At 72.3% G+C, this 227,521-nt stretch carries 193 protein-coding genes and 6 pseudogenes (1 of these 199 cut by a window edge); 99 read left to right on the top strand and 100 right to left on the bottom strand.

All coding sequences use genetic code 11. The features are described 5' to 3' along the window. Nucleotides 1-129, bottom strand: partial view of an ArsI/CadI family heavy metal resistance metalloenzyme gene (locus ACIRSU_RS02980; RefSeq protein WP_403788553.1) — the 5' end (the start) only. 315 nt of this gene lie to the left of the window's left edge; the window shows 129 of its 444 coding nt (coding positions 1-129); its start codon is at nucleotides 127-129; its stop codon lies off the left edge, out of view. Nucleotides 130-290: 161 nt separating this feature from the next. Between ACIRSU_RS02980 and ACIRSU_RS02975 the strand changes: the two genes are divergently transcribed. From ACIRSU_RS02975 to ACIRSU_RS02960, 4 genes are read left to right on the top strand one after another with little or no spacing between them, the layout of a single operon-like run. Continuing rightward, nucleotides 291-611: an ArsR/SmtB family transcription factor gene (locus tag ACIRSU_RS02975; RefSeq protein WP_403789381.1), complete on the top strand. Its 321-nt coding sequence runs from the start codon at nucleotides 291-293 to the stop codon at nucleotides 609-611. Then, nucleotides 608-1,327 carry an aquaporin gene (locus tag ACIRSU_RS02970; RefSeq protein WP_403788551.1) on the top strand — a complete coding sequence of 240 codons (720 nt, stop codon included), beginning with the start codon at nucleotides 608-610 and terminating at the stop codon, nucleotides 1,325-1,327. Before ACIRSU_RS02975 ends, ACIRSU_RS02970 begins: the two co-directional genes overlap by 4 nt. Next, on the top strand, nucleotides 1,324-1,740 hold the full coding sequence (locus ACIRSU_RS02965) for an arsenate reductase ArsC (RefSeq protein ID WP_403788549.1): 417 nt from the start codon (nucleotides 1,324-1,326) through the stop codon (nucleotides 1,738-1,740). Before ACIRSU_RS02970 ends, ACIRSU_RS02965 begins: the two co-directional genes overlap by 4 nt. Then, on the top strand, nucleotides 1,737-2,258 hold the full coding sequence (locus tag ACIRSU_RS02960) for a GNAT family N-acetyltransferase (protein WP_403788547.1): 522 nt from the start codon (nucleotides 1,737-1,739) through the stop codon (nucleotides 2,256-2,258). The genes ACIRSU_RS02965 and ACIRSU_RS02960 overlap by 4 nt, the downstream gene beginning before the upstream one ends. Before the next feature lie 60 nt (nucleotides 2,259-2,318). Here ACIRSU_RS02960 and ACIRSU_RS02955 read toward each other — a convergent pair whose 3' ends face one another. The 4 genes from ACIRSU_RS02955 to ACIRSU_RS02940 all read right to left on the bottom strand — a co-directional run bounded on the left by ACIRSU_RS02955 (nucleotide 2,319) and on the right by ACIRSU_RS02940 (nucleotide 4,951). Next, nucleotides 2,319-2,549 carry a hypothetical protein gene (locus ACIRSU_RS02955; RefSeq protein ID WP_403788545.1) on the bottom strand — a complete coding sequence of 77 codons (231 nt, stop codon included), beginning with the start codon at nucleotides 2,547-2,549 and terminating at the stop codon, nucleotides 2,319-2,321. Nucleotides 2,550-2,707: 158 nt separating this feature from the next. Beyond that, on the bottom strand, nucleotides 2,708-3,586 hold the full coding sequence (locus ACIRSU_RS02950; RefSeq protein WP_403788543.1) for a GNAT family N-acetyltransferase: 879 nt from the start codon (nucleotides 3,584-3,586) through the stop codon (nucleotides 2,708-2,710). Nucleotides 3,587-3,952: 366 nt separating this feature from the next. Beyond that, nucleotides 3,953-4,342: a hypothetical protein gene (locus tag ACIRSU_RS02945; protein WP_403788541.1), complete on the bottom strand. Its 390-nt coding sequence runs from the start codon at nucleotides 4,340-4,342 to the stop codon at nucleotides 3,953-3,955. A 195-nt stretch (nucleotides 4,343-4,537) separates the two neighbouring features. Then, the gene (locus ACIRSU_RS02940; protein ID WP_403788539.1) at nucleotides 4,538-4,951 is read right to left on the bottom strand and encodes a hypothetical protein; all 414 of its coding nucleotides are present in this window, start codon (nucleotides 4,949-4,951) and stop codon (nucleotides 4,538-4,540) included. 347 nt (nucleotides 4,952-5,298) lie between these two features. Between ACIRSU_RS02940 and ACIRSU_RS02935 the strand changes: the two genes are divergently transcribed. The 3 genes from ACIRSU_RS02935 to ACIRSU_RS02925 are packed head-to-tail and all read left to right on the top strand — an operon-like array spanning nucleotide 5,299 to nucleotide 7,742. Then, nucleotides 5,299-6,597, top strand: coding sequence for an SLC13 family permease (locus ACIRSU_RS02935; protein ID WP_403788537.1), 1,299 nt, complete (start codon nucleotides 5,299-5,301; stop codon nucleotides 6,595-6,597). A gap of 5 nt (nucleotides 6,598-6,602) precedes the next feature. Next, nucleotides 6,603-7,103, top strand: coding sequence for a universal stress protein (locus ACIRSU_RS02930; protein WP_403788535.1), 501 nt, complete (start codon nucleotides 6,603-6,605; stop codon nucleotides 7,101-7,103). 51 nt (nucleotides 7,104-7,154) lie between these two features. After that, nucleotides 7,155-7,742, top strand: a complete 588-nt coding sequence (locus tag ACIRSU_RS02925; RefSeq protein WP_403788533.1) for a hypothetical protein — start codon at nucleotides 7,155-7,157, stop codon at nucleotides 7,740-7,742. A gap of 399 nt (nucleotides 7,743-8,141) precedes the next feature. On the opposite strand, the gene ACIRSU_RS02920 is transcribed toward ACIRSU_RS02925, so the two are convergent. Continuing rightward, a complete protein-coding gene (locus tag ACIRSU_RS02920; protein WP_403788531.1) occupies nucleotides 8,142-8,564 on the bottom strand; it encodes a MarR family winged helix-turn-helix transcriptional regulator in 423 nt (140 codons plus the stop codon). Between the two features lie 194 nt (nucleotides 8,565-8,758). Between ACIRSU_RS02920 and eno the strand changes: the two genes are divergently transcribed. After that, nucleotides 8,759-10,036, top strand: a complete 1,278-nt coding sequence (gene eno / locus ACIRSU_RS02915; RefSeq protein WP_403788529.1) for a phosphopyruvate hydratase — start codon at nucleotides 8,759-8,761, stop codon at nucleotides 10,034-10,036. A 330-nt stretch (nucleotides 10,037-10,366) separates the two neighbouring features. On the opposite strand, the gene ACIRSU_RS02910 is transcribed toward eno, so the two are convergent. Together ACIRSU_RS02910 and ACIRSU_RS02905 are read right to left on the bottom strand one after the other, a co-directional pair. Then, nucleotides 10,367-11,227: a hypothetical protein gene (locus tag ACIRSU_RS02910; RefSeq protein ID WP_403788527.1), complete on the bottom strand. Its 861-nt coding sequence runs from the start codon at nucleotides 11,225-11,227 to the stop codon at nucleotides 10,367-10,369. A gap of 176 nt (nucleotides 11,228-11,403) precedes the next feature. Beyond that, nucleotides 11,404-11,844, bottom strand: coding sequence for a hypothetical protein (locus ACIRSU_RS02905; protein WP_403788525.1), 441 nt, complete (start codon nucleotides 11,842-11,844; stop codon nucleotides 11,404-11,406). A gap of 452 nt (nucleotides 11,845-12,296) precedes the next feature. Between ACIRSU_RS02905 and ACIRSU_RS02900 the strand changes: the two genes are divergently transcribed. Further along, nucleotides 12,297-13,013, top strand: a complete 717-nt coding sequence (locus tag ACIRSU_RS02900; protein WP_403788523.1) for a helix-turn-helix domain-containing protein — start codon at nucleotides 12,297-12,299, stop codon at nucleotides 13,011-13,013. A gap of 162 nt (nucleotides 13,014-13,175) precedes the next feature. Here the strand turns inward: ACIRSU_RS02900 and ACIRSU_RS02895 are convergent, their stop codons facing one another. From ACIRSU_RS02895 to ACIRSU_RS02885, 3 genes are all read right to left on the bottom strand, one after another. Continuing rightward, nucleotides 13,176-14,654 carry an aldehyde dehydrogenase gene (locus ACIRSU_RS02895; protein ID WP_403788522.1) on the bottom strand — a complete coding sequence of 493 codons (1,479 nt, stop codon included), beginning with the start codon at nucleotides 14,652-14,654 and terminating at the stop codon, nucleotides 13,176-13,178. Nucleotides 14,655-14,890: 236 nt separating this feature from the next. Then, complete coding sequence (locus ACIRSU_RS02890; protein ID WP_403788520.1) at nucleotides 14,891-15,244, bottom strand: hypothetical protein; 354 nt, start codon at nucleotides 15,242-15,244, stop codon at nucleotides 14,891-14,893. A 305-nt stretch (nucleotides 15,245-15,549) separates the two neighbouring features. Then, nucleotides 15,550-16,179 (bottom strand): TetR/AcrR family transcriptional regulator, encoded by a 630-nt coding sequence (locus tag ACIRSU_RS02885; RefSeq protein WP_403788518.1) that lies wholly within the window; start codon nucleotides 16,177-16,179, stop codon nucleotides 15,550-15,552. 125 nt (nucleotides 16,180-16,304) lie between these two features. Here ACIRSU_RS02885 and ACIRSU_RS02880 point away from each other — a divergent pair, with 125 nt between their 5' ends. Continuing rightward, nucleotides 16,305-17,933: an APC family permease gene (locus ACIRSU_RS02880; protein ID WP_403788516.1), complete on the top strand. Its 1,629-nt coding sequence runs from the start codon at nucleotides 16,305-16,307 to the stop codon at nucleotides 17,931-17,933. 121 nt (nucleotides 17,934-18,054) lie between these two features. After that, a complete protein-coding gene (locus tag ACIRSU_RS02875) occupies nucleotides 18,055-19,173 on the top strand; it encodes an agmatine deiminase family protein (RefSeq protein ID WP_403788514.1) in 1,119 nt (372 codons plus the stop codon). A 228-nt stretch (nucleotides 19,174-19,401) separates the two neighbouring features. On the opposite strand, the gene ACIRSU_RS02870 is transcribed toward ACIRSU_RS02875, so the two are convergent. Next, complete coding sequence (locus ACIRSU_RS02870) at nucleotides 19,402-20,463, bottom strand: zinc-binding dehydrogenase (RefSeq protein ID WP_403788512.1); 1,062 nt, start codon at nucleotides 20,461-20,463, stop codon at nucleotides 19,402-19,404. A gap of 251 nt (nucleotides 20,464-20,714) precedes the next feature. Between ACIRSU_RS02870 and ACIRSU_RS02865 the strand changes: the two genes are divergently transcribed. Continuing rightward, nucleotides 20,715-23,930: a bifunctional cytochrome P450/NADPH--P450 reductase gene (locus ACIRSU_RS02865; RefSeq protein ID WP_403788510.1), complete on the top strand. Its 3,216-nt coding sequence runs from the start codon at nucleotides 20,715-20,717 to the stop codon at nucleotides 23,928-23,930. 71 nt (nucleotides 23,931-24,001) lie between these two features. Here ACIRSU_RS02865 and ACIRSU_RS02860 read toward each other — a convergent pair whose 3' ends face one another. From ACIRSU_RS02860 to ACIRSU_RS02780, 17 genes are all read right to left on the bottom strand, one after another. Continuing rightward, nucleotides 24,002-24,628, bottom strand: a complete 627-nt coding sequence (locus ACIRSU_RS02860) for a TetR/AcrR family transcriptional regulator (RefSeq protein WP_403788508.1) — start codon at nucleotides 24,626-24,628, stop codon at nucleotides 24,002-24,004. Between the two features lie 17 nt (nucleotides 24,629-24,645). Beyond that, a complete protein-coding gene (locus ACIRSU_RS02855; protein ID WP_403788506.1) occupies nucleotides 24,646-26,844 on the bottom strand; it encodes a SpoIIE family protein phosphatase in 2,199 nt (732 codons plus the stop codon). A 72-nt stretch (nucleotides 26,845-26,916) separates the two neighbouring features. Continuing rightward, entirely contained in the window at nucleotides 26,917-27,783 is an 867-nt protein-coding gene (locus tag ACIRSU_RS02850) for a phytanoyl-CoA dioxygenase family protein (RefSeq protein WP_403788504.1), read from the bottom strand. Between the two features lie 260 nt (nucleotides 27,784-28,043). Beyond that, on the bottom strand, nucleotides 28,044-28,907 hold the full coding sequence (locus ACIRSU_RS02845) for a hypothetical protein (protein ID WP_403788502.1): 864 nt from the start codon (nucleotides 28,905-28,907) through the stop codon (nucleotides 28,044-28,046). Beyond that, nucleotides 28,904-29,170, bottom strand: a complete 267-nt coding sequence (locus ACIRSU_RS02840) for a hypothetical protein (RefSeq protein ID WP_403788500.1) — start codon at nucleotides 29,168-29,170, stop codon at nucleotides 28,904-28,906. The genes ACIRSU_RS02845 and ACIRSU_RS02840 overlap by 4 nt, the downstream gene beginning before the upstream one ends. Before the next feature lie 130 nt (nucleotides 29,171-29,300). Then, the gene (locus ACIRSU_RS02835; RefSeq protein WP_403788498.1) at nucleotides 29,301-30,401 is read right to left on the bottom strand and encodes a phosphotransferase family protein; all 1,101 of its coding nucleotides are present in this window, start codon (nucleotides 30,399-30,401) and stop codon (nucleotides 29,301-29,303) included. After that, entirely contained in the window at nucleotides 30,401-31,639 is a 1,239-nt protein-coding gene (locus tag ACIRSU_RS02830) for an acyl-CoA dehydrogenase family protein (RefSeq protein ID WP_403788496.1), read from the bottom strand. Before ACIRSU_RS02830 ends, ACIRSU_RS02835 begins: the two co-directional genes overlap by 1 nt. 27 nt (nucleotides 31,640-31,666) lie before the next feature. Further along, nucleotides 31,667-32,449 carry an SDR family oxidoreductase gene (locus ACIRSU_RS02825; protein WP_403788494.1) on the bottom strand — a complete coding sequence of 261 codons (783 nt, stop codon included), beginning with the start codon at nucleotides 32,447-32,449 and terminating at the stop codon, nucleotides 31,667-31,669. A gap of 3 nt (nucleotides 32,450-32,452) precedes the next feature. Beyond that, nucleotides 32,453-34,132 carry a class I adenylate-forming enzyme family protein gene (locus ACIRSU_RS02820; protein WP_403788492.1) on the bottom strand — a complete coding sequence of 560 codons (1,680 nt, stop codon included), beginning with the start codon at nucleotides 34,130-34,132 and terminating at the stop codon, nucleotides 32,453-32,455. A 42-nt stretch (nucleotides 34,133-34,174) separates the two neighbouring features. Continuing rightward, nucleotides 34,175-35,731 (bottom strand): long-chain fatty acid--CoA ligase, encoded by a 1,557-nt coding sequence (locus ACIRSU_RS02815; RefSeq protein ID WP_403788490.1) that lies wholly within the window; start codon nucleotides 35,729-35,731, stop codon nucleotides 34,175-34,177. 98 nt (nucleotides 35,732-35,829) lie between these two features. Next, the gene (locus tag ACIRSU_RS02810; protein ID WP_403788488.1) at nucleotides 35,830-36,981 is read right to left on the bottom strand and encodes an aspartate aminotransferase family protein; all 1,152 of its coding nucleotides are present in this window, start codon (nucleotides 36,979-36,981) and stop codon (nucleotides 35,830-35,832) included. Between the two features lie 122 nt (nucleotides 36,982-37,103). Next, nucleotides 37,104-38,219 (bottom strand): Zn-dependent alcohol dehydrogenase, encoded by a 1,116-nt coding sequence (locus ACIRSU_RS02805; RefSeq protein ID WP_403788486.1) that lies wholly within the window; start codon nucleotides 38,217-38,219, stop codon nucleotides 37,104-37,106. Between the two features lie 29 nt (nucleotides 38,220-38,248). After that, a complete protein-coding gene (locus ACIRSU_RS02800) occupies nucleotides 38,249-39,607 on the bottom strand; it encodes an NAD-dependent succinate-semialdehyde dehydrogenase (RefSeq protein WP_403788484.1) in 1,359 nt (452 codons plus the stop codon). A gap of 26 nt (nucleotides 39,608-39,633) precedes the next feature. Then, the gene (locus ACIRSU_RS02795; RefSeq protein ID WP_403788482.1) at nucleotides 39,634-40,338 is read right to left on the bottom strand and encodes a transporter; all 705 of its coding nucleotides are present in this window, start codon (nucleotides 40,336-40,338) and stop codon (nucleotides 39,634-39,636) included. Continuing rightward, entirely contained in the window at nucleotides 40,335-41,729 is a 1,395-nt protein-coding gene (locus tag ACIRSU_RS02790) for a flavin monoamine oxidase family protein (protein ID WP_403788480.1), read from the bottom strand. The genes ACIRSU_RS02795 and ACIRSU_RS02790 overlap by 4 nt, the downstream gene beginning before the upstream one ends. Beyond that, complete coding sequence (locus tag ACIRSU_RS02785) at nucleotides 41,713-42,648, bottom strand: alpha/beta fold hydrolase (RefSeq protein ID WP_403788478.1); 936 nt, start codon at nucleotides 42,646-42,648, stop codon at nucleotides 41,713-41,715. The genes ACIRSU_RS02790 and ACIRSU_RS02785 overlap by 17 nt, the downstream gene beginning before the upstream one ends. Then, entirely contained in the window at nucleotides 42,641-44,173 is a 1,533-nt protein-coding gene (locus tag ACIRSU_RS02780) for a flavin-containing monooxygenase (RefSeq protein WP_403788476.1), read from the bottom strand. Before ACIRSU_RS02780 ends, ACIRSU_RS02785 begins: the two co-directional genes overlap by 8 nt. A 613-nt stretch (nucleotides 44,174-44,786) precedes the next feature. On the opposite strand from ACIRSU_RS02780, the gene ACIRSU_RS02775 reads away from it, so the two are divergent. The 3 genes from ACIRSU_RS02775 to ACIRSU_RS02765 all read left to right on the top strand — a co-directional run bounded on the left by ACIRSU_RS02775 (nucleotide 44,787) and on the right by ACIRSU_RS02765 (nucleotide 49,460). Further along, a complete protein-coding gene (locus ACIRSU_RS02775; RefSeq protein ID WP_403788474.1) occupies nucleotides 44,787-46,235 on the top strand; it encodes an APC family permease in 1,449 nt (482 codons plus the stop codon). Between the two features lie 643 nt (nucleotides 46,236-46,878). Further along, nucleotides 46,879-47,916, top strand: coding sequence for a dihydrodipicolinate reductase (locus ACIRSU_RS02770; RefSeq protein WP_403788472.1), 1,038 nt, complete (start codon nucleotides 46,879-46,881; stop codon nucleotides 47,914-47,916). A gap of 179 nt (nucleotides 47,917-48,095) precedes the next feature. Further along, the gene (locus ACIRSU_RS02765; protein ID WP_403788470.1) at nucleotides 48,096-49,460 is read left to right on the top strand and encodes an NAD(P)/FAD-dependent oxidoreductase; all 1,365 of its coding nucleotides are present in this window, start codon (nucleotides 48,096-48,098) and stop codon (nucleotides 49,458-49,460) included. A gap of 131 nt (nucleotides 49,461-49,591) precedes the next feature. Here ACIRSU_RS02765 and ACIRSU_RS02760 read toward each other — a convergent pair whose 3' ends face one another. Then, the gene (locus ACIRSU_RS02760; RefSeq protein ID WP_403788468.1) at nucleotides 49,592-50,200 is read right to left on the bottom strand and encodes a helix-turn-helix domain-containing protein; all 609 of its coding nucleotides are present in this window, start codon (nucleotides 50,198-50,200) and stop codon (nucleotides 49,592-49,594) included. A gap of 250 nt (nucleotides 50,201-50,450) precedes the next feature. Here ACIRSU_RS02760 and ACIRSU_RS02755 point away from each other — a divergent pair, with 250 nt between their 5' ends. Beyond that, on the top strand, nucleotides 50,451-50,621 hold the full coding sequence (locus tag ACIRSU_RS02755) for a hypothetical protein (protein ID WP_403788466.1): 171 nt from the start codon (nucleotides 50,451-50,453) through the stop codon (nucleotides 50,619-50,621). 51 nt (nucleotides 50,622-50,672) lie between these two features. Further along, entirely contained in the window at nucleotides 50,673-51,908 is a 1,236-nt protein-coding gene (locus tag ACIRSU_RS02750; protein ID WP_403788464.1) for a helix-turn-helix domain-containing protein, read from the top strand. A gap of 7 nt (nucleotides 51,909-51,915) precedes the next feature. Here the strand turns inward: ACIRSU_RS02750 and ACIRSU_RS02745 are convergent, their stop codons facing one another. Next, nucleotides 51,916-53,199, bottom strand: a complete 1,284-nt coding sequence (locus ACIRSU_RS02745; RefSeq protein WP_403788462.1) for an MFS transporter — start codon at nucleotides 53,197-53,199, stop codon at nucleotides 51,916-51,918. A gap of 369 nt (nucleotides 53,200-53,568) precedes the next feature. Between ACIRSU_RS02745 and ACIRSU_RS02740 the strand changes: the two genes are divergently transcribed. After that, a complete protein-coding gene (locus tag ACIRSU_RS02740) occupies nucleotides 53,569-54,507 on the top strand; it encodes a RimK family alpha-L-glutamate ligase (RefSeq protein ID WP_403788460.1) in 939 nt (312 codons plus the stop codon). A gap of 21 nt (nucleotides 54,508-54,528) precedes the next feature. Here ACIRSU_RS02740 and ACIRSU_RS02735 read toward each other — a convergent pair whose 3' ends face one another. Together ACIRSU_RS02735 and ACIRSU_RS02730 are read right to left on the bottom strand one after the other, a co-directional pair. Continuing rightward, on the bottom strand, nucleotides 54,529-56,508 hold the full coding sequence (locus tag ACIRSU_RS02735; RefSeq protein WP_403788458.1) for a PE-PGRS family protein: 1,980 nt from the start codon (nucleotides 56,506-56,508) through the stop codon (nucleotides 54,529-54,531). A 58-nt stretch (nucleotides 56,509-56,566) separates the two neighbouring features. Then, nucleotides 56,567-56,965: a MarR family winged helix-turn-helix transcriptional regulator gene (locus ACIRSU_RS02730; RefSeq protein WP_403789380.1), complete on the bottom strand. Its 399-nt coding sequence runs from the start codon at nucleotides 56,963-56,965 to the stop codon at nucleotides 56,567-56,569. 184 nt (nucleotides 56,966-57,149) lie between these two features. Here ACIRSU_RS02730 and ACIRSU_RS02725 point away from each other — a divergent pair, with 184 nt between their 5' ends. After that, nucleotides 57,150-58,277 carry an NADH:flavin oxidoreductase gene (locus ACIRSU_RS02725; RefSeq protein ID WP_403788456.1) on the top strand — a complete coding sequence of 376 codons (1,128 nt, stop codon included), beginning with the start codon at nucleotides 57,150-57,152 and terminating at the stop codon, nucleotides 58,275-58,277. Nucleotides 58,278-58,366: 89 nt separating this feature from the next. On the opposite strand, the gene ACIRSU_RS02720 is transcribed toward ACIRSU_RS02725, so the two are convergent. From ACIRSU_RS02720 to ACIRSU_RS02710, 3 genes are all read right to left on the bottom strand, one after another. Beyond that, nucleotides 58,367-60,826 (bottom strand): NACHT domain-containing protein, encoded by a 2,460-nt coding sequence (locus ACIRSU_RS02720; RefSeq protein WP_403788454.1) that lies wholly within the window; start codon nucleotides 60,824-60,826, stop codon nucleotides 58,367-58,369. A 15-nt stretch (nucleotides 60,827-60,841) separates the two neighbouring features. After that, the gene (locus ACIRSU_RS02715) at nucleotides 60,842-61,027 is read right to left on the bottom strand and encodes a hypothetical protein (protein ID WP_403788452.1); all 186 of its coding nucleotides are present in this window, start codon (nucleotides 61,025-61,027) and stop codon (nucleotides 60,842-60,844) included. Nucleotides 61,028-61,293: 266 nt separating this feature from the next. Beyond that, entirely contained in the window at nucleotides 61,294-61,800 is a 507-nt protein-coding gene (locus ACIRSU_RS02710; protein ID WP_403788450.1) for a hypothetical protein, read from the bottom strand. 402 nt (nucleotides 61,801-62,202) lie between these two features. On the opposite strand from ACIRSU_RS02710, the gene ACIRSU_RS02705 reads away from it, so the two are divergent. Continuing rightward, a complete protein-coding gene (locus ACIRSU_RS02705) occupies nucleotides 62,203-62,676 on the top strand; it encodes a DinB family protein (RefSeq protein WP_403788448.1) in 474 nt (157 codons plus the stop codon). A gap of 59 nt (nucleotides 62,677-62,735) precedes the next feature. Here ACIRSU_RS02705 and ACIRSU_RS02700 read toward each other — a convergent pair whose 3' ends face one another. Then, nucleotides 62,736-63,152 carry a hypothetical protein gene (locus ACIRSU_RS02700; RefSeq protein ID WP_403788446.1) on the bottom strand — a complete coding sequence of 139 codons (417 nt, stop codon included), beginning with the start codon at nucleotides 63,150-63,152 and terminating at the stop codon, nucleotides 62,736-62,738. Between the two features lie 49 nt (nucleotides 63,153-63,201). Further along, nucleotides 63,202-63,434, bottom strand: a pseudogene (locus tag ACIRSU_RS02695) (hypothetical protein); the annotation flags it as partial. A 216-nt stretch (nucleotides 63,435-63,650) separates the two neighbouring features. Here ACIRSU_RS02695 and ACIRSU_RS02690 point away from each other — a divergent pair. Both ACIRSU_RS02690 and ACIRSU_RS02685 read left to right on the top strand, forming a co-directional pair. Beyond that, complete coding sequence (locus tag ACIRSU_RS02690) at nucleotides 63,651-64,280, top strand: molecular chaperone (protein ID WP_403788444.1); 630 nt, start codon at nucleotides 63,651-63,653, stop codon at nucleotides 64,278-64,280. Nucleotides 64,281-65,663: 1,383 nt separating this feature from the next. After that, the gene (locus ACIRSU_RS02685) at nucleotides 65,664-65,948 is read left to right on the top strand and encodes a DUF3027 domain-containing protein (protein ID WP_403788442.1); all 285 of its coding nucleotides are present in this window, start codon (nucleotides 65,664-65,666) and stop codon (nucleotides 65,946-65,948) included. A 218-nt stretch (nucleotides 65,949-66,166) separates the two neighbouring features. Here the strand turns inward: ACIRSU_RS02685 and ACIRSU_RS02680 are convergent, their stop codons facing one another. Then, nucleotides 66,167-66,328 (bottom strand): hypothetical protein, encoded by a 162-nt coding sequence (locus ACIRSU_RS02680; protein WP_403788440.1) that lies wholly within the window; start codon nucleotides 66,326-66,328, stop codon nucleotides 66,167-66,169. Between the two features lie 158 nt (nucleotides 66,329-66,486). Here ACIRSU_RS02680 and ACIRSU_RS02675 point away from each other — a divergent pair, with 158 nt between their 5' ends. Continuing rightward, nucleotides 66,487-66,951 (top strand): DUF2199 domain-containing protein, encoded by a 465-nt coding sequence (locus tag ACIRSU_RS02675; protein WP_403789379.1) that lies wholly within the window; start codon nucleotides 66,487-66,489, stop codon nucleotides 66,949-66,951. Nucleotides 66,952-66,984: 33 nt separating this feature from the next. Beyond that, on the top strand, nucleotides 66,985-67,440 hold the full coding sequence (locus tag ACIRSU_RS02670) for a DUF6228 family protein (RefSeq protein ID WP_403788438.1): 456 nt from the start codon (nucleotides 66,985-66,987) through the stop codon (nucleotides 67,438-67,440). A gap of 276 nt (nucleotides 67,441-67,716) precedes the next feature. Here ACIRSU_RS02670 and ACIRSU_RS02665 read toward each other — a convergent pair whose 3' ends face one another. Continuing rightward, entirely contained in the window at nucleotides 67,717-67,857 is a 141-nt protein-coding gene (locus ACIRSU_RS02665) for a hypothetical protein (protein ID WP_403788436.1), read from the bottom strand. Between the two features lie 56 nt (nucleotides 67,858-67,913). On the opposite strand from ACIRSU_RS02665, the pseudogene ACIRSU_RS02660 reads away from it, so the two are divergent. Then, nucleotides 67,914-68,006 (top strand): annotated as a pseudogene (locus ACIRSU_RS02660) (IS5/IS1182 family transposase); the annotation flags it as partial. Between the two features lie 15 nt (nucleotides 68,007-68,021). On the opposite strand, the gene ACIRSU_RS02655 reads toward ACIRSU_RS02660, so the two are convergent. The 3 genes and pseudogenes from ACIRSU_RS02655 to ACIRSU_RS02645 form a co-directional block, all read right to left on the bottom strand. Further along, complete coding sequence (locus ACIRSU_RS02655; RefSeq protein WP_403788434.1) at nucleotides 68,022-68,261, bottom strand: hypothetical protein; 240 nt, start codon at nucleotides 68,259-68,261, stop codon at nucleotides 68,022-68,024. A gap of 67 nt (nucleotides 68,262-68,328) precedes the next feature. Next, nucleotides 68,329-68,541 (bottom strand): annotated as a pseudogene (locus tag ACIRSU_RS02650) (polymorphic toxin type 17 domain-containing protein); the annotation flags it as partial. 250 nt (nucleotides 68,542-68,791) lie between these two features. Next, entirely contained in the window at nucleotides 68,792-69,493 is a 702-nt protein-coding gene (locus ACIRSU_RS02645) for a 2-phosphosulfolactate phosphatase (protein ID WP_403788432.1), read from the bottom strand. A gap of 826 nt (nucleotides 69,494-70,319) precedes the next feature. On the opposite strand from ACIRSU_RS02645, the gene ACIRSU_RS02640 reads away from it, so the two are divergent. Further along, the gene (locus tag ACIRSU_RS02640; RefSeq protein WP_403788430.1) at nucleotides 70,320-71,699 is read left to right on the top strand and encodes an MFS transporter; all 1,380 of its coding nucleotides are present in this window, start codon (nucleotides 70,320-70,322) and stop codon (nucleotides 71,697-71,699) included. A gap of 62 nt (nucleotides 71,700-71,761) precedes the next feature. On the opposite strand, the gene ACIRSU_RS02635 is transcribed toward ACIRSU_RS02640, so the two are convergent. Continuing rightward, complete coding sequence (locus tag ACIRSU_RS02635) at nucleotides 71,762-73,624, bottom strand: VanW family protein (protein WP_403788428.1); 1,863 nt, start codon at nucleotides 73,622-73,624, stop codon at nucleotides 71,762-71,764. A gap of 156 nt (nucleotides 73,625-73,780) precedes the next feature. On the opposite strand from ACIRSU_RS02635, the gene ACIRSU_RS02630 reads away from it, so the two are divergent. The 7 genes from ACIRSU_RS02630 to ACIRSU_RS02600 all read left to right on the top strand — a co-directional run bounded on the left by ACIRSU_RS02630 (nucleotide 73,781) and on the right by ACIRSU_RS02600 (nucleotide 80,993). Next, nucleotides 73,781-74,650 carry an IclR family transcriptional regulator gene (locus ACIRSU_RS02630; RefSeq protein ID WP_403788426.1) on the top strand — a complete coding sequence of 290 codons (870 nt, stop codon included), beginning with the start codon at nucleotides 73,781-73,783 and terminating at the stop codon, nucleotides 74,648-74,650. A gap of 46 nt (nucleotides 74,651-74,696) precedes the next feature. Then, on the top strand, nucleotides 74,697-75,017 hold the full coding sequence (locus tag ACIRSU_RS02625; RefSeq protein WP_403788424.1) for a putative quinol monooxygenase: 321 nt from the start codon (nucleotides 74,697-74,699) through the stop codon (nucleotides 75,015-75,017). An 83-nt stretch (nucleotides 75,018-75,100) separates the two neighbouring features. Continuing rightward, entirely contained in the window at nucleotides 75,101-75,394 is a 294-nt protein-coding gene (locus ACIRSU_RS02620; protein WP_403788422.1) for a hypothetical protein, read from the top strand. Nucleotides 75,395-75,577: 183 nt separating this feature from the next. Next, on the top strand, nucleotides 75,578-76,621 hold the full coding sequence (locus ACIRSU_RS02615) for a phosphoesterase (protein WP_403788420.1): 1,044 nt from the start codon (nucleotides 75,578-75,580) through the stop codon (nucleotides 76,619-76,621). Nucleotides 76,622-76,672: 51 nt separating this feature from the next. Beyond that, a complete protein-coding gene (locus ACIRSU_RS02610; protein ID WP_403788418.1) occupies nucleotides 76,673-78,898 on the top strand; it encodes an NADP-dependent isocitrate dehydrogenase in 2,226 nt (741 codons plus the stop codon). A gap of 128 nt (nucleotides 78,899-79,026) precedes the next feature. Continuing rightward, the gene (locus tag ACIRSU_RS02605) at nucleotides 79,027-79,317 is read left to right on the top strand and encodes a hypothetical protein (RefSeq protein ID WP_403788416.1); all 291 of its coding nucleotides are present in this window, start codon (nucleotides 79,027-79,029) and stop codon (nucleotides 79,315-79,317) included. A gap of 119 nt (nucleotides 79,318-79,436) precedes the next feature. Beyond that, a complete protein-coding gene (locus ACIRSU_RS02600) occupies nucleotides 79,437-80,993 on the top strand; it encodes a sigma-70 family RNA polymerase sigma factor (protein ID WP_403788414.1) in 1,557 nt (518 codons plus the stop codon). 73 nt (nucleotides 80,994-81,066) lie between these two features. On the opposite strand, the gene ACIRSU_RS02595 is transcribed toward ACIRSU_RS02600, so the two are convergent. The 4 genes from ACIRSU_RS02595 to ACIRSU_RS02580 form a co-directional block, all read right to left on the bottom strand. Continuing rightward, nucleotides 81,067-81,759, bottom strand: a complete 693-nt coding sequence (locus ACIRSU_RS02595; RefSeq protein WP_403788412.1) for a CAP domain-containing protein — start codon at nucleotides 81,757-81,759, stop codon at nucleotides 81,067-81,069. A 184-nt stretch (nucleotides 81,760-81,943) separates the two neighbouring features. Beyond that, nucleotides 81,944-82,828: a universal stress protein gene (locus ACIRSU_RS02590; protein WP_403788410.1), complete on the bottom strand. Its 885-nt coding sequence runs from the start codon at nucleotides 82,826-82,828 to the stop codon at nucleotides 81,944-81,946. Nucleotides 82,829-82,976: 148 nt separating this feature from the next. Continuing rightward, the gene (locus ACIRSU_RS02585) at nucleotides 82,977-84,284 is read right to left on the bottom strand and encodes an acyl-CoA dehydrogenase (RefSeq protein WP_403788408.1); all 1,308 of its coding nucleotides are present in this window, start codon (nucleotides 84,282-84,284) and stop codon (nucleotides 82,977-82,979) included. Nucleotides 84,285-84,606: 322 nt separating this feature from the next. Further along, nucleotides 84,607-85,065, bottom strand: a complete 459-nt coding sequence (locus ACIRSU_RS02580) for an RrF2 family transcriptional regulator (RefSeq protein ID WP_403788406.1) — start codon at nucleotides 85,063-85,065, stop codon at nucleotides 84,607-84,609. A gap of 343 nt (nucleotides 85,066-85,408) precedes the next feature. On the opposite strand from ACIRSU_RS02580, the gene ACIRSU_RS02575 reads away from it, so the two are divergent. Continuing rightward, complete coding sequence (locus ACIRSU_RS02575) at nucleotides 85,409-86,260, top strand: glutathione S-transferase C-terminal domain-containing protein (protein WP_403788404.1); 852 nt, start codon at nucleotides 85,409-85,411, stop codon at nucleotides 86,258-86,260. 153 nt (nucleotides 86,261-86,413) lie between these two features. Here the strand turns inward: ACIRSU_RS02575 and ACIRSU_RS02570 are convergent, their stop codons facing one another. Beyond that, nucleotides 86,414-87,451, bottom strand: a complete 1,038-nt coding sequence (locus ACIRSU_RS02570; protein ID WP_403788402.1) for an NAD-dependent epimerase/dehydratase family protein — start codon at nucleotides 87,449-87,451, stop codon at nucleotides 86,414-86,416. Nucleotides 87,452-87,691: 240 nt separating this feature from the next. Between ACIRSU_RS02570 and ACIRSU_RS02565 the strand changes: the two genes are divergently transcribed. After that, complete coding sequence (locus ACIRSU_RS02565) at nucleotides 87,692-87,946, top strand: DUF5133 domain-containing protein (protein WP_403788400.1); 255 nt, start codon at nucleotides 87,692-87,694, stop codon at nucleotides 87,944-87,946. A gap of 31 nt (nucleotides 87,947-87,977) precedes the next feature. Next, nucleotides 87,978-88,325, top strand: coding sequence for a DUF3040 domain-containing protein (locus tag ACIRSU_RS02560; RefSeq protein ID WP_403788398.1), 348 nt, complete (start codon nucleotides 87,978-87,980; stop codon nucleotides 88,323-88,325). Between the two features lie 31 nt (nucleotides 88,326-88,356). Here the strand turns inward: ACIRSU_RS02560 and ACIRSU_RS02555 are convergent, their stop codons facing one another. Both ACIRSU_RS02555 and ACIRSU_RS02550 read right to left on the bottom strand, forming a co-directional pair. Next, a complete protein-coding gene (locus ACIRSU_RS02555) occupies nucleotides 88,357-89,031 on the bottom strand; it encodes a DUF6058 family natural product biosynthesis protein (RefSeq protein ID WP_403788396.1) in 675 nt (224 codons plus the stop codon). Between the two features lie 111 nt (nucleotides 89,032-89,142). Continuing rightward, nucleotides 89,143-90,411 carry a D-alanyl-D-alanine carboxypeptidase family protein gene (locus tag ACIRSU_RS02550; protein ID WP_403788394.1) on the bottom strand — a complete coding sequence of 423 codons (1,269 nt, stop codon included), beginning with the start codon at nucleotides 90,409-90,411 and terminating at the stop codon, nucleotides 89,143-89,145. A gap of 478 nt (nucleotides 90,412-90,889) precedes the next feature. On the opposite strand from ACIRSU_RS02550, the gene ACIRSU_RS02545 reads away from it, so the two are divergent. Next, the gene (locus ACIRSU_RS02545; protein WP_403789378.1) at nucleotides 90,890-92,821 is read left to right on the top strand and encodes an NAD-binding protein; all 1,932 of its coding nucleotides are present in this window, start codon (nucleotides 90,890-90,892) and stop codon (nucleotides 92,819-92,821) included. 290 nt (nucleotides 92,822-93,111) lie between these two features. Here the strand turns inward: ACIRSU_RS02545 and ACIRSU_RS02540 are convergent, their stop codons facing one another. Then, complete coding sequence (locus ACIRSU_RS02540) at nucleotides 93,112-93,357, bottom strand: hypothetical protein (RefSeq protein ID WP_403788392.1); 246 nt, start codon at nucleotides 93,355-93,357, stop codon at nucleotides 93,112-93,114. 63 nt (nucleotides 93,358-93,420) lie between these two features. Next, complete coding sequence (locus tag ACIRSU_RS02535) at nucleotides 93,421-93,900, bottom strand: NUDIX domain-containing protein (RefSeq protein WP_403788390.1); 480 nt, start codon at nucleotides 93,898-93,900, stop codon at nucleotides 93,421-93,423. A gap of 122 nt (nucleotides 93,901-94,022) precedes the next feature. On the opposite strand from ACIRSU_RS02535, the gene ACIRSU_RS02530 reads away from it, so the two are divergent. From ACIRSU_RS02530 to ACIRSU_RS02515, 4 genes are all read left to right on the top strand, one after another. Beyond that, nucleotides 94,023-94,424: an ArsR/SmtB family transcription factor gene (locus tag ACIRSU_RS02530; protein WP_403788388.1), complete on the top strand. Its 402-nt coding sequence runs from the start codon at nucleotides 94,023-94,025 to the stop codon at nucleotides 94,422-94,424. After that, nucleotides 94,421-94,843: an SRPBCC domain-containing protein gene (locus tag ACIRSU_RS02525; RefSeq protein ID WP_403788386.1), complete on the top strand. Its 423-nt coding sequence runs from the start codon at nucleotides 94,421-94,423 to the stop codon at nucleotides 94,841-94,843. Before ACIRSU_RS02530 ends, ACIRSU_RS02525 begins: the two co-directional genes overlap by 4 nt. 114 nt (nucleotides 94,844-94,957) lie before the next feature. After that, nucleotides 94,958-95,773, top strand: coding sequence for a DUF4232 domain-containing protein (locus tag ACIRSU_RS02520; protein ID WP_403788384.1), 816 nt, complete (start codon nucleotides 94,958-94,960; stop codon nucleotides 95,771-95,773). A 115-nt stretch (nucleotides 95,774-95,888) separates the two neighbouring features. After that, nucleotides 95,889-96,143 (top strand): hypothetical protein, encoded by a 255-nt coding sequence (locus ACIRSU_RS02515; protein WP_403788382.1) that lies wholly within the window; start codon nucleotides 95,889-95,891, stop codon nucleotides 96,141-96,143. A 210-nt stretch (nucleotides 96,144-96,353) separates the two neighbouring features. Here ACIRSU_RS02515 and ACIRSU_RS02510 read toward each other — a convergent pair whose 3' ends face one another. Continuing rightward, a complete protein-coding gene (locus ACIRSU_RS02510; protein ID WP_403788380.1) occupies nucleotides 96,354-97,217 on the bottom strand; it encodes a hypothetical protein in 864 nt (287 codons plus the stop codon). 353 nt (nucleotides 97,218-97,570) lie between these two features. Here ACIRSU_RS02510 and ACIRSU_RS02505 point away from each other — a divergent pair, with 353 nt between their 5' ends. After that, nucleotides 97,571-98,470 (top strand): DUF4436 family protein, encoded by a 900-nt coding sequence (locus ACIRSU_RS02505; RefSeq protein WP_403788378.1) that lies wholly within the window; start codon nucleotides 97,571-97,573, stop codon nucleotides 98,468-98,470. 52 nt (nucleotides 98,471-98,522) lie between these two features. On the opposite strand, the gene ACIRSU_RS02500 is transcribed toward ACIRSU_RS02505, so the two are convergent. From ACIRSU_RS02500 to ACIRSU_RS02490, 3 genes are read right to left on the bottom strand one after another with little or no spacing between them, the layout of a single operon-like run. Further along, nucleotides 98,523-99,719, bottom strand: coding sequence for an FAD-dependent oxidoreductase (locus tag ACIRSU_RS02500; RefSeq protein ID WP_403788376.1), 1,197 nt, complete (start codon nucleotides 99,717-99,719; stop codon nucleotides 98,523-98,525). Beyond that, nucleotides 99,716-101,137 carry an FAD-dependent oxidoreductase gene (locus tag ACIRSU_RS02495; protein ID WP_403788374.1) on the bottom strand — a complete coding sequence of 474 codons (1,422 nt, stop codon included), beginning with the start codon at nucleotides 101,135-101,137 and terminating at the stop codon, nucleotides 99,716-99,718. The genes ACIRSU_RS02500 and ACIRSU_RS02495 overlap by 4 nt, the downstream gene beginning before the upstream one ends. After that, nucleotides 101,134-102,591, bottom strand: coding sequence for an FGGY family carbohydrate kinase (locus ACIRSU_RS02490; RefSeq protein ID WP_403788372.1), 1,458 nt, complete (start codon nucleotides 102,589-102,591; stop codon nucleotides 101,134-101,136). The genes ACIRSU_RS02495 and ACIRSU_RS02490 overlap by 4 nt, the downstream gene beginning before the upstream one ends. Before the next feature lie 346 nt (nucleotides 102,592-102,937). Here ACIRSU_RS02490 and ACIRSU_RS02485 point away from each other — a divergent pair, with 346 nt between their 5' ends. Beyond that, nucleotides 102,938-103,933 carry a hypothetical protein gene (locus ACIRSU_RS02485; RefSeq protein ID WP_403788370.1) on the top strand — a complete coding sequence of 332 codons (996 nt, stop codon included), beginning with the start codon at nucleotides 102,938-102,940 and terminating at the stop codon, nucleotides 103,931-103,933. Nucleotides 103,934-103,990: 57 nt separating this feature from the next. Continuing rightward, the gene (locus ACIRSU_RS02480; RefSeq protein ID WP_403788368.1) at nucleotides 103,991-105,523 is read left to right on the top strand and encodes an amino acid permease; all 1,533 of its coding nucleotides are present in this window, start codon (nucleotides 103,991-103,993) and stop codon (nucleotides 105,521-105,523) included. Between the two features lie 231 nt (nucleotides 105,524-105,754). Here the strand turns inward: ACIRSU_RS02480 and ACIRSU_RS02475 are convergent, their stop codons facing one another. Continuing rightward, on the bottom strand, nucleotides 105,755-106,543 hold the full coding sequence (locus tag ACIRSU_RS02475) for a GntR family transcriptional regulator (RefSeq protein ID WP_403788366.1): 789 nt from the start codon (nucleotides 106,541-106,543) through the stop codon (nucleotides 105,755-105,757). A 239-nt stretch (nucleotides 106,544-106,782) separates the two neighbouring features. Between ACIRSU_RS02475 and ACIRSU_RS02470 the strand changes: the two genes are divergently transcribed. The 3 genes from ACIRSU_RS02470 (at nucleotide 106,783) to ACIRSU_RS02460 (ending at nucleotide 111,577) form a co-directional block, all read left to right on the top strand. Next, nucleotides 106,783-108,120, top strand: coding sequence for a DUF2252 domain-containing protein (locus tag ACIRSU_RS02470; protein WP_403788364.1), 1,338 nt, complete (start codon nucleotides 106,783-106,785; stop codon nucleotides 108,118-108,120). Between the two features lie 151 nt (nucleotides 108,121-108,271). Beyond that, nucleotides 108,272-109,900, top strand: a complete 1,629-nt coding sequence (locus ACIRSU_RS02465; protein ID WP_403788362.1) for an alpha/beta fold hydrolase — start codon at nucleotides 108,272-108,274, stop codon at nucleotides 109,898-109,900. Nucleotides 109,901-109,912: 12 nt separating this feature from the next. Continuing rightward, nucleotides 109,913-111,577, top strand: coding sequence for an alpha/beta fold hydrolase (locus tag ACIRSU_RS02460; protein WP_403788360.1), 1,665 nt, complete (start codon nucleotides 109,913-109,915; stop codon nucleotides 111,575-111,577). A gap of 45 nt (nucleotides 111,578-111,622) precedes the next feature. Here ACIRSU_RS02460 and ACIRSU_RS02455 read toward each other — a convergent pair whose 3' ends face one another. From ACIRSU_RS02455 to ACIRSU_RS02440, 4 genes are all read right to left on the bottom strand, one after another. Beyond that, nucleotides 111,623-113,026, bottom strand: coding sequence for an FAD-dependent oxidoreductase (locus ACIRSU_RS02455; RefSeq protein WP_403788358.1), 1,404 nt, complete (start codon nucleotides 113,024-113,026; stop codon nucleotides 111,623-111,625). A 41-nt stretch (nucleotides 113,027-113,067) separates the two neighbouring features. Beyond that, nucleotides 113,068-114,468 (bottom strand): FAD-dependent oxidoreductase, encoded by a 1,401-nt coding sequence (locus ACIRSU_RS02450; RefSeq protein WP_403788356.1) that lies wholly within the window; start codon nucleotides 114,466-114,468, stop codon nucleotides 113,068-113,070. Nucleotides 114,469-114,662: 194 nt separating this feature from the next. Continuing rightward, nucleotides 114,663-115,220, bottom strand: coding sequence for a PadR family transcriptional regulator (locus ACIRSU_RS02445; protein WP_403788354.1), 558 nt, complete (start codon nucleotides 115,218-115,220; stop codon nucleotides 114,663-114,665). A 139-nt stretch (nucleotides 115,221-115,359) separates the two neighbouring features. Continuing rightward, nucleotides 115,360-117,384, bottom strand: a complete 2,025-nt coding sequence (locus tag ACIRSU_RS02440; protein WP_403788352.1) for an FAD-dependent oxidoreductase — start codon at nucleotides 117,382-117,384, stop codon at nucleotides 115,360-115,362. A gap of 207 nt (nucleotides 117,385-117,591) precedes the next feature. On the opposite strand from ACIRSU_RS02440, the gene ACIRSU_RS02435 reads away from it, so the two are divergent. Then, entirely contained in the window at nucleotides 117,592-117,918 is a 327-nt protein-coding gene (locus ACIRSU_RS02435; protein WP_403788350.1) for a DUF6191 domain-containing protein, read from the top strand. 64 nt (nucleotides 117,919-117,982) lie between these two features. Here the strand turns inward: ACIRSU_RS02435 and ACIRSU_RS02430 are convergent, their stop codons facing one another. The 5 genes from ACIRSU_RS02430 to dnaK all read right to left on the bottom strand — a co-directional run bounded on the left by ACIRSU_RS02430 (nucleotide 117,983) and on the right by dnaK (nucleotide 122,529). Beyond that, nucleotides 117,983-118,411 carry a PTS-dependent dihydroxyacetone kinase phosphotransferase subunit DhaM gene (locus ACIRSU_RS02430; RefSeq protein WP_403788348.1) on the bottom strand — a complete coding sequence of 143 codons (429 nt, stop codon included), beginning with the start codon at nucleotides 118,409-118,411 and terminating at the stop codon, nucleotides 117,983-117,985. Beyond that, nucleotides 118,408-119,016: a dihydroxyacetone kinase subunit DhaL gene (gene dhaL, locus ACIRSU_RS02425; protein ID WP_403788346.1), complete on the bottom strand. Its 609-nt coding sequence runs from the start codon at nucleotides 119,014-119,016 to the stop codon at nucleotides 118,408-118,410. The genes ACIRSU_RS02430 and dhaL overlap by 4 nt, the downstream gene beginning before the upstream one ends. A 7-nt stretch (nucleotides 119,017-119,023) precedes the next feature. Beyond that, nucleotides 119,024-120,016 carry a dihydroxyacetone kinase subunit DhaK gene (dhaK, locus tag ACIRSU_RS02420; protein ID WP_403788344.1) on the bottom strand — a complete coding sequence of 331 codons (993 nt, stop codon included), beginning with the start codon at nucleotides 120,014-120,016 and terminating at the stop codon, nucleotides 119,024-119,026. A gap of 233 nt (nucleotides 120,017-120,249) precedes the next feature. Then, the gene (locus ACIRSU_RS02415; protein ID WP_403789377.1) at nucleotides 120,250-120,555 is read right to left on the bottom strand and encodes a hypothetical protein; all 306 of its coding nucleotides are present in this window, start codon (nucleotides 120,553-120,555) and stop codon (nucleotides 120,250-120,252) included. Nucleotides 120,556-120,669: 114 nt separating this feature from the next. Continuing rightward, nucleotides 120,670-122,529, bottom strand: coding sequence for a molecular chaperone DnaK (gene dnaK, locus ACIRSU_RS02410; RefSeq protein WP_403788342.1), 1,860 nt, complete (start codon nucleotides 122,527-122,529; stop codon nucleotides 120,670-120,672). A gap of 597 nt (nucleotides 122,530-123,126) precedes the next feature. On the opposite strand from dnaK, the gene ACIRSU_RS02405 reads away from it, so the two are divergent. Next, nucleotides 123,127-124,362 carry a PP2C family protein-serine/threonine phosphatase gene (locus ACIRSU_RS02405; RefSeq protein WP_403788340.1) on the top strand — a complete coding sequence of 412 codons (1,236 nt, stop codon included), beginning with the start codon at nucleotides 123,127-123,129 and terminating at the stop codon, nucleotides 124,360-124,362. 679 nt (nucleotides 124,363-125,041) lie between these two features. Here ACIRSU_RS02405 and ACIRSU_RS02400 read toward each other — a convergent pair. From ACIRSU_RS02400 to rpmF, 3 genes are all read right to left on the bottom strand, one after another. After that, a complete protein-coding gene (locus ACIRSU_RS02400) occupies nucleotides 125,042-125,170 on the bottom strand; it encodes a hypothetical protein (RefSeq protein WP_403788338.1) in 129 nt (42 codons plus the stop codon). A 97-nt stretch (nucleotides 125,171-125,267) separates the two neighbouring features. After that, on the bottom strand, nucleotides 125,268-126,428 hold the full coding sequence (locus tag ACIRSU_RS02395; RefSeq protein WP_403788336.1) for a GTP-binding protein: 1,161 nt from the start codon (nucleotides 126,426-126,428) through the stop codon (nucleotides 125,268-125,270). A 6-nt stretch (nucleotides 126,429-126,434) separates the two neighbouring features. Next, nucleotides 126,435-126,605 (bottom strand): 50S ribosomal protein L32, encoded by a 171-nt coding sequence (gene rpmF / locus ACIRSU_RS02390; RefSeq protein ID WP_403788334.1) that lies wholly within the window; start codon nucleotides 126,603-126,605, stop codon nucleotides 126,435-126,437. Between the two features lie 224 nt (nucleotides 126,606-126,829). On the opposite strand from rpmF, the pseudogene ACIRSU_RS02385 reads away from it, so the two are divergent. The 5 genes and pseudogenes from ACIRSU_RS02385 to ACIRSU_RS02365 all read left to right on the top strand — a co-directional run. Continuing rightward, nucleotides 126,830-127,176 (top strand): annotated as a pseudogene (locus tag ACIRSU_RS02385) (cobalamin biosynthesis protein CobW); the annotation flags it as partial. Nucleotides 127,177-127,478: 302 nt separating this feature from the next. Then, nucleotides 127,479-128,417 (top strand): ABC transporter ATP-binding protein, encoded by a 939-nt coding sequence (locus tag ACIRSU_RS02380; RefSeq protein ID WP_403788332.1) that lies wholly within the window; start codon nucleotides 127,479-127,481, stop codon nucleotides 128,415-128,417. Next, nucleotides 128,414-129,253, top strand: coding sequence for an ABC transporter permease (locus tag ACIRSU_RS02375; RefSeq protein WP_403788330.1), 840 nt, complete (start codon nucleotides 128,414-128,416; stop codon nucleotides 129,251-129,253). Before ACIRSU_RS02380 ends, ACIRSU_RS02375 begins: the two co-directional genes overlap by 4 nt. Before the next feature lie 18 nt (nucleotides 129,254-129,271). Further along, on the top strand, nucleotides 129,272-130,561 hold the full coding sequence (locus tag ACIRSU_RS02370; protein WP_403788328.1) for a sensor histidine kinase: 1,290 nt from the start codon (nucleotides 129,272-129,274) through the stop codon (nucleotides 130,559-130,561). Next, nucleotides 130,558-131,226, top strand: a complete 669-nt coding sequence (locus tag ACIRSU_RS02365) for a response regulator (RefSeq protein WP_403788326.1) — start codon at nucleotides 130,558-130,560, stop codon at nucleotides 131,224-131,226. The genes ACIRSU_RS02370 and ACIRSU_RS02365 overlap by 4 nt, the downstream gene beginning before the upstream one ends. Before the next feature lie 477 nt (nucleotides 131,227-131,703). On the opposite strand, the pseudogene ACIRSU_RS02360 reads toward ACIRSU_RS02365, so the two are convergent. After that, nucleotides 131,704-132,739: pseudogene (locus ACIRSU_RS02360) on the bottom strand (sodium-dependent transporter). Between the two features lie 209 nt (nucleotides 132,740-132,948). Between ACIRSU_RS02360 and gltX the strand changes: the two are divergent. Continuing rightward, a complete protein-coding gene (gene gltX / locus ACIRSU_RS02355; protein ID WP_403789376.1) occupies nucleotides 132,949-134,325 on the top strand; it encodes a glutamate--tRNA ligase in 1,377 nt (458 codons plus the stop codon). Between the two features lie 138 nt (nucleotides 134,326-134,463). Beyond that, the gene (locus ACIRSU_RS02350; protein WP_403788324.1) at nucleotides 134,464-134,763 is read left to right on the top strand and encodes a DUF1876 domain-containing protein; all 300 of its coding nucleotides are present in this window, start codon (nucleotides 134,464-134,466) and stop codon (nucleotides 134,761-134,763) included. Nucleotides 134,764-134,886: 123 nt separating this feature from the next. Here the strand turns inward: ACIRSU_RS02350 and ACIRSU_RS02345 are convergent, their stop codons facing one another. The 5 genes from ACIRSU_RS02345 to ACIRSU_RS02325 all read right to left on the bottom strand — a co-directional run bounded on the left by ACIRSU_RS02345 (nucleotide 134,887) and on the right by ACIRSU_RS02325 (nucleotide 140,929). Then, nucleotides 134,887-135,513 (bottom strand): CBS domain-containing protein, encoded by a 627-nt coding sequence (locus ACIRSU_RS02345; protein ID WP_403788322.1) that lies wholly within the window; start codon nucleotides 135,511-135,513, stop codon nucleotides 134,887-134,889. Between the two features lie 81 nt (nucleotides 135,514-135,594). Further along, complete coding sequence (locus ACIRSU_RS02340) at nucleotides 135,595-136,923, bottom strand: serine hydrolase domain-containing protein (RefSeq protein WP_403788320.1); 1,329 nt, start codon at nucleotides 136,921-136,923, stop codon at nucleotides 135,595-135,597. An 84-nt stretch (nucleotides 136,924-137,007) separates the two neighbouring features. Continuing rightward, nucleotides 137,008-138,834: an FAD-dependent monooxygenase gene (locus ACIRSU_RS02335; protein WP_403788318.1), complete on the bottom strand. Its 1,827-nt coding sequence runs from the start codon at nucleotides 138,832-138,834 to the stop codon at nucleotides 137,008-137,010. Between the two features lie 115 nt (nucleotides 138,835-138,949). After that, nucleotides 138,950-139,615 carry a GntR family transcriptional regulator gene (locus ACIRSU_RS02330; protein ID WP_403788316.1) on the bottom strand — a complete coding sequence of 222 codons (666 nt, stop codon included), beginning with the start codon at nucleotides 139,613-139,615 and terminating at the stop codon, nucleotides 138,950-138,952. 141 nt (nucleotides 139,616-139,756) lie between these two features. Then, nucleotides 139,757-140,929: a CaiB/BaiF CoA transferase family protein gene (locus tag ACIRSU_RS02325; protein WP_403788314.1), complete on the bottom strand. Its 1,173-nt coding sequence runs from the start codon at nucleotides 140,927-140,929 to the stop codon at nucleotides 139,757-139,759. Nucleotides 140,930-141,067: 138 nt separating this feature from the next. On the opposite strand from ACIRSU_RS02325, the gene ACIRSU_RS02320 reads away from it, so the two are divergent. Further along, complete coding sequence (locus tag ACIRSU_RS02320; protein ID WP_403788312.1) at nucleotides 141,068-142,273, top strand: acyl-CoA dehydrogenase family protein; 1,206 nt, start codon at nucleotides 141,068-141,070, stop codon at nucleotides 142,271-142,273. 18 nt (nucleotides 142,274-142,291) lie between these two features. On the opposite strand, the gene ACIRSU_RS02315 is transcribed toward ACIRSU_RS02320, so the two are convergent. Then, a complete protein-coding gene (locus tag ACIRSU_RS02315; RefSeq protein ID WP_403788310.1) occupies nucleotides 142,292-142,795 on the bottom strand; it encodes an FBP domain-containing protein in 504 nt (167 codons plus the stop codon). 85 nt (nucleotides 142,796-142,880) lie between these two features. Next, entirely contained in the window at nucleotides 142,881-144,362 is a 1,482-nt protein-coding gene (locus ACIRSU_RS02310; RefSeq protein ID WP_403788308.1) for a PLP-dependent aminotransferase family protein, read from the bottom strand. Between the two features lie 360 nt (nucleotides 144,363-144,722). Between ACIRSU_RS02310 and ACIRSU_RS02305 the strand changes: the two genes are divergently transcribed. Beyond that, a complete protein-coding gene (locus ACIRSU_RS02305; RefSeq protein WP_403788306.1) occupies nucleotides 144,723-145,262 on the top strand; it encodes a universal stress protein in 540 nt (179 codons plus the stop codon). Here the strand turns inward: ACIRSU_RS02305 and ACIRSU_RS02300 are convergent. Beyond that, on the bottom strand, nucleotides 145,247-146,758 hold the full coding sequence (locus tag ACIRSU_RS02300; protein WP_403788304.1) for a DUF6777 domain-containing protein: 1,512 nt from the start codon (nucleotides 146,756-146,758) through the stop codon (nucleotides 145,247-145,249). The genes ACIRSU_RS02305 and ACIRSU_RS02300 overlap by 16 nt on opposite strands. Nucleotides 146,759-146,843: 85 nt before the next feature. Between ACIRSU_RS02300 and ACIRSU_RS02295 the strand changes: the two genes are divergently transcribed. After that, nucleotides 146,844-148,214 (top strand): streptophobe family protein, encoded by a 1,371-nt coding sequence (locus tag ACIRSU_RS02295; protein WP_403788302.1) that lies wholly within the window; start codon nucleotides 146,844-146,846, stop codon nucleotides 148,212-148,214. 816 nt (nucleotides 148,215-149,030) lie between these two features. Here the strand turns inward: ACIRSU_RS02295 and ACIRSU_RS02290 are convergent. The 3 genes from ACIRSU_RS02290 to ACIRSU_RS02280 all read right to left on the bottom strand — a co-directional run bounded on the left by ACIRSU_RS02290 (nucleotide 149,031) and on the right by ACIRSU_RS02280 (nucleotide 153,581). Then, nucleotides 149,031-150,026 carry a serine/threonine-protein kinase gene (locus ACIRSU_RS02290; protein ID WP_403788300.1) on the bottom strand — a complete coding sequence of 332 codons (996 nt, stop codon included), beginning with the start codon at nucleotides 150,024-150,026 and terminating at the stop codon, nucleotides 149,031-149,033. A gap of 218 nt (nucleotides 150,027-150,244) precedes the next feature. Further along, on the bottom strand, nucleotides 150,245-150,883 hold the full coding sequence (locus ACIRSU_RS02285; protein WP_403788298.1) for a hypothetical protein: 639 nt from the start codon (nucleotides 150,881-150,883) through the stop codon (nucleotides 150,245-150,247). Between the two features lie 73 nt (nucleotides 150,884-150,956). Continuing rightward, complete coding sequence (locus tag ACIRSU_RS02280; RefSeq protein WP_403788296.1) at nucleotides 150,957-153,581, bottom strand: FHA domain-containing protein; 2,625 nt, start codon at nucleotides 153,579-153,581, stop codon at nucleotides 150,957-150,959. A gap of 110 nt (nucleotides 153,582-153,691) precedes the next feature. Between ACIRSU_RS02280 and ACIRSU_RS02275 the strand changes: the two genes are divergently transcribed. Continuing rightward, on the top strand, nucleotides 153,692-154,348 hold the full coding sequence (locus tag ACIRSU_RS02275; RefSeq protein ID WP_403788294.1) for a TetR/AcrR family transcriptional regulator: 657 nt from the start codon (nucleotides 153,692-153,694) through the stop codon (nucleotides 154,346-154,348). A gap of 11 nt (nucleotides 154,349-154,359) precedes the next feature. On the opposite strand, the gene ACIRSU_RS02270 is transcribed toward ACIRSU_RS02275, so the two are convergent. Continuing rightward, nucleotides 154,360-155,166, bottom strand: a complete 807-nt coding sequence (locus ACIRSU_RS02270; protein WP_403788292.1) for a class II aldolase/adducin family protein — start codon at nucleotides 155,164-155,166, stop codon at nucleotides 154,360-154,362. 186 nt (nucleotides 155,167-155,352) lie between these two features. Between ACIRSU_RS02270 and ACIRSU_RS02265 the strand changes: the two genes are divergently transcribed. From ACIRSU_RS02265 to ACIRSU_RS02255, 3 genes and pseudogenes are all read left to right on the top strand, one after another. After that, nucleotides 155,353-156,069: a ThuA domain-containing protein gene (locus ACIRSU_RS02265; protein ID WP_403788290.1), complete on the top strand. Its 717-nt coding sequence runs from the start codon at nucleotides 155,353-155,355 to the stop codon at nucleotides 156,067-156,069. A gap of 113 nt (nucleotides 156,070-156,182) precedes the next feature. Then, nucleotides 156,183-157,574 (top strand): NADP-dependent succinic semialdehyde dehydrogenase, encoded by a 1,392-nt coding sequence (locus tag ACIRSU_RS02260; protein ID WP_403788288.1) that lies wholly within the window; start codon nucleotides 156,183-156,185, stop codon nucleotides 157,572-157,574. 250 nt (nucleotides 157,575-157,824) lie between these two features. Continuing rightward, nucleotides 157,825-158,088: pseudogene (locus ACIRSU_RS02255) on the top strand (MFS transporter); the annotation flags it as partial. Between the two features lie 4 nt (nucleotides 158,089-158,092). Here ACIRSU_RS02255 and ACIRSU_RS02250 read toward each other — a convergent pair. Continuing rightward, nucleotides 158,093-159,103 carry a PHP domain-containing protein gene (locus ACIRSU_RS02250; RefSeq protein WP_403788286.1) on the bottom strand — a complete coding sequence of 337 codons (1,011 nt, stop codon included), beginning with the start codon at nucleotides 159,101-159,103 and terminating at the stop codon, nucleotides 158,093-158,095. Between the two features lie 19 nt (nucleotides 159,104-159,122). Further along, entirely contained in the window at nucleotides 159,123-161,216 is a 2,094-nt protein-coding gene (locus ACIRSU_RS02245) for a SpoIIE family protein phosphatase (RefSeq protein WP_403788284.1), read from the bottom strand. A gap of 395 nt (nucleotides 161,217-161,611) precedes the next feature. Here ACIRSU_RS02245 and ACIRSU_RS02240 point away from each other — a divergent pair, with 395 nt between their 5' ends. From ACIRSU_RS02240 to ACIRSU_RS02230, 3 genes are all read left to right on the top strand, one after another. Next, nucleotides 161,612-161,824 (top strand): hypothetical protein, encoded by a 213-nt coding sequence (locus ACIRSU_RS02240; RefSeq protein ID WP_403788282.1) that lies wholly within the window; start codon nucleotides 161,612-161,614, stop codon nucleotides 161,822-161,824. Between the two features lie 166 nt (nucleotides 161,825-161,990). Next, on the top strand, nucleotides 161,991-163,181 hold the full coding sequence (locus ACIRSU_RS02235) for an acyl-CoA dehydrogenase family protein (protein ID WP_403788280.1): 1,191 nt from the start codon (nucleotides 161,991-161,993) through the stop codon (nucleotides 163,179-163,181). Between the two features lie 154 nt (nucleotides 163,182-163,335). Beyond that, nucleotides 163,336-165,654 carry an FdhF/YdeP family oxidoreductase gene (locus ACIRSU_RS02230; RefSeq protein ID WP_403788278.1) on the top strand — a complete coding sequence of 773 codons (2,319 nt, stop codon included), beginning with the start codon at nucleotides 163,336-163,338 and terminating at the stop codon, nucleotides 165,652-165,654. 32 nt (nucleotides 165,655-165,686) lie between these two features. Here ACIRSU_RS02230 and ACIRSU_RS02225 read toward each other — a convergent pair whose 3' ends face one another. The 4 genes from ACIRSU_RS02225 to ACIRSU_RS02210 all read right to left on the bottom strand — a co-directional run bounded on the left by ACIRSU_RS02225 (nucleotide 165,687) and on the right by ACIRSU_RS02210 (nucleotide 170,569). Next, a complete protein-coding gene (locus tag ACIRSU_RS02225; protein WP_403788276.1) occupies nucleotides 165,687-167,762 on the bottom strand; it encodes an FUSC family protein in 2,076 nt (691 codons plus the stop codon). A gap of 106 nt (nucleotides 167,763-167,868) precedes the next feature. Further along, a complete protein-coding gene (locus tag ACIRSU_RS02220; RefSeq protein WP_403788274.1) occupies nucleotides 167,869-168,084 on the bottom strand; it encodes a hypothetical protein in 216 nt (71 codons plus the stop codon). A 244-nt stretch (nucleotides 168,085-168,328) separates the two neighbouring features. Next, complete coding sequence (locus tag ACIRSU_RS02215) at nucleotides 168,329-169,192, bottom strand: potassium channel family protein (protein ID WP_403788272.1); 864 nt, start codon at nucleotides 169,190-169,192, stop codon at nucleotides 168,329-168,331. Nucleotides 169,193-169,222: 30 nt separating this feature from the next. Beyond that, a complete protein-coding gene (locus ACIRSU_RS02210; RefSeq protein WP_403788270.1) occupies nucleotides 169,223-170,569 on the bottom strand; it encodes a nicotinate phosphoribosyltransferase in 1,347 nt (448 codons plus the stop codon). Between the two features lie 268 nt (nucleotides 170,570-170,837). Between ACIRSU_RS02210 and ACIRSU_RS02205 the strand changes: the two genes are divergently transcribed. The 8 genes from ACIRSU_RS02205 (at nucleotide 170,838) to ACIRSU_RS02170 (ending at nucleotide 180,680) form a co-directional block, all read left to right on the top strand. After that, nucleotides 170,838-172,112 (top strand): hypothetical protein, encoded by a 1,275-nt coding sequence (locus ACIRSU_RS02205; RefSeq protein WP_403788268.1) that lies wholly within the window; start codon nucleotides 170,838-170,840, stop codon nucleotides 172,110-172,112. A 40-nt stretch (nucleotides 172,113-172,152) separates the two neighbouring features. Continuing rightward, nucleotides 172,153-172,608, top strand: coding sequence for a hypothetical protein (locus ACIRSU_RS02200; RefSeq protein ID WP_403788266.1), 456 nt, complete (start codon nucleotides 172,153-172,155; stop codon nucleotides 172,606-172,608). 38 nt (nucleotides 172,609-172,646) lie between these two features. Beyond that, nucleotides 172,647-173,576: an oxygenase MpaB family protein gene (locus ACIRSU_RS02195; protein WP_403788264.1), complete on the top strand. Its 930-nt coding sequence runs from the start codon at nucleotides 172,647-172,649 to the stop codon at nucleotides 173,574-173,576. Next, on the top strand, nucleotides 173,552-175,693 hold the full coding sequence (locus ACIRSU_RS02190; RefSeq protein WP_403788262.1) for a tetratricopeptide repeat protein: 2,142 nt from the start codon (nucleotides 173,552-173,554) through the stop codon (nucleotides 175,691-175,693). The genes ACIRSU_RS02195 and ACIRSU_RS02190 overlap by 25 nt, the downstream gene beginning before the upstream one ends. Nucleotides 175,694-175,774: 81 nt before the next feature. Then, on the top strand, nucleotides 175,775-177,328 hold the full coding sequence (locus ACIRSU_RS02185; protein ID WP_403788260.1) for a phytoene desaturase family protein: 1,554 nt from the start codon (nucleotides 175,775-175,777) through the stop codon (nucleotides 177,326-177,328). Nucleotides 177,329-177,520: 192 nt separating this feature from the next. Then, nucleotides 177,521-178,549, top strand: coding sequence for an L-threonine 3-dehydrogenase (gene tdh, locus ACIRSU_RS02180; RefSeq protein ID WP_403789375.1), 1,029 nt, complete (start codon nucleotides 177,521-177,523; stop codon nucleotides 178,547-178,549). Nucleotides 178,550-178,567: 18 nt separating this feature from the next. Further along, nucleotides 178,568-179,767, top strand: coding sequence for a glycine C-acetyltransferase (locus ACIRSU_RS02175; protein ID WP_403788258.1), 1,200 nt, complete (start codon nucleotides 178,568-178,570; stop codon nucleotides 179,765-179,767). 4 nt (nucleotides 179,768-179,771) lie between these two features. Further along, a complete protein-coding gene (locus ACIRSU_RS02170) occupies nucleotides 179,772-180,680 on the top strand; it encodes a LysR family transcriptional regulator (RefSeq protein ID WP_403788256.1) in 909 nt (302 codons plus the stop codon). A gap of 30 nt (nucleotides 180,681-180,710) precedes the next feature. On the opposite strand, the gene ACIRSU_RS02165 is transcribed toward ACIRSU_RS02170, so the two are convergent. Further along, nucleotides 180,711-182,543 (bottom strand): serine hydrolase, encoded by a 1,833-nt coding sequence (locus ACIRSU_RS02165; RefSeq protein ID WP_403788254.1) that lies wholly within the window; start codon nucleotides 182,541-182,543, stop codon nucleotides 180,711-180,713. A 98-nt stretch (nucleotides 182,544-182,641) separates the two neighbouring features. Here ACIRSU_RS02165 and ACIRSU_RS02160 point away from each other — a divergent pair, with 98 nt between their 5' ends. The 5 genes from ACIRSU_RS02160 (at nucleotide 182,642) to ACIRSU_RS02140 (ending at nucleotide 188,334) form a co-directional block, all read left to right on the top strand. Further along, complete coding sequence (locus ACIRSU_RS02160) at nucleotides 182,642-183,751, top strand: NAD(P)H-dependent flavin oxidoreductase (RefSeq protein ID WP_403788252.1); 1,110 nt, start codon at nucleotides 182,642-182,644, stop codon at nucleotides 183,749-183,751. After that, entirely contained in the window at nucleotides 183,748-185,325 is a 1,578-nt protein-coding gene (locus tag ACIRSU_RS02155) for an acyl-CoA synthetase (RefSeq protein ID WP_403788250.1), read from the top strand. Before ACIRSU_RS02160 ends, ACIRSU_RS02155 begins: the two co-directional genes overlap by 4 nt. 95 nt (nucleotides 185,326-185,420) lie before the next feature. Beyond that, on the top strand, nucleotides 185,421-186,128 hold the full coding sequence (locus tag ACIRSU_RS02150) for a hypothetical protein (RefSeq protein WP_403788248.1): 708 nt from the start codon (nucleotides 185,421-185,423) through the stop codon (nucleotides 186,126-186,128). Nucleotides 186,129-186,262: 134 nt separating this feature from the next. Beyond that, on the top strand, nucleotides 186,263-187,135 hold the full coding sequence (locus ACIRSU_RS02145) for a serine protease (RefSeq protein WP_403788246.1): 873 nt from the start codon (nucleotides 186,263-186,265) through the stop codon (nucleotides 187,133-187,135). Nucleotides 187,136-187,227: 92 nt separating this feature from the next. Then, nucleotides 187,228-188,334 (top strand): calcium:proton antiporter, encoded by a 1,107-nt coding sequence (locus ACIRSU_RS02140; RefSeq protein ID WP_403788244.1) that lies wholly within the window; start codon nucleotides 187,228-187,230, stop codon nucleotides 188,332-188,334. 11 nt (nucleotides 188,335-188,345) lie between these two features. Here ACIRSU_RS02140 and ACIRSU_RS02135 read toward each other — a convergent pair whose 3' ends face one another. After that, entirely contained in the window at nucleotides 188,346-190,775 is a 2,430-nt protein-coding gene (locus ACIRSU_RS02135) for a penicillin acylase family protein (RefSeq protein ID WP_403788242.1), read from the bottom strand. A gap of 199 nt (nucleotides 190,776-190,974) precedes the next feature. Here ACIRSU_RS02135 and ACIRSU_RS02130 point away from each other — a divergent pair, with 199 nt between their 5' ends. Next, nucleotides 190,975-192,558, top strand: a complete 1,584-nt coding sequence (locus tag ACIRSU_RS02130; RefSeq protein WP_403788240.1) for a fatty acyl-CoA synthetase — start codon at nucleotides 190,975-190,977, stop codon at nucleotides 192,556-192,558. Between the two features lie 4 nt (nucleotides 192,559-192,562). Here ACIRSU_RS02130 and paaK read toward each other — a convergent pair whose 3' ends face one another. Beyond that, nucleotides 192,563-193,852 (bottom strand): phenylacetate--CoA ligase PaaK, encoded by a 1,290-nt coding sequence (paaK, locus tag ACIRSU_RS02125; protein WP_403788238.1) that lies wholly within the window; start codon nucleotides 193,850-193,852, stop codon nucleotides 192,563-192,565. Nucleotides 193,853-194,185: 333 nt separating this feature from the next. On the opposite strand from paaK, the gene ACIRSU_RS02120 reads away from it, so the two are divergent. From ACIRSU_RS02120 to ACIRSU_RS02100, 5 genes are all read left to right on the top strand, one after another. Then, nucleotides 194,186-195,346 (top strand): type III polyketide synthase, encoded by a 1,161-nt coding sequence (locus ACIRSU_RS02120; protein WP_403789374.1) that lies wholly within the window; start codon nucleotides 194,186-194,188, stop codon nucleotides 195,344-195,346. Further along, nucleotides 195,343-196,566, top strand: a complete 1,224-nt coding sequence (locus ACIRSU_RS02115) for a cytochrome P450 (RefSeq protein WP_403788236.1) — start codon at nucleotides 195,343-195,345, stop codon at nucleotides 196,564-196,566. Before ACIRSU_RS02120 ends, ACIRSU_RS02115 begins: the two co-directional genes overlap by 4 nt. A 16-nt stretch (nucleotides 196,567-196,582) precedes the next feature. After that, nucleotides 196,583-197,134 carry a cupin domain-containing protein gene (locus ACIRSU_RS02110; protein ID WP_403788234.1) on the top strand — a complete coding sequence of 184 codons (552 nt, stop codon included), beginning with the start codon at nucleotides 196,583-196,585 and terminating at the stop codon, nucleotides 197,132-197,134. Beyond that, on the top strand, nucleotides 197,131-198,354 hold the full coding sequence (locus ACIRSU_RS02105) for a cytochrome P450 (protein WP_403788232.1): 1,224 nt from the start codon (nucleotides 197,131-197,133) through the stop codon (nucleotides 198,352-198,354). Before ACIRSU_RS02110 ends, ACIRSU_RS02105 begins: the two co-directional genes overlap by 4 nt. 67 nt (nucleotides 198,355-198,421) lie before the next feature. Next, nucleotides 198,422-199,210, top strand: a complete 789-nt coding sequence (locus ACIRSU_RS02100) for a GNAT family N-acetyltransferase (RefSeq protein WP_403788230.1) — start codon at nucleotides 198,422-198,424, stop codon at nucleotides 199,208-199,210. Nucleotides 199,211-199,224: 14 nt separating this feature from the next. Here ACIRSU_RS02100 and ACIRSU_RS02095 read toward each other — a convergent pair whose 3' ends face one another. Beyond that, on the bottom strand, nucleotides 199,225-200,070 hold the full coding sequence (locus tag ACIRSU_RS02095; RefSeq protein WP_403788228.1) for a pentapeptide repeat-containing protein: 846 nt from the start codon (nucleotides 200,068-200,070) through the stop codon (nucleotides 199,225-199,227). Nucleotides 200,071-200,173: 103 nt separating this feature from the next. Between ACIRSU_RS02095 and ACIRSU_RS02090 the strand changes: the two genes are divergently transcribed. Then, nucleotides 200,174-201,697: an alpha/beta fold hydrolase gene (locus tag ACIRSU_RS02090; RefSeq protein ID WP_403788226.1), complete on the top strand. Its 1,524-nt coding sequence runs from the start codon at nucleotides 200,174-200,176 to the stop codon at nucleotides 201,695-201,697. 33 nt (nucleotides 201,698-201,730) lie between these two features. Here ACIRSU_RS02090 and ACIRSU_RS02085 read toward each other — a convergent pair whose 3' ends face one another. Beyond that, on the bottom strand, nucleotides 201,731-203,362 hold the full coding sequence (locus ACIRSU_RS02085) for an acyl-CoA synthetase (protein ID WP_403788224.1): 1,632 nt from the start codon (nucleotides 203,360-203,362) through the stop codon (nucleotides 201,731-201,733). A 171-nt stretch (nucleotides 203,363-203,533) separates the two neighbouring features. On the opposite strand from ACIRSU_RS02085, the gene ACIRSU_RS02080 reads away from it, so the two are divergent. The 9 genes from ACIRSU_RS02080 (at nucleotide 203,534) to ACIRSU_RS02040 (ending at nucleotide 212,752) form a co-directional block, all read left to right on the top strand. Continuing rightward, on the top strand, nucleotides 203,534-204,337 hold the full coding sequence (locus ACIRSU_RS02080) for a crotonase/enoyl-CoA hydratase family protein (protein WP_403788222.1): 804 nt from the start codon (nucleotides 203,534-203,536) through the stop codon (nucleotides 204,335-204,337). Nucleotides 204,338-204,454: 117 nt separating this feature from the next. Further along, nucleotides 204,455-205,417, top strand: coding sequence for a Zn-ribbon domain-containing OB-fold protein (locus tag ACIRSU_RS02075; RefSeq protein ID WP_403788220.1), 963 nt, complete (start codon nucleotides 204,455-204,457; stop codon nucleotides 205,415-205,417). An 8-nt stretch (nucleotides 205,418-205,425) separates the two neighbouring features. After that, entirely contained in the window at nucleotides 205,426-206,487 is a 1,062-nt protein-coding gene (locus tag ACIRSU_RS02070; protein WP_403789373.1) for a thiolase domain-containing protein, read from the top strand. Next, nucleotides 206,480-207,646 (top strand): thiolase domain-containing protein, encoded by a 1,167-nt coding sequence (locus ACIRSU_RS02065; protein ID WP_403788218.1) that lies wholly within the window; start codon nucleotides 206,480-206,482, stop codon nucleotides 207,644-207,646. Before ACIRSU_RS02070 ends, ACIRSU_RS02065 begins: the two co-directional genes overlap by 8 nt. 64 nt (nucleotides 207,647-207,710) lie before the next feature. Continuing rightward, nucleotides 207,711-207,977, top strand: coding sequence for a DUF397 domain-containing protein (locus ACIRSU_RS02060; RefSeq protein ID WP_403788216.1), 267 nt, complete (start codon nucleotides 207,711-207,713; stop codon nucleotides 207,975-207,977). Continuing rightward, nucleotides 207,974-208,396 (top strand): ACT domain-containing protein, encoded by a 423-nt coding sequence (locus tag ACIRSU_RS02055; RefSeq protein ID WP_403788214.1) that lies wholly within the window; start codon nucleotides 207,974-207,976, stop codon nucleotides 208,394-208,396. Before ACIRSU_RS02060 ends, ACIRSU_RS02055 begins: the two co-directional genes overlap by 4 nt. A 100-nt stretch (nucleotides 208,397-208,496) precedes the next feature. After that, nucleotides 208,497-211,817, top strand: coding sequence for an ATP-binding protein (locus ACIRSU_RS02050; RefSeq protein WP_403788212.1), 3,321 nt, complete (start codon nucleotides 208,497-208,499; stop codon nucleotides 211,815-211,817). Between the two features lie 49 nt (nucleotides 211,818-211,866). After that, nucleotides 211,867-212,367: a hypothetical protein gene (locus ACIRSU_RS02045; protein WP_389213830.1), complete on the top strand. Its 501-nt coding sequence runs from the start codon at nucleotides 211,867-211,869 to the stop codon at nucleotides 212,365-212,367. Nucleotides 212,368-212,383: 16 nt separating this feature from the next. After that, the gene (locus ACIRSU_RS02040; RefSeq protein WP_403788210.1) at nucleotides 212,384-212,752 is read left to right on the top strand and encodes an RNA-binding S4 domain-containing protein; all 369 of its coding nucleotides are present in this window, start codon (nucleotides 212,384-212,386) and stop codon (nucleotides 212,750-212,752) included. Between the two features lie 50 nt (nucleotides 212,753-212,802). Here ACIRSU_RS02040 and ACIRSU_RS02035 read toward each other — a convergent pair whose 3' ends face one another. The 3 genes from ACIRSU_RS02035 to ACIRSU_RS02025 all read right to left on the bottom strand — a co-directional run bounded on the left by ACIRSU_RS02035 (nucleotide 212,803) and on the right by ACIRSU_RS02025 (nucleotide 218,525). Beyond that, nucleotides 212,803-215,007 (bottom strand): germacradienol/geosmin synthase, encoded by a 2,205-nt coding sequence (locus tag ACIRSU_RS02035; protein WP_403788208.1) that lies wholly within the window; start codon nucleotides 215,005-215,007, stop codon nucleotides 212,803-212,805. A gap of 172 nt (nucleotides 215,008-215,179) precedes the next feature. Then, nucleotides 215,180-217,129 (bottom strand): N-acetylmuramoyl-L-alanine amidase, encoded by a 1,950-nt coding sequence (locus ACIRSU_RS02030; RefSeq protein WP_403788206.1) that lies wholly within the window; start codon nucleotides 217,127-217,129, stop codon nucleotides 215,180-215,182. Nucleotides 217,130-217,394: 265 nt separating this feature from the next. Next, nucleotides 217,395-218,525, bottom strand: coding sequence for an aminoglycoside phosphotransferase family protein (locus tag ACIRSU_RS02025; RefSeq protein ID WP_403788204.1), 1,131 nt, complete (start codon nucleotides 218,523-218,525; stop codon nucleotides 217,395-217,397). Between the two features lie 237 nt (nucleotides 218,526-218,762). Here ACIRSU_RS02025 and ACIRSU_RS02020 point away from each other — a divergent pair, with 237 nt between their 5' ends. Further along, entirely contained in the window at nucleotides 218,763-220,253 is a 1,491-nt protein-coding gene (locus tag ACIRSU_RS02020; protein ID WP_403788202.1) for a hypothetical protein, read from the top strand. 61 nt (nucleotides 220,254-220,314) lie between these two features. Here ACIRSU_RS02020 and ACIRSU_RS02015 read toward each other — a convergent pair whose 3' ends face one another. Then, nucleotides 220,315-221,772 (bottom strand): PP2C family protein-serine/threonine phosphatase, encoded by a 1,458-nt coding sequence (locus ACIRSU_RS02015; protein WP_403788200.1) that lies wholly within the window; start codon nucleotides 221,770-221,772, stop codon nucleotides 220,315-220,317. A 207-nt stretch (nucleotides 221,773-221,979) separates the two neighbouring features. Between ACIRSU_RS02015 and ACIRSU_RS02010 the strand changes: the two genes are divergently transcribed. The 3 genes from ACIRSU_RS02010 to ACIRSU_RS02000 are packed head-to-tail and all read left to right on the top strand — an operon-like array spanning nucleotide 221,980 to nucleotide 225,205. Continuing rightward, nucleotides 221,980-223,437 (top strand): hypothetical protein, encoded by a 1,458-nt coding sequence (locus ACIRSU_RS02010; protein ID WP_403788198.1) that lies wholly within the window; start codon nucleotides 221,980-221,982, stop codon nucleotides 223,435-223,437. Continuing rightward, on the top strand, nucleotides 223,434-224,663 hold the full coding sequence (locus ACIRSU_RS02005) for a pyridoxal-phosphate dependent enzyme (RefSeq protein WP_403788196.1): 1,230 nt from the start codon (nucleotides 223,434-223,436) through the stop codon (nucleotides 224,661-224,663). The genes ACIRSU_RS02010 and ACIRSU_RS02005 overlap by 4 nt, the downstream gene beginning before the upstream one ends. A gap of 53 nt (nucleotides 224,664-224,716) precedes the next feature. Beyond that, on the top strand, nucleotides 224,717-225,205 hold the full coding sequence (locus ACIRSU_RS02000) for a GNAT family N-acetyltransferase (protein ID WP_403788194.1): 489 nt from the start codon (nucleotides 224,717-224,719) through the stop codon (nucleotides 225,203-225,205). Between the two features lie 152 nt (nucleotides 225,206-225,357). Here the strand turns inward: ACIRSU_RS02000 and ACIRSU_RS01995 are convergent, their stop codons facing one another. Together ACIRSU_RS01995 and ACIRSU_RS01990 are read right to left on the bottom strand one after the other, a co-directional pair. After that, nucleotides 225,358-226,632: an ATP-binding protein gene (locus ACIRSU_RS01995; protein ID WP_403788192.1), complete on the bottom strand. Its 1,275-nt coding sequence runs from the start codon at nucleotides 226,630-226,632 to the stop codon at nucleotides 225,358-225,360. 270 nt (nucleotides 226,633-226,902) lie between these two features. Beyond that, complete coding sequence (locus ACIRSU_RS01990; protein ID WP_403788190.1) at nucleotides 226,903-227,259, bottom strand: DUF805 domain-containing protein; 357 nt, start codon at nucleotides 227,257-227,259, stop codon at nucleotides 226,903-226,905. Between the last annotated feature and the right edge of the window lie 262 nt (nucleotides 227,260-227,521).

The following is a 227,521-nucleotide window of genomic DNA, read 5'->3' as shown; positions in this document are numbered from 1 at the left end:
GGGCTCGGTGACGGCGAAGTTGGCGTAGCCGGGGCGGCGCTTGGCGGGTTCGGTGCCGAAGAGCTTGGCGTAGAACGCGATCGAACCTTCGAGATCGGCGACGCGCAGGGCGAGCTGGACGCGGGACATGGCGAGTCTCCCTCGGGGAGCGGCGTATTTCGACGTCTGTCGATACAGAAGAGGTTGCCTCCGGAATCGACAGCTGTCAATATTGAGGCATGTCGAAACAAGCTGGTCTGCTGCCGCTGGTCGCGCAGGACGACGACGAGACGGCGGTGTGCTGCGCACCGATGGTCCGCGAGCCGCTGGGCGAGGAGGCCGCGGTCGAGGTGTCGCGGATGTTCAAGGCGCTCGGGGACCCCGTCCGGCTGCGACTCCTGTCGCTGATCGCCTCCCACGACGGCGGCGAGGCGTGCGTCTGCGACCTGACCGGCCCGTTCGACGTGTCTCAGCCGACCATCTCCCACCATCTGAAGGTGCTGCGCGAAGCAGGCCTCGTCGGCTCCGAGCGGCGCGGGACCTGGGTCTACTACTGGGTGCTGCCCGACGCCCTGTCCCAGCTGTCCGCACTGCTGCAGATCCCCGGCACGTCGGCGAAGGCCCCGGCGTGAGCGCCCGGGTACCGCTGATACGGCGGGCGGCCGTCGAAGGGATCGGTACGGCCGCGCTGGTCGCCGTGGTGGTCGGCTCCGGCATCCAGGCCACCGGACTCACCCAGGACGTCGGCCTCCAGCTCCTCGCCAACTGTCTGGCGACCGTCTTCGGCCTGGGCGTGCTGATCGCCCTGCTCGGGCCGGTGTCCGGCGCGCACTTCAACCCGGCCGTGACGTTCGCCGCCTGGTACGACGGCGACGGCCTCTCGCTCCGCGAAGTGGCCGCCTACGTGCCCGCCCAGATCGCCGGGGCGATCGGCGGCGCGGTGCTCGCGGACGCGATGTTCGGCCGGCCGCTGGTGGAGTTCTCCGCGCATGAACGGTTCGCCGGGCACCTGTGGCTGGCCGAGGCCGTGGCCACGGCCGGGCTGGTCTGGCTGGTCTTCGGGCTGACCCGCGCGGGCCGCGCCCAGCTGGCACCGGTTCTCGTGGCCTCGTACATCGGCGCGGCGTACTGGTTCACCTCCTCCACCAGCTTCGCCAACCCGGCGGTGACGATCGGGCGCGCCTTCACCGACACCTTCGCCGGGATCGCCCCCGCCTCTGTCGCCCCGTTCGTCGCGGCCCAGTTGCTCGGGGCAGCCGTCGGGCTCGCCCTGGTCGCGATCACCTTCGGCCGCCGCCCTGCCCCTGCCCGTAACCCCGTCGCCGCAGAAAGCGTCCTGACCTCATGAGCGCTGTCACCCCGTCAGTCCTGTTCGTCTGCGTGCACAACGCCGGGCGGTCCCAGATGGCCGCAGCCTTCCTCACCCACCTCGGCGGCGATCGCGTGCAGGTCCGCTCGGCGGGCTCCGCCCCGGCGGACACCGTCAACCCGGCCGTGGTCGAAGCCCTCCGCGAAGTCGGCATCGACATCTCCGCCGAGACCCCGAAGGTCCTCACCACCGAAGCGGTGCGGGCGTCCGACGTCGTCATCACCATGGGCTGCGGCGACGCCTGCCCCGTCTTCCCGGGCAAGCGCTACCTCGACTGGAAGCTCGACGACCCCGCCGGACAGGGTGTCGCAGCCGTGCGCCCCATTCGCGACGAGATCGAGCGCCGCGTCCGTGGCCTGCTCACCGAACTCGGCGTCAAGGCTCGCGTATGACCTCCGCCTCCGAGCCGGGGATCCGCGTCGTACCCATGCGGCCGGAGTACGCAGATCAGGTCCTCGCGATCTACCAGCGGGGCATCGACGAGGGGAACGCCACCTTCGAGACCGCCGCCCCGACGTGGCAGGCCTTTGACGCGGCCAAGTCGCCCGAGCACCGCCTGGTCGCCCTGGATGACAGCGACAGCGCCGGCCGCGTGCTCGGCTGGGCCGCCGTGACACCGGTCTCCGACCGCTGTGCCTACGCCGGAGTCGTCGAGCACTCCGTCTACGTCCACCCCGACGCCCGAGGCCGCCGCGTGGGCCTGACCCTGCTGACCGCCCTCCTCGCCTCCACCGAGGCGGCGGGCATCTGGACCGTCCAGTCCGGCATCTTCCCCGAGAACACCGCCAGCCTCGCCCTCCACCAGCGGGCCGGCTTCCGCGCCGTCGGCACCCGCGAGCGCATCGGCCGCCACCACGGCGTCTGGCGCGACGTCATCCTTGTGGAGCGCCGTTCGGCTGTCATCCTCTGACACCCGGTGGTCCCACGGCTTCGGTGCCTGACCTTCGACGGGCGTCGAGGGGGCGAGGGGTTACCCGTCGGGGTCTGTGACGACTTCCCGTATGTCGCGGCTCACCGAGCGCTCCGGAGCCCGCTGGCTGAACACCTGAGCCCACGCGGAGCGTTCGTGGTGCGTGTCGCCGGCCGTGCACGGCGTCCCCCCGTAGGCGGCCGCGCGCTTGCGCATGCCGGGGATGCCGTGGCCGGACGGTGCGGCGGCGGGAAGCATCGCCGACCGGGGGCCGCTGTCGGTGACCTCCACGCCGACGCTCCCGGCCGAGCACTCGACCAGGACCGTCGCGCGGGTGCCGGCGGGGGTGGGTGACGGCGGCGATCGCCGGACGCGACCTGGGCCGTGTATGTCGAAAGCGCGGACCGGCCGGCCGGGGTGATGCCCCGGTCCGGCCCGTCCGCTCTCCGCTAGAGGTCGAGCTGATGCTGGTGTGTCGTGTGCGTAGGTGTGTAGCCGAGACGGTCGTTGATCTGTCTCATGTGCGTGTTGCTGTCGGCGGTGTCGGTCAGGAGGCCACCAAGGTCCGGATAGTCCCTGTGGGCCTGTCGGATCGACTCGGCCTTCATCCATCGGCCGAGGCCGTGTCCACGGTGCTCGGGCAGCACACCGGTGCCGTAATGCTGGCCGTCACCTGTGCCGTTGCCAGGGATGACGAGCTCGGTGAACCCGGCGATCGAGCCGTTGGAGGCATCGACGGCGACGACGGTGTGCAGGTGGTCGCCGCGCTGTTCGACGGCCCTCGCCGCGGCCCGCACGCGGTCCACGTCCCAGGTCTGGGTGCCGGAGTCGCTGTCGTCCATGGGCATGTCGTCCATGGCGCGGCGTGAGGCGGCGAACGTCTCGGCCAGGTCGTCGGGGACGGTTCCCTGCCATGACATCAGCCGGTAGCCGGGATGCGGACGCTCGATGATCTCGTCGAGGACGGCGGTATCCACATCAGCCAGTGGCAAGCGGGTGAACCTGAAGGTGAGGACCTTCCGGAAACCACGCGCCGCCAGGAAGTGATCGCCGGGCGATCCGGCTTCTGCCTGCGCGACCACGCAGCGTCGGGCGCTGTCCCGGGCGGTGGCCACGGCGATGTCGAGGAGCCTGGAGCCGACGCCCTTGCGGCGCTCCGCGGGATGAACACGGAGGTCGAGCTCGGCCAGGTGCTGCTGTCCGCCGTCGAACAGGCGCAGAAAGGCCGTCCCGGCAGGGATGGAATCCGCGTCCGACGCCAACCAGGCAAGACGCCGGCCGTGCGGCCCGTGAGCGGGGTCGGTCAGTGGGGTGATGCGAAGGGACAAGGTGTCTCCGTCGTGAGGGGGTGGCGAAAGTCAGTACGCGAGCTCAACTCCTGGGCACTCCTGCGCATGTGCTCCACACCTCCTCGTCGACAGCGCCGGCCGGCATCGATGCAGGCGGCTGGGCGAACCTAGCTGGCCTATCGACTCCTGGGCAACGGATTAACGAAAAGGCAGTGCGCGTACGTGCGTGGTCACAGCCACTCGTGGACGGCCGCGACGAGGACCGTCGCCTCGTAGCGGACCGCGCACTCTCGTACGGGCGCGTGGCCGGCCCGGCCCGATGCGCTGTCGTGCTTGCCTTGGGTGGTCTTTCCTTTCGCAGTGGGACGCCTGTGCGGTGTGGCCGGCGCGGCACTCGGTGCGGCCTCAGATGCTGAGCACCCAGACGCCCCACACGGCGATGCCGACCGGCACGATCACGGCGATCGCGCCGAGGACGATTCCGGCCCGCGCCCGGCCGCGAGCCGGAGCCGGCCGGCCGCGCATGTCACGCAGTGCACCGACGCCAGAGAACAGCGCGCTGATTCCCAGCGGGATGATCAGGTAGAGCGGGAAGTACCGCAGCCACACGGGGAAAACGGCGGCCGGCAGCCAAGGGCATCCGCCCATCGTCACCGCCAGAACGCCCGCGAACAGTGAGAACGCGCCCGTCCGCGCCTGGTGGCCGGGCAGGTCTTCGTCGTCGTGGCCGGAGGTTTCGGGGTCCACCGTGAGGTGCGGGCCACAGTCACCAGAGGGCGAGACATGGATGCTCATGCCCCGAGCCAACCGTGCACCGCCCGCCGGTCGTATCCGCATTGGTACTCAGAATTGCCTTCTTGGCCTTGAGCCTTGAGGAGGACTGCCGACGATTGCGTAAGCCCCACCTACGGCGTCAGGTTCCCACTCGAATGCAGCGGCGAGGCTTTGTGGCGACTTGAGGGCGGCCCGTCCCAACAGACCGGCGGTGGCTCACGCCGCGATACGACTCAGCGCGGCGGCCAGCTGTCGTACCGCGCTCTCGGCGTCGGTGAGCCGGGCCGGGGCCGGGTGTGTGGTCCCGAAGGACGGTGTCTCGTCGGCCGGCAGTGCGCGCCAGTGGAGAATCGGGGACAGCGCCTCGACGCCCGCCCCGATGAACCAGGCGAGAGGGCCGTGGGTCCGGGCCAAGGCGATCGCCAATGCGGCCAAGGCCTCGCGCAAGTGCGCCAGCCGCTCGATATCCGGCAGGCTCTCCTGCTTTCGCGCGGCGCCGACAGCCTCATTCAGGCCCGCGGCCGCTTGCAGGGCCAAAGCCTGTTGCTCCGGCGTCATCTGCCACGTTCGTGCCCCAGCCCGCTGTTCCGCCTCTTCGACCAGCGCTGCGACCGCCGACTCCATCCCCATGGCCTCACCATAGATCGCCCGGCGGGCGGCGTCCGCCACATCCGAAGTTCGAGACGCGCCCGCCCCGGCCGGGGCCCAGGGTGAGGTCGCCCCGGTGACCCGCGAGTTCCTGCGCGAGGCCGCGCCGGACCGGGGGCTGCGCCCCCCCGCGTCCACGTCGGCTGACCGCGCGGGACGCTGTCACGCGAAGTGCACAGCGGCTCGGTCTTCCGAGAGGGAACGGGCTCAGGGGCGGGCCACCGGCGCTGGATCGGGGGCAGCGGAGCGACACCTGACGCCCGTCTCCTTTCATAGGGCGACGTGGATGGTGTCGTGACCGTGGGCGTGCAGGGGAGTGCGCGAAAGTTATGGCGAACTTCTCGTCCACAACGCCTCGGAAGGCTCCGGCCCTGAACTCCTCCCTCGCAGAAGCACTGTCCGTCGTCCTGCTCCTGGCGGTGCTGGCCTGCGCGGTGATCCGGCCGTGGGGCTGGCCGGAGGCGGCCGTGGCCGTCCCCGCCGCCGGGATCGTGATCGCCACCGGCGCGATCTCGCTCGACCACGTGGCGGACGAGGCCGCCCGGCTGGGCCCGGTGATCGGCTTCCTCGCGGCCGTCCTGGTCCTGGCCCAGCTCTGCGACGACGAGGGCTTGTTCCATGCCTGTGGTGCCTGGATGGCCCGCCGGGCGGCCGGCCGGCCCCGCCGCCTGCTGGTCCTCGTCTTCGTGACGGCCTCGCTGATCACCGCGGTGCTCAGCCTGGACGCCACGGTGGTGCTGCTGACCCCGGTGGTCTTCGCCACCGCCGCCCGGCTGGGTGCTCGTGCCAAACCGCACGTCTACGCCTGCACCCACCTGTCGAACACCGCTTCACTGCTGCTGCCGGTCTCCAACCTCACCAACCTGCTGGCGTTCGCCGCGAGTGGGCTGAGCTTCACCCGCTTCGCGGCGCTGATGGCGCTGCCCTGGCTGGTCGCGATCGGAGCCGAGTACGCGGTGATCCGCCGCTTCTTCGCCACCGACCTGGACGCGGGCGCCGAGGCGCCGCCCGCCGCCGAGCCCCGCGAACTGCCGCTGTTCGCCCTGCTCACGGTGGTGGGCACCCTGGCGGGCTTCGTGCTGACCTCGGCGCTCGGCATCGACCCGGCCTGGGCGGCGGCCGCGGGCGCGGGCGTGCTGGCGATCCGTGCCCTGGTCCGGCGTCGCACCACGCCGACGGCGATCGTGCGGGCCGCGTCCCTCCCCTTCTGCGCCTTCGTGCTGGCGCTGGGCATCGTGGTCCGGGCGGTGGTCGACAACGGCCTCGCCGACGCGCTGGGCCACCTGGTTCCGGACGGCACCGACCTGGCGGCCCTCCTTGCCGTCGCGGCACTGGCAGCCGTACTGGCGAACGTCATCAACAACCTGCCCGCCGTCCTCGTGTTGCTGCCGCTGACCGCCCCCACCGGGCCCGGCGCCGTCCTGGCCGTGCTCCTCGGCGTGAACATCGGCCCGAACCTCACCTACGCCGGATCCCTGGCCACCCTGCTGTGGCGACGTATCGTGCGCGAACACGACACCGACGTGGAGCTGGGCGAGTTCACCCGGCTCGGTCTGCTCACCGTGCCCACCGCGCTGCTGCTCTCGGCGGTGGCACTGTGGGTGTCACTCCAAACGATCGGAGGCTGAACACGATGACCGTCATCGTCTGGATCGTGGAAGGCACCTGGCCTGCCTGCGTCGACGCCGCGCGTACCCACGCGCCCGAGGGCGCCGACGTGGTGCTGCTTCACGTCACCGGCCCCGAGGCGCCGGGCGCCGCGCACGGCGCCTACGCCGGGCTGCTGGGCCGCGCCCGCCCCGACCGCGACCCCGGCACCCGCGTGGAGCACCTGGCCGCCGCCGCGGGCGAAAAGCTCCTGGCCGGCGCGGCCGAGCGGCTGGGACGCCCGTGCACCCGGACCGAGCGCTCGGGCCGCGTCGAACGGGAGGTCGTGGCCGCCGCCGAAGGCGCCGACCTGCTCGTTCTCGCCCGCGACGGCGACCGTACCCACCTCGGCCCCCGCAGCCTCGGTCCCGCCAGCCGATTCGTCGTCGACCACGCCCCCTGCCCCGTCCTCCTGGTCTGGCCGGAGACCGCCCCCGGCACGGCCACCATCCCGCCACCGCCAACCCACCCTCCGCACCACCGGTAGTGCACCAGCCGCGTGTGTCGCTGTCTGATTGATGCGTGCCAGAGTGGGGGCGTGGCGAAGACCAGGACGGCGGATGTGCTCGCGGCCGGACGCGGCGGCATGAACGGGAACCTCTATGCGTATCGGGTTCGCGGGCTCGGCCGCGGCGGGGTGGTTCTCTGGAACAGTGGCGGGGATGACGAACCTGATCGGGTAGTGGCACTGCCAGGTGCCGATCGCTGTCGAGTGCCGGTGTTCGTGACTGTGCGGCAGGCACGGGTGTATGTGAGCCGACAAGGGGGGTGGCTGGCCACCTCGGAGACCAACACCCTCGACCTCACCCGTGTCCAGCAGTGGCTGGAGAATCCGGCTGGCCGGCCGGCTCCTTCAGGTGCCGTGCTGGAGTCCTGGAACTTCTTCGAGGACCTGGCACGAGGACTCGATGAGGCCCACCGGCTGCCCCGGCAGAGCGCGGTGCACAACAGCGCCTACGAGAAGCTGTTCGGAGACGCGTGCACCGCATGGACCCCCGTGGAGCGACGTGCGGTACTGGAACTGGCCACGGCCGGAATGGAGCTCTGGAACTCCTGCCCAGTGATCCTGAAACCCCGCTCCAGCATTGCCTTCGACAGTGGACGGGGCGTCTCCCGGGGCCAGTGACCGGACCGCCCGCGACCCTCCGAGTTGCTCGGCCGTCACGGCAGGTCGAGAAGGAGCTGTCCCGCGACGGTGGACTTCGACCTTCCAGGTCGGCGAGAAGATCGCGTAGCGCCGCGCACACTCGCTGACCTTCGTCTGGCCGACTACCTCAGCCGCTTCGACCACACCCTCGACGGTCATGCCGAACCGGAGCGGTCCGACGCCGACGGCCGGCGAACAGGTCCAATGGTCCCGTTCGGCTACACCGACCACTCAGCGCGAGCCCCATCTGGGCTTGGCCGCGCATACGCGACACCTGAACATGCGAGCTCACCAGCCCCGAGGCCGTGATCGCTGTCACGTCGCCGCGCCGGACTTCGCCGCGCCGGACTTCGCCGCGCCGGACTTCGCCGCGCTGGTCTAGTGCGCCGCCAGCCGCTCCACCAGCTCGATCCCCCGGGCCAGCAACTCCCGCTCCTCGCCAGTGAGTTCCGCCTCGATCGCCCGCGCGAGCCAGTCTGCCCTGCGCCCCCGCTCCTCCTCCAGCAGTGCCTGCCCGGCAGGGGAGAGCTCGACGAGGCTCTTGCGGCCGTCGGTCGGATGCGCACGGCGTGTGATCAGCCCTTGGTCCATGAGCAGTCCGACGGCTCGGGCCATGGACTGCGGGCGCACCCGCTGATCGACAGCCAGTTCGCTGGTCGTCATCGCACCGCTGCGGTCCAGCGCGCCGAGCACGGACGCCTGACCGAGCGGCATCTGGTCCTCGAGCTTCATGCGCCGGGTGAGCTTTCCCATCACGGTGCGTAGCTCAGCGGCGATGGTGGCGGATTCCGGAAGGGGCATACCGAACCTTAACGCAGCACACCTGCGCAGCGGGACTGAGCAGTGAGGCTGTACAGCGCAGCTGAGCAGCAGAACTGAACAGCGGAACTGAACAGTGGAACTGAACAGCATTGCTGTAGAGTTTTGGGGGTCGGGTCCCGCGCCACTGTCGCCGCAGTCCACCCGGCACGTATGCGACAACGGGGAGGACTCCCATGACCGTCATCACCTCCGTCACCGGCCGCCGCGTCCTCGACAGCAGGGGCAACCCCACCGTCGAAGTGGACGTGGAGCTGGCGGACGGATCCCTCGGCCGGGCCGCGGTTCCCTCCGGCGCCTCGACCGGCGCCCGTGAGGCCGTCGAACTCCGCGACGGCGACCCGGCCCGGTGGCATGGCAGAGGTGTCGACCAGGCGGTAGGGCACGTCAACACGGAGCTCGCGGCCGTCGTCGTCGGGCGTGAGGTCGAGGACCAGGCCGGCCTCGACGCCGCACTCGTCGCCGCGGACGGCACCCCGACCAAGTCGAGGCTCGGCGCCAACGCGATCCTCGGCGTTTCCCTGGCCGCCGCGAAGGCCGCTGCCGCGACCCACCACCTTCCCCTGTACCGCTACGTCGGTGGCTCCGACGCCCGGCTGCTGCCCGTACCGATGATGAACATCGTCAACGGGGGCGCGCACGCCGACAACCCGCTGGACTTCCAGGAGTTCATGATCGCCCCGATCGGCGCGGAGACCTTCGCCGAGGCCGTGCGCATGGGATCCGAGATCTTCCACACCCTGCGCCGCGACCTCCTCGCCGCCGGGCACTCGACGGGAGTCGGCGACGAGGGCGGCTTCGCGCCCGCCCTGCGCACCGCCGAGGAGGCCCTCGACTTCGTGGTGGCCGCCGTCGAGCGGACGGGCTACCGGCCGGGCGCGGACATCGGCCTGGTCATGGATCCGGCCTCGTCAGAGTTCTTCCGCCAGGGCGTCTACCACTACACCGGGGAAGGAGTGCGACGCACACCCGCCGAACACGCCGAGTACCTGGTCAAGTTGATCGACGCCTACCCCATCGTGTCGATCGAGGACCCGATGGCCGAGGACGACCTGACAGGGTGGCGAGACCTGACCGCCCGGGTCGGTGCGCGCTGCCAGCTCACCGGAGACGACGTGTTCTGCACCAACGAGACCCTGCTGCGCGAGGGCATCGATTCCGGTGTCGCCAACTCGGTGCTGGTGAAGGTCAATCAGATTGGTACGCTGACGGAGGCGTTGGCCACGGTGAGCGCTGCCCACCGGGCGGGCTACACGGTCGTGATGTCGCATCGCTCGGGAGAGACGGAGGATACGACGATCGCGGACCTGGCAGTGGCAACAGGCTGCGGCCAGATCAAGACCGGATCGCTGTCCCGCTCCGACCGCACCGCCAAGTACAACCAGCTCATCCGCATCGAGGAAGAGTTGGGGAGCAGCGCGCGGTACGCGGGCGCGGAAGCACTGCGCCGTTAGAAACTGTCCGGAGGATCGCTCCTCTCACGACTGCGTCCACCGACGTCAAGGCCAGACGCGCCGTGGCTGCCAGCCTGCGCCTTCCCGTTCGTACCGCAGGTGGGCGTGGACGCGGGAGCCCTGCTTCGGGGGTACGAGCCGACCTCGAGGATGGGGTCCTTGTAGTCGGGGGCGTCTCCGCTCTCGGCGACGACGACGAACGTGTTGGAGATAGCGCTCCAGGGCGAAGGCCCCGTGTGGATTGATCTGGTGGGCGAACGCGTACGGCAGACCCAGCGATCCGGCGCCCGCGGCGCCGGCCGGGCCGGCACCCAGGTGACTTCTCGGTGATCAACGTGAGCCGCCCTGTAGCGCGCGTGCCGCCGCTTTCAGCTGCTGTCGGCGCTCCCGCTCGATGTCCTGCACGGCCGAGGCGCCGTCACGGAGCATCTGCTGCTGGTACGCGCTCTCGACGCCGGCCCACAGCCCCACGAGGCCGGTCTTCTCCTTGCATGCCACGTCGACGCGGGCCGTGCGTATCTCCTCCGCGGTTGGCTCGGTACCCCGCAGGGCCGGGGGCTTTTGATCGGGGCTCGCGGCATGCGTGGCGTCCGCGGCTTCCATACAGTCGACCCAGGCGGCGATCACCCGCCGGGTCCGCGGGTCCTTGAGACTCAGCTCGAAGGATTCCGAGTCGAGGCGGCGGACCGTTTCGTGGTCGACGGGATAGCTCGTGGTTCCGGTGATCTGCCGGGCTGCCCACCCGTTGCATCCCTCGGCAGGCACACCCCGCGGGCTCGGCCGGCCCGGCTGCGTCCCTGTGAGGGCGGCCAGTTGGGCGGTGGACAGCCGGGGCGCGGGCGGCGGGGGCGGCAGGGGCGCGCCGTGATAGCCGTACCGCTTCGCCTCCGCGTCGTCGATGATTCCGTAACGGTGCGCGGCACGGGGACCCCTGGCCATGGGGCGACGGCTTCCCGGCGGCATCGGGAGGCGGGCCTGCTCCATGCACCGGCGCGTCAGGACGTCCAGAGCGGCGTGCAGGGTGGCGTACTCCTGGTCGGACCAGAACAAGCGGTCCAGGGGGAGTACGGGGGCCTCGCCGGCGGCGAGCCGTAGCGGTGACGCCGACGTCGGCGGCCGGACCGTGTCCCGGGAGGGTCCGGAGGCGGCGGCGCACCCGGCCGCCAGCGGCAGGAGCAGGAGCGCTGCCACTCCCCTCAGCCGGGCCCGTGCCGGGTTTTTCCTGGTGGTCACTACGGAGGCCTTTCTCGCCGAAGCGGCCGGTGGGGAGGGAGGAGGAGCGGGCCGCGTCCGGCCGCGGGTGCGGTGGGACCTGCGGCCGGACGCGGGTGCGGTGGGACCTGCGGCCGGACGCGGGATCCCGTGCCTCAGCCGATGCGCTGGATGGCGCGGTTGTGGTTCTTCGTGAGCCCGGTCGTGAGGTTGATCGAGGAGCAGGCCGGGACGTCCTCGAACACGCTGCCGGTCCACCCGGCCTCCCGGTAGACCCGGACGAAGCCGTAGCAGACTCCCGGGTACTGGTAGGTGGCGGAGGCCGCGTGGTCGTACACGGGCACCCCCTGGCCGGCGCCCGGGGTGATGAAGGAGCCGTAGTTGTACAGGTTCTCCGTTCCGCGCCAGCCGGTGTTCATGTCCCAGCCGATCACGGATCCCTGCTGGGAGGAGTTGTAGAAGAAACAGAACGCCCTGGCGCCCAGACAGTTGGGCGAAGGCGTCGCGGCCTGGGCTGCGGGGGCGGACATCAGCCCCGTACCGACGGCGGCAGCGGCGGTCATGGCGAGGGCGGTCACGGCCTTGCGCAGACGCATCTCGTCTCCTTCGAAGCGTGGAAGACCCGGCAGGCGGAAGCCGAAACGTGCGTGCCGGATTCAGGCGATTCGGTCGGGCTCAGCATGGCGAACGAAACACGCGCGGCACAGTGTAAAAGTGCGACACGAAACGGAATTAAGACCTTCCTTTCGGCTCGGTGACTGATCAAGCCAAAACAGCTTCCGAATGGCCGAAGTCGGGGTTGCTCGTGGCTGATCGGTGCCGCGATGATCTGGCACGCAAAGACCTTAGGGATACCCGTAGCCGAACGCTCCTATCCCCGCTCATCCCCTCTGCAGGACGGCGTCAAGTGATTGCTCCTTCCCCTCGTCCCCGTAGTGAAGAGTTCCGGCCGGCCGGCCCCTTGGCCGGATTGGTCTGCGCGTACTCCAGTTACGCCTATACGTCCAACGGTCGCCGCAGAATCCTCACTCCCAATACCGTGGCGACGGTGAACTTTGCCTTCGGCGCACCGATTCTGACCCAGGACATGGCCGGCGGCTCGCCACCCAGAACCGTTCTTTCCCAGACAGATCTGCCCGTGACGACAGCACTTCTTGCTCACCATCAGGGCGAGGTCAGCGGGGTGGCGGTGAGGTTCAGGCCGATCGGGGCGTACCGCCTGTTCGGGGTGCCGATGTCGCACTGGGAGGCGGACGACCTCGACCCGAGCCTGCTGCTGCCCCGCTTCCTGGCCACGCTGCCGGAACAGCTGCGAGAGGCGGAGTCACGTGATCGCCCCGCGTTGCTGGACAGCGCGTTGACGCGCTTGCTCGGCTCCGCGCGGGCGGTCCGCCCCGAGGTGCAGTGGGCCTGGCAGGAGCTCCACCGGACGAGGGGACGGATACGGACCGCCGACTTGGCCTCGGGCGCGATGTGGAGCGTCCGGCAACTGGAGCGGCGGTTCAAAGAACAGGTCGGCCGTTCGCCGTCCGCCATAGCCAGGATCCTGCGTTTCTCCCATGCCCTGCGTCTGCGCGAGACGGGAATGCCGCTGTCCAAGGTGGCCAGGGAAGCCGGCTATCACGATCAGGCGCACTTCCATTACGTATTTCGCAGGACAACCGGGCTCACGCCCACCCAGCTGCCGTCGGATCTCCTCGACTGGAGTTCCGCACTCCCTCCAGCCACCGCCGTGCCCGACACCGATGGGGCGGCCATTTCCTGACCGACGGGCGCCGTGCCACGCTGATGCGCCGTTGCTTTGAGGTAGTCCAGGGCGGAGTGGCGACGGCGCCGGTTGTAGGAGGAAGCCAGTGAGGTTTTCTCAATGCTCCGTACGCCTTGGCATTTCATATCGCTTCGGGGAGATCATTCCGCTGGGACCACCTCAGTGGGCTGTTCCGTCGGGGAGGTTGATCGTCTTGTACTCGAGGAAGGAGCTGAGCCCCTCGGGGCCGAACTCGCGGCCGATCCCGGACTCCTTGTAGCCGCCGAAGGGGGCGGCGAACTCGATCCGGTAGCCGTTGATGGTCAGGCTTCCCGTGCGTACCCGGCGGGCGATTCCCATGGCACGGTCCTGGTCGGGGCTCCACACGCTTCCCGACAAGCCGTACTTCGAGTCGTTGGCGATGCGGACGGCGTCGTTGTCGTCGTCGAACGGGATCACGACGAGGACGGGGCCGAAGATCTCCTCCTGGGCGATGCGCATGGAGCTGTCGACGTCGGCGAAGATCGTCGGCTCGACGTACCAGCCCTTCGGTTGGCTTGACGGGCGTCCGCCGCCCACGGTGATCCTCGCACCCTCCTGTCGCCCGCTGGCGATGTAGTCCTCGACCCGGCGCCGCTGGCGTTCCGCCACCAGCGGGCCGACCTCAATGGCGGGATCATGCGGGTCGCCCACCGTCAACTCGGCAGCGGCCTGGGTGATCGCGTCGACGACCTGACCGTAGCGGCTGCGGTGAGCGAGGATCCGGGTCTGCGCCAGGCATTGCTGGCCGGACATCATGATGGCGAACGGCATGAGGTTCGGCACGACGCTGTCGGGGTCGGCGTCGTCGAGGATGATGGCAGGCGACTTCCCGCCGCATTCGAGGGTGACCCGCTTGAACTGCTCACCGCACAGGGCGGCGACCCGTCGTCCCGTGGCCGAGCTGCCGGTGAAACTGATCTTGTCCACCAGCGGGTGGCGGACCAGCGCCTCACTGCTCGGCCGGTCGGCCGGCACGATGTTCAGGACGCCCGCAGGCAGCTGGGCTTCCATCGCGGCCTCGGCGAGATGGTACGCGTCGAGCGGAGTCTCGGGCGCGGGCTTGAGCACCACGGTGCAGCCGGCGAGCAGCGCCGGGGCGAGGTTCACCATCGTGAGGATGAGCGGGACGTTCCACGGCACGATCTGCCCGACCACGCCCATCGGTTCCCGCAGGATCCGTGCCGGTCCGGTAAGGCCCGCTCGGTCCTCCTCGAACGGGAAGGCCGCGGCAAGCCCTCGGAAGTAGTCGAGGAGCATCACGGGCAGTGGTGCCTGGAGCTGATGGGAGAAGGTGATCGGCGAGCCCATCTCCTCGGTGATGAGCTGAGCGATCTGCGGGACGCGCGAGCGGAGATGGTCGGTGAAGGGCTCCAGCGCGTCGGCGCGCTCCTGGGGCGACATGAGCGGCCATGGTCCGTCGTCGAAGGCGGCCCGGGCTGCGCGGACGGCCCGGTCCACGTCGGCGGGCGTCGAGGAGGGGGCCGATCCGATCGCCTGCTCGGTGGCCGGAGAGATGACCTCGATCAGGTCGTCGGCCTCCGGCTCGATCATGTCGCCACCGATGAAGAGCCGGTCCCGTACGAGGTCCGAGGCTTCGATGATCGCGTGCGAGGACATCGCTGACCTCCGATTTCCGACGGGTGCGGGCGTCACGGGCCTGGCCCGCCATACGTGTCGGTTGAATGCTCAAGCAGCCGACTTTCGGCGCCTGCCCGGCCCACTCGGCCAAGCCTTGCCGGACGAAAACCCGCATAGGTGTCGCGTCGTGGCCGGACGCCTACAGCGGCTGCACCACTCTCTTCACAGTGGCCCCACCCTCCAGACGGCGAGCCCACACGCCCACCGCCCCCTTCTCACCGTACGCCGATCGACGAAAGGGGCCGGGCCTGTGCTCGCACTGTGGGGCGGACCGTGCGACACCATGCCTCTTCGTCATGGACGCCTCGTCCTGACCGTTGCCGGCACAGGAGATATGAGGTCAGCGCGCCGGCTCCGATCAGCAGGGCGCCGGTGGGGACCAGCACCTTCGCCCCGAACCGGTCGGACGGGTTGCCCAGACCGAGCGGCGCGAGGAGCAGGCCGGACTCCAGGACGGAGTGCCCGTGCACCTGCTGGTAGGAGAGCGGGAGCAGGAAGAGCAGCGAGAACGGGCCGCCGCCGAGCAGGAACATGGCGGTGACGCCGGGGGAGAGCAGGAACACGCCCACGGCGTCGAGCGGTACCGGGTCGCCGCTCGGCGGCGGGTCGGCCGGCAGGGATCGGGTCGATCATGCCGCCGCTGAGACCCTGCACGACGAGGAAGGTGATCAGCGCGCTGCACGCGAAGGCGGCCGGCGTCGAGCCGACCAGGAAGACCGTCAGTCCGAGCAGCCACATGTGCTGTCGCCCCCGCGCGCCGCCAGCCGGTCGCCTACGTACGTACGCTGAATGGCCGAAAACGCGCGAGCCGCTTCGGCGATCGAATCTGTCGGCCGGGGGCTCCGGTAGGCGTCAGGCGTCAGTCAGGCGTCAGTCAGGCGTCATGCCGGCCGAGGCCCGCGAGGATGAGGCGCAGGCCGAGGTCGAAGCCGCGGGCGTCGAGGCCCGCGAGGGCGCCGGGAGCCGCGTCGGCGGCGGTGAGGGCGTCGGCCAGGGCGGGGAAGTCCGGACGGTAGGCGGCGGGCGGGCGGTGGAAGCCCGCGGTGAAGGTCTCCAGGGCGGAGCCGAGCACGAGGTTGTCGATCGCGGCGGCGGCCTCGGCCGCCCCGGCCGGAGTGCATCCGGCTTTCACCAGGGCGTCGAGGAGCGCGTCGTAGCCGTGCAGGGCCTTGGCCGAGGTGACGCGATGCCGGGCCACCAGCGGGATCATGTGCGGATAGCGGAGGTAGACGCGGCGGTAGCCGTGGGCGTACGCGGTGATACCAGCCGGGCCGCCCGGGTCGGCCAGCGGCCCGAGGTCGATCTCGTCGTTGATGAGCTCCGAGGCGGCGTCGAGCAGGTCGTCCTTCGACCGGATGTGGTGGTAGAGGGACGCGCCCTTGACCCCGAGCCGGTCGGCGAGGGTGCGCATCTTGAGCGCCTCGACCCCCTGCTCCTCGAGCAGTTCCAGGGCCGCGCGGGCGATGATCGCACGGCTCAGGAGGGCCTGGCTGGGCCGGGGCATGGGCGCACTCCTTCGTTCTCGGGTCCCGAACATTACCTGTCAGGAACGCTTCACAAGCCCGGTGGGCGGCCGCTACATTCCAGCCACCCGTTTACCTAACGCGGTTAGATTTCAGTGGAGTGATCATGAGCGAAGCCATGGACGAGGGCACCGCCGGGCGGGCCGCCCCCGACGACGGCGGGGAGGACGCGGACGCCTCGCGCCTGCGGGCCCTCGGCTACCGCCAGGAGCTGCGGCGCAGCCTCGGCGTCCTCGGGAACATCTCGATGGGCTTCGCCGTGGTGTCGCCGGTCGTCGCCCTCTACGCCGTCTCGATGGTCGGCACCACGGTCGCGGGCCCGATGTGGGTCTGGGCACTGCCCCTGGTTCTCGTCGGCCAGTGCCTGGTGGTGAGCGTGTACGGCGAGCTGACCGCGCAGTGGCCGCTGGCCGGCGGCCCGTACCAGTGGGGCCGGCGGCTGCTCGGGCCGTCCTTCGGCTGGCTGGGCGGCTGGGTCTGGCAGTTCGCGGTGATGTTCGGCAACACCACCGTGGCGTATCTCGCCGCTCCCTGGGTGTACGCGCTGTTCGGTGCGACCCCGACGCCCGGGGGTCTGGTCGCCGTGGCGGTGGGCATCCTGGTGGCCGGCCTGCTGGTGAACGCGTACGGGATCACCCTGCTGCGCCGCTTCGTCTCGCTGGGAATCGCCGCCGAGGCCGTCGCCTCGGTGCTCGTGGGGTTCGCGCTGCTGCTGTTCTTCCGGGAGCACGACTTCGCGCTGTTCACCCGGACGCTGGGCGCGGAGTCGCTGTCCGGCGGCTCCACGGTGCTCGGGTTCCTGGCCGCGGTCGCGGTGGCCGGCTGGGCGTTCATCGGCTTCGACGCGTGCGTGTCGACGGCCGAGGAGACCAAGGACGCGGGGCGCCAGGTGCCGCGCGCCATGTGGTGGGCGCTGCTGAGCGTGGGCGCGGTGGTGATCCTCAACGCCGTGGCCGTGGCCCTGGCGCACCCGCGGCCCGAGGACGTGGTGGCGGGCGCGGACGTGGACCCGGTGACGACCGCCGTGGTGCACGCCTTCGGCGGCTGGTCGGACAAGCCGTTCGTGGTGGTCGTCCTGGTCGGCTTCCTGGCCTGTGCGGTCGCCTCCCAGGGCGGTTCGGGCCGCGGCCTGTACTCGCTGTCGAGGGACGGGGTGTTCCCGTTCTCCCGGCAGGTGCGCCGGGTCAACGGGCGGCAGGCGCCGCTCGGCGGGCTCGTCGCGTCGACCCTGATCAGCGGCGGGGCGCTCGCCCTCGGCCTCAACGCCACCGCGATCGGCGCGCTGATCACCTTCGGCACCGCCGCCACCTACCTGCCGTTCTTCCTGGTGTCGCTGGCCGCGCTGATCGCCCGGCTGCGCGGGACGTGGGTGCCTTCGGGGCACATCAGGCTGGGTCGGACGGGCACGGTGCTGAACGCGCTCGCGGTGCTGTGGACCGCGTTCGAGATGGCCAACGTCTGCTGGCCGCGCGCGGTCCTCGCGCCGCCCGGTGCGCCGTGGTACCAGGTGTGGGCGGCGCTGCTCGGGACCGCGGCGGTGCTGGGCAGCGGCGTGCTCTACCTGCTCGTCAAGCGCCCGCACGAGCGGCTGCGCGACCCGGCCGCCGCCGGTCCGGCCGAGCCCCCCGCCGGTGCGGCCGCCGAAATCCCGGCCGAGCCCCCCGCCGATGGTCCGGCCGCGCCCGCCGACACCCCGGCCGAGTCCCCCGCCGCCTCCCCGTCCTCTTCCGCCTGAGCCGACGGGCGCCGGGCCTCCGGCGGCACCTCGCCCCACCCCGCCCCACCCCGCGCCACCCCCGTAGACCCTCGGCCCGAGTACTCGGGTCCGAGTCCCCCGTACGCGAAAGGACACCGCCATGGACCGACCCCGTACCTCCCGACGCGCCTTCTGCACGGCCGCGCTGGCCACGGCCGCCGGCACCGCGCTCGGCACCGCCGCTGCGAGCCCGGCCGCCGCCGTCACGCCCGCGCCCGCGGCCCCGGCCGAGTGGGAGGCGCACTCCCGCTGTGTCATGGCCTGGCCGTGGGACCGCAACGTCGGCTGGGGCACCCTCCTGAAGGCCGTCCAGTCGGAGGTCGCAGCCGTCGCGCGGGCCATCGCCCGCTTCGAGCCCGTACTGATGGTCGCCGAACCCGGCACCGCCGCGGACGCCCGCCAGCAGTGCGGTCCGGCCGTCACCGTCATCGAGTACCCGATCAACGACTGCTGGGCCCGCGACACCGGGCCGATCTTCACCCGCAACGCGGAGCGCACCCGACTCACCGGCCTGGACTTCCGGTTCAACGGCTGGGGCAACAAGTACCCGTACGACAAGGACGACTTCCTGCCGGTCGGAGTGTGCGACTACCTGTCGGTGCCGCGCCAGCCCGTGGACCTCGTCCTGGAGGGCGGCTCGGTCCTGACCGACGGGCAGGGCACGCTCATCACCACCGAGGAGTGTCTGCTCAACCCGAACCGCAACCCCGGCCTGACCCGCGCCCAGATCGAATCGGCGCTGCTCGCCGCGTACGGGGCGAGCAAGGTGATCTGGCTGCCGTACGGGCTCAACAACGACACGATCACCAACGGGCACGTCGACCTGATCGCCGCCTACCTCGGACCGGCCCGGGTCCTGCTGCACACCCAGCCGGACCCCGCCAACCCCAACCACGCCCGGATGGCCGCCAACAAGGCGGTGCTGCAGGGCGCCACGGACGCGTGCGGCCGGCCCTTCCAGATCGTGGAGCTGAACCAGCAGCCCCACTTCCGGGTCAACGGCACGCTGGTGGAGACCTTCAGCTACACCAACTACTACCTGACGGGCGGCAGCGTGGTCGTGCCCACGGCCGACGTCGCCGCCGACGACGCGGCGGCCCTCGCGCAGTACGCGACGCTCTTCCCGGGCCGGGAGGTCACCGGCATCCCGTGCCGGACGCTGGCCTGGGGCGGCGGCGGCATCCACTGCATCACCCAGCACGTCCCCGTGCTCGGCTGACCGCCCGGCCCGCCCGGCGACGACCGACCCCGCACCTCGCGCCTCGCACCCCGGACAGCCGAACCGCCCGATCCGGGGCGGCTGTCCGGACACCCTGAGAGGCCCTCCCACGGCACGGTGCCGCGCTCCCCCGCGGCACCGTCGCCTCCTTTTCGGGGATGGTCCAGCCCAGCCCGGGGGTGGTCGAGAGGGGCGCTGATGTGGGGTTTCGGTCGTCGCCCTGCCCGCTCAGGGGATGAGCACGAGGCGGATCGGGTCTCCGATCTTCTTCTCCAGCCGGGTGACGGCGTCCGCGGCCTCGGCCAGGGGGACGTGGGCGCTGACGGAGGGGCCGAGGTCGATCCGGCCGGCGGCGGCCAGGCCGACGAGCTGTTCCACGTGCTCGGGCTCGGAGCCGTAATGTCCGCGGATCTGCCGGACGTTGAAGCAGAAGTCGATGCTGTCGGCGACGGTGATCGGCTCCGGGGTGAGGCCGGCGAGCACCAGGACGCCGTTCGGGCCCAGGGCGGCGGTGGCCTGGGTGCGGGCCGCTCCGACACCGGCGAAGTCGAAGGCGACGTCGATGCCCCGGCCCGCCGTGGCCTCGCGCACCGCCTCGGCGAAGTCCCCGGCCATGGGGTCGAGTGCGTGGTCGGCGCCGAAGAGGAGGGCGCGCTCGCGGGCGGAGGGCAGTGGGTCGACGGCGATCACGGGGGCGGCGCCGACCAGACGGGCGAGCCGGATGCCGTGGGCGCCGAGGCCTCCGGCTCCCCAGATGCCGACCGCCTGCGCGGGGCGGACGGCGCCGGTGTCCACGATCGCGGCGTACGGGGTGGAGACGGCGTCGGGGATGATCGCGGCCTGGTCGAACGGCAGGTGGTCGGGTATGGGGAGCAGGGTGTCCTCCCTGGCGAGGGCGTACTGCGCCCAGCCGCCGTCGTAGTCCACCCCACGGGTCCGGGGCCGGCGGCAGAGCGCGTGGCGCAGGCAGTCGGCGCAGTCGCCGCACGCCTGCCCGGCCTGGAGCACGACCCGCCGGCCGGGAGTCCAGTCGCCCTTCACGTCGGGACCGACGGTGTGGACGACGCCGGCCACCTCGTGGCCGGGAGTGATGGCGCCGGAGTCCTTGACGGCGTCCACGGGGTAGAAGGGGCTCAGGCTGCCGTCGATCAGATGGATGTCGGACAGGCAGACACCGGCGGCCCGCACCTCGACGAGGACCTCGCCCGGGCCGGGAACCGGGATCGGGACCTCCTCGACGGCGAAGGTGCGGGTGTCCAGGCGCAGCCGTCCGGCCAGCATGGTGTTCATGGGGAAACCTCGATGTGCTCGGTGAGAAGCGCGCACACAGCTCATGCGCTCGACATGGTCGACTGACCATGTCGCCCAACCGTGTCGAGTGACAATGTCGCCTGTCAAGCCGCGCTGGCCGGGACGTTCTCAGGGGGCGGTGAGTTCCATCGTGGGACTGTGTCACTCAATACAGTCATCCGACATGTTCACCTGACACAGTCGCATGTAGGTTCACTGGTGACTGCTGGAGTGCAACGAAAGGCACGCTCATGACTCAGGTGTCCGTCGGCGCGGCGCGGGCGATCCCCGAGCGCCCCCCGCTGCCCCTCGTAGGCCACGCGTTCAACGTTCCCGCGGGCGCGGACTTCCTGGCCTACCTGCTGAAGGAGTTCAGGGAATTCGGGCCCGTGTACCGGCTGCGGATCTTCGGGAGGGACACCGTCATGATCGGCGGCCTGGACCTCGTGACCGAGCTGTCGGACGAGACCCGCTTCCGTAAGCACGTCCACCAGGACCTGGTCGAGGTCCGTGCCCTGGCGGGAGACGGTCTGTTCACCGCCTACAACCACGAACCGAACTGGCGCAAGGCCCATGACATCCTGATGCCCGCGTTCTCGCTCGGCGCGATGCGCAGCTACCACGACCCGATGCTCAAGGTCGCCCGCTCGCTGATCGGCAAGTGGGACCGGCTGGCCGGGGTGCAGTCGGTGGACATCCCCGACGAGATGACCCGGCTGACCTTCGACACGATCGGCCTGTGCGGCTTCGGCTACGACTTCCAGTCCTTCCGCCGCGACGACCTGCATCCGTTCGTCGAGGCGATGGCCCGGGCCCTCGTCTTCGCCCAGGAGAAGGGCGAGTCCATTCCGGGCTCCGAGCTGTTCAAGTGGAAGAAGGTCGAGCAGTTCCGCGAGGACGTCGACCTCATGACGGACCTCGTCGACGACGTGATCAGGGAGCGCCGCGCCTCCGGCGACACCGGCACGGACGACCTGATGGGGCTGATGCTGCACACGAAGGACCCCGTCACCGGCGAGCCGCTGGACGACGTCAACATCCGCCACCAGGTGATCACCTTCCTGATCGCCGGCCACGAGACCACCAGCAGCGCGCTCTCCTTCGCCCTGTACTACCTGACCAAGCATCCGGAGGTGCTCGCCCGGGCCCAGGCCGAGGTGGACGCCCTCTGGGGCGACACCGAATCCCCGGACCCCCAGTACGGCGACATCGGCAAGCTCACCTACATCCGCCAGATCCTCAACGAGAGCCTGCGACTGTGGCCGACGGCGCCCGCGTACGCCGTCGAGCCGATCGAGGACACCGTCATCGGCGGCAAGTACCCCGTGCGCAAGGGCGAGTCGCTGATGGTGATCACCTCCGCCCTGCACCGCGACGCGGCCTGGGGAGAGAACGTCGAGCTGTTCGATCCCGAGCGCTTCACCCCCGAACGGGAGGCGGCCCGCTCGGTCCACGCCTTCAAGCCGTTCGGCAACGGCGAACGGGCCTGCATCGGACGCCAGTTCGCGCTCCACGAGGCCACCCTGCTGCTCGGTCTGCTGGTGCACCGCTACCGCCTGATCGACCACACCGACTACCAGCTGAAGATCAAGTCGACGCTGACCATCAAGCCCGACGGTTTCAGCCTGCGGCTCGCCCGCCGCACCAGCGACGAACGGCGCCTGCCCGCCGCGACGGCGGCCGCCCCCGTCGCGGGCCGGACCGCGACCGTGACGCGCCGGGCGAGCGGCACCGCGCTGACCCTGCTGCACGGCTCCAACCTCGGTACCTGCGCCGGCATCGCCCGCGACCTCGGCACGGACGGCGAGGAGCACGGCTTCACCTCGACCGTCGCCTCCCTCGACCAGTACACGGAAAGGCTGGCCGGCACCAAGGGCCCCGTCGTCATCGTCGCCGCCTCCTACAACGGCCGCCCCACCGACGACGCCGCCGAGTTCGTCGCCTGGCTGGAGAACCTCGCCCCGGGTTCGCTCACCGGGCTGCGGTACGCCGTCCTCGGTGTCGGCGACCGCAACTGGGCAGCCACCTACCAGCGGATCCCCACCCTGATCGACGAGCGGCTGACCGCCGCCGGCGCCACTCCGCTCCTGGAACGCGGCAGCGCCGACGCCTCCGGCGACTTCGGCGGAGCGGTCGACCAGTGGACGGAAGACCTGTGGACGGCGCTCCTGGACGAGTACGGCGAAGCGATCGCCGGTGAAGCGGCCGGCCCCGCACCGGAGACGGAAGGCGAGGGGCTGTACGAGTTGGAGGACACCTCCGAGTCGGTCCTCGGAGGCCTCGCCGAGCGCCACGGCGTCCGGCCGATGGAGGTCCTCGAAGCGTACGAACTCGTCGACACCGACCACGAACTGGGACGCTCCAAGCGGTTCCTGCGGCTCCGGCTGCCCGAGGGCGTCACCTATCGGACCGCCGACCACCTGGCCGTCCTGCCCAGCAACCCCGAGGCCCTCGTCCAGCGCGTCGCCGACCGCTTCGGCCTCGACCTGGACCGCACCGTCCGGCTGCGCGCCCGCCGCCGGAGCCGGGGCGCCCTGCCCGTCGACCGGCCGCTGACCCTGCGCCGTCTGCTCACCGACTTCGTCGAGCTCCAGGACGCGGCCACCCAGGAGCAGGTCGCGCTGCTCGCCGAGCACACCGCCTGCCCGCCCGAGAAGCAGCCGCTCACCGCCTTCGCCACCGCCGACCCCGAGACCTTCCGGGCGCAGGTGACCATGGCGGGGCTCAGCGTCCTGGACCTCCTGGAGCGCTATCGTGCGTGCGAGCTGCCCTTCGAACGCTTCCTGGAGCTGCTGCCGGTACTGCGTCCCCGGCACTACTCGATCTCGTCGTCGGCCGCGGCCCGGCCCGGCGAGGCCGACCTGATGGTGTCGCTGCTCGCCGCTCCCCACCGGTCGGGGGAGGGCACCTTCCGGGGCATCGCCTCGCACTTCCTGCAGACCGTGAACGCGGGTGACGTGATCCAGGCCCGGGTGCTGCCGTGCAGTGAGTCCTTCCGCCTCCCCGAGGACACCTCCGTGCCGGTGATCCTGATCAGCGCGGGCACCGGCCTCGCGCCCTTCCGCGGCGCGGTCCTCGACCGCCACCACACCGGCTCGACCGGCACCCTGCTCTGCTACTTCGGCTGCGACCACCCCGACGTGGACTTCCTGCACCGGGAGGAGTTCGAAGCGGCGGAGGCGGCAGGCGCCGTCAGCATGCGCCCCACCTTCATGCACGCGCCCGAGAACGGCGCCCGCTTCGTCCAGGAGCGCATCGCCCGCGAGAGCGAGGAGGTGTGGTCGGTCCTGGAGGCCGACGGACGCGTCTACGTCTGCGGCGACGGCCGCCGTATGGCACCCGCCGTACGGGAAGCGTTCATGGCGATCCACCGCGAGCGGACGGGTGCGAGCGACGAGCAGGCCGTCACCTGGCTCGCGGAGCTCGTCGCGTCCGGACGCTACGTCGAGGACGTCTGGGCCGGCTGATCCTCACGAGGAGGCGGAGACGATGGTGGGCGCACCTGGAAGGGTGCGCCCACAACCGTTCTCGCGTCGGGTCAGGCCATCGGTACGTCAGGCATGTCGAGGTCCCCCTTGGCCAGCGCCACGGTCGCGGCCACGAGCGCCCTGAGGCCCGTCCGCTCAGCGGCCTCGTCCGGCAGGGACACGAGTACCTGCATGGTCAGTCCGTCGAATCCGGAGAGGAAGAACCGGGCCACCGTCTCGGAGGAGTCGGCCAGTTCCTGGCCCGTCCTCTCCGCGGTTTCGGCGATCACCTGCGCGGTCACCTCTATGACCCGCCGGTAGTGGCTCTGCCGGGCCTCGCTGAGACCCGGCACATGCAGGGCGAACATGGTCAGCTCGCTGAGCAGCTGGTGGTGCGACGTCGGCTCGCGCACGGTGCCCCACAGGGCCCCCGCGAAGGCGCCGATGGTCTCCTCGAAGCCCGCGTCCTCCGGCGCTGCCCGCCGTACCTGCGCGACCAGCTCGTCGGTGATGTGGTCCATCACCGCGCGGTAGAGGTCCTCCTTCGTGCCGAAGGTGTAGTGGACGGTGGTCTGCGCGACACCGAGCTCCGCGGCGATGGCGCGGGTGCTCCCCGCGGCCACACCCTCCCGGGCCATGAGATCGATGGCCGCCTTGATCAACTGAGGGCGGCGCTCCGCCGCAGAAACATGAGCCATAAGTGCACTATATCGACTCAGTCGGTCGACCCAGTCGCCTTGGCCTGCCCGCTGTCCGCAGGAAGGGCTTGCTCGGCCCAGATGACCTTTCCCTGGCGATGGTGTCGCGTGCCCCAGCGCTCCGTGAGCTGGGCCACCAGGAGCAGGCCGCGGCCGCCTTCGTCGAAGATCCGGGCGCGGCGCAGATGCGGGGTGGTGCTGCCGGCGTCGGAGACCTCGCAGGTGAGCGTCGACTGGAGGATCAGGCGCAGCTGGACCGGACTCTTGCCGTAGCGGATTGCGTTCGTCACCAGTTCGCTGACGATCAGCTCCGTGACGAAGGACGCCTCCTCCAGCCCCCAGGCCGCCAGGGCGTCGGAGGCGAAGCGTCGGGCCCCGGATACGGCTGCCGGATCGGACGGGAGGTCGATCGCCGCGACATGGCCGGGGTCGAGGGTTCGGGTCCGGGCCACCAGCAGCGCCACGTCATCGGCCGGGTGGCCGGGCAAGAGCGCGGTCAGCAGCTGGTCGCAGGTCTCTTCCAGCGACTCGGGAGCAGAGGTGAGGACGTCGTGCAGCGTGGCGAGTCCGAGGTCCACGTCACGCGTACGGCCGGCGATCAGCCCGTCGGTGTGCAAGGCCATCAGGCTGCCCTCCGGCAGTTCGAACTCGGCGGTCTCGAAGGGGAGTCCGCCGAGGCCGAGGGGCGGACCGATGGGCACCTCAGGCAACTCGCCGACGCTGGAAATCCGAGTCGCGTCGCCCGTGGTCGGGAGGATCACCACGGTCGGTGGGATGTGGCCGGCACTGGCGAGGGAGCACCGGCGGGAGACGGGGTCGTAGATCGCGTACAGGCAGGTGGCGCTGGTCTCGCCCCCGTCTCGCGACTCCTCCCGCTGCATCCGGATGACCACGTCGTCCAGATGGGTGAGGAGTTCGTCGGGCATGAGGTCGATGTCGGCGAAGGCGCGGACCGCTGTGCGGAGTCGGCCCATGGTGGCGGCGGCGTGCAGGCCGCGACCGACGACGTCGCCGACGACGAGCGCGACGCGGGCTCCGGACAGCGGAATCACGTCGTACCAGTCCCCGCCCACACCCGCGCGGGACCCGGCGGGCAGGTAACGAGAGGCCGTTTCGACGGCCGACTGTCGCACCGTGTGCCGCGGCAGCAGGGTGCGCTGGAGGGTGAGCGCGGTGGAACGCTCATGGGTGTACCGACGGGCGTTGTCGATGGACACCGCTGCCCTGGAGACGATCTCCCGCGCCAGCAGGAGATCGTCGTCGTCGAAGGGGGTCGAGGTGCGATGGCGCGCGAACTGCACCAGGCCCAGGGTGTCCCCGCGGGCGTGCAAGGGCACGAGGAGAACCGAGTGGAGGCCAAGCGTGCGCAGCACTCGGCCGTGGGACTCGGACGGTGCCATCCACGTGGGCATCTCGGTCCCCGCGATGTGGTGCAGGACGGGTTGTCCGGTGGTCAGTGCGCGAACCGGTTCCGATTCATCGGGGTAGGAGTGGGCCTCGTCGATACGGAGCAGGGACTCCGGACAGCCGTCGAGGACGGAGCGCTGGGCGACTCGGCGCTGCGTCAGAGCCTCTGCTGAACCCATGCCCGTTTCGTCGAGTGCGGAGTCGAAGAGGTCGACGGTGACGAGGTCGGCGAAGTCCTCGGTGCAGACCTCCGTCAGCTCCTCCGCGGTCCGGGTGACATCGAGCGTGGTCCCGATCCGTTTGCTCGCCCTGTTGGTGAGGGCGAGCCGACGCTGCAGCAGACGGTCGCGCTCCTCCTGATAGGCGGCGACGACCTCTTCCGAGGACCGGTCCACGTAGTCGAAGCCGATCGTGACCAGCCTCATCGAGGCCAGGTGGATCATGTGCCAGTCGTCGGTGAGGCGGGGCGCTTCGGCTTGCAGCAGTTCGAGCAGGCTCAGATGGCCGATCCGGTAGCCACGGAGGACCCTGCTCACCGGAATCCCCCGACGGGCGTAGAGGCGACCTCCTTCCAAGGCGATCGGAGGAGCCTTCGACGCGCCGGCATCGGGGTGGGTCTCCAGGAGATCCAGAAAGGCGGTGATGTGCTGGGCCGTCTCCTCCAGGTTCAGAGCCGCGATGTCCGCCTCCTCCGACAGCTCGGGGAGTTCGTCGTTCAGGCGCTGGAGCAGCAGGCCGGCCAGCTTCCCCACCTGTGGCCTGAGGTGGCGAGCCAGCTGACCAAGGAACGCATCGACGTCGGTTCCCATAGGGCGAATGTACGGGAGGGCCTTGGCGCGCGCTCCTCGGACAGCTGCGGCGGCCTCTGATCGACCCGGATCTCAGAGACCGAGGTAGTCGCCCAGGTCGGCGTAGTCGACCTGCCACAGGCCGGGAGAGCCCGTGGGGTACTGGGAGCGGAACCCGAGCATGCGCTGGACGCGCGGCGAGAGCGTCCTGGCGAGTTCCCTGTCGACCAGGAAGGGGTACGCCTCCTCGCCGGTGAGGAAGCCCGAGTTGAAGGTGAAGGCGAGGCCGCGCCGGTACTCGTCGCCGGTCCGGTTCGCCCCGCCGCCGTGCGCGGTCTTGCCGCTGATCAGAAGGACGTCTCCGGCGTTCATGACCGCGGGAATCGTCTGCTCGGGAGTCCCTCGGTCCTCGAAGTCGCTCCAGTGGTTGCTCGCCGGGATGACGCGGGTGGCGCCGTTCTCCTCGGTGAAGTCGGTCAGGGCGACCAGGAAGTTGATGGTGACTTCCGGGCCGCTGGGCCCCATGCCGATGAACGGGAACCAGTTCTCCAGGTCGCGGTGCAGCATCTGCGCCTGGTTGCCGGGGCCGATCTCGATGACCTGTGCGGTGGTCATCCAGTACGTGCCCGACTCCTGGAGGAAGACCAGGTCGCTGATCTCGTGGACCAGGGGGTGGTCGATGACCTCGCTGCGGAACGTGGCGCTGTGCGTCACCAGGTTCGTGAGGCGCTTGGTGTTGCTGCCGTGGAACGCGGCCACGATCTCGTTCTCGTGGGTGGACCCTGGGGCGAGTGCCTGCAGCGGCGACTCGATCTCGGCGTTGAAGCGGGTGATCTGCTCCCGCGTCAGGAAGTTCTCGATGATGACACCGCCGTCGCGGGTCACGATCTTGAGGATCTCCTCCGCCGGCGTGTCGTTGGCCACGGACGTCAGTGCCTGGGCCTTCTTCTCGGTCGTCATGTGCGTCCTCTCCCTCGATCTGGGTCACGGTTGATCGACCGCTCGATCAACCGCCGGGCATTCCGTTCTGGGGACTCCCGCGCGTCGTCCTCGCGACGGTCGGGCGGGTGCGACGGTCAGGTCGTTCACGCGTCGTTCATGTGGTGGTCGTCTCACTGTCGCGAGCCGGGACCGCCGGCGAGAACGACAGCGGGCACCTGCTTCACCCGGGCCCGGTGCACGATGCACAGGCCCGTCGCGGGCACGGCGGAGCTATCCGCTCACGACGCTCTCGTCGGAGTCGACGCGCGACCCGGGGCGTCACGGTCAGGAGTCGGTCCCGACGCCGCGTGCCGGTGGCGTGCGGTCCGCTCCCACGGACGCGCGCTGCCGAGCCATCCGAGGAGGAAGGCTGCCGGGACGGAGACCAGCCCGGGGGTGTGGAGCGGGAACAGGTTGAAGTCCTCCTCCGGCAGCAGCGCGTACGCCGCCCCGGACACGGCGGGGGAGAAGAGGGTCAGCAGGACGCAGAGGGACAGCCCTCCGTAGACGAGCCACAGCAGCCCTCGGCGGTCGAAGCCGGGCCAGAAGAAGGAGTAGACGAGCGCCGGGAACACGCATGAGGCCGCCAGGCTCAGCGAGAAGGCGAGGAGGAACTCGATGGGGTATTGGTGTATGGCGGTGGTGAGGAAAAGGCTCACGGCGCAGAGCGCGACGACGGACAGTCGCAGGACTGCCGGCTCACCGATGCCGATCCGGCTACGGCCCTTCTGCCCGATCAGGTCGCGGGTCACGGAGACGGCGGCGGCGAAGGTCACGCTCGCCACGGCGGTGAGGACGGCGAGGAAGGCGACACAGGCCACGAGGGTGATGAGCACGACGCGGGCGGCGGGGTGGTGGGGGAGGACCTCCGAGGCCAGGAGGATCGGGGCGCCCTGCCCCTTCGCGTCGACCACCCCGATCCGTCCGCTGCCCACCACCGCGGCCGCGGCGAAGCCGGTCGTGATCAGGAGCAGGTAGAAGAGGCCGGTCAGCACCCACAGCAGGCAGAGGCCGATGAAGACGAGGAAGGCGCTGATGACCGCGCCCCGCGCGGCGGTGCCGATGAGATCGGGCGAGCCGACGCTCAGGAGGTGCGTCGTCACCACGCGCCCCCGGCCGACGAGGCAGAGGCCGACGCCGGCTCACCGGAGGACGCGGACCGGCTTTCGTACCACCAGGTCGCGCCGACGAGGACGACGAGCTGCGTGAGCGCCCATCCCACGGCGAGAGTGAGACGTCCGTACACGGAGATCTCTCCGAGGGACGTGGAGCAGGAGAGCAGCACACCGACGGCGAGCGGCAGAGCGTTGACGGTGACCAGGACCCGTGTGTCGCGGGGCGAAGGCCGGGAGGGGGCGGAAGGCACGTTACCTCTCTCTGAGGAGAAGGAGGACGGAGACAAGAAGGACCGGTGCGCCTGCTACCGCGCGGGTGCGAGCAGGAGGGCCCGCTGCGGCGAGGTCGGTGAGGACACCCGTGGACGGGCGTGTCGGGTGTCAGCGGCGGGTGGTCGCCGTCAGGCCGGCGTATCGCCCGGCCTGTTCCAGGAGCCTGGGGACGCCCGTCTCGAGCGACGGTCCGAAGACCGTGTCATGGGGACGCTCACCACGCTGCCAGCGGGTGTGGATGGCCTCGCAGAAGATCGCTGCCTTCCACAGGGCGAGGGCCTGGTACCAGGGCAGCGGGGTCAGATCGAGGCCCGTGCGGGTCTGGTAGCGCTCTGTCAGTTGGCGCTGGGTGAGGTAGCCGGGTGACCGGGTTACTCGGGTGAGTTCGAGCGGGGTGGCAGGGCTGCCGGCCTCGGACCAGGTGGCGGTGAGGTACCCCAGGTCCGCGAGCGGGTCACCGAGCGTGGCCATCTCCCAGTCCAGGATCGCGAGGACCCTGGCCGGCGCCTGTGGAGCGAACATGAGGTTGCCCATGCGGTAGTCACCGTGCACCACCGAGGCCGCCTGGCTCGTCGGCAGGTTGCGGCCGAGCCAGTCCGCGATGCGTTCCACCGCGGGCAGGCTGCGGGTGGTGTTGACCTCCCACAGCCCGCGGAACCGGTCGACCTGGCGACCGAGGTATCCCTGGGGCGAGCCGAGGGTGGCGAGTTCCCCTTCGGTCACGTCGATGCCGTGCAGGGCGACGAGGGTGTCGACGACCGCCTCGCTGGTGGCCCGGCGCTGCTCGGCGGAGGAGAGATGCGGTGGGATGGTGTCGGTGACGACCGTGCCGTCGAGCCGGGACATGAGGTAGAACGGCACCCCCAGAAGCGACTCGTCCTCGCAGACGGCGATGATCTCCGGTACCGGCACCCCGTGCCCGCCGAGGATCTTCTGGACGCGGGCCTCACGCACCATGTCATGCGTCGACTTCGGCAGCGGCGGCCGCGGGCCGCGGCGCAGGACGACGGACCCGCCGCCGCGCTCGATCAGGTAGGTGACGTTGGAGTGGCCGTCGCCGATGCGCTGCCACGCGAGCGGGCCGCTGCCGATGCCGTGTGCGTCGAGGAAGCCGGTGACCGCGTCGAGGACCAGGAGCGGAGGGCTGTCGAGGTGACGGGCCCGGTCCCAGCTCGCGACGACTTCCACCCCGTCGGGGACGGTGAGCATCACGCACCTCCGTCCCGGCCCACGACGGCATCGCCCCTGTACGGCTCACCGGCCCGGACCGCGGCGCTGCGGCCGGCCGAGGCCCGGCGGGCGATGGCCCACCTGTGGGTCTCGTTGGAGCCGTCGTAGATGCGGAACGGGCGGACCTCGTTCAGGTATTGCGCCAGCGGGAGTCCGTCGGAGACCCCGTCCCCGCCACAGATCTGGACGGCCCGGTCGATGACCCGGAAGATCGCCTCGGAGCAGTGCACCTTGGCGATCGAGGACATCGCGGACCCCGCCTTGGGGTCGCTGTGCAGCAGCGTCGCGGTCTTGGTGATGATCGCGTCGGACGTCTCGATGTCGATGACCGACTCGGCGATCAGGTGCTGGGCCAGGCCGAGGGTGTCGATCGGGCCGCCGAACAGCTCTCTCCTGCCGGCCCGGTCCAGCGCGATGTCGTGTGCCCGGCGTGCCAGCCCCAGCCACCGCATGCAGTGCGTGAGACGCGCCGGCCCGAGCCGTACCTGGGCGTAGCGGAAGCCGAGGCCCACCTCGCCGAGCACCGCCTCGTCGGGGACGAAGCAGTTCTCGAGGTACAGGTGAGGGTGACCGCCGTCGATGGCGCGGTCGACGGTGTGGATCGCCTCGCCGACCCGGATGCCGGGGTTCGTCATGTCGACGAGGAACATGGTGGCCCCCTCGGGAGAGCCGTCGACGGCCGGGGTCCGTGCCATCACGATGCAGAACGCGGCACCGACGGCACCACTGGTGAAGCGCTTGTGACCGTCGATGACCCAGCCGCCGTCGGCGCGCGCGGCCGTGGTCCGCAGCGCCGCCGGGTCGGAACCCGCTCCCGGGTGGGGCTCGGTCATGCCGAAGCAGGATCGGATCTCGCCCGCCGCCAGAGGCGCGAGATAGAGCTTCTTCTGCTCCTCGGTGGCGATCAGGTTGAGCATGTGCATGTTTCCCTCGTCGGGGGCCATGCAGTTGAGCGCGCTGGGGCCGATCGGCGAGTAGCCGGCCTCCTGGAGGATCGGCGACCAGTGCTCGATGGGCAGACCCTGCCCGCCGTACTCCTTCGGCACGAGCGGCGCGAAGACGCCGGCCTCCTTCGCCGCTGCCTGCAGCCGGTCACGGGTGGTCTGGTCGAGACGTCCGCCCGGTGCGGGTTCGGCGTCGATGACGACCTCGCGTACGAACCGGCGCGTGCGGTCACGCAGCTCCGCGACCTCGGGCGGGAGATGAGGGAAAGTCATGGCTGTCCTTTGTCGGGTGAGCGCGGTTTACGCGGTGCCGCCGGCGACCGTGAGGCCGCCGTCGACGGTGAGGATGTGACCGGTGACCCAGGAGGAGTCCTCAGAGGCCAGGTAGGCCACGGCGGAGGCGATGTCCGACGGGACGCCGAGGCGCCTCATGGGGTACTCCGCGGCCACCTCGGCCTCCTTGCCCTCGTACAGGGCTTCGGCGAACCGGGTCTTCACCACCGCGGGTGCCACGGCGTTGACACGGATCTCCGGGCCGAGCTCGACGGCCAGGGTCCTGGTCAGGTGGGACACCGCCGCCTTGCTCACCCCGTAGAGGCCGATGCCGGGTGACGGGGTGTCGCCGGTGACGGAGGAGAGGTTCACGACGGTGCCGCGACGGTCGGTGAAGCCGAGCTTCGGGTGGGCCACGGCGTCCTGCACCCAGGCGAGGGTGGCGAGGACGTTGACCTCAAGCACCTTGCGGGCGACGTCGAGGTCCAGGCCGACGACAGGGCCGTACGCCGGGTTGATGCCCGCGTTGTTCACGAGGACGTCAAGCCCGCCGAACTCGCGCGCGACGGTGTCGAAGACCTCGCGGCGGTGCTCGGGGTCGTCCGCCTTGCCGGCGACGGTGACGACGCTGCCCCGCGGGAGGGCGGCGGCGGCTTCTTCGAGCGGCCCGGCCTTGCGCGCCGTGATGCACACGCGCGCCCCTTCGGCGACGAGCCGTTCCGCGACGGCGAGACCGATGCCCCGGCTCGCTCCGGTCACGACGGCGACACGGCCTGAGAAACGGCTCTGGTCGGTGTGGTTCTCGCTCATGAATCAGCCCTTCGAGGGGGAAACCGGCCCCGGGCCGTCGAGCCCGCGGAGCTCGGCGCGCCGGATCTTGCCGCTCTGGGTCTTGGGCAGGTCGGCGAGGAAATGGATCGTGCGCGGACACTTGTAGGCCGCCAGCCGCTCACGGGAGAAGGCGATCAGCTCGTCCGCCGTGGCGTTCAGACCCGCCTTGAGCGAGACATAGGCGACGACGGTCTCGCCGCGGTAGGCGTCCGGCTGCCCGACGACCGCGGCCTCGAGCACCGACGGGTGTTCGTACAGGGCGTCCTCGACCTCGCGCGGCCAGACCTTGTACCCGGACACGTTGATCTGGTCCTTGAGCCGGTCCACCAGGTAGACCCAGCCCTCCTCGTCGATGACGGCGACGTCACCGGTACGGAGCCGGCCCTCCGGCATCGTCCGGCGGGTGGCCTCGGGCTTGTCCCAGTAGCCGGGCACCACCTGCGGCCCGCTCAGTTCGAGTTCGCCCTGCTCCCCGCTCGGCACCGGCTCACCGTGCAGGCCCACGACGCGCGCGGTGACATGCGGCAGCGGCTTGCCGACGGACAGCGTCCCGCTCGGCAGATGGACGGGGGCCCTGCTCCCCGGCGGCACGGCGATGACGGCGGACGTCGTCTCCGTCATCCCGTAGCCGTTGTGGAGGTAGACGCCGAACCGCTCCTGGAACCGCTCGACGGTCGCCGGCGGGATCGGCGCGCCCCCGGAGTACAGGGCCTTCGCCGACGCGAAGTGCTCCGGTCCGGCCTGCGGCAGCTCGTAGAGCGCGTTGTACGCCGTGATGGAGCCGATCGTGTAGGTCACCCCGTGCTCGGCGAAGGCCTCCAGGGCGACCTCGGGGTGGAACCGGCCCGCCATGACGAGCGTGGTGTCGGTGAGCAGGGAGATCGTCGCGTTGACCACCGCGCCGGTGATGTGGAACAGCGGGGCCATGGCGAACACGACGTCCCCGTCGTGCACACCCATCCACGACGCGCAGGTCGCCACCACGCTCAGGACGTTGCCGTGGGTGTTCATGGCGCCCTTGGGCGGCCCCGTCGTTCCCGAGGTGTACGTCAGGAACGCGATGTCGTCGCGGGTCAGCTCCACGGGCGAGGGTCCGCGTCCCTCGAACTCACCGATCAGGGCCACCAGATCGCCGTCCGGGGCGGGGGCGTGGCGCTGCGTCGTCGCGAAGACCCGCGGATCGTTCCTCGACTGGTAGTCCAGCGCCGACGTGCTGACCAGCCAGCGCACCGTGCTCCCCGCCAGCGTCCCGAGCGTCTCGTGGACGTCCGCGTCCGCACAGACGACGCCGACCGCCCCGGAGTCCTCGATGATCCGGCGGAGCTCCTGGCGCCGGTACATCGGATTGAGTCCCAGTGCCGTGGCCCCGAGCTTCCACAGGGCCAGCAGCACCAGCGCGTACTGCGGAACGTTCTGCAGGTACACGCCGACGCGATCACCCCGTCCGGTCCCGCGGGCCTCGAACGCGGCGGCCAGGGCGTCCGACGCGGCGTCCACCTCCCGCGCGGTCAGGGCACCGTCGAAGAAGCGGAGCGCCGTGCCCTCCGGGTTCTTCGCCACGCGTGCCTTCCAGGCGGCCACGAGCGAGTCGGGCGCCGCTTCCGTCCCCGTACCGAACGCGTCGAGGAACGTGTCCTGGCGCCGGCCGTCATCCACTGTCATCTGCCGTCCTTCCCACCTGTGTTCGTGCGCTTGGCGTGCCGGTCACGTGAGTTCGCGCTTGAGGATCTTTCCGGTGGACGTCATCGGCAGGGTCGGCACGATCTCCACGATGCGCGGGTACTTGTAGGCGGCCATCTGTTCCTTGCCCCAGGCGATCAGCTCATCGGGGCCGGCGTCGGCGCCGCGGTCGAGGATGACGAACGCCTTGATCTCCTCGCCGTGGCTCTCGTGCGGCACGCCGACGACCGCGGCCAGGCTGACCGCCGGGTGCGTCATCAGGACCTCCTCGATCTCGCGCGGGTAGACGTTGAAGCCGCCGCGGATGATCAGGTCCTTCGCCCGGTCCACGATGTAGTAGAAGCCGTCCTTGTCCCTGCGGGCCAGGTCGCCGGTGCGGAACCAGCCGTCCCTGACGGCTTCGGCGGTGGCCTCGGGCCGGCCGTGGTAGCCCTTCATGACGTTGTGGCCCCTGACCGCGATCTCCCCGATGGCGCTGCCCGTGCCGTCGTTCTCGACCTCGGACCAGTCGGAGTTGACGAGCTTGACCTCCACGCCCCAGATCGGCACGCCGATGGAACCGGGCCGGGGCTCTCGCGCCGGATCGCTGAAGGTCACCACGGGCGAGGTCTCGGAGAGGCCGTAGCCCTCCAGGACCTGGACGCCCAGTCGCTCCCTGACCTGCTTGACGAGCTCGGCCGGGAGTGAGGCACCGCCGGAGACACCGACGCGCAGGTTCCTCGCGATCCTTTCGACGTCGACGTCGTCGGTGAGCGCCTGCAGCAGGCCCCACCACATGGTGGGGACGCCCGCGAAGAAGGTGATGTCCTCCTGCCGCATCAGGGACACGGCCTGCTGGGCGTCGAACCGCGGCAGCAGCACCAGTGTGCTCGCCGTCGAGAAGCCGGCGTTCATCTGCACGGTCGCGCCGAAGGAGTGGAACAGCGGCAGCGTGACCAGGTGGGTGTCCAGGGCGGGCCGGTTCTCCAACAGCCGGTTGCACGCGAGGGCGTTGAGAACGAGGCCGGCGTGGCTGAGTTCGGCGCCCTTCGCCTGCCCTGTCGTCCCGCTCGTGTAGAGGAGCACGGCGGGGTCGTCCCCCGAGGTGCCGATGCTGTCGAACGTCGTCGCGGTGCCCCGCAGCGCGGCGCCCATGGTCTCGACACCCTCGGTCGGGCTTTCCGCCGCGGGGTCGGCGGTGATGAGGAAGAAGTGCTCGCAGCCCGGGGTCTCGCTGAATCCGGCGTGTCCCTCCGCGCCCATCGGCAGACCGGCGTCACCCTCGAAGCAGAAGTACGCCTTCGCCTCCGAGTCGGCGAGGTGGTAGGCGACCTCCCGGCCCTTGAGCAGGATGTTGAGCGGTACGACGACGGCGCCGGCTTTGAGGATCCCGTAGTAGACGATCGGGAACCAGGGCACGTTCGGACAGCTGAGCGCGACCTTGTCGCCGGGCCAGATGCCGCGGTCGACCAGGAGGTTGGCGACCCGGTTGGCGGCGGCCTCGACCTGGGCGTAGGTGAGACGCGTCGTGCCGAGGACGACGGCGTCCCGGTCCGGGTGGGTGCGGGCGGAGTCCTCGAGCAGGACCGAGAGGTTCAGCATGGTGTCTTCCGGAAGGTGGACCGGGCCAGGCCGCGGGGGAACAGAACACGCGGCCTGGCTCGGAGCGGGTGGGGGTTACGCGCGGCGTGACGCGGGCGTCACGACTGCCGCAGCAGCCGGTCGAGGGCCTCGGCCGTCGCCTCGATGTCGGCGGTGGTGTGTGCCGTGCTGAGGAAGACCTTGCCGGACGGCATGAACAGAAAGCCTTGACGCAGCATCCCTTCGAGGATCACTCTCCAGAGCCCGCTGGTCCCGTGCAGTCCGGTGGACCCGCCGGCGGGGACGTACTGGAGGAGCGAGCCGACCCGGTTGAAACGACCGAAGTCGGGAGACGAGCCCAGCACGCCACCGACGAGGGCTTCGAACTCGGACGAGGTTCGTTCGAGCAGCTCGTAGACCGCGGGATCGGCCAGGACCCGCATCGTCGCCGCGACGGCCGCCAGTGCGACCGGGTTGGCGTTGAAGGTTCCGGCATGAACGACGCCGGACGTCACCTGATCGACCAGTTCCGCCCGGCCGACGACGGCACTCTGAGTGAAGCCGCCGGCCATCGCCTTCCCGAAGACGGACAGATCGGGCAGCACGCCGTACTTCTCGGCCGCCCCGCCCCGCGCGATCCGGAACCCGGCGATCACCTCGTCGAAGACGAGGACGACGCCGTGCCGGTCGCAGAGGGTCCGCAGCGTCGACAGGAACTGCGGTGTGGGTGCTTCGACGCCCGCGTTGCTCATCACCGGGTCGACGAGCACGGCCGCGATGTCGCGCTCGACGGACTCGCTCAGCAGGCGCTCGGCCAGCTGTACGTCGTTGAAGCGCGCCACGACCAGGTCGTCCAGGACGCTGGCCGACTGTCCCGGTCCGCCGGGGGTGGCGGGGCGGTCGCAGTCGTCCTCGGACATCCCGGCGTACACGGTGTCGTGCCAGCCGTGGTAGCTCTTGGCGAACTTGAGGACGCGACGCCGCCCGGTGGCGGCCCGCGCGAGGCGCAGCGCGACCTGCACCGCTTCGGTCCCCGTGTTGCTCCACAGCAGTCGCTCGCCGTGCGGCACGGCCTCGAGGACCGCTTCCGCCGCGAGGTACTCGAGCGGATGGCCGGTGCCGACGACCTGCATCTTCGCCGCGACATCGGACACCGCGGACAGCACGCGCGGGTCGCCGTGACCGAGGACGAGCGGGCCCCAGGCCATCACGTAGTCGATGTACCGGTCGCCGTCCAGGTCCCAGACGTGCGCGCCCTTTGCCTCTTGCACGAAGAGCGGATGGGGAGGCATCGCGGCGCGCAGGCCCGACCCCACACCCCCGCCGATGCTGCGGCGGGCTCGCTCGAAGGCCGAGCGTGATGATTCCAGGGCCATGGGATCGCCCCTGCCTTTCAGTACGTGATCACCGAGCGGATGCCGATGCCGCGCTTCATCTGGTCGAACGCCTCGTTGACGTCCTTCAGATCGATCACGCGCGTCACGAGGGAGTCGAGATCGATGCGGTCGTTCATGTAGTGGTCGATCAGCATGGGGAAGTCGGAATCCGGCTTGCTGGAGCCGTAGTTCGAGCCGATCAGCGAAAGCTCCTGATCGGACATGACGAAGGGGTCGATGGAGATCCTCACGCCGTCCGCCACCTGCCCGGCGACCACCGCCGTGCCGCCTCGGGCCAGGACCTCGTAGGCCGACTCGATGGTGCGGGGCAGCCCGATGGCCTCGATGGCGATCTCCACGCCGCGTCCGTCGGTGAGCTGGCGCACCCTGTCGGCGAAGTTCTCGCGGGCGTTGTTGATCAGGTCGGTCGCACCGAAGACGCGTGCCTGCTCCAGCTTCTCGTCGGAGATGTCCGCGGCGATGATCTTCCGGGCGCCGGCCAGCCGGGCACCCTGGATCGCGTTCAACCCGACGCCGCCGCAGCCGAGGACCAGCACGGTGTCGCTCGGACGCACCTTGGCGGTGTTGACGGCCGCGCCGACGCCGGTCGTGACGGCGCATCCGACCAGAGCCGCCTGTTCGAACGGGGCGTCGTCCCGGATGGCGATCGCGGCTGATTCGGGCACGAGGGTGTACTGGCCGAACGTTCCGAGGCCGGCGAAGCTGTAGACGTCGCCCTCGTCGGCGGACGTGATCCGGGTCCGGCCGTCGAACGACAGGTGGTTCGCCGAGTGCCGGCTGACCATGTCGCAGAGGACGGGCCTGCCGCTGATGCAATAGCGGCAACGGCGGCACGAAGGCGTCCACGACAGCACGACGTGGTCGCCCTTCTTCAGCGTCGTGACGCCTTCGCCGACGCTCTCGACGATCCCGGCCCCTTCATGGCCGAGGATCATCGGCGAAGGCACCTCCCATTCGCCCACGAGCACGTGAAGGTCGCTGTGGCACACCCCGCTCGCTTTGAGCCGCACGAGCACCTCGCCGGGCGGAGGCGTCGAGGGGAGGGTCACTTTTTCGATGGTCAGTGGTTCGTTCGGCGTCCTGAAGACAGCGGCGTCGAATTCGATGGTCATGAGGGGTTCCCTTCTGTGCGCTGTGGCGATCAGGTCCGGGCGGTGCGGATGAGCTTCTTGTTGGCGAACTCGTCGATTCCGCCCCGGCCCAGTTCGCGGCCGAAACCGGACCGCTTGACCCCGCCGAAGGGCAGTTCCGCGCCTTCGAGGCCGACGCCGTTGACGAAGACCATGCCGGCGTCGATCCTGTCGGCGACGCGTAGCGCCTGCTCGGCGTCCGTCGTGAACACGTAGGAGCCCAGCCCGTACGGGGTCTCGTTCGCCAGTTCGACGGCCTCGTCCTCGGATCCGACGCGGTAGACGGTCGCGACGGGGCCGAAGAGCTCCTCGGCGGCCGACGGCGACGTCGGCGAGACGCCCGTCAGAACGCCGGGCGGGAAGTACGCCCCTTCGCGCTGTCGAGCAGAGACGAAGGTCGCCCCCTCAGCGACGGCTCGCTCGACCTGGGCCTCGACGTACTCGGCGGCGGCGACCGAGGAGAGCGGCGCCAGCCCGTCGGTCAGGGCGAGCACCTTCTCGGTGAACTTGTCGAGGAAGGCGTCGTAGAGGTCCTCGGCGACGATGAAGCGCTTCCCGGCGTTGCACGCCTGCCCGGCGTTCTCGAACCGCGCCTCGACCGCCGCCTGGACCGTGGCGTCGAGGTCGTGGGTCGACAGCACGACGAAGGGGTCGGAGCCGCCCAGTTCGAGCACCACCTTCTTGAGGTTGCGCCCGGCCTTCTCGGCGACCTCCGCGCCGGCCCGCTCCGAACCGGTGAAGGAGACGCCCTGCACCCGGGGGTCCGCGATGGCGCGGGCGATCTGCTCGCCGGTGGCGTGGACGTTGACGTAGCAGCCCTGGGGGAAGCCCGCGTCCGTGAACAGCTGCTGGAGTGCCTCGGACGACTCCGGACACTGCGACGCATGCTTGAGCACAATGGTGTTGCCCAGCGCGAGGTTGGGCGCGGCGAACCGGGCCACCTGGTAGTACGGGTAGTTCCAGGGCATGATCCCCAGCAGCACGCCGATCGGCTGGCGACGGACGAAGGCGGTGCCCTCTCCCTCGAAGAGCTCGATCGGTTCGTCGGTGAGGAACTTCTCCGCGTTCTCGGCGTAGTACCGGTAGATCGAGGCGCTGAACTCGACCTCCGCGACGGCCTCGTCCACCGGCTTGCCCATCTCCCGGTGGATGATCTCGGCAAGCTGCGCGCTGCGCTCGTCGTGGAGGGCGGCGACGGTGTTCAGCAGCTGGGCGCGCTGTTCCACGGAGGTCTGCCTCGACCACTGTGCGTAGGCCTTCGCCGCCGCGTCGACCGCCCCCTCGACGGCCTCGTCCGTCGCGGTGGGGTACTCCTTGACCAGCTTGCCGCTGGCGGGGTCCACCACCGCGTACACGTGCCTCTTCGCCATGCTGACTCCTTGTTCGTTTTCGGGGTTCATGCGAGGGTTTCGGTCGCGCGGGCCGGGTTCGCGTCCAAGGCCGCGTTGCGCTCGTGCAGCGCGCGGTAGGCACGGAAGTAGACGAAGCCCTGGGTGCCCCATGTCGCCAGCGCGGCGGTGTAGAAGATCGTGCGGCTCGCGTCGTCGAACGGCAGCGGGAAGAAGTCGTAGGTGATCGCGATGGTGGTCGCGGCGGCCGTGACCAGCCCCGTCCAGATTGCCGGCCACTTCGCGCCCGCGTCCCAGAGCCGCTTGACGAAGTACCCGAGGAAGACCGCCGTGAGGAGATTGACGACGACGTAGAAAACGGCGACCCAGAACGCGATGCCGCCGGTGTGGAGATCCGCGCCGTGGAACGGCCGGAGGAACAGACCGGCCACGATCGCCACTCCGAACACGCCCACATCGACGCCGACGCTCGGCTTGTAGCGATGGGTGACCTGCATCAGGCCCATGATCAGGATGAGCGTGATGCCGACCGACCGGGAGAACGCGTCGAAGAAGTACGCGATGGCGTACATGGGGCTGCCGCTGTCACCACTGAGCAGCGACCAGAGCAGGAAGTTGCTGCCCGACGTCGCGACGACCATCAATTCGAGACCGAGGAGGTAGTTGCCGTACCGGCGGATGAACCTCCAGCCGTAGAAGTAGCCGACGAAGATCATCCACAGGTCGGCCAGCAGGAACAGCGCCTCTCTCATCGAGACGCCCCCTCTCGGACGTCGCGGGACAGCAGGGTGAGGACGCGCTCGGCGGTGCGCTGGCCCGTCAGGACCGCGCCGTTCATGCTTCCGGCCCATTCGCCGGCGGTCTCGGTGCCGGCCCAGTGGACGCGCCCGTGGGGCTCGGACAGCGCCTTGCCGTAGCTCGTGGTCGCGTAGGGGGCGACGGCGGGGTTGGGGCCGCCCGGGGCGAAGGGCTCCGCTCCCCAGCAGTGGTCCGTGTAGTCGATCGGGGTGCGGGCCTGCGGACCGTAGAGGTCGGCGAGCTGCTGGACGACCCGATCGCGTCGGATCTCGGGGCTGAAGCCGTCGAAGACGCGCGGATCGCAGAAGGCCATCAGGATGCCCGGTCCGCTGGGCGCCGGGGACACGTCGAAGGTGATGAACACGGTTCCGGTGTCGGTCACAGCCTCACCGGAGAATCCGTCGGCCCGCCAGAACGGCTTCTCGTAGGCCACGAAGGCCTTGCTCAGCACGCCCATGCGCCAGGTACGCGCGAGCCCTTCGGCCTGCTCGGGCAGAGCGGGATCGAACTCGATGGCGGCGCGGTGCGCCGGCGCGGCCGTGACGATCGCGTACCCTGCGCGGATCTCGCCGGAGTCGGTGTGGACGGTGACGCCGTCGTCGTCCTGCGTGATGCGGCGCACCGGTGTCTCCAGGCGCACGCGGTCGCCGAGCCTCTCCGCCACCCGTTTGGCGATCTCCTGGGTAGTCTCGACGAGCCGGTCCTGCTGCTGACCGCCGTCGACGTCCAGCATGTGGTCGAGCCCGCCCGCCGAACGGATGTAGCGCAGTGCGTGCAGCAGGGAGACGTCTCCCGGGGTGCAGCCCCACTGCACCTTGCTGACGATGGTCATCAACGCACGGGTGCTGGGCAGCGCGTTCTTCCGGTCGAGCCACTCGCCGAACGAGATGGCGTCGAGCCGCCCGGCCCCGGGCGTCTCCCACGCGGCGTTCACGTCGACGGTCGCGACCAGCTTGTCCACCGCCATCTGCATGCGGGCCATGTCCACCAGGGCCGCGGCGGAGACCTTGGGAATGGTGCCGCTATAGGTGCGGCGCCGGCCCGCCATCCACAGCACGTTGCGGCCCTGGTTGAACTGGTCCGTCGTGGTACACCCCATCCGGCGCGCGAGGTCCCGGACGGCGGTGTGGCGTCGTGCCACCCACGTCGCTCCGAGGTCGACCTTCACGCCTGCCACCTCGCCGGAGCGCGATCGGCCTCCGACCCGGTCGCGGCCTTCCACGACCAGGACGGACCGTCCCGTGCTCACCAGTCGCTCGGCGGCGCTCAGGCCGGCGAAGCCGGCACCGACGACGACGACGTCGACCGTGGTGTCCCCGGAGCCGGGCTTACGAGATCCGGACATGGCTTCCTCCTTCGCCCACGCGGGCCGCGTGCTGCGCGATGTACTCGGTGACGGGACCGACGAGGGCCTCGGGGATGTGGTGGCCCATACCGGGAATGACCACGTGCTGGGCCGCGCGGATCGCCCGGACGGTCGCGGCGCCGCCGCTCGGGGCGACCAGCAGGTCCCGGTCGCCGTTGATGACCAGCGTCGGGGCCGTGATCCTGCCCAACTGGGCCGTCCGGTCTCCGGATCGCTGGATCGCCTGCACCTGACGCGCCACGCCGGCCGCCGGGTCACCGGCGCTGCGATCCCACGCGTGAGCAGCCAGGGCCGCCTCGGCGGCGTCGTCGATGGGGTATCCCACTCCGGCGACGTGCCTGGTGAGCCGCAGGTGGGCACGGACCGCCTCGGTCCTGGTCCTCGCCGGTGGGGCGGCGATGAGCCGGATCGTCGACAGCGCCGGCTGTCCCACCTTCTTCGCCCCGGTGGTCGAATAGACGGACGTGAGCGACAGGACGCGCTCGGGCGCCGTGGCCGCGATCGTCTGCGCGATCATCCCGCCCATCGAACGCCCCACCAGGTGCACCCGGGAGATCCCGAGGTGGTCGAGTACGCCGACGGCGTCCTGGGCCATGTCGGCCAGCGCGTACGCGTCGCCGCGCGGGCGCGCGGCGATCTGCCGCCAGAGCGCGGGAGGAGGCGCGGCGACGAACGTCGACTGGCCGACGTCACGGTTGTCGAACGCGACGACCCGGAAGCCACGGGCGACGAGCGAACCGAAGAACGAGCCGGTCCACATGGTGAGGTCCTCGCCCATGCCGGCGACGAGCAGGATGACGGGGTCGGCCTTGTCGCCGTGGTCCCGGAAGCAGATCGTCATTCCGGACGGCAGGGTCGCGTACTGGTCGACGCTCTCGGCGCCGTTCGTCTCAGGCATGGGCCGCTCGCCTCCCGGTCCGCTGCGCGGCCGACCGGCCGGTGCCGAACACGAGGTTCTCGTCGGCCACCGGCCCGCGCAGGGCCTTGGCGTCCTCGGGGTAGGACATCGCCATCCGCCAGGGCTTCTCGGGGCCCTGCTTGGGCAGGAGCTTCTCGCCGCGCTTGGCGTACCCGGCCTGGATGTCCATGACGGACCTGCGCGGTGTCCCGGACGGCGCGACCGGAACCACCGTGTCGTAGCCGCGGGCGTCCATGTGCCGGACCAGGTCGATGAAGTAGCGACACATCAGGCTCACCTTCAGCGTCCAGGACGAGGTGGTGTAGCCGATCGCCATCGCCCAGTTCGGCATGCCGCTCAGCAGCATGCCGCGATAACAGAGCGCGTCCGCGACGTCGACCTGGCGCCCGTCGACCACGATGGGCATGCCGTCGAAGAGCCGCAGGTTCAGCCCCGTCGCGGTGACGATGATGTCGGCTTCCAGCTCCTCGCCCGACGCCAGGACGATGCCGCGCTTGCTGAACCGCGCCACGGCGTCGGTGACGACGGAGGCCCTGCCTTCCTTGATCGCGTCGAAGAAGTCGCCGTTCGGTGCCACGCACAGCCGCTGGTCCCACGGGTCGTAGGGCGGGTTGAAGTGCTTGTCGACGTCGAATCCCTTGGGAAGGCGCTTGACGTTCTCGCGCCGGATGAAGGCCCGTCCTGCCTTGGGGAACCTCCGCAGCCCCTTCACGACGGCGTGTTCCGTCCAGATGTTCTTGAACCGCGTCGCGGCGTACCCGCGCTCTTCTCCGAGCAGCTTCGTGAGCGCCAGGGCGACCTTGTCGACACGGGGGAGCGCCATCACGTAGGTGGGGGTGCGCTGCAGCATCGTCACGTGGCGGGCGGCGCCCGCCCCTGTGGTCATGGCCGGCACCAGAGTGATCGCGGTCGCGCCGCTGCCGATGACGACGACCTTCTTGTCGCTGTAGTCGAGGTCCTCGGGCCAGTGCTGCGGATGGACGATCCGGCCTTCGAACTCGTCCCGACCCTGGAACTCCGGGGAGAACCCCTCGTCGTACCGGTAGTAGCCGGTGGCGGCGAAGACCCAGCCCGCGCGGATCGTCCTGGTCCGGGTCGCTCCCGTGGCGGGGTCCGACGTCTGGACGGTGAGGGTCCACCGTGAGTCCGCCGTGGACCACTCCGAGCGGACGACCCGGTGGCCGAGCCTGAGGACGCGCTCCAGGCCGTTCTCCTCGACGGTCTCGTGGAGGTACTCCTTGATGAGGGGAGCGTCGGCGATCGCGGCTTCGTGGCGCCAGGGCTTGAACGCGTACCCGAACGTGTGGAGGTCGGAGTCCGAGCGGATGCCGGGATAGCGGAACAGGTCCCAAGTGCCGCCGATGTCGTCGCGCGCTTCCAGCACGGCGAGCGACTTGTCGGGGAGCTCCCGGCTGAAATAGGTGGCCGCGCCGATCCCGGAGATCCCGGCCCCGATGATCACCACGTCGAATTCCTCGACGGCGTCCAACACCTCAGCAGTCATGATGTTTCCTCGCTGTTCCTGTGGCGGTTGCCTCACTGTCGCGAGCCGCGACCGCCTGCGAGAACGACAGCGGGCACCTCCTTCGCCAGGGCTCGGTGCAGGATGCACAGGCAGGCCGGGCCGCTGCGCCCCTACGGTGTCCGACGTTCGAGCCGCGACCCCGGCAGACCCCGTGGCCCGGCCCTTCCGGGAGCGGAGCGGCCGGAGACGGCCGTCCAGCGGCCGGTCGTGCCGCGGCCATTGCGGCAGCAAGACCGGCGTGATAGAGATTCACCCCCGGTGTTTAGTCGTGCTAAACACCTCGTCGTGGTCGTGTCCAGAGGCCGGACCGGCTGTCGTCACGACCTCGCTGCGCGTAGGGACCCACGGGTGTATCGAGCCGCGGGGGATCGCCGCCGTCACTCCCGCGATCGCGGCCGAGCGGGAGCGCCCGACGACTCGCGAACCCGTGCGGGGTGACGTCTTCTCGGGCGAGGAGATCCGCCTCCTGCCGCTCCGACGCGGTCCGCTGCGGAGGAACCGCATCCGTCGTTCGCGCAGGCGCACCGCTTCACGCACTCCTTTGTCCACCCATGACGGGCCGGTGCCGGCCCGTGAGTCGAAAGGTGTCGCGATGACCGACCTCTCCAAGACAGGGCACGTCGAAGTACCCGGCGGTGAAGCGGCACCGAGCAACCCGCTCAACCGTGGGCTGGGCGTGTCGCAGATCGTGTTCATGGTCGTCGCCGCGGCGGCGCCGCTCGGGCTGGTGGCCGGCGGGGTGCCGCTCGCCTTCGCCGTGAGCGGCAGCCCGGGAATGCCGCTGTACTTCGCGCTGTCCACCGTGATGCTGCTGGTCTTCGCGGTCGGCTTCACGCTGATGGCCGGACGGGTGCGGAACGCGGGCGCCTTCTACGCCTACGTCCAGGCGGGGCTCGGTCGCGTACCCGGCCTCTCGGCCGCGACCCTCGCGCTCTTCTCCTACACACTGCTTCTCGTCGGGGTGAACGCCTACGTCGGCGTCGCGACGAGCAACGTCATCGAGCGGTACGCCGACACCGGCTCCCCGTGGTGGGCGTGGGCACTCGTCTCGCTGGGCGTCAGCGCCTTCCTCGGCTACCGCGACATCGAGCTGAGCGCCAGAGTGCTCGGCGCCGTGCTGGTGCTGGAATCCCTGCTGCTCCTGGTCATGGACTTCGGCATCATGGGCCACGGCGGCGCCCACGGCCTGACGGCCGAGCCGGTGTCGCCCTCGATCGTGGGCACCGGCTCCCCGGGCCTCGGCGTCATGTTCGCCATCTTCGGGTTCATCGGCTTCGAGGCGACGGCCGTGTTCCGCAACGAGGCGAAGGACCCCGACGTCACGGTCCCGCGGGCGACGTACGTCGCGATCCTGGTGATCGGAGCCTTCTACTCGTTCACCGTGTGGGCGATCGTGGTGGGCGCCGGCGTCGACGCCGTGGTCGGAGCCGCGCAGGCCGACCCCGAGGGCCTGGTCCTCACGCTGACGCGGAGCTACGTCGGTTCCGTCTGGGCCGACACCATGCAACTCCTTCTGATCACCAGCCAGTTCGCTTGCGTACTGGCCTTCCACAACGTCGTGACGCGCTACCAGTTCGCGCTGTCCCGGGCCGGTGCGCTTCCGGCGTCCCTGGGCGTCGTCCACCCCCGGCACCGCGCGCCGTCGGCGTCCTCGGCCGTCGCCTCGGTGGTCGCGTTCGTCATCACGATCGTCGTCGCCGCGCTCGGCCTCGACCCGATCGGGGACCTCTACGCCTGGTTCTCGGGTGCCGCCACCCTCGGGGTCGTCCTGCTGATGGCGGCCACCAGTCTCGCCGTCATCGGCTTCTTCCGGCGCGCCGACGGGCGGCAGTCGGTGTGGCGGACGGTCGTGGCCCCGGGCGTCGCCTTCCTCGGCCTGGCCTGTGTGGTCTGCATGATGGTCGCCAACTTCCCGCTCCTCGTCGGCACCGTCGCGGGCGCCTGGGTGATCGGGGGGCTCGTCGCCCTCTCGGCCGTGGTCGGCGCGGCGCAGGCCTTGGTCCTGCGAGCGCGCCGACCGGCCGTCTACGAGCGCCTCTAGGCGATGACTTCGAATGATCCTGCCGGGTGGATCACGCTGGGGTGATGCGTCGCCATGAACCGTCCGGCGTCGAAAGGGAGTTCTTCCGGACGTTGCCGCCCGAGCCGTCGCGGGGCGGAAGCGGCCGGACGGCCGTAGGGTCCTGAACGGGATCGTGGGGAAGTCCCGCTCCGGGGCCGGCTGGTGGGGCGTGTCCGAGCGGTACGGGCCGTGAGCCGCGCTCCATCTGGCGTGCGACGTCCGGGGCGAGCCCCTCGCTTTCGTCGCCGGCGGCGACACCGACGACCGCACCCGGTTCACCGCCGTGAGGGAAACGATCAGGGTGCCCCGGATCGGACCGGGGCGGCCTCGCGTCCGGCCCGATCGCGTCCCGGGCGACAAGGGCCACCACCGAAGGCGGTCCGCGCCCGGCTCCGCCGTCGCGGCGTCCCCTCGCCGCGCGAGTGGGGCGCGACGGGCTTGTGCACCGTGCACCGTCCTCAGCGGAAGCAGGTGCTCCGTGTCGTTCTCACCGCGGTCGTGGCTGGCGACAGTGAGGTACGAGGCAACCGCCACAGGCGAGGTCTCCTTTCACCGAACACCGTGTCGACGGCGTGCCGGCCGGGGCGCCCAGGAGAGTGCGTTGAGTAGTCAGACTGTCATCGTGGGTCTCGGCGCCACCGGCCGGGCCATCGCTTCTTCCCTGCTGCGACGCGCAGACGTGGAGGTCGTCGGAGCGGTGGACCACGACCCCCGCGTGGTGGGGCAGGACCTCGGAATGTTCCTCGGTGGCGCCGCGAACGGCGTCGTCATCGTGAGTGACCCGGCCGACCTGCCCACCGCCGACCTCGCGATCGTGGCGACCGTTTCGGATCTGCACAGGCTGGCCGACGTCCTGCTGCCGCTGCTGGAGCGTTCGTACAACGTCCTGAGCATCTGCGAAGAGCTGGCCTATCCCTGGCAGAGCCATCCCGACCTGGCCCGACGGCTCGACGACACGGCGAAGGCGCACGGCGTGACCGTCCTGGGCAGCGGGGCGAACCCGGGCGTTCTGATGGACACCCTTCCCCTCCTGCTGACTGCGCTGACCCAGCGTGTGGAGAGCGTGCGGATCCGCCGACGGACGAACATGTCACGCTACGGCGCGATCCTGTCGAAGTTCGGCCTCGGTCTGACCACGGAGGAGTTCGAGAAGGCTCGCAGCCGGGGCGAGGTCGTCGGCCACCACGGCTTCGAGCAGGCCATCGGGGCGCTCGCGGCGGGGCTCGGATGGGATCTCGACTCGGTGGACGTGGGAGAGGTCGAACCCGCCGTCGTGACGACCTCGCCGCGCGTCGGGGACCACCTGCGTATCGAACCGGGACAGATCTCGGCCGTCACTCATGCCGCCCGCGGCGTGCTCAAGGGCGAAGTGGTGATCGACCTGGAGATCACGTTCGGGTTCTTCGAGCCGGCCGATGAGGTGGCCGCGGGCGACGACTACCGGATCGTCGGAGAGGAGCAGGTCATCGACCTTCGTTCCTCCGTGGGCTTCGATTCCTTCCTCAGCACGATCGCAGCGGCGGTCAACTCCGCCGCTGCGGTCGTCGAGGCGCGTCCCGGTCTCGTGTCGATGGGAGACCTCCCGGCCCGTGCGATCGCTGCCAAGGGAGAGCGCCGAGCAGTCCGGGCCCCGCTCGGGGCCACCACTCCCCGGAACTGAGACGGAGACACGGAAGACGGACAACCTTCTGCTCGCCGCCTTCACACGTCTCGCGGAAGAGACGCCCGTAACGGTTGATCCGCCGCACGGGAACGAGGGCTTTGCGGCGCGTGCCGAGCAGGGCTTGACGCGCAGCATGACGTAGGACGAACACCCCACCTCAACGAGATCAGGACAGCATGAGGACCGACAACACGACGTACAGCAGCTTCACCGGCTGGATCGACCGGCCGGACGACGTGCGACCCGCGCTGGACGGCGACCTCACCTGTGACATCGCCGTCATCGGCGGCGGCATGGGTGGCATGGCGGCTGCCCTGCGCCTCGCGGAACGCGACCAGGACGTCGTCCTGTTGGAGGCCGAGTTCTGCGGCTACGGCTCGGCCTCGCGCAACGGCGGTCAGATCGCCGGGGCGCCGGGTGGCGACCTGCGGATGCTCAGCCTCCAGTCCCCGAAGAAGATGCCGGTCATGACCAAACTGGCGGAGCACGCGGGGCGCTACGTGGAAGACCTCATGAAGACGCACGACATCGACTGCGACTACGTGGCGAACGGCCTGGTGTGGGGTGCGGTCTCTCCTCTCATGATGCTCAGGGTGCGCACTCAGGCGGCGATCCTGCGCGCCTTCGGCGGGCACGGGACCGTCGGCAGCAGGGAGGAACTCGGCCTCCCCGCCGGCTTCGTGGGCGGGATGCGGGAATCCATCGGCGGGATGCTGAACCCGGGCAAGCTCGCTCGTGGTGTGCGTCGAGCGCTGCTCGCCTCCTCGGCCAAGGTCTTCGAGCAGACGCGGGTGAGCGATGTCCGGCGGACAGGCGGCACCGTCGAGATCACGACACCGCACGGCACCGTGCGGGCCGGCAAGGTGCTGCTCGCGACCAGCGTCTACGGCGGCGAGTGGGACATCACGCCCAAGAACCTCGCTACGCCGCTGTACGTCATCGAGATCGAGTCGGAACCCATCGCGCCGGAGCGGCTCGCCGAGCTGGACTGGACCAGTCGGTCCGGCATCATCACCCAGCACCAGCTGATGACCCACTACCGGCTCACCGAGCGCAACACCATCGTCTGCGGGGTCCGCCAAGCGCAGCGAGGCCAGACCTACCCGCTCCCGGACCGGGTCCCGGACCCCGCTGTCGTGCGGGACATGGGGAAGGACCTGGCCCATCGGTTCCCGTCGCTGTCCGACGTGGCCATCGAGCGGGCCTGGGGCGGTTGGATCGGCATCAGCCCGGACTGGCTGGCGGTCGCCGGACAGGTGGGCGACAACGTCTTCTACTCGATGGCCTGCAACGGTCACGGCCTCTGTCAGGTGCCGTACGTGGCCCATCAGCTCGCCGACTACATCGTCGACGGCGAGATGTCGGAGGACCTCGCCGGCATCTGGTCGGACGCCTCGAAGTACCCGGCGTCGATGTCGCTGCTGATGCAGCCGTTCGTCCTCCGGGCCATCTGGGGGGTGGACCGGTTCAACGACTTCTTCAACGGCAGCAAGAGGCTGGCCCGGCGGGCGCTCCGTCGTGGCAGGCGCGGGGGTTTCTGAAGGTTCGAGCGGCGCCCGCCCCGCGACGGCGTGGTGTGAGATCGCCACCCGCCACGACAAGACCGCCGGGTCCTGCGAAGCAGCCTTCGCCCTCGCACTCCTGATGGGGGCCTGACCTCTGACGACAGAACCTAGGCGGGTCCTCGCGCGGCGCGCAGCAGGGGAGGCGAGAGGACCCAGAGGACCTCGCTCATCGTCGTACCCGGATTGTCGAACTGGTGAAGCGTCTGCCCGGAGAACGAAGTGGACGCCCCTGCCGACAGCATCCGGATCTCGCCCCCGACGATCAGACGGGTCGAGCCGCTCAGCCCCATCGCGAAGATCATGGCCGTGTCGAGCCGATAGGGGCCACCCGTGCCCCCGCCCGGCTCGATCACCGAGCGGAAGACCTGGAACGCCGTGGTGTCGGCAGGCGTGAGCAGGTACTCGGTCACACCTTCACCGCCCATGTGGATCCGGCTTCCGCTCTCCACGACCTGCTCCTCCGGGTGGGTGAACAGCTCGCCGACCCCGATCCGCAGCACATCGCAGACGCGCAACAACGTCGGGACGGACACGTTGGTGAGACCACGCTCCAACTGACTCAGGAAGCCCTTGGTTACCTCCGCCCGATGCGCGACTTCCGTCAACGACAACCCGCGGCTGATCCTGATCGCCCTCAGTTGCGCGCCTGTGGACGCTTCGAGGGCAGGGGAGTTCTTGGCCGCTCGGCCTGCTCTCCCGCTGTTTTCGATCGACATCGTGTGCTCACCGCCCGTCCAGAGGTCGAGGTCGTGTGCCCATCGGGTGACAGGCCGACTCGGACGAGCCCCCTCCGTGACACGAGGCTAAGGCATGCGCGTCACGGGTGGCCGGTGCCCTCAGGGGGCGACGCCGCCGGAACTCTTGCAGCGCCACCAGCGGCGTGGTAGACCTGCCGCCGGTTTAGTAGCGCTAAACATCCCTCACTTTTGGAGCCTCATGCGCGCGTTTGTTCTCCGCTGCCCTGCAATGCCCGTCGAGGTGGCGGATGCGATGCGTCGCTGCACGGGAACCATGACCCGCATCGTCGACGACGTCGTCAACGGCATTCTCCGGTCCGCGACGGCCGCCTTTCCGGCGCGGTCCAGGACGACGCCCGCACAGCGCCAGGACGCGCTGCTCGCCTTCATCTGTCAGTGACACGGCATGTCGGGAGCGTCGGCTCCTCGGGACCGGAGGGACACTTAAGACATGGAAGAGCTGTGGCCCCCGCCCTCCCGCGAGGTCGCTGATGCGATCAGGTCACTGTGCCAGCGTCTGCTGACGGAAACGGACGCCCTGGTCGACACCTTCGCAGAGCCCTCTCTGGTGGCCCAGAACGATCCTGCCCTCCTCGCGGACGCCTCGCTGGTCGAGGAGGATCGCGAGCTCAACCGCTCCGATCTCGTCCAATGGCTGACCGCGAACGTCCAGCAACCGGGACGGCGGGTGGAGCCCTACGTCGGCCCGAGGGCCACGGCGTACATCCACGATCTCGTCTCCCGCGGCATCGCGCCCGACTTCGCCGTCGCCTGGCGCGTGGCACTGGGCATCGGCTGGCGGCGATGGCTGGAGGAGTGCGTGGCGCACTGCGCCGACCCCGGCCTTCTCGTGGGCGTCCTGGACGTGTCGGGGAAGTCGCTGGTGCAGTACGCCCTCGACTCGGTCGCGGCCCTGCGTGAGGCCGGCTTCGCCGCGGCGATGGGCAATACGGATGCCGAGGGGATCGCACTGATCCAACTGATCGCCAGCGGGGCACCGATGGCGGAAGACCTGGCCGAGGGGCGCCTGCGCTACCGGATGGGGCGGTGGCACGTGGGCCTCGTCCTGTGGATCGATGATCCTCAGGAGGCCGATGCCCTGGACGAGGCGATCCTGGCCGTGCGCTCCGCCGCCGGGGGCCGGAGCGCCCTGGTGGCGCGTGCCAGTGCCACGTCGCGGTGGATCTGGCTCTCGGGAGAGGCCGTTCCGGACCTCCACCCTGTGGAGAAGGCCCTCGGGGCGGCCGACCGGGTCCACGTGGCGGAGGGCAGGCCGGGACGTGGACTCGAAGGGTTCCGGTCCAGCCACCAGGACGCCCTCGCGGCGCAGGCGCTGGTCATCCGGCTCGGGTCCGACCGGCGCTTCACCGCCTACGCCGACGTCGAGCTGATCGACGCGCTCACGAAGGACCGTGCCGGCGCACGTCGGTTCGTCATCAACACGCTCGGGCCGTTGGCCGAAGCCGACCTGACACTGCGTCAGGCGCTCCTCACCTATGTGCAGTGCGGCTTCAACACCACCCGGGCGGCCGCCCACCTCTACGCACACCGGAACACCGTCGAGCGGCGGGTCTCGCGTGCCAACGAGCTCTCGGCCGTCAAGGTGGAGCACAACCCGACCCATGTGGCGGCTGCGCTCCTGCTGCTGGACCTCGCGCCTGACATCGCTGCGCCCGATCCCGGCTGAGCCCACCTCACGGGGCCGTGGTGTCGAGCCTCCTGAACCAGTGGAGTGCCGGGAGAGCGAGCAGGGTGGCGGCTGACAGGACCGCGAACGCGATCGCGGGGCGGGTGACGAGCAGCCCGACGACCGCCGCCAGCAGCACTCCTCCCAGATTGCCCGCCATCCAGATGAGACCGGCCGCCGTGCTCTCGGCTTCGGGCGCGTGCCGCTCGCTCAGGGAGAGCACGATGGGAAGAGCCGGAAGCAGCACGAAGCCCGTCCCGAGGAGCATGAGGAAGGCCATGGGCGTGCTCGGGACCAGGACGAGATGGAGGCAGGCCCCGGCAGTGAGAGCGATCGCGGCACCCATGACCTGGACCTCGCGGCCGCGTCGGTCCGCCCAGACCGGCACGACGGCGCAGCCGATCACACCGGCGATCATGGTCAGCGCGAGGATCAGACCGGCGGTGGATTCCGAAACTCCCGCCGGCGCCAACAGCGGTTGTACGAACGTCGCGAGGGCGATGAACGTGCCCATCGGGATGGCGACGACCGCGCACAGACGTCGTACGTAGCGATTGCCGAGTGCCGCGCGAAAGGCCCGGAGCCCACTGGTCGCGGGTGCGGACTCGGGGCGCGCCCGCGGCGGGAAGCGAAGTGCCGCGACGAGACACAGCCCGGCGTCCATGGCGATCAGGGCGGTGATGAGGGTGAGGGTACGGATGTGGTTCTCGCCGGGCAGAAGCGCGCCCAGCAGGTAGCCCAGGACCATGCCGGCGAACGTGGCGGAGGACGCGGCGGCGATTCCGGTGGCGCGGTGCTTCTCGGCGAGGTAGCCCACGGCGAGACCCGGTATGGCGTTCAGGACGAAGGGCTGCCCCGCGGCGGCGACGGCCTGTCCGATGAACGCCCAGGTGAAGTCGTCGGCAACCAGTCTCAGGAACGCTCCTGACGCAGTGAGCACCGCGCCGACCACGAGGGCCGGACGGAGAAACCGGTCGAGAGCGATGCCGGCGGGGACGGCAAGGAGGACGTAGACCAGCGGGAAGACCTGGGACAGCCAGCCGATCTCGCCGACGGAGACGCCGAAGTGCCGCGCGGCGTCCTCCGTCACGGGCGCGTAGTTCACGAAGAGCGCCTGGGACGCGGCCGCCAGGAGCCCGTAGGCGAGGAAGACCACCCACCGGCTCTTCGCGTGCTGCTCGACGCGCGGCGCAGCCGTCGTCGCGGCCGCTCGAGTGTTCTCGTTCGTGCTTCCGGGCAGTACGTGACGACCGGGCGACTCGCCGCGCCTCCGGGTGCTGCGTCGGATCATGACCGTGGCGACTGCGCCTACACCTACGGCGGCGGCTCCGCGTGCTCGTCGCTGAGTGGGCGTCAACTCCGGCATGTCATTGTCCTTGTCGGTCGACGGTGGTGCTCCACTGTCGCGATCCGGACCGTTCTTGGGTACGACACACTGCACCCTGGTTCGCGCTGCCCTGTGCACTCGGCACCACCGGCGCGTGGCTTTGTTCACTTGTCGCTACGAAGCCGACGGCGGCCGGTTCGGCAACCCGGCGAGCGGCCTCTGCTTCGACACGAACGGGACCCGGTCATGATGTGGGCCTGATACTGAAGCCCTGCGGAAACGTCACCGGCCGGCGCTGACGGTGGTGAACGTGGCCTGAGGAGAGGAACCACAGTGGTCCCAGAGCACGGTGCCGGGTCGGCGATCGCGGAACCCGCCGATGTGTGGATGCTGGTGCGGCAGCGGCCGGCGGTGCTGCGGCGGCCCACTCGTGAGCTGGCCGCGGCGCTCGGCGATGCGTACGGGAGCCGTTTCGCGGTCTGGCACACCGACGAGCTGCTCTTCGGGGTTCAGGGCGGGCGGTTGACGCTGCGTACGCTGGGCGGTGTGGAGCTGCCGGCTCCTGAGGTGGTCTGCGTCCGCCAGGTGCCGGGGCCCATGCGGGACGACCGGGAGGTGACGTTGCTGCGGCACCTCGAACGCATGGGCAGCAGGCTCGTCAACACGGTCGACGCACAGCTCAAGTGCCGCAACAAGATGGTGCAGTTGCAGGAGCTCGCCCTGGCGGGGCTGCCGGTGCCGGACACGCTCTCGTACGCGACGGCCCCCTTGGACGGCGTCGTCCGCAGCCCGCACCTGCGCACGCCCTGCGTGGTGAAGTCCGTCAACGGCGCCAAGGGCGGGCAGGTGTTCCTCGCCTCCGACCCGCACCTGCTGCGGGAGGTGGCCGGGAGCCTCACGCAAGAGGTGCCGTTTCTCTTCCAGGAACACGTCGCCCACTCGCATGGCCGCACCCTGCGCGTGGTCGTGGTCGACGGCGAGCCGGTGGGCGCCGTCCTGCACACCTCGCACAACGGCGCCCTGACCGCCAACATGGCCAAGGGCGGCTCCGCCACCTTCTGTACGGGGCGCCACCCCAAGGCGGAGGACCTCGCCGTACGCGCGGTCGGCGCACTGGGGCTGGACATCGGCGGGGTCGACCTGTTGCTCCTCCCGGACGACACGTACACCATCTGCGAGGTGAACGCCGTCCCGGGCTGGCGCCCGGAGATGGTCACGGTCGCCCCCGCCATCACGGCCTGCGTCGCCCGGCACCTCTCCGCCCGGAACTGAACGCCGCGCCGGTCGCTGTCGTCAGCGTCCTGTGCCCGTGATCAGCGCGATCATCCGGTCCGCCACGTCGAGGGGCAGAGCCGGATTCGCGGCCGCGTCGGCAGCGGTCTCCACGTCGCGCAGCGGCGGCACGAGTACGGTCGCGGGCAGCCGGTGGTCGCGGAGGGCGGCGGCCCGGATGCTCTGTTCGGGGTCGCTGAGGAGACGGACGGCCGACGCGGGCGTCAGGCGCGGGTCGGTCGCGGCGCGGTAGCGCACCTCGGTGGCCGTGTCCCGGCTGAACCGTTCCACGAGCTCGGCGGACGACAGGGGGTCGTCCAGTGCGAGCTGGCGCATGCGCGGGTTCGGGTCGTCGGCGTACCGCAGGAGTCCTTCGCGCGGGAAGTTCGGGTGACTGCGCGGGCGACCGGGGAAGCTGCGGCTGCCGGTCCACCACGTCCAGACCCGCAGCAGCATGTCGGCGGGCGCGTCCTCGCAGGACTCGGCGAGGAAGAGCTGTACGACCCGGTCCTCGTCGACCGCGAGTCTCCCGACCACGTCCTGGGGGAGGTGGGGGGCGCGGGCGACGCTTCTCCGGATCAGCGGGTGGGCGGAGGCGGCGAGGCGGCGCATGGCGTCGGGATCGTCGTGGAGCGCGGCGACCCAAGGGAGCGTGTGCTGTCGCGAGGCCGGGTCGAACTCGAAATCGATCGCGGCCCGTTCCTGCTCTGTGAGGTCGGGGCGCAGGGCGACCTGGTTGCGCACGTGGGCGTCCGCGTCCCGGCCCAGCTGGGCGACCAGGTCAGGCTCCAGGTGCGGGTTGTCGGCGAGGGCGGCACGCTGGGCGGGCTCGCCGTGGCGGACGAGGTGCTCGGCCGGCGCACGGTCCAGGCGGCAGGATCGCAGTACGTCGTCGGGCAGGTCGTCCGATCCGAAGTCGGCCCTCGTGACCGGGTGTTGCTGATGGTGCGCACGGCGGGCGGCGGTCCGGACCCCTGCCTCCGGGTCGGCGAGGAGGGCCTGGCGCCGCGCCTCGTCCAGGTGCGGCCAGGCGGCCCCGCAGGCGGTGGCCCGGACGATGCCGTCGGCGTCGGCCGCCAGGGCGAGTCGGACCGGTACGGGCAGGCCGGTCAGACGTGCGGTCTCGTGCCGCACCGCGGCGGACGGGTCGGCGGCGAGCCGCCGGCACGTCTCCTCGGTGAGTTCGACACGCCGGTCGGCGGCGAGCATGGCCATCAGCCGCCGGTACTTGCCGGACTCCTCGCCGAGGATCAGACGCTCCCAGTGCTCGCTCGTGAGATGTGGATACACATCGGCGAGACTCGAGCGCACCCTCCACTCCGGGTGGGTGAGGGCCGCCTCGAGCTTCTCGGGCGGCAGAACGCGGTAGAAGCTCCAGACGTCCGGCTCCGGCAGCCGGCTCCGGCGGTCCGCGGGCACGGCCGCGTTGCAAGCGAGACCCTCGGCCCAGGCCTGGAGGAGCCGCTCGGACGGCTGCTCCTCCTCGAGCAGCGAATCCCACGCCGCGTCGCGCTGCTCCGCCGTCTCCCGTACGGCCTGGCGCGCCGCCTCCTCGCTGCGCTCGCTCAGCCGGTCGAGGACCGTGAGACGGATCTCCTCACGCGCCACGGTCACGGCGAGCAGCGTCTCGCCGTCCGTCGACATCGTCTGAAACCCGTCGCAGTCGCAGTCGCCGGCGCCGTCGCAGCCGCAGTCGCCCAGCAGCGCGTACGGGTCCGCCTCGGCGTCCAGCCGGGCGTACGCCCAGATCGCCTGCCCGCCGTCGACGAGCACGACGCCGTCCTGATCAGCCAGCCCAGCCGCGTACGCCAGTCGCCGCCACTCCTCCCGGAACGCGTCCGTGGCTGTGCGGGGCAGCACGGCGGCCGGCGCCGGAGCCGCCCACGCGAGCAGCCGGCGCGCGGAGTTCGGCGGCATCCCCCGCTCCACGTACCAGGTTCCCACCCGCTCAAGCCCGGCTCGCTCCAGCAGCTGCGTGAGTCGTTCGGTTCGGCTTCCCATGCGGTCATGATCGCCGATCCGCGCGTTCTCAGGATCGAGCCGGATCGAGGAGGGCCGGTCAGGTGCCGGACCGGGAGACGAAGACCCGTTCCAGCAGGGCGTAGAGGGAGTCCCGGTCCTCGTCGCTGAGCCTGTCCAAGCCGGCCCGCGTCGTGCGCATCTTCGCGCGGATCGCGTCGGTGACCCGCTCGCCCTCGGCTGTGAGGATGACGTTCTTGACGCGCCGGTCGGAGGGGCTGGCTTCGCGGCGTACCAGGCAGCGCTTCTCCAGCCGGTCGATGATCCCGGTCATGTTGGAGGCGTCGCAGGTCATGGTCTCGGCCAGCGCGCGCATCGCGGCGGGGCCCCGGCGCAGCACGGTCAGTGCCTTGCCCTGGCTGGCGGTGAGGTTCTCGCTCGCCGCGGCGACGGTGAAGTCGCCGTAGTAGACGCCGAGCGACACCGAGAGCAGCTCCATGAGCTCGGCCGTGTCGACGCGCAGCGCTTCCGGGCGGGGCGCTTCCGTGCGAGGAGCTTCTGTCATGGGGGCCAGCCTATCCAGAGAAGCTTGACCATCTCAAATATCTGCATCTACCTTCTTCCCGTTGCATGAAGTTCTCAAGCATCAAGGTTCTGAAGTAGTAGCTACGAGGAGCGTCCCTGTGACCGTCACCGCGTCCCCCGCCTCCCGCGCGGCCGAGATCCTGTCCCGGCCCGTCGTGCTCAACGGCCTGACCGTCCCGAACCGCATCGTGATGGCGCCGATGACGCGCATGTTCTCGCCCGGTGGTGTTCCCGGTGAGGACGTGCTGTCGTACTACGCCCGCCGCGCTGCCGCCGGCGTGGGTCTGATCGTCACCGAGGGAACGTATGTCGGCCACGAGTCGGCCGGGCAGAGTGACCGTGTGCCGCGGTTCCACGGCGAGGAGCAGCTGGCCGGGTGGGCGAAGGTCGCCGAGGCCGTGCACGCCGCGGGCGGCACGATCGTGCCGCAGCTGTGGCACATCGGCATGGTGCGCGAGCAGGGTCAGGCGCCCTACGCGGACGCCCCCGCCATGGGGCCGTCCGGTATCCGCGTCGACGGCACCGAGGGCACCGGCAAGGCGATGACCCGGAGTGACCTGGATGACGTCATCGGCGCCTTCGCCGAGGCCGCCGCGGCCGCCGAGCGCATCGGCTTCGACGGCGTCGAACTGCACGGCGCCCACGGCTATCTCGTCGACCAGTTCCTGTGGGAGCGGACGAACCGCCGTACCGATGCCTATGGCGGCGACGCCGTGGCCCGGACGAAGTTCGCGGCCGAGATCGTGGCCGCGGTCCGCGCGGCCGTCTCGCCCGACTTCCCGGTGATCTTCCGGTACTCGCAGTGGAAGCAGGAGGCCTACGACGCGCGGCTCGCCGAGTCCCCGCAGGAGCTGGAGGCGATCCTGGCCCCGCTCGCCGCGGCCGGCGTCGACGCCTTCCACGCCTCCACCCGCCGTTACTGGCTCCCGGAGTTCGAGGACTCCGACCTGAACCTGGCCGGCTGGACGAAGAAGCTCACCGGCAGGCCCGCCATCACCGTCGGTTCGGTCGGCCTCGACGGCGACTTCATCCGTGCGTTCGCGGGCGAGGGTGCGGAGCTCGGCAGCCTCGACAACCTCCTCGACCGTATGGAGCGGGACGAGTTCGACCTGGTCGCCGTCGGCCGCGCGCTGCTCCAGGACCCGGAGTGGGCGTCCAAGGTCCTCGCGGGGCGGACGGACGAGCTGAAGCCGTACTCCGCGGAGGCGCTGAAGACGCTGAGCTAGGGCGCGGAGTGGAGCCCCAAGGCCGGCGGACCGATCCCGACCCGCCGGCCCCAGGTTGCACCGTTCCCTACCGATCAGCCGGACACATGTCATCGACGGAACCTGTACAGGTCGAGAGTGGTCAGCGAGGTCGCGGCATTGGTCCGATGCGCCTTGTCGACCCGGGGATCGTTGGCCAGCGCGGCCAGGAGCCGCAGGCCCGCGGCGCGGTGGCCGTCCAGCGTGGCCAGGGAGCGCGCGGCAAGAGCTCTGGCGTCCGAGGGAGCCGTGGGGTCCGCGGCGAAGGCCGAAAGGAGTTCGGCTGAGCGTTCTTCTCCGAACTTGGCCAGTTTGGAGGCCGCGGTGATCCGGTCCCATACCTGGACGCCGCCGTCCCGGGCGATGCCGAGGAGCAGGACGACCGCTTCCTCGCGGTGCCCGTCCACCTCGGCCAGCGCTGCGGCTGCGTCCGTGCGGTAGTGCACCTCTGTGGTCCTGTCGGCCGCGAGGTCGCCGAGCGGTCGAGCAGCCTCGCTCTGGTGGGTGGTGGAGCGTGCCAGGATTCGGAGCGCGCGCAGCCGGTTGCTCGGATGGAGGCTACGGCCGGCCACGACGGGCAGGATCAGTTCCGCGGCCGCTTCCGTGTCCACCTCGGCCAGTCTCTCGGCGGCCGTCAGATGGGAGTGGCTTCCGGGCAGTGACTCGCGGGCCAGCTCGGTGAGCAGGCGGGCGGCGCGGTCCTGGTAGCCGGCCACCCCGGCCAGTGCCACGGCGGCCTTCGCCCGGTCATCCGGCGTCGCGGTACTGTCTCCCGCAAACGCGGTGAGCAGGCCCACTCCGTCCTCCCGGTGGCGCTCGTCCATCTCGGACAGGTAGCGGGCAGCGGTGACGGAACCGTACTGGGCGAGATCGAGCAGCAGAGCGGCACCGGACTCGCGGTGCCCGTCCAGCTCGGCGAGCCAGTGGGCCGCCATGCAGCGAAGGGTGTCCTCGGTCCCGGGGTCCATGGCGCACTCGGTGAGCAACTGCACTCCGAGGTGACCATGACTGTCGAGCCGGGCGAGCGCCCGGGCGGCGCCGAGAATGCTGTACGGGTCCGGTGCCAGGTCCTCTATGAGCCGGAGGAGCAGCGTGGCACCGGCCGTCTCGTGGCCCTCCAGCCCGGCCAGGATCTCGGCGGCCCAGCTGCGGTGGTCCGGTTGCAGCGCGCGGTCACCGGCGAGACGGGTCAGCAGCCGCGCGCCGTCGTCGAGGTGACCCTCCAGCTCGGCGAGGTCCCAGGCGGCCTCCACCCGGCTGCGGTCGTCCACGGCGGGGCTGTTCGCGAACGCGGTCAGCCACTGTGCGGCCTTCGGCCGCGGAAGGTTGCTGCCGACCTGGAGTTGCGCCTTGAGCAGGTGGTATCCCGTGATCTCGGCGGTTCCGAACAGGTCCTCCATGGCCCGTAGCGTGGCCCTTGCCAGCGGCTTCTCCGAGGCCAGCAGCGCGTCGAGAAGGAAGCCCAGGTAGGACGGTTCCAGGCCCAGCGGGTCCAGGGGCTTGACACCGGACCCGCGCCGACCCGCCCGACGCAGTTTGTCGCGCAGCCGCCGTGCGGGAAACAGCCGGTCGAAGAGCAGCGTGCGGGCCTGAGGGTCGCGGGTGGCGTGACGCGCGGCGTGGTACTCCAGGAGCGTGCGGTGCAGGAACTCGACGTCGCCGCCCTGGCCGGCCAACAGCCCGCAGGAGCGCAGCAGTGAGGCCAGTAGCGCGTCCCACAGCGGTGGTTTGACCTTGTCCGGTCGTCGGGCGTGCGGGTGGGCGGTGAGGATCGCGGTGGCCGGAGCCCGGTTCCCGCTGATCCTTTCGTGGGCCAGGTGGTCGAGGAGGACCGGCAGGTGTTCCCGGGTGTACTCCGCGGCCTTCTCGACGGTGCGGCGGTCCTCCGGGATCTGATAAAGGCTGACCAAGGTGTGAATAGCCTGGTCGTGCAGGTCGCTGACGCCCTTGTGGACGTTCTCCTCGTAGAGCAGTTCGACGAAGGACCGGAAGACTCCGGCCCGGCCGTCGGGCAGGGGGCGATCGGTGTCAGCCTCGTACAGATGGCACAGCATGGCGGTCATCAGCGGGATGCGGGCCAGTTCCTCCAGCCGGGTCCGGCGGAGACCGCTCAGGAACGCCCGCACGTGACGGTCGGCATCGGGCAGGGCGTGCAGACGTTTGTGCGCGTAGGTGCGCACGTCGTCGTCCGTGAAGGGCTCCAGCGTGAAGTGGTCGGCGGTGCGGGGCAGTCGGTCGAGTTCGCCGCTGGGCAGGGGGCGGGTCGCGACGAGGAACCGGTAGGGCGTGTCCGTCTGCCCGGCTTCGCGGGCGAGGCGGTCGAGGAGGGACAGCCGGGCCGTCCGGTCGGGCACCTCGTCAAGGCCGTCGACCATCACCAGCCACCGCGCGCCGGGACGCGGCGGGCAGCGGAAGAAGTCCTCGGTCAGCGCCTCGCGCAACCCGAAGGGACCGTACTCCTCGGTCACCGCGTGCGCCAGGGCGGGCGCCAACAGGGGCGCACCGACCAGGACGCCGGCCCGGATCAGCACCGGGAAAGCGAGTGTCTAGGAGGCGGGGTCGGCCTCCGTCGCCAGCAGGTGCCGGGAGGCGGACAGCAGGTGCTGCCGCAGGAGCGTCGACTTGCCATGGCCCGGGCCGGCCAGCAGGACCCGGATCGGACCGTCGCCGGTGAAGACCTGTTCGGCGGCCGTGAGAGCCCGCGCAGACCGGGCCGAGGTGCGCCGCGGCACGTAGACATCAGCCAGTGAAGGCGCGTCGAGCTCCGGCGCCAGCCCGGGATGCGGAAGTTGGTCGGCTCCCGACCGGACAGCTCGCAGATACGAGCCGAGCCGGTGATCAGGGCCACCCGTCCGCGTGGCACGGTGACCGTCTCCGGGCTCCGGCGCGGAGGCGTAGTACGTGATGTTGTCGGCGTGTCCGACCGCGAATCCACCCGTGGTGGCCGAGATGACCGTGTCTGCCGTGATGTGCGGGGCCTGACCGCCTCCGAGCCCGCTCAGCCCTGCTGCGGACCCGGCTGCGGAGGGGTTCCGATGGTGACGTCACGCATCTGCACCGCTGCCGCGGAACCGTGGTCGGCCCGGATGTCCACGTTGCCGCGGATCGTCGGGCCGCCGGCGGACGGTTCCGCTCTGTCCGCCGGGGCGTGCGTCTGCAACAGGGCACGCAGCATCTCGGCGGCCTCTTCGCGTTCGGAGTCGCTCAGGTTCTCCAGCGCCTGCTCGAAGCGGGCCTGCCAGGCTCCTTGCTGGCCGCTGCGCACGCCGACTCGTTCGTCGTCCTGTGCGGTTTCCAGGGCGGCCGCACTGTGGTCGAGCCGTTCCAGCTCGGCGCGCTCGCGCTCCCCGTCGCCCCGGGCGAACCACTGCGCGACCGACTGCTGCAAGCCGTGCCAGGCGCTGGTCCCGGCCGCCTGGACGACCGCCGTGCCTCCGGCCGCGGCCAGCACGGTCAGCCCCTCCGCCAACATCCAACCGCCCCCGTTCGTCACCGTGTTCGACATGCAAGACCGTAGTGCACCGCGCGGCACGTCACCTCGCATTCCACAGGATCGACACCGAGCGCGGCCCGCGCCGCCGAGCGGCGTCAAGACTGTCAAGGAGCAGGTCTCCGCCGGCCGGGCGCGACTCCCTGCACGTCCTGATCTCCGCCGCTACCGGCGGTGGCAAGTCGCCCCTCCCGCGCCGCCCACGGTCCGGACTGGGCAAGGTCCGCTGGGTGGTTGAGCGCACCTTCACCCGGCGGTCCGGGACGCCGACGGAGGCGCGTCAGTCGGGTTACCAGCGCACCGGCAGTGCGGTCATCCGTTGCAGGACGGTTCCGGGCTGGAAGCCGTCCACGGCAGGGTCGCCATCGAGTTCCAGGTGGGGGGAAAGCGGGTGAGCAGCGCATACACCCCTCGAAGGTGGCCGACGACCGTGCGTCGCTCACCTCGTTCCTCGACTACCAGCGGGCCACCCTGGCCATGAAGTGCGCGGGTCTGACCGGCGAACAGCTGCAGCAGAAGCCGATCCCGACCTCAGGACTCACGCTCCTGGGCCTGGTGCGCCACGCGGCCTCCGTCGAGCGGAGCTGGTTCCGCTTCATCGTGAATGCGGAGGACGTCAAGACGCCTTGGCCCGGCGAGGTCGACGGCACGTTCGCCGAGTTCCATGTCGAGGACGCCGACGTTGGCGAGGCGTTCGGAGTCTGGCGCGAGGAGTGCGCCCGTGCCCGCGCCATCGCTTCTTCCTTCGACTCCCTCGAGGACACCGTCAACTTCCGCGGCGAGAGCATCTCACTCCGCTACGTCCTCACCCACATGATCGAGGAGTATGCGCGTCACAACGGCCACGCCGACCTACTGCGCGAAGCGATCGACGGAGCCGTCGGCGAGTAGACAGGGGAGCGTTACGGGTCGGCGAGCACCACGAGATGATCACATCGTGGTTGCTGTGATCACTGCGTCGGAGCCCTCTTGGGATAGCCCAGTTCACTGGGGTGAGCCCGCGTCGACGTGGACCCGGACGAGAGCGGCCCCTCGAACTCCACTTGGGTAGGCGCGTTCTCAAGCCGCTCGGTGGTATCGGTGAACGCGTCTGGATCGGCGCCGGTCTCGGCGTGTGCGTGAAGGCTGGCCCGGTAGGCTCTGCCGGCGGCGAGGGCCTGGGTGTAGACGGGACGTCGGGCGTCGCGGGCCTGTTGCTTGAGCACAGCCTCGGCTTGCGTGACGGCGGCATCGCGCGCGGCCTCTGCCTGGGCGGTGGCGCCCTTGGTCTGTATGCGAGCCGCGCCGAGCGCGCCGCCAATGCCAAGGGCGGCTCCCAGCAGCGCGCCGCCGCCTGAAACGTAGGCGGTGAGTAGCTCAGATCGCATGGCGATCACGATGCGGTGCAGGCCGACTTGAGAAGGCGGTTTGGTGTCGTCAGCGGCGTGACGGCCTGACCGTTGGGATGCACCCGACCGGCTGCGTCCCAGGCCCATCGGCGGTGGCGAAGAACCGGGCCGGGCGGTGGAGGAAGGCCGCGGCCCCCGCGTCTCTGCTGGTCTCGGGCTCGGGATCGGTCTCGGTGCCGGCGATGAGAATTCGCTTGATCGTGCGGTAGGACGGGTCGCTGACCGCGATGCCCTGGAGCAGGCGGCTTCCAGCCGGGTTCGTGCGTGTCTCGTACCGGTGCCCTGGGGGCCGCCCCTGACCGGACGCGGCCGATGGAGGCGTTTCCGTGGCCGCAGTATCTTCCGGATACGCTACGTGTGGCAGGGCCTGGGGTGTGGCCGCCTCACGGGTGGTACGCGGCCGGTGCGGGTAGTTCGTGCCTTCGGCCAGAGACACTGGGGTAGATGACCAGCCCGTAGCTGCAGGGAAAGATCCAGGTGACAGAGAACCAGCCCTCCGTAGACGTCCTCCCTACGGCTGTAATCGTGAGCGCCACAACAGTTGCGCAGGTCAAGCTCTACAATCGAACGTCTGACGCGATGAAGATCCAGACGCGGATCACCTCGGAAGACGGCGCTGAACTGTCGGCTGACAACGCCGACGTGGCCGTGTCCCCCAGGACGCTCACTCTTGGCGACAGGGGCTACAGGCGTCTGAAGATTGTTTCTGCCGGTCCTGTCTCGGACCGGGAACTACGCTTCCAGCTGGCGCTGGAGCAGGTCGGCGGCCCTGCTGAGGCGCCGTCCGCTGCCGCCCCGATCCCATCCGTGTGGATCTTCTACCGTCCCGTCGCGGTAGAGGCTCCTTCTTTCAAGGCGGCCGCGGAAGTCACCGTCACCACGGAACCGACCCGGCTGACGTTCAAGAACCCGACGCCGTACTACGTCAATCTGGCCAGCGTCACGGTTGACGACACGAATGTCCTCGCGGCTGAGTCGGACACCTGGATCCCTTCACTCGGAACCCGCAGCTTCGAGGTCACCGTTCCGACCGGCGCGGTGATCACCTGGCGTGCTCACGTTGTCAAAAACCCTGCGGTGGGGCCGTTCACAGCTGTGGCCCGGTAATAGTCCGCCAACGGCTGCGAGATTGAGTAACTGACCGGCTCCGGGACTCTGTCCTGCGCCTAGGGGTTCCAGAGCTGGTGGCGCCTGACTCAGTGCCTGTTTTCAAGCCTCCGGACAGCGTTAGCCCGGGTCAAAGATCAAACAGGACTCAGGTCGGATCCCGTCGGCGAGCTGGATGGGGCTGGTGAGCTGATAGTCGAGTGCTGGTGAGCGGGTCAGCTGGAGAGGCCAGGGCGGTGACTGCTGGACTGGACGCTTGGCTGCCCGTCATGCTTTGTGGATGTTCCGACGCATACGGCGAGCGTGGCAGAACAACCCAGCCTCGCAGAACCGGCCCGTGGCACCCTGTATGAACGAGTTTTACAACTCGCTCTCGGTGCAGGAAAGGACGTCTGCTCAAGACTTCGCCCTATCGTACGGTCGCATGATCAGGACCCACCACCGTATTACGTTGGGCTGTCCTCAGACTTGAGTAGCTTCACGCATGTCACCAAGAGGGTGGCCCTGGTCGCGGACACGATGCTGTTGCCCGACCACGGCATCGGAGTGGTGCACGAACATCCTCATGTACTCCCTCGTCGACCGTGAACGCCAGCCGGCCTACGCGTCTGATCACCCATCGCCATCCGATCCGTACCCGCATGCCCGAGTTCAACGCTCCGTAGTCAGCACCAAACCAGCACGGGAGTCAGAACCCCACCGTCAAAACGGGGCACAATCTGCCATACCTTCCTGCCTCCTGTGGGGGTCGCAACCATCATCCGGAATGTGCTCGATCGCCCCGAGAGGCCCCTGTCGTGCCTGGCATGGTGCCGGCGCGCACCCCCGCGCCTCGAACTATGGTGTCCCACCATATATGCGGCTGACCTGCGCCTTCCTGCGGTGTGGCGACACGAAACAGTCCCCGTCACCCGCTCGGAAGTGGTGCACATGGCCGCCGCAACACACGCTCCCACGCCCCCCACGCCCCCCGGATCCCTCAAGCGCATCGTCGTCGCCAGCCTCATCGGCACGACCATCGAGTGGTACGACAACTCATATGCCAGGGCTAGGACGGAAAGCGGCGGGGCCAAGTCAGCACCGAACCAGCACGGGAATCGAGCGTGCTGGTTCGGTGTCGTCAGGAAGCCAGCACGCCGATGAGGATTCAAGAAGCAAGCTCGCCTGTTCTGTTACTCAGAGTAGTGATGAGACGGTAGCGGCGGCTTGAGTCGCTGGTTGGCGGCCCGGCGCTGCTGGCTGCCAAGGGAGAAATCCAGCGCGGCGGGGACGACTCGACTAGTGCCGCATCAGAGAACCTTTCCCCTGTTTCTCGGTGAGAGGATCACCGGCAAGCGCCGAGGTTGATGGTCTCGGATCGAACGGGGCAGGGAGACATCGAGAGTGGCTGAGGATGAGCCTTGGACAGGTGACGATCAAGATCACAATGATCGGTGTCATGCGCGTTGGCGAGCGTTGTTGAGTCGCTCGACGGCCCAGTCCGGTTACCGGGACGAGTGGTATGACGCCCAGTGCGGAGGATGCCGCTTCTGGATCGCGTTGAGCGGACAGCTCGGCCAGGACTACGGGGCGTGCAGCAACCCTGGCTCGTCATTCGATGGGCAAGTACGGTTCGAGCACGACGGCTGCGAGAGCTTCGCCGGTCGAGTCGACGGCTCGTTCGGGTAGCGGCCGGTCAGGCGATGTTGGCTCTGGCCACGACCCTACGAAGGCGTTCGCTGCCCTGCGCTACTTCGCCCTAGACGGCACCGACTACGCCAACCACCAGGCCCAGGGCAGCATGATCCGCCGCTACATCATCTGGCGGAACAAGAACGCCTCCGGCAAGCGCCTCAAAGCCCTCGTGAGCAGGGCCAACGCTGCTTGACCCGATACGGCAGGCTGCGTCACCACAGGTGCAGGAAGCTCCGGGCATCGTCATAACCGTCGAGGGCCCGCCCGTCCACGTCCGTCGGGTCGGCCTCGGCCCGCGCCGCGAGCGACTTCGCCAGCTCGAGGGCTTCATTGCGCAGAGCCGGAGGGTTCTGGAAGCTCAGATGAGAATGCACCCCACGAGACTACGCGGACCACATCCGACATCTGCCTGCCGCCGCCCCGCCCGGCAGGCCGGGGCGAACGTGGCCTGAAGCGGCACTAGGCTCCCGCCATGACCAGCGATCTCGGATTCACTTGCACGTGCTGCGGCGGGCACCACAGCGAGCTGCCGATGAACTACTCCGCCTCCGCGCCCTACGTCTGGGATTCGCGTTTCGCCGATGCCCCCGACTGTCTGCTCACCTCGGATGAGTGCGTGATCAAGGCGCAGCACTATTTCGTCAAAGGTCTGATCGAGATACCGGTCATCGGCAGCGACGAGGTGTTCTCCTGGGGTGTCTGGGTCTCCCTCAGCCGTGAGAACTTCTCCCGCGCCGCGGACCTGTGGGACACGCCCGGGCGCGAGTCGGAGAAGCCGTACTTCGGCTGGCTCACCACCGAGCTGCCGGTCTACGCCCCGAGCACGATCAACTTGAAGACCCACGTCCACACCCGCCCGGTCGGCAAGCGGCCCCTGGTCGAGCTCGAACCGACCGAGCACCCGCTCGCTGTCGAACAGCGTGCCGGCATCACCACGGACCGCGTGCGTGAAATCGCCGAAGCCCTGGTGCACGGCGCCGGTGGTGAATCCGGATGACGGTCAGGGGAGCATTGACCTAGCGTTCCGCGTATGGCATCCCCAGACAGCGACCTCGACGACGAGCGCAGCGTGACCATCCGCTGCCAGGACAACTCGTCCGTGGGCGTGACGTTCTGCGACCGGTTCAGCTTCGACGCGGACTCCGTGCACTACGCCGTCGAGCTACGGGCCCCGGGCCTGTCCGCTCGCGTCAATGAGGTCGTCGCCTGGATCTGGGACGGCGATCTCACCACCTTCCTGGAAGAGCTCGCTGCCGACTACCGAGGGTGGGACGGCGAACGGAGCTGGCAGACCAACGACCGGGACCTGACGGTGTCGGCCGTCTTCCGATCCGGCGGCTACGTCGGACTGACCTGGACCTCGCGGCCGTGGCCACACGCCGCCGGCGGCTGGGGCGCGTCGGTGACCACCTGGCTGGAGGCCGGCGAGCAGATGACTTCCCTGGCGGCCGAAGTCCGGAACTTCCTCACCGGGGGACAGCCGTGACATCAGGCATCCGCGTCACCTGGACGCTGGCGAGGACCCGGCGGGGCCGGCTGCTCGCTTGAACGCACCAATTGGCCCGCGCAGTGATTCGCTGCTTCGACGAGGTCGCACAGACCTCGGCAGCCGCCCGGCGACGGCGACCTTGCGCGGCGCGGAGGTTCGCAGCGTGAGCGTCGCCCGCGGGGCGGCCGCCGCCTACGGGCTGTTGCCGCAGCGAGAATTGCGGAGATCACTCAGCGGCCAGCCCGCCCGCGTAGCGTGCCCGCGGCCGTTCGTCTACGACCAGCGCATGCCTAAGGCGGTCAGTTCCTCGCCGCGTTGAGGCGGCAGCTTCCCCGTCTTGACTTGCTGCGGGCTGATCCAGGCCCCGGGCCGCACAGTTTCGCCGTCGGCCTGCTCTCTATGGCTGCGGGGCATGTTGAGGTGGCCCTCGCGTGCGTGGTACTGGGCAGCCGCCCTCAAGGTGGTGGGCCCACATCTCCTCGCTGGCCGCCCGCTACGACAAACGAGCCGTCCACTACCAGGCCATGGTCACCCTCGCCTGCCTCCGCCTCTGGCTCCCATGACTTTCCGGACACGACCTAGTAGTAGTCCTCGTGTTTGCGGTCCCGGCCCGTCGGGGCCAGTTCGTGGCGCTCGAACTGCACCGTGCAGTCGTAATCGTCCACTATCACCGCGTAGGCCGGAGGCGTGGCGGGGTCGCGAGGCTCGGTGATGCCGAGGATTGCGCCGAGACGGCCGGTCAGTTCGGGGCGGCGGGGGGAGTGGGTGATGCGTACCTCGGCGTAGAAGCGGAACGCGTCTTCTGCGGTCTGCCCCATGGTGGTGGCTCCTTATCCTGCTGTCTCGGTGGCTGCGCCGTCCACTTTCTCGCTTGTGGGTGATCTCCCCGTCGAGGGAGACGTTCAGATGGCTCCCGTCGCGACTGAGCCAGCCCAGCTGTGCCTTTCCCTTCTTGCTCAGCTGCACGTCCCACTCGAACGGCTGCCCCGCGGTGCGCGACGGCCCCTTGATCCATTCGTTACCGAAGCGGTCGATGTAGCCCTTGCGTGTGCCCCGGGGGGACCCGAGTTCACGTTCACGTCCTGCGACGGTACGAAGCCGATGCGCCCGGACGTCGGTAGCTGCGCGTCCTTGATGAGTCCCTCACTCCGGTACGGGGCTTCGCCGTCGGCACGGGATCGTCGCACTTCTGCAGACGCAGGGGGTCGATGATCGACAGCGGGTTCTCGACGTATCCGTGGTGGTTCGGTGCCGGGTCCAGGCCGAGCGGGTCGGCCGAGAGGTACCGCGCCGTCATACCCGACCGGATGCTGGCTCTCGCATGGCGAGAGTTGGACCTCATCAGCGATCAGATCGACGCTTCGTCGGTCAGCGAAGGTACGGCGCACGGACGGAGGACCATGAGCGAGTCTTCCGAGGTCGCCACCATGGCAAAGGGGAACCGGTCGAGCTCAAGACAGAGTGCGACGTCATCAGGATGGACTCCTTGACGCACACCCTCCGCCAGCTCGGCGGCGGCGCGCGACTCGGCAGCGCGGCGGAGGAACTCAGCAGCATCCGTCTCGGCCTCGGTGGCCCTCCGAGCGATGTATTGAGCGCACGCCAGATCTTCATCGGCCTGCCCATCCTCGCCAGTGACCACGAACGTGACACTGTCACTCTTGCGTGTTCGCAAGAGCCGAGCCGTTGCCTCCGCCACCACGAAGCTGGCGCACAGCACCAGCGATGCCTCCTTGACTGCGAGGGCGCCGACCGTCCCGGCCGTGGTTTTCTGCACAACGGTCCGTCCGCCAAGGTCAATAGACCGCAGCAGTCCCGGCGAGTTGACGGTGTCGAACCCGGGCGCGGGCGGACCGTCTTTGAGCGCCACCCAATCCGGGTGGCGAGCCTTGAGTGCCAGGGCTTCGTCCAGCGACTCAGCGAGAACGATCTTTTCCGACCCCTGGGCAAAGGCCCAGGCAGCCACGGTGAAAGCACGCATGACGTCGACTACGACCGCCACGGACGGAGCTTCGACCAGCTCAGGGATGCCAAGGAAACGAGAGTCCATTCCGATCATGATCGCGCGTGCCCGACCCCAAGCACTCGGAGAGTGATGCGCATCACATCCACGGTCTCGGAATGCAACACCTCCGGCTGTCTCCGTCGCGAAAGTGGTCCGCAACGACCCGCCTGTTCAATCGCCACACGGGGTCACCCGCACACGGCCTCTGCGGACACAAGGCGCATCTTCGCCTCGGCCGGCCTTTCCAAGGGCGTGCCCGTGTCGGACATGGCCGAGTGACTGGGGCATCGCGACCCGCGCGTCCCGCTCGAGACGTACGCACATCATGCCCGACGCGCCGGATCGGCTGAGGAGCCTCATGGACTCCGTCTTCACCGGGCAGACCGAGTTGATCCTGCCCCTTGAGTTCGACGCGCTCGTCGCAGCTGCCTGACACCAGGCGATGAGATGTGTGGCCGGCAGCCCGCGATGACGGCTGCCGGCCACGCTCTCATCGCCATCCGATCCGTGCATGAATGCCCGAGTTCAACGCTCCGTAGTCAGCACCAGTCAGCACCAGACCAGCACGGGACAGGTCGACAGGGGTGCTGACGTGGGGTTTCGGGTCAGCATCGAACCAGCACGGGAGTCAGAACTCCACCGCCAAAACGGGGCGCAATGTGCCATATCTGCCGCGCTCCAATCGGGGTCGCCAACCGCCATCCGGAATGTGCTCGACCGCCTCGAAAGGCCCCTGTCGTGCCTGGCATGGTGCCGGCCCGCACCCCCGCCCCCCGAACTATGGTGTCCCACCACATACGCGGCTGACCTGCGCCTTCCTACGGTGTGGCGACACGAAACAGTCCCCGTCACCCGCTCGGAAGTGGTGCACATGGCCGCCGCAACACACGCTCCCACGCCCCCCACGCCTCCCGGCTCCCTCAAGCGCATCGTCGCCGCCAGTCTCATCGGCACGACCATCGAGTGGTACGACTTCTTCCTCTACGGGTCGGCTGCCGCGCTGGTGTTCAACAAGTTGTTCTTCCCGGAGTCGGACCCGCTCGTCGGGACGCTGCTGTCCTTCCTCACGTACGCCGTCGGGTTCGCCGCCCGTCCGCTCGGGGCGCTTGTGTTCGGCCACTACGGGGACCGGCTGGGGCGGAAGAAGCTGTTGGTGCTGAGCCTGTTGATGATGGGTGGGGCGACGTTCGCGATCGGGTTGTTGCCGACGCACGCGAGTGTGGGGTCGGCTGCGCCGGTGCTGCTCACGGTGTTGCGGCTCGTGCAGGGGTTCGCGCTCGGTGGGGAGTGGGGCGGGGCCGTGCTGCTCGTGTCGGAGCACGGGGACGCGAAGCGGCGCGGGTTCTGGGCGTCGTGGCCGCAGACCGGGGCGCCGGCCGGGCAGTTGCTGGCGACCGGCGTGCTGTCGGCGCTGACGGCGCTGCTGTCCGAGGCGGCGTTCGGGGCGTGGGGGTGGCGGGTGCCGTTCCTGCTGTCCGGCGTCCTCGTGATGGTGGGGCTCTGGATCCGGCTGTCCGTCGACGAGTCGCCCGTCTTCAAGGCCGCGCTCGCCGCCGCCGAGGAGCGCAAGGCCGCCGCGCGGGAGGCCGGACAGGCCGAGAGGCTGCCGCTCGTCGCCGTGCTGCGGCACCACTGGCGCGACGTGCTGATCGCGATGGGCGCACGCATGGCCGAGAACATCTCGTACTACGTCATCACCGCGTTCATCCTCGTCTACGCGACCACGCACGCCGGCCTCACCAAGCAGACCGCCCTCAACGCCGTCCTCATCGGCTCCGCCGTCCACTTCGCGGTCATCCCGCTCTGGGGGGCGCTCTCCGACCGGCTCGGGCGTCGGCCGGTCTATCTGATCGGTGCCGTCGGGGTCGGGGTCTGGATGTTCCCGTTCTTCGCGCTCATCGATCGCGGGGCCTTCGGCAGCCTGCTGCTCGCCGTCACCGTCGGGCTGATCCTGCACGGCGCCATGTACGCTCCGCAGGCCGCGTTCTTCTCCGAGATGTTCGCGACCCGGATGCGCTACTCCGGCGCCTCCATCGGCGCCCAGTTCTCCTCCGTCGCCGCCGGCGCGCCCGCGCCGCTGATCGCCACCGCGCTGCTCGCGGACTACGACAGCTCCACGCCCATCGCTCTGTACGTGATCGCCGCCGCGGTGCTCACCGTCATCGCGCTCGCCTGTGCCCGCGAGACCCGGCACCGGGATCTCGCGGAGGTCGCCGAGGACGCCCCGGCGCCGGTCCGGGCCGAGGTCTGACCCCGTACACGGACGACGAAGGGCCCCTCCTTGGCGAATCGGAGGGGCCCTTCGTCAATCCGTCACTCGCAGATCACCTTGTCCCGCGGCGTGTAGTGGGTGCTGAACGTCTCCCGCTTCACCTCGGTGCCGCCGTTCTTGAAGACCCGGTCCACCTTGATGTCGAAGCCCTCCAGCGGGTCCTGCACCTCGCACTTCTCGCTCAGCTTGCCCCTGCGTTCGCCGGGCGGCGTGATGTTCGTGCGCGGGCCGGCCACCGCCTCCACCGAGTCGTACTTCTTGGTGCCGAGGAAGCTCACCGTCACCGACGAGTCCGTCGCGCTCGCCTTGATGTAGATCGGGTGCCCCGAGTCGTTGCGGAACTTCAGGTCCAGCGTGCCCCAGGCCACCGTCGCCTCCCGGCCGGCCGGGTAGCGCTCGATGTAGAAGGAGTGGGCGCCGTGCTCGATCGGCTCGACACCGGCGAAGAACAGCGCGTTGTAGACGGTCGTGGCCACCGACGAGACGCCGCCGCCCGGCGCCTTCTGGTACTGGCCGTCCATGATCATGGTGCCGTCGACGAAGCCGTTGGCCTCGGTGCGCTCGCCGACCGTGCGGTTGAAGCTCCACACCTCGCCCGGCTGGACGAGGGAGCCGTTGATCAGCTCGGCCGCGCGGCCGATGTTGACCGTACGGTACGGGGCCTTCGGGAAGTGCACCGTGAACGTCGACATCTGTTCCTTGATGCCGAGGTCCGCGAGGCTCTTCGCGGTGACCTTGGGCTCGGTCGCGGTGGTGGCGACCGGGGCGGTACGGGCCGCCGCGCCCTCCTTGGTGAGCAGCGGCTCCACGGCCTGCCCCAGTGCCTTCGCCGAGACCTGCCGGCCGGTGCGGCCGTCGCGCTCGACGACGACCTTGCCGTTCTGGACGCCGAGCCGGGCCTCGACGGGGCCGCCGGTGAAGGAGTGCAACGGGCCGGCCACGTCCGGGTCGCGGATCAGCGAGCGGGCGTCGAGCGAGGGCGTCAGCCGGCCGCCGTCGGCCGTCACCTTCAGGTGGTCGCCGAGCGTGGCCGCCGGGATGGACAGCCGACGGCCGTCCGAGGTGAGGGTGACCGGGCCGGACATGGCCGGGTTCGCGAAGTCCTTGACGAAGCGCGACACTTCGGCCGCCGACACCTTCGGCTGGGTCACGGAGACCGGCAGCGCGACGGTTGCCCGGCCGCTGGCGCCAGAGCCGCTGGTGCCCGAGTTGTTGGTGTCAGCGTCGTTGGTGCCGGGGTCGCCGGTGCCTGAAACGGCGGTGCCAGGGTCGCCCGTGCCCGAGCCGCTCGTGCCCGAGCCGCTCGCACCCGCGTACGCGGCACGGAGTGCGTCCACCGCCTTCGCGGTGTCCAGCTTCTGTCCGGTGCGCGGCTGCGTCACGACCGGCTTGCCGTCCTCGAAGGTGACGGCGCCCTCGCGGGCCGTGCGGTCGTTCCGCCCGGCGACGTCCGCGACCGCGGCGCGTGCCTTCGTACCGTCGAAGGCGACGACCGGTTCGATGTCCCGGCTGCTCGACGAGAAGAGCCGGCCGATCACCGTGATCGGGTCGCGGGACGGGTCGGCCGCGCGGTCGGCGGTGGCCTTCACGTCGACCGTGAGGCCGGCCGCCGCCGGGTCGACCGTCGTCGCGGAGTCACCGACGGTGACCCGGAGCGGGTCCTTCCAGGCGGCCGGGGCGGCGGCCGTCAGCCGGGCCGCGGCCTCGGCGCGGCTCAGGCCGCCGATGTCGATCCCGCTCACCCGGGTGCCGTCGGAGATGTCGTCCCCGGTGGCGACGAGGCCCGCCACGTACAGCCCGCCGGCGACGGCCGCGACCGCGCCGGTCGCGAGCGCCGCCTTCCGTATGTGGCCGCGGCGCCCGTTCGGGCCCGCGGCGGCGTGGTCGGTCGTGGAGCGGCGCACACACCCTCCCGGTGCGATGGAGAACAAGGGGGAAAGTCCAGTAGGCCCCTTTCAGGGCATTCCACGACCGTACGCCGAATGGGGCAAAGGGTCTATAAGATCCCTTTTCTTCCTGTGGTGAGACTGCTCTCATCCCCCGCGACCTAAGGTGGATCGGTGCCCACCCCTTCCACCGGCCCCCAGTCCGTCGACCGCGCGCTCGCCCTGCTCGACGCCGTCGCCGACGCCGGCCGACCCGTCGGAGCCAAGGCCCTGGCCCGCACCCTCGGCTGCGCTCTGTCGACCGTCTACCACCTCGCCGGACCGCTGATCGCCCGCGGGCACCTCGTCCGCACCCCCGAGGGGTACGCGCCCGGGCCGCGCGTCCCGGCCCTGCACCGCGCCTATCAGCGCCATCACGGCATCGCCGACGGACCCGTGGGCGCCGTCGCCGGGCTCCTCGCGCACCTGCGCCGCACCGCCGGCGCGGAGGCGTACTTCACCGCCTATAGCGGCGGCCGCATCACCGTCGTCGACACCACCGCGCCCGTCACCGACACCGCCCACCCCTTCGCCCCCGGACCCGAACCGCGCGCCCACGCCACCGCCCACGGCAAGGCGTTGCTCGCCGGGCTGTCCCGGGCGCAGCGCCGCCGCTACCTCGACGAGCACGGCATGGCCCGCTTCACCGACCGTACGATCACCAGCACCGAGCGCTTCGAGGCGGAGCTGGCCCGGGTGCGCGAGCGGGGCTTCGCGGTGTCGGTGGGGGAGGCGGACCCCGCGTACACCTGCTTCGCGACGGTGCTCCCGGAGTACGGCGGCGGTGACGATGTCGGCGGCGGCGGCCACGGCCACGGGGGCCATCGTGGGGATGGTGGCGACGGCCGCCGCGGCGACGCGGTCATGCTCGCGCTCTCCGTCTCGCTCCCCACCGCCGACTTCCGGCGCCGGCACGGCGAGGTCCGGGCGGCCCTCGCCCGCGCCGTGCCCCTCTTCGTGCCGCTGCTCGCCGGGACCGGGATTCCGGCCCTGCCGGAATCCTGAGCCGCTCGGCTGGCCAGGCTCAGCAGCCGCGCCCCACGATGGGCGCATGATCTTCATCGCCGTACGTTTCACCGCCCGCCCCGAGTACGCCGACACCTGGCTGGAGCGCGTCGCCGACTTCACCCGCGCCACCCGCGCGGAACCCGGCAACCTCTTCTTCGACTGGTCCCGCAGCGTCGACGACCCGAACCAGTACGTGCTCCTGGAGGGCTTCGCCGACGCCGAGGCCGGCGCCGCGCACGTCGCCTCCGACCACTTCAAGGCCGGCCTGGAGGCCATGTCCGGCCTCATCGCCGCCACCCCCGAGATCATCAATGTCGAGACCTCGCAGCAGGGTTGGGGACCGATGAGCGAGCTCACCGTCTGATCTCACCGCCCTGTTTCGGCCACCGCGTCCCTGTGGCATGATCACGCCGATCGGGCGCGGTGCCCGGGCAAGGGGGGACGCCCATGTCGTCGTACATCGCCATACCCGGCGCGGTCCTCGGCATCGCCCTGGCGATCTATGGCACTGCCGCCCTGCGCAGCGGCTGGATCCTGCCCTGGCTGCGCGGCCAGGTCGTCCGGCCGGCGCTGTACGGATCCAGCCAACTCCTCATGGGCGCCGCCCTGCTGACCCACGCCGGCAGCGCGCTGGCCGGCGACGCGGGTGTGCGCGCGACCGTCTCCCTGCTCGGCGCCGGCCTCCTGCTCGCCGGGGTCGGGCTGCTGTTCGCCTCCCAACTGGCGAGATCCCGCCGCTGACCCGCTCCGGGCCCTCCTGGGCCCGCCCCGGCCGGTTCCGGCCCCAGCCCGCCCAACCCCTCCCCCCGGCGGAGCCCTCCACCCCGCCCCCGGGCGGAGCCCCACCCCCACCCCCACCCCTGACCTGCGCCGTTCGGGTGCCTCCAGCAGGCGCGTCGGCGCGGCACGCGGTCGAATCGGGGCATGGCACCCTTCGACAGGCCCCCTACCGGCGGCGCCCCGCGAAGCATCGCCGCCGGTGACACGTGGTGGTACGCCGCCGTCGCCGGTGAGGCCGCCGGATCGTTCAGTGCCCGCATACGGATACGCATGCGGCGCCTCTGTCTCACCGCGACGCTCCTGCTGACCGTCGCCTACGCCGGGCTCGTGCTCACCGCGACCGGCCGGCGCTGGGGCGAGGCCGTGGTCGCCGGCCGGCTCGCCGATCCCGCCGTCGCCCGCGTCCTGCGCGAGCATCCCTCGCTCCAGTGGATCTCGACGACCACCCTGGTCCTCGCCGTGCTGCTGCTCGTCGGTATCGGCGTGCTGCGCAAGCGGTACGCGCTCACCGGCGCCGCCCTCGGCACCCTGGCCGCCGCACTGCTCGTCGCGGAACTCCTCCAGCGGTACGCGCCGGGCCCCCGGCTCGTCGCGGCGTCCGGCGCCACCCTGGAGAGCGGCTTCCCCAGCAGCGCCTCCGTGCTCGCCACCGGCACCGCCCTCGGCTTCCTGCTCGTCGTCCCGCACCGGCTGCGCGGCGTCGCCGTCGGCCTCGCCGCCCTGTGGGCCGCCGCCCTCGGCGCGTACACGATCGCCGCCGGGCACCACCGGCCCGGTGACGTCATCGCCGCCGACCTGCTCGCGCTCGCCGCCTACGCCGCGCTCACCGCGCTGCTCGCCCGCAGGGGCAAGGTGCGCCCCGCACGCCGGCGCGGCCTGCCGCCGAAGCGGTTCCTGGTCACCGTGCCGCTGGCGCTGCTCGCGTTCGGCGGGCTCGCCGTCGGCGCGTACCTGCTCGGCGACTGCCTGCCCGGCACCGGACCGCTCCCCGCCGAGCTGCCGCGGATCGCCCACCGCTGCGGCCAGGCCCTCGCGGCCGGCACCGGCGCCGCCGTCGCGCTCGCCCTGCTCGGACTGCTGCGTCACATCGATCTGGACCCGGGGCCCGCCCCGTACCGTCTCGCGGGGCTCGTTCCCGAAGATCAAGAGGACCCCTTTCCCGAGGAGCCCGATCACGAGATATCTTGATGTCGAGCAATCTTGCAGACGCAGACGCAGACGTGGAGCGGAGCACACCCGGTGACTGACTCGACCATCATCTACACGCACACTGACGAGGCGCCCGCCCTGGCGACCTACTCGTTCCTGCCCGTGATCAAGGCGTACGCCTCGACCGCCGGCGTCAACGTCGAGACGCGTGACATCTCCCTGGCCGGGCGCATCATCGCCTCCTTCCCCGAGCGTCTCGAGGAGGGCCAGCGCATCGCCGACGCCCTCGCCGAGCTGGGCGAGCTGGCGAAGACGCCCGAGGCCAACATCATCAAGCTGCCGAACATCTCGGCCTCGATCCCGCAGCTGAAGGCCGCGATCGCCGAGCTCCAGGCCCAGGGCTACGCGCTGCCGGACTACCCGGACGACCCGAAGACCGACGAGGACAAGGACGTCCGCGCCCGCTACGACAAGATCAAGGGCTCGGCCGTCAACCCGGTCCTGCGCGAGGGCAACTCCGACCGCCGCGCCCCCGGCGCCGTCAAGAACTACGCCAAGACCCACCCGCACCGCATGGGCGCCTGGACCCCCGAGTCCAAGACCAACGTCGCCACCATGGCCGAGGACGACTTCGCCTCCACCGAGAAGTCCGTCGTCATCGCCGAGGACACCACGCTCCGTTACGAGCACGTCGCCGCCGACGGCACCGTCACCGAGCTGCGCGCCCCGCTCAAGGTCATCGCCGGCGAGGTCGTCGACACCTCCGTGATGCGCGCCGCCGCCCTCAACACCTTCCTCGCCGAGCAGGTCGCCCGCGCCAAGGCCGAGGGCGTGCTGTTCTCCGTGCACCTCAAGGCCACCATGATGAAGGTCTCCGACCCGATCATCTTCGGCCACGTCGTGCGCGCCTTCTTCCCGAAGACCTTCGCCAAGTACGGCGAGGTCATCACCGGCGCCGGCCTCTCCCCGAACGACGGCCTCGGCGCCATCTTCAAGGGCCTGGAGACCATCCCGCACGGCCTCGGCGACGAGATCAAGGCGTCCTTCGACGCCGAGCTCGCCGACGGCCCGGCCCTCGCCATGGTCGACTCCGACAAGGGCATCACCAACCTGCACGTGCCGTCCGACGTCATCGTCGACGCCTCGATGCCGGCCATGATCCGCACCTCCGGCCACATGTGGGGCCCGGACGGCCAGGAGGCCGACACCCTCGCCGTCCTGCCGGACCACTCCTACTCCGGCGTCTACCAGGCCGTCATCGACGACTGCCGCGCCCACGGCGCCTTCGACCCGGCCACCATGGGCTCCGTCCCCAACGTCGGCCTCATGGCGCAGAAGGCCGAGGAGTACGGCTCCCACGACAAGACCTTCGAGATCGCCGCGGCCGGCACCGTCCGCGTCGTCGACGCCGCCGGCAACACGGTCCTGGAGCAGGAGGTCGCCGAGGGCGACATCTTCCGCTCCTGCCAGACCAAGGACCTCCCGATCCAGGACTGGGTCAAGCTCGCCGTCACCCGCGCCCGCGCCACCGGCGCCCCGGCCGTCTTCTGGCTGGACGAGAACCGCGCCCACGACGCCCAGCTGATCGCCAAGGTCAACACGTACCTCGCGGAGCACGACACCGAGGGCCTGGAGATCAAGATCCTGTCCCCGGTCGAGGCCACCAAGTTCTCCCTGGAGCGCATCCGCCGCGGCGAGGACACCATCTCGGTCACCGGCAACGTCCTGCGCGACTACCTGACCGACCTCTTCCCGATCCTGGAGCTCGGCACCAGCGCCAAGATGCTCTCGATCGTCCCGCTGATGGCGGGCGGCGGCCTCTTCGAGACGGGCGCCGGCGGCTCCGCCCCGAAGCACGTCCAGCAGCTGGTCAAGGAGAACTACCTGCGCTGGGACTCGCTCGGCGAGTTCTTCGCGCTGGCCGCCTCCTTCGAGCACCTGGCCACCACCACGGGCAACGCCCGCGCCCAGGTCCTCGCCGACACGCTGGACCGCGCCACCGGCACCTTCCTCAACGAGGACAAGTCGCCGACCCGTCGCCTCGGCGGCATCGACAACCGCGGCAGCCACTTCTACCTGGCCCTCTACTGGGCCCAGGAGCTGGCGCGGCAGACCGAGGACGCGGAGCTCGCCAAGGCGTTCGCCCCGCTCGCCGAGGCGCTCGGCGCCAACGAGCAGAAGATCGTCGACGAGCTGAACGCCGTCCAGGGCTCCCCGGCCGACATCGGCGGCTACTACCAGCCCGACCCGGCCAAGGCCGCGGCCGTGATGCGCCCGTCCGCCACCTTCAACGAGGCCCTCGCGACCCTCGCCTGAAGCGTGAGCCGAGCCGCGGTGACGTTCAGATGACACCGCGGTGACGCCCGACCGCCCCGGCCGGACAGCTTCCGGCCGGGGCGGTCGTGTCGGTGGCGCATCCGGCGTACCGGTGTGAGTCTGGATGGATGAGTTGGGCATCATGGACGACCGCCGGTGTCTACACCGGGCGTGGCGGGGTGCTGACCGACGAGGTCGGTGTGCTCACGGGCGATCTGACCGTGCACACCACCTACATCGACGGCGAGGCACGCGTGGCCGTGCAGTACAGCGGCGCATCCGACTGGTTCACCATGTCGGGAAGTCCGGTCCCCTGCGGATCGGAGGAGGCGAGCCGGGACCTGCACGACCTGGTGGTCGCGGCCGTGCGGGCAGGGGGTCAGGCCACCGTCCCGACCATGCCGCACCTGTCGGGGTAGCGCGCCCCGGCCGGACGGCGGGACGGTGAAAAGTGTTGTCGTGACCGCTCCCGGCGGTCTCCTGACCGGCGGGCCGCACCGGCGGCCGGCGCAGTGGGAGACCAGGGGAGAGTCGGGACATGAACAGCGTCGAGGACCGCACCGCCATGCTCGTCGAGGCGGCGCGGGCGGGTGACGCACGGGCCGGTGACGAGCTCGTACGGGCGTTCCTGCCGCTCGTCTACAACATCGTCGGCCGCGCCCTGGACGGCCACGCCGACGTCGACGACATCGTCCAGGAGACGATGGTCCGCGCCCTCGACGGCCTGCCCGGCCTGCGCGACCCGGCCCGCTTCCGGGCCTGGCTGGTGGCCATCGCCATGAACCGGATACGGCACCGCTGGCGGGAACGCCAGCAGGCACCGCTGCCCGGCCTCCACCACGCCGAGGCCCTCGCCGACCCGGCCGGCGACTTCACCGGCCTCGCCATCCTGCGCCTCGGCCTCACCGGCCAGCGCCGCGAGGTCGCCGAGGCCACCCGCTGGCTCGACGAGGACGACCGCGAGCTGCTCTCCCTGTGGTGGCTGGAGGCGGCCGGCGACATCGGCCGCGCCGAACTGGCCGCCGCCCTCGACCTCCCGCCCCGGCACGCCGCCGTCCGCGTCCAGCGGATGAAGGAGCGCCTGGAGACCGGCCGCGCCGTGGTGCGCGCCCTCGCCGCCGTGCCGCCCTGCCCCGCACTCGCCGAGACCACCGCGGCCTGGGACGGCCGCCCCTCCCCGCTCTGGCGCAAGCGCCTCGCCCGCCACCTCGACGGCTGCCGCCACTGCGCCCCCGCCCGCAGCGGCCTCGCCCCGGCCGAGGGCCTGCTCGTCGGCCTCGCCCTGGTGCCCCCGCTGGTGGCCTGGGCGGGTCGGGGCGCCCTGACCGACCTCACCGACCTCACCGACCTCACCGACTTCACAGTGAACACGGCGCAGACGGTGGACGCGGCAGACACGGCGGAGATGGCGGACGCGGCGGACGCGGTGCCGTACGAGGTGTCGCCGACGCCTGCGAAGACCGGGGGCGGTGCACGGCGCGGGCTGCTCGTCGGGGCCGGAGTGATCGCACTGCTCGGCGCCGCGGTGCTCCTCGTGCCGGGGCCCGGGCCGGGGGAACGCGGCGCGCGGCGGGCCGCGGCCGCACCGGGCCCTGCCGTCACCACGCCGACCGCACCCGCGCCGAGCCGCACCGTGCCCGTGCCGGCGCCCCGGCCGTCCACCACCGCGCCGCCCACGCCGAGCCCCAGCCGGACACGGGCGCCCGAGCCAAGCCCCGAGGAGCGGGTGAACCGGCTGGTCAACCGGCATCGGGCGGCGGCAGGCTGCGGCCCGCTGCACGTCGACCCCAAGCTCTCCGCGGTCGCCGCCGCGTACGGCAGGGAGATGGTCCGGCGCGGCTTCTACGGGCACGAAGGACCCGGCGGTTCGGATCCGGGCGGCCGGATGACGGCCGGCGGCTACACCTGGAGCGCCTGGGCCGAGAACCTGGCCCGCGGCCAGGCCGACCCCACGACGGTGGTGGCGGACTGGATGGCCGACCCGCCCCACCGCGCCAACCTGCTCGACTGCCGGTTCCGGGACACCGGCGTCGCCGCGGTGCCCGGCCCCGACGGCACGGTCTGGGTCCAGGACCTCGCCACGCCGCTGCGCTGACCGGGCCCGGCTGCCAGTCAACGGTCATCCGGCACCAACCACCGGTCGCCGGTCGCCGGTCGCCGGTCGCCGGTCAGCGGCCGGTGGCGAAGTCCTGGACCCACCACGGGCCGTTGTCGGCCAGGTTGACGCCCACGCCGATGTCCTTGAACGCACAGTTGAGGATGTTCTTGCGGTGCCCCTCGCTGTTCATCCAGTCGTCCACCACCTGCGCCGGTGTGTGCGGACCGCGGTGGATGTTCTCGCCCCAGGAATCCCAGTCGTAGTGGGCGGCGGTGATCCGCTGGCCCGCGTTCCGCCCGTCCGGGCTGTCGTGGGCGTAGTAGCCGCGCTCCGCCATGTCGTCCGCGTGCTCCTGGGCCGCCTCCCGCAGCTTGGGGTCGGCGTGCAGCGGCTCGCAACCGGCCTTCTCCCGCTCGCGGTTGGCCAGGATGACCACCTGGGAGACGTACTGCGCGGCGGTCCCGGCAGCCGCCGCTTCCGGCGCGGACACCCAGGCGACGACGGGCCGGACGACCGACACCTGGGGAGCCGAGGAGAGCGGCGGTGCCGGGGCCGCGCCCGCGTCCGCCGGGGACCCGAGCGTCATCACGTACACGCCGGTCGCCACGGTCACCGCCGCCGCCAGCGTTCCGGCCGTCGCCACCGTCGTACGGAACGACGGGCGGCGCAGTCCCGTCCGCCGCCGGTGCCGGCCGCGCCCGGTTCGCCCGGCCCGCATCCGGGGGAGGGACGTGTCGTCGGGTTCGTACGCGTCGTGCCGCATGAAGCTCCGTTCCCGGTATCGGATCCCGGTATCAGAGGGATCGGACTGATCGGAGTGATCAGACGGCGATATCACTTTCCTGCTCCGGCGGACCCGACACCGTTCGTCAACCGCAAGCGTCAATCCCGCGCCTCAAACTCGCACGTCAGACCCGGGCGTCAGGCCCGCACGTCAGAGCCGGGCGTCAGGCCTCCTCGTGCGGCACGACGGCGACCGGGCACGGCGCCAGGTGCAGTGCCGCGTGCGCCACCGAGCCGATCCGCTGCCCGAGCGCCCCGCGCCGCGCCCGCCGCCCCACCACGAGCAGCCGGGCGGACCCGGACTGGGAGAGCAGCACCTGCCCGGCGCTGCCCAGCTCCACGTGCTCGGTCACCGGTACGTCAGGGAACCGCTCCCGCCACGGCGTCAGGGCCTCGCGCAGTGCCTTCTCCTCGTACGGTACGAGCCCGCCGGCCTCGTCGGCGAGCGCGAGCGAACCCGGGCTGTACGCGATCAGCGGCGGCAGGCTCCAGGCCCGTACCGCCCGCACCGAGGCCCCGTGCGCCGCCGCCGTCTCGAAGGCGAGCTTGAGCACGGGCGCGCTGTCCTCGGGGCTGCCTTCCTGGCCCACCACGATCTCCCCGGGCGCTTCCCCCTCGGTGACCGTCTCGCCGTCGCGGGAGCGGACGGCGACCACCGGCACCGGGGAGGCGGCGATGATCTGCTGCCCGTACGAGCCGAGCAGGAAGCCGGTGAGCGCGCCGTGGCCGCGGGAGCCGATCACGAGCAGCTCGGCCTCACCGACCGTGCCGAGCAGCGCGGCCACCGGCGTGTCGCCGATGACCTGGGCGGACAGCGGCAGCCCGGGGTGGCGCTCCGCGACGGCCGTCTCGGCTCCGCGCAGCACCTCGCGCGCCACCCGCTGCTGCGCGGTCGGGTCCTGATCGAGGGGCAGGGCGAGAGGTTCCCAGCGCCAGGCGTGCACCAGACGCAGCGGCAGACCCCGGTGCGCCGCCTCACGGGCGGCCCAGTCCGCCGCGGCGAGACTCTCCGGGGAACCGTCCACTCCCGCGACGATCTCACGACTCATCAGGCTGCCTCCGTCGGCTCGGTGTCGGGCCCGCCGGGCTGCGGACCCGCATGTCTCCAGCTTGGGCCCATCGGCCGAGGCAAGGGAGGGCCGGAGGTCCCGACGTGCCGAGCCGTCCGGCCCCCATCCGCACGCGCGCGCCCGCCGGTTACGCCAACAGGGTGAGCCGGGCGTGGGTGCCGTGCAGGTAGTGGTCGCCGATGTCGCGCAGCCGGTGGTCCGGGGAGACCGGGGCGGTGAGCGCGCGGACGTTGCGCCAGAAGCGGTCGAAGCCGGGACCGGTGGGCCCGCTGCCGTGCGGGTCGGCGCCGGTCGCCTGCCGGAGCGCCTGGTCGACGAGTTCCAGGACGCGGGTGGTGATGTCCATGGCCGCGCGGTTGGCGACCGTCTCGGCCGCCGCGACCAGGACGGCGATGTCGGCCCGCTCCTCGACGTCGAGCTCCCGCTCGGCGAGCAGCCCGTGCGCGAAGGCGTCGGTGGCCCGTTCCACCACCGCGGCGGCGGTGTGCGCGGCCGTGGCCAGCTCCCCGTACGCGAGCAGGAGGTACGGGTCGTCCGCGGGCCCCGGCTCGACGGATCCGCCCGCTCGCGCGGCAGCGGCGGGCACCGGTCCGGCCTGGGTGGCGCGGCTGATGTCCCGCGCCTCCGCGAGGGCGCCCTCGGCGACGCCGAGCGCGACGTGCACCAGGAGCAGCCGCAGGGCGAGCGGCGCGAGCGTGGAGTACGGCGCGACGGCGTGCTCGTCGTGGGGGAGCGCGCCGAGCACGTCGGCGGCTTCGACCGGCACCCGGTCGAAGGTGACGGTGCCGGCCCCGGCGAGGCGCTGGCCCACCCGTTCGGCGTACGGCTCCGTGAACACGGCCGGGTGCGCCGGGTCCACCAGGACGAGCAGCAGGTCCCCCGTCTCCGTACACCGCGCCCCGACGACGAGCCGGTCGGCGACCGTCACCCCGGAGGCGAACGAGCGCCGCCCGTCGAGGACATAGGCGCCGCCGCCGGCGGGGGTCAGGTCGAGCCCGGCGGGAACGGGTTCGACGGCCCCGGCGAGCAGCCAGCCCTCGTCGACGGTGCGGGCGAGGAGGTCCGGGGAGACGGGTCCTGCGGCGGAGCGGGAGCCGGAGCCGGGTGCGGGGCCCGAGCCGAGGAAGCGCGAGGTCCAGGACAGGACGCAATGGTGGGCGAGGAGTTCGCCTATCGAGCCGTCCGCCGCCGAGATCTCCCTGACCACCCCGCACGCGGTGTGCCACTCCGCGCCGCGCCCGCTGGGCCCCGGCGCGGTGAGCAGGGCCGGCAGGCCCGCCTCCTGGAGCCGGGCCACCTCGTCGAACGGCGCCTTGCCGGCCCGGTCGCGGGCGAGCGCGTCGACGGCGAGGTCGTCGGCCAGCTCGCGGGTGACACGGGGCCAGATGGCGTCGTCGCCGGGGCGGTCGAGCGGCGCGGAGGCGGTTCGTCGCATGGACTTCTTCGGCGTTCTCACGTCACCTCACCGGATCCCTTGTATTCCCACTGGATTAGTAGGGATAGTGGCAGAGGGACGTCGCGACCCCCAAGAGCCGTCCGTATCGCGGACATCGGAGTCCCGGATTGTGGACGGAGTCGTCACGAACTGGGGGTTTCCGGGGACTTGGCGATCCGGGGTCGTCGGGGGTGGTCCGGGGTCCGCGGGCGTACCGGAGGTGGTCCGGGGGTGGTTCAGGGACGGGCCAGGGCCGGTCAGGGGTTGGTCGGGGACGGGCCAGGGCCGGTCAGGGGTTGGTCGGGGACGGCCCAGGGCCGGGTCAGGGGTTGGTCCAGGCGTCCGGGGCCTCCGCGAGCGCGACGACCTCCGGCGGCAGCTTGGCCGCGGCGATGTCGGCCAGCGAGACGCCTTCGAGCACCTGGCGGACGTTCGCCCGCAGCGCGACCCACAGGGGCAGCAGCGACTCGGCCGGACCGGTGTACGACAGCTCCGGCGGCCGCACCCCGCGCACCGACACCAGCGGCCCCTCCACGCACCGGATCACATCGGCGACCGAGATCTCCGCGGCCGGCTTGGCCAGCCAGTAGCCGCCGTTGCCGCCGCGCTGGCTCTGCACCAGACCGCCCTTGCGCATGTCGCCGAGAATGCCCTCGAGGAACTTGTGCGAGATCCCCTGGTTCTCGGCGATGGCCTCGGCCTTCACCGGCCCCGCGTCCTGGGCCGCGGCGAGCTGGAGCGCGGCGCGCACCGCGTAGTCGGCCCTGGCTGAAATGCGCATACGCGCATTATGCCTAGCCGAGCCGTTCCGCACCCTTGACGAGTGCCGCGACCGCTCCCACACTCGGAGACGGGAATCCGAGCGAACAGGTAGGAAATCATGAGCGCCAGGCCCGCACCGGACACGGCAACTGCCGTCCGGCCGCCGCGACCCCTGGCCCTGACCTCCCGCCGTCACATCGATCTGCTGCGAGTCTGCGCCCAGGCCTAGAGAGCCCCCGCGCCCTGTCCCTCCCCGCCGCTGTCCGGCACCCCCTTCCCGTACCTCTGCTGCCTCCCGGTGCGCGCCGACGCCCTGCGACGTCGTGCGCCCGCGACCCAGCACCGAGCACCCTGGGAGAACCATGTCCGTCGTCCCCGTCATCACCGCCACCCCCGACTTCCGGGGCCGCATCGGCCGCGACATGCGCAGCGGCCACTACCCCGTGCCGCACCGCTACCGGCTTCATCTCGCCGCCGCCGACCCCGACTGTCTGGGCGTCGCCGTGACCCACGCGCTGCTCGGCCTCGACGAGGTGCTCCCCCTCACCGTGCTGCCCGCGCGCCCCGACACGGCCGACGGCGGTTACGCCGTGCTGCGGCCCCTGTACGAGGCCAGCGCGCATCTCTACACTGGCCCGGCGGCCGCGCCCGTGCTCAGCGACGGCTGGACCGGGCGGATCGTCTCCACCCACGTGCCCGACATCCTGCGCGACCTCGCCCTGCGCTTCCGCGGCGAAGGCCGCCCCGAGCTGCTGCCCGAGGACCGGCAGGACGAGATCCGGGCCGTGGCCGACCTGTGCGAGCACAGCGTGCAGGCCGCGGCCCAGCGCGCCGGCGAACTCGGCCTCGACGACACGGCGGCCCACCGCGACCCGCTCACCGTGCTGTTCGCGGCGCTCGGCTCACTCGAACGGCGCCTCGCCCGCCACCCGTACGTCCTCGGCGACACCCCGACCGCCGCCGACGTCACCGTCTGGGTCACGCTCGTGCAGCTCGACACCGTGCACCGCTGGCACCTCGACGCCGCCGCCATGGAACGGGTCGCCGGACACGCCGCCCTGTGGGCGTACGCGGGACGGCTCGCCGCCCGGCCGGAGTTCGGACGGCACCTCGACGTGGAGGGACTGCTCGCCCGCCACCGGGCGCACTGCCGGGGACAGGAGGCGGCGGGGGCCGCGATGCGGATCGTGGACTGGGGCGCAGCGCGGGGCTGAGCGGGACCGGCACGGGGGCCGGAACGGCATCGGGACGGGGGCCGGGACGGGGACTGGAACGGGATCGGGACGGGGGCCGGGACGGGGACTGAACGGGATCGGGACGGGGCCTGAAAGGGCCGGGCCCGGCCGCCATCCGGTCGGCCCGGCCGGTCAGCCGAAGCGGCGGCCGGCCATGGGTTCGGTGGCGTCGCCGCCGCCCGTGCGGGCGCCGCGCAGAAAGGCCTCCAGGGCCTCGACCGAGGTCCTGGACGGCTCCCAGCCCAGCTCGTGCCGCGCCCGGTCGGTGGCGAGCAGCGGCAGCCGCAGCACCGCGTCGAAGAGATCCGGTGAGGCGGGCAGCAGGCGCATCCGCCAGGCCGCCGAAAGGGCGCCGCGGACCGCCGAGTTCGGCACCTTCACCGGTCGCGCGCCGAGCATGTCGGCGAGCACCTCGACGTCGACGACCGGCTCGGCCGCCAGGTTGAACGGGCCACGCACGTCCCGCAGCAGCGCCCGCCGATAGGCGTCGGCGGCGTCGTCGGTGTGCAGGGCCTGGAAGCTCAGGCCGGACAGCTCCGGCACGAGCGGAACGAACTCCGGCCGGAACAGCTGCCCGGGGAACCACCGCCCGGCGAAGATCCGCCGCTGCTCGCTCGCCGACTCCTCCTTGAACAGGAAGCAGGGCCGCATCCGCACCACCCGCGTCTGCGGATGATCGCGCTCGAAGGTGTCCAGGACCCGCTCCAGATAGGCCTTCTCCCGGGTGTACGCGGCGCCCGGCCAGCCGTGCGTCGGCCACCCCTCCGACACCGGCGCGCCTCCTTCGGGGCCGGGGGAGTAGGCGCCGACCGAGGAGGCGCACACCAGGACCGGGACGCGCGCGGCGGCGACCGCGTCGAAGACCCGTACCGAGCCGAGCACATTGGCCCGCCACGTCTCCACCGGATCGTGCGTCGGCTGGAAGCGCCACGCCAGATGGACCACCGCGTCCGCGTCCGCCACGTACTGGGCGAGCCGCGGCGCGTCGCCCTCCCGCGACAGGTCCACCTCCGCCCACTCGGTCCGCTCCAGCGCCAGCTGGGGCCGGCGGCGGGCCAGGCCGAGGACGGACGCGACCCGTGGCTCCCGTTCCAGGGCCCGCATCAGACTCGTCCCGACGTTCCCGGTGGCGCCGGTGACCACCACGCGCAGTCGCTCGCTCGGGCTCATGTCTCGACCTTCCGCCATCGCGGGCGCCCGCGCATGCGGGGGAACCCGCCGGAGCGGTACCGGTGACACATCGTGACGCCATGGGTCGCGCGCGTGAGCGGCTGACCCCACGATGGACGGGCCGGGGACCAGTGGGCCGTACGGCCGCATCAGCGCACGGCCGCACGCCCGCGTGACCGCGTCACCGCACGACCGCACGACCGCGTGACCGTGCGGCCCTCAGAAGGACCGGAGGACCGGATGCTGCTCCCGGACAGAACCACGATCGACCGCCTGCTGCGCACCTTCCGAGCCCAGGAGCGGGTGGTCCTGACCACGCCCTACGACCTGGCCGCCCGGCGGCGGTTCGAGGACACCGCGTACACGCTGTGCGTCCTGATGGGAGAGCGCAGCGCACGCCAGGCGGTGCACGCCGCCGAGCGCTACGTGGCGCAGACCGCGCCCGGCTTCGGCGTGTGCGGTTCGACGAGCGTGAGCGGGGTAAGCGCCGACTAGCTCGAACGGCCACGGGTGGGAGGTGCCGGCGATGGACGGATCGGGTTCACGGCTCTCGCCGCGCGAGCGGCGGATCCTCGACGAGATCGAACAAGACCTGGCCACGGACGCCTCCTTCGCCCGGGCCCTCGGCACCAGCAGGCTGCGGATCCGGTTCCGCGGCGTCCGGCTCATGGGCCCCGCCGCGGTCGTCTTCGGTGCGGCGGCGGTCGTCCTCTTCGCGGCGGCCGTCGCCACCGGCATCCCGGTGCTCATGTGGGGCTTCGCCGTCGTCTGGGTGCTCACACTGGTGTGCCTGCTGCGGCTGCTGCTCCGCTGGTCGCGCAGTCATCTGACCGGTGACGAACGCCCCCGCCCCGAGGAGAAGGACCTCACCTGAGCGGCACACCACAAGCGGGCCGGGCGGTCCGTCAGGGGCGTGAGAAGCGGTCCCGTACGGCATCGATACAGGTGTCCCGGGAGGTCGGCCCGCCGAAACGGAGCCGGTCGTAGGGCGCGAAGCCGGGTTCCAGCGCGTCCAGCTCGTCGACCAGGGCATGCAGCGCGGCCGACCACAGCGGGGACTCCGGCCGCGGCGAACGGACGGCGTCCGTGATCGCGGCCGTCAGTTCGTCCTTGCGCATGATGGTGTCCGGCGCGACGCGGTGCAGACACACGTACTGCCCGCTCCGATACGCCTCCCACTCGGCGGCGCCCACCACCGGATCCGCCCAGTGCGCCGTGAACCAGTCGCGCAGCCGCTCCGGACCGCCCGCCGCGTCGGCGAGCGCGAACAGATCGTGCGGGACCATCTGCGCGCCGTCGGAGCGCAGATACCCGGGCAGCGGCAGCAGCCCTGCCAGCATGTGCCGCCGCGTCCGCGCCGCGTCCCTGCCGAGTGCGGCGCACAGCGTCTCCAGGGGCGTGAACTGCGCGCTCACGTACGCGTCGTCCTCGGCCGTCATCGGATGCTCGCCGTTCACCTCGCGAAACCGCCGCGCGACCTGCGCCGCGTACGCCCCCTCCGCCGCCCCCTCCGTCGTCCTGTCCGTCGTCCTGTCCGCCGTCCAGTCCGTCCTGTTGTCCGTCGTGCTGTCCGTGCTCATCGCCCGTTCCTCCCGGCAGGCCGCCCCGGCAGCTCCCGGGCGGCGTCCGGACGACGGTAGGCGCGCCGCGGTTCGGCCACCGCCGAACGGTGCGAGCCCGGTCCCCGTCCGTCAGTTGCCGCGGGCGCCGAAGCGGCGCCACAGCCACAGGGAGAGCGCGGCGCCGAGCGCCGAACCCACCAGGGCGAGTGGCAGTCCCGAGGCACCGCCGGACGGGGCGGCGTCCTTGGCGGCGCCGTGGCCGCCGGCCGCCGCGGCCTGCACGCCGGCACCGGTCCCGGGGCCCGCCTTCGCCTGGGCCTTCGCCTGGTCCTGGGTCTGCGCCCGGGACTGGGACTGGGCCTGGGCCTGCACCGACTCCGGCGAGGGCGCGGTTCCGGGAGCCTTGCGCAGGTCCTTCGTGGGCTTCAGGGAGCCGACCGGCTGCACCCGGCCCCACGCGTCGAAGCCCCAGTCGAGCAGCTCCCGCGCCTCCTCGTACACGGAGAACCCGCCGCCGCCCTGCGGGTTCATCACCGACACCACCAGGGTCCGCCCGCCGCGCCGGGCGGCGGCGACCAGGGTGTTGCCCGCGTTGCTCGTGTAGCCGTTCTTCACGCCGATGAGCCCGGGGTAGCGCGCCACCCCGTCCGCGCCCGTGAGCAGCCGGTTGGTGTTGACGATGCCGTACGACCATCCGCCGGCCGGGAAGTCCGCGTACGCGGTCGAGCAGTAGCGGGTGAACTGCGGGTCCTGGAGCCCCGCCCGCCCGAACACCGCCAGGTCGTACGCGGAGGACACCTGACCCGGGGCGTCGTAGCCGTCCGGCGAGACCACCCGGGTGTCGCGGGCGCCGAGCGAGCGGGCCTTCTCCTGCATCTGCTTCGTCATCGACTCCCAGCCGCCGTTCAGGGCGGCGAGCACGTGCACGGCGTCGTTGCCCGAGCTGAGGAAGACCCCGTTCCACAGGTCCGACACCTTGTAGGTGAAGCCCTCCTTCACACCCACCATGCTGCTGCCCTCGCCGATGCCCTCCAGCTCCTCGTCGCGGACGGTGTGGCGCTCGTCCGGCGCGTGGTGCGGCAGCGCCGTCAGCGCGAACAGCGTCTTCAGCGTGCTGGCCGGCGGCAGCGGCCGGTGCGCGTTGCGCGCCGCGAGCACCTCGCCCGTGCCCGCGTCGGCCACCAGCCAGGACAGCGCGGAGACGGACGGCAGCTCCGGGGCGCCGCGCAGCGGCTGCACCTGCGTGCCGGAGCGGTCGAGCCGGGCGGGATCGACGAAGGAGCGCGCGGGCGGGGTGGGCTCCGCGACGGCGGCGGCCGAGGCCGCCGGGACCGGCAGGGCGAGCAGCAACGCCGCGGCACCGGCGGCGGCATGGCGGAGAGCTGGCATGACGATCATTCAGCCACCGTAGGAACGCCGCCCGCGCCCCGCAGATCGGACTGCGCCGACCGGCGTAGGAGGCCGCCGCCCGACGGGTCGGCGCCGGGCCTCGATCCGGTCGCCGGCGGGTCGGCGCCGACGGACCATCGGGTTCCCACAGGTCACCACCGGATCGCCGCCGCGTCGGTGTCGGGGCCGGCGGCTCGCCCGCGGGTCGACATCATGGCGCCGGGGCGGCGCGGGGCGGCGCGGGGCGGCGCGGGGCGGCGCGGGGCAGGGCAGGGCGGCGCGCCGAAGCGGCGCCAGAGGCCGCCGGCGCGCCGGGAGCCCGGCGAGCCCGCCCTCCGCGTCGCACGGCCGGTCCCCGTCCTCCGGCAGGCAAGCGACCCGGCCTGCCCCGGCCTTCCGGGCGGCAGGGCATCCTGGTGACGTGTCCTCACTCCCGAACCAGAGCAGGCCCGTTGCCCCGACGGGTGCCCCGCCGCCGTCCGACCACATGATCGTCTGCGGCGACGACGTCCTCGCCCACCGGCTCTCGGCCGAACTCAACGAGATGTACGGGGAGCGGGTCACCCTGCTCGTCCCGCCGCCCGGCGAGCGGTCCGGGCGGGCCGACCGGGCCGGGCGCCCCGCCCCGCGCACCGGCCGGGCCATGGCGCTCTTCGGACGGGTCACGGCCGCCGTCACCCGCACCACCGGGACCGGGACCGGTGGCGGGGTCGGGGCCGTGGAGGACCGGCCGGCTGTCCGGGTCGTCGAGACTGCCGAGGTCGACGACGCCGTGCTGCTCGACGCGGGCGTCGAGCGGGCCGCAGCGCTGGCCCTCGTCCACGAGGACGACGAGCGCAACATCCGTACCGCGCTCACCGCGCGCCGGCTCAACCCGCGCCTCCGGCTGGTCATCCGGCTCTACAACCGCCGCCTCGGCCAGCACCTGGCCACCCTCCTCGACCAGGCCGCGGCCGTCGTCGAACCGGGCCTCGACCCCGGAAAGCTGGACGCCGCCACGACCGTGCTCTCCGACGCGGACACCGCCGCGCCCGCGCTCGCGGCCACCGCCGTCTCCGGCAGCAAGAAGGTCATCCAGGCGGGCGGTCTGCTGCTGCACGCCGTGGACCGCACCCCGCCCGCGCCGGGCGAGGTCGCCGACCCGGGCCTGTGCCCGCTCGCCCTGCTCTCCGCGACCGCCGGCGACCCGGCCGGCTGCGAGGGCTCCGAGCGCAGCGGCGACCAGCGGCCGCGGCTGCTGCCCGGCGACGCCGAGGTGGCCGCCGCGCCCGGGCGGGGCGTCGTCGCGCTCGAGACGGTCCGGTACGAGGGCCCGGCGCAGACCCCCGGCTGGCTCAGCGCCTCCGCGCTGCCCGTCGGCTCGCTGTTCTCGCGGCGGCTGCGCTGGTCGCTCGCCGGGGTCGCGGCCGCCGTCGTCGCCCTCGCGCTGGCGTCCACCCTCACCACCGGCGACCATCCGCTGCACGCGGCCTATCTGATCCTGCTCGACATCTTCGCCATCGGCGACCCGGCCGTCGGCGAGCCGACCAGCCGTCAGGTGCTGCAGATCCTCGCCGGATTCGTCGGACTGCTCCTGCTGCCCGTGGTGATCGCCGCGCTCCTGGAGGCCTTCGGCACCTTCCGCAGCGCGACCACGCTGCGCCGCCCGCCGCGCGGACTCTCCGGGCACGTCGTGCTCCTCGGCCTCGGGAAGGTCGGCACCCGCGTCCTCGCCCGGCTGCGCCGCATGAACATCCCCGTGGTCTGCGTCGAGGCCGACCCCGAGGCGCGCGGGCTCGCGCTCGCCCGGCGGCTGCGGGTGCCGACCGTCATCGGCGACGTCACGGAGGAGGGCGTCCTGGAGGCCGCCCGCATCCACCGCGCCCGCGCCCTGCTCGCCCTCACCAGCGTCGACATCACCAACCTGGAGGCCGCGCTGCACGCCCGCTCGCTCAGCCCCGAGCTGCGGGTCGCCCTGCGCCTGTACGACGACGACTTCGCCACCGCCGTCTACCGCACCCTGCGCACCGCCTACCCGCACGCCGTCACCCGCAGCCGCAGCGTCTCGCACCTGGCGGCGCCCGCCTTCGCCGGGTCGATGATCGGCCGCCAGATCCTCGGCGCGATCCCCGTCGAACGCCGGGTGCTCCTCTTCGCCGCCCTCGACGTCGCCGACCATCCCCTCCTGAACGGCCGCACGGTCGCGGAGGCGTTCCGCCCGGGTGCCTGGCGCGTCATCGCCCGCGGGGGCGCCGGCGTCCCGCACGACCGCTCCGGCTACGTCCCGGCCTGGGAGCTCCCGGCCGGCACGGTCCTCGGCGCCGGCGACCGCGTCGTCCTCGCCACCACCCGCCGCGGTCTCGCCGAACTTCACGGCCGCCACCCGAGGCGGGCGTCGGAGGGCGAGCCCACCGAGCCGACGGGGGAGACGGTCGGCTGAGCGGCGGACCGCAGCTGCCGCGGCACGCCAGGCCACCGTCCGCAGGGCGGCGGCCCGGTCTCGACGCGGCCCGTGCGACGGACCGCCGCAGGGTGATGGACCGCCTCAGGGCGGCCGGTGGCCGCCGCCCTCGGCATGGCCCGTGCGACGGACCGCCTCAGGGCGACAGACCGTCTCAGGCCGGTGGCCGCCGCCCTCGGCATGGCCCGTGCGACTGACCCCCTCAGGGCGACGGACCGCCTCAGGGCGGTGGCCGCCGCCCTCGGCGACCCGAGCTCACGGCGACCCCCTCACCCGGCCCTCCCCCGTTCTGGTGCGGGGGAGGCCCGCAGGGAGGCGACCAGGCCGAGCAGTCGTGCCTCGTTCCCGGAAAGCCCCGCTTCTCGCAGCGCCGCGTCGGCCTCCGCCATCGGATGGGTGAGCATCGCCGCCGCGTACGGCTCGAGGCGCGGGTCGGAGAGCACGGCCTGGGTGGATTCGAGCAGTCGCAGATAGGCCTGGGCGGCGGCGCGCTCGCGGCCGGTGACGGTCGTCATGTCGGGCTCCCTGTCGGTTCGTTCGAGACTGACGCCTTCCACCCTCTCGTACGGGTCTGACAATCAGGCCCCGGCGGCGTCCAGGTGCGCCGCGAGCCGCGCCAGGAACTCCCGCTGACCCGCCACCAGAAGCGGTTCGGCCGCCGGGAGTCCGTACCAGCCGACCCGGTCGATCTCCGGGAACTCGCGCTGCACGCCCGAACCGCGCGGCCACTCCATCGTGAAGCTCCCCGGCACCACCGCGGCCGGGTCGAGATCCGCCTCCACGGCCCAGACGGTGACGAGCTTTCCGTTGCGCTGCCGCACCTCGCCGAGCGCGATCCACTCTCCGTCAGGCGCCGGAAGCCCCAGTTCCTCCTCGAACTCCCGGCGCGCCGCGGCCTCGGGCGGCTCGCCGGGCCCGTACTCGCCCTTGGGGACCGACCAGGCCGCCTCGGACCGCGAGGCCCAGAACGGGCCGCCCATGTGGGCGATCAGGACCTCCGTGCCGCCGTCCGACGTGCGGCGGAAGAGGAGGAGACCGGCGCTGCGCTTCTCGGGCATACGGCCCAGTGTGGCGGACCCCGGTCCCGCGTGCCCCGCAGCTCGCCGCTCACCGGTCACCGGGCGGCCCGACCCGTCGGAAATCTTTGATGCGTCGGAGAATCCCGACGTATCGTGGCGGCATGCCCACTGATGTGTTCGGCGTGCTGGCCAATCCGGTGCGCCGCAAACTGCTCGAAACGCTGCGGGACGGCCCGCGCTCCACCGGCGAGCTGGCAGGACTCTTCGCGCTCGGCCGGCCCGCTGTCTCCGAGCACCTGGCCGTGCTCAAGTCCGCCGGCCTGGTGCGGGAGGAGCCGCGCGGCCGGCACCGCTACTACCACCTGAAGCCGGCCCCGCTCGCCGAGGTGAGCGAGTGGCTGCATCCCTTCGAGCACTACTGGAAGCAGCGCCTGGACGCCCTGGCCGACCTGCTCGACGAGCAGCGGGACCAGCAGCGGGAGCACGAGCACGACGAGAGCGCGCACGACGAGAACGCGCACGACGAGAACGCGCACGACGAGAACGAGGAGAACGAGACATGAGCGACCAGCCCGAGAGCGACACCATCCGCCTCGCCCGGTTCCTGCCCCACCCGCCGGCCGCCGTCTGGGCCGCGCTCACCGACCCCGAGCTGCACGCCCGCTGGTGGGCCGCCGGGGACGTGAAGCCGGTCGTCGGCCACCGCTTCACCCTCGACATGGGCAACTTCGGCAGCCAGCCCTGCGAGGTGACCGAGGCCGTCCCCGAGCGCCTCCTCGCGTACCGCTTCGCCGAGGGCTCCCTCGACACCACGATCACCTGGTGCCTCGAACCGGAGGGCAGGGGCACCCGCCTCTTCCTCACCCACGCCGGCTTCGACCTCGACTCGCCGCTCGGCCGCCAGGCGTTCGAGGGGATGGGCCACGGCTGGCCGCACGTCCTCGACCGCCTCGGCGCCCTCCTGGAGGAGACGGTCTCGTAGGGCAACGACGCCTGGCCGGGGCGGTCCTACGAGCTCAGGGCCGCCGGCGCGGACGGGGTCCCCGCGAGGTCAGGGCTCTGGTGCCGAGTGGCAGGGCGGGCGTACCGTGAAGACATGATCGAGGCACGTTCGAGCCACCCCGGCAGCGCCGGGACGGGCGAAGTGGAACCGCGCGGGCGCGGACGACGCGGGATGCCGCCATGGCCGGCTCGAAGCGGACGGGACGCGGCCGCCCCGAAGCCGCCACGGCGGAAGGCAGGAAGGGCCGTGCTCCCGGTCGTCGTCCTCGCCGCCGCGTCGCTGGCGCTGACGGCTTGTTCGTCCTCCTCCAACCCGAGCGCCCCCGCCCCGAATCCGTCGGCCCCGTCGACCGAGTCGGCCCCTTCGAACCCGTCGGCTCCCTCGGCGCCGAACACGCCGTCCGGTGGTACGAGCTCCCCGTCCGCCCCGCAGGCCCCGCCCTCTTCGTCCGGCAGCACCACCCGGACCACCCACCCGAGTGGCGGCGCTCCCCAGAAGTGCAGGAGCAGCCAGCTCTCGGCCGCCCTGACGACCCCCGAACCCGCCGCGGGTTCGATCTACGCGACCCTGGTGTTCACCAACAGCTCCACCGTCACGTGCACGATGACCGGCTACCCGGGCGTCTCCTACGTGGCGCAGAACGGCGTGCAGTCCGGAAACACCGCCGTGCGCGAGCCGGGTACGGTCACCACCGTCACCCTCAAGCCCGGCGGTCGGGCGAGCGCCAAGCTGCGCGACGCGAACGGCATCAGCGGTTACGACCCGGCGCAGTGCAAGCTCTCTCCCGCCGAGGGCCTGCGGATCTACCCGCCGGATCAGAAGGCCGCGCTCTTCGTCCCGTGGAAGACGGAGCACTGCGCGGGCCCCACCGTGCACTCGCTGACCATCGGCCCGGTCGCGGCGAGCTAGTGACCTGAGTCGGAGATTCGCCGTTAGTTGGGTATGAGTCGTCCGGGTCCGAGGAATCCGCCGTTGTCGGTCACCGATGCCCAGCGGGCGGTGCTGGAGGGCTGGGTCCTGGCTGTTGCTGACGTACGCGCGCGTGCCGTCCGGGCTGACCGCCGCCCCGAACGCGCCCCGGACCCGGATGGTGGCGGCGACGGTGTTGGTGGCGGTGTCGACCACCGAGAGGGCGTATGGGCTGCTGCCGGTCCGCACCTGGGAGCCGTCCGGGGTGACCGCCGCGTACGGCGACGCCCCGCCGCTCGGGAGGGTGGAGACCGTCGCCCCGGTGGCCGGGTCGACGCCGTGGACGTTGGCGTGGCCGGAGGGGATGTAGAGCAGGGACGCGGGGTCGGCCGCGGGAGCGGGCACCGCCGGCAGCACCGCAGCCGCGGCGCCGAGGACCGCGCTCGCTCATGCTGCTCCGGCGCCACGCCGCAGGCGGCGCAGCCGCCCCGGGCGTATCGCCGTGTGGTCGGTGGTCAGTGCCATGTGTTCCGCCTCTCGCGGGATGAGAAGCCCGGCCGAACGAACGGGCTCTGTCGAATCACGCTAGCTTCACAAAACATGACGAACCATCATTTGACTGATGATGACCGTTCCCGTTCCTCCATGATCGGATCTTGATCATCTGAGGGTGGGGTGGCAGTCGCCGCAGCCCGGCACGCGCCCGCGGTCCGCGCCGAAGGGGTCGGGGCGGGCCGCGGGTGCGGTTGCTGGGGTGGTGTGGCGGGGTTGCTTCTTGTCCGCCCCGTCCTTGCCCTGGTTCATCATGCCGCCGAGGGCGCTGAGGTTGCCGGCTCCGCCGGTGGCCACGGACGCGGCCCCCTTGGCGGCGGCTGTTCGCCAGCTGCTGCATCTTCTGCAGGTGCTCGGTGGCGGTCTTGAGGGCTTCCTGGCCGCGTTCGCCGGCGGCCTTGTCGTTGCTCACGGTGGCCTCGATGCCCTTGGTGAGGACCTGGGTGACGGTGTTGATGCCGCTCATGTCGCGGAACAGGTTGGCGGTGGGGCTGGCCTGCGCCGTCTGCAGCCCGGCCGGGTCGGGCATCGCCACCAGGGGCGTGAACCGCGCCTCGGAGGCGCCCAGGGGCGCCACCTTGGTGTCCAGGTTCTGCGCGCGCGAAGCGGTGGAGACGGGGGCGATGTCGGCCGGGGTGATCTGGATGGGCGAGTCCTTCCAGTCCCAGAACCGGGTCAGGTCGATCTTCTCGGCCGAGTTGGCGCGTCCCAGGACGGCCTCGGCGAAGACGCCCTTGGTGGCGATCGCGACCGTGCTGGTCACCGGCGTGCCGTACGCGGTGGCGGTCGCCTTGCGGGCGTTGGTCCACGCCTCACGTTCCTGCTCGCTGCTGAAGTTCCACCGGAAGCCCAGGTAGTTGCCGGTCGCGGCGATCGGCTTCGGGTCCAGCACCGTGCCCAGCAGGACCGGCGCCGCGCTCGACCCTGGCGGCGAGTAGGAGGCCTGATACCCGGGAAATCCGCGGATCGGACAGGCGCCGCGACGTCGGGCCGGGGCTGGCCGCCCCGGTGAGGACCGGGGCGGCCAGGGCGGAGAGCGCTGTCCCGGCGCCACCTGCTGGTGCGTTCGGGTGCACACGAAGCGGTCACGAGCCGCGACCCCGCGGTTCGTCCGACACGATGGGGCCGGACCGTGTCACACGGCCTGCCGCGCCAGCTGCCAGAGCCCACCGCCTGGACCGCGCGGCCTGCTCCCTGGGGCGGGCCGGCCGCGTTCGCTCCCCTCCCTACCCCGTCGGAGTCACCATGGCCACACCGTCGGACCCACGCCGCCCACGCCGCCCGCGGCGCCCGCGCCGCTCCGGGGGGTCCCTCCTGCCGGTCCTGCTGCCCATCGTGGTCCTGATCGTGGCGGCGGTGGCCGTGGGCTCGTCGCTGCAGTTCACCGAGCGGGAGTCGGTCGCAACGGTCCGGACCGTCGGCTCGGGGGCCGCCGAGCGGGTGGACGTGGAGGCCACCGTCCAACACGTCGACGCCGTGGCCAAAGAGCTCGACCTGCGCGTCTGGGTCACCGTGCACGGGACCCTCGGCGAGGCCGAGGGCGCGGCCCCGGTGGCCGACCTCAGCCTCCAGACCTCCGGGGCCACCCTCAGCGACCTGGAGTTCGCGGCGCACGAGCGGCTGGCGACCAGGGACGTGCGGGTCGCCGTCGCGGACGGGTCGATCAGCGACTACCCCTTCGACGGCTACGAGACCACCATCGGGTTCCGGGCGCGGCTGGGCGGCAGGCAGGTGCCGGTGCGTCTGCTGTTCTCCAACAACGACACGCTGTTCTCCGCCTCGGCACGTCCCACGGCCGCCCGGCAGGAGGCCGCCATGGCGCTGACGCTGACCCGGTCGGGCAGCCTGCTCGTCTTCGCGGTGTTCATGATGGGCGTGATGTGGGCGCTGGCGGCGGCGGTGCTGCTCGGAGCCTGGTATCTGACGACCCGCGGCCAGGGCCTGGTCTGGCCCGCCCTCTCCTGGATGGCCGCCACCCTCTTCGCCCTCGCGGCGTTTCGCAACACCGCGCCCGGCTCGCCCCCGATCGGCTGCGTGCTGGACTGGTTCGCCTTCCTGTGGGCGGAGACCGTCATCGCCCTGTGCCTGACCGTGGTGGTGATCACCGGGGTCCGCACGGCCCTCCGCTCGGAGGACACCCCCTAGTCCTCCGGCCGGGCCGACCAGGCTGGCAGCCCCCCAAAGCCGCTGGCAGCCCCTAAGGGCCTTGGAGGTACACGGTCACCGGGCCGCCCTGCGGGTCCACGTCCGCCGCCCAGCCGGCCGCGTGCCGCAGCGAGCGGTGCGGGACCAGCAGGGTGGGCAGTCGTCGTTCCTGCACCACCCGTTCGTCCTGGGTGATGGTCAGTACCGGCCGGACCAGGCGGGTCGCGGGACGAAGCAGCAGGACGGGATCAGCCGGCGCCGGTGCCGTGAGCCGGCCCGGCGACAGCCAGCGCAGCTCGCCCGCCGCGACCAGCGGCACACCCGGCGCGGGCCACGGCGCGCCCGCCAGGTACCCCAGGACCGACGCCGCCGCGGCGCGGCCTTCCGCCGCGGCCGCCGTGGCCGGTTCGACGCCTCGGAGCAGGTTGCCGGCCGCGAAGACGCCCGGCACCGGCGTACGGAAGGCGGAGTCGACGGACGGCCCCCGGGTGGCCCGGTCCAGGGGGATGCCGCCCGACCGGGCCAGTTCGTGGTCCGGCAGCCAGTCGCCCGTGAACACCGCCGTGTCGCAGCGCAGCAGCCCCGTACGGCCGTCGGCGCCGCGCACCCGGACGCCCGTGAGTCGCCCGCGGCCGACGAGTTCGGTCACCGTCGTCCCCTGCAGGACGGGTGTGCCCGGCATCCGCGGGCTCCGGGGCCGGTCCGCGACGACGGCCGCCACCGTGACCCCGGCCCGCTGCAGGGTGCGGGCCGCGTGCCGGGCCACCGGGTCGGAGCCGACGACGACCGCGCGGCGCCCGATGCGCTCGCCGCGCAGCCCGAACAGCTCGACGGACTGCTGGAGTTCACCCGTGCTCAGCACCCCGGCGGGCCGGGAGCCCGGCACCAGGCGCGCGCTGCGCGGCCGCTCCCGCGCGCCCGTGGCGAGGAGCACCGCGCGGGCCGTGATCCGCTCCGGGCCGGTGGGCGCCGTGACCTCAAGCGTGAGGGGGCCCGCCCAGCCGGTCGCGCTCACCCCGGCCCGTACGTCGGCCCCGGCCCGTACCGCCGCACGCACCGCCCGGTGGGCATAGACCGGGCCCGGCCACGCGCCGAAGCCGGGACGCGCGCAGTGCCGGGGAACCCCGCCGGGAGCCGCCTCCCGCTCCAGGACCTCCACCCGGCCCGCGCCCGCCGCCGCGAGCCGGTCCGCCGCGGCGAGCCCCGCCGGGCCCGCGCCCACGATCACCACGTCCACCGTACGGTTCACCGCACGCCCTCCTCGAACAGCGCCCGTACCGCCGCCCCGCAGGAGAAGCCCTGGCAGCGGCCCGCCCGCGCCCGGGTGCGGCGCCGCAGTCCGTCCAGGGACGCGGGCGGCACGGTGGAGGCGAGCGCGTCGCGGATCTCGCCCCGGGTCACCCGCTCGCAGTGGCAGACGATCGTGCCGTACGCGGGGTCTCGGGCGATCCGCCCGGCGTCCCGGTACGGCCGGGGGAACGCCTCGCCGAGGTTCGGCATCCGGACGGGCGCGAGCGGCCGTTCGGCGCCGAGTTCCAGGCCCGCGTCGGCGAGCAGTTCCACCGTGTGCCGGCCGAGGGCCATCGAGGCCGTCAGGCCGGTGGAGCGGATGCCGCCGACCGTCACGTACCGCAGCTCGGGGTGGGCGGCGATCCGGTAGTCCTCGGCGCCGGTGGCGGCGCGCAGGCCCGCGTAGACGGCGGTGACCTCCTCGTCGAGCAGCGCGGGCAGGATCCGGCCGCCCTGCGCGCGCAGCGAGGCGAGCCCCTCGGCGGTCGAGCAGGTCGCCGTCTTGTCGTCGAGGTCCTCCGCGGTCGGGCCGAGCAGCACGTTGCCGTACACGGTCGGCGCGATCAGCACGCCCTTGCCGAGCGCGCCCGGCACCGGCAGCAGGATGTGCCGGACCAGGCCGCGCGCGAACTTGTCGAAGACCACGAGCTGTCCGCGCCGCGGGGTGACCGTGAAGTCGTACCGTCCCATCAGCGCGTCGAAGGCGTCCGCGTACAGCCCGCAGGCGTTGACCAGGAAACGGGTGCGCAGCACTCCGCGCCGGGTGACCAGCCGGTGCGGCGTCCCGGCTGCTCCCGGGTGGACCTTCTCCACCGGGCACTCCAGGTGCAGGTCGACGCCGGAGCGCACGGCCTGCGTGGCGTACGCGAGCGGGGTCGTCCACGGGCAGACGACGGCCTCGCCCGGCACGTCGAGCGCGCCGAGCGCACCCGGCCCCAAGTGGGGCTCGCGCGCGTACAGTTCGGCGGCGGTCAGCGGCCGGGTGCCGTGGTGCCCGTTGCGGACGGCCTTGTCGGCGAGCCGGGGCAGCGCCGCGAGCTGCTCCTCGTCCCAGGCGACGAGCAGTGCGCCGACGGGCTCGACGGGGATGCCGGTTTCCTCGGCGTACGCGGCGAGCAGCCCTGCGCCCTCGCGGACGAGGCGGGCCTCCAGGGAGCCGGGCACGGCGTCGAAACCGGTGTGCAGGATCGCGGTGTTGGCCTTCGAGCTGCCCTCGCCGATGTCCCCGCTCGCCTCCACGAGCGCGACCCGCAGCGAGTGGCGGGCCAACTCGCGGGCGATGGCGCAGCCCACCACGCCCGCGCCGACGACGGTGACGTCGTACGCGGCTCCGGGCGCCGAGCTGTCCGGCAGCACCCCGCGCCGGGTGACGGTCACGCCGCGGGTCCTTCGGCGTGGCCGGTGCCGGCGAGCAGCGCCGCCACGGCCGTGCGGAACCGGCCCAGGCGGTCCGCGGCCTCGTCGGCGGTGATCCGCGGCTGGTAGACCGCCGACGGCTTCCACTCCGGGACGGCCTCGTGGACGGGGAGGCCGGGGGAGTGGCCGAGGCGGGCGACGGCCGCGACGCCGAGGGCGGTCGCGTCGGGGAGGGCGGAGACCTCGACGGGCCGCTGGAGGAGGTCGGCCTGGGTCTGCATGAGCAGGGCCGAGCGGGTCAGGCCGCCGTCGACGCGCAGGGTGGTGAGCGGGGTGCCGAGGTCGCCGCCCGCGGCCGTGGCCAGCTCCGTGACCTGGGCGGCGATGCCTTCGCAGAGGGCCCGGACCAGATGGCCGGGCCGGGTGTCGAGGCCGAGGCCGGTGAGCGAGCCGCGGACGTCGCCGCGCCACCAGGGGGCGGCGAGACCGGCGAGGGCCGGGACGAAGGTGACGCCGCCGGAGTCCGGGACGGCGCCGCCGACCGGGTCGAGGTCCTGGGCGCCGCCGATCACCCCGAGGTCGGTGAGCCAGCGGACGGCGGAGGCGGCCGTGTAGACCTGCCCGTCCAGGCAGTAGCTGGTGCGCCCGGCGAGCCGCCAGGCGACGCAGGCGACCAGGCCGGAGCCGCCACGGCGCGGCGCGGGCCCGGTCTGGGCGAGCAGGAACGCCCCGGTGCCGTATGTGCACTTGGCGGTGCCGGGCGCGGTCACGTCCTGGGCGAGCAGGGCGGCCTGCTGGTCGACGAGGAGCCCGGTGAGGGGGAGTGGCGGGCCGAAGGCGGTGGTGGTACCGACGGGCGTGTCGCAGTCGACGACGCGCGGCAGCCGCTCCGCGCCGAGTCCGTAGACGTCGAGCGCGGTGTCGGACCAGGCGACGCTGTCCAGGTCGAGCAGTCCGGTGCGGCCGGCCGTGGCGGCGTCGGTGACGAAGGCGCCCGTGAGCCGGTGCACCAGCCATGCGTCGCTCGTCGTGACCACGCCCGCGCCGGTCAGGCTGCGGCGGATCCAGGCCATCTTCGGAGCGGCGAAGTACGGATCGAGCGGCAGACCGGTGATCCGTGTCAACTCCTCTGCGTGATCAGTGAGTTCATCGCAGACCGAGGCCGCCCGGCGGTCCTGCCAGACCAGCGCGTCGCCGAGCGGTTCGCCGTTCGCGAGGTCCCAGGCGAGCACCGTCTCGCCCTGGTTGGCCAGGCCCACGGCGACGGCGGGCTCCCCGGCTGCGGCGAGAGCCTCACGTCCGGCCGCGACCACGGAGTCGTACAGCTCACGAGGGTCGACCTCGACGAGCCCGCCGGGCAGGGCGCGCGGGTGCACCGGGGCGAAACCGGTGCCGAGGACACCGCGTTCGGGGCAGACGACGAGCGCTTTGGTGCCCGACGTGCCCTGGTCGACGGCGAGTACCGGGCCCGTCATGTGTGCGACTCCCTGTCGTCGATCTGTCGTCGTTGTTCCACCGGGAACCGCCCGGGTTCCTTGATCGTGGAACCGGTCAGCCTGATGCAGCCGGGACGCTCCGTCAAGACTTCGGGCGCGAGGCCGTCAGGTTCGCCGACGTCGCTGACATCAAGTCAAATTCAGTCGCTGGCTGATTAGTTACGGTCACGGAGAAAAGTGGATCGGTCACGTCCGGCAACCTCTATAGTGATCGCCGTTCAACGGCCGGGACGGACACGCCCTCCATCCCAGGGGACTGACCACCCCCTTCACCGACCCCGACCCCACGAGGAACCATGTCGCCCACCTTCCGCCGCGCCGCCTGATGGCGGCGCAAGGCTTCCGGCCCGTCTATCACCCGGCGGGCCACGACCACGCCCTGCGCGGCGCCGTCCAGGACCTGCGGACGGGCCGTTGGGTGGCCATGGCCCGATTACTCGACGAGACCTCCGGCTGGTCCGGCTGGACCCGTCGCACCCAGGTGCTCGGCGCCGTCGCGGCCGGCACCGACGTCGTCGAGGCCTGGCGCGCCGAACAGCCCGACTCCGCCGCCGCCACCGTGATGCACTCCCGCGTCGTCGTCGAGCGGGCCGTACGCGCCCACCGCGCCGCCCACCCCCGCACCCGCGAGCTGTGGCAGGAGGCGTGGAACGCCTGCCTGGCCGCCGCCGAACGCGCCCCCGCCGACCCGGTGCCCTGGGTCGGCCGCCTCGCCCTGTCCGTACTCGACGCACAGCAGCGCATGGAGGAACACCGCCTCGCCCCGCCCGCCCCGATGCTGCCGCCCGGCCCCTGGGGGCTGCTCGCCGAGGCCGAGAAGCGCGACCCGTACAACCGCGAGGCGCACCACCGCATGCTGCAGTTCGTGTACGCGCGCCGCTCCGGACCGCTCTCCGAGGCCGTCAACTACGCCCAGTGGGCCGCGTCGATGGCCCCCGTGGGCTCTGCCCTGCACGCCCTCCCGCTCTACGTCCGGGTCGAACGCTACCGCCGCGAACGCGGCCACGAACGCGCCCTGGACCTGCACTGGGTGACCGAGGACGCCGTCCGCGACACCCGCCGGGCCATGGACACCTGGTTCCTCTTCTGCGCCACCGAGGAAGCCAGCCTGCTCGACCTCAACCACCTGGCGCACGCACTCTACGGCGCGCTGCGGTTCCCCGACGCGGCCCGCGTGTTCGAGTCGCTCGGCCCGTTCTGGACCCCGCAGCCATGGTCGTGCCGCACCGACCGGCCCGACGAGCGCGGGCCCGCCGAGGAGGTCTTCCTGCGCGCCCGGGCCCGCTGCCTGGGCGCCTCCGAGGGCCGCACCGGCCCCTGACACCCCCCACCCCCTGATTCCCCCGTCCCCAACCCCCCTCTCCCCCCGGAGGAACGCATGTCCCGCCCCGCTCCCACCGACGCGATACGCAAGCCGCCACCGGCCCACCGGGACGAGGAGGCCCGGCTCAGAGAGCTCGGCTACCAGCCCGTCCTGGCCCGGCGGATGGGCGGCTTCGGCAACTTCGCCATCAGCTTCTCGGTCATCTCCGTGCTCTCCGGCTGCATGACCCTCTACGGCTTCGGCCTGGGCACCGGCGGACCCGCCGTGATGCTGTGGGGCTGGGCGGGCGTCGGCCTGTTCGTGCTCTGCGTCGGCCTCGCGCTCGCCGAGGTCACCAGCGCCTACCCGACCTCCGGCGCGCTCTACTACATGGCCGACCGGCTAGGCGGCCGCCGCTGGGGCTGGTACACCGGCTGGCTGAATCTGCTCGGTCTGCTGGGCGCCATCGCGGGCATCGACTACGGCGCCGCGCTCTTCACCGGCGCCTTCCTCAACCTCCAGTGGGGCATCGTCCCCACCCCCGAGTCCACCTTCGTCACCTTCCTGGTGATCCTCCTCGTGCACGCCGTGCTCAACCTCTACGGCGTCCGGCTGGTCAGCGTCCTCAACTCGATCAGCGTGTGGTGGCACCTCGGCGGCGTCGCCCTCATCGTCGGCGCGCTCGCGATCGTCCCCGACCACCACCAGTCCGCGACCTTCGTCTTCACGGAGTTCGTCGACGACACCGGCTGGGCCAACCCGCTCTACGTGGCCGCGATCGGCCTGCTCCTCGCCCAGTACACCTTCTCCGGCTACGACGCCTCCGCCCACCTCTCGGAGGAGACCGCCAACGCCTCCGTGGCCGCCGCGAAGGGCATCGTCCGCTCCATCTGGGCCTCCTGGATCGCCGGCTTCGCGCTGCTCGCCGGACTCACCTTCGCCATCAAGGACTACGCGGCCACCCAGAACTCTCCGACCGGCGTGCCGCCCGCCCAGATCTTCCTCGACGCGCTCGGCGAGGGCGGTGCCAAGGCCCTGCTGCTCGTGGTGATCGTCGCCCAGCTCTTCTGCGGCAACGCCGAGGTCGCCGCCGCCAGCCGCATGGTCTTCGCCTTCAGCCGCGACAACGCCCTGCCCGGCTCGGCGATCTGGCGCCGCGTCAGCAGCAGCACCCACACCCCGGTGCCGGCCGTCTGGCTCTCGGTGGTCGTCGCGGCGCTGCTCGCCGTGCCCTCGCTCTACTCGGCCACGGCGTACGGTGCCGTCACCGCGATCAACGTCATCGGCATCACCCCGGCCTACGCCATCCCGATCCTGCTGCGTCTGCGGGCCGGCAAGGACTTCGTCCCCGGGCCGTGGAACCTGGGCCGCTGGAGCCGCCCGATCGGCTGGATCGCGGTGATCTGGGTCGCCTTCGTCACCGTCCTGTTCTGCCTGCCCCAGCGCTCGCCGGTCACCGTCGACACCATGAACTACGCGGTGATCGCCCTGGCCGTGGTTCTCGTCCTGGCCAGCGTCTGGTGGTACGTCGCCCGCCGCTCGTACGGCACGCCGCAGTCGTACGGCACGGCGCGCGAGGAGGCGGAGATCGCCGAGGGGATCGTCTGACGGCCCTACGGGCACGGGGCCGGGCGCGGGTCCCTCGGTCGGCCGCCCGGCGCGGGTCCTTCGGTCGGGGGCCCGGGCGTGGGTGCCTCGGTCGGGGACCAGGGCGCGCGTCCGGGCCGTCGGGCCTTTCGGCCGGGCCGTCGGGCCTTTCGGCCGGGCCCCCGGGCCGTCGGCCGGGCGTCCGGTCGGCGGGCCCTGGCGGAGGCCCGGCCGACGGTCCAGGTGCGCGGGTCAGCCCGCGAACTCGTAGGTCCAGGCCCCGGTCCGGGCCGCGACGTCGATGTCGGTGACCTCCAGGGCGTGCCCGTGCTGGTCGCTCACCACGCGGTGCACGCTCAGCCGGGCGGCGCCGCCCGCCGTGTCCCCGGCCACCCTGTCCGGGGCCGCGGACACGGCCGGCACGCCGACCGACTCGCGATGGGTGGTGCGCAGACCCGCCTGGTGCATCCAGTGGTAGAGCAGCCGCAGATCGGGCTGCCGGTACCGCTCGGAGCTCCGCCGGTAGCGGCCGAGCTGCGGGATCTCCGCGAGCGCGGGCCGCGAGAACCAGGAGACCGAGCGCTGCAGCGAGATGCCCGCCGGGGTCAGCACCACGTGCCGGTACACGAGCGTGGGCTCCCCGGACGCCAGACACAGCCGCCCGGCGAGTGCCGTGGGCGGCGCCTCCCAGGACAGCGCCGCGCGCACCAGAGCGTCGGCGGCCCGCGGGCCGCCCGGGAAGGACTGCCGGCGCGGCGCGCTGGGCAGACCGCGCGGCTCGTCCGCGGGGCCCGCGTCCGTCGCGGCGGCGAACGTGCCGCGCCGGTCGGTCACCACGAGCCGTTCCTCGCGCAGGAGTTGGAGCGCGCTGCGGACGGTCTGCCGGTTGACGCGGAAGCGGAGCGCGAGATGGCGCTCGGCCGGCAGCCGGCTGCCGGCCGGAATGCGGCGATGGGTCAGGTCGTCGCGGAGTGCGGCGGCGACCCGGAGGTAGAGCGGAAGCTCCGCCCTCGGCCCCTGCTCGGGAACGGGCTCGGCCATGTCTCGGACCCTCTCTGTCGTACTGAGTTCAACCGTGCTCGGTTCAACCATTGCTCGGTGTAACCAATCGAGCCGTATGGGTGATCAATTCCTATCATTGGTCTAAACCATTCTGGAAGTCCCGTCGGCGAGAGTGGCCGAAACGAGCAGCGCGCCTTGTAATGGATCGCACCAGCAACAGCGGCGACAGCGGCGTTCGGCGCCGCGGCCGTGGCGGTGTGAGGAGGCGGTGAGGCCGGATGACGACACCGTCCGAACGGGCCGAACGAGGCAAGGCCGCCCGCAAGCGTGTTCCCCGGTCCTCGCACGGACGCTGGATACCCTCCTCCCAGCGCCCCGACCCCATAGCCCTCCTCGAACAGGAGGCCGTCGACCGGCTGCCCGAACTCGCCCCCGTCCGCTACGGCCGGATGGCCGCCTCGCCCTTCGCCTTCCTGCGCGGCGCCGCCGCCGTCATGGCCGCCGACCTCGCCACCACCCGCAGCTCCGGACTCACCGTGCAACTCTGCGGCGACGCCCACCTGCTCAACTTCGGCGTCTACGCATCACCCGAACGGACGCTTCTCTTCGACGTGAACGACTTCGACGAGACGCTCCCCGGGCCCTTCGAATGGGACGTCAAGCGACTCGCCGCCTCCGTCGTCGTCGCCGCCCTCCAGAACGGCTCCGCCAAGCCCAAGGCCCACCGCGCCGCCCTCGCCGCCACCGAGTCGTACCGCACGACCATGCGGCGCCTCGCCGGACTCGGAGAACTCGAGGTCTGGTACGAGCGGATCGCCGCCGACGACCTGTCCTCCCTCGTCCACGGGGCCGACCGGGCCCGCGTCGAGAGCCGGCTCGCGCACGCCCGCCGCCGCACCAGCCTCCACGCCCTCGCAAGGCTCACCGAGAAGGACGCGTCGGGCCGGCACATCGTCGACGACCCGCCGCTCCTCGAACGGGTCACCGACGTCGACCGGATCACCATCGGGAAGATCTTCAGCGACTACCGCAGCTCCCTCGCCGAGGAGCGCCGGATCCTCCTCGACCGCTACCGCTTCGTCGACGCCGCCCGCAAGGTCGTCGGCGTCGGCAGCGTCGGCACCCGCTGCTTCATCCTGCTCCTCGAGGGCCGCGACGACGCCGACCCGCTCTTCCTCCAGATCAAGGAGGCCGGCCGGTCGGTCCTGGAGCAGTACCTCCAGCCGAGCGCCTTCACCCACCAGGGCCACCGGGTGGTCAGCGGCCAGCGGCTCATCCAGGCCGCCAGCGACATCTTCCTCGGGTGGATGACCGGACCCGAACAACGCCACTTCTACTGGCGCCAGTTGCGCGACATGAAGGGTTCCGCCGAGGTCGAGACCATGTCCCCGGCCACCCTCCGCGACTACGCCCGTCTCTGCGGCCGCGCCCTGGCCCGCGCCCACGCCCGCTCCGGCGACCGCATCGCGATCGCCGCCTACCTCGGCACCTCCGACGTCTTCGACCGCGCCGTCGCCGACTTCGCCCTGCGCTACGCGGGCCAGAACGCCGACGACTACGCGGCGCTGAGCGCCGGCATCGCCGCCGGCGTGGTGGCGGCGGCCCCGGGCGTCTGACTGCTCCGAGTGGATCACACGGGTGGTGGGAGCCCCACCACGACCGCAGGCTGACCAGCACAGTGCCCGCGCGGCCCCGCCGTGGCGGGCTGAGCCACGCGGTGTCGTCCCGGTCTGGACGGCCGTGGTCCACAGAGAGAGACCCGATCACATGACGGAACAAGGCGCCCTACGAGCGCGCGCCCGGCGCCCGTACGGACGGCGACGCTCCGGAGGCACCCGTACCGGCCTCGCGCTCGCCGCGGCCGGTCTGACCCTGATGGGTGCGGCCGGCCCGACCGTGGCCGCGCCGGCGACGGGAAGCCCTTCGCCACCCGGCAACACGCTGTCACCCGCTCACGGGCCCCACCCGGGTGGCCCGGCGCGGTTCGTGCCGGCCCCCTGCCCGAAGACGCCCGAGCCGGTCCCCGGGCGGTGCGGATTCCTGGAGGTGCCCGAGAGCCGCCGCCACCACCACGACCACCGCGGCGGCGGCCGGACCATCCGGCTGGCCGTCGCGATCATCCCCGCCGAATCGGCGAAGCCGGCCGAGGAGCCGGTGGTGTTCATGGAGGGCGGTCCCGGCGGGGACGCCTTCGACAACATCCCCTTCCTCATCTCCTCCGGCGTGAACCGGAACAACGACCTGATCGTCATGGCCCAGCGCGGCGGGCTCTACTCGCAGCCGAACCTCGCCTGCCCGGAGATCGACCACTTCAACGTGAAGGCCGTGGGACTGCGCTACGACGCCCCCTCCACCGGGCGGCTCCTGGTCCGCGCGACCCAGGAGTGCCGGGACCGCCTCACCGCCGGCGGAGTCCGCCTGAGCGCCTACAACACCACCGAGAACGCGGCGGACTTCGCCGACCTGCGCACGGCGCTCGGCATCGACCGGTGGAACGTCTACGGCTACTCGTACGGCACCAACCTGGCCCTCACCTACCTGCGCCGCCACCCCGAGGGGATCCGCTCGGTGGCGATCGACTCGATCGCGCCGCCCCAGGTCGTGAACCTGCCGTGGACCTGGGACAGCGCCGGGGAGGGGATCAGCGAGATCTTCGCGGCGTGCGCGGCCCAGCCCGCCTGCAAGAGCCGCTACCCGCACCTGAGACGGACGCTCGACGAACAGGTACGCCGCCTCGAGGCACACCCGCTGACCCTGATGGCAGAGCCGCCGGGCGGCGGGAAGCCGGTCAAGGTCGACCTCGACGGCGGCGCGCTCCTCAACATCCTCGTCGCCAACACCGTCAGGGCCGTCGACGTCCCCGCCGCACTCGACGAACTCGCCCACGGGAACCCGACCCGCTTCGCGCGCGCCCGGGCCGTCGACGTGGCGACCCGCATCGGCGCGTTCGCCCACGGCCTGACGCAGTCCGTGGCGTGCGCCGAGTGGGCGCCGGGCTTCGGCGAGAACGACATCCTGAAGGCGGGCCGTCGGAACTTCCCCGGCTTTCCGGACACCGTCCTGGCCCAACCCCCGCAACTGCCCTTCGAGCACCACGTGTGCGACGTCTGGAACGTCCCGGACCGCACCGCGATCCAGCGCGTGGCCACCTTCAGCAAGGTGCCGACGCTCCTCCTCTCCGGAACCTACGACGCCAAGACCGGTGCGAGCTGGGCCCGGGTCGCGGCCCGCACCCTGCCCCGCTCCACCTCCGTACGGATCCCCGGCATCGGCCACTGGGTGGTGCCCCAGTCGCCCTGCGCGGCGAGCGTCCTGGCCTCCTTCCTCAAGCACCCGACCACGCCCGACACGAGCTGCGTGGCAGGGCTCAAGCCCCCACCGTTCACCATCACCTGACACGGAGACCGAATGATGTCCCTTCGACCACCTCACCACCGGCGCATTGCGGGACGCCTCCCCGCCGCGCTCGCCGGGGCCACCGCCGGTGTCCTCGCCGCCGGCCTCGTCGCGGCACCCGCCCAGGCCGAGTCCCGCCCCGCGGCGCCGCTCGGCACGATCGCCGGGTCGGCGGGCCACGCCCGCTTCGTACCGGGACCCTGCCCGCGGACGGCGGACCCGATCCCCGCCCTGAAGACCGCCCACTGCGGAACCCTGACCGTCCCCGAGACCCGCCACCGGCACGAAGGCCCTGACGGGTACGGCCACGAGGGCCCTGGCGGGTACGGGCACGAGGGCACTGACGCGCACCACGGCGGGGGACGCAGGATCACCCTCGCGGTGGCCATCATCCCGGCGGCCACGAAGAAGCACCCCGGCGACCCGATCGTCTGGCTCGCCGGCGGACCCGGCGACGACGCCGTCTCCGAGATCCCGATGGCGTTGAACGGTCACCTGAACCGCGACCGGGACCTGATCTTCATGTCCCAGCGGGGCACCTACTCGGCCGACCCGCAGCTCACCTGCCCGAATGTCGACCGGTTCGCCGCGGACTCCCTCGGCCTCGTCTTCGGCGCCCCGTCCACCGGGCGTCTGCACGTCGAGGAGACGCGGAAGTGCCGCGACCGGGTGGTGAGCCGCGGGGCCGACCCCAGCGCCTACTACGGCCCCGAGAGCGCCGCCGACTACGACGACCTGCGCAAGGCGCTGGGCATCAAGAAGTGGAACGTGTTCGGCATCTCGTACGGCACGAACCTGGCGCTCCACTACCTGCGCCTGCATCCGGAGGGCATCCGGTCGGTCGGCATCGACGGTGTCCTGCCGCCGGCCCTGGCCGGCGGGGCGGTGACCTGGAAGGCCGCACGAGAGGGCTACGACGGCCTGTTCAGGGCCTGCGAGCAGCAGCCCGCCTGCAACACCCGCTATCCGCACCTCAAGGCCACGTTCGAGCGCCTCGTCAGCGAGGTCGAGGCCCATCCGGTCACCACGACCGTCACGGTGCCGGGTCAGTCGAAGCCGGTGAAGGTCGTGCTGGACGGCGGAGTCCTGGTGAACTGGCTGGCCTCCGCCACTCATGTGGCGGCCGGAGTGCCCCGCTCCATCGACGACCTGGCCCACGGCCACCCGCGGCGGATCGCCGAGCAGTGGGCCGGCGGCAAGCTCAGCCCGCAGGCCATCGGAAGGACGTCCCACGGCCTCGCCTACGGCGTCTTCTGCCGGGAGTGGACCCCCTACGAGAGCGAGGCGGACATCGTGCGGGCAGGCCGCCGCCTGTTCCCGTCGTTCCCCCGCTCGGTGCTGGTCAACGCTCCGTTCCTCACCTGGCTCCACCCGGACTGCGACGCCTGGGACGTCCCCCCGGCGGACCCGTCGATCCGGGAGCGGACGTACAGCGACATCCCGACCCTCGTCCTGTCCGGCGGCTTCGACGCCCAGACCGCGGCGAGCAGCGGTGCGTACGCCGCCAGCACGCTGAGCCGGTCCATCGCCGTCACGGTGCCCTACGTCGCCCACGTCGTGTTCGCCGACTCGAAGTGCGCGCAGACGATGACCGTGTCGTTCTTCGACCGCCCGAGCTCGCCGGACACCAGCTGTCTGAAGGGCCTCAAGCCGCCGACGTTCGAGATCGGCCCGTGAGACACGAGGGGCGGCCGTGGTGATGAACGGCCGCCCCTCGCGGTTCTAGCTCTCCACGCGGCGCAGCGGCGGCGCGGCGGGCGTCTCGGGCACCGGCCCGAACAGCACCTCGCGGGCCACCGCCGGGGCGAACAGCACCGTCAGCGGGGCGTTCAGGGTCAGCGCGGAACGGAAGGCCGCGCCCACGACGGGGTTGCCCGCGGTGCGTTCCTGGACCCGGCGCAGGTACCAGCCGGTGAACTTGTCCATGGCCCCCGCGCGCGCCGCGTCGCCGGTGGCGCCCGGCATCTTCTTGTCGGCGCCGGCCGAGATGTCCCACGCCTGCTGCGAGGCGCCGAGCAGCGCCTTCTGCACCCGCCGCGTCGTCGGCGTGCGCTTCGGATCCGACAGGGCCTCGCGCAGCGCGACCGCGCTCAGCGCGGCCACCGCCATGCCCTGCCCGTAGATCGGGTTGAAGGCGCACAACGCGTCGCCGGTGGCGAGGAAACCGGCCGGCCGGCGGCCCGGACGGTCGTACCGGCGACGGATGTTGGCGGTCTTGCGGAAGCCGTACACCGGCGACATCGGCTCGGCCTTCGCGATCCAGTCACCCACCACCGGGTGCGGCAGCTTGCGCGCGTACTCCTCGAACAGGTTCTCGTCGGTGGGCGGGAGGTCGTCGCGCAGCCCCGACAGGGTGACCAGGTGACGCCCGTCGCCGAGCGGCAGCACCACGGCGCCGTACACCTGCGAGGGGTTGGGCACGACGTAGTAGCCGAGGGCGTCCACCGACGGGTCGGCGGCGGGCGAGCGGTACATCCGGGTCGCGTACGCCAGCCCGGTGTCGAGGGTCTCCTCGTGCGGGGCCTCGGCGCCGATGCCGGCCAGCCAGTCCGCCGCGCGGGTCGAGCGCCCGGAGGCGTCCACGACCAGATCGGCCTCCAGCGGGTACGGCTCCTTGGCGGCGCCCGCGCCGCGCTCGCGCAGCAGCACGCCGCTCACCCGGGAGGAGTCGCCGAGCAGCCCCACCGTCTCGGTACCCTCGACGAGTTCGATCCGCCGGTCCGCGAACACCCGCTTCCGCACCAGCCATTCGAGCTGGTCGCGCGGTCCGGTGTAGAAGTGGGCCGTGGCCGGAGTGCGGGCGAACCACTGCCCGTTCTGCCACTGGATCATGTCCTCGGGAATGCCGACCTTCGGCGCGCCCAGAGCGTGCAGCTCGCTCATGAAGCCGGGCAGCAGCTCGTCGAGGGCGTGCTGTCCGCCCTCGATCAGTACATGGAGATGCCTGCCCTGCGGGACACCGGGGCGGGCGTCCGCCGTCTCGGGATAGCGGTCGCGCTCCACCACCGTGACCCGCTCCGCGTGCTCGCTCAGCACCCGCGCGGCCAGCAGACCCGCGAGGCTCCCCCCGATGACCACCGCGTGACGCGACTTGCGTGCCCTGCGGGATCCCAACTCGTCGGCCATCCTCGCCCTTTCGCGTGGGTGGATCCACCCCCGTGGATCCGTCAGGTCAGTGACTGACCAGTATCCACGGTGGCGCGCGGCACGTCGCGCGCGGCGGTGGTGAGCACCTTCGCGGCGACGGCCGGATGGAAGAGGATCGCCGGCGACGCCGTCATGTTGACCACGCGCACGAACCGCGACCACACCGCGGCGTCCTTCACGGCGACCTGGAACAGCCGGGTGTTGTACCAGTGCGCGATACGGGCGCCCGCGGGCTGCCGCTCGGGATTCCACATCAGGTCGGAGTTGGTGGAGAGCGTCCACGGGGCCAGGAGCATCCGGCCGACCCGCCGTTGGAAGACGCGCGCGACGCCGTCGAGGGACCGGCCCGCGGCCCGCTGCCGCGTGAGCATCGCGTGCAGCAGCTCGGCCTCCATCGCGGCGACGGTCAGGCCCTGCCCGTACACCGGGTTGAAGACGCAGACCGCGTCGCCCACCGAGACGAGCCGGTCGGGCCAGTTCTTGACGAGGTGGTAGGGCCGCCACCGGTTGTCGACGTTGGTGTACCGGTGCGTGGGTTCCTGCTCGCTCCGCCGGAGCAGCTGCTGCGCCAGGTGCGGGTTGTCGAGCGTGTGGGCGAACTTCAGGTAGCCGTCGTCGTCCGTCGGCGGATGCTCCTGGAAGCCGAACAGCGAGCACGTCCAGCGGCCGCCCTCGACGGCCAGCAGCACACCGGCACGGGGGACCCGCGGGGCGAAGAGCATCTGGTAGGCGACGAAGAAGTCCGGGTGCCCGTCCTCGGGCCGGTCGAAGTTCATGGAGGTGTACGTGACCTTCGCCTTCACCGTCCGCTTCGGCGGCACGGTGACACCGAGCGCGGTCAGCCAGTCCTCCAGCGCACTGGTCCGGCCCGAGGCATCGACGACCAGGTCGGCGGTCAGTTCCGCGGTCTGCCCGGTGGGGTCCGCGCCGCGGCGGTAGCTCACCCCGCCCACCCGGCCCCGCCCCGTGCGCACCAGGCCGGTGCACGTGGTGCCGGCCATCAGTGTCACCTGCGGCATCCCCAGCACCCTGCGGCGCAGCCTCCGCTCCAGCTCGTGGCGGGTGAACGTCTGGATCCTGACACCGGTGCGGGTGCGCGGCGCGGTGCCGGCCGGCAGCAGGAAATCGATGCTCTCCCCGTAGTCGAAGACCGGAGCACCGGCCGCGCGCAGCTCCTCGCGCAGCCCGGGGAAGAGCCTCTCCAGGATCTCGCCGCCCTTCGCCAGCATCGCGTGCGCGTGATAGCCCTGCGGCGCACCGGGATGGGTGCCCGTGTCCTCGTCGACGGAGTCCCGCTCCAGCAGGATCACCTCGTCGAAGAAGTCGGCCAGAACCCGCGCGGTGACCAGCCCCGCGTAGCTGCCGCCGACGACGACGGCCCTGCCCCAGGGATGCTGCTGCTTCAATGCGTTCTCGCTCACGTGTGGTGGCCGACGATCCCCGACAAGCACTCAAGGCGGCAGGCGTCAGGACCTTTGCCGCCGCGCCCAAGAATGCTCAGCGGGGAGCCCTCACTTCAACGCCCGCGCAGTCGCGCCACCCCGCGCGAAGAATCACTCCCGGCGCACGCTCACCCACGCGTGCCGCCCTCGTGCGCCCGTTAGGTGGGCGGAGATCAGACCGCGCCCGTTTCCCCGCCGGACTCCGTGAGCTCAGTGATCGCCTGGCTCAGCCACTGCACCCAGAAGCGCTCCAGCTCGATCCCGCCCCGCAGCACCAGATGGCGCAGCCGGTCCGGTTCCGTCGTCCGCCGCGCGGGCGGGAAGTCGCGTTCCTCGATCGCCAGGTACTCGTCCAACTGGGCGCGGTGCAGGCCGAGATGGCGCTCCAGCTCCTCCCGCAGGCCGCGGCCGCCGACCACCGCCGCCGCGCGCATGCGCAGCAGCAGCGCCGAGCGCATCGGCTTCGGGTCCTCCGCGGTCCCGACCCAGGACGCGAGCTCGGCGCGGCCGGCGGGCAGCACCTCGTACTCCTTCTTCTGTCCCCGGGCGGGGACGGCGGCGGGCAGGGCACGGATGTACCCCGCCTGCTCCAGCTTGCCGAGCTCGCGATAGATCTGCTGGTGGGTGGAGGACCAGAAGTAGCCGATCGACCGGTCGAAGCGGCGGGTCAGTTCGAGGCCGGAGGACGGCTTCTCGAGCAGTGCCGTGAGGATCGCGTGCGGGAGGGACATGGACGCATCCTAGGTTCGACCGGTCGGACGGCTCGTGGAATCGACGGCCCGGTGGCCGGTGGCCGGTGGCCGGTGGCCGGTGGCCGGTGGCCGGTGGCCCTGGGCCCGGTGGGTGGCCCTGGGCCCGGTGGCCGTTCGCCTACAGGGTGGCGGCGAGCCGCGTGCCCTGGTCGATGGCCCGCTTGGCGTCCAGCTCGGCGGCGACGTCCGCGCCGCCGATCAGGTGCACCGTGCGGCCGGCGGCCACCAGCTCCTCGTACAGGTCGCGGCGCGGCTCCTGGCCGGTGCACAGCACCACCGTGTCGACCGGGAGGAGCTGCGCCTCGCCGTCGATGGTGAGGTGCAGGCCCTCGTCGTCGATCCGCTCGTACGAGGCTCCCGCCACCATCGTGACGCCCCGGTGCTTCAGCTCGGTGCGGTGGATCCAGCCGGTGGTCTTGCCGAGACCCGCGCCGACCTTGCTGGTCTTGCGCTGGAGCAGGTGGACCTGGCGCGGGGGCCGGGGCCGCTCGGGGGTGCGCAGGCCGCCCCGGGTCTCGTAGGAGGTGTCGACGCCCCACTGGCGGAAGTACGTCTCGGGGTCCTGGCTCGCGCCCTCGCCGCCGTCCGTGAGGAACTCGGCCACGTCGAAGCCGATGCCGCCCGCGCCGAGGATCGCGACCCGCTCGCCGACCGGCACGCGGTCGCGCAGCACGTCCAGGTAGCCCACGACGCTCGGGTGGTCGACGCCCTCGATCTCGGGGACGCGCGGGGTGACGCCGGTGGCGACGACGACCTCGTCGAAGTCCGCCAGGTCGGCCGCCGACACGTACGTGTTGAGGCGGACGTCGACACCGCGCTCGGCGAGCTGGACCCCGAAGTAGCGCAGGGTCTCGTTGAACTCCTCCTTGCCCGGCACCTGGTTGGCCACGTTCAGCTGGCCGCCGATCCGGTCGCCGGCGTCGAACAGCGTGACCGTGTGGCCGCGTTCGGCCGCGGAGACGGCGCAGGCGAGGCCGGCCGGGCCGGCGCCGACGACGGCGATCCGCTTGGCGAGGCGGGTGGGGGAGAGGACCAGCTCGGTCTCGTGGCAAGCCCGCGGGTTCACCAGACAGGAGGTGATCTTCAGGCTGAAGGTGTGGTCCAGGCACGCCTGGTTGCAGCCGATGCAGGTGTTGATCGTCTCGGCGCGGCCGGCCGCGGCCTTCGCCACGAACTGCGGGTCGGCGAGGAACGGACGCGCCATCGACACGATGTCGGCGCGGCCCTCGGCGAGGATCTGCTCGGCGACCTCGGGCGTGTTGATGCGGTTGCTGGTGACCAGCGGCACCGACACCGCGCCCATCAGCCGCTTGGTCACCCAGGTGTAGGCGCCGCGCGGCACGGAGGTGGCGATGGTCGGGATGCGGGCCTCGTGCCAGCCGATGCCCGTGTTGATGATGGTGGCGCCGGCCGCCTCGATCTCCTTGGCGAGCGCGACGACCTCGTCGAGGGTGGAGCCGCCCGGGACCAGGTCGAGCATGGAGAGGCGGTAGACGACGATGAACTCCTCGCCGACCCGCTCGCGGATCCGGCGCACGATCTCCAGCGGGAAGCGCGTCCGGTTCTCGTAGGAGCCGCCCCAGCGGTCGGTGCGCTGGTTGGTGGCGGCGGCGATGAACTCGTTGATCAGGTAGCCCTCGGAGCCCATCACCTCGACGCCGTCGTAACCGGCCTCCTTGGCCAGCTCGGCGCAGCGGGCGTAGTCCTCGACCGTCTGCTCGACCTCGGCGTCGGACAGCTCGTTCGGCACGAAGGGGCTGATCGGCGCCTGGATCGGGCTCGGGGCGACCAGGCCGGGGTGGTACGCGTACCGGCCGAAGTGCAGGATCTGCATCGCGATCCGGCCGCCCTCGGCGTGCACCGCCTCGGTGATCAGCCGGTGCTCGGCGACCTCCTCGGCATTGGTCAGCTTGGCCCCGCCGTCCCACGGCCGCCCGGCCTCGTTGGGCGCGATGCCGCCGGTGACGATGAGCCCGACGCCGCCACGGGCGCGCTCGGCGTAGAACGCGGCCATGCGCTCGAAGCCGTGCTCGGTCTCCTCCAGGCCGACGTGCATGGAACCCATGAGCACCCGGTTGGGCAGGGTGGTGAACCCGAGGTCCAGCGGGCTCAGCAGGTGCGGGTACGGGGTGTTCGGGGCCATCGGGGCGCCTCCTCGCGCGGGGTCGTCACGCACTGTTGTAGACGACTGGCGAAGGCTTGTGCAACAAATTGCATAAAGGTGGGCGGGTGATGTGCGCCATGCCCCGTGAGACGGCCGCCCCGTAGACGAACGCCCCATGAGACGGACGCCCGTGCGGCACGGGAACGATCACGGAGGACCTCCCGTTGATCTGTCATGGTGATGACCTTGAGTCTGCTCCTGATGGGAGCGCTGATGCTGGTGCTCTTCGCGCTGGCGTTACTCCGGCGGTTGATCCACCGCACTGGCCGCCCACGGGCCCTGGCCCGCCGGCTCGCGGCCCGCACCGAAGGAGGCAATCCGGCCGCGATGGCCATCGACGAACTCTTCGCGCTCCTCACCCCGACGAAGCATGTGCGCCTGGAGCAGCAGCGGACCGACATGGTCCTCCGCCACGACGCGGAGGACGGCGCACCGCCCGCGATGGGCCTCGACCTGGACGCCGGCCGCGCGGTCGTGCGACGGCCGGCGCCCACGGACCGGGCCGGCGGCTGAACCCGCTGGAGGAGCCGACCGGCGCCGCCCCCTCTCCAGGGGCCGGGAGCGTCACTCCTGAGCGTCACTCCTTGCGGTAGGCGTACGCCTCCGAGGCCGCCGCCGCCACCGCGTCCAGGTCGCCCCCGGCGCTCGCCGTCACCAGCGCCGCCACCGCGCCCTCCACGAACGGGGCGTCCACCAGGCGCGCCCCCTCCGGCAGCTCGTCGCCCTCCGCGAGCAGGGCCTTCACCGTCAGGACCGCGCTGCCCAGGTCGACCAGGAGGGCCACCCCGGCGCCCTGGTCGGCGGCCTTCGCGGCGCCCGTGATCAGGTCGGCGCTGGTGCCCAGACCGCCGTCCGGAGTGCCGCCCGCCGGGAGGATCGGCGCCGTGTCGCCGCCGCCGGCGAGGCCGACGGCGAGTTCGGCGACGGCCGCCGCGACGGCCGCGCTGTGCGAGACGAGCACGATTCCGACGCGGCGCGCCGACGTGTGCGGAGCACTCTCGCTCATCCGGCCACCTCCGCGAGCGCCGCGAACAGCAGCGCCGACGAGGTCGCCCCCGGGTCCTGGTGCCCGACGGACCGCTCGCCGAGATAGCTCGCCCGGCCCTTGCGCGCCAGCAGGGGTACGGTCGCGAGGGCGCCGGCCTCGGCCGCCTCGCGGGCGGCCGCGAACGAGGTGCCGAGCGCCTCGGCGGCGGGGGTCAGCGCGTCCAGCATCGTCTTGTCGCCGACCTTGGCCCCGCCTAGCTGTGCCACGGCGGCGACCCCGGCCGCCAGCGCCTCGGCGAGCGAGCCCCGCGAGACCTGCTCGGCGTCGCCCAGCGCCTTGCCGGTGCGGCGCAGCAGTGTCCCGTACAGCGGCCCGGACGCGCCGCCCACCGTGGAGATCAGCTGCCGTCCGGCCGCGACGAGGACCGCCCCCGGCGTGGCCGGCGGCTCCTTCTCCAGGGCGGCCGACACGGCCGCGAAGCCCCGCCTGAGATTGGCGCCGTGGTCGGCGTCGCCGATCGCCGAGTCCAGCTCGGTCAGCCGGTCCGCCTCCCGGTCCACGGCGACGGCCGCCGCCGTCATCCAGTCACGGAAGAACCCGGCTCCGTACGTCTCCTCGCTCATCGTCCCCTCACCGTCCCCAGCGCAGCGCGGGCGTCTCGACCGGCGCGTCCCAGAGCCGCAGCAGCTCCTCGTCCGCCTCGCACAGCGTCACCGAGCAGCCCGCCATGTCGAGGGAGGTCACATAGTTGCCGACCAGTGTGCGGGCGACCGGCACCCCGCGCTCGCCGAGGACCCGCTGCACCTCGGCGTTGAACCCGTACAACTCCAGCAGCGGGGTCGCCCCCATCCCGTTCACCAGCGCGAGCACCGGCCCGCGCGGGCGCAGATCGTCGGCCACGGCCCCGACGGCGATGTCCGCGATCTCCCGCGCGCTCATCATCGGCCGCCGCTCCCGGCCCGGCTCGCCGTGGATGCCGATGCCCAACTCCAGCTCACCGTCCGGGAGATCGAAGGTGGGCGAGCCCTTCGCGGGTGTCGTCACGGCGCTCAGCGCCACGCCGAAGCTGCGCGAGCGCTCGTTCACCCGCCGGGCCACCGCCTCGACCCGGTCGAGCGGCGCGCCCTCCCCGGCCGCCGCGCCCGCGAGCTTCTCCACGAAGAGCGTGGCGCCGGTGCCGCGCCGCCCGGCCGTGTAGAGGCTGTCGGTCACCGCCACGTCGTCGTCGACGAGCACCTTGGCGATCCGGACGCCCTCGTCCTCCGCCAACTCGGCGGCCATCTCGAAGTTGAGCACGTCTCCGGTGTAGTTCTTCACCACGAACAGCACCCCGGCGCCGCTGTCCACGGCGGTCGCGGCCCGCACCATCTGATCCGGCACGGGACTCGTGAAGATCTCGCCGGCGCACGCGGCCGTCAGCATCCCGGGCCCCACGAACCCCGCGTGCAGCGGCTCGTGCCCCGAACCGCCTCCCGACACCAGGGCCACCTGCCCCGGCACCGGCGCGTCGCGCCGCAGCACGACCCGGTTCTCCACGTCCACGGAAAGCCCGGGGTGCGCGGCGGCCATCCCGCGCAGCGCGTCCGCGACGACCGTCTCCGGGCCATTGATCAACATCCTCATGGGTGTCTCCTCGGGAGGCTAGAAGGTAGGCCTATGAGCTGCGTTTTCGCAGGTCACTGCTGGTGCGCGTGATTCGTGACCTTGGTGTTCCATGACGGTCGGTGGCGGCGTCTGCCGGTACTGGTGCTGACTCGATGCCGACTTTGGTGACTGGGCGTCAGGTGGTGCTCGTGGTCCGACGTGGGCGTCTGTGAGTGATCTCTTCGGCAGTATCGACCTTGCGGCCGGGAAGTTCACGCAGATCTGACAGATGCCCGCTCGGGTGCGGTGACGCGCAGGGAAGAGGGGGACGAGGAAGGTGTCGCGGACTCTTCCTGATGCCTGTTGGCTCCACCGCGCGGCTGTATGCGGCGGACTCGGTGGCCAGAGCCTGCATGTGGGCGTGCATCCGGCGCGAGACTGGGCGGATCGTCCATGTCGGCCCGGACGATGTCGTCGACGCCGAGGCGCTCCAGTTCCCGGGCGGCCTCCCCGTCGGGGTGCCGGGTGACGGCGCGCACCGCGAATTCCTCCTCGCGGTCCGCAAGGATGGCCCGCACGAGGCCGCCGCCCTGCCTACCAGTGGCACCGATCACCGTGATGATCTCCTGTCGGCGTGGCTCGATCGCCTCGCACCTCAGACACGTGGTTCGGCCGCTGTCGTCCGTCCGTGACTACTCGCCCTTGCCCTCCCGCTTCTCCTCGTCGACGATCTCGGCATCGACGATGTCCTCCTCGCCACCGGCTCCACCGCCGGCCGTGGGCCCGGCACCTCCTTGCGCCTCCTGCTGGTTGGCGTACATCGCGGTGCCGATCCGCTGGGCGGCCGTGGTCAGCCGGTCGACGGCAGTGCGGATCTCCGCGGCGTCCTCGCCCTTGAGCTTCTCCTTCAGCTCGGTGATCGCGGCCTCGACTTCGCCCTTCACGTCGCCGGGGATCTTGTCCGCGTTGTCCTTGAGCAGTTTCTCGGTCTGGTAGACGAGCTGCTCGCCCTGGTTGCGGGTCTCGGCGGCCTCGCGGCGGCGCCGGTCCTCCTCGGCATGGGCTTCGGCGTCGCGCATCATCCGCTCGATGTCGTCCTTCGGCAGGGAGGAGCCGCCGGTGACGGTCATCTTCTGCTCCTTGCCCGTGCCCAGGTCCTTCGCGGTCACGTGCATGATGCCGTTGGCGTCGATGTCGAAGGCGACCTCGATCTGCGGGACGCCGCGCGGGGCCGGCGGCAGACCGGTCAGCTCGAACATGCCGAGCTTCTTGTTGTACGCCGCGATCTCGCGCTCGCCCTGGTAGACCTGGATCTGCACGGACGGCTGGTTGTCGTCGGCGGTGGTGAAGACCTCCGAGCGCCGGGTCGGGATCGTGGTGTTGCGCTCGATCAGCTTGGTCATGATGCCGCCCTTGGTCTCGATGCCGAGGGACAGCGGCGTCACGTCGAGCAGCAGGACATCCTTGACCTCACCCTTGAGGACACCGGCCTGCAGGGCGGCGCCGACGGCGACGACCTCGTCCGGGTTCACGCCCTTATGCGGGTCCTTGCCGGTCAGGGACTTCACCAGCTCGGTCACCGCGGGCATGCGGGTCGACCCGCCGACCAGGATCACGTGATCGATGTCCGCGACCTTGATCCTCGCGTCGTCGACCGCCTGGTGGAAGGGGCTCTTGCAGCGCTGCAGCAGGTCCTCCGTCATCTTCTCGAACTGCGCCCGGGTGAGCTTCTCCTCCAGGTGCAACGGGCCCTCGGCGGACGCCGTGACGTAGGGCAGGTTGATCGTGGTCTCCGTGGCCGAGGACAGCTCGATCTTCGCCTTCTCGGCGGCCTCGCGCAGACGCTGCACCGCCATCTTGTCCTTGGACAGATCGACGCCGTAGCCGTTCTTGAACTGCTTCACCAGGTAGTCGACGACGCGCTGGTCCCAGTCGTCACCGCCGAGGTGCGTGTCTCCGTTCGTGGCCTTGACCTCCACCACGCCCTCGCCGATCTCCAGGAGGGACACGTCGAAGGTGCCGCCACCGAGGTCGAAGACGAGGACGGTCTGGTCGTTCTCCTTGTCGAGGCCGTACGCGAGGGCGGCCGCAGTGGGCTCGTTCACGATGCGCAGGACGTTGAGGCCCGCGATCTCGCCCGCCTCCTTCGTGGCTGTCCGCTGGGAGTCGTTGAAGTACGCGGGCACGGTGATGACCGCGTCCGTGACGTCCTCACCCAGGTAGGATGCGGCGTCCCGCTTCAGCTTCTGCAGCACACGGGCGGAGATCTCCTGCGCGGTGTACCGCTTGCCGTCGACCTCGCCGCTCTCGGGGAACCGCCAGTCCGCCTCTCCGATGTGCCGCTTGACCGACCGGACAGTGCGGTCCACGTTCGTCACCGCCTGCCGCTTGGCCAGCTCGCCGACCAGCACGTCACCGCCCTTGGCGAAGGCGACCACGGACGGTGTGGTCCGCGCACCCTCCGCGTTGGCGACGACGGTCGGCTCGCCGCCCTCGAGGACGGAGACCACCGAGTTCGTCGTTCCCAGATCGATACCGACCGACCGAGCCATCTTCGGCCTCCCAAACCCGAGGGGCGCCACACCACGACACCGTTACCCGGCGCTTTCCCTGCACAGCCGCGGGCATGCCCCCGTCCGTTGGGAAAGCCCGCTGCGGGTGATCCGCCTGTCCGAGGGATTCGGCTACGGTGGCCCGGCCGAGCCGGCCCCGGCTGCCGCGAGGGCCTCCTGCTCGGCGAAGAAGCCGTCGATGACGCACCGGGGGTCGCCGTGCTCGTCCATGGTGCTGCCTCCGGCCAACCGTCCCTCCTCCATCGCTCCCCGCGGCCCCTGTCACCAGTGCCGGCGCCGGAGCCCTCCCGGACCTGCGCCCGCACCAGCAGCCGGCGCCTCTCGGACCGCGCCGCCGCAGCCGAGGCGCCGGCCGGTGCTCAGCGGCCGCCGGGCAGTCGCAGCGGCACCTCGCGGCACCGGACGCGAGGTCCCGTTCCCCCTCACCCAGGCTGGACGCGGGTCGGGGAGTGGAACGTGTCCGTTTCTCGCGGTCGCGGTGGGGGGCGGAGTTTCGTGGGCCGGTGCGGGCCTTGTGCGCGCGATGATGAAGGCAGGCCACCGGAAGTGGCCGGCCCATCTGCGAAGGGTAGGCGCGTGTCTTTCCATGGATCCGGCTTGGGGGAGGTCCTCGCCGACGTGCTGGCCGCCGCCCACCGGCTGACGCCGCGGGAGATTCCCGCGCTGGTCCAGGATGCCGCCGTGCGTCTGGGCATGACCGAGGCGCGGGTCTTCGTCGCGGATCTGCAGCAGGACCAGCTGGTCGCCCTGCCCACCCCGGAACAGACGGAGCTCCTGGTCGCCGGGTCGCCGGTGGAGCTGGAGTCCATCGCGGTGGACACCTCCCTGGCAGGGCGCGCCTACCGCGCCGAGACGGCGCAGATCACCGCGGGCACCGGCCCGCACTCCGCTGTGGGCTGGTTGCCGCTGGTTGACGGCGTCGGACGCCTCGGCGTCCTGAAAGTCACCGCCCCCGTTCTCGAAGGGCCCCTGCTGGAACACGCCGAAGCCCTGGCCTCCCTGACCGCGATGACCCTCGCCACCAAGCAGCACTACAGCGACGTCCTGGCGCAGACGATCCGCAGCCACCCCATGGCCTTGCAGGCCGAGCTGCTGTGGGCGTTCGTGCCCCCGCGGACCATCGGCACCGCCGCCTTCACCTCCTCCGCACTCCTGGAACCCGCCTACGAGGTCGGCGGCGACGCCTTCGACCACAGCCTGTCCGGCACCCGCCTGCACCTGACCCTGCTCGACGCCATGGGCCACGACCTCGCATCCGGCGGCTGCAGCGCCGTCGCCCTGGCTGCCTGCCGCTCCACCCGCCGCGCCGGCGGCGACCTGGTCGACATCTCGGAGCAGATTGACCGCGCCCTCGCCCGCTGGATCCCCGACCGGCTGCTGACCTGCGTCATCGCCGACCTCGACACCGCCACCGGCCGGCTCGACTGGATCAACTGCGGCCACCCGGCGCCGCTGCTGGTCCGCGACGGCCGCCTCGTCACCGGGGCGTTTGATCGCCACCCGCACCTGCCACTCGGCCTGGGCGACCCCGGCCTGCCCCCGCCTCCGGTCCACACCTTCCGTCTCCAGCCCGGCGACCGGGTGCTGATGTTCACCGACGGCGTCACCGAGGCCCGCTCGGCCACCGGCGAACAGTTCGGCGAAGAACGCCTCGCCGACACCGTCGTGCGCGCCATGGCCGACGGCCTGCCCGCACCCGAAGCCCTGCGCCGCCTCATCCAGCGGATCCTGCTCCACCAGGACCGCAAGCTGCGCGACGACGCCACCATCCTGCTCACCGAATGGCACCCCCAGTCGGCCGGGCCCATCTGATGGGGCCGTCGTCGGCCTAACCCGGATCGGCCGGCGGCGCCGCCGACCAGGGGCAGGTGCAGTGCGGTGAGATCGACGCGCCCCCGCGCCGGAGAGACAGGACGCCGTCACCGCCCGGCGGCATCGAGTCACTGAGCCGAATTGCGGCGTAAAGCCGATGCGAGGCCGGGGTCCCTGAACATGGATCTGCTGCTCCGCACGGATCGCGCATCCAAGGTGCGCCGGCCGCATTCCGCTCGCCGATCTCGCCTCGGGTAGGCCGCCATGAAACCGCGCCCACCCTTCGGATGGGCCCGCGCAGTGCCGGGCACTCATCGTCGACCTGCACGCCCCGCTCGGACGACGGGCCGGCCGCCTTCGACGCCTGGGCTGGTCAGTCGGCGCAGCTGTCATCATCCGCGGGCCGCGCGGTCCGGCACACCGCCTACCAAACGTCCTGCGGTGCCGGGCGCCGCTTCGTTCAGTGCGGCCCTGCGTATTCGAGCGCCGCTATAGACGGCCGAGGCTATCCAGCTGCCCGCGCCGAGCAGCACCCTGTGCCCGCCCGGCTGACGGCCGGAGCTGTTGTTGTGCTCGGCGATCATACGGACGAGGGCGCGGTCATCGGCCTCGTCCAGCGAAGGGCAGTACCGCCTCTGCCGTGAAGAAGTACGGACCGGCGGAGCCGGCCGCCACGGCCTCAGTCCACGTGCTGTCGATGACGGACGTGGCGGGAGGCGTCCTCCTTGCGGTGCTCCACCGCTCGTCCGTAGAGCGGAATCAGCAGCGTCTCCTGGACCGCGCACTGGAAGGGGCCGTACGTGGCCACTCGTACCTCAGTCTCCTGAGGACCCGACGAAAAGGACCGAGCCGGACGGTGCCGTGGCTGCGACCACCGTCCGGCCCGGAGCGAGGGGGCTGGTGCTTCAGGCCGCCTGCTCGTGCTCGCAGGCGTCTTCGATGCCGTGCGTCTCCCAAGCAGGGAAGTCGTCGTCGGCGGGGACAGGTTCGCCCGGCACCAGCAGGCAGGCTTCCAGTGCCGCGTGCAGGGCGTGGGTGCGCAGGCCGGTGCCGATGAAGACGAGCTCCTGGCCCTGCGTGGTCTCCGGGCCCCGGGCGCCCGACGGTTCGAACCGGGCGACGGCGCCGGCCTGCGACCACAGTCCCGTCACCCGGGGCCGGCTGGCGAGCCAGAAGAAGCCCTTGGAGCGCAGGACCCGCCCGAAGGTACCGCTGTCAAGCGCCTTGGTGACAAAGGTCCACAGACGCCCAGGATGGAACGGCAGGTCCGAGCGGAACACAAGCGACGAGATGCCGTACTCCTCGGTCTCCGGCACGTGGTCGCCGTTGAGCTCCTTCACCCAGCCGGGGGCCTGCTGCGCCCGCTCGACGTCGAACAGGCCGGTGCCCAGGATGTGTTCGAGCGGAACCTGCCCGCGAACGGCCGGGACGATCCGCGCCTCCGGGTTGAGCCGGGACAACGTGGCGCGCAACTGGCGTGCCTCTTCCGGGCCGACCAGGTCGAGTTTGTTGAGGACGATGACGTCCGCGAACTCGACCTGGTCCATGAGGAGATCGCTGACGGTCCGCTCGTCGTCCTCGTACTGATCCAGGCCGCGCGCGACGAGTTCGTCGCCGCCGCCCAGCTCCGGAAGGAAACCGGCTGCGTCCACGACGGTCACCATCGTGTCCAGGCGGGCAAGGTCGCCGAGCGTCGCCCCGTCGTCGCGGGGGAAGGAGAAGGTCGCGGCCACAGGCATCGGCTCGGAGATGCCGCTGGACTCGATGAGCAGGTAGTCGAAGCGGCCTTCCCGGGCGAGCCGGTCGACCTCCTCCAGCAGGTCGTCGCGCAGGGTGCAGCAGATGCACCCGTTGGTCATCTCGACCAGCCGCTCCTCGGTGCGGGACAGGGCCGCCTCGCCGCCGCGGACGAGCGCCGCATCGATGTTGACCTCGCTCATGTCGTTGACGATGACCGCGACCCGCAGCCCTTCGCGGTTGCCGAGGACGTGGTTGAGCAGGGTGGTCTTCCCCGCCCCGAGAAACCCGGACAACACGGTCACGGGAAGCCGGTCGGTGGGCGCCATGAGCGCTCAGCCCTCCGGCTGGATGAGGCCGCGCTCGTACGCCTTCTTCAGGCGCTGCGGGACCTGGTAGACGACACCGTCCACGGTGATCGGCACCAGCTGGGGCGTGGTCGCCTTCCACTGCGCGCGGCGGTGGCGGGTGTTGCTGCGGGACATCTTCCGCTTGGGGACGGCCATCGTGAGTCTCCTTCGTCCGGTTGCTGACACGCAGAGGCTATATGAAAATGGATCCCATTATCAATTTGGTTCTCACGTGGCTGAAGAGGGGGTCCGACCACCCGGTCCAGCTCGCGCGGCCCAGTGAAAGTTCGGCATCGGTGACCAGGCGGCATCCAGTGCGTTGGTGATGCGGTCGACGTCGAGGTGTGGCCCGGTGAATCTGATCTCGCTGCGCCGCCCCGCGGTCGATCCGCGACGCCGCCGGCACTGTCCCCCGCAGTGAGACACCGCTGGTCAACGACTGTGCGTGTTGCGCCCTGCGCGAGACCTCGTCCCGGAACTGGAGCGGATGGCCGACAGCGGCCTGACCGTCTTGCCGTGGTCGAACTGTGGGACTCGGTCGCACCGAAGGCCATGGCGGAGGTCATCGCCGCCCACGACGAACGTGATCACCGCCGTGGACCCGGCCCTCGTCCTGCCCTGCCTGTCCAACGGCGACGACCTGGCGGAAGCCGGCCTCGCGGCGGCCGCCACCGATCAGCGGACCGTCGGCGACACCTGGGCCCGCCGGCTGGAGTACGCCCCCGTCCGTCGTCCTGTCGGACGGCGTCGAGCCAGTCCGGCAGGCGTTCGCGGGGGCGACGGTGGCCGGGCGCGGCCGCCCGGCTGGTGAAGAGGTCTTCCGGCCGGGCGGCGAGCCGGACGCCTGCTGCCACCACGGCGGAGCCGACGAACACGGAAAACACCGCAGGTAGGCAAGTAGTACCGCGGTACTACACGACCGGCGCGGTTCAGCCTCCCGGTACCACCGGATCCGGGCGATTCGGCACCTAGCGTTGCCGGTGAGGCGTCCGACGTGACGGACGCCGAAGCCCGACAGGGAGAACGCGAATGATCGACGCACGGCGGTTGACCAAGAGGTACGACGAGAAGACGGCCGTCGACGGGCTGGACTTCGTGGTGAAGCCCGGCACGGTGACCGGCTTCCTGGGGCCCAACGGCGCGGGCAAGTCCACGACCATGCGCATGATCGTCGGCCTCGACGCCCCGACCAGCGGCTCCGTCACCGTGAACGGCCGCCACTACGCCCGCCACCAGGCCCCGCTGCAGGAGGTCGGCGCCCTCCTGGAGGCCAAGTCGATCCACCCGGGCCGCTCGGCGTACAACCACCTCAAAGCGCTCGCGCTCACCCACGGCATTCCCGGCAGCCGGGTCGACGAGGTCATCGGCCTCGCCGGACTCGACAGCGTGGCGAAGAAGCGGGCCGGCGCCTTCTCCCTCGGGATGGGCCAGCGGCTGGGCATCGCGGCGGCGCTGCTGGGCGATCCGCAGACGGTGATGCTCGATGAGCCGGTCAACGGGCTGGACCCGGAAGGGGTGCTCTGGATCCGCAACCTCCTGAAAGGGCTCGCCGACGAGGGCCGGACGGTGTTCGTGTCCTCCCATCTGATGAGCGAGATGGCCCTGGTGGCGGACCACCTGATCATCGTGGGGCGCGGGCGGCTGCTGGCCGACACCACCGTGGCAGACCTGATCCGCGAGGCCGGCGGGGACACGGTGAAGGTTGTCACCCAGGACCCGGCCCGGCTGCGAGACGTACTCGCCGGGCCGGACGTCGATGTCACCGGCCGGATCGGTTCCGAGGAACTGCAGGTGACTGGCCTGACCGCCCGCGAGATCGGGCTGAGGGCCGCCGAACACGGCATCGCGCTGTTCGAGCTGAGCGCGCGAAGCGTGTCGCTTGAGGAGGCGTTCATGGACCTGACCAGGGATGCCGTGGAGTACCACGGCTCCACGACCGCGATCGAGACGCTTGGGAGGCCCGCATGAGCACCCTCACCGCAACGGCCGAATCACCCCGCACCACCCCCGTGCGCCCCGCCTACCGGGTGACCGGACGGCGCGTGCTCGTCTCCGAATGGGCCAAGCTGTGGTCCTTGCGCTCGACCTGGATCACCCTTGTCCTCGGCCTGCTGTTCCTCGTGGCGTTCGGCCTGATCGCCGCGAGCCGCTATACGTCCGAGATCGGCTCCGGCCACATGGACCGGGACTTCGCCGCCTCGACGGCCGTCAGCCTGTCCCTCTTCGGCACGAACTTCGCCCAACTCGCCCTGGGCGTGCTCGGCGTGCTGGTCACGGCGGGCGAGTACTCCACCGGGATGATCCGTTCCACCCTCGCGGCGGTGCCCCGCCGGCTGCCCGTGCTGTGGTCCAAGGCGGTGGTGTTCGGGCTGGTCGCCCTGGCCGTGGGGACGCTGGGGGCGTTCGTCGCCTTCCTGGTCGGCAGCGGAATCGTCTCGGGCACACCCGCGGCCATGAGCCTGTCGCACGCGGGTGTCCCGCGGAGTCTGCTGGGCGCCGGGCTCTACCTCGGCCTGGTCGGCGTGATCGGCGTGGCGCTGGGCGCGCTCCTGCGGTCGGTGGCCGGCGGAATCTCGGTGCTGGTGGCGGCCCTGATGCTGATCCCGGGGCTGATCTCCCTGCTACCGAGTTCCTGGCAGGACGACATCAGCCCCTACCTGCCGTCCAACGCGGGTGAGTCGATGTTCGCGCTGACCCACGACTCGACATCACTGTCGCCGGGCGCCGGGCTGCTGGTCTTCCTGTGCTGGACGGCGCTTGCGCTGGGCGGCGCGGCGTACCGGCTCGCGCGCACCGACGTCTGACGCGCGCACCATGGACAGGTGACGTGCGTGATCACCGATGACATCAGCGGGATGGGACCGCTGGTCGCCCGGCTGTCCCGGGGCGGCCAGCGGTTGCGGCAGGCCGACCGGACACATCCCTGGGTGCTGGACACCGCGGTCGTGATCGTGGTCTTCCTGATGTTCTGCCTGCCCGACCTGCTGCGCGGCAGTGTGGACGACGGCGGCGGCCCGCGCCGCTTCCGGCTCGCCTTCACCGAGCTGCCCGTCGCGGGAATGCTGGCACTGCAGGCAGGACTGGTTCTGCCCCTGCTGTGGCGGCGACGCAGGCCCATGGCGGCCTTCGGCGTCATAGCCTCGGTGTTCGTCCTCCAATGGTCCCTGGGCGCGGCGCTGCGCGCGGACGTCGCCCTCTTCATCGCCCTGTACAGCCTGGCCCTGCATGGGCGGCTGCGGCAGCTCCCATGGGCCGGTGCGGTCATGGCGGGAGCCATGCTGCTGGTCGCGTTCCGCGCGTCCTCGGCCGTGTCCGTGTGGGACGCGCTGTTCTTCCTGCTGAGCACGGCCACGGCGGCCCTCACGCTCGGCCTCATGGTACGAATCCGCCGGGCCCAGCTCGCCGGACTACGGGAGCGGGCCGCCCGGCTGGAAATCGAGCGCGACCAGCGCAGCAGGCTGGCCACGGCCACCGAACGCACCCGGGTCGCCCGCGAGATGCACGACATCGTCGGCCACAACCTGTCCGTCATCATCACGCTCGCCGACGCCGGCGCCTACGCCACGGACATCGCACCCGAACGCGGCAAGGAGGCCCTGCAGCTCATCGGCGACACCGGCCGGCAGGCCCTCGGCGAGCTGCGGCGCGTGCTCGGCGTACTGCGCGAGGCCGGGGACGGTCCGGCCGGCGGGCCCGAGCTCAGCCCGCAGCCCGGCATCGCGGACATCGGCGCGCTGTGCGCCACGGTACGTGCCGCGGGACTGGAGGTCGTCTACCGGACCTCCGGCGACGTCGACGCCCTGGACGGCGGGGTCCAGCTGACGGTGTACCGGATCGTCCAGGAGGCCCTCACCAACACCATGAAGCACGCCGGCGACGACGCCCGGGTGCACCTGGCGGTTGTCGTGACGGGCGCCCGGCTGAGCATCCGGGTCCAGGACACCGGCCCGGCCACACGGTTCGGACCGCCCAACGAGGAAGGACACGGCCTGGTGGGCATGCGGGAGAGAGCGGCTCTGTACGGAGGCACCGTCAGCGCGGGGCCGAGGGGAGGCGGAGGATGGAGCGTCGAAGCCGTCCTCGACCTCACGCCCCGGGGCGGTGACCGGTGACGACCGTCCTCATCGTGGACGACCAGCCTCTGCAGCGCTACGGCTTCCACCTGCTCCTGGACTCCGTCCCCGAGACCGACTTCGTCGGGGAGGCCGCCCACGGCGCGGAGGCCGTCCGCAAGGCCGCCGAACTGCGCCCGGACGTCGTCCTGATGGACGTCCGCATGCCCGGCATGGACGGCATCGAGGCCACCCGCCGCATCGTCGCCGCCGGCGGCCGCTCACGCGTCCTCGTGCTCACGACGTTCGACCTCGACGAGTACGTCCACGCCGCGATCCGGGCCGGGGCCAGCGGTTTCCTCCTCAAGGACGCGCGCCCCGAGGAACTCCTCGCCGGCATCCGCGCGGTCGCCTCCGGCGACGCCGTGATCGCGCCCGCCCTCACTCGCCGCCTCCTGGACGAGTTCGCTCAGTATGTCCCCGCCCACCGGGCTGACGCCGCCGAGGACCCGAGGCTCGTCTCCCTCACCGACCGCGAGCGGGAGATCCTCGTCGCCGTCGGCAAGGGCTGGACCAATGGCGAGATCGCCGCCCGGTTCGTGCTCTCCGAGTCGACCGTCAAGACCCACGTCGGCCGCGTCCTGGCCAAGATCGGAGCGCGCGACCGGATCCAGGCCGTGATCTTCGCCTACGACCACGGCCTCGCCCGGCCCAACGCGGACTGAACCCGATGAGCGGCGCCCGGAAAGACCGGCGGCCTGCTCGCTGCCGCCGCGCCGCGGGCACCCGTCAGAGTTCCAGGCGGTAGCCGTGCCCGCGCAGGGCAGCAGCACGTCGTACGGGGTCCGCGCGGCCTCGGTCAGCGCTGCGGAGCCCGTACGGCTCCAGGTCGGTGTGTAGCCGTTGCCGCGCAGGCCGGTCTCCAGGTGGCGGCCGATGGTGTCGTCGTCCTCGACGACGAGGACGCGGTGACGGCTGGGGTAGGCGGTCGCGTGCGTACGCATGCTGGACAGCGTAGGAGCGGGCGACGCGCGGCCCGCCCGCTTCCGTCCGCTCACAGGTCACGCAGCTCCTCCACGGCGGGCCGGGCGGCGCTGCGGATGGCGTTCAGCGCGGCCGCCACCACCGCCCGGCCATCTTCACCTTGCTCGTGCCCGTAGGCGCGGAGGAGGCCGACTCCGAGAGCGGCGGCTGAGGAGGGATCAGGCGCCTGCCATGGTAGACGGAGCAGGTCGGAGGCGGGTGACGATCCGGTTCGCGGCTGTCTTCTGCAGCAGCCCGTAGGCGAGGACCGGCAGGAGCAGGTGCGGTTTGTCGGGCAGGGACGCGGTGATCAGCACCGCGCTCGCGCTGCTGTTGTTCATGCCGCAGGCGAGCGTCAGCGACGAGGCGGTACCCGCCTCCAGCCGCAAGATGCGGGCGGCGGCACGGCCCAGGGCGAAGGAGAGCAGACAGACCAGGGCCGCCACGGCCAGGGGCGGCGAACAGCAGCGGGCGGGGCCGGGTGAGGACGGATCCGAGAGCGCCGCTGGCGTTGACGTAGGTCAGCACGAGGGAACCGGCCATGGCCGACGGTGCCACCGCGGCGACCAGGCGGCCCAGCCATCGCGCGGACAGGACCAGTGCGCCCAGCAGGCCCGCCGCGCAGGGAAGGACCACGGCGGTGAGGGCGAATCCGTTTCCCGTCAGTCGGCCGGTGGCCGCGAGGGTGTGCGCGTAGCCACCGCTGAGCAGGGGCGACAGCGTCACCAGCAGCAGGGGAGTGGTCAGCGGGCTGAGGAGGGTGGAGGCCAGGACGAGACCCACCATGGTCGACTGATCTCCCTCGCCCTTGGCGGTCCACACGGTAGCCCCGGCGGCGACGGGCATCGCCACGACGAGGATCATCGCGGTGAGCAGTCCGCTGCCGCCGTCGGTGTCCGGGGTGTGTCGCAGGAGGAGGGCGACGAACGGCACGACCGTCAAGGGGATCGCCAGGTGCAGCACGAGGCCGGCGAGCAGGGCCTTCGGATGCCGCAGCAGGGCACCCAGCGCGCGGACCGGGACCTGGAGCCCGGCCGAGAACAGCACCAGGGACAGCAGCAGCGGTGCTGTGTGCACTGTCAGATGCGACGGCGGCAAGGGATGGGGGCGGCGCAGCCACAGGCCGGGGGTGGGCAGGATCAGGGCGAGGGCGTAGGACAGGACGACGGCGCGGCCGAGCCGGTGCCGCAGCCAGGACGCGGCGCGGGTGTGCATGACCCCATCGTGGTCAGGCCTGACCCGGCGGGCCGGGAACGCCGCGCGGCAGTCAGGATGCGTTCAGGTAACCGCCGGCAACGTCCTGCCCATGACCTAGAAGGGGGTTGGGCGGGCGGCAAGGTCCGACGAGGGTGTCCGGCGTCGTTACCCTGAAGCGCATGTCTACCGCCCCGGTTCGCGTTCGTTTCGCCCCGTCCCCGACCGGCATGTTCCATGTCGGTGGTGCACGGTCCGCCCTCTACAACTGGGCGGTGGCGCGACAGTCCGGCGGCACGTTCGTCCTGCGGATCGAGGACACCGACGCGGCCCGGAACAAGCCGGAGTGGATCGACGGGATCGTCAACGCGCTCGCGGCGATCGGCATCCACGGCGAGGACGCGGCCTTCGAGGGCCCGTACTTCCAGTCGCACAACGCCGACCGGCACCGGGAGGCGGCTCAGCAGCTCTTCGCGGCCGGCCGGGCGTACTACTGCGACTGCACCCGGGAGCAGCTGAAGGAGCGCACCGGGTCGGACCACCTCGGGTACGACGGGTTCTGCCGCGAGCGCGGGCTGGCCTTCGAGGAGGGCCGGGCGCTGCGGTTCCGGACGCCGGACGAGGGCGAGACCGTCGTGGTCGACCTGGTCCGCGGGGAGCCGGCGTTCCCGAACTCCGCGATCGAGGACTTCGTGATCGCCCGCGGTGACGGGTCCCCGGTCTTCCTCATCGCCAACGTCGTCGACGACCTGGACGAGGGCATCACGCAGGTCATCCGAGGCGAGGAGCACCTGTCGAACACGCCGAAGCAGCAGCTGCTGTGGGAGGCGCTCGGCGCCAGGCCGCCGGAGTGGGCGCACCTGCCGGTGATCGTGAACGAGAAGCGGCAGAAGCTGTCCAAGCGCCGTGACAAGGTCGCGCTGGAGGACTACCTGGCCGAGGGCTTCCTGCCCGAGGCGATGGTGAACTACCTCATGCTGCTGGGCTGGGGTCCGGGCGACGACCGGGAGATCATGCCGTACGAGGAGCTGGAGCAGCTCTTCCGGATCGAGGACGTCAACACCGCGCCTGCCTTCTTCGACGTGAAGAAGCTGACGGCGTTCAACGGCGACTACATCCGCGCGCTGTCCCCGGAACAGTTCGCCAACGCCTGCGCGCCGTGGCTCGTCACCCCGTACGCGCCGTGGGCCCCGGAGGCGTTCGACAAGGACCTCTTCGAGGTGGCCGCCCCGCTGGCCCAGACCCGACTGGCCCTTCTGTCGGAGATCACCGGCTACGTCGACTTCCTCTTCCTCGACGCGCCTGCCTGGGACGAGGCCTCGTGGAACAAGGCGATGAAGGCCGGCGCCGGCGACATCCTGTCCGACGCCCGTGCCCAGCTGGCCACCGTCCCGGACTGGAAGGCGGACGACCTGAAGGCCGTGCTGCTCGTCGTCGGCGAGCAGCACGGCCTCAAGCTGGGCAAGGCCCAGGCGCCCGTCCGGGTCGCGGTCACCGGCCGCACGATCGGACTCCCGCTGTTCGAGTCCATGGAGCTGCTCGGGCGTGACCGCGTGCTGGCCCGTCTGGATGCGGCGGCCAAGAAGCTGGCCGCCGCCCAGGCGTAGCGGTCGGTCCACCGGGCGGCGTGGCAGTACGGACGGCTGTACGGCCGCCGGTGGCGGGATACGGGGCGGTGGCGGGATCCTGGAAGGAGACGGCCGCGCGGCGGTCTCGCGTGGCCGCAGGGCACGAGGAGGCAGGCCATGACACGACACCTGGAGTGGAAGGTCGGCCTGGATCTGGTCGAGGACAACGGCAGGACCAAGGCGGAGGCCCGCCTGGACACCGGTACGTCGAAACTCACCGGCCACGGCTCCGCGCGGTGCAACCCGACGGACGTGGACGTACCGGTGATCGGCGACGACCTGGCCGCGAGCCGGGCCATGACGGATCTGGCCGGCAAGCTGATGAGGGAGGCCAACCGGGAGATGGAGGCCGTGGGCGCGGACACCGTGCCCCAGCGCACCGGACCCGGATACGGCTGGCCGGAGGCGGTCCAGTAACCGACCGCCCCGCGTCCCGGGCCCGCTCACGGCGGCGCGCCCGGGACGCGTCACGTCTGGCTCGGACGCCGGGCTCAGACGCCGAGCGCCCGAGACGCGTCACGCCTGGCCCAGGCGCCGGGCTCAGTCCTCCGCGCCCTCGGATTCCTCCTCGGCCTCGGCCTCGTCCTCGTACACCAGCCGGTCCACGACCTCCACCACGCCGTCCACGTCCTCGCAGAGCCGTACGAAGATCGGCGCTAGGCTCCGGCGCGGCAGTGTGCCGGTCAGGGTGACCCGGCCCTCGGCGACGTCGATGTGGAGGGAGGCGGCGGAGAGGCCGAGGATGCGGGTGACCACGTCCTCCACGATCTCCTCCTGGATGGCCCGGTCCCGCCGCAGGAACAGCTGCAGCAGGTCGCTGCGGCTCAGCACGCCGATCAGCTGCCCGCCCGCGTCCACCACCGGCAGCCGCTTCACCCGGTGCCGCTCCATCACCCGGGCCGCCTCCACCGCCGTCCAGGAGGGCCGGGCGACGACCACCGGGCTGGACATCATCGCCTCGGCGGTGCTCGGACCGTCCTTGGCGGTGTGCCGGCGCAGCAGATCCGCCTCGGAGACCACGCCCACCGGCCGGTTCGCCTCGTCGACCACCGGCACGGCCGTGATGCCGTACTCGTCGAGCAGCCGGGCGATCTCCTTGAACGGAGTGCCCGGCTGCACCGTGACCGCGGTCGGTGTCATGAGGTCGGCGACACTGCGGTGCCTCATTGTTCGTCCCGTCCCTTCTCGACTCCTTTGTCCATGATCCCTCACGGGCGCGAGCCGGAGGACGGGGGGCCGTGAACTGCCTCAGGAGCCCGGGGAGGACGCGGAGGTCGAGGACGAGGCCGAGGTCGAGGCCGAGGCCGAGGCGTGCGGCTCGGTCGACGTCGGCAGGTTGAACACGTGCTGCGGACTGACGATCTGCGTGATCGCCTGCCCGAACAGAGTGCTCGGCTCGACGCCGTCGTGCAGGACGTCGGTGTTCAGCAGCACGACCAGGGTCGCCTGATGCTCCGGCAGATAGATGGTCAGGGACTCGTAGCCGGGCAGCGAGCCGTTGTGCCCGATCCAGCCCTGGACGTTGAAGATGCCGAGGCCGTAACCGGTGCCCGGGATGCCGGACGGCCCGGTCTTCAGCCGCTGCGCCTGCGTGTCGGCCGTGAGCAGGGTGCCGGTGGCGACCACCTTGGCCCAGGTCCGCATGTCCTGGAGGTCGGAGATCATCGCGCCGGCCGCCCAGCCCCAGGAGGGGTTCCAGTCGGTGGAGTCCTCGATCTGTCCGGTGGGCGTCTGATTGGTGTAGCCGTGGGCGTGCGGATCCGGGAAGGCGGCGTCCGTCGGGAAGATCGTGTGCCGCAGGCCGACCGGTCGCGTCACGTTCTTGGCGATGAAGTCCTGCAGCGGCATGCCGCCGACCTTCTCCACGACCAGGCCGAGCAGGATCAGATTGGTGTTGGAGTACTCGAACTGCGCGTTCGGCTGGAAGTTCACCGGGTGCTTGAACGAGTAGTCCAGCAACTCCTGCGGCGTGAAGGGGTGGTCGGGATTGGAGATGAACGCCTTGTCGAAGTCCGGGTCCGCCGAGTAGTTGAACAGTCCGCTGCGCATCCCGGCCAGCTCGCGCAGAGTGATGCGGTCGCCGTTGGGCACGCCGCTCACGTACTTCCCGATCGGGTCGTCCAGGCCCAGCTTGCCCTGGTCGACCAGTTCGAGCATCGCGGTCACGGTGAAGGTCTTCGTCTCGCTGCCGATCCGCATGTAGAGGTTCGGGCTCATCTGCTGCCCGGTCGCCTTGTCGGCGACGCCGAAGGAGCGGAGGTACTGGCCCTTGCCCGGCGCGGACACGGCCACCATGACGCCCGGCACGTTGGCCTCCTGCATCACCTGCCGTATGGCGTCGTCGAGTTGCGCGTCGACGGCCGGGGAGAGCTGTGCGAACTCGTCACCGGAGGGGGACGGAGGCGGGGCGGTGCTCGTGGGGCTCTCCGGGCTCGCCGTGGCGGCGGTGCCGGGTGGGCCGAACGGGCCGGTTGCCACCGTGCCGTATGCCGCTCCCGCGAACGCCGGTACGGAAAGCGTCCCCGTCAGGGCCACCCCTATGCAGAGCCTGCGCCAACGCGCCTGTGAGTTCCTCACGGCAGCCTCCTGCCGGCCGAGGGCAGTACACCTCTCCCAGGCTAGGCCCGCCCTCGTTTCCCCGCACGGCGAGCCCACGGCCGCTCAGACACGGAAGATGCCCGTGAGGTACGCCTCCAGGGAGGCCGTGGCCGACGGCCGCAGCCGGGCACCGAGATACCCGTCGGGCCGTACGAGAAAGGCGGTTGGCGTGCGTACGGCGTACTGGCGGGCGAACTCGCCCCGCGCGTCCCGGTACACCGGCACCGCCGGCACGCCGAACCCCTCGTCGGCCGTCGCGTCACCCGGCACCACCGCGCACGCCCGCACCGCGCCTCCGGACAACTCGGCTGCCCGCTCCGCGAGTTCGGCGACCTCGTCGGCCCAGTCGGGACCGTCGCCACCGTAGAGCAGCAGCACATGGCCGCGGTCCCGCAACAGGTCGTACAGGCGCAGGGGATAGGAGGCGAGCGGCTCGGTGAGACCCGTGCAGTCCGGTGCCCGGTCGCCGGGGCGCGGTCCCGCGCCGTCGCCGCCCGGGCCCGGGCCAGGTCCCCGGTCCGCGCCCCGGTCCGCGCCCTGGTCCCGGTCCGCGTCCGGGCCCGGCTCCGCGGCGGCGACGATCGGGCTGTTCCGGTAGCCGACGAGCAGCTGCGCCTCGCGCAGCAGCAGCGTGGCCGGGGCCTCCGGATCGGCCTGCACGCCTTCTTTCGAGTGCCGTACGGTGCGGCCGACGACCTCCGCGCCGACCGGGCGGCGTTCGGCGTCGTAGCTCGCGAGCAGGCCCGGAGCCGCCGAGCCCGCGGCCGCCAGGGACAGCTTCCAGGCCAGGTTGCAGGCGTCCTGGATACCGGTGTTCATGCCCTGCGCGCCGGTCGGCGGATGGATGTGCGCGGCGTCACCGGCGACGAACACCCGCCCCGCGCCGTACCGGTCGACCAGCCGGTGACTGATCCGGAACACCGACGACCAGCGCAGCGCGGAGGCGGTGACCCGGCGCGGCGAGAGGCGGTCGAGCACCGTCTGGATGTCCGAGAGCGACGGCGCCCCGTCGCCGCTGTCCAGGCCGTGTGTCACCTCGTCGGCCACGGCGTCCGTCATGCGCTCGGTCCCTCCGGCCGTGGCGAGCTCGGCCCGCCGGGACGCGGAGAGTTCGGGCGGCACCGTCATCGACATCCGGTACCGTCGGCGGCCCGGCAGCGGAATGCCCACCAGCACCTCGTCGGGGCGTCCGGCCGCGCCCCGGCGCGTGGAACGCACGGCGTATCCGGGCGGCAGGTCCCAGTCCACCTCCACATCACCCAGCATGAACTCCTCGGGGAACGACCCGCCCTCGAAGGCCAGCCCGAGCCCCTTGCGCACCGCGCTGTGGGCGCCGTCGCAGCCCACCAGATACCGGCAGCGCACCTCCTCCTCGACCGGCGGCCCGCCGCCCGCCGCCGCCCCGTCCGCCGCCCTGACAAGCCGGGCCGTCACCCCGTCCTCGTCCTGCTCGAAGCCCACCAGCTCCGTGTCGCGCTCGATCCGCGTGCCGAATCGTGCCAGGAACTCCTCCAGGATCCGCTCCGTCTCGTACTGCGGCAGGGCCGCGAAGCGGTACGGCACATCGCCCGGCAGCGTCAGCTCCAGCCGGGGCTGCTCGACGCCGTCCACGTACGCGAGCTGCCCGCGCAGCGGCACGGCCGCCTCCAGCGCCGCCCGCACACAGCCCATCCGGTCCCAGAGCTCCAGCGTGCGCGGCTGGACGCCCACCGCCTTGGCATAGGGGAGACGGGCCGGCAACCGGTCGACGATCCGCACCGCCGTGCCGTGCCGGCGCAGCTCGGCCGCCGCGGTCAGCCCGACGGGGCCCGCGCCGACGACGAGCACGTCCAGGGCCGGACCGGATGAGCCGCGCAGCGTGCCACGGACGGTGTCACGGTCGTTGCGCATCGGCGGTGCCTCCCGGTGGACGGACGACCCCTCCTCCATGGTCGGCCGCGCTCCCCGGCCTCGCACCCGGCCACGAACCGGCCATGAACCGGGCCACGAGCCGGTGACGCACCGGTCACTCGTGGGCGAGGACCTCGCGGAGCGCGGCGACGGCGTGGCAGCGGTGCTCGTCGAGCCAGTGGAGCGCCGCGGCCAGGTCCAGCTCGAGCACGGCCGAGATGACCGCCCGGTGCTCGTGGACGGCGAGTGCGCGGTGCGAGTCGTCGGTGTAGTACAGCGAGCGGTACGCGTCGGTCGCGTCCCACAGGGTGGTGATCAGGCGGACCAGACGCGGCATGCCCGAGGCCTCTATGAGGGCGAAGTGGAAGCGCCGGTTTGCCTCGGCCATCGCCGACACGTCGCCCGCGTCCGCCGCCCGCTCCACCTTCGTCTGGATGCGCTCCAGGGACTCGAGGAGACCGTCCGGCGCGCGAGCGAAGGCGGCGGTGACCGCCTCCGTCTCCAGGAGCCCGCGGATCCGGTAGATCTCCTCCAGATCCGCGAGCGACAACTCGGCGACGAAATAACCCCGGTGGACGTGGTGCACCACCAGGCCCTCGGCCTCCAGCGTCTTCAGCGCCTCGCGCAGCGGCACCCGGCTCACGTCGAGCCGCGCCGCGAGCGTGTCCTGCCTTATCGGGTCGCCGGGCCGCAACTCGCCGCTGGTGATGGCCCGGCGCAGCTCCTCCAGGACGAACTGCTGGGCGGTCGGCGGCCGCCTCCTCTCCACCGTGCTGCTCATCGGTCGTGCCCCTTCCCTCGACTGCGTGGCGTACATCTTGCTACGGCTCGCCGACAGACCGTCGTGGCCTGTGGACAACCTGTCGCCGGCCGCTCTGCGCGCCTGTGGACAACCATCGCCTGGCCGTCAGCCGCCGGGCCGTCAGCCGCCGGGGCGCAGACCCAGTTCCGCGAGGACCTCGGCGGTGTGCTCGCCCAGGCGCGGGGGAGCGGAGCGGTAGGCGGCCGGGGTGGTGCCGAACGAGACCGGGTGCGCGACCTGCCCGGGCCCGGCGGCCGCCTCGGGCACCCGCGGGCCGAGGCCGAGCCGGTCGGCGAGTGCGAAGGCGCCGGCCAGGTCGTTGATGGGGCCACAGGGCACCCCGGCCGCCGTCAGCTCCTCGAACCAGGCGTCGGCGGTGCGCTCGGCGAGCCGCTCGGACAGCGCCGCCGCCAGCTCCTCGCGGTGCGCGACCCGGGCCGTGTTGCCGGCGAACCGCGGATCGTCGGCCAGTCCCGGGCTGCCGATCCGGGTGCACAGGGTCCGGAACTGCCGGTCGTTGCCCACGGCCAGGACGAGCGGGCGGTCGCTCGCCTCGAACACCTCGTACGGGGTGATGCTGGGGTGCCGGTTGCCCAGTGCGCGCGGCACGACCCCGGTGGCGAGATGCGCGGCGGCCTGGTTGGTGAGCGCGGAGAGCAGCGAGGTCAGCAGCGAGACCTCCAGACGCTGCCCCTCGCCGGTGCGTTCGCGGTGACGGAGCGCGGCGAGGACGCCCATCCCGGCGTGCAGTCCGGTGATCACGTCCACGAGCGCCACACCCGCCTTGGTGCCGGTCCCGCCGGGCTCCCCGGTGACGCTCATCAGCCCGCCCATGGCCTGCACCAGCAGGTCGTAGCCGGGCAGGTGCGCGCCCTCGGCCGAGCCGAAACCGGTCACGGAGCAGTAGACGAGGCCGGGGTTGGACGCCCGCACCTGCTCGTATCCGAGGCCGAGCTTGTCCATGGTGCCGGGACGGAAGTTCTCCACGAGCACATCGGCGCGGTCCACGATCGCCCGGGCCGTCTCCAGATCTGCCGGGTCGGTCAGGTCGAGCGCCACGGACCGCTTGTTGCGGTTCACGCCGAGGAAGTAGGTGGCCTGCCCGTCGGCGAACGGCGGGCCCCACGCGCGGGTGTCGTCGCCCGTGCCCGGACGCTCGATCTTCACCACCTCGGCGCCGAGGTCCGCGAGCAGCATCGTCATGTACGGGCCGGCCAGCACCCGGCCGAAGTCCGCGACGACGATTCCGGAGAGGGCGCCGGGCGGGGCGGCCTCGGGCTGTTCCGCGTGCATACCGCTCCTCTTCGTCGGCGACATCGGATCCCACCGGACCGTATGCACTGGAGATCGGATATTCAATACTGGATCCAATATCCAATCTAGGGCTACGCTTCCGCTCGCCGAGTTGCCACAGTCGCCAGGAGGCCGTCCGTGAAGTCGTCGCCGCAGCCGTCGCGTTCGTCGCAGTCGTCGCCCGTCCACCCCCTCGATCTGCTCGCGATCGACGGACTGCTCACCGACGAGGAGCGAGAGATCCGCCGCACCGTGCGCGCTCTCGCCGACCGCGAACTGCGTCCGCACATCGCCGGCTGGTTCGAGTCGGGTGCCATCCCCGCCCGCGAACTCGCCCGCACGCTCGGCGGCCTCGGGGTCCTCGGGATGCATCTGGAGGGCTACGGCTGCGCGGGCACCAACTCCGTGGCGTACGGCCTCGCCTGCATGGAGCTGGAGGCCGTCGACTCCGGACTGCGCTCGCTCGTCTCCGTGCAGGGCTCGCTCGCCATGTACGCGATCTGGAAGTTCGGCTCCGAGGAGCAGAAGCAGCGCTGGCTGCCCGGGATGGCGGCCGGCGAGTACATCGGCTGCTTCGGCCTGACCGAGCCGGACGCCGGCTCCGACCCGGGCGCCATGCGTACCAACGCCAAGCGGGACGGCTCGGACTGGGTGCTCAACGGCACCAAGATGTGGATCACCAACGGCTCCGTCGCCGACGTCGCCGTCGTCTGGGCACGCACCGAGGAGGGCGTGCGCGGCTTCGTCGTGCCCACCGACACCCCCGGCTTCAGCGCGCCCGAGATCAAGCAGAAGCTGTCCCTGCGCGCCAGCGTCACCAGCGAACTGGTCTTCGAGGACGTGCGGTTGCCCGCCGACGCGATGCTCCCCGAGGCCCGTGGCCTGTCCGGCCCGCTCGGCTGCCTCAACGAGGCCCGCTTCGGCATCGTCTTCGGCGCCCTCGGCGCCGCCCGCGACTGCCTGGAGACGGCCATCTCGTACGCGGGCGACCGCACCGTCTTCGCGCGGCCGCTCTCCTCGTACCAGCTCACCCAGCAGAAGCTCGCCGACATGGCCCTGGAGCTCGGCAAGGGCATGCTGCTCGCGCTCCACCTCGGCCGGCTCAAGGACCAGGGCGCGCTCGCCCCCGAGCAGATCAGCGTCGGCAAGCTGAACAACGTCCGTGAGGCCATCGCCATCGCCCGCGAGTGCCGCACGATTCTCGGCGCGAACGGCATCACCCTGGAGTACCCGGTGCTGCGCCACGCCAACAACCTGGAGTCGGTCCTCACCTACGAGGGCACCAGCGAGGTGCACGCCCTGGTCATCGGCAAGGCGCTCACCGGCGAGCAGGCCTTCCGCTGAAGTCCTGGGTGACGGCCGCTAACCGGCCGCCACCCGGTCCACGAAGGCGTTGAGGTTCTCCATCATCCGCTCGATATGCTCGACCGGGGTCAGTGACTCCTCGGCGCGCCCGCCGCGCAGCTTGGGCTGCCGCAGGCCCCGGACGTAGAGCGGGCAGGCGAGGTCGGCGCAGATGTAGGTGCCGACCGTGTTGCCCTCGCGGCCCCGGGCGCCCGCCAGCGGCGCGGCCAGCAGGGTCACACCGTAGGAGGCGTGCGAGGTCAGGCAGATCTGGCACATGCTGGACTTCATCGCGCTGGTGCGGCCGACGGCCGGCACCCGCAGCGTGACGCCGACCGGGCCGTCGGGGCGCGGCACGACGAGATGGGCGCGCAGCGGCGCGCCCGGGTCCACCCAGCCCAGGAAGTCCAGGTCGGGCCAGGGCAGCTCGGCGAAGTCGAGCGGCAGCTTCATCCGGGCCGCGTCACCCTTCGTGCAGTTCACGAAGGACGCGCGGATCTCTTTGTCGGTCAGTGGTTCCACTCGTACGACCGTACACAGGGCCGTTGCCCCGGGCATCCGATTATCGGAGCAGCCGGGGCGACGGCCCGTCGGCGGTGACCGGGCCTCAGGCCACCCAGTCCGGCAGGCCCGGGTCGGCGAACCGGGCCGGAGCGCCCTCCAGGGCCGCCGCGAGCCGTTCGGCCGCCGTGTCGTACACCTCGCCCGGCAGCGCGTACGGGATGCGGAGCCGGTGCTCGTGGGTGCCGGGGTCCACCCCGAACCGGGCGCCGCCCTCCACCCGTACGCCGTGCCGCAGCGCCCGCGCCGCCAGCTGCGAGACGATCGGCCGGCCGAGGTCGATCCAGAGGCAGAGGCCACCGGGCGGCAGCGTCCAGTGCCACTCGGGTACGTGCCGGGCGAGCGCCGCCACCAGGGCGTCACGGCGCCGCCGCAGCTCGGCCGCGCGGGCCGGCAGCAGCGGGTCGATGCGGTCGATCAGGGCGACGGCGACGAGCTGGTCGAGCACCGAACCGGCGAGGTCGTGGGTGATCCGTACCCGGGCCAGTTCGGTCACCACCCGTGAGGAGGCCCGCGCCCACCCCACCCGCAGTCCGCCCCAGCAGCTCTTGCTGAGCGAACCGACGGTGATCAGCTGTTCCCCGGTGCCGGGCCCGGCCGTGGCCGCGAACGGCGCCGGAGCCGGCACGTCCAGGGCCGTCTCGGTGAGTGTCTCGTCCACGATCAGCCAGGTCCCGGTGGCCCGCGCCGCCCGGGCCACCTCCCGCCGCTGCTCCTCCGGCATCAGCCGGCCGGTCGGGTTGTGGAAGTCGGGGATGAGATAGGCGAGGCGCGGCGCGGTCTGCCGCAGCGCCGCGTCGATCAGCCCGCTGTCCCAGCCGGCCTCGGTGACCGGCACGGGGGTGATGCGCAGGCGGTGGCCGCGCATGGCGTCCAGGGCGTTGGGGTAAGAGGGGTTCTCGGCCAGCACCCGGTCGCCGGGCCCGCCGAGCAGTGCGAGCGCGAGCGCCAGGGCCTGCTGGGCGCCGGTCGTGACGAGGATCTGCTCCGGCCGGGTGGGCAGCCCGCGCGCGGTGTACCGGTCGGCGATGGCGGCCCGCAGTTCCGGGATCCCGTACGGGTGGTAGCCCTGCGCGGTCGCGAGCCGGGGCAGCTCCTCGGCTGCCCGTGCCAGCGCCTCAGCCAGCAGACCGGCCGGCGCCTCGGGCGCGGCGAGCGCCAGGTCGATGACCGCCCCGGTGTCCCCGTGCAGGGCGGCGGGCCCGGTCGGCGACTCGTTCTCGGGCAGCGCCGTCCAGGTGCCGGCGCCCTGCCGGCTGTGTGCGTAGCCGCTTTCGCGGAGCAGGTCGTAGGCGGCGGTCACGGTGGTCCTGCTCACCCCGAGCGCGGTGGCCAGCTCCCGTTCGGCGGGCAGGCGCATCCGCAGCGCGACCCGCCCGTCGAGCAGCGCCTGCCGCACCGCCCGGGCCAGTTCGCGGTAACCGAACCGGCCCTCGACGGGCGGGGTGAGCAACGCCGCCAGCTGCCGCCCGCTCAGCATGCGGTCCGGCAGGGCGACCACGCTGCGGACCACTCGACCCTCTGCCATGCCAATCACTCCCCATTGGCTGTGCTGTCCAGGCCAATAAGGCTACAGACTCCTGTCAGTGGCCTGGTGGCCCCGGGAGAAGGAGTGTGGGGAGATGTCCGAGTACGTGACCGACCGCGACGAAAGGATGTGGCAGCGCCGCGCCGAGGAGCCGATCCTGCGGCCGTGGGGGATGGGATCCAAGATGCGGGATATCGGATCCAAGGCCCGGGATATCGGATCCACGGTGCAACGGGCTGGATCCAGAACATCGGATGTTGGATCCAGCCCCACCCGCTCACAGGACATCGGATCCAGCGCGCGGGATATCGGATATTGGATCCAGTCTCTGCGGCGGGCCCTGCGCCGAGGGGCCCAGGCATGACCAGGATCGTCGTCGGCGTCAGCGGCTCGCTCGCTTCGCTCGCCGCCCTCCGCCACGCCACCGCCCTCGCCCGCCGCGACGGCGCCCCGCTGCTCGCGGTCCTCGCCTGGGAACCGCCCGAGGGCGAGGCGCTCCATGCCCGCAGCCCGGACCGGGCCTGGGCCGAGATGTGGGCCGGCGAGGCCCGGCAGCGGCTCGCGCGGGCCTTCGACCACGGCCTCGGGGGCCTGCCAGAGCCAGAGGACATCGCCGTGGACTGCCGTGTCGTGCGGGACGCCCCCGCCGCGGCTCTGCTCAGGGCGGCCGCCCGGCCGGGGGACCTGCTGGTGCTCGGGATGACCCCGCGCCGGGGCCGGTTCGGGCGGCTGTGGCGGCGGCCGGTGCTGCGCGGGGTCATGGCGAGGGCCCGGGGCCCCGTACTGGTGGTCCCGGGCCCCGAGTTGCGCCGAGGTGAGGCGCGGGTGCTGCGGCGGCACGCCAGTACCGACGTACCGGAGGCGGGGGCGTACGCCCCGCGCACTCAGATCAGCGGCTGACTGCCCGGCGTACCCGACAAGGATGGCGAGGTCGACGCCGGACCGGAGGGCAACGGCGAGGTCGACGCCCGACCGGAGGGCAGCGACGAGGTCGACGCCGGGCCTGAGGACAGCGACGACGACAGTGACGAGGACGGCGCTGAGGCCGACTGGGACTGCGGCTCCGGTGGCGACGACAGCGTCGCGAGCGCGGCCGAGGACGCGGACTCTGACACCGACTCGGACGCGGATGCCGACTCGGACGCGGGCGCCGAAGTCGACGCCGAGGTCGAGGCGGACGTCGGCGGGCTGCTCGACGAGGCCGGCGGGGAGGACAGGGTGGACGGGCACGGCGAGGGGGTGACGCCGTTCACGGGGGTCGGGGTCTCGTCGTCCGTCACCGTCACGCACGGCAGCGGGCTGCTCGGCGACGTGGACGGGGACGTGGACGTGGACGCCGAGGTCGACGGGGACGTGGAGGGCGAGGTGGACGGAGAGGTCGACGGCGGCGGCGGGGGAGTCGTCGGCCGGTCGTGCCGGTGACCCTCGTGGCCGCGAGGACGGGCGATGAAGTGGTCCTTGTCCGGGTCGAAGATCACGAAGACGTTGATCACCGTCACGGACGGCTGCACGAAGACCACGTTGTTCGCCCGGAAGCCCGGCCAGGCCGTGCCGACCTGCTTCGGCGACTTCTGCGCCACCGGCGGCGTCAGCGGGTTGCCGCAGGCGCACCGCACCCTCGGCACCCCGTGGTCGTCCACCATGACCGCGGTGCCGGCCTGGAGCACCGACTGGAAGGCGAACGCGGAACCGTCGCGGAAGCCGTGGTTGGTCACCCGGGTGTCCACGCGCAGCTGAACCGACGTCAGCGAGCGCAGATAGCCCGGGACGTCACCGGCCGGGATGCCGACCGTCGAGGCGAACGCCGCGTTCTTGGCGGGCTCGTCGGCGAGAAAGCGGATCTGGCGCTCGACGTCGCAGCTCGCCATCCGTTGCGTCCCGCCGTACAGGCCCGGGGCGGAACCCGACACCGGACGCGTCGCGTTGGCGTCTCCGCCGGTCTGACTGGGCAGTGCCGGCGGCGAGAACGAGGCACCCGTACGGGCCGTGGAGCCGGTGAAGGGATAGGGGCCGCTCGCGGCGGCGTTCTGCGCGAAGATCTCACTGCCGCTCGAACCGGCCTGGTTCGGGTTGCCGTTGTCACCCCGCTGGGTCAGCACCACGATCAGCGCCACCGCCGCCACCAGAACGGCAGTCAGCGAGGCCACCTTGGGCACCGAGCGCCACCACGGGCCCCCGCCGCCGCCCTTCGCCGCGCCTCCGCCCGCACCGCCGGAGCCGCCGCCACCGCCCCCGGAGCCGCCGCCGCCGGAACCTCCGCCCGAACCGCCGGGCGGCGGGCCGGAGGACGGCGGGGGAGTGGTCTGGCCGGGGCGGGTGCCGGGGCCCGACAGCGGGCCCGAAGGCGGGCCGGTCGGAGGGACCGAGGGCTGCCCGGAAGGCGGTTGGGAAGTCACGTTGTTTCCCTTTCTTCCGTTCCGCGCCCATTGTGTGCGTCGACCGGGTGCAGCCCGCAAGCGGACCGCACCCGCCCGTATTAGCGTGGGCAGGGTGAGCACGCGGCTCCCCACCTCCCAAGGCCGGTCCGCCCCCGGTGACCTCGGCGAGCACTTCGCCCGCGACCTGGCGGCGGCACTCGGCACCGTCGTCGCCGGCTTCGTCGCGATGGGCGTCACCGCCGCCCTCGGCCTCTGGGCCGCGGGCGCGGGCGACCTGCCGGGCGGCGCCGGCGCGTTCGCGTCCGTCACCGCCGCGGTCGTCGTCATGGCCTCCGGCGGCCAGGTCGGCCTCTCCGGCCAGGCCGGAGACCTCGCCGGCACCCAGGCCGAACTCACCGCCATGCCCTTGACCGTCACCCTGGTGGGCGCACTCGTCGCCGGAACCCTGTTCCTGCGCCCGCTGCGGCACCACGCCGTCGCCCGCGGCCGCGACCTGCTCGCGCTCGCCGTGCCCACCGTCGTGCTCTGGCTGGCCGCGCTCGCCGGCGTCTCCGCCCTCGCCCGCCACGACTTCCCGATCAGCCTCGGCGGCTCCGACCAGGAAGCCACGACGACGGGCGACCTCGCCGACCTGTTCAAGGGCCTCCTCGACGCCACCAACCCCAGCGTCGGCTTCCGCACCGACTACGGCCCCACCCTCTTCTACGGCCTGCTGTGGATCCTCGGCGTCCTGGTCGTCGCCCTCCTCGTCTCCCGCCGCACCCCCCTGCCGGCCCGGTTCGTCCGCCACCACCAGGCCGTCCGCCCCGCCGCCTCCGCGCTGCTGCTCCTACTGCTCGCCTACGTGTTCATCGGCCTCGTCATCGGCCTGGTCGTCGCCGCCACCAAGGGGCACGCCGCCCAGACGTTCGCCGTGCTGCTGCTCGGCCTGCCCAACGTCACCTGGCTGGCGCTCGGCATCGGCATCGGCGGCTCCTGGGAGGGCCGCGCCGAGGGCCCGTTCGGCCTTCCCATGCCGCAGATCCTCGACGAGGTGCTGCGCGGCGGGAACGGCGGCAAGGACCTGTCGACCGTCGACCTGTCCACCCTCGCCTCCTACGACGCCCGCGCCTGGTGGCTGCTGCCGGTCGCCGCCGTGCTCGTGCTCGGCGCCGCGTTCGTCATGGCCACGCGCTCGCCCGCCCGCGTCCCGCCCTGGCGGCACGGACTCCACCTGGGCATCGGCTTCGCCGTCGCGATGCTCGTCGTCACCCCGCTGACCCTCGTCGAGGCCCACTTCGGCCTGTCGGTCATCGGCATCGGCGACCTCGACGCGCTCGGCGGCACGGTCCTGCTGCGCCCGAACGTCTGGACCACCGTCGGCCTCGCCCTGCTCTGGGGCCTGGTCGCCGGCTTCCTCGGCGGGCTCCTGGCCAAGCCCGTCCACCGCCGCGGCGAGGTCGAGACCTCTCCGCCGCCGCAGAAGCAGGACTGAGGCCGGGCCGTGCCGGCCTGGCGCTTCGGCTGATGGGTGATCACCGCATCGCCGGTGCGGTCGGAGACGGGTCCGGCGATGGCCAGATGGGTCTCGTCGTAGTATTCGCGGCGCCCGCTCCAGCGTTGGAGGGGCCGCCACTGCTTGTGTTCTGCGTTGGCGTGCTCCACGCAGATCCGCTCCGAGGACTGCTGCTTGCGGGCCTCCTCCCAGACGATGACGTCCTCGGGCGCCGCCCTTCACATCGGCCAGTGTGCAGGCGCAGTCCTGCCTCGCCGGGGACCGCGAAGTCCGCGCCGCCAGGAGTGGCCAGATCAGCCGCGTTGCCGCCATCGCTGTCCCCGGCGGCGCAGCCCCATGCTTCCTCTGCGGGGTCCAGATACAGAGCGTCCGCGGGTCCGCGCACTCGGCCTCGCTTCGTGCCGGCTGTTCGGCCCGTAGCCGTCAGGCGACAACACCGAGGCCTGACGCTCCGCCTGCGCCTTGATCTCCCAGTGGGACTCGTGAGCAGCCACACGCCAGGCTTCCTCCCACGAGGCCAACGCCGCGCCGACTGCCGCGCCCGCTGTGCCCCGGCGCCGAACGTGGCGCGCCAGCCACACGAGGGCAGCGAGCACTGTGGCCAAACCACCAAAGATCCCTAGCAGCGGAACAACGTCACCCATGTCGTCGAGGGTACGTGCACCCCCGCCGCGTCACTCAAGGAGTCGGTGACGTGCGCTCAACCTTCAGCGGCACAGGACAGCTGTCGCGCACCACACCGTTACAGTTCCCGGAAACACCGCCCGCACAGTTCCCGGAACGTCGGCATGGCCCTCACAGCTCCCGGAACACCGGGCGCGCCCAGGCCGGTGGTTCCGGCGGCGGGCCCTGCGGCCACTTCCCGCTGCCGGCGGGGGCCGTCCCGACCACCGCCGTCGACTTCGACCGCAGGCCCCGCTCCACGGCCGCCCGCAGCTCCGCGACGAACTCCAGACACGTCCCGTACCGCTCCTCCGGAGCCTTCGCCAGCGCCTTCGCCAAGACCGCGTCGGCCGCCTCCGGCAGCCCCGGCCGCTCCTCCGACAGCGGAGGCGGCGGGTCGTACTGATGCGCCCACAGGAGTGCCATGTCGTCGTCCCGGCGGAACGGCGGCACGCCCGTCAGCGTCTCGAAGACCACACAGGCGAGGCTGTAGACGTCGCAGCGGCCGTCCACCGGCTTGCCCGAGATCTGCTCGGGCGCCACGTAGTCGAGCGTCCCGACGAACTGCCCCACCGTCGTGAACCCGGTCAGGGAAAGGGACTTCTTCGTCAGGCCGAAGTCGGTCAGGTAGACGTGCTCCGGATGGTCCCGGTCGGTGCCCTCGGCCACCAGGATGTTGCCGGGCTTCACGTCCCGGTGCACCAGGTCGTGCGCGTGCGCCGCGTCCAGCGCCGAGGCCACCTGCACCGCGATCCGTCCCGCCGTCACCGGCTCCAGGCGTCCCTCGCGGTCGAGGAGCGCCCGCAGGTCCTGCCCCGGCACGTACCGCATCGCGATGTACAGGACACCCTCCGTCTCGCCCGCCTCGAACACCGGCACGATGTGCGGGTGGTCGATGGCCGCCGCCACCCGGGACTCGTGCGTGAAGCGCTTGCGGAAGGTGTCGTTGCGGGCCAGCTCCGGGGCCAGCAGCTTCAGCGCCACCGTGCGGTCCAGGTTCAGGTCGTGCGCCCGGTAGACGACGGCCATGCCGCCGCGCCCGATCTCGGCCTCGACGACGTAGCCGGCGACCCGCTTCCCGATGAGCCCCGACTCGCGCCCGGCCGGCAGCGCGCCGTCGGCGTCCATGGCACGGTCGGCACGACGGCCGGCACCCTGATTGCCGCCACGGCCGGCACCCCGGTTCGCGTCACGGTCGGTACCACGGCCGGCACCACGGTCGGCACCCGGCCCGGACCCCTGGTTGCCGCCACGGCCGGCACCGCGGTCGGCACCACGGCCGACGACACCACGACCGGTGCCGCCGATGCCACCCACGGCGCCCGTTCCGCCGCCCGGCGCCCGGGTCATCCGGCCTCACCCGGCCCGCCCGCCGGCTGCTCCCGCACCACCTGGGTGGCCCCGGGGCCGTCGGCGCCGAGCCGCGGCACCACCTGCGTCGGTTCGTGCGCCGCCTCGGTGGGCGGCGTCGCCGCCGACGGCGCCGAAGAGGCCGCGTACGTGCTCAGCCCCCGGCCGTCGCAGAACACCCAGCGCTCGTGCTCCGCGTCGTACAGCCACACCGCCTCCCCGTCGACCACCATCCCCACCCGAAGGCCCCGGGTCCGCTGCCGGAACGTCTCGCCGTCCGCCCGTCCCGCCGCCAGCTCCTCCGCCGCCCGCCGGTAACGGCCCAGCGCGTCCTCGGCCCGCGCGATCAGCGGGCGCGGATCGGCGGTCCGGGCGAGCGCACGGCCCGCGGCGGGCGGATCGGTGGGCACGGAGACGAGGAGCCGCGCGTCGACCCACGCCGACCAGCCGTTGGAGCACAGCACCTGGCCCCAGTCGCCGACCCGGTCGAGCAGCCGCACCGGCAGGAACGCGTCGAGCGGCGCCGTGGGCAGCGCCGGATCGGGCGCCTCCCAGGCGGGCAGCCCGTCGCGCGGCACCACATGGGTGGGCCGGAAGTCCGGCACGTACTCCGACACGCCATCCACAGCGACCACGGTCACCTACCTCCGCCAGTTCCGCCTGTCCGCCGATCCCGCCTGTCCCGCCTGTCCCGCCAACTTCCTACGCCTACTTCCGCATCACGACCGGCTCGTGCCGGCGCAGCAGCCGGGCCACCACGAGACCGAGGACCAGGCACAGCGCCACCAGCATTCCCATGTCGAACAGCCAGGCGCCGACCGTGTGGTGCATCAGCGGATCGGCCGTCTTCTCGTCCGGCACGATCGCGCCGATGTCGATCGTCGCGCCCATCGCCGCGAACGCCCACCGCGACGGCACCAGCCACGCCAGCTGCTCCAGGACCGGCGTGCCGCGCACGTTCAGCAGCGCGCCGCAGAACACCACCTGGACGATCGCGAGGAGGACGAGCAACGGCATCGTCACCTCCTCCTTGCGCACCAGCGCCGACACGAACAGGCCCAGCATCATCGCCGTGAACGCGAGCAGCGCGACGGCCAGCGTCAGTTCGAGCAGCGGCGGCATCAGCACGCCCTTGCCGTCGGGCGCCCCGAGCGGCACGCCGATCAGCGCCACGAGCGTGAGCACGACCGCCTGTACGACGGTGACGGAGCCGAGGACGACCACCTTGGACATCAGGTACGCGGAGCGGGACAGGCCCACGGCTCTCTCGCGGCGGTAGATGCTGCGCTCCTTCACCAGCTCGCGCACCGCGTTCGCCGCGCCCGTCAGGACGGCGCCGACGCAGAGGATCAGCAGCACGTTCAACGTCGTCTCGGCGTCCAGCCGTCCCCCGGACAGGGCGCGGGCCATCGCGCCCATGATGAACGGCAGCGCCACCATGATCGCCAGGAAGGTCCGGTCGGCGGACAGCGCCGCCGCGTACCGCCGTACGAGGGTACGGAGCTGGGAACCCCAGCTCTGCGCCTTCGGCGGCGGAGGCGGCGCGGCCCCCGCCGGCAGCGGTGCGCCCGGCGGTGCGCCCGGCAGCGGTGCGCCTGGCAGCGCCGCGCCCGCCCCGGGCCGTGCGGACGGCGGCCGTACGGTGGCCTCCTCGATGTAGCGGTGGTGGAAGCGCGAGACCCGGTACTGGGCCGCCCAGTCCCGCTCCCGGTCGTTCTCGAACGCCTCGAAGGCCTCCGGCCACTGCGGGAAGCCGAAGAAGTCCAGGCTGTCGCCGGGTGGACCGTAGTAGGCCACCCGGCCGCCGGGCGCGAGGACGAGCAGCCGGTCGCACACGTCCAGGCTGAGCACGCTGTGCGTGACGACGACGACCGTCCGCCCGTCGTCGGCGAGCCCGCGCAGCATGTGCATGACCGAGCGGTCCATGCCCGGGTCGAGCCCGGACGTCGGCTCGTCGAGGAAGAGCAGCGAGGGCTTCGTCAGCAGCTCCAGGGCCACGCTGACCCGCTTGCGCTGACCGCCGGACAGGCTGTGGATCGGCTGCCCGGCCCGCTCCTCCAGGCCCAGCTCCGAGATCACCTCGTCGACCCGGGCGCGCCGCTCGGCGGCCGCGGTGTCCTCGGGGAAGCGCAGCTCGGCGGCGTAACCGAGGGCCCGGCGCACGGTCAGCTGGAGGTGCAGGATGTCGTCCTGCGGGACCAGGCCGATGCGTTGGCGCAGCTCCGCGTAGTCGCGGTAGAGGTCGCGGCCGTCGTAGAGCACGGTGCCCCGGTCGGCCGGCCGCTGCCCGGTCAGCGCGCCGAGCAGGGTCGACTTGCCCGCGCCGGACGGGCCGACGACCGCGAGAAGGCACTTCTCCCCGACCGGGAACGACACGCCGTCGAGCAGCGTCTTGCGGCCGTGGTCGACGGTGACGGCCAGTTCCTGCACGTCGAGCGAGATCTCGCCGGTGTCGGTGAACTCGACGAGATTCCCGCCGATGAGGCAGAACGCGTGGTGCCCGATGCCGATGATGTCCTCGGCCGTCACCCGCGCCTCGGTGACGGGACGGCCGTTGAGGAAGGTGCCGTTGTGGCTGCCGACGTCGTGGATCCAGTAGGTGCCGTCCGGCGCGGCCCGCAGTTCCGCGTGCCGCCGCGAGACGGTCAGATCGTCGACCACCAGGTCACTGTCGGCGGCGCGGCCGATGCGGACGGTGTGCGCGGGCAGCGGACGGACGGAGGTCGGCTGCCGGAAGGTGCCGGTCAGGGCGGGATACGAGACGGAGGAGGGGCGCGGTGGTGGCTGCGCGGACGCGGGCGGTACGGGTCCGGGCCGTACGGGCTCGGGCGCGACGGGGCCGGGCGGTTCGGGCTCGGGCGCGACGGGGCCGGGCGGTTCGGGCTCGGGCGCGACGGGGCCCGGCGGTACGGGTACGGGGCGCGCGGGCTGTTCCCGTACGGGCTCCGGCGCCGGGGGCTCGTGTCGTACGGGCTCCGGGGGCGGCGGCTGTTCCCGTACGGGCTCCGGCGGCGCGGCCGCGAGGAGGACCGCCATCGGTCCCTCCGCGGGGTGGCCGAAGCGGATGACCGTGCCGGGGCCGACCATACTGAGGCCCACTCGGTGGTCGTCGGCGAAGGTGCCGTTGGTGCTGCCGACGTCCTCGAGCGTCCAGTGGTCGTCGACCGCGCGCAGCACCGCGTGGTGCCAGGACGCCCGGGCGTCGGCCAGCACGAAGTCGCTGGTGGGGTCGCGTCCGATCCGATAGACGCGACCCGGGTTCATCACGGTCGCGTCCCCGTCGATCTCGAGGACCAGTTCGGGTGCGGCGGGCGCGACGGGCCGCTCTCCCATGCCTGAATCCTATCGTCGGCGGCCGGACCGCGCCCGGCCGGGCCGCCGGTATCGTGGGCGGCCGACCGACCCCCGGCCGCCCGGGCGGGGGCCCGAAGGAGGAGCCACCCGTGCCGAAAGGTGTCACCAACCGCCGTCCCCGCACCCGCGCGGCCCTGTTGCGGGCGGCCCTGGAGACCTTCGCCGAGCACGGCTTCCACGCGGTGTCGATCGAGCAGATCTGCGAGCGCGCCGGGTTCACGCGCGGCGCGTACTACTCGAACTTCGCCAGCAAGGAAGAGCTCTTCCTGGCCCTCTTCGACGAGCACGGCGAACGGATCGTGCACCGGCTCGCCGAGTCCATCGACGCGCTCGCGCCGGAGGAGTACACCCTGGAGCGGCTGGCCGAACTCGCCGCGCGGGTCGAGCCGGACGAGCGCGACTGGTACCTGGTCAGCATGGAGTTCACCCTGCACGCCATCCGCGACGCCGAGGCGGCCCGGGCGCTCGCCCGTCACGAGGCCCGGCTGCGCGCCGAACTCGCCCGCGGCCTGGAGCTGGTCCTCGGCCGCGCGGGCCGCGAACTCACCGTGGACGCCGACCGCTTCGCCCGCCTGATCGTGGCCCTGCGCGAGGGCGGACTCGCCCAGAGCTACGTCGAACCGGGCGAGCTGCCGCCGGGCAGCCTCGAACGCGACTTCCTGGCCCCGCTGTTGGAGGCGGCCACCCGCCCGGTGCTGTCGGCTCCGCCGACCCCGCCGGCCCCGACGGCTCCGGCGACTTCGTAAGCCCCTGGGCGTCAGTCGAAGAGGTCCGGGTCCGAGGCCGTGATCTGGTCCCACAGCGGACGGGCCTGGAACCATCCCGCCAGTGGCGTGCCGATCTGGCCGCGGGTGAGCAGCGCCGTCTCGCGGTCGATGAGCTGCGGGGTCCCCGCGGCCATCGCCAACAGCTGGGCCTGGCAGGAGCGTTCCATCGTGACGAACCACCAGACCGCCTCGGCGACCGACTGGCCGACCGTGAGCAGACCGTGGTTCTTGAGGATCACGGCCTTGTACGCGCCGAGCGCCTTGGCGACGCGCTCGCCCTCCTCCAGCTCGTTGACGACGCCGCGGTAGTCGTCGTAGATCCCGTGGTCCTCGAAGAACGCGCAGGCGTCCTGGGTGATGGGGTCGAGCGGTACGCCCAGGCTGGAGAACGCCTTGCCGTGCAGGGAGTGCGAGTGCGCGGCGGCGATCGCGTCGGGCCGGGCCGCGTGCACCTTGGAGTGGATGACGAAGGCGGCCCGGTTGACCGGGCGCCGGCCGTCGAGCACCCGGCCGTCGTGGTCGACGCGGATGAGGTCGGACGCCTTGATCTGGTTGAAGCTCATGCCGAACGGGTTGACCCAGAAGGTTTCCGGGGCCTCCGGGTCGCGCACCGTGATGTGTCCGGCGACACCCTCGGAGAAGCCGAACCGGCCGAAGATCCGGAAGCCGGCGGCCAGTTGCTCCTTGCGGTACTGCCGCTCCTCCTCGACCGAGTCGAAGCGCGGCGGCAGCGGCAGCGTGACGCCCTCCGGCAGCGGGCCGACGGCGGCGGCGAGGGCGGGCGGCAGGGTGCTCATGGGGGCCTCCGGCGGCATCGGGTGTGCGGGCGCGCCAAAAGATACAGAGGTGTATCCGTTACGACAATGACCTCACCGCTCAGGCGGGGGGTGGGCCCGAAGCAGGAGAAAGCGCTTACCGGCGCGGCGCCTGCTGATAGAACGCTAATGACACGGCGCTCATCGGCAGACAGGGGAGAACACAACGTGCCCAGCAGCGATACCCGCGACCCCCGCGAAACCCGCACCACCCGTGACGCCGTGGACGTCCTCGTCTACACCCGCACCGCCGGCTACCGTCACGACTCCATCCCCGCCGGCGCCGCCGCCCTCGCCGAACTCGCCCGCGCCGCCGGCCTCGCCGCCGAGGCCACCGAGGACCCCGCCGCCTTCACGCCCGGCCGGCTGGCCCGCTGCGCCGCCGTCGTCCTGCTCTCCACCACCGGCACGGTGCTCACCGACGCGGGCCGGGCGGCGTTCGAGGCGTACGTACGGGGCGGGGGCGGCGTCCTCGCCGTGCACGCGGCGGCCAACGCCGAACCCGACTGGCCCTTCTACGGCGAGCTGCTCGGCACCCGCTTCGACGGCCACCCCGAGCTGCAGCCCGGCACCGTCCGCGTGGACGACCACGGCCACCCGGCGACGGCCGCGCTGCCGGCGCGCTGGGAGTGCACCGACGAGTGGTACGACTTCACCGCCAATCCGCGGTCCACCGGCGCGCACGTCCTCGCCCGCGCCGACGAGACCAGCTACCGCGGCGGCACCATGGGCGCCGACCACCCCCTGGTGTGGTGCCGGGAGGCCGTGCCCGGCCGGGGCCGGGTGCTGTTCACCGCGCTCGGCCACAGCTCGGAGTCGTACGCCGATCCCGCCTTCCGCGCCCACCTCGACGGCGCCCTGCGCTGGGTGGCCCGCCGCGCGTGAGGCGAGTGCCGGTCACTCCGCCGTCCCGCCCCGATTGCGGCCGGGCCCGGTCCGCGAGACGTTGACCGTGGGGGAGATCGCGCGCGAGGGGCTCCAGGCCACGAGGAGACGACATGGGCATCGCCACCGTGAATCCGGCGACCGGCGAGACGCTGCGCACGTACGAGGCCCACGGGCCCGCGGAGGTCGAGCGGCGGATCGGCGCCGCCCACGAGGCGTACCGCCAGTACCGCACCACCTCCTTCGCCGAGCGCGCCCGGCTGATGCGCGCCGCCGCGGAGCTGCTCGACGAGGACGCCGAGGACATCGCTCGCACCATGACCACCGAGATGGGCAAGCCGATCGTCGCGGCCCGCGCCGAGGCGGCCAAGTGCGCCAAGGCCATGCGCTGGTACGCGGAGAACGCGGAGGCGCTGCTGGCCGACGAGCAGCCGGCCGAGCGCGACGTCCGGGACTCGGGCGCCGACCTGGCGCGGGTGCACTACCGGCCGCTCGGCCCGATCCTCGCCGTCATGCCGTGGAACTTCCCGCTCTGGCAGGTGATCCGGTTCGCCGCGCCGGCGCTGATGGCCGGCAACACAGGCCTCCTCAAGCACGCCTCCAACGTGCCGCGGACCGCCCTCTACCTCGGCGACCTCTTCCGTCGCGCCGGCTTCCCCGAGGGCTGCTTCCAGACCCTGCTGATCGGCTCCGGCGCCGTCGAGGAGGTGCTGCGCGACCCCCGCGTCGCGGCCGCCACCCTCACCGGCAGCGAACCGGCCGGCCGCTCCGTCGCCGCCATCGCGGGGGACGAGGTGAAGAAGACGGTCCTGGAGCTCGGCGGCAGCGACCCGTACATCGTGATGCCCTCGGCCGACCTGCCCCGGGCCGTCAAGACCGCCGTCACCGCCCGCGTGCAGAACAACGGCCAGTCCTGCATCGCCGCCAAGCGGTTCATCATCCACGAGGCCGTCTACGACGACTTCGCCGAGCGTTTCACCGCCGCCATGAACGCCCTCACCGTCGGCGACCCGCTCGACGAGGACACCGACGTCGGCCCGCTCGCCACCGAACAGGGCCGCGTCGACCTGGAGGCCCTCGTCGACGACGCCGTCTCCGTGGGCGCGACCGTGCTGTGCGGCGGCGGCCGCCCGGACGGATTCCCGCGCGGCTGGTTCTACCAGCCGACCGTCCTCACCGGCATCACCCCGGCCATGCGCATCCACCGCGAGGAGGCCTTCGGCCCGGTCGCCACCCTCTATCCGGTCGCCGACATCGAGGAGGCCGTTGCCGTCGCCAACGACTCGCCCTTCGGGCTCAGTTCGAACGTCTGGACCCGGAACGACGAGGACATCGCCTTCTTCGTCCGGGACCTGGAGGCGGGCGGCGTCTTCGTCAACGGCATGACCGCCTCCCACCCCGCGCTGCCGTTCGGCGGCGTGAAGCGCTCGGGATACGGGCGCGAGCTGTCCGGGCACGGCATCCGCGAGTTCTGCAACGCGACCACGGTCTGGCAGCGGGCCTGAGCCATCGCCCCCGACCGCCGAATCGGGCCTGAGCCCCCATCCCCGACCGCTGAATTCGGTTGCGGCGGGAGCGGCAGGCCCGATGAGCCGGCCCCATGGACAGGGCCATGGGCGAGGCCGGGGTCAGGACCGGGACCGGCTCCGGGGAGCTCCGGCGGCCGGCGGCGGCGTGGCGGCGGGCGGCGGTGCCCGGCGCGCTGATGCCGGCCGCCTTCACCCTCAACACCGCCGAGAACCTGCCGATCGGGCCCTGCTGCTCACCGGCGCCGCCCTCGGACCCGTCTTCATGGCCACCCAGCACGCCATGCTCCACTGCGCCCCCGGCCGCACGGACTTCGCCCTGGCCGCCAACTCCGGGGCCCACAACGCCGGCATCGCCGCCGGAGCCGCGCTCGGCGGCCTGATCCTGCCGCACGCCGGCGTGCGGGCGACGTTTCTCGCCGGCGGACTTCTGACGTTCGCGGCCTGTGCCGTACTGCTGTCGGGCCGGACCGTTCGCGTTCCGGACGGGTAGCGGTTCAGCTCCGCGTCCATGCCAGAAGCCGCTCCGCCGGCCAGGTGTTGATCACGCGCTCCGCCGGCACTCCGCACTCCTCCGCCCGCGCACAGCCCAGGATCTGCCACCCCAGCTGGCCCGGCGCGTGCGCGTCCGTGTCGATCGCGAAGTACACGCCTGCCGCCACCGCCTCGCGCAGCAGCCGGCGGGGCGGATCGAGGCGCTCCGGACGGCTGTTGATCTCGACCGCCGTGCCGGACTCCGCGCAGGCCGCGAAGACCCGTTCGGCGTCGAACTCCGACTCGGGGCGCAGCCGGCCGCCGCTGACCAGGCGGCCGGTGCAGTGGCCGAGGACGTCCATCAGCGGGTTGCGCACCGCGCGCTCCATCCGCCGGGTCATCGCCCGGGAGTCCATCCGGAGCTTGGAGTGCACCGAGCCCACCACCACGTCGAGGCGGTCGAGGAGTTCCGGTTCCTGGTCCAGCGAACCGTCCTCCAGGATGTCGCACTCGATGCCGGTGAGCAGCCGGAACGGCGCCCACTGCTCGTTCAGCCGGGCCACCACGTCGAGTTGCTCGCGCAGCCGGTCGGGCGACAGGCCGCGCGCCACCTTCAGACTGGGCGAATGGTCCGTCAGAACGGTCCACTCGTGGCCGATCCGGGCCGCGGTGCCGCCCATGTCCTCGATGGTGCTGCCGCCGTCCGACCAGTCCGAGTGCATGTGGCAGTCGCCGCGCAGCGCGGCCCGCAGCGTCCCGCCGCCCGCCGCCTCCGGGACCGGGATCTCCTTCTCCAGGTGCTCCAGGTACTCGGGCACCCGCCCGGCCAGCGCCTCGTGCACCACGGCCGCCGTCTTCGGGCCGATCCCCTTGACGGACTCCAGGGTGCCGGCGGCCGCGCGCCGCGCCACCTCGTCGGGGCCCAGGGCCGTCAGCGCCGCCGAGGCCGTACGGAAGGCGCGGGCCCGGTACGTGGGTGCCTGCGCGCGCTCCAGGAGGAACGCGATCCGGTCCAGGGCCGCCACCGGGTCCATCGGCCGCACCGTCCTTCGCTCAGTCCGCCACGACGGGGACACCGTCGGCGGGGCCGTTCGACGGCGCGGGGCCGATCTCGCACCACACCGCCTTGCCCTCGCCGCGCGGCTCCACGCCCCACCGTGCGGCGATCGCGTCCATCAGGAGCAGCCCGCGCCCCGACGTCGCCGCCTCGCCCGGGGTACGCCGGCGCGGCCAGGCGCTCGACCGGTCCTGCACCGAGAGCCGCACCCGGCGCACCGGCTCCGGCAGCACCTCCAGGGTGAGGACGGCGCCGCCCTCGGTGTGCAGCAGCACGTTGACCAGCAGCTCGCCGGTCAACAGCTCGGCGTCGTCCGCGAGTTCGGGCATGCCCCAGTCGACGAGCGCCTGCCCCACGGCCGCCCGGGCGTCCGACAGGCCCTGCGGATCGGCCTGGTGGATGTACTGGTGGATGCGCGGCGCGCGGGGCGTCCCCGGGTCGGGTGTGCGGCGCAGCACGAGCAGTGCCACGTCGTCGCCCGAACCCCAGCGCTCCCACAGCCGTTCGGAGAGGTGGTCCGCGAGCGCCTCCGCCTGCGGCGGGCCGCTGCTCACCGCCTCCGCCAGCGCCGCGAGACCCGTCTCGATGTCCGTGCCCGGCTGTTCGACGAGGCCGTCCGTGCACAGCACCAGCGTCTCGCCCGGCACCAGGTCCAGCCGGGTCTCCGGGAACTCCTCCTCCCCGAAGACCGTCGCGAGCCCCAGCGGCAGCCCGCCGCGCAGCTTCGGCCGGCCCACCCGTCCGTCCGTGTGCCGGATCAGCGGCCCCAGATGCCCCGCCCGCACCCCGCGCACCGTGCCGCCGGCCAGGTCCACCTGCGCGTACGTGCAGGTCGCGAAGCGATTGGTGTCCAGCTCGGCGAGGAAACGGGAGGCCCGGGCGAGCACCGTCGACGGGGCGTGGCCCTCGCCCGCGTACGCCCGCAGCGCGATCCGCAGCTGGCCCATGATCGCGGCGGCGTGCGTGTCATGACCTTGCACGTCGCCGACGACGACCCCGACCCGCCCGCGCGGCAGCGGGATCACGTCGTACCAGTCGCCGCCGACCTGCCGCCCGCTCCACGCCGCGTGATAACGCACCGCGATCTCGCCGCCCTTGATCTGCGGGATCCGGCGCGGCAGCATCGTCGCCTGCAGGCCGGTCGCCAGCTCCCGCTCCTCGTCGAAGAGGATCGCCCGCTGCAGCGACTGCGCCACGATCGCCGCCAGACCGAGCAGCAGGTTGCGCTCGTCGGACTTGAACGAGCTGGGCCGCCGGTAGAACAGCACCATCCCGCCCAGCGCCCGGGCCTGCGCGATCAGCGGCAGATAGCAGGCCGACCGGAACGGCATCCGGAGCACGTACGGGGCCAGCTCGGGGAAGTCCCGGCCCAGGTCCTGAAACGAGGAAACGAAGCGCGGCCGTCCGCTCAGCACCGCCTCCGCGAGCGGCAGCCCCCGGTCCAGGCGGCGGCTGCGGAAGTCGTCGAGGACCTCGAGGGTCTCGCCGCTGAGCGCGATGAGGTTCAGCGAGCCGTTCTCCACCAGACCGAGGACCAGACCGTCGGCGCCGAGCCGGGCGAGCCCGCCGGGGCCGGTCAGCGAGGCCGTCACGTCGTCCACGGTCACCGCCCGCGACAGCGCGTGCGTCGTCCGCTCCACGATGCTCGTCTGCACCTCGCGGCGCTTCTCCAGGTCCATCACGAAGGCCGAGTGCGTCACCTCGGCCGTCGCGTCCCGTGCGATCCCCACGATCCGGTGCGCCCGCCCGTCGTCCCGGCGCAGGATCCGGGCCTGGATGTGCGTCCATTGGGGTGTCCCGTCGGCCGCCTCGATCCGCACGTGTGCCGAGTACGAGTTCTCGCCGCCGGTGATCGCGTGCCGCACCACGCCTTCAAGCCGGACCCGCTCCTGCGGGTCGAGACCGCGGATGAGGGTCGCGGGCCGCCCGTCGAACTCGTCCTGGGCAAGGCCGAAGACCAGCAGGCCCGCGTCGTCGACATCGATGGTGCCGGTGTCGAGGTCCCAGTCGAAGCTGCCGGTGCGGTTCATGGCGAGGCGCTCGGCCGGCCTGATCTCGCCGCCGTGCGCGCTCAGCTCGTCATCGGTCATCCTCCCCATTGTCGAACCGGCACCCCCCGTACGCCATGGCGGCGACACGCCCACCCGGGCGGATTCGGCAGAATGGCCCGGTCCAGCCGTCCCCGCCCTGCCGTATCCCCGGACCCGCTCGGGCGCCCGGCGCGGACGTCCGCGAAGCCGCCCCCGGCGACCCCGGCTCCGCGCCCTGCTCGCCGCGCTCGCGCATCGGCAACTCGGTAGCTCGTAGGAGGAGTTGCGCGAAACCGCCTCGAGGGCGGTCCCGTCGCCGACGGTGACCGAGGGTCTGCGCAACGTGACCGGTTGGGCCCTCGGCGCGGCTCGGCGCCGTACCGACGTGCGGGACCGGGACCCGGCCACGAGAATGGCGAGTGCCTGCAGAAGCGTGCGGAACACGAGGAGGCGGCATGAGCGGAGAAGCCGACAAGACGTCCAAGACGCTCAGGGGGGACAGCCCGACACCCGACGCGCTGCTCCACGCCGGGTCCGAGGGCGAGTTCACGGCCGAGGACCTGATCCTGGCCTCCGGGCGTGACGTGAACAAGAAGAGCCTTGCCTGGGCGGAGCGCCGCATGGCGGAGAAGGGGGCCCGCGCCTGCATGGACGAACTCCTCCCCTGACACTCCTGACGTCCCTGTCATCCCTCTCATCCCGGACAACCCTGGGAGTCGCCCAGCGGGGCGGAAGGGCCCGTACGCCATCGGCCGGTGCGCGGGCCTTCCGCATTTTTGGAACACGTTCTACCGTGGCCGCCGCACGCCTCGAGCCCGAGCCACGGGAGACGCCATGCACCTCGAGTACACGCCCGCCCAGCACCGCCTGCGCGCCGAGCTGCGGGCCTACTTCGCCGAGCTCGTCCCCGAGGACGTCCACGCCCGGTACGCCGACCCCGCCGCCCAGAAGCGCTTCTACCGCGAGACCGTGCGCCGCCTCGGCACCGACGGCTGGCTGGGCGTCGGCTGGCCGACCGAGTACGGCGGCCGCGGGCTCACGCCCATGGAGCAGTTCATCTTCTTCGACGAGGCCGCCCAGGCCGGCGTACCGCTGCCGCTGATGGCGCTCAACACCGTCGGCCCGACGATCATGCAGTTCGGCACCGACGAGCAGAAGGCGTACTTCCTGCCCCGGATCCTCTCCGGCGAGATCGACTTCGCGATCGGCTACAGCGAGCCGGACGCCGGCACCGACCTGGCCGCGCTGAAGACCCGCGCGGTCCGCGAGGGCGACGAGACCACCGGGCACTACCTGGTCAACGGGCAGAAGATCTGGACCACCAACGGCGACACCGCCGACTGGGTCTGGCTCGCCGTCCGCACGGACCCCGCCGCACCGCCGCACAAGGGCATCACCATGCTGCTCGTGCCGACCAGCGACCCCGGCTACTCCTGCACCCTCATCAACACCCTCGCCTCCCACGACACCACCGCGAGCTACTACGAGAACATCCGCGTGCCCTGCTCCCGCCGGGTCGGCGACGAGAACAAGGGCTGGCGGCTGATCACCAACCAGCTCAACCACGAGCGCGTCACCCTCGCCGCCCACGGCACCATGGCCATCCGCGCCCTGCACGACGTGCAGCGCTGGGCCGCCGACACCAAGCTCGCCGACGGCCGCCGGGTCCTCGACCTCGGCTGGGTCCGCCGCACCCTGGCCCGCACCCACGCCCGCCTCGACGCGATGAAGCTGCTCAACTGGCAGATGGTGAACGCCGTCCAGCACGGCACCCTCACCCCGCAGGACGCCTCCGCCGTCAAGGTGTACGGCTCCGAGGCCCGCCGCGACGCCTACGCCTCGCTCATGGAGGTCACCGGCTCCTCCGGCGCGCTGAAGGAGGGCTCGGCCGGCGCGGTCCTGCACGGCGAACTGGAACGCGGCTACCGCTCCGCCGTCATCTTCACCTTCGGTGGCGGCAACAACGAGATCCAGCGCGAGATCATCTCCTGGATCGGCCTGGGCATGCCCCGCGTCCGCCGCTGACCGGCCGATCGCCGCCTGCTCCGGCGGCGGGGGCGGCGGTGGCGGGGCGGCGGCGGGCCGAATGGCGGGGCCCGAGGGGCGGACTTAGCCTGCTCGAAGGTGTCGTAGGTCCCCCCGCGCGCCCGTGCGCCCCTGCTGGGAAGGGTTGAGTGCCGTGACCGTCGAGAAGGACGAGCCGGAAGCCGCTCTGGAGCCCCGTGTCGGCCCCGTTCCCCAAGGGGACCCGGAGTTCCACCCGTACCACCACCCCGCCGCCGGCTGGGGCGCGGCGAAGAGCGTGACCCGGTTCATGCTGCGCGAAGGCGCCCTGCCCTTGGACGGGCCCCGGGCGATCATGAAGATGAACCACGAGAACACCGGGTTCGACTGTCCGGGCTGCGCCTGGCCGGACGACACCAAGGGTCTCCATCTGGACATCTGCGAGAACGGCATCAAGCACGTCACCTGGGAGATGACCAGGAAGCGGGTCGGCCGGGAGTTCTTCGCCGCGCACACGGTGACCGAGCTGGCCGAGTGGAGCGACTACGACCTCGAGGACCAGGGCCGGCTGACCGAGCCGATGGTCTACGAGCCGGACTCGGACCGCTATGTCCCGATCAGCTGGAAGGACGCCTTCGAGCTGGTCGGCCGCACCCTGCGCGAGCTGGAGAACCCGAACGAGGCGTCGTTCTACACCTCGGGCCGGCTCGGCAACGAGGCGACCTTCCTGTACCAGCTGATGGCCCGCGAGCTGGGCACCAACAACCTGCCGGACTGCTCCAACATGTGCCACGAGGCCAGCGGCCGGGCCCTGCAGGCATCGTTGGGCACGGGCAAGGGGACGGTCGACCTCAAGGACTGGGAGACCGCCGACGCGCTGTTCATCTTCGGCGTCAACGCCGCGTCCAACGCGCCCCGGATGCTGACCGCGCTCGCGGAGGCGTACCACCGCGGCGCGCGGATCGTGCACGTCAACCCGCTGATCGAGGCGGCGGCCACGCGCGCCATCATCCCGCACGACTTCCGCGACATGGCCACCCTCCACTCGACGAAGACCAGCACGCTGAACCTGCAGCCACGCATCGGCGGCGACATGGCGCTGCTGCGCGGGATGGCCAAGGCGATCATGGAGCAGTCGGTCACCGACCCGAAGGCGCTGGACCAGGAGTTCATCGAGCGCCACACCCATGGCTTCGACGAGTACCGCGCGCTGTGCGAGGGCACGTCGTGGGAGGAGATCGAGCACCAGTCGGGACTCAGCCGCGAGGACGTGCTCAAGGCGGCCCGTACGTACGCGGAGGCCGACCGCAGCATCGTCAGCTGGTGTCTGGGGCTCACCCAGCACGAGCACGGCGTGGACACCGTCCGCGAGATCGTCAACCTGCTGCTGCTCCGCGGCAACCTGGGACGCGAAGGGGCGGGCCCCTCTCCCGTACGCGGCCACAGCAACGTCCAGGGCAACCGGACGTGCGGGATCGACCACCGGCCCAGCCCCGAGTTCCTGGACCGGCTGGCCCGGGTCTGCCGGATCGACCCGCCGCGTGAGCACGGCCTGGACACGGTCGGCACCATCAAGGCGATGCGGGACGGCGCCGTCAAGGTGTTCGTCGGCATGGGCGGCAACTTCGCGCTCGCGGCGCCGGACTCCCCGGTCACGTACGCGGCGCTGCGGAACTGCGAGCTGACCGTGCAGGTGAGCACGAAGCTGAACCGCAGTCACATCGTGCACGGGCGGCAGGCGTTGATCCTGCCGTGCCTCGGCCGCACCGAGAAGGACCACCAGCGCAAGGGCGTCCAGAGCACCTCGGTCGAGGACTCGATGAGCATGGTGCACCTGTCGGTCGGCATGAAGCGGCCCGCCTCGCCGCACCTGCTGTCCGAGCCGGCGATCGTCGCGGGCATGGCCCGGGCGGCGCTGCCGGACAGCGAGACGCCGTGGGAGTGGTACATCGAGGACTACGACCGGATCCGCGACACCATGGCCAAAGCACTCGACGGCTTCGAGGACTTCAACCGGCGGGTGCGGCTGCCGCTGGGCTTCCGGATCAAGCAGCCGGCCCGGGAGCTGGTGTTCCTCACCCCCTCGGGGAAGGCCGAGTTCTCGACCGCGCGGCTGCCCGACGTGGTGCCGGAGCCGGGCACGCTGGCGCTGGGCACGATGCGTTCGCACGACCAGTGGAACACCACGATCTACTCGGACAACGACCGCTATCGCGGCATCAGGAACCTGCGCACCCTGGTCTTCATGAACCGTGCCGACATGCGCGAGCGCGGTATCGAGGACATGGCGCCCGTCGACATCACGAGCACGGCCAGGGACGGCGGACAGCGCCGTCTCCACGGCTATCTCGCGGTCCCGTACGACATTCCGCGGGGTTGTGCGGCGGGCTACATGCCCGAGATGAACGTGCTCTGCGCGCTGGGCGACTACAGCACGCAGAGCGACCAGCCGATCATGAAGCATCTGAAGGTGACCATCAGCCCGGCCGCCTGAGCCGACGCCCTTCGAGCGGCTCGTACCCGAGGTCAGCGCCCCCGTACGAGCCGCTCCAGCAGGAGGTACGCGCGTTGCTCCGCGGCGGCCAGTTCGGTGGGATCGATCTCCGCGGGCCAGAGTTCGCCCGCCGCCGCGTCGTCGGCCTCGCGCAGCTCCACCACGGCGGCCGCCAGGCGCGTCTGGGCGTGCGGGAAGGACGTCTCGTCGCGGTCCGCCAGCGCCCGCTCGGCCCGCCCGGACGCCTCGGTGCACGCCGTCAGCGCGCGCTTCGCCCGCAGCGCCGCCCGGTCGTGCACCACCACGAGCGCGCAGAGCAGCGCGACGGCGATGCCGAGGAGGCTGCTCAGGGCCCGGTCCTCGACGAGGGTCCCGGCCGGCGCGGGCGCGGCGAGGTCGCTGAGCAGCAGCGCCAGCGGAGTGAGGAAGACGACGCCGAGTCCGTAGTTGCGGGCCACGACGTACTCCAGCAGGAACTCCAGGAGCACGACCACGAGGACCAGCACCAGCGGGCCGGGGTGCGTGGCCAGGATGCCGAGCGCGAGGACCAGGCCGGCGATCGTGCCCAGGGTGCGCTGCACGGCCCGCTGCGCCGCCGTGCGCACATTGACCGAGTGCAGCACGGCCGCGGCCGAGATCGCCGCCCAATAGCCGTGGCCGAGTCCCAGAGCGAGGGCCGCCCCGCCCGCCAGGCCGGTGCCGAGGACCATCCGCAGGGCGGGCACCAGAAGGACCGTCGTGCGTCCGTGGGCATGGCCCGCGAGGAGTTCCGCCGCACGCAGTTCGTCGGCGGGGCGGGCGGGTGCCGGATCGGGGCCCTTGCCGGAGGGCGCGCTGCCGCGCCCGGCCGCGGACGCCTGCGACAGCTCGGGCAGCTCCCGCTGCCCGGCCCGGCGGCTCACCAGCAGGCGGACCTGGAGGCGCAGCTGCCCCGCCAGGCCGGTGGGGTCGGCCGGAGGGCGGCGGGCCGAGCCGATGAGCAGCGACCAGGAGAGATCGGTCAGACGGACGCAGGTGTCGCCCTGGCCGCCCCGCTCGGCGGCCGCGGGAGGGAGCAGGCCGAGTGTCCGGTACGCCTGCAGCACGGCAGCGGTCGCCCGGTGCCGGGCGAGCCCGTGGCCCTCGCCCGCGCCGATCGCCTCCAGCAGGTCCGCGAGCTCGCGGAGCGCGGCGGCGACGGCGAGGCGCTGCGGGCGGTCCGGATGCACGAGCCGGCCGGACACGCCGAGCAGCCAGGCCACGGTCGCGCCCACCGCGGCCAGGCCCGTGTGCGGCAGGACGTCGGACGGGTCCGGTGAGCCGTTCGCCGCGACGGCGAAGGAGAACAGCAGCAGGACGGCCCCGAGGCCGCTCAGACGGGCCGCGTCGCAGGCGAACTTGGCGGCCCCGGCCACCAGGGCCGTCGCCGTGACGACCAGCGCGGCGCCCGCTCCTCCGTCCTGGGGCCGAGCCCAGGCGCCGAGCGCGGAACCGCCGGCGACGCAGGCCGTCATCGCCACGGCTACCAGGGCGAGCACGCGGGCCCGCACCCCGTACGGCAGGTTGCGGCCGAACGTGGTGGTGAAGGAGCCCAGCATGGCGTAGACGGCCGCGTCGGCCCGGCCGGCCAGGGCGAGCGGCACCGCCGGCAAGGCCATCGCCGCTGCCGCGCGCAGGGCGAAGGACAGGGCGCCGTCGACGCTCTGCAGGGCGAGCGCGCCCCGAGGCGAGAGCGCGCGCCGCATGCGGGCGGCCGAACGGCGCCGGGCGGGCCCGGTCACCGCGGCGAGCGGACGGCGCAAACGGGACATAGCCGGTGTATACCACCCGTGTGCCGTGCCTGGCGGGCCGTCAGCATGCGCCCACCCCCTCCGCTTCGCCGTCGCGAAGAGCTGGTGCTTCCGGATCGGCACCTCGTGCTTCGGGCCCTCGGCCAGGCGCTCGCAGGCGGCGAACACGTCCGCGCGGTGCGGGCAGGAGACGGCCGCGACCACGGCGACGTCGCCGACGGCGAGCGGCCCGGTGCGGTGCACGGCGGCGAGCGCGCGGACCGCGAAGGCCGCGGCGGTCCTCGCGGCCACCCGGCGGAGCCCGTCCGCCGCACCGGCGCCGTACTCCGGAGCGGTCACCGGCCGGCCGCCGTCGCGGTCGCGCCCGGCGCCGACGAGGCAGCGGCCTTCGCGGCCGCCCGGTGGCGGATGATGCCGGTGGTCTCCATGGCGGCGTCTCCGGTGGTCACGGTGCGGGCGTCTCCAGCACCTCGACGGCGGTTCCGGCGGTGATGCCGCCGGGCGGGACGACGGCGAGGCCGTCGGCGAACGCCAGACCGCGCAGCATCGCCGGTCCGTCGAACGGGAACGGCTCCACCGCGTGCGCCTGGCGGCGCACCGGCAGCAGCCGGCTCGTGGTCGCGGCCCGGGAGCCGGGCTCGGTGATGGCGCGCGCCCTCACGGAGGTCGCGCGCCGTACCGACGCGGCCGCCGCGCTGGAGCGGTTGCCCGGGACTGAGCCGGACGCACAGTGTGGCGCCGGACGCCGACCGGTGCTTTGCTGAGGGTGAGGAGGGGTCCCCTTCCGAGAGGACGCGGAGAAGCGGCTTCGAGCCGTGCACCGCACAATCAGGATCCGCGAGAAGCGGATGGGCCCCTCCTCCTCCTTTGCGCCCCGCTCTCCGCCTTGCCCTGTCCGGTCCGGCTCAGCGGCCGTGGTCGGCCGCGTACGCCGCGAAGACGCCCGCCGGGGCCTCGCCCGTACGCAGGAAACGCGCGTCGAGCACAGTGGCCAGGTCGTCCAGGGCCGTCCGCAGCGCCGCCCCGGAGACCCGGACGTCCGGGTGGCGGGCCCGGGCGGCCTGGTCGGCCAGGTCGGTGGCGTAGGTCAGCTGGGCGGGCAGCGCGATGTGCTCCTCGCCGTCGTAGAAGTAGTACGACTCGGCGTACTGCAGGAAGTCGACCGTGACGATCGAGACGGCCGAGGCGAGGGCGTCGAGCAGGGCGGCGCTGCCGTCGGTGTCCAGGGCCCGGCCGGTGGCGCGGCTGCGGCGCAGATGGGACAGGCGCAGGGCCAGCGCCCGGCGCCGGGCGAGGGCCGGGTAGACGCCCAGGATCCAGGCGACGGTCGCGGACAGCAGGGCGAAGCCCACCAGGGCCTCCATCGGGGCGAGCACGCGCAGCCAGCCCGAGGTCGGCACGATGTCGCCGAGGCCCAGGGTGGCCAGGGTGACGAGAGAGACGTACAGCGCGTCGAGCGGACCCGCGTGCGAGCCGGGAGCGAGCCCGGCGGCGTACGAGAAGTCGTCCGGCATGTGCGGCCAGTACATCAGGGCGCAGCCGACGGCGACGATGAGCGCCCAGATGGCGACCACGATCATCATGCCGGTCGGGCCCGCGAGACCGGCCGGCCGCAGGCGATCCCCGCGCCGGGACGACAGCCGCCACACGGACCGCATCACCAGCCGGCTGAGCCCGCCGTGCCTGGTCGGGTGCCAGAGCGTGTGGAAGACGTCGCGCAGCACGAACAGCACCAGGGCCGCCCCCACCAGCGACAGCGCCCACGTCATCCCGCCACGCTCCTTCCTCGGCCCCGCGCCTCAGCCCGGCTCGCCACGTCCGGCGCCGGTCCGGCTCCCCATCCGGTGGCGTACGACGCTGGCCAGGGCCGTGAGGCGAGCCGACACCTCCGGCGCCGGGGCCACCGGGTCCTCGATGCGCCGGGCCTCCTCCGGCAGGGCGGCGAGATCCGCCTCGAAGCGGGCGCGGGCCGCCGCCAGGGTGTCGGGCGGCCCGGTGCGCAGCCCGCCGCTCATCACGGTCGCGAGCAGCGGCTCGGTGCCCCCGGGCGGCTCCTCGTTCGCCAGACCGATCACGTCCCGCGCGCCCGGCCCGCGGAAGACCTGCTTCGGGCCGGGCGCCGTCGCCTTCGCCGCCGAAAGCTTCATGACCGGCCGCCCGTCGTACTCGACGAGCTTGTACGCCGCGTCCAGATACGGTGCGTCGGCGGCGGTGCCGACCTTCGTCCCCACGGCGTACGCGTCGACCGGCGCCCCGTCCCGTACCAGCCGGTCGACGGCGTACTCGTCCAGACCGCCGCTCGCGATGATCCGTACGTCCCCGAGCCCCGCCGCGTCCAGCGCGGCCCGCGCCCGGCGGGCCTGCGCGCCGAGGTCCCCGCTGTCGAGACGGATCGCGCACCCCGGCCCGAGCCCCAGGTCGGACAGCACGCGCGCCGCGGTCGCCACCCCGCGGTCCGTGTCGTAGGTGTCGACCAGGAAGGTCACCGGCCCCGGATGGGTGCGGGCGAAGGCACGGAACGCCGTCTCCTCGGAGGGGAAGCTCTCCACGTACGAGTGCGCCATGGTGCCGGCCGCCGGGATGCCGTAGCGGTGGGCGGCGGCGACGTTGCTGGTGCCCGCGAAGCCGACCAGGGCACCGAGCCGCGCCGCCTGCATGCCGGCCTCGGCCCCGTGCGCGCGCCGCAGGGAGAAGTCGACGAGCGGGCGCCCGGCGCCGGCGAGCACGCACCGGGCCGCCTTGGAGGCCACCGCCGTCTGGTGGCAGACCAGGGAGAGCAGGTACGTCTCCACCAGCTGCGCCTGCGGCAGCGGCGCGGTCACCTCCAGGAGCGGCTCACCGGCGAGGACCAGGCGTCCCTCGGGCACCGCGCGGACCTGCCCCTCGAAAGAGAGGCCGCGCAGCGGTTCGAGGTCCTCGACGGGCCGGCGCAGCACGTCGGCGAACTCCTGCACGTCGGCGCGGCCCACCCGGAAACGCGAGAGGTAGTCGAGGGCCGGTTCGAGCCCTGCGGCGACGAGGAATCCGCGGCCCGGCGGCAGCTCCCGCACGAACAGGCTGAAGGTGGCCGGCGCGCGCATGTCCTCCCGCAGGTACGAGAGCGCCATCGTGACCTCGTACAGGTCGGTGGTCGTGACCTGGGACATGCTTCGATCATGCGCGGCCGGCCGGCACCCCGCACGGGGACGGGTCGACCTCGGCTTCGCGGAGGCCGCGCGGGCCGGGCGGTTCCTCGGCTTTCTCACCACCCGGGTCTGGGCGCGGCCGGCCGACTCGCCCGCGCTCGCGGGCCGTCCGGAGGCCCGGTGCCGGTCGGTCGAGGAGGTTTGGCAGACTGACGCGGTTCGATCATGAACAGGTCACGTGAAGGATCGCGTGAACGGATCACCCGCCGAGCCGTCGAGGAGCGCGCCGTTGAGCGTCACCATCTCAGGACAGATAGACATCGCGGGCCCGGTGGGCAAGCTGCTCCACCGGCGCCCGCTGCAGAACGGCACCGTCATGCAGTCGTTCGCCTTCGACCCCGTCACCGCCGACGTCTACACCCTCCAGATCATGGACGGCGGCATCCTGCTGCCCGGTGAGACCACCGCTCCCGACTGGGCCACCCGGCTGAGCAACGGCGACCTGTGCCTGACCCGGCTCAGCCCGGCCGGCGCGATCCTCGGCCACATGTACCTGCGCGGCTTCGGACACGGCGTCAACCTCGGCGTGGAGAACCGCGCCGGGGCCGTGTGGCTGTGGACCGAGACGGCCTCCACGCAGAACAGCAAGAACGAGGGCTTCGGCACCGCCGTCACCAGCTTCTCGTACGCGGACGGCGACGTCGTCGACTACAACACCCCGCGGCACACCCAGCCGTACACCCCCGACACCGCCGCCCGGTGGGTCACCCCCACCATCGACCACGGCGCGAACGAGCTCGTGCTCCGCTTCGGGCTCGGCGGCGCCACCTGCTACGAGCGCTACGACCTCGCGCAGGCGGCCGCCGGGGTGTGGCAGCCGCTCCAGCGGATCACCCCCGTGCTGCCGCCCGAGGGCGTCGACTTCCAGGGGTACACGTCCCACGCCGGCGTCCTCTACACCCTCCAGGGCCAGTCCCTGGCCAAGGTCCCGCTGCCCGGCAACACGTACGTCACCGCCTTCGAGTGGGCCACCGGCAACCAGCTCGACCGGCAGTTCGTCACCGCCGCGCCCGGCCTCGAGTGGCGCGAGCCGGAGGGCATGGCGGTCGCCGTCCGCGACGGCGTCCCGCACCTCCACTTCGGCTACGCGTGCGAGGACCCCGGCCCGCGCACCTGCACCATCCTGTCGCTGTCCGGGGCACCCGAGACCGACGGCGTGAAGGTCCTCACCGACTGGCAGCCGATCACCCTCGCCACCGGCGTGACGCCCTATCAGAACACCCCGAAGGCACGCCTGATCAGCCTCGCCGGCAGCACCGTGCTCCAGCTCTCCGGCGGGGTCGCGGGCCCCTTCACCGCCGACACCGTCCTCGGCACCCTGCCCGACGCGCTCACCCCGAGCATCACCGCCCGCGCCACCGTGCCCCGCGACAACGCGGCCGGCGGCCCCGCCGTCGCCCGCGTCGAGATCGGCAGCGACCGCGCGGTGCGGCTGTACGGCGGACGCACCACGAATCCGATCGCCTGGGCGCAGCTCGACAACTTCAGCGCCGTCTGGCGCTGACCCGAAACCTCCCTCGTCCCTGCCAAGGAGCCGAACACCCATGTCCCACAACCGCCGCAGCGTCCTCGGCGCGACCCTCGCCCTGCCCGCCGCCCTCACCGCGGGCGGCCTCGCCGCCGCCACCCCGGCGGCCGCCGTGACCGGCACCGTCGACGCCGGTGCCTGGACGGCGCTCGTCCTGGAGCCCGGGATCACCCCGAGCGCCGGCGCCACGCCCGAGGTCCGCCTGGTCACCATCGCCGGCACCGTCTTCCTCCAGGCCCGCGGCCTCGTCACCTGCAGCCTGACCGCCGACGCCAAGATCGGCCGGCTGCCCGACGGCTTCGCCCTCCCCACCGGCTACGTCCGCGCCGCCGTGCCCCGCAACAACAGCCAGGGCATCAACGCCTGCCGCTTCGAGATCAACCCGACCGGCTCGGTCAGCGTCTTCGGCGCCAACACGAGCAGCCCGATCACCTGGGTCCAGTTCGACTCCGTGCAGACGATCTGGCGCTGACCGTTCCGGCCCGCGGCCGCCCCGCCTAGCCTGAAGCCATGGCATCCGGCTCTCTGGCGCCACCCGACCCCGACCCCGGGCTCTTCGGCCCCCGGTCCGTCACCTGGCAGCTCCACGGCGACCCCGTCATGTGGATCGGCGGGGTGCGCGCCCTGTACCTGCAGGCGCTGCACCCCGTCGCCGTCCGCGGAGTCATGATCAACAGCGACTTCCGGCGGGACGCCTGGGGCCGGCTGATGCGCACCGCGAGCTTCGTCGGCACCCTCACCTACGGCACCACCGAGGCCGCCGAGGCCGCGGGCGCCCGGGTGCGGAAGATCCACCGGCTGCTCGGAGTCGACGACCCCGAGCTGCTGCTCTGGGTGCACTGCGCCGAGATCGACTCGTACCTCCACGTCGTCCGCCGCTCCGGCATCCCGCTCACCGACGCCCAGGCCGACCGCTACGTCGACGAACAGCGCACCTCCGCACGGCTCGTCGGCCTCGACCCCGGCGCCGTGCCCGGCAGCACCGCCGCCCTCGCCCGCTACTTCGAGGACATCCGGCCCCGGCTCGCCGCCGGGGAGGACGCCCGCACCGTCGACGACTTCCTGCGCAGACCCCCGGTCGCCCCGGCGCTGCGCCCCGCGCGGGAGGTGATCTGGCGGCGCGTGGCCGCCCTCGCGTACGACTCACTGCCCCCGTATGCCCACGAGCTGTACGGCCGGCCCGCGCCGCCGCCCGCGACCGTCACCCGACGGCTGACCGCCACGGCGAACCTGCTGCGCTGCGTGCCCGGCCGGCTGCGCTGGCGGCTGCCCCCCAGGCACATCCTGCGTGCCATGGACCGGCTCGGACCCGACACCCGGCCCATGCCGTACAGTCTGCGCAGCGCGGCCGCCATACTGGACGAGCCGGGGAGGGAGCCGCACGGCAACAGGGCAAACGGGGGCGACAGCACGCGATGGCGGACACGGACACCAGGCTGATCCAGGGCCGGTACCGGCTGCACGAGGTGATCGGCCGCGGCGGCATGGGCGAGGTCTGGCGGGCCACCGACGAATCGCTAGGCCGGCGCGTCGCCGTCAAGTGCCTGCGGCCGCTGGGCCAGCAGCGCGACCCCGCCAACCTCGCCGTGCTCCGCGAACGCTTCCGCCGCGAGGCCCGCGTCGCCGCCGCGCTCCAGCACCGCGGCATCACCGTCGTGCACGACTTCGGCGAGTCCGACGGCGTGCTCTTCCTCGTCATGGAACTCCTCGACGGGCGCAACCTGAGCCAGCTCCTCAACGACAACGGCAAGCGGCCGCTGCCCGTCGGCGACGTCGTCGAGATCGCCGAACAGGTCGCCGACGCCCTCGCCTACACCCACCGCCAGGGCGTCATCCACCGCGACCTCAAGCCCGCCAACATCGTGCGGCTCGGCGACGGCACGGTGAAGATCTGCGACTTCGGCATCGCCCGCCTCGGCGCCGACATCGGCTTCACCTCCCGGCTCACCGGCACCGGCATCGCCATGGGCACCCCGCACTACATGTCGCCGGAGCAGATCGGCGGCGGTGAGGAGGTCGACCACCGCAGCGACCTCTACTCGCTGGGCTGCGTGCTCTACGAGATGGCCACCGGCGCCCCGCCGTTCGACATGGACGACACCTGGGCCATCCTCATCGGCCACCGCGACACCACGCCCGCGCCGCTGCGCAGCCACCGCCCCGAACTGCCCGGCTACCTCGACCTGGCCGTGCTCGACCTGCTCGCCAAGTCCCCCGAGGGCCGCCCGTCCGACGCCGCGGAACTGCGCGAACGGCTCACCTCCGGCCGGCACAGCGGCGCCTGGAGCCTCACGCCCCCGGCGCCGCCCGCCCTGCCCGGCTGGGCCCGCGCCATGGGCACCGGCCGCACCGCCGTCACCACCCTCGCCGGCCGGGCGGCCCCCACGCACGACCCGGCCACCGCCCTCACCGGCGCCTGGACCCGCGCCCTCGCGCCGACACCGGAAACGGCGCCCGCCGCCGACGGCCCGGCAGCCGGCGAGCTCGTCGCCGTGCTCGCCGGACGGCACCGGGCCGGGCTCGGCCTGGGCCGCCTCGGCCGCTGGGCGGAGGCCGCGGACCTGCTGCGCACGGTCGTCCGGGACCGGACGCACGTCCTCGGCGCCGACCATCCCGACACCCTCGCCAGCGGCTACGAACTCGGCTTCGCCCTCGCCCGGCTCGGCCGGCCCTCCGAGGCCCTCAGCCGCTTCGCCGCGGTCGCCGAGGGCCGCGCCCGCACCCTCGGCGCCGACCACGCCGACACCCTCGCGGCCCGCCAGGAGACCGCGTACGTGCTCGGCGGCCTCGGCCGGCACGCCGAGGCCCACTCGGTGTACGAGGCCGTGCTCGCCGCCCGCGAACGCACCATGGGTGCCGACCACCCGGACACCCTGCGCTGCCGGCACAACCTGGCCTGCACCCTCGGCCGGATCGGCCGCGTCACCGAGGCGTACGCGACCGCCCGCGAGATCGCCGACGCCCGCACCCGGCTGCTCGGCGCCGACCACCCCGACACCCTCGCCACCCGCCACGAGATCGGCCACGCCCTCGGCCGGCTCGGCCGCTGGTCCGACGCCCTCACCCAGTACCGCGAGGTCGCCGAGGCCCGCCGCGCCGTCCTCGGCCCCGACCATCCCGACACCCTCGCCGCCCGCTACGAGACCGGTATCTGCCTCGGCCGCCTCGGCCGAGCCGACGAGGCCGCCACGCTCTACCGCGACCTCGCCGCCGCCCGCGCCCGCGTCGACGGCGCCGACCACCCCGAGACCCTGCGCGCCCGCCACGGCCTGGGCGTCAACCTGGGCCGCCTCGGCCAGTGGGACGAGGCCCTGACCGAGTCGCGCGCGGTCCTCGACGCCCGCACCCACGTCCTCGGCCCCGACCACCCCGACACCCTCGCGAGCCGCCGCGAGACGGCTATCGCCCTGGGCCGGCTGGGCCGTTGGCCCGAGGCCCTCGACCAGTACCGCCACGTGACCGGGGCCCGCACCCGCCTCCTCGGCCCGGACCACCCGGACACCCGCGCGGCCCGCGCCGACGAGAGCTACTGCCGGGAACGGCTGGCGGGCGCGTAGCCAGGGCGGACGTACCGTCAGGGCCGTACGCCTCGCGCACGCCACCTGGTGGGATCCGGCCGTCAGGTGCTAGCAAGGGGCATGACCGCACCGCAGAGCTCCTACGACGCCGTCATCGTCGGCGGCGGACACAACGGCCTCGTCGCCGCCGCGTATCTCGCCCGCGCCGGGCGCCGGGTCCTCGTCCTCGAACGGCTGGGCACGACCGGCGGGGCCGCCGTCTCGACACGGCCGTTCCCCGGGGTGGACGTCCGGCTGTCCCGCTACTCGTACCTCGTGTCGCTGCTGCCCGAGAAGATCGTCAAGGACCTCGGGCTGCGCTTCGCGGTGCGGAAGCGCTCGGTCGCCTCGTACACCCCGTACGGCGACTCCGGGCTGCTCGTCGGCAGCGACGACGCCCGCACCCGCGCCTCCTTCGCCGCGCGCACCGGCTCCGACCGCGAGTACGAGGCCTGGCAGGGCTTCTACGGGCGGACCGCGCGCGCCGCGCGCCGGATCTTCCCCACGCTCACCGAACCGCTGCCGACGCGCGACGCGCTGCGCACCCGGGTCGACGACGCGGAGACCTGGGAGATGCTCTTCGAGCAGCCCATCGGGGCGGCGATCGAGCGGCACTTCGCGGACGACCTGGTCCGCGGCGTCGTCCTGACCGACGCCCTCATCGGCACCTTCGCCGACGCCCACGACCCCTCGCTGCTGCAGAACCGCTGCTTCCTCTACCACGTCATCGGCGGCGGGACCGGCGACTGGGACGTCCCCGTGGGCGGCATGGGCGCGCTCACCGACGCCCTCGCCGACGCGGCCCGCGCCGCCGGGGCCACGATCCTGACGGGCCACGAGGCCACCCGGATCGACACCGACGGCACCCGCGCCGAGGTCGCGTACCGCACCGCGGGCGGCGAGGGCGTCGTCGGCGCCGGCCACGTGCTCGTCAACGCCTCCCCGCAGGCCCTCGCCGGACTGCTCGGCGACCCGGCACCGGCCCCGCCCGAGGGCGCGCAGCTCAAGGTCAACATGGTGCTGACCCGGCTGCCGAGGCTCCGGGACCGCGCCGTGGATCCGCGGGAGGCGTTCTCCGGCACCTTCCACATCGCCGAGGGGTACGGGCAGTTGGGCACCGCGTACGCCGAGGCCGCCGCCGGCGACCTGCCCGGCGCGCCGCCGGCCGAGATCTACTGCCACACCCTCACCGACCCGAGCATCCTCGGTCCCGAGGCCACCGCCCGCGGCTACCAGACCCTCACCCTCTTCGGCCTGCACGCGCCCGCCCGGCTCTTCGCCGCCGACCCCGACGGCGCCCGCGAGGCCCTCCTCAAGGCCACCCTCGACCAACTCGACGCCGTCCTCGACGAGCCGATCGCCGACTGCCTGGCCCGCGACGCCGACGGCCGGCCCTGCATCGAGGCGAAGAGCCCCGTCGACCTGGAACACGAGCTGCGACTGCCCGGCGGCCACATCTTCCACCGCGACCTCTCCTTCCCCTTCGGGGAAGGAACCGAGGGCACGTGGGGCGTCGAGACGGACCGCCCCAACGTCCTGCTGTGCGGCGCGGGCGCCGTCCGCGGCGGCGGCGTGAGCGGCGTCCCCGGGCACAACGCGGCCATGGCGGTGCTCGGCGCTCCTCGAAAGCAGTAGCGGAACCGAAGGCGTCCGAGGTTGACGCCGCACCGCTCCCGCCAGGGGCGTGAAGCTGATCTGCGAGCGCGCTTAAGAAAACCTCGATGGACCACGAGCCCGGCGTACGGAAGATTTCCTTCCAGAGATCTTGGGTGCTTCGCCGCGCCCGGACCCGGACATCACAGGACACGCACGTCGGGAGCCGTGACATTGAAGGCGCTGGTCAAGCAGAAGGCGGAGCCGGGACTCTGGCTCACGGACGTGCCCGAGCCGGAGTACGGCCCCGGTGACGTTCTGATCAAGGTGAAGCGGACCGGAATCTGCGGCACCGACCTGCACATCCGCTCCTGGGACGGCTGGGCGCAGAAGACCATCGCCACGCCGCTGACCCTCGGCCACGAGTTCGTCGGCGAGGTCGTCGACACCGGCCGTGACGTCGCCGACATCAAGCCCGGCGACCTCGTCAGCGGCGAGGGCCACCTGGTCTGCGGCAAGTGCCGCAACTGTCTGGCCGGCCGCCGCCACCTGTGCCGCGCCACCGTCGGCCTCGGTGTCGGCCGCGACGGCGCCTTCGCCGAGTACGTCGTGCTGCCCGCCTCCAACGTGTGGGTGCACCGCGTCGAGGTCGACCTGGACGTCGCCGCGATCTTCGACCCGTTCGGCAACGCCGTGCACACCGCGCTCTCCTTCCCGCTCGTCGGCGAGGACGTGCTGGTCACCGGCGCCGGCCCGATCGGCATCATGGCCGCGGCCGTCGCCAAGCACGCCGGCGCCCGCAACGTCGTCATCACCGACGTCAGCGAGGAGCGCCTCGCCCTGGCCCGCAAGACCGGAGTCTCGCTCGCGCTCAACGTCGCCGAGCAGACCATCGCCGACGGCCAGCGCACCCTCGGTCTCAAGGAGGGCTTCGACGTCGGCCTGGAGATGTCCGGAAACCCGCACGCGATGCGCGACATGGTCGCCAACATGACCCACGGCGGCAAGATCGCCATGCTCGGCCTGCCCGCCGAGGACTTCGCCGTCGACTGGGCGCGGATCGTCACCTCGATGATCACCATCAAGGGCATCTACGGCCGCGAGATGTTCGAGACCTGGTACGCCATGTCCGTCCTCCTGGAGGGCGGCCTCGACCTCTCCCCGGTGATCACCGGCCGCTACGACTACCGCGACTTCGACGCCGCGTTCGACGACGCCGCGTCCGGCAAGTCCGGCAAGATCATCCTCGACTGGACCGTCTGATCCTCAGGAGCCCCTGACATGTTCGATTCCGTACGCGACGGCATCCGCGCCACCCTCGACGAAATCCAGCAGGCCGGTCTGCACAAGCCCGAGCGGGTCATCGGCACGCCGCAGTCCGCGACCGTCGCCGTCACCGCCGGCGGCCGCCCCGGCGAGGTGCTGAACTTCTGCGCCAACAACTACCTCGGCCTCGCCGACCACCCCGAGGTCATCGCCGCCGCCCACGCGGCCCTCGACCGCTGGGGCTACGGCATGGCGTCCGTCCGCTTCATCTGCGGCACCCAGGAGGTCCACAAGGAGCTCGAGGCGCGCCTGTCGAGCTTCCTCGGCCAGGAGGACACGATCCTCTACTCCTCCTGCTTCGACGCCAACGGCGGCGTCTTCGAGACCCTCCTCGGGCCTGAGGACGCGGTCATCTCCGACGCCCTCAACCACGCCTCCATCATCGACGGCATCCGCCTGTCCAAGGCCCGCCGCTTCCGCTACGCCAACCGCGACATGGAGGACCTGGAGCAGCAGCTCAAGGAGGCCACCGCGGGCGGCGCCCGGCGCAAGCTGATCGTCACCGACGGCGTGTTCTCCATGGACGGCTACGTGGCGCCGCTCGACGAGATCTGCGACCTGGCCGAGCGCTACGACGCCATGGTCATGGTCGACGACTCGCACGCCGTCGGCTTCGTCGGCCCCGGCGGCCGCGGCACCCCCGAGCTGCACGGCGTGATGGACCGCGTCGACATCATCACCGGCACCCTCGGCAAGGCCCTCGGCGGCGCCTCCGGCGGCTACGTCGCGGCCCGCGCCGAGATCGTCGCCCTGCTGCGCCAGCGCTCGCGCCCGTACCTGTTCTCGAACACCCTCGCCCCGGTGATCGCCGCCGCCTCCCTGAAGGTCATCGACCTCCTGGAGTCGGCCGGTGACCTGCGCGAGCGGCTGAACGCCAACACCGAGCTGTTCCGCCGCCGGATGACCGAGGAGGGCTTCGACATCCTCCCCGGCGACCACGCCATCGCCCCCGTCATGATCGGCGACGCCGCCGAGGCCGGACGGATGGCCGAGCTGCTCCTGGAGCGCGGCGTGTACGTGATCGGCTTCTCGTACCCGGTCGTGCCGCAGGGCCAGGCCCGTATCCGCGTCCAGCTCTCCGCCGCCCATTCGTCGGACGATGTGAACCGGGCTGTGGACGCGTTCGTCGACGCGCGCGCCGCCCTGCGAGACTAGGGGCATGATCGAAGCGCGGCGGCTGCACATCCTCCGGGCGGTGGCCGACCACCGCACCGTCACGGCGGCTGCCGCCGCGCTCTACCTCACGCCCTCCGCCGTCTCCCAGCAGCTCGCCGCCCTGGAGCAGGAGACCGGCCACCGCCTGGTCGACCGCAACGCCCGGGGCGCCCGGCTCACCCCGGCCGGCGAGATCCTGCTGAGCCACGCCAACGCCGTCCTGGCCCAGCTGGAGCGCGCCGAGGCCGAGCTGGCGGCGTACGGCTCGGGCGAGGCCGGCACGGTCACCGTGGCGGCCTTCGCCACCGGCATCGGCCTCGTCGTGGCCCCCGCCATCGGCGCCCTCGCCGGCACCGCCCCCGGCATCCGGGTGCGGGTGCGGGACGCGGAGGGCGACGAGAGCCTGCTGATGGTCCTGGACCGGCAGGTCGACGTGGCCGTCGCCGTCGAGTACCGCGGGGCGCCCGGCGAGGACGACGCCCGGCTCACCCGCCTGCCGCTCTACGCGGAGCCCTTCGACGCGGTCCTGCCGCCGGACCACCCGCTCGCCGCCGGGGAGCGCGTCGCGCTCGCCGACCTGGCCAAGGACGCCTGGATCGGCCAGTCCGCCGGCAACCCGTGCCATGACGTGACCGTCCTCGCCTGCGAGTACGCCGGCTTCGCGCCCAGCCTGGAGCACATCTCCGACGACTTCCGCGCCGTCGTCGCCCTCGCCGCCGCCGGCGCGGGCGTCGCCCTGGTGCCGCGCTCGGCCCTGCGCGGCACCGACCTCACCGACGTCGTCGTCCGCCCGGTCGACGGCGTCGCCCCCACCCGCCGCGTCTTCGCGGCGGTACGGCGCGGCGCCGAGCAGCACCCCCTGATCCGCCCGGTGCTCGACGCGCTGCGCGCGGCGGCCGTGACCGGCGCCTGACCGGCCGGCCCGCGTCCTCGGCCGGTCCGCTCAGTCCGCCGAGGCCGTCCACCGCACCGGCTCGATCCGCGCCCCGTCCGCCGGGCGGGCCTCGTCGAACAGCGGGGCCCCGGTCGCGTCCAGGACCCGCAGCCCGTCGACGTACACGCCGCGCCCCACGTAGCGCCGGTCGGTGGTGTACCGCCAGCGCAGCCGTACGGGCCCGGGCGACCACGCCGTCAGGTCGGCGGAGACGTCGTGCCAGACCCGGCCCGACCAGCCGCCGACCGCACCCGTCGGACGGTCCACGGAAGGGTCGGTCCGGTGCGTGGTGGTGAAGGGCACGAGGGACCAGCGCGCGCCGCCGTCGGCCGACGCCTCCAGGACGGCGGCGTCCGCGCCGGGTTCGGTGTCCCACCACAGGGCGCAGGCGAGGCGGGCGGCGCCGGGGATGTCGGGCAGGGTGAGGGTCGCGGTGGTGCCGCTCGCCATGCCGGAGAACCATGCCCGGCGACCCCGGGCAGGGCGCACCGGCACGGCGCGGGCCAGGGCGTCGGCGGTGGCGACCCGGGGCGCGGAGCCGGAGCGCCAGGTGCGCACGGGGTGCACGGAGTTGCCGAGGACGATCAGGAACGCGTCGGTCGTCGGGTCGAGGACCAGGCTGGTGCCGGTGAAGCCGGTGTGGCCCGCCGTGTGCGGGGTGGCCATCGCTCCCATGTACCAGTGCTGGTAGAGCTCGAAGCCGAGGCCGTGCTCGTCGCCGGGGAACGCGGTGTTGAAGTCGGTGAACATCAGCTCCACGGAGGCGGGGGAGAGGATCCGGGCGTCGCCGTACGCCCCGCCGTTGAGCAGCGTCCGGGCCAGGACCGCCAGGTCCCAGGCGCACGAGAACACCCCGGCGTGACCGGCGACCCCGCCCATCGCGTACGCGTTCTCGTCGTGCACCGCGCCCCACACCATTCCCCGGTCGAGCCCGGACCAGGGCTTGCGGGCGTCCTCCGTGGCGGCGATGCCGGGGCGCCATGAGAGCGGTGGATTGAAACGGGTGCGGTGCATCCCGAGCGGAGCGGTGATCTCGGTTCGGAGCAGGTCGTCCAGAGAGTGACCGGTGATCTCCTCCAGGACCAGCTGAAGCGTGATCAGATTCAGGTCCGAGTAGAGGTAGACCGTCCCCGGCTGGTTCGCCGGCACCTCCTGCCACAGCAGCCGCAGCTGCCCCTCCCGTGTCGGCTCCTTGTAGAGCGGGATCCAGGCCCGGAACCCCGAGGTGTGCGTGAGCAGCTGACGGACCGTGATCCCCTGCTTGCCGCCGCCCCCGAACTCCGGCAGATACGCCGTGACCTTCTGTTCCAGCTCCAGCGCCCCGCGCTCGATCTGCTGCACCGCCAGGAGCGACGTGAACAGCTTGGACACGGAGGCCAGATCGAAGACCGTGTCCTCGCGCATCGGGATCTGCTCGTCGGGCGGCAGCTCCACGCCGGTGTCGGTCTTCTCGTCGTACGCGCGGTAGCGCACGGCCATGCCGATCGGCCGGTGCAGCGCGACCGTCCCGCCGCGCCCCGCGAGCAGCACCGCGCCCGCGTACCAGGGATGCGCGGGGGAGGGGCGCAGGAAGGATTCGGCATCCGTGACGAGCCGGTCCAGGTGCTCGGGCAGCAGCCCGGCGCGCTCGGCCGGGCCCCGCCGCAGCACGGTCCGCCGAGCCCCGCCGAAGCCGATCCGCGGGGGTCCGTCGCCCCCGCCGCCCGGCTCGGGGGCGGCCCCGGCCGTCCCCGGCACCGTACCGATCATCAGCGCACCTCCCAGCGCGAGCAGTCCGCCGCCGAACGCCCGGCGGCTCGGTCCCGTACCCCCGTACCCCGTTGTCCTCGTCGACTCCGTCATGCCCAGCCTCTCCCACCCGGCCCGCCGTCCCGAAACAATCTGACACTGCATCAGAAAATCTCTTCCCTCGGCACACCGGCTGCGGCACCATGCCGCCCATGAAGACGGAGCTGAGTCGGAAACTGGGGATCGAGCACGCCATCTTCGGCTTCACGCCCTTCCCCGCGGTGGCCGCCGCCATCACCAGAGCCGGCGGATTCGGCGTCCTCGGTGCGGTCCGCTACACCGCACCCGAGGACCTCGCCCGCGACCTCGACTGGATGCAGGACCACACCGACGGCCTGCCCTACGGCCTCGACGTCGTCATGCCCGCGAAGAAGGTCGAGGGCGTGACCGAGGCCGACGTGGAGGCGATGATCCCGGAGGGCCACCGGGAGTTCGTCCGCGCCACGCTCGCCAAGCACGGCGTCCCCGAGCTCGCCGAGGGCGAGGCCTCCGGCTGGCGGATCACCGGCTGGATGGAACAGGTCGCCCGCAGCCAGCTCGACGTCGCCTTCGACTACCCCATCAGACTGCTCGCCAACGCGCTCGGCTCGCCGCCCGCCGACGTCGTCGCCCGCGCCCACGACCACGGCGTCCTCGTCGCCGCCCTCGCCGGCAGCGCCCGGCACGCCCGGCACCACGCCGAGGCCGGCATCGACATCGTCGTCGCCCAGGGCTACGAGGCCGGCGGCCACACCGGCGAGATCGCCTCCATGGTGCTGACCCCCGAGGTCGTCGAGGCCGTCTCCCCGCTGCCCGTGCTCGCCGCCGGCGGCATCGGCAGCGGCGAGCAGATCGCCGCCGGACTCGCCCTCGGCGCGCAGGGCGTCTGGCTCGGCTCGCTCTGGCTCACCACCACCGAGGCCGAACTCCACTCCCGCGCCCTCACCGAGAAGCTCCTCGCCGCCGGCTCCGGCGACACCGTCCGCTCCCGCGCGCTCACCGGCAAACCCGCCCGCCAGCTCCGTACCGAGTGGACCGACGCCTGGGACGACCCGGCGGGACCCGGCACCCTGCCCATGCCGCTGCAGGGGCTGCTCGTCGCCGAGGCCGTCTCCCGGATCCAGAAGTACGAGATCACCCCGCTGCTCGGCACCCCCGTCGGCCAGATCGTCGGCCGGATGAACAGCGAGCGCAGCGTTCAGCAGGTCTTCGACGACCTCACCCGCGGCTTCGAGAAGGCCGTCGACCGGATCAACCGCATCGCCGGAAGGAGCGCGCAGTGAGCGACGGGCCGTGGGGGTCCCCCCGGACGAAGTCTGGGGGAGGATTCTGGTCGCAGGCCGCCGCCGACCCCGACCGCGTCGTCCTCGTCGCCCCCGACGGCGAGGAGTGGACCGCCGGGCGGCTCCTCGCCGACGTCAACCGGCTCGTGCACGGACTGCGCGCCGCCGGTCTGGAGCGCGGCGACGCCTTCGCCGTCGTCCTGCCCAACGGCACCGCCTTCCTCACGGCCTGTCTCGCCGCCACCCAGGCCGGTTTCTACCTCGTGCCCGTCAACCACCACCTGGTCGGCCCCGAGATCGCCTGGATCGTCGCCGACTCCGGCGCCAAGGTCCTCATCGCCCACGAACGCTTCGCCGGGGCCGCGGCCGCCGCCGCCGACGAGGCCGGGCTGCCGGAGGCCGTACGGTACGCGGTCGGCGAGGTCCCCGGTTTCCGCGCGTACGGCGAACTCCTCGCCGGACAGCCCGAGTCCACGCCCGCCGACCGCACCCTCGGCTGGGTCATGAACTACACCTCCGGCACCACCGGCCGCCCCCGTGGCATCCGGCGTCCGCTGCCCGGCAAGCTCCCCGAGGAGACCTACCTCGGCGGCTTCCTCGGCATCTTCGGCATCAAGCCCTTCGACGGCAACGTGCATCTGGTCTGCTCGCCGCTCTACCACACCGCCGTGCTCCAATTCGCCGCCGCCGCCCTGCACATCGGCCATCCGCTCGTCCTCATGGACAAGTGGGGCCCCGAGGAGATGCTGCGGCTCATCGAGACCCACCGCTGCACGCACACCCACATGGTCCCCACCCAGTTCCACCGGCTGCTCGCCCTGCCCGAGGAGACCCGGGGCCGTTACGACGTCTCCTCCATGCGCCATGCCATCCACGGCGCCGCGCCCTGCCCCGACCACGTCAAGCGCGCGATGATCGACTGGTGGGGGAGCTGCGTCGAGGAGTACTACGCGGCGAGCGAGGGCGGCGGCGCCTTCGCCACCGCCGAGGACTGGCTGAAGAAGCCCGGCACGGTCGGCCGCGCCTGGCCCATCAGCGAACTCGCCGTCTTCGACGACGACGGCAACCGGCTGCCGCCCGGCCGGCTCGGCACGGTCTACATGAAGATGAGCACCGGCGGCTTCCGCTATCACAAGGACGAGGCCAAGACGGCGTCGAACCGCATCGGCGACTTCTTCACCGTCGGCGACCTCGGCGTCCTCGACGAGGACGGCTATCTCTTCCTGCGCGACCGCAAGATCGACATGATCATCTCCGGCGGCGTCAACATCTACCCCGCCGAGATCGAGTCCGCGCTCCTCGCCCATCCCGCCGTCGCCGACGCCGCCGCCTTCGGCATCCCGCACGCCGACTGGGGCGAGGAGGTCAAGGCCGTCGTCGAACCGGCCGAGGGCCACGCCCCGGGCCCGGAGCTCGCCGCCGCGATCCTGGCCCACTGCGAGAGCCGGCTCGCCTCCTACAAGCGCCCCAGGTCCGTCGACTTCATCACGCACATGCCCCGCGACCCGAACGGCAAGCTCTACAAGCGCCGGCTGCGCGACCCGTACTGGGAGGGGCACGACCGCCCGCTGTGAGGTGACTCGCCGTGCCCCCGGGTGTCCTATGATCACCAGATCATGATCATCTACACACTCGGGGGACACGACGGATGACCGCACGGAGCACGGCTGTGGCACTGGCGGTCCTGGCACTGGCGCTCGCCGGGTGCGGGACTGAACAGACGGGACCGAAGGGGCCGGTGGAGCGCTCCGGCGAGGCGGCGCCGACGGCGGCGCCGACGTCGGCGCCCACCGAGGCGCAGGAGCTCGCCGCCGACCCCGGTACGCGCTACACCAAGGTCGTCGTGCCGACGACGATGGAGGGCCAGGTGTGCGACGAGGGCGACGGCGGCTTCCACTTCGGCAGCGACCTCGACATGAGCGTCACCGGCGACGACGGTCTGAAGGAGATCGAGGACGACGGCGGTGACATCGCGGACGAGATCTCCTGCTCGGGCAGCCCCCAGATCATCCTCCGCAAGGGCACCCGGTCGGCTGCGGCGCCCACCTTCACCGCGCGGACGAAGCTGTACGAGAAGATCCAGGACCCCAAGGCGTCCCTGGACAGGATCTTCGGCCATACGATGCACCTCGAAGAGGGCTACGGCCGCAACCTCGTCGGCAAGCCGCAACTGGGCGCCAGCCGCACGATGGTGATCAAGTGTCAGCAGAACGTCACCGACACGTTCCCCATGACCACCTGCCTGTGGGCCAACTACGGGGCGGCCGGCGTCGTCGACTTCTTCCCCTTCGACGGGCAGTACATCCCGGTCGCGTCGGCCTCCCGGATGACCCAGGACTTCGTCACCCGCGCGCTCGGCCTCCCCGCCGGGTCCTGACCGACGCTGCCGCCGCGTGGCTTCGGCAACGCGGCGGCGGGGAGGCCCTCTTGTCAGCGGCGGCAGAGCTTTCGAGAATGCTCATGACAACCGGAGGATCTCCGGTCGAACCTCATGCAGAGGGGAACCCCCACATGAAGAAGCCTCTCGTCGGTGCCCTGCTCGCCCTGCTCCTCACCGGAGCGGCGGCAGCCCCGGCCGTGGCGTCCGCACCCTCGGACACGGTCGCCCAGGCCCCGGCGCCCGCGCCGCGCAGCGCGTCCACGACGGTCGCCGCCGTCGACTTCGCCGGTACGGTCGCGCTGAGCAACTGTTCCGGGTCCGTCGTGCGCATGCCCAACTCCCAGCCGAGCGACTACGCGCTCGTCCTGTCCAACGGACACTGCCTGGAGACCGGCTTCCCGGCGGCCGGCGAGGTCGTCATGAACAAGCGCTCCACGCGCTCGTTCACGCTGCTCAACTCGGCCGGTACCGGTGTCGGCACGCTGCGCGCCAGCAAGATCGCGTACGGCACGATGACCGACACCGACATATCGATCTACCAGCTGACCAAGACGTACGCGCAGATCCAGAGCACCTACGGGATCAGCGCCCTCACGCTCGCCGACACCCACCCGGTGGCGGGTACGCCGATCACGGTCGTCTCGGGGTACTGGAAGCGGACCTACAGCTGCAACATCGACGGGTTCGTCTACCGCCTCAAGGAGGGGGACTGGACCTGGAAGGACTCGGTCCGCTACACCTCGACCTGCAACACCATCGGCGGCACCTCCGGCTCGCCGGTCGTCGACCGGAACACCGGCAAGGTCGTCGCGGTCAACAACACGGGTAACGAGGATGGGCAGAGCTGCACCGTGAACAACCCGTGCGAGGTCGACGAGAGCGGCAACGTGACGGTCCGCCAGGGCATCAACTACGCCGAGGAGACCTACCAGATCGTCCCCTGCGTCGGCCCCGGCAACGTGATCGACCTGACCCGCGCCGGCTGCACCCTGCCGAAGCCGTAACACCCCACGGTCCCACCTCGCCTCTGTCCGCCACGTGCGCACCGCACGCGGCGGACAGAGGCATTTCTCCCCGTTGTGGCAGGATTCAGGGCATGAGTTCGAGCACCGCAGCACTGGCACGGCAGTGGACCACCTGGGGACCGGTCGTCGCGGCCGTCGGCCTCGCACTCGGCTGGGGGCGCCACCATCTCCCGGGCTTCGCGGTGGTGCTGATCGTGCTCTGCCTCTTCGCGGCCGTCCTCTCCGCCGTGCACCACGCCGAGGTCATCGCCCACCGCGTCGGCGAACCCTACGGCTCCCTCGTGCTCGCGGTCGCCGTCACCGTCATCGAGGTCGGACTGATCGTCATGCTGATGATCGGCGGCGGCGACAAGGCGACCAGCTACGCCCGGGACACGGTCTTCGCCGCCGTGATGATCACCTGTAACGGCATCGTCGGCCTCTCCCTGCTCGTCGGTGCGCTGCGCAACCGGGTCGCCGTCTTCAACGCCGAGGGCTCCGGCGGCGAACTCGCCATCGTCTGCACCCTCGCGACCATGACCCTGGTCCTGCCGACGTTCACCACGACCCACCCGGGCCCCGAGTTCTCCGCCGGGCAGCTGGCCTTCGCCGCCGTCTCCTCGCTCCTCCTCTACGGGGTCTTCGTCGCCGTCCAGACCGTCCGGCACCGCGACTACTTCCTGCCCGTGCCCCGGCCCGGCCAGGAGGGACGGGCGGAGGAGGAGCACGCCGAGCCGCCGTCCCGGGGCGAGACCTGGTTCAGCCTCGCGCTGCTCGTGGTCGCCCTGGTCGCCGTCGTCGGCAACGCCAAGCTCGTCTCGCCCACCATCGAGGACGCCGTCGCCTCCGCCGGTCTGCCCAAGGCCGTCGTCGGCGTCGTCATCGCCCTCATGGTGCTGCTTCCCGAGACGCTCGCCGCCGTGCGCGCGGCGAGCCGCGACCGGATGCAGACCAGCATGAACCTGGCGTACGGCTCCGCCATCGCCAGCATCGGCCTGACGATCCCGTCGATCGCGCTCGCCTCGGTCTGGCTGGAGGGACCCCTGATCCTGGGTCTGGGGCCCCTCCACATGGTGCTGTTCGTGCTCACGGCGGTGGTGAGCGCCCTGACCGTGGTCCCCGGGCGCGCCACCCTCCTCCAGGGCAGCGTCCATCTCTCGATCTTCGCCGCCTTCGTGTTCCTGTCGTTCAGCCCCTGATCAGCCCGTGATCAGCCCCTGACGACCACCACCCGGAGATCCGGCGAGCGCAGGATGTCCTTCTCGCAGAACCGCGAGGTCACCCAGCGCTCGTCCGAGAACAGCCGCGTCTGGTCGCTGTAGTGCGGCGAGGCGGGGTTGGAGGACTGCGAGTACGTCAACAGGGTGCGGGCCACCGGGCAGCGGCTGCCGTCCCAGTCGACCGCCTGTATGTGGCTGGAGCCGTGCGCGACCTCCGCGTAGCCGCCGGCCGCCGGATTCCAGACGGCCTCCGTCTTGTTCCAGACGCCGAGCGCCTCGGTGCCGCCGCCGACCGGTATCCGCACCCCGTTCCGCACCACGAACTGGTGTTCTCCGAGCGGTGCGTCGAGCGGGATGCCTGCGGCCCGCAGCTCCGCCACCGCGTCCTTGAGCGCCTTGGCGAAGGCGGGGGAGTCGGTGTTGAGCGTGTTCGGGGTGCGCACCGGGTCGGCTGCCGAGAACGGCACCCGCCACTGCTCGGCCAGGGGCGCCGCGGCCGTGAACCGCCGCCAGAAACGGTCGAAGAGCAGCGCGCCCCGGCTGTCCGCGTTCGCCGTGCGGTCCCAGGCACCGAGCACGCGGCACGGCTCCGGGTCGCCGGGGAGCACCGTCGCACAGGCGCGGGCGGTGTCCGCCGCGGCCAGATCGGCGGCCGGGACCCGGTTGGCGAACTGCTGCCGCTGCAGATCGGCCACGGTGAGACCGCCGCGCGCGGCCATCGCGGCCACGTCCTCGACGGCGCCGCGGGTGCGCAGCGAGCGCGGCGTGCCGATGTTGCCGAAGACCCGCTCGTAGCCGGCGAACGGCCGGTCGGCGTTGGCCAGCCAGGCGCTGTCGTTGGAATTCTCCACGTACGGGGCGTCCCGCAGCAGCGGCATCCGCGCCGGCCCGAAGATCCCCGGCTGCACCGCGCCGGGATCCGAGCCGGGCACGCAGTCGCCGCGCGAGCCGTCGAGCACCGCGAAGCCGGAGGACGGATACGTCGCCCGGCCGAGCGGCGTCGAACAGCGCGCCACGAGGTCGTCGGTGATCCGCGGCAGCACCTGCGCCTGCGCGAACAGCGTGTGCCCGGCCGCGTCGGCGGCGATCGTGTTCACCCACGGCAGGCCCTGCGTACCGGCCAGGGCCTTCACCATGTCATCGGTGGAGCGGGACTTCGCGAGGCCGAGAGCGGTGTCCGAGGCCCGCAGGTTGGCGGCGTTGGGGTCGTTCATCGCGAAGGCCGTCGTCGCCGTCCACGGCAGCGGCAGCCCGGTGCCGATCCCGGTGACGACCGGTCCGTACCGGGTCCACCACTGGGTACGGGTGACCGGGGCGCCGTCCTTGACCGCGACCGTGACCGTGCGCCGGGTCATCCGCTCCGGCCTGCCGTCCACGAGATACGCGGTGGGGTCGGCCGGGTCGAGGGTCAGCTGGTGCATGTTGAGCGCGACACCGGTGGCGACCGTGTGGCTCCAGGCCACCTTGTCGTTGAAGCCGATGCTGACGAGCGTGGAGCCGAGCAGGGTGGCGCCGGAGACGTTCAGCTCGCCCGGGATGGTCTGCTGCGACTGCCAGAAGCGCCGGCCGCCCTGCCACGGGTAGTGCGGATTGCCGAGCAGCAGCCCGCGCCCGCCGGCCGTGGTCGAGCCGTGGAACGCGACCGCGTTGGAGCCCATCGTCGAGTTCTCCGCCGAGAACAGCTCGCGTGCGGCGGCCGCGGTGCGCGCCGGATCGGGGGACTCGGTGGTACGCGCGGTGCCGGGCGCGACGGACGTGGCGGGGGCGGTGGGCGCGGCCGGGGGCTGGGCGACGGTGATGCCGTCCACGGCCCGGCCCTCGCCGCCGAGAACCGCCAGCGCCCAGCCGCGCCGCGCCACGTCGAGCGCGGTGACCGGACGAACCCACTCCTGGCCCGCGCAGGCCGGATCCGTGATCCGGTTCTTCCTCAGCCAGGCGTTGTAACCGGCCGCCCAGCCGCGCATGAGCTCCTTGAGCTGCCGGCTCGGCCCGGCGGGCGCCGGCGTGGCGACCAGCGCCTCGACCGTGCCCGCGTCCTTCACGCCGCGGAAGAAGAGGTCGCTGGAGATGTTCTTCGACGCCGCCGACAGGGAGCCGTCGGGCGCGGCGTCGGCGCCGAACCAGCGGGAACGCTCGCCGTCGAGGGTCACGAAGCCGTCGGCGAGGGTGCACACCTGGTCGGCGGCCTGCGCCCAGCCGGTGCCGAAGCCGAGGTTCGCGTAGTCCTTGGCGACGATGTGCGGGATGCCGTACTCCGTGTACCGGATGACCGCCGACAGGCCGTGGTCGCGCGCCTCCACGTCCGCGGCGGCGGTGGCGACGCCGGCGGAAGCGGGCAGCGAGGCGGTGACGGTGGCGAGCGCCGCGCCGAGGAGCGCGAGGCGTTTCAGCCTGGCGGCGAAGAAGGTGCGGAAGTGCAAGGTGCCTCCCAACGGACGGCAGATGACTGCGGGTTGAACCATCACACACCGCTGAGCGCACGCTCTTCAACATCCCGTTCGGTATCTCAGGGTCGCTTCCGGGTACCCCCGGAGAGGCGCCTCCGGGTACCCCGACAGGCCACCTCCGGGCCGTCCCGGTACTTGACCGGCCGCCCCGCCCCGCCGAGGATCCCCATCCATGGACCGACGACTGCTCACCCGGACCGTCGACGGCGTGCTGCGCATGAGCGCCCGGCGCGTCCCCGACCGGACCGCCGTCCGCTACGGCGAGCGGACCTGGACGTACGCGGAACTGGACGCGGCCGTGTCGACCGCGGCGGGTCTGCTGCGCGAGGCCGGGCAGTGGACCGGCCTGACGGAGGGCGACCGGGTCGCGACCTACGCCCACAACTCCGACGCCTACCTCATCGCGTTCCTCGCCTGCGCCCGCGCCGGCCTCGTCCACGTACCGGTCAACCACCACCTCACGGGCGACGACCTCGGCTACGTCCTGCGCCAGTCGGGCAGTTCACTGGTCCTCGCCGATCCGGCTCTCGCCGGCCGCGTGCCCGACGACATCCGCGTACGGCCGCTGCGGGACACCGAGGACTCGTTCCTCGCCGCGCTCGCCTGCCCCGCGCCCGCCGGGCCTGCGCTCTCCGAGCCCGCGCCCGCCGGGCCTGCGCTCTCCGAGCCCGCGCCCGGGGCCGACTCGTACCAGGCTGACCGTGACGCCCGCGACCTCGTGCAGCTGCTCTACACCTCGGGCACCACCGCCCTGCCCAAGGGCGCGATGATGACCCACCGGGCCCTGGTCCACGAGTACGCGAGCGCGATCGAGGCGCTCGACCTGCACGAGGACGACCGGCCGGTGCACGCGCTGCCGCTGTACCACTCGGCCCAGATGCACGTCTTCCTGCTGCCGTACCTGGCGGTCGGCGCCGAGAACACCATCGTCGACGGTCCCGACCCGGCCGTCCTCTTCGACCTGATCGGCGCGGGCCGCTGCGACAGCCTGTTCGCGCCGCCCACGGTCTGGATCGGCCTCGCGCGGCACCCCGAGTTCGCCACCCGCGACCTCTCCGCCCTCCGCAAGGCGTACTACGGCGCCTCGATCATGCCGGTCCCGGTCCTGGAGGGGCTGCGCGGCCGGCTCCCTGCCCTCCGCTTCTACAACTGCTTCGGCCAGTCGGAGATCGGCCCCCTCGCCACCGTCCTCGGCCCCGACGAGCACGAGGGCCGGATGGACTCCTGCGGCCGTCCGGTCCGGCACGTCCGGGCCCGGATCGTCGACGAGCACGGCAAGGACGTCCCGGACGGCACGCCCGGTGAAGTGGTCTACCAGAGCCCCCAGTTGTGCGCCGGGTACTGGGACAAGCCGGAGGAGACGAAGGAAGCCTTCCGCGACGGCTGGTTCCGCTCGGGCGACCTCGCCGTCCGGGACGCCGAGGGCTACTTCACGGTCGTCGACCGGGTGAAGGACGTCATCAACTCCGGCGGCGTCCTCGTCGCCTCCCGCCAGGTCGAGGACGTCCTCTACACCCACCCGGCAGTCGCCGAGGCCGCCGTCGTCGGCCTCCCCGACGCCCGCTGGATCGAGGCCGTCACCGCCTTCGTCGTGCCCCGCGCCGAGGTCACCGAGGCCGAACTCCTCGCCCACGCCCGCGAGAAGCTCCCCCACTTCAAGGCCCCGAAGCGGGTGATCCTCATCGACAGCCTGCCGCGCAACGCCAGCGGCAAGATCCTCAAGCGGGAGCTGCGCGAGCGCTTCCAGGACCGCTGAGGACCTACCGGTCCTCCCGCAGGTCCACGATCCGCTTGATCTTGCCCACGCTCCGCTCCAGCGTCTCCGGGTCGACCACCTCCACCGTCACCGAGACGCCGATGCCGTCCTTGACCGCCGTGGTGATCGCCCGCGCCGCCTCCTCGCGCTGTTCCGGAGTGGCCTCCGGGCGGGCCTCGGCGCGGACCGTGAGCGCGTCGAGGCGGCCCTCCTTCGTCAGCCGGAGCTGGAAGTGCGGGGCCACGGCCGGCGTGCGCAGGACGATCTCCTCGATCTGGGTGGGGAAGAGGTTCACCCCGCGCAGGATGACCATGTCGTCGCTGCGGCCGGTGACCTTCTCCATCCTCCGGAAGACGCGCGCCGTGCCCGGCAGCAGCCGGGTCAGGTCGCGGGTGCGGTAGCGGACGACCGGCATGGCCTCCTTGGTGAGGGAGGTGAAGACCAGCTCGCCCTGCTCGCCGTCCGGCAGCACCTCGCCCGTGATCGGGTCGACGACCTCGGGGTAGAAGTGGTCCTCCCAGATGTGGAGCCCGTCCTTGGTCTCCACGCACTCCTGAGCCACGCCCGGCCCCATCACCTCCGACAGGCCGTAGATGTCCACGGCGTCGATCGCGAAGCGCTCCTCGATCTCCCGGCGCATCGCCTCGGTCCACGGCTCGGCGCCGAATATGCCGACCTTCAGGGACGTGCCGCGCGGGTCGACGCCCTGGCGCTCGAACTCGTCGAGCAGGGTGAGCATGTACGAGGGCGTCACCATGATGATCTCGGGCCGGAAGTCCTGGATGAGCTGGACCTGGCGGGCCGTCATGCCGCCGGACGCCGGGATGACCGTACAGCCGAGCCGTTCGGCGCCGTAGTGCGCGCCGAGGCCGCCGGTGAACAGGCCGTATCCGTACGCCACATGGACCTTGTGGCCCGGCCGGCCGCCGGCCGCGCGGATCGAGCGGGCCACCACGTCGGCCCAGGTGTCGAGGTCCCGCTGGGTGTAGCCGACGACGGTGGGCCGGCCGGTGGTGCCGCTGGAGGCGTGCAGGCGGCGGATCTCGGACTGGTCGACGGCGAACATCCCGAACGGGTAGTGCTCGCGCAGATCGGTCTTGGCGGTGAAGGGGAAGCGGGCCAGGTCGGCGAGCGAGCGGCAGTCCTCGGGCCGTACCCCCGCCTTGTCGAAGGACTGCCGGTAGAACGCCACGTTCTCGTAGGCCTGCCGCAGGGTCGCGCGCAGCCGCTCCAGCTGGAGCGCCTCCAGCTCGTCGCGGCTCAGCCGTTCGCCCGCGTCCAGCAGTTCGGTCATGCCCCACTCCCTCGCCTCGCGCCCATACCGCGGTGCCATCCGCCGCAAAACGGACGACCGATCATTCGGTAGATCTTTACGGGGTCAGTAAAGCCGCTCGCCCCCGGGGCTTGGCAAGAGTTCGAGACGGGTTTTCTCCGCTCGTACACCTGCCTGAACCGTCGAGCGTACGGCCCGCGCCCGCAGGTCACGAACCCGCGGACGAAGATCACACATTCGGGTGTGATTGTCCCCGTGAACGCCGGAACGGCGCACTCCGCAGGAAAGCGGAACAGAAGATGTGGCCGTCCGGATTCCCTCCCCACCCCCGGACGAATGGATCGTCAGACCGTCATGCCTGTCCTGTGCCGTCCCGCCGTCGCCGTGCCCGAACACACGATCACCCGGCAGGAGACCCTCGATCTGGCCCGCACCCTGCACGCGGGACACGAGTCGCTGCCGCTCGTCCTACGCCTGATCGCCAACACGGGCGTCGCCAAGCGGCATCTGGTGCAGCCCATCGAGGACACCCTCGCCCACCCCGGCTTCGAGGCCCGCAACGTGCGCTACGAAGCCGAGGCCAAGGCCCGCGTCCCCGCCGTCGTCACCGAGGCCCTGCGCAACGCCGGCCTCGCGGCGCGCGACATCGACCTCATCGTCTACGTCTCGTGCACGGGCTTCATGATGCCCTCGCTCACCGCCTGGATGATCAACACCCTGGGCTTCCGCAGCGACACCCGGCAGCTGCCCATCGCCCAGCTCGGCTGCGCCGCCGGCGGGGCCGCCATCAACCGCGCCCACGACTTCTGCGCCGCCTATCCGGGCGCCAACGCGCTGATCGTCGCCTGCGAGTTCTGCTCCCTGTGCTACCAGCCCACCGACCTCGGCGTCGGCAACCTGCTGTCCAACGGCCTCTTCGGCGACGCCGTCGCCGCCGCGGTCGTCCGCGGCTCCGGCGGCACCGGCATCCGGCTGGAGGCGAACGGCTGCCACCTGGTCCCCGACACCGAGGACTGGATCGCCTACCAAGTCCGTGACACCGGCTTCCACTTCAAGCTCGACAAGCGCGTCCCCGGCACCATGGAGCAGCTCGCCCCCGCCCTCGTCGACCTCGCCGCCCGGCACGGCCGGGACGCCGGCCGCCAGGACTTCTACATCGTCCACGCCGGCGGCCCCCGCATCCTCGACGACCTCGGCACCCACCTGGGCGTCGCCCCCGAGCTGTTCCGCTTCAGCCGGGCCACCCTCACCGAGTACGGCAACATCGCCAGCGCCGTCGTCCTCGACGCGCTGCGCCGGCTCTTCGACGAGGGCGGCCCCGAACCCGGCGCCACCGGCATCCTGGCCGGCTTCGGCCCCGGCATCACCGCCGAGATCTCCCTCGGGAGCTGGACCGTGACCGGGGCCGTCGTGCCCCCGCGCCACGAGACCTTCCCCCACGACATCCCCGACCTTCTTCCCTCCGACCTCCCCTTCGACAGCGCTCTCCCCACGACAGCGGCGGTGGCTTCATGACCACGACCACGAACCCCGACACCACCGACGAGCCCCAGGCGCACTTCTGGGCCGTCCCCGACCTCACCGGCCTCGACTTCGACCCGCTCCTCGCCAGACTCCTCCACGAGGACCCGGTCACCCGGGTGCGCCTCCCGCACGGCGAGGGCCACGCCTGGCTCGTCACCCGCTACGAGGACGTCAAATTCGTCTCCGTCGACCCGCGGTTCAGCCGCCAGGCCGTCTACGGACGCTCCATCACCCGGCTCGCCCCCCACTTCATCCCCATGGAAGGCGCCGTCGGCTTCGCCGACCCGCCGGACCACACCCGGATGCGCCGGGTCGTCGCCCGTGCCTTCAGCGCCCGCGCCCTGCGCTCGCTGCGCGACCACGCCCAGGACGTGCTGGACCGGCTGCTCGACCGGCTCGAACGGCAGGGCCCGCCCGCCGACCTCATGGAACTGGTCAACCGGCCCTTCCCGCTCGCCATGGTCAGCGAACTCATGGGCGTCCCCGAGGGCGACCAGCCGCTGATGGCGAACTGGTCCGACACCATCATCTCGGCCCGCGCGGGCCGCGAGGCCAGCGAGCGCGCCAAGGGCGAGATGGCCCGCTACTTCACCGAACTCATCGCCCGCAGCCACGGCACCGGCAAGGAGTTCCTCGCCGCCGTCCTCGCCGACGCGATCGACGACGACACCCTCGACGAACAGGAGGCCGTCGGCCTCGCCGTCCTCATCCAGATCGGCGGCGCGCACGCCGTCCGCAACAACAGCGCCAACATGGTCTACGCGCTGCTCACCCGCCCCGAGCACCTGGCCCGGCTGCGCGCCGAACCCGCGCTGCTCCCGCAGGCCGTCGACGAGCTGCTCCGCTACATCCCGCACCGCAACGCCGTGGGCCTGTCCCGGATCGCGACGGAGGACGTCGAGGTCGGCGGCGTCAGGATCCCCCAGGGCGACCCCGTCTACGTCTCCTACCTCACCGCCAACCGCGACCCCGCCGTCTTCACCGAGCCCGAGAAGCTCGACTTCGACCGCGGCTACAACCCGCACGTCGCCTTCGGCCACGGCCCGCACTACTGCCCCGGCTCGGCCCTCGCCCGCATCGAGTCCGAGATCCTCCTCGACACGCTGTGGACCCGCTTCCCGGACCTCCGCCTCGCCATCCCCGAGGAGGAGATCCGCTGGCAGCGCGGCGCGCTGATCCGCGGCCCCGAGACCCTGCCCGTCACCTGGTGAGAGGACCGACGCCACGATGACCCTCAGCGGCCTCGTCGTGCCCCCGGGGGAGGGCAGAACCCTGTCCACCCCGGCCCAGCACGTCACCTTCAAAGTCACCGGCGAGCACACCACCACCGCCTCCACCTTCGAGGTCGTCGTCCCGCCGGGCTTCGACGTCGGCGCCCACACCCACGGCCGCGCCGAGGAGCTGTTCTACCTCCTCGAGGGCGAGCTCGACGTGCTCGCCTTCGAACCCGAGGTGCGCACCGCCGACAGCTGGCACGGGTGGCGCTCGGCCGACGGCCGACGAGCGGTACGGGCCACCCCGGGCACGCTCATGCTCGTCCCGCCCGGCTGCCCGCACGCCTTCGCCAACCTCAGCGGCCGGCCCGCCCGCCTGCTCTTCCAGGTCGCGCCGCCCACGTACCACGAGACCTACTTCGAGGAACTGATGGAGATCCTCGGCTCCGGCGGCCCGGTCGACCACGAGGCCGTCGAACAGCTCCGCGTCCGCTACGACATCGAGCAGATCACCCCGCTCCGGCACGACGCCGTCGCCCAGGAGGGACACCCGGCCGCGCCATGACCCGGCACCCCCACCCGTCCCCGTCCCAGGGCCCGGTCGTCCACGACTGGGCCGTGGCCCCGCTGCGCGGCACCGACTTCGACCCGGTGCCGCACCGGCTCCTGCGCGAGGAGCCCGTCGCCCGGATCCGGCTCCCGTACGGCGAGGGCCACGCCTGGCTCGTCACCCGCTACGAGGACGTCAAGCAGGTCTCCGCCGACCCGCGGTTCAGCCGGGCGCTCACCGTCGGCCGGCCCATCACCAGCACCACCCCGCACACCCTCGCCCCGGCCGGCGGCGTCGGCCGCGCCGACCCGCCCGACCACACCCGGCTGCGCAGGCTCATCGCCCCCACCTTCGGCCGCCGCCGCATCACCGTCCTGCGCGACCGGACCACCCGCAGGGCCCGACGACTCGCCCTGCGCACCCTCGACGCCGGACCGCCCGCCGACCTCGCCGAGACCTTCGTCGGCCCGCTCTCCGCGACCGTCGTCGCCGAACTCCTCGGCGTCCCCGCCGCCGACCTCGACCGCGTCGAGGAATGGCGCGCCGGACTCCTCTCCCACGACACCACCGCCGCCGAAGGCGAGTCCGTCAAACGGGAGATCGCCGGCTACTTCGCCGACCTCGCCCGCCACCGCGCCGAGCACCCCGCCGACGACCTGATCAGCGAACTCGCCGCGGCCCGCGCCGCCGGCGGCCTCAGCACCCCCGAACTGGTCTCCATGGCGGTCATGCTCACCCTCAACGGGCTCGACGCCGTCCGCAACATCGTCTCCACCATGGTGTACGTGCTGCTCACCCACCCCGAGCAGACCGCCAAGCTGCGCGCCGACCCCGCACTGCTGCCCCGGGCCGTCGACGAGCTGCTCCGCTACATCCCGCAGCGCAACGGCGTCGGCATGCCCCGGGTCGCCACCGAGGACGTCGAGGTCGGCGGCGTCACCATCCGGGCGGGCGAGGCCGTCCACGTCTTCTACCCGGCCGCCAACCGCGACCCCGCCGTCTACACCGACCCCGACGGGCTCGACCTCACCCGCGCCGAGGCCCCCCACCTCGCCTTCGGCCACGGCGCCCACTACTGCGCGGGCGCGCAGCTCGCCCGTATGGAGGCCGAGGTCATGCTCGCCACCCTGCTCGCCGGCTTCCCCGGCCTCGCCCTCGCCGTCCCGCCCGACCGGATCGCCTGGCGCACCGGCTCGGTCAACCGCGGCCCCGAGACGCTGCCCGTCACCTGGTGACGGGAGAGCCCTTGAACGGGCCCTAATCCAGTGGCGCCATGGCCTCGCCCGATGCTGGAGTGAGGCCATGGACCTCGACCTGACCCGGACCCTCTTCGACCAGCAGCTCCGCCTCGGCGCCCGCCCCGACGGGCCCGGCGCCCGCGTCGAACGCGACGGCCCCGTCGTCCGGCAGACCGGGCCGGCGCACGGCTGGAACGGCATCCTCTGGTCCGGCCTCGAAGCCCACGACGCCGACGCCGTCATCGCCGCGCAGATCCGGCACTACCGGGCCGCAGGGCGCTCCTTCGAATGGAAGCTGTACGGCCACGACGGCCCCGCCGACCTGGCGGCGCGGCTGCTCGACGCCGGCTTCGTCCCCGAGGAGCAGGAGACGCTGATGGTCGCCGAGACCGGCGCCCTGCCCGCGCACGAGGGGCTGCCCGAAGGCGTCGAGCTGCGCACGGTCACCGACGAGGCAGGGGTACGGATGGTGGTGCGGGTCCACGAGCTGGCCTTCGGCACCGACAGCTCCGCCCTCGGCCGCCGCCTGCTCGACCAGCTCGCCGCGAATCCCGGCACGGTCGCCGCGGTCGTCGCCCTCGCCGACGGCGAACCCGTCAGCGCCGCCCGCCTGGAGCTCGCCGAGGGCAGCGACTTCGCCGGCCTGTACGGCGGCGGCACCGTCGAGGGCTGGCGCGGCCGCGGCCTCTACCGCGCCCTGGTCGCCCACCGGGCCCGTATCGCCACCGCCCGCGGCTACCGCTACCTCCAGGTCGACGCGGCCGACACCAGCCGCCCGATCCTCGCCCGGCTCGGCTTCTCGGCGCTCACCACGACCACTCCGTACGTGTACGAGGTCGAGCCCCGGTCCTAGGGGGCGTCTCGCGGTCAGCGCGTCCAGTGCGCCGGGCGCTCGAAGCCCTCGGGCAGGCGGGTGGCCGCGTCGCCGCGGGCCGAGTTGAGCTGCGGCTGGGTGAGGAACAGCGCGCCGGTCAGGTCCGCGCCCGACAGATCGGCGTCCCGGAGGTCCGCGCCGATCAGGTCCGCCAGCGAGAGGTCCGCACCGCTCAGGTCCGCGGCGATCAGCAGCGCCCCGCGCAGATCCGCGCCGCGCAGCTTCGCCCCGCGCAGCCGGGCACCGATGAGGTCCGCGCCCCGCCTGCTCTTGGGCTTGCCCCCGGCCGCCGCCCGGACAAGGGCGCTGCTCTTCAGGAGCAGCGGATTGATCTCGGCCCGCACCGGACCGACGTCCAGCCTCTCCAGCTCCGCCGCCGAGCCGTCCGTCAGCTCCGTCACCCGGGCCAGGGCCCGGTCCAGGTCGCGGTGGAGCGAGCGCGTGGCGGCGAGCGCCCGGGCCTCGGTGAGGTAGCGCAGCAGCTCGTGCAGCTGGCGCATCACGGGGAACACCTCGTACATCTGCCGGGCGCTGTCCGGCGCCTCCCGCCAGGACACCCCGCCGAAGGTGACCTGCGAGACCTTCTGGCCGGCGCCGAAGCAGTCGTACACCGTGCAGCCGCGGAAGCCGCTGTCCCGCAGCCGGGTGTGGATGCCGCAGCGGAAGTCGTCCTGGAGGTTCCGGCAGGGATCGCCCGAGGACTTGTTCACCGCGAAGTCGCTGGACTTCGCGAACGGCAGGGCCACACAGCAGAGCCCGAAGCAGTTGGCGCAGTCTCCGCGCAGCTGGTCGTGGTGCGGCTCGTCGCGGTGCGGCTCGGCCTGACGGGTCTCGGACACGGTGCGGCGGGTTCCTTCGCTGGTGGGGGTGGACATCCCACCGTATCGCGCCGGGAGAGAACTCGATTGCCGCGGTCCTCGCCGGACGGACATGATCAACGACATGCCTCAGTTCACCACCCACGACGGAACCGAACTCTCCTACCGGATACACGGCGACGGCGAACCCCTGCTCGTCCTGCCCGGCGGGCCGATGCGGGACCCGGTCTACCTCGGCGACCTCGGCGGACTCGACGCCCATCGCACCCTGATCGTGCTCCACCCGCGCGGCACCGGCGACAGCGCCGTCCCCGCCGATCCGGCGAGCTACCGCTGCGACCGTCAGGTCGCGGACGTCGAGGCGCTGCGCGCCCACCTCGGCCTGGAGCGGATCGACCTGCTCGGCCACTCCGGCAGCGGCAACCTCGCCACCCTCTACGCCGCCGCGCATCCGGAGCGGATCCGCTCCCTGGTCCTGGTCACCCCGGGCGGCCGGGCCGTCGGCGTCGGCGTCACCGACGAGGAGTGGGACAAGGCCGCCGAGGTCTTCGCCGACCAGCCCTGGTACCCGGAGGCCCGCGCCGCCCTGGAGGCGCTCGGCCCCGAAACCCCGCCGTGGGAGGCCGCGCCGGTCGTCATGCCGTTCGCGTACGGCCGCTGGGACGAGGCCGCGCGGGCGCACGCGGCGGGCGTCGGCGCGGAGACCAACTGGGAGGCCGCCCAGGCGTTCTACGGGGACGGCGCCTTCGATCCGGAGACGACCAGGGCCGCGCTGCGTGCCCTCGACGCGCCGGTCCTCGTCCTCGCGGGCGAGTACGACGGGGGCCCCACCCCGGCGAAGGCCGCCGAGATCGCCGCCTGCTTCCCGCACGGCGAGGTCGTCGTGCAGCCGGGCGCCGGACACTTCCCGTGGGTCGACGACGCCGGCGCCTTCGTCCGCCCCGTCGCCGCCTTCCTCGACCCGGAGGTGCGCACGGTCACCGTCGACGGGGTCCGCCTCGCCTACCGGGTCAGCGGGCCGGCCGGCGCGCCGCCGGTGGTCCTGGTGCACGGGCGCGGCGAGAACAGCACCACCTGGACCGAGATCGCCGCCGCCCTGGCCGTGGATCGGCGGGTGTACGCGCTCGACCTGCGCGGCCACGGGCTGAGCGACCGGCCCGGGCGGTACGGCTTCGGCGTCTTCCGTGACGAGCTGGCCGGCTTCCTGAAGGCGCTCGGCCTGACCGGGGTGACCGTCGTCGGGCACTCCATGGGCGCCGGCGCCGCCTGCCTCCTGGCCCAGCGCGAACCGGGCCCGATCGGCCGGCTCGTCCTGGAGGAGCCCCCGTCCTTCGTCCCGCTCGACCCCCCGCGCGGACCCGCGGGCCCTCCGGAGGAGCCGGTCGCCCTGGACTGGGCGGTGGTGGACGCCACCAACGCCGAGCTGAACGCCCCGGACCCGGCGTGGCGCGAGGATCTGGGCGAGATCAGCGTCCCCACCCTCATCGTCGCGGGCGGCGCCTCCAGCCATGTTCCACAGGACGAGCTCGCGGAGCTGGCCGAGCTGGTCCAGGACGGGATGCTGTGGACCATCAAGGGCGGCGGGCACCTGGTGCACACCCGTCGGCCGGTCAAGTTCCTGGCCGTCCTGCGGACGTTCGGCGTGTGACGTTCGGCGTGTGACGGTCGGAGGCCGAGGGCTTCAGGCCCGCGCCCCCGTGTCCGCCTCCACCGCCACCGACCGGGCCCAGCGGTAGTCCGCCTTGCCGCTGGGCGAGCGCTGGATCCGGTCGGTGAGCACCAGCTGGCGCGGCACCTTGTAGCCGGCGAGCCGGGTCCGGCAGTGCGCCTGGACGGCTGCCAGGTCCAGGGGCGCGACCCCGGCGCGGAGCTGGACGACAGCGGCCACATGACTGCCCCACTTCGGGTCGGGCACGCCGGCGACCAGCGCGTCGTACACGTCCGGATGGGACTTGAGCGCCTGCTCGACCTCCTCCGGATAGACCTTCTCGCCGCCGGTGTTGATGCACTGCGAGCCGCGGCCGAGGACCGTGACGATGCCCTCCTCGTCGACGGTGGCCATGTCGCCGAGCAGCACCCAGCGTTCGCCGTCCTTCTGGAAGAAGGTCTCGGCGGTCTTCGCCGGGTCGTTGTAGTAGCCGAGCGGCACGTGTCCGCGCTGCGCGAGCCGGCCGATCCCGCCTGCGGCGACGGGTTCGTGCGTGGCCGGGTCGACGACCTGGGTGCGCTCGTTGACGTGCAGCCGGAAGCCCTTCGCGGGCCCGGAGTCGTCGGTCGCCCGGCCGTTGGAACCGGACTCGGACGAGCCGAAGTTGTTGAGCAGCAGCACGTTCGGCACGAGTGCCTGGAACTGTTCGCGGACGGTGTCCGACATGATGGCCCCGGAGGACGACACGCTGAACAGCGAGGAGAGATCGGTGCCCTTGAGCGGGCCGCGCAGGGCGTCGACGAGGGGCCGCAGCATCGCGTCGCCGACCAGCGAGACGCTCGACACCTTCTCCTTCTCGATGGTGCGCAGCACCTCCTCGGGCACGTACTTGCGGTGGATCACCACGCGCTGCCCGTAGTTGAAGGCGATGAACGAGGTGAGCGTGGACGTGCCGTGCATCAGCGGGGGAGTGGGGAAGAAGGTGAGCCCCGCACCGCCCGTCGCGACCCGCTCGGCCAGCTCCTCCGGGCGCTTGACCGGCTCGCCACTCGGGTCCCCGCCGAACAGTCCGGCGAAGAAGAGGTCCTCCTGGCGCCACATCACGCCCTTCGGCATGCCCGTGGTGCCGCCGGTGTAGATGACGAACAGGTCGTCGGCCGAACGAGGCCCGAAACCGCGCTCCGGCGAACCGGCCGCCTCCGCGTCCGCGTACTCCACGCAGGCCAGATCCGGCGCGTCCCCGGGCGGGGTCCCCACCCGCACGAGGTGCCGCAGCTTCTCCGTCTGCGGCAGCGCGGCCGCCACCCGCTCCGTGAACTCGCCGTCGAAGACGAGCGCGGCCAGATCGGCGTCCCGGTAGAGGTAGACCAACTCCTCTTCCACATACCGGTAGTTGACGTTCACCGGTACGAGCCGGGCCTTCAGGCAGGCCAGCACGGTCTGGAGGTACTCGACCCCGTTGTAGAGGTGCAGGCCGAGGTGTTCGCCGGGCGTGAGGCCCGCGTCGACGAGGTGGTGCGCGAGCCGGTTGGCGGCGGCGTCGAGACCGGCGTAGGTGAGCCGGCGCTCGGCGCCGGTGCCGGGGTGGTCGACGTAGACCAGCGCCTCGCGGTCCGGGACCACGTCGACGACCGATTCGAACAGGTCGGCAAGGTTGTACTCCACCGTTCCTCCTGATCCTGGCCCGCCAGCGACTCGGTCGGTCATTAGAGCGCCGATGGGGAGAAGGGGGAAGAGATCGCGCAGAAGAATCTGACTATGTGTCAGAAAACTATTGAAGTGGCCTGGCGACTCCTGCAACCTGTTCCAGAAATGGCGACGACGGGAGACGCATCGATGAGCGACGGCACCGAACACCTCACCGTGCGGCGCGAGGGCGCCACACTCGTCCTCACCCTCAACCGGCCCGAGGCAAGGAACGCGCTCTCGTTGCCGATGCTGGTCGGCCTCTACGACGGGTGGCTCGCCGCCGACGCCGACGACACCATCCGCTCCGTCGTCCTCACCGGCGCCGGAGGCACCTTCTGCGCCGGCATGGACCTCAAGGCCCTGGCCGGGGACGGCATGGCCGGCGACCACTACCGCGACCGCATGACCGCCGACCCCGACCTCCACTGGAAGGCGATGCTGCGCCACCACCGCCCGCGCAAACCCGTCATCGCCGCCGTCGAGGGCCACTGCGTCGCCGGCGGCACCGAGATCCTCCAGGGCACCGACATCCGCGTCGCCGGCGCCTCCGCCACCTTCGGCCTCTTCGAGGTCCGCCGCGGCCTCTTCCCCATCGGCGGCTCCACCGTCCGCCTCCCGCGCCAGATCCCCCGTACCCACGCCCTCGAAATGCTCCTCACCGGCCGCCCGTACCCCGCGGAGGAGGCCGCCCGCATCGGCCTCGTCGGCCGCGTCGTCCCCGACGGCCAGGCGCTGGACACGGCGCTGGAGATCGCCGACCGCATCAACGCCTGCGGCCCGCTCGCCGTCGAGGCCGTCAAGGCGTCCGTCTACGAGACCGCCGAGATGACGGAGGAGGGCGGCCTCGCGGCGGAACTGAAGCGGGGCTGGCCGATCTTCGCGACGGCGGACGCGAAGGAGGGCGCGAAGGCGTTCGCGGAGAAGCGGACGCCGGTGTACCGGCGCGCGTGATCCACCACGTCCTCCCGAACCGGGGCTCCGCCCCGGACCCCCGCGCCTCGAACGCCGGCGGGGCTGGATTTCCCGCCCGTCCGGCGTTCGAGGACCCGCCCACTCCAGGAGGCCCTGATGCCCCCCGCCCCCGAAACACTCCGCGCCCCGCTCGTCGTCGAGTTCCCCTTCACCCGCTCCCTCGGGCCCGTCCAGTCCGCGTTCCTCACCGGGCTGCGCGAGCGCGTCGTCCTCGGTGTGCGCACCGAGGCCGGGCGGGTGCTCGTGCCGCCCGTCGAGTACGACCCCGAGACCGCGGCCGAGCTGCGGGAGCTGGTCGAGGTCGAGGTCACCGGGACCGTGACCACCTGGGCGTGGAACGGCGAGCCACGGCCCGGGCAGCCGCTCACGACACCCTTCGCCTGGGTGCTCGTACGGCTCGACGGCGCCGACACCGCGCTGCTGCACGCGCTCGACGCGCCCCGGCCCGAGGACGTGCGGACCGGGATGCGGGTCCGGGTGCGCTGGGCCGAGGAGCGGCACGGGGCCATCACGGACATCGCCTGCTTCGAGCCGTACGAGAGCGCCGCCGAGGAGAATCCGGCCCGACCGCGCCCGCACGACGGCGTGTTCGCCGAACCCGTCACCGGCATCGTCGCGCCCGCCCGCCTCGACTACACCTACACCCCCGGCCGCGCCCAGAGCGCCTATCTCCACGCCCTCGCCGACCGGCGCACCGTCGGCGAGCGCTGCCCGTCCTGCGCCAAGGTGTACGTCCCGCCCCGCGGCGCCTGCCCCACCTGCGGCGTCGCGACGACCGACAAGGTCGAGGTCGGGCCGCGCGGGACGGTGACCACGTACTGCATCGTGAACATCAAGGCGCGCAACCTCGACATCGAAGTCCCGTACGTCTACGCCCACATCGCCCTCGACGGCGCCGGCCTCGCACTGCACGGCCGGATCGCGGGCATCCCGTACGACCAGGTCCGGATGGGCCTGCGGGTCGAGCCGGTGTGGACCGAGGGCGGCCGCTATCCGGACCACTACCGCCCGTGCGGCGAGCCGGACGCCGACTACGACACGTACAAGGAGCTGCTGTGAGCGCCGCCATCCGCGACGTGGCGATCGTCGCCTTCGCCCAGACCGACCACACCCGCCGCACCGACGACCTCTCCGAGGTCGAGATGGTGATGCCGGTCCTCCACGAGGTGCTCCGGCAGACCGGACTGAAGACCTCCGACATCGGCTTCACCTGCTCCGGCTCCTCCGACTACCTCGCCGGCCGCGCCTTCTCCTTCACCATGGCCCTCGACGGCGTCGGCGCCTGGCCGCCGATCTCCGAGTCGCACGTCGAGACGGACGGCGCCTGGGCGCTGTACGAGGCGTGGGTGAAGCTGCTCACCGGCGAGGCCGACACCGCGCTCGTGTACGCCTACGGGAAGTCCTCGCCCGGCTCCGTGCGCGACGTGCTGACCCGCCAGCTCGACCCGTACTACGCGGCGCCCCTGTGGCCCGACTCCGTCGCCCTCGCCGCGCTCCAGGCCCGGGCCCTGATCGACGCGGGCGAGACGGACGAGTCCGGCCTCGCCGCGATCGCCACCCGCAGCCGCCAGGACGCCACCGCCAACCCGCACGCCCAGCTGCCCGGGGCCCGCCCGCAGGGCGACTACCTCGTGGCGCCGCTGCGCACCGGCGACTGCCCGCCGGTCGGCGACGGCGCCGCCGCCGTCATCCTCGCGGCGGGCGACCGGGCCCGGGAGCTGTGCGCCCGGCCCGCCTGGATCACCGGCATGGACCACCGCATCGAGGCGCACGCCCTCGGCGTGCGGGACCTCACCGACTCGCCGTCCACCCGCCTCGCCGCCGAGCGCGCCGGCGCCTACGACCCGGCCGCCGCACGGCCCATCGACACGGCCGAACTCCACGCGCCCTTCACCTCCCAGGAGGTCGTCCTGCGCAAGGCGCTCGGCCTCGGCGACGACGTCCGCGTCAACCCGTCCGGCGGCGCCCTGGCCGCCAACCCCGTGATGGCCGCCGGACTGATCCGGCTCGGCGAGGCCGCCGCCCGCATCCACCGGGGCGCCTCCGACCGCGCCCTCGCCCACGCCACCTCCGGGCCCTGCCTCCAGCAGAACCTGGTCGCCGTCCTGGAAGGGGACTCGCATGAGTAAGGAGCCGGTAGCCGTCGTCGGCATCGGGCAGACCAAGCACGTCGCCGCCCGCCGGGACGTGTCGATCGCCGGACTCGTCCGCGAGGCCGCCCGCAGGGCCCTCGACGACGCCGCGTTGACCTGGGCGGACATCGACGCCGTCGTCATCGGCAAGGCGCCCGACTTCTTCGAGGGCGTGATGATGCCGGAGCTCTACCTCGCCGACGCGCTCGGCGCCGTCGGCAAGCCCATGCTCCGGGTGCACACCGCGGGCTCGGTCGGCGGCTCCACCGCCCTCGTCGCCGCCAACCTGGTGGCCGCCCGGGTGCACCGCACCGTCCTCACCCTCGCCTTCGAGAAGCAGTCCGAGTCGAACGCCATGTGGGGCCTGTCGCTGCCGGTCCCCTTCCAGCAGCCGCTGCTCGCCGGCGCCGGCGGCTTCTTCGCGCCGCACGTGCGCGCCTACATGCGGCGCACCGGCGCGCCGGACACGATCGGCTCCCTCGTCGCGTACAAGGACCGCCGCAACGCGCTGAAGAACCCGTACGCCCATCTCCACGAGCACGACATCACCCTGGAGAAGGTGCAGTCGGCGCCGATGCTGTGGGACCCGATCCGCTACTCCGAGACCTGCCCGTCCTCCGACGGGGCCTGCGCGATGATCCTCACCGACCGGACGGGCGCGGCCCGTTCGCCCCGGCCGCCGGCCTGGGTGCACGGCGGGGCGATGCGCAGCGAGCCGACCCTCTTCGCCGGAAAGGACTTCGTCTCGCCCCGGGCCGGCCGCGACTGCGCCGCCGACGTCTACCGGCAGGCCGGCATCACCGACCCGCGCCGCCAGATCGACGCCGTCGAGATGTACGTGCCGTTCTCCTGGTACGAGCCGATGTGGCTGGAGAACCTGGGCTTCGCCGCCGAGGGCGAGGGCTGGAAGCTCACCGAGGCCGGCGTCACCGAGATCGGCGGCGACCTGCCCGTGAACCCCTCCGGCGGCGTCCTGTCCACCAACCCCATCGGCGCCTCCGGCATGATCCGCTTCGCCGAGGCGGCGCTGCAGGTCCGCGGACAGGCCGGCGAACACCAGGTCGAGGGGGCGCGCACGGCGCTCGGACACGCGTACGGAGGGGGCGCGCAGTTCTTCTCGATGTGGGTCGTGGGCGACCGGCCGCCCACCGGATGAGGGTCTGTCCGCACCCCCGGCCGCTCGCTACGCTGAGGCCCCACGGCGCGAGAGGAGCAGGGACGTGACGGACAGCACCAGCACCCTTACCGGTCGGCACGCCTTCAGGGAGGGCGAGGTCACGGGCCGGAGCGTGCCCGAACTCGACCTGTCACACGCCGAATGGCGCTCCGGCAGTCAGGGCGTCGGGGACGTCGAGATCGCGTTCGTCGAGGGCTTCATCGCGATGCGCAACGGACGGCGGCCGGAGGTGCCGTCGCTCGTCTTCACCCCGGCGGAATGGCGCGCGTTCGTGGTGAACGCGCGCGACGGGGAGTTCGACCTGACGTGAGGCCCGAGCGCGACCTGGCCCGGCTGCTCGCCGGGATGCGGCCCGAACAGAACCCCGGCCGCTATGTCTTCACCACGCTGGAGCACGCCGCGCCGGGCTCGCTGCCCGCGGGCCTCACGCCGGTCGTCACCGTCGCCGAGCCCGAGGGTGTGACGCTGGTCGTACGCCAGGAGGAGGCTGACGCGGCCTCGCTGGCGTACGACTACGTGGCCGCCTGGATCACCCTGCGCGTCCACTCCGCGCTCGACGCCGTCGGACTCACCGCGGCCGTCGCCGGGGCGCTCGCCGACGCGGGCCTGAGCTGCAACGTCGTCGCCGGCTACCACCATGATCACCTCTTCGTCGAACACGCCCGCGCGGAGCAGGCTTTGGCCGTGCTCGACGCCCTTTCACACAACCCACACAAAGCTGCTCCCTGACCTGGCCTCCCGGCGTACGCTGGGCCTTTCGCGGGGCCACCGCCCCGGTGCACCCCCCTGTGCGCCGGGCGTGCGCCCCCACCGTGGGGGTGGACGGACGATGGCAACACAGCACACCGGCGGTCCCGCCGGCCGGGGCTTCGGCCTCTTCGAGCGCGAGGCGGAACTCGCCGCAGCCGAGGACGCGTTGAACCTGCTCGTCGGGCTCGGCTCCGACGCCGCCTGGCAGTCCCCGCCGGACCACGACGCCGCCGCTCCCGGATCCGCGTCCGGACCGGATGCCGAATCCGCTCCCGGATCCGTGGTCGCCGACGGGCCCGGACTCGCGGGCCCCGCCGCGACCTCCGGTCGCGAGCCCGGCGCCACCGCCCGGCCCGACGGCGCGTCCCGCCCGGACGGTGCCGCTCCGGCGCACCCAGCGGACCCCGCCGCGACCTCCGGTCGCGAGCCCGGCGCCACCGCCCGGCCCGTCGGCACGCCCCGCACGGACGTTGCCGCTCCGGCGCACCCGTCGGCCCCCGCCTTCGGCGCCGGGCGCCCGGAAGACCCCGTCACCGCCCTCACGCCTCTCCACCACCCCGGGCGTCCCGGCCGCGCTCTCCGGCTCGTTCCCGGATCCGGCCCCGGCCGCGTGCCCGTACGGGGCGGCGCCGCCCCGCGCCGCGGCGGCGTCCTCGCGTACGCCGCGCCCGCCGGGCTCGGCAAGACCACCCTGCTCGCCGAGATCCGCCGCCGGGCCGCCGCCAAGGGCTGCACGGTGCTCTCCGCGCGCGGCGGCGACCAGGAGCAGCGGGTCGCCTTCCACGTCGCCCGGCAGCTGATCCAGCCGCAGCTCGCCGCCGCCTCCCGCACCGAGCTGCGCGAGCGGCTCGGCGGCTGGTACGACATCGTCGGCCCCGCCCTCGGCCTGTGCACCGCCGCCGAGGGCGCCCCGCCGGACCCGCAGGGCCTGCGCGACGGGCTCGACTGGGTGCTCACCCACCTCGCCGTCCGCCGCGCCCCGCTCGTCGTCGTGCTCGACGACGCGCACTGGGCCGACCCCGAGTCCCTCGGCTGGCTCTCCGCGTTCTCACCCCGCGCCGAGGAACTGCCCATGCTGCTCGTCGTCGCCTACCGGCCCGACGAACTCCCCGAGGCCGGCGAGGAGTTCACCGGGCGCCGGTCCGGCCAGCGGCCCATCGGCCTGGAGCCGCTCACCTCCACCGCCATCGCCGGCCTCGTCCGCGACCGGGTCGGCGCCCACGCCGACGACGCCTTCTGCCACGAATGCTGGGCCGTCACCTCCGGCAACCCCTTCGAGGCCGTCGAACTCGCCGTCAGGATCCGCGACCGCGGCCTCGAACCCGTCGCCGACCGCGCCCCCGCCCTGCGCGACCTCGCCGCCGCCGTCAAGGGCAGCGGACTCATCGCCCAGATCGAGCGCCTCGGCACCTCCACCGTCCGCCTCGCCTGGGCCTGCGCCGTCCTCGGCACCGAGATCTCTCCGCAGCTCGCCGGTGCCGTCGCCGGACTCGGCAGCGAGGAGGTCACGCGCTGCGCCACGCTGCTGCGCGGCGCGCGCGTCCTCGCCGAGCCCGTCGACGCGGAGAGCGACGCCCTGGAGTTCGTCCACCCGCTCATCGCCACCGCCGTCTACGACGCGATCCCCGCCGCCACCCGCGTCGCCCTGCACGGCCAGGCCGCCTGGTGCGTCGTCGACGCCGGACTCGGCTCCACCGCGGCCGCCCGCCACCTCGTCGAGACCCATCCCGAGGGCGACCCCTGGGTCGTGCAGCACCTGCGCGCCGCCGCCGGCGAGACCCTGCGGGCCGGCGCGCCCGACACCGCCCGCCGCTATCTCGCCCGCGCCCTGCGCGAACCCCCGGACCACGACGAGCGCGCCGCCGTCCTCTTCGAACTCGGCTGCGCCTCCCTCCTCACCGAACCCGCCACCACCGTCAACCACCTCCGTGCCGCCCTGGAGGAACCGGTCGCCGACCCGGCGCTGCGGCAGGGCATCGTCTACCGCCTCGCGCAGGTCCTCGCCCACAGCGACCGCCTCGTCGAAGCCACCGAGCTCCTCGAACGCGAGACCCGGCTCACCACCGACGCCCGCAGCAGGCTGCGCATGCAGGCCGAGAAGTTCATGTGGGACGCCCTGCGCGCCGACGAACCCGAATCGACCGCCCGCTCCCGGCGCCTCGCCGCCCTCGCCGACCGGCTCACCGGCCGCGACCTCACCGAGCGCTACGTCATCGGGCTGCGCGCCTGGGACGCCACCCTGCGCGCCGAACCCTCCTCCGTCGCCCTCCGCTACGCCGAGCGCGCCCTCGAAGGCGGCCTCAGCATGGCGGACGAGAACCGCGGCTTCGAGGTCCCCGTCCTCGTCGCCCTCACCTTCCTCTACGCCGACCGGCCCGGCCGCGCCGAGGAGCTGTTCGCCGCCGGCACCGCCGAGTTCGAGAAGCGGGGCTGGCGCGGCGCCCACCTCTCCTTCGCGTACACGCTGCTCGGCTACATCCGCTTCCGGCGCGGCCGGCTCCTGGAGGCCGAGGACTTCGCCCGCGCCGGACTCCGCCTCGCCGAGCGCGTCGGACCCCGCACCCCGGCCCTGTGGTACGCCACCGGCGTCATGATCGAGATCCTCCTCGCCCGGGGCCGCACGGAGGAGGCCGAGCGGGTCGCCCGCGAGCACGACTTCGGCGACCCCTTCCCCAACACCGTCACCATCCCCGACTGCGAGACCGTCCACGCCGGACTGCTCCTCGCCACCGATCGCACCGAGGAGGCCCTCGGCGCGCTGTCCGAAGTCGGCCGGCGGCTGGATCCGCGCGGCAAGCGCAACCCGTCGTGCTGCCCCTGGCAGCTCCATCTCGCCCTCGCCCAGCACGGCGTCTCCTCGTCGAGGGCCCTCGCGACGGCCCAGGAGGCCGTCGCCCGCGCCCGACAGTACGGCGCGCCCTCCGCGATCGGCCAGGCGCTCCGCGTCACCGCCGAGGTCTCCGGCGACGCCGACCGGGTGAAGCTCCTGGAGGAGTCCGTCGAGTGGCTCGACCGCTCGCCCGCCGCGTACGAACTGGCCCGCTCCCTCGTCGCCCTCGGCATCGCGCTGCGCCGCGCCGGCCGCACCGAGGAGGCCGCCGAGCACCTCTACCGGGGCCTGGAGACCGCCCAGAGCTGCGGGGCCGACGGCCTGGTCGAGGACGCCCGGGCCGAGCTCGCCGCCGCCGGACTCCGCCCCCGTACGCTGCGGACGGCCCGCACCGACACGCTCACCGCGCGTGAGCGGACCGCCGCCGAGCTGGCCGCCCGCGGCGAGGACCCGGCCGCGGTCCTCGGCGTCGACCGCGCCACCGCCACCCGCCTGCTCTCCGCCGTCTACCGCAAGCTCGGCACCGACCAGACGGGCCTGGCCCGGGCCCTGGGGACGGTCCATGCCTGACGCCGCCCCGGCGCGCCGCACCGCGCGCCGGGACACGTACCATGGCGTTATGTCCTTCCTCCGCCGCCGCAGCGCCGCCACACCCGCGGGCCCGGACTTCGACGTCCTGGCCATGGACCCCGGGGACTGGCCCGGCAATCTCGGCGCCGGTCTCCTGCCGGCCCCCGACGGCAGCTGCCAGGGCGTGTTCCTGCGCTACGACCTGTTCGGCGGCCGCGGCCCCGCGATGATCATCGGCAACCTGCCGGAGGGCTCCCCGGCGCGTGAGCTCGGCGAGGGCCAGGTCCCCTTCGAGGTCGCGCAGATGCTCGCCGCCCTCGAGAACGACGAGCCGGTCGAGGTCGTCGACCGGGAGGACGTGCCCGTGATGCAGGGCGACAACCTGCTCATCGTGCGCCGCCTCAAGCTCTCCGAGAGCCGGATCTCCTGCGTGCAGTTCGACCGCAGCGACAACGTCCTGGTGACCATCGTCAGTTGGGACCGGCCCATCACCGACGACCTGTACGCCCTGCTCAAGCCGCTGCCCGCCGAGCTGTTCCAGCAGGGCTGACCGGGAGGCGGGGGCGATGAGCAGCGCGCGCGTCGACAGCTGGGTCTGGGCCGTCCGGCTCACCAAGACCCGGTCCCAGGCCGCGGCGGCCTGCCGCGCCGGGCACGTCAAGGTCAACGGGGAGCGGGCCAAGCCCGCACAGCCCGTCAAGCCGGGCGACGAGGTGCGGATCTTCCACGGCGGCCGGGAGCGGATCGTCGAGATCAAGGAGCTGCACACCAAGCGGGTCGGCCCGCCCGTCGCCGCCGAGGCGTACGTGGACAACTCCCCGCCCCCGCCGCCGCGCGAGGAGGTCGCCGTCGCCGCCGTCCGCGACCGCGGCGCCGGCCGGCCCACCAAGCGCGACCGCCGCGAGCTCGACCGGCTGCGCGGCCTGCACCCGTAACCCACCGTGTGACAGCCCCCGGCATTCCGCCGGGGGCTGTCGTGTCGCCGCTACGGCACGAGCGAGCCGTACGTCGTCGCGAGCCGCGCCGCCGACGTGCCGAGACCCTGCGGGCCGCGCCGCGCCAGCGAGGTCCCGGCGCCCGAGTGGAGGTGCTCAGCCCCGTAACGGCGCACGCTCTGGTGCCAGTTGAGGACTCCGGCGAGCCAGTCCTCCAGCTCCCGCAGATATGCCCGGAAGGCCGCCCGGCCCGCCGCGTCGAGCCGGAAGTCCTCGAAGAGCAGCGGCACTTCGTGCTTCTTCAGGTGCTCGTACTGGCGCAGCCGGCCGCGCATCAGGTCGTCGACCATCGACACCGCCGCCGGGTAGTCGCAGTCGAAGAACTTCTGCACCACGAGCATCAGGTTGTGCAGCTCGCCCTCGACCTCGATCTCCTTCTGGTACGAGAACAGGTCGTTGACCATGGCCCCGTAGTCCATCACCGAGCCCTCCAGGGCGCGCACCGTGCCCGTACGGAAGAGCTCCGGCGGCAGCGCCGTGTCGCGGCGCAGCCGGCACAGCAGCATGGTCAGCTCGGAGCCGAAGGTGCTGCGGCGCATCTCGATGTAGTCGACCGGGTCGGGCACCCGGTGCTGGGCCGTGTTGTGCAGCTCCCACAGCCAGCTGTCCAGCATGGCGTCCAGGGCCGTGCGCAGCTCGGCACGGGCCGTCTCGGTCATCGGGCCCGTCGTGCGCGCCCACAGATCGACGAGTGCGCGCTCCAGTGGGTTCAGCGCCCCCGCCACGCCCGTCCCGGCGCTGCGGTTCCCCAGCGGCACCAGGGACTTGAGCCGGTCGGTCTGGCGCTTCGCGGCGACGAGGTTGCGGGGGCGCCCGAACACGATCGGGTAGTAGTCGTCCGCGTACGTGCCCCAGGTCAGCCAGTCGGCGCTGAGCTTCAGCTCCTCGGCGGTGGCGTCCGGGTCGAGGGCCGCCGAGCAGAGCGCGAGGTCGAAGCCCTCCGCCATCGGCCGGTCCCAGATGTCCTCCAGGAGCCCCATGCGCTCGGCCCAGTCCACCGTGTGCCGCGCCGCCTCCGCATGGTGCGGGTTGAGCGTCAGGGGGTACGGCAGGTCGAAGTCCGGCAGGAGCGACGGGCCCACCTTCTGGTGCGGCCGGTGGGTGAGCGCGCGGGCCCGGCTCTCGGCCGGACGGCCGAACAGGGTGCGCACATCACGGGCGGAGGTGCCGAGCACTCCGTCGAACGGCGAACCGCCCGTCACCAGGCCCTCGTTCATGTAGCGGCTGGAGCGCATGTGCCACTCGTGGCCGCCGGACTGCCAGTCCTGGAGCCCCTTGGTGTACGCGGCGATGGCCGCGGCCTCCGCCGGGCCGAGGCCCTGCTCCAGGCAGAGCGCGGGCACCTCGGTCAGCGCCGTGTTCTCGAACTGCTGGATCCGCGAGGTCAGCAGGTCGTTGACGGCGTCCGCCGCCTCCTGCGTCGTACAGCCGAGGAACTTCTCCAGGACCAGCACCCCGTTGCTGTTCTCGCCCTCCTGCTCCACCTCCCGCTGGTAGGAGAAGAGGTCGTTGCGCAGATGGACCGCGTCGGAGAAGGAGTCCCGCAGCACGCGCAGCGGCCGGGAGTACGCCACCTGCTCGGGCACCTCGGCGCCCGCCGCGTACTCGACGAGCCCGGCCGACCAGGGCGCGCCGCCGACCTTGCGGCGCATCTCGATGTACTCGACGGGGTTGGCGATGCGGCCCTCGTTGATGTTGTCGAGCTCCCACAGGGACTCGTGGAGCAGGTGCTCGGTCGCTTCGGCGAACCGCACCCGCCACGCCTCCGACATCGCCGGCACGGTCCGCCGCCACAGGTCGGCGAGCCCGGCCTCGACCGGGTTCGTCGGCTCGGGCATCCCGGCCGCCGGATCGGCGGGCATGAAGAGCGGCAGCCGGTCGAGATACGCCTTGCCGCCGACCCGGTCCCCGCTGTACTTGAAGGTCTCCAGGAAGTGGTCGTCGAAGAAGAAGACCCACGTGTACCAGTCGGTGACCAGCGACAACACCTCGGCGTCGCAGTCGGGATGGGTGTAGGAGCAGAGCAGCGCGTAGTCGTGCGACTGGAGGTCGGCCTCCTCCCAGACGCCGGAGCCCTCCAGCATCCCCATCGAGCGCGCCCAGTCGCGCGTGTGCGTCCGGGCCACCTCCACATGGGGATTGAGCCGCGCCGGATAAGGAACATAGAAATCCGGCAGAACGAAGGGCTGAGCCATGCGAGGAGGGCCTCTCGGTGAGCGGGATGGGCGGTCGTCCGGCCGAGCATTACCCGCCGACCCTCGCCTCCACGCGGACACCGGAATAGTCATACGAACGGTCATGGGGTGCCGTCCGGACCGCGTTCCCGCCACGGTCCGGCGACACCCGCAGGGTTTCGGCCAGCCCCTCTCAGGCCTGGGAAACCCGCACGTCAGCGGCCTTCACAAAAGCCACTCGATGGCCGAACTGGATCTCGTAGTACTCCTCCTGGCCGCGGACGACCGCGTGGCCCGCAGTATCGAACGTGGGTGCGTAGAGGTACTCGCCCGCCGTGCGGCCGCCCACCACGTACCGCTGCCCGGCGAGCAGCTTGTACGGCAGCGGGGACACCGCCTGCACCGGCACCCCGGCCGGATAGGCCGCCGCCTCCGGATACGCCCGCCCGTACACCGGCACCGACGCCAGGCCCTCCTTCGGAGTGAGCACCGAACCGCGCACGTTCACCGCCGTCGGCTCCTCCTTCGGGTTGTGGAACCACGCCTTCTGCCCCAGGTACCAGATCGCCGTCCAGTCGCCCTGCCGCTCGGCGACCGCGTAGCTCTGGCCGGTGGACGCCCGCGCGCCCGTGTCGTTCACCCCGGTCGTGGAATCCTGCCCGCCGGGCCGCAGTCCGATGTCCTTCACCAGCGGCGCGTCGGCGCTCGGGGAGGTGTGCAGGCGCACCGCACCGCTCCCGTGCGGCGCGCACGCCTCCCCGGCCTTCACGCACCCCGTGTACACCGGCTGGTGGGACGCGTAGTCCGGCCGGATCGTCACCACACCCGCGGCCGGGCCCGCGCTCGGTGTGATCGGCCGGCCCAGCAGCTGGAAGTAGTGCGCCCAGTCCCAGTACGGGCCGGGGTCCGTGTGCATGCCCCTGACGCTCGCCGCGGTCGGCCCCGGCACGTTGTCGTGGCCCAGGACGTGCTGCCGGTCCAGCGGGATGCCGTACCGTTTCGCCAGATAGCGCACCAGGCGCGCCGACGAGCGGTACATCGCCTCCGTGTACCAGGAGTCCGGCGAGGTGAGGAAGCCTTCGTGCTCCAGACCCACCGACTTGGCGTTCAGGAACCAGTTGCCCGCGTGCCAGCCCACGTCCTTCAGCGCCAGGTGCTGCGCGACGTGCCCGTCCGAGGAGCGCAGGGTGTACTGCCAGGACACGTACGTCGGGTCCTGCACCAGCTTCAGGGTGGTGGCCCAGCTGCCCTCGGTGTCGTGGATGACGATGTAGTCCACCGACTGCGAGACCGGGCGGTCCGCCTTGTCGTGGTTGCCGTAGTCGCCGTCCCCGAACTCCTCGTAGGGCGCCGGGATCCACTCGCACGCCACCGACTCCGGGCACTCCACCGGGCCCTTCGCGGGCGCCCGCAGGCCGAGCGCCGCGACCTGGCCGGTGGCCGGGGCGACGTCCGGATCGGCCGCCAGGGTGACCTCCTGGCCGCTGTCCGTGGTGCGCGACTCGCCGGAGCGGATCACGTCGAAGACGTCGTTCGCGTACGTGGCCGCCGTCGCCGAGTCGTCCGCGCCCGAGTAGCGCGCCACCGCCCCGTACCAGTCGGCCGGGTCGGTGCTCGCCGGCAGGCCCGCGGCGCGCTGCACCGCGGCGAGCAGCGCCGCACCGCCGTCGATGTTCGCGGCCGTGCTGGTACGCAGCTCCTCGGCCGGCCGGCCGGTCAGCTCGGCGGCCTGTTCGAGGGTCCGCAGCCGCGCGGGCAGCGCCGCGCCCGGCTCCGGCTCCGGCGCGGGCTTCGGCAGCCGCGGCGCCCGCGCGTCGTCGCCACGCGCGTCCTCCGTGCCGTCGGCGTGGTGCGGCGCCTCGGCGAGCGCCGTCACCGCGTCGGTGAGGTGCATCGGACCGTAGCCGCCGGTCACGCTCGGCGCGCCGCCGTGCGTGTCCCAGCGCGACTGGAGGTACGACACGGCGAGCAGCACGCTCTGCGGCACGCCGTGGCGCTCGGCAGCCACCGCGAACTGCCGCTGGAGCAGACCCGCTTCCGGCTGATCTGCGGTGGCGGTTCCGGTGGCCGCGGGCGCGCCGGACAACAGGGGGAGGAGCAGGACGGCGGGCGCGACACGTCTGAGGGACGTGGAACGGAGCAAGGCAGCCTCCAGGGAGGGGGTGCGGGGGCGTGCGGGACCGAACCCGTACAGGGGTAGCGGCTCCCGGACGATCCGTCAATCACCCGCCCGACGCGTCGATTTCCCACGTCAGGGCAGTTTCCCGGAGACGGTGCGCCCGCCTGCGGCGCGTCAGTGGAGTGGACCAATGGGGACGGGCCCTGCGTCCCGAAACGAAACGCCGCGCCCCCGGTGTGTCGGCACCGGGCGCGCGGCGCGCCACCCCGTTCTCCGTCCGCCGGCCCGCTCAGCGCGTGCCGACCGCCGCGCGCACGGCCCGCCGTGCCATGGCGCAGTCGTCGTGCAGCCGCCGCAACAGCAGCCGCTGCTCCTCGCCCGGCGCCAGCGCACCCGTCGGCACCGGGACCGAACCGGCCGGCGGCGCCTCCCTGATCGTGCGCTGCACCGCCGTCTCGTACGTACGGATCTCCCGGGTCAGCACGATCATCAGGTTCACCAGGAACGCGTCCCGCGAGGCCGTCCCCGCCTGCTGCGCCAGCTGGCTGATCTGGCGCCGGGCGAGCGGCGCGTCGCCGAGCACCGCCCACAGCGTCGCCAGGTCGTAGCCCGGCAGGTACCAGCCTGCGTGCTCCCAGTCGACGAGCACCGGACCGGCCGGCGACAGCAGGATGTTGGAGAGCAGGGCGTCACCGTGACAGAACTGCCCCATGCCCTGCCGCCCGCCCGCCTGCGCGAGCCCGTGCAGCAGCTTCTGCAGGTCGTCCCGGTCCCGGTCGGTGAACAGACCGAGCTCGTGGAAGCGGGCGATCCGCGCCCCGTAGTCGAGCGGCGCGTCGAACGTCCCGGCCGGCGGCCGCCAGGCGTTGAGCCGCGCCACGGCGCCCAGCGCGGCCCGGACGTCCGCGCGGGGCGGCGCCTCGACCGGGTGGCGGGTCAGCGCCGCCGCCCGTCCCGGCATCCGCTCGATGACCAGCGTGCAGTTCTCCGGGTCCGCGGCGATCAGCCGCGGCGCGCGCACCGGGGGACGGTGCCGGACGAAGGAGCGGTAAGAAGCTATCTCGTGCCGGAACCGCTCGACCCACGCGGGGGAGTGGTCCAGTAAACACTTGGCGACCGCGGTCGTCCGCCCGGTCGTGCCCACGATCAGTACGGAGCGTCCGCTGCGCCGCAGCACCTGCACCGGGTTGAACTCCGGGCAGATCCGGTGGACGGACGCGATGGCCATGCGCAGCTGGGCGCCCTGGGGGCCGGACAGATCGATTCTCCCGCTCGGCGGCTGGACGGTGCTGCCCGCCCAGCGCCTCGGCCGCGCCGCTCCCTGCGTCGGAGCGGGCGCGAGGTACGGTCCGGAACCGGCCGGAACGGTGGGGTAGAGCGGCCGGGGCGGGGCGGACACGGAGGACGATGCTGTGTACATGGAGGAGACAGATCCCTTCGTGTGCCGACGAGTTGCGTGCGTCGCCCCGCCCGCCCGACCGAACCGCACCCTGGGGAAAATGAGGGCCGGTCGACGGGGCGGGGTGGCGCGTTCCTACCTGACACCCGGGCGCGGGTGGCGGAACATCGGGCGCACCCTGGCGAACCCTGGCGAATAGTCGCCAGCCCTATGACAGGGGGCTACTGTCAACTCAGCCGAGAACCTGGGGGCTTAGACGTGACAGGACACACCAACACCCGCCTGGCGGACCTTTTCGGCCTGGCCGGCTGGTCCAAGGGCGAACTCGCGAGACTCGTGAACCGGCAGGCGGCGGCCATGGGCCACCCCCAGCTGGCGACCGACACCTCACGGGTCCGGCGCTGGATCGACATGGGGGAGACCCCGCGCGATCCCGTGCCCCGGGTGCTGGCGGCGCTGTTCACCGAGCGACTCGGCCGTGTCGTGACCATCGAGGACCTCGGGTTCGTACGACACGGGCGCGCCGGAAAGAGGCGGGACGTCAGGAACACCGACAACCCTGACGGGCTGCCCTGGGCGCCCGAGCGTACGGCAGCGGTCCTCACCGAATTCACGGGAATGGACCTCATGCTCAACCGACGCGGCCTGGTGGGCGCCGGCGCGGCACTCGCCGCCGGCTCCGTACTCACCAACGCCATGCACGACTGGCTCCACACCGACCCCGCACGCGCCGGCGCCGCCCCCCGCGCCATCGATCCCCTCCACGCCGACCCCGCCGGGTACGACCGCTACGAGGCCGCCCCCGTCGGGTCGGAGGAGATCGATGCCCTGGAGCGCTCCGTCGAGGTGTTCCGCGCCTGGGACGCCTCCCGCGGCGGCGGCCTGCAGCGCAAGGCGGTCGTGGGCCAGCTCAACGAGGTGGGCGGCATGCTCGCCTACCACCACCCCGACCACCTGCAGCGCAGACTGTGGGGCGTGGCCGCCAACCTGGCCGTCCTCGCCGGCTGGATGTCGCACGACGTGGGCCTCGAACCCACCGCCCAGAAGTACTTCGTCATCGCCGCGCACGCGGCCCGCGAGGGCGGCGACCGGCCGCGCGCGGGCGAGGCGCTCTCCCGCGCCGCCCGCCAGATGGTCCACCTCGGCCGGCCCGACGAGGCGCTCGACCTGATGAAGCTCGCCACCTCCGGCGCCGGGGAGCGGCTGCTGCCCCGCACCAAGGCCATGTTCCACACCATCGAGGCATGGGCGCAGGCGTCCATGGGCCGCGGCCAGGCCATGCGCCGCACGCTGGGCGAGGCCGAGGACCTCTTCGTCTCCGACCAGGGCGAGGAGAAGCCGAGCTGGATGCAGAACTTCGACAAGGCCGACCTGCACGGCATGCAGGCGCTCGCCTACCGCACCCTCGCCGAGCACGACCCGGCCGCCGCGGTCCCGGCCCAGCGCCACGCCAAGCTCGCCCTCGAACTGCGCAAGAACGGCCACGACCGGTCGAAGCTCTTCGACCACATCTCGCTGGCCTCGGCCTGCTTCATCGCCGACGACCCCGAGCAGGCGGACCGCTACGCCCGGCTCGCGCTGGTCTCCATGGGCGACACCTCCTCACACCGCACCTGGGTCCGGCTGCGCGAGATGTACCGGCTGACCGGCCAGTACGCGGGCTACACCAAGATCGAGGACCTGCGGGAGGAGATCGAGACGGAGCTCCCGAAGGCGCCGGCGAACCGGCCGCGGACCGGGGAGGCGTGAGGAACGGGGCCGGTTCGCCGGCTCACGGGGAGGGCCGGCGGGTCGTCCGCCGGCCCGCTGATCAGCGCTCGCGCCCGACCCGTACGACCATCACACAGGCGTCGTCCTCGCGCGGACCCTCGCCGAACTCCCGCACCACCGACCGGACACAGTCCTGCGCGTCGCGCGCCGTGGCGAGGCGCGGGGCGAGGGCCAGCAGGCGCTCCGCACCGGTGTCGTCCAGGGCGTCGCCGGTGCGGGTCAGTCCGTCGGTGTGCAGCAGGAGCAGGTCGCCGGGGAGCAGCCGCGTCTCGGCCTCCTCGTACACCGCCCCGGTCGTCGCTCCGAGCAGCACACCCTCGGGGCGGCTCAGGGCGTGCCCCGTCCCGTCCCGGAACAGCAGCGGGGCGGGGTGGCCGGCCTGGGACCAGGTGAGGGTCTGCGCGGCGGGGTCGTAGCGGCAGCACAGCGCGCTGCCGAGGGCGGGCTGGACCGAGGTCTCCAGGAGCTGGTTCAGATGTCCCATCAGGGCGCCCGGCCGGATCCCCGCCACGGCCATGCCGCGCAGCGCGCCGAGCAGCATCGCCATCGAGGAGGTCGCGGCGACGCCGTGCCCGGTGAGGTCGCCGACCGTGAGCAGCGCGTCCCCGTCCGGGAGCGTCAGCGCGTCGTACCAGTCGCCGCCGATGAGCCCGGTCGTCGCGGCCGGCAGATAGAGCCCGGCCACGTCGAGCGGGGCCGGGCCGTCGTGGGCGAAGCGCAGCGAGCCGCGCCAGGGCGGCAGCACGGCCTCCTGGAGCTCGACCGCGACCCGCCGCTCGGTGTGCTCGATCTGCCGGTGGCGCTGGAGGCTGTCCCGGGTCTCCCGGACCGCGCGCTCGCTGCGGCGCAGCTCGCTGACGTCCCGTAAGACCGCCCACATGGAGGCGGTGCAGCCGTCGGCGTCGAGGACCGGCTCGCCGGTCATGTGCACGGTGCGGACCCGCCCGTCGGTACGGACGATCCGGAACTCGCCGTCGATCGGCTTCCCGTCGATCAGACAGTCGGTCACCATCGCCTGGAGGACGGGCTGGTCCTCCGCGAACACCATCGACGGCAGCTCGTCCAGCGTCATCGGGCCGCTCTCCTGCGGCCGGCCGAAGATCTGGAACAGCTCCTCGGACCAGTGCGCGTCATCGGTGAGCAGGTCCCACTCGGCGCTGCCGACCCGGGAGAGGAGGGATCCGGTGAGCCGGGGCGCGGCCGCCGGCTCGGCGTACGCGGCGGCGGCGCCGGACGGGTCCGCGAGGACCGACGTCGTATCGCCGGGCAGGCCGGCCTTCAGCTGGCCCAAGTGCTCGTCGAGGTCGTCCAGTTGGTGCACGGCCAGATCGCACAGGGCGCGCTGCCAGCGGTTGCGCGGATCGTCCTCGTCCACCACCGCGTCCCGGCGCACCGCGTCCACTCCGCCGCGCAGCCGGCGCGTCTGCTTGATGAGCGCGTCCACCGTGCCCGGCTCGGGCGGCTGGGCCGGACGGTCCGCGGACAGATGGGACGGCATGTCGTACTCCGATGCAGGCAGGCGACGTGGCACGGCCAGGTCTGGAAGGAAAGCCCGGGTAAGACTTTCGCACAGCCCGGGACACGCCGTAAGGGATTTGGCAACACTCGATACGGTGGTGCTTCTGGCATGTGCCAAAGGCCCAGCGGCGATCCGGACACACCCCGTCCGCATTTCGGCCAGGCGGTCACGCGTTACGGTGCAGGGGTGGTGAGCAACGAGGTGAACGCGGTGGGTACGGCGGTACTGCTGGCGGCGGCGCCGGCCGGACGGGGCCGGGCGATGGACGCGGCGACGGTGCTGCCCGCGCTTGCGGCGGTGCCCGCGGGGGTGCTCACCGGTACGCACACGGCCACGGTCGTCGAACTGGCGGACCCCCTCGACCCGCAGACCGTCCTCACCCGGCTGCGCGCCGCCGCGGCCGCGCCCGGCCCGCTCACCCTCTGCCTCGCGGGCCAGCTCCAACTCGACCGCCGCCAGCGCCTGCCGCACCTCGCGCTCGCCCGCAGCACCCCGGCGACCCTCCGCTACACCGGCCTCCCCTGGCACTGGCTCGCGACCGAACTCGCCCCCCGCCGCCCCGGCACCACCACGGTCGTCGCGGACCTGTCCGCCGACCCGGAGCTGTGGGAGCGCCTGGCCGGCGCCGGACCGGCCGCGCTCGAACTCCCTCCGGCCGTCGCCTTCTTCGCCCGGATCACCCCCTTCCCGCGGCGCGGCGCGCTCAACACGCCCGACTACCTCCGCCACTTCGCCTCGGTGTGGCGGTCGGGCGCGCGCCCCGCGCTCGCCGCCCTGCACGAGGAGGCCGGAGCGGTGACGCGGGCCGCGGGGCAGGAGGAGGCGATTCTCCTGGGCGTGAGCGGCGGGGCGGCCGACACGCCGGTGAGCGCGGCGGCGAGCCCCGGGGCCATGGCGGTGCCACGACAGGAGACGGGTCAGCAGGAGGGTCAGCAGCAGGCGGTTCAGCAGGGAGGGCGCGATGCGGGGCAGCGCACGGGTCAGCAGGCTGCTCAGCAGAGTGGACCCGAGGCTGGCCGGCAGACGGGGCAGCGGGCGGGACACGTGGAGCCGTCGCACGCCCGGGCCCAGGAGAGCGCCCCGGGGGCGTACGGCGCGTCGCGACCCGCGACCGACCCGCCCGCCGCACCCCGTACGAGCGCCCCCGCCGCCCCCGCCCCGGCGGCAGTGCCGCCTCGTCCGTCGCGGGCGCCCGAGGTCGTGGCCGGCGACGCGCCGCCCACGCCCGGCGGCGACGTGGACCCGCATCCGGCGATCCTGGCCGCGGCGATGGCCGGGCGGCACGGGGAGGCCGCCGCGATGGCGGCCGCGTGGGAGAGCGAGGCGCTCAGGCGGTACGGGCCCAGGTCGGGAGAGGCGCTGCACTGGGTGGAGGTACGCGCGGATCTGGCGCGGCTCGCCGGGGAGCCGGCCCGGAGCTGCGAGCTGTGGATCGCCGCCGCGCAGGCCCGGCTCGGGCTGCGGCAGGAACCTGACGAACCGGATGTCGAGGGGGCGGTGGACCGGGCGCACCACCAGTGGGAGCAGATCAAGGACCCGGCCCGGGCCCGCGCCCTCGGCCCGGCACTCGTCGAGCTGCGCCGCCGGGTTCCAGGACGACACGCCGGTGCGCTCGCCGCGCTCCAGCGGAAGATGGGGACATGAGTCTCCTTGACGACGTGACGTACTCCACCGACTCCCTTGCCACCGCCCAGCGTTCGCTCCGCGACCCGGACGTCCGCCACCCGCTGTGGCCGCCGCTCACCGCCGGCTGTCCCGTCACGTCGACCGACGCCACCGCGTACCCGCTCGACATCGACTACGCCTACGACCGCGCCCCCGCCGACCTCTTCACCCGCCCGCCCGCGCACGGCCTGGAGCGCTGGGCGCCGCTCCTTCCGCCACTCGTCGCACCCGGGCTCGGCGAGGGCGACACGCCGCTGGTGGAGCTCGCGGACGGCGTCTGGATCAAGGACGAGTCCCGCAACCCCACCTGGAGCCACAAGGACCGTCTGAACCGGGTCGCCGTGTCCGCCGCCGTCGCGTCCGGCGCGCGCGGGATCGTCGTGTCGTCGTCCGGCAACCACGGCGCGTCGGCCGCCGCGTACGCCGCCCGGGCGGGCCTGCCGTGTGTCGTGTTCACCTCGCCGTCCGCCCCGCCGGCCGTCGCCTCCCATGTGCGCGCCTACGGCGCGACCGTGCTCACCGTCCCGCAGGCCGACGTACGCCCCTTCATGCGCCGGATGACCGCCGAACTCGGCTACCAGCCGGTCAGCAGCGTCACCGACACCGCGCACACCGGCCACCCCTTCGGGCCCGAGGGTTACAAGACCATCGCCTACGAGATCGTCCTCGCCCTCGGCGGGGCCCCCGCCGCCGTCCATCTCCCCACCGGATACGGCGAGTTGCTCTACGGTGTGGCCAAGGGCTTCCAGGAACTGGCCCCCCTCGGCGTCACCGGCTCCGTCCCGCGCGTGTACGCCACCGAGCCGTCCGCCGCGGGAGCCCTCACCACGGCCATGCGCAGCGGCGCCGACACGGCCCGGGTGCCGGCCGGGCCTACCGCCGCGTACGCCATCGACTGCGAGATCGGCGGCTACCGCGGCGTCGTCGCCCTGCGCGCCACCGGCGGCGAGGCCCGTACCGTGACGGATCCTCAGATGATCGAGGCTCAGGCCGAGTTGGCGGCCCAGGGCCTCTGGTACGAAGTCTCCGCAGCGGCCGGCCTCGCGGGCCTGCGCGCCCACGGCCCCAAGCCGGCCGACGAGGACGGTCCCGTCGTGTGCGTGGCCACTTCCAGCGGATACAAGGACACGGCCACGGCCCGGGACGCCCACGCCCCCATGGACCTGGCGTGGGAGGACGTGAAGGCGCTGGTCACCGGGGAGTGACCGGGTCCGGCGGCGAATCGCCGGGAGGTCCAGGGGCCTGTCATCATCGAGGTATGCCCTCGCCCTCCGAACCGCCGCTGATCACCGACCGGCTCGTGCTCCGCCCCGTGCGCACCCGGGACCTCCCGGTGATGACGCGGCTGTGGACCGACCCGGAGGTACGGCGGCACCTCGGCGGCCCCGTGACCGAGTCGGTCGTGCGGATCCGGCAGCGGCGGATCGTCGGCGCACCGCACTGTCGCGCCGTCGAGCGGGCGGCCGACGGTGTCGTGCTCGGCCTGGTCACGGTCGAGCGGGCGGGGCGGGGCGGCGAGACGGAGGTGTCGTACCAGTTCCTGCCCGAGCACTGGGGGCGGGGGTACGCGCGCGAGGCCGTCGCCGCGGCCGTGGCGCGGGCCCTCGAGGACACGCAGAGTGTCGTCGCCGTCACCCAGGAGGCCAACACGCGCTCCCGCCGGCTCCTGGAGGCGGTCGGGATGACCCACGCCGAGTCGTTCACGGAGTGGGACGCCCACCAGGTGCTCTACCGCCGCACCGCCTGAAGTCGCACCGCCTGAAGCCGGCAGCCCGAAGCCGCAGCCCGAAGCCGCAGCCCGAAGCCGGCAGCCCGAAGCCGGCCCTCCGAAGCCGTCCGCCGGCCGCCCGAGGCGGGCCGCCCGAAGCCGGCCGCCCGCCGTGCCCGGTGCGGACGCGGTCAGAAGCGGGCGTGCGTCGTGATGTCCGAGCCGAACTGCTCGATCATCTCGGTGGTCACGGTCGGCCGGCACTGCGCGATCGCGTCCAGGTAGTCCGCCGTGCTCGCGCCGGGCGCCGTGGCCTGCACGGCCACCAGGTCCCGCTCGAAGGAGTTCTGCGCGGCGATCCGCGCCGCGTGCTCGATGTCCGCCGGGGTGAACAGATCGCTGGCGGCGACCAGTGCGTCCACGTCGACGTCCGGGCGCGCGTCGGTGTAGCGGGACCAGATCGCGGCGCGGGCCGCCTTGTCCGGCGTACCGATCGGGATGAGGTAGTCGAAGCGGCCCGGGCGCAGGAACGCCGGGTCGATCGAGCGGATCGAGTTGGTCGCGCACACCAGCAGCCGCTCGTCCCGCTCCCTGAACCCCGGTATCAGCTTGAGGAGTTCGTTGGTGACGCCGTGCATTCCGCCCGGCTGCACCGGCTCGGCGCGCACGGGCGCGATCTCCTCCACCTCGTCGATGAAGACGAGCACCCGGTCCAGCTCGGCGATCCGGGCGAAGGCCGCGCGCAGCGCCGCCGCCAGGTTGCCCTCATCGGCGAGGCGGGACGGCAGGATCTCCACGAACGGCCAGCCGAGCCGGGAGGCGATGGCCCGGGCGAAGGTCGTCTTGCCGGTGCCGGGCGGCCCGAAGAGACCGATCGCGCGCGGCGGCCGGACGCCATGCCGGGCGGCCCGCTCGGGCTCGGCCAGCGGCAGCACGACACGCCGTTCGATCAGGTCCTTCTCCCGCTCCATGCCGGCGACCTTGCCCCACAGGTCGGTCGGCAGCAGCCGGCCGCCGAGGTCGTCGAGCAGACCGGCGGCCGGGCCGTGCAGCGGCTCGACCTTCTCGAAGTAGGCGACGGCGGGCTGCCGGGTGTAGCCGGCGTTCAGCAGTCCCTCGCCGAGCAGCTCCTCCTCCGGCAGCACGTACGCGATCCGGGCCACCCGGGCCGCCACGAGCCGCCGTTCCAGCTCCATCAGGAGCGCGCTGGCCAGGCCCCGGCCGCGCCACGCCGACGAGATCGCGATCCGCATCACCCAGGCCCGCTCCCCGGCGACGCAGGCGAGCGCCGCACCGATGGGCGCGCCCTGGTGGACGGCGACGACGGCCGGCTGGCGGGAGGTCAGGGCGCCGATGCACTCGGCGAGCGAGAAGACCGACTCCTGGCCGAGCTCGGCCGTGGTGTCAATGAGATGGACGACGGCGGCGAGATCGCTCTCGCGGTAGTCGTGAATGAGCCAGTTCACCGGTGGTACCGCCCCTCGTTGCTGCCTGTGCCTGTGCCTGTGCCTGTGCCTGTGCCTGTGCCTGTGTGCTGTCGCGCCTGGTGTCGGCGAGGCTAGGCGGGGCGGGCCCGGGCGGTCCTGTGCCGCCGTGCACAAGGCGGGGCGGTCAAACGCTCCGTACCGGCTCTATGCGGCGCGTGTGCAAAGGGACGACCCCCGGAAGCGCTGCTTCCGGGGGTCGTGCGTCTCGACGAGCGGGCCGGCGGCGAGGGACCGCCGACGAGCGGGCCGTCAGTACGCCGGGGCGGCCTTCGGGTTCGGGCCGTAGGCGTTGTCGTGCGAAGCCCCCTCGGTGGCGAGGAAGACGATCAGGATGATGGCGCCGACGAACGGGATCAGGTCGATCAGGATCCACCAGCCGGAGCGCCCGGTGTCGTGCAGTCGGCGGACGGTCACGCCGAGGCTGGGCAGGAGCACCGCCAGGGCGTAGATCGTGTACAGCAGCGGGTAGCTGCCTATCGCCATGTCGATGACCATGACGATGATCGCCGCGATGATGTTGAACAGCGCGAACATCCAGAATTCCTGGCGGCGCGCCCGGCCGGTGAATACCGCGTACTTCTTGAGAACGTCGAGGTACCAGTTCACTTTTCCCCCCAGGCACTGGTGGTGTGAGCGGGAGCCTGTCCCTGTGGAGCAAGCTTTACGCAGAACTTATGTGGCTCAAACCTGAGGGGTCAATGAGTTACCGAAGAGTGGCCTTTCACAGGCACGGACGGGACCAAAGTGAACGGCGTCGGGGCGCCCGGGGCGGGGGGGGGCGCCGGGGGGGGGGGGGGGTGACGCCGTTAACGACGGATCGGTGGGCATGTGGGGCCCCCCGGCCCCCCGGGGGAGAGGGCAACGCACG

It is taken from the genome of Streptomyces sp. NPDC101160, from assembly GCF_044768205.1.
In the GTDB taxonomy this organism is placed as follows: domain Bacteria; phylum Actinomycetota; class Actinomycetes; order Streptomycetales; family Streptomycetaceae; genus Streptomyces.
The sequence above is the reverse complement of the archived record's forward strand: the minus strand, read 5'-3'. Positions and strand labels throughout refer to the sequence as shown.

Coding starts and splice junctions, on each gene's coding strand:
- ACIRSU_RS02930 (WP_403788535.1), top strand. CDS start 6,603: ATGACCGTCATCGTCTGGATCGTGGAAGGCACCTGGCCTGCCTGCGTC.
- ACIRSU_RS02350 (WP_403788324.1), top strand. CDS start 134,464: ATGACACGACACCTGGAGTGGAAGGTCGGCCTGGATCTGGTCGAGGAC.
- ACIRSU_RS02455 (WP_403788358.1), bottom strand. CDS start 113,026: ATGGCCGACGAGTTGGGATCCCGCAGGGCACGCAAGTCGCGTCACGCG.
- ACIRSU_RS02215 (WP_403788272.1), bottom strand. CDS start 169,192: ATGACGTGGGCGCTGTCGCTGGTGGGGGCGGCCCTGGTGCTGTTCGTG.
- ACIRSU_RS02005 (WP_403788196.1), top strand. CDS start 223,434: ATGAGTCTCCTTGACGACGTGACGTACTCCACCGACTCCCTTGCCACC.
- ACIRSU_RS02475 (WP_403788366.1), bottom strand. CDS start 106,543: ATGGCCGAGCCCGTTCCCGAGCAGGGGCCGAGGGCGGAGCTTCCGCTC.
- ACIRSU_RS02250 (WP_403788286.1), bottom strand. CDS start 159,103: ATGGACCCGGTGGCGGCCCTGGACCGGATCGCGTTCCTCCTGGAGCGC.
- ACIRSU_RS02505 (WP_403788378.1), top strand. CDS start 97,571: ATGGCCACACCGTCGGACCCACGCCGCCCACGCCGCCCGCGGCGCCCG.
- ACIRSU_RS02395 (WP_403788336.1), bottom strand. CDS start 126,428: ATGGCGCCCACCGACCGGCTTCCCGTGACCGTGTTGTCCGGGTTTCTC.
- ACIRSU_RS02100 (WP_403788230.1), top strand. CDS start 198,422: ATGGACCTCGACCTGACCCGGACCCTCTTCGACCAGCAGCTCCGCCTC.
- ACIRSU_RS02595 (WP_403788412.1), bottom strand. CDS start 81,759: ATGCGGCACGACGCGTACGAACCCGACGACACGTCCCTCCCCCGGATG.
- eno (WP_403788529.1), top strand. CDS start 8,759: ATGACCGTCATCACCTCCGTCACCGGCCGCCGCGTCCTCGACAGCAGG.
- ACIRSU_RS02325 (WP_403788314.1), bottom strand. CDS start 140,929: ATGCACGCGGAACAGCCCGAGGCCGCCCCGCCCGGCGCCCTCTCCGGA.
- ACIRSU_RS02560 (WP_403788398.1), top strand. CDS start 87,978: ATGGACGGATCGGGTTCACGGCTCTCGCCGCGCGAGCGGCGGATCCTC.
- ACIRSU_RS02375 (WP_403788330.1), top strand. CDS start 128,414: ATGAGCACCCTCACCGCAACGGCCGAATCACCCCGCACCACCCCCGTG.
- ACIRSU_RS02290 (WP_403788300.1), bottom strand. CDS start 150,026: ATGGACGCCGACGGCGCGCTGCCGGCCGGGCGCGAGTCGGGGCTCATC.
- ACIRSU_RS02305 (WP_403788306.1), top strand. CDS start 144,723: ATGACCAGGATCGTCGTCGGCGTCAGCGGCTCGCTCGCTTCGCTCGCC.
- ACIRSU_RS02765 (WP_403788470.1), top strand. CDS start 48,096: ATGAGGACCGACAACACGACGTACAGCAGCTTCACCGGCTGGATCGAC.
- rpmF (WP_403788334.1), bottom strand. CDS start 126,605: ATGGCCGTCCCCAAGCGGAAGATGTCCCGCAGCAACACCCGCCACCGC.
- ACIRSU_RS02550 (WP_403788394.1), bottom strand. CDS start 90,411: ATGATCGTCATGCCAGCTCTCCGCCATGCCGCCGCCGGTGCCGCGGCG.
- ACIRSU_RS02460 (WP_403788360.1), top strand. CDS start 109,913: ATGATGTCCCTTCGACCACCTCACCACCGGCGCATTGCGGGACGCCTC.
- ACIRSU_RS02380 (WP_403788332.1), top strand. CDS start 127,479: ATGATCGACGCACGGCGGTTGACCAAGAGGTACGACGAGAAGACGGCC.
- ACIRSU_RS02120 (WP_403789374.1), top strand. CDS start 194,186: ATGCCTGTCCTGTGCCGTCCCGCCGTCGCCGTGCCCGAACACACGATC.
- ACIRSU_RS02270 (WP_403788292.1), bottom strand. CDS start 155,166: ATGAGCACCCTGCCGCCCGCCCTCGCCGCCGCCGTCGGCCCGCTGCCG.
- ACIRSU_RS02815 (WP_403788490.1), bottom strand. CDS start 35,731: ATGCTGAACCTCTCGGTCCTGCTCGAGGACTCCGCCCGCACCCACCCG.
- ACIRSU_RS02830 (WP_403788496.1), bottom strand. CDS start 31,639: ATGACTTTCCCTCATCTCCCGCCCGAGGTCGCGGAGCTGCGTGACCGC.
- ACIRSU_RS02080 (WP_403788222.1), top strand. CDS start 203,534: ATGAGCGACGGCACCGAACACCTCACCGTGCGGCGCGAGGGCGCCACA.
- ACIRSU_RS02850 (WP_403788504.1), bottom strand. CDS start 27,783: ATGACGACCGAGAAGAAGGCCCAGGCACTGACGTCCGTGGCCAACGAC.
- ACIRSU_RS02555 (WP_403788396.1), bottom strand. CDS start 89,031: ATGAGCACGGACAGCACGACGGACAACAGGACGGACTGGACGGCGGAC.
- ACIRSU_RS02190 (WP_403788262.1), top strand. CDS start 173,552: ATGGCGGACACGGACACCAGGCTGATCCAGGGCCGGTACCGGCTGCAC.
- ACIRSU_RS02075 (WP_403788220.1), top strand. CDS start 204,455: ATGCCCCCCGCCCCCGAAACACTCCGCGCCCCGCTCGTCGTCGAGTTC.
- ACIRSU_RS02110 (WP_403788234.1), top strand. CDS start 196,583: ATGACCCTCAGCGGCCTCGTCGTGCCCCCGGGGGAGGGCAGAACCCTG.
- ACIRSU_RS02760 (WP_403788468.1), bottom strand. CDS start 50,200: ATGTCGATCGAAAACAGCGGGAGAGCAGGCCGAGCGGCCAAGAACTCC.
- ACIRSU_RS02050 (WP_403788212.1), top strand. CDS start 208,497: ATGGCAACACAGCACACCGGCGGTCCCGCCGGCCGGGGCTTCGGCCTC.
- ACIRSU_RS02945 (WP_403788541.1), bottom strand. CDS start 4,342: ATGAGCATCCATGTCTCGCCCTCTGGTGACTGTGGCCCGCACCTCACG.
- ACIRSU_RS02345 (WP_403788322.1), bottom strand. CDS start 135,513: ATGAGGCACCGCAGTGTCGCCGACCTCATGACACCGACCGCGGTCACG.
- ACIRSU_RS02875 (WP_403788514.1), top strand. CDS start 18,055: ATGGACCGACCCCGTACCTCCCGACGCGCCTTCTGCACGGCCGCGCTG.
- ACIRSU_RS02310 (WP_403788308.1), bottom strand. CDS start 144,362: ATGGCAGAGGGTCGAGTGGTCCGCAGCGTGGTCGCCCTGCCGGACCGC.
- ACIRSU_RS02800 (WP_403788484.1), bottom strand. CDS start 39,607: ATGGCGAAGAGGCACGTGTACGCGGTGGTGGACCCCGCCAGCGGCAAG.
- ACIRSU_RS02975 (WP_403789381.1), top strand. CDS start 291: ATGGTCCGCGAGCCGCTGGGCGAGGAGGCCGCGGTCGAGGTGTCGCGG.
- ACIRSU_RS02090 (WP_403788226.1), top strand. CDS start 200,174: ATGCCTCAGTTCACCACCCACGACGGAACCGAACTCTCCTACCGGATA.
- ACIRSU_RS02470 (WP_403788364.1), top strand. CDS start 106,783: ATGACGACACCGTCCGAACGGGCCGAACGAGGCAAGGCCGCCCGCAAG.
- ACIRSU_RS02920 (WP_403788531.1), bottom strand. CDS start 8,564: ATGCCCCTTCCGGAATCCGCCACCATCGCCGCTGAGCTACGCACCGTG.
- ACIRSU_RS02545 (WP_403789378.1), top strand. CDS start 90,890: ATGATCGTCTGCGGCGACGACGTCCTCGCCCACCGGCTCTCGGCCGAA.
- ACIRSU_RS02570 (WP_403788402.1), bottom strand. CDS start 87,451: ATGAGCCCGAGCGAGCGACTGCGCGTGGTGGTCACCGGCGCCACCGGG.
- ACIRSU_RS02835 (WP_403788498.1), bottom strand. CDS start 30,401: ATGCTCACCGTCCCCGACGGGGTGGAAGTCGTCGCGAGCTGGGACCGG.
- ACIRSU_RS02485 (WP_403788370.1), top strand. CDS start 102,938: ATGGCGGCGCAAGGCTTCCGGCCCGTCTATCACCCGGCGGGCCACGAC.
- ACIRSU_RS02130 (WP_403788240.1), top strand. CDS start 190,975: ATGGACCGACGACTGCTCACCCGGACCGTCGACGGCGTGCTGCGCATG.
- ACIRSU_RS02335 (WP_403788318.1), bottom strand. CDS start 138,834: ATGCGCAACGACCGTGACACCGTCCGTGGCACGCTGCGCGGCTCATCC.
- ACIRSU_RS02065 (WP_403788218.1), top strand. CDS start 206,480: ATGAGTAAGGAGCCGGTAGCCGTCGTCGGCATCGGGCAGACCAAGCAC.
- gltX (WP_403789376.1), top strand. CDS start 132,949: ATGTTCCATGTCGGTGGTGCACGGTCCGCCCTCTACAACTGGGCGGTG.
- ACIRSU_RS02605 (WP_403788416.1), top strand. CDS start 79,027: ATGAGTTGGGCATCATGGACGACCGCCGGTGTCTACACCGGGCGTGGC.
- ACIRSU_RS02905 (WP_403788525.1), bottom strand. CDS start 11,844: ATGCGTCTGCGCAAGGCCGTGACCGCCCTCGCCATGACCGCCGCTGCC.
- ACIRSU_RS02200 (WP_403788266.1), top strand. CDS start 172,153: ATGTCCCACAACCGCCGCAGCGTCCTCGGCGCGACCCTCGCCCTGCCC.
- dnaK (WP_403788342.1), bottom strand. CDS start 122,529: ATGGCTCGGTCGGTCGGTATCGATCTGGGAACGACGAACTCGGTGGTC.
- ACIRSU_RS02735 (WP_403788458.1), bottom strand. CDS start 56,508: ATGGGAAGCCGAACCGAACGACTCACGCAGCTGCTGGAGCGAGCCGGG.
- ACIRSU_RS02140 (WP_403788244.1), top strand. CDS start 187,228: ATGAGTTCGAGCACCGCAGCACTGGCACGGCAGTGGACCACCTGGGGA.
- ACIRSU_RS02640 (WP_403788430.1), top strand. CDS start 70,320: ATGGCCGCCGCAACACACGCTCCCACGCCCCCCACGCCTCCCGGCTCC.
- ACIRSU_RS02330 (WP_403788316.1), bottom strand. CDS start 139,615: ATGAGCAGCACGGTGGAGAGGAGGCGGCCGCCGACCGCCCAGCAGTTC.
- ACIRSU_RS02040 (WP_403788210.1), top strand. CDS start 212,384: ATGAGCAGCGCGCGCGTCGACAGCTGGGTCTGGGCCGTCCGGCTCACC.
- ACIRSU_RS02675 (WP_403789379.1), top strand. CDS start 66,487: ATGAACTACTCCGCCTCCGCGCCCTACGTCTGGGATTCGCGTTTCGCC.
- ACIRSU_RS02965 (WP_403788549.1), top strand. CDS start 1,324: ATGAGCGCTGTCACCCCGTCAGTCCTGTTCGTCTGCGTGCACAACGCC.
- ACIRSU_RS02035 (WP_403788208.1), bottom strand. CDS start 215,007: ATGGCTCAGCCCTTCGTTCTGCCGGATTTCTATGTTCCTTATCCGGCG.
- ACIRSU_RS02745 (WP_403788462.1), bottom strand. CDS start 53,199: ATGATCCGACGCAGCACCCGGAGGCGCGGCGAGTCGCCCGGTCGTCAC.
- ACIRSU_RS02245 (WP_403788284.1), bottom strand. CDS start 161,216: ATGACCGATGACGAGCTGAGCGCGCACGGCGGCGAGATCAGGCCGGCC.
- ACIRSU_RS02170 (WP_403788256.1), top strand. CDS start 179,772: ATGATCGAAGCGCGGCGGCTGCACATCCTCCGGGCGGTGGCCGACCAC.
- ACIRSU_RS02775 (WP_403788474.1), top strand. CDS start 44,787: ATGACCGACCTCTCCAAGACAGGGCACGTCGAAGTACCCGGCGGTGAA.
- ACIRSU_RS02045 (WP_389213830.1), top strand. CDS start 211,867: ATGTCCTTCCTCCGCCGCCGCAGCGCCGCCACACCCGCGGGCCCGGAC.
- paaK (WP_403788238.1), bottom strand. CDS start 193,852: ATGACCGAACTGCTGGACGCGGGCGAACGGCTGAGCCGCGACGAGCTG.
- ACIRSU_RS02025 (WP_403788204.1), bottom strand. CDS start 218,525: ATGTACACAGCATCGTCCTCCGTGTCCGCCCCGCCCCGGCCGCTCTAC.
- ACIRSU_RS02575 (WP_403788404.1), top strand. CDS start 85,409: ATGTCCGTCGTCCCCGTCATCACCGCCACCCCCGACTTCCGGGGCCGC.
- dhaK (WP_403788344.1), bottom strand. CDS start 120,016: ATGAGGATGTTGATCAATGGCCCGGAGACGGTCGTCGCGGACGCGCTG.
- ACIRSU_RS02000 (WP_403788194.1), top strand. CDS start 224,717: ATGCCCTCGCCCTCCGAACCGCCGCTGATCACCGACCGGCTCGTGCTC.
- ACIRSU_RS02805 (WP_403788486.1), bottom strand. CDS start 38,219: ATGACCATCGAATTCGACGCCGCTGTCTTCAGGACGCCGAACGAACCA.
- ACIRSU_RS02755 (WP_403788466.1), top strand. CDS start 50,451: ATGCCCGTCGAGGTGGCGGATGCGATGCGTCGCTGCACGGGAACCATG.
- ACIRSU_RS02785 (WP_403788478.1), bottom strand. CDS start 42,648: ATGCCTGAGACGAACGGCGCCGAGAGCGTCGACCAGTACGCGACCCTG.
- ACIRSU_RS02710 (WP_403788450.1), bottom strand. CDS start 61,800: ATGTCGAACACGGTGACGAACGGGGGCGGTTGGATGTTGGCGGAGGGG.
- ACIRSU_RS02865 (WP_403788510.1), top strand. CDS start 20,715: ATGACTCAGGTGTCCGTCGGCGCGGCGCGGGCGATCCCCGAGCGCCCC.
- ACIRSU_RS02165 (WP_403788254.1), bottom strand. CDS start 182,543: ATGACGGAGTCGACGAGGACAACGGGGTACGGGGGTACGGGACCGAGC.
- ACIRSU_RS02855 (WP_403788506.1), bottom strand. CDS start 26,844: ATGGGAACCGACGTCGATGCGTTCCTTGGTCAGCTGGCTCGCCACCTC.
- ACIRSU_RS02235 (WP_403788280.1), top strand. CDS start 161,991: ATGCACCTCGAGTACACGCCCGCCCAGCACCGCCTGCGCGCCGAGCTG.
- ACIRSU_RS02940 (WP_403788539.1), bottom strand. CDS start 4,951: ATGGGGATGGAGTCGGCGGTCGCAGCGCTGGTCGAAGAGGCGGAACAG.
- dhaL (WP_403788346.1), bottom strand. CDS start 119,016: ATGAGCGAGGAGACGTACGGAGCCGGGTTCTTCCGTGACTGGATGACG.
- ACIRSU_RS02615 (WP_403788420.1), top strand. CDS start 75,578: ATGGCACCCTTCGACAGGCCCCCTACCGGCGGCGCCCCGCGAAGCATC.
- ACIRSU_RS02490 (WP_403788372.1), bottom strand. CDS start 102,591: ATGACGGGCCCGGTACTCGCCGTCGACCAGGGCACGTCGGGCACCAAA.
- ACIRSU_RS02175 (WP_403788258.1), top strand. CDS start 178,568: ATGTTCGATTCCGTACGCGACGGCATCCGCGCCACCCTCGACGAAATC.
- ACIRSU_RS02895 (WP_403788522.1), bottom strand. CDS start 14,654: ATGTCCTCGCACGCGATCATCGAAGCCTCGGACCTCGTACGGGACCGG.
- ACIRSU_RS02160 (WP_403788252.1), top strand. CDS start 182,642: ATGAAGACGGAGCTGAGTCGGAAACTGGGGATCGAGCACGCCATCTTC.
- ACIRSU_RS02580 (WP_403788406.1), bottom strand. CDS start 85,065: ATGCGCATTTCAGCCAGGGCCGACTACGCGGTGCGCGCCGCGCTCCAG.
- ACIRSU_RS02525 (WP_403788386.1), top strand. CDS start 94,421: ATGAGCGACCAGCCCGAGAGCGACACCATCCGCCTCGCCCGGTTCCTG.
- ACIRSU_RS02015 (WP_403788200.1), bottom strand. CDS start 221,772: ATGCCGTCCCATCTGTCCGCGGACCGTCCGGCCCAGCCGCCCGAGCCG.
- ACIRSU_RS02665 (WP_403788436.1), bottom strand. CDS start 67,857: ATGCCCCGCAGCCATAGAGAGCAGGCCGACGGCGAAACTGTGCGGCCC.
- ACIRSU_RS02195 (WP_403788264.1), top strand. CDS start 172,647: ATGGCATCCGGCTCTCTGGCGCCACCCGACCCCGACCCCGGGCTCTTC.
- ACIRSU_RS02935 (WP_403788537.1), top strand. CDS start 5,299: ATGGCGAACTTCTCGTCCACAACGCCTCGGAAGGCTCCGGCCCTGAAC.
- ACIRSU_RS02465 (WP_403788362.1), top strand. CDS start 108,272: ATGACGGAACAAGGCGCCCTACGAGCGCGCGCCCGGCGCCCGTACGGA.
- ACIRSU_RS02240 (WP_403788282.1), top strand. CDS start 161,612: ATGAGCGGAGAAGCCGACAAGACGTCCAAGACGCTCAGGGGGGACAGC.
- ACIRSU_RS02280 (WP_403788296.1), bottom strand. CDS start 153,581: ATGGGAGAGCGGCCCGTCGCGCCCGCCGCACCCGAACTGGTCCTCGAG.
- ACIRSU_RS02960 (WP_403788547.1), top strand. CDS start 1,737: ATGACCTCCGCCTCCGAGCCGGGGATCCGCGTCGTACCCATGCGGCCG.
- ACIRSU_RS02520 (WP_403788384.1), top strand. CDS start 94,958: ATGATCGAGGCACGTTCGAGCCACCCCGGCAGCGCCGGGACGGGCGAA.
- ACIRSU_RS02145 (WP_403788246.1), top strand. CDS start 186,263: ATGAAGAAGCCTCTCGTCGGTGCCCTGCTCGCCCTGCTCCTCACCGGA.
- ACIRSU_RS02535 (WP_403788390.1), bottom strand. CDS start 93,900: ATGCCCGAGAAGCGCAGCGCCGGTCTCCTCCTCTTCCGCCGCACGTCG.
- ACIRSU_RS02645 (WP_403788432.1), bottom strand. CDS start 69,493: ATGGACTCTCGTTTCCTTGGCATCCCTGAGCTGGTCGAAGCTCCGTCC.
- ACIRSU_RS02440 (WP_403788352.1), bottom strand. CDS start 117,384: ATGGCCCCGAACACCCCGTACCCGCACCTGCTGAGCCCGCTGGACCTC.
- ACIRSU_RS02795 (WP_403788482.1), bottom strand. CDS start 40,338: ATGAGAGAGGCGCTGTTCCTGCTGGCCGACCTGTGGATGATCTTCGTC.
- ACIRSU_RS02530 (WP_403788388.1), top strand. CDS start 94,023: ATGCCCACTGATGTGTTCGGCGTGCTGGCCAATCCGGTGCGCCGCAAA.
- ACIRSU_RS02655 (WP_403788434.1), bottom strand. CDS start 68,261: ATGGGGCAGACCGCAGAAGACGCGTTCCGCTTCTACGCCGAGGTACGC.
- ACIRSU_RS02480 (WP_403788368.1), top strand. CDS start 103,991: ATGTCCCGCCCCGCTCCCACCGACGCGATACGCAAGCCGCCACCGGCC.
- ACIRSU_RS02700 (WP_403788446.1), bottom strand. CDS start 63,152: ATGCGATCTGAGCTACTCACCGCCTACGTTTCAGGCGGCGGCGCGCTG.
- ACIRSU_RS02620 (WP_403788422.1), top strand. CDS start 75,101: ATGTCGTCGTACATCGCCATACCCGGCGCGGTCCTCGGCATCGCCCTG.
- ACIRSU_RS02860 (WP_403788508.1), bottom strand. CDS start 24,628: ATGGCTCATGTTTCTGCGGCGGAGCGCCGCCCTCAGTTGATCAAGGCG.
- ACIRSU_RS02600 (WP_403788414.1), top strand. CDS start 79,437: ATGAACAGCGTCGAGGACCGCACCGCCATGCTCGTCGAGGCGGCGCGG.
- ACIRSU_RS02105 (WP_403788232.1), top strand. CDS start 197,131: ATGACCCGGCACCCCCACCCGTCCCCGTCCCAGGGCCCGGTCGTCCAC.
- ACIRSU_RS02870 (WP_403788512.1), bottom strand. CDS start 20,463: ATGAACACCATGCTGGCCGGACGGCTGCGCCTGGACACCCGCACCTTC.
- ACIRSU_RS02185 (WP_403788260.1), top strand. CDS start 175,775: ATGACCGCACCGCAGAGCTCCTACGACGCCGTCATCGTCGGCGGCGGA.
- ACIRSU_RS02540 (WP_403788392.1), bottom strand. CDS start 93,357: ATGACGACCGTCACCGGCCGCGAGCGCGCCGCCGCCCAGGCCTATCTG.
- ACIRSU_RS02880 (WP_403788516.1), top strand. CDS start 16,305: ATGAGCGAAGCCATGGACGAGGGCACCGCCGGGCGGGCCGCCCCCGAC.
- ACIRSU_RS02750 (WP_403788464.1), top strand. CDS start 50,673: ATGGAAGAGCTGTGGCCCCCGCCCTCCCGCGAGGTCGCTGATGCGATC.
- ACIRSU_RS02670 (WP_403788438.1), top strand. CDS start 66,985: ATGGCATCCCCAGACAGCGACCTCGACGACGAGCGCAGCGTGACCATC.
- ACIRSU_RS02445 (WP_403788354.1), bottom strand. CDS start 115,220: ATGTCCCTCCCGCACGCGATCCTCACGGCACTGCTCGAGAAGCCGTCC.
- ACIRSU_RS02730 (WP_403789380.1), bottom strand. CDS start 56,965: ATGGAGCTGCTCTCGGTGTCGCTCGGCGTCTACTACGGCGACTTCACC.
- ACIRSU_RS02115 (WP_403788236.1), top strand. CDS start 195,343: ATGACCACGACCACGAACCCCGACACCACCGACGAGCCCCAGGCGCAC.
- ACIRSU_RS02585 (WP_403788408.1), bottom strand. CDS start 84,284: ATGCGACGAACCGCCTCCGCGCCGCTCGACCGCCCCGGCGACGACGCC.
- ACIRSU_RS02885 (WP_403788518.1), bottom strand. CDS start 16,179: ATGCCCCGGCCCAGCCAGGCCCTCCTGAGCCGTGCGATCATCGCCCGC.
- ACIRSU_RS02625 (WP_403788424.1), top strand. CDS start 74,697: ATGATCTTCATCGCCGTACGTTTCACCGCCCGCCCCGAGTACGCCGAC.
- ACIRSU_RS02430 (WP_403788348.1), bottom strand. CDS start 118,411: ATGAGCGAGAGTGCTCCGCACACGTCGGCGCGCCGCGTCGGAATCGTG.
- ACIRSU_RS02565 (WP_403788400.1), top strand. CDS start 87,692: ATGCTGCTCCCGGACAGAACCACGATCGACCGCCTGCTGCGCACCTTC.
- ACIRSU_RS02210 (WP_403788270.1), bottom strand. CDS start 170,569: ATGTCCCAGGTCACGACCACCGACCTGTACGAGGTCACGATGGCGCTC.
- ACIRSU_RS02590 (WP_403788410.1), bottom strand. CDS start 82,828: ATGAGTCGTGAGATCGTCGCGGGAGTGGACGGTTCCCCGGAGAGTCTC.
- ACIRSU_RS02790 (WP_403788480.1), bottom strand. CDS start 41,729: ATGTCCGGATCTCGTAAGCCCGGCTCCGGGGACACCACGGTCGACGTC.
- ACIRSU_RS02825 (WP_403788494.1), bottom strand. CDS start 32,449: ATGAGCGAGAACCACACCGACCAGAGCCGTTTCTCAGGCCGTGTCGCC.
- ACIRSU_RS02260 (WP_403788288.1), top strand. CDS start 156,183: ATGGGCATCGCCACCGTGAATCCGGCGACCGGCGAGACGCTGCGCACG.
- ACIRSU_RS02780 (WP_403788476.1), bottom strand. CDS start 44,173: ATGACTGCTGAGGTGTTGGACGCCGTCGAGGAATTCGACGTGGTGATC.
- ACIRSU_RS02820 (WP_403788492.1), bottom strand. CDS start 34,132: ATGACAGTGGATGACGGCCGGCGCCAGGACACGTTCCTCGACGCGTTC.